The following is a 166357-nucleotide window of genomic DNA, read 5'->3' as shown; positions in this document are numbered from 1 at the left end:
GCCTCAAAGTATCCGATGAGGACCTCGCCACACTTGTCATTGAGCGCGACGACTTTCATGGCGAATGGAACTATCGGTTAAAGCCTCGGGACGTAGTCTCTTGACTTGCAATTGTTCAACTTATTTTTGCTTAACTCCTATATGGCAATTGCGAAAAGGGAATCGCAATTCAACCCGGACGCGGCCAACAAGGGCAGTAGCGCCTCCGGCATTGCGCAAATGGTCGACGATACGGCCAAGGATCATGGACTGAATGATACCAATCGCTTTGATGCACGTTCCAGCATCCGAGCCGGATTGGCGTACTTTCTCAAGTTGCAGAAGGCGACGGTCGTTGATTATGGAAAGGCCAGCGATATCTATGAGCCGCTGCTCTATTACCGCTACCATTATGGCGAATTTTCGACCGCGACGCGGCACTTGCGCGATATCGGCAAAGGCAAGAAGCAGGAATACTTCGTCAAGAAAGAGATCGACGAGCTGCAGCGGAATCCGCGCTATGCCGATTCCAGGACTGTCGTCGACGAAGCCGAGCGCATCGAAAAGATTCTCGACGCTGCGCACGGGCTGGTCATTAAGCTGGCCGATGTTCTTGCAAAGCCCATGGCCGGCAGGAAGGTCATCGTAGTCGAAAAAGTGCGCAAGGCGCCGCCTGCGGTGCCAGCCCCAGCCGCTCCCGCACCAGCCCCGGTAGTGCGCGTCCCAACGCCGCCTGCCGCGCCTACGGCTGCCCCAGCCGCGCCAGTAACAGCCGGCCCTGTTCAAGCCAAATCAGCGCCAGCAGCGCCGCCCCCTGCAGCACCGGCGGACCAAGTGCCGCCGTCCAGCACCTCGACCAAGTCGCCAGCACCACCGGCGCCAGAAGCCGTGCCGGCAGCCACCCCTGCGGTCGACGCGCAGCCATCTGTGGCACACGAGGATTCAGATGAGCACCAATGGGAAGTGCGCGCCTATGAAGTGACCACCGATGCGGCTGGCGAGCTACCGGAAATCGTTTCCGAATCCCAGCAGCAGTTGGTGATTCTCATCCCTCGCATCGATTATGAAGCCTATAACGAAGCTGTCGCCAAGAACCTCATTACCGAACACGGTAATGAGCATGACCTGGAGCATCACACGCCAGACGACGGCGGCGCGCCCGCCATTGCCGTCCCAAATGCTCCAGCCGTGCCGGCGCCGTCTGCCGAGGTCAAGCCGCCTGTAGAGGCCAAGCCGCCATCTGCGCCAGCTCCAGCCGTGCCCAAGCCGGCTCCTGCCACTCCCAAACCTGCCCCAGTAACGCCGCCCGCCGTTCCTGTCGCAAGGCCAGCGCCGCTTCCTGTACCTCAACCCAAGCCAATTACGTTCGGCGAAGTCGTCACTGCCGTGAAGAAAATGGGATGGAAGGATGTGTACAGCACCTCGTTCTCGTACATAAAGAGTTTCCGTACGCGACCTAAACTACCAGATGCGCCGCTGACCAATCCGGCCAACACAGTCACCTCGCCAGCGCGTGTTCAGGTAATCACCGGCAGTTTGCCAAACAGGGAAATCAAGGTGCCGAAAGTCGAGGCAAAGGTGACCACGGCGCCCCAAACTGCTGTCAAGCCTGTCGCGGTAACCGGAGAAGCGGGCTGGATGCCTTTCGCCCTCAAGGAGCAGAGCAAGGGCACCGTGACGGAGAAAAAGGCGAATCAGGAAGACGACGTCGCTTGGCGTCATGCCCAGAAAGAACGGGACAGCGCCGAGTCCGCTGCCAAAAAAGCGCGCTCAGATCTGCGCGGCGAAAAGCGCAAGAAAGTGCCGGTGGAGAGCAGAGTCCAGGAACTGAATGCAGAGATCGCAAAACAAGACGCTGCCGCCGCCGCCGCAGATAAGACCATGTTGCAAATTGAATCAACATACAACAATCAGGATATCCTGAAGTATTTGCAGAGTACGGGGCTCGGAAGGACGTTGTCACGTAATGATTCCACAGCTTGGTGTGCGTCGTTTACCAATTGGTGTCTCGAACAGGCAGGCTACCGCGGCACCGACGACGCACGCGCAGCGTCGTATATTAACTGGGGCCAGAAACTTGACGAACCGCGCTACGGCGCCATTACCGTCGTCACGCGCAACTTCGGGGAATATCACGTCGGCTTTTTTATCGGAATTGTCGAAAAGGACGTCAAGATTGGCGAGGAAGATATCGAGGTGACGGGGAAGGATGGCAAGGTGAGGAAGAAAAAGGTCGCCAAGATGAAAAAGGCGAAGTACGTCAAGCTTTTGAGCGGCAACTATTCACAGACGGTGATTGACGCGGCAGGCTGGGCTGTAGATGCAGCAGATAACCCGAGATTGCACTTGGTCTCTTACCGTTGGCCTACTAGCAAGGAAAAGCAATGATAAAACGAATGTTAGCATGTGTACTCTTGATACAGACGGCGCCGGTGATGGGCGCGTGCGTCGTACCGACCGAAGTCCAGCTGCATGAAGTGTGGAACGCATTCAGGGCGGATGCCAAGCAGGGCGTGCCGGCTAAGATGGAGCACTATTTTCAGTTTCCACTCATGTTTATTCCACCGTTTGAATATCAAAAGCCCCCGATGGTTTCGCGCACCACTTTCCGAAAGAACTATGCTGAAATTTTCTTCAAAAGCACGCATGGGGAAGATCTCGATATCCATCGAAGGCTGCTAAAAACCACAGGAAATGAGGTCAGCTCGGCCATTCACTTCGAGACAAAAGCCTGCCGCCTCAAGGTAGCCGTCGAGCTTTCTGATTACAGGTTCGATTTTCATCAGCAGCGCGGCTGGATCATCACTGCGGTCCGCTATGCCGACGATTACTATGTTATGAAATCGTTCAAATCCGATCGATGAAACAAGCCGCTCCCGACCGGGGCTCATTTAACGATCACGACACCAAATGATCATTTTCTGATGAATCCATTAAACCAGATCGCCGCCTTCGGCCCGTTCGGCACAGGCCTGAGCCAGCACGCGCGTCTTATCACCATCGCCAGCGCGCAAGACAGTTCCCTGCCCGAATCCCTGATGGCCGAAAAATTCACTGGCCGCGAAGCGGTCAACGAACTGTTTTCCTTCGATGTCGACGCGCTCAGTGTCTCGACCGACCTGGAACTTGCCCAGTTCATCGGCGAAGAACTGACGATCACCTTACTGCAGCCTGATTCGACCCGGCGTGTCTGGCATGGCATCTGCACGGACGCTGCCTGGCTCGGCGCCGATGGGGGCGTGGCGCGTTACCGGCTGCATTTGGAACCGGCCATGGCCTTGCTGCGCCTTCGACGCGACAGCTACATTTTTCAGGACAAAGACGTGCGCGAGATCGTGAGCGAGCTGCTGGCAGATTATCCCGCGATCCGCTACGTCTTCGACGTGTCCCAAACCTTGCTGCCACGCGCCATTTGCACGCAATACCGGGAAAGCGATTTCGACTTCTTCGAACGTATACTCGCCTCCGAAGGCCTGAATTGGCGCTTCGAACACGACCAGGGCAACGACACGAGCGCCAGTGCGCAGGCGCGGCACCAACTGGTGATCTTCGACAGTCAGGCTAAAGCGCCAGCGACGCCCGGCGGAAGCGATCTGCGCTTCCACGGCGTGCGCGCCACCGACAGCGACGACGCGATCGATGCCTTCCGCGCCCGTCGCCAGGTGCAGCCCAACGCGGTCAGTATCAGCAGCTGGGAACCCGCACGCCTTGTCGCCCCGGCGGCCGAACGGCACTCTTCGCTGCAACACGGCGAGCTGCCTTCGATGCCTGTCTACGATGGCAGCGGCGAGCGGATCGCCAGCGCCAGCGGGATGCCGGACGCGCACTGCCTGCGCATGCTGCAGGCACTTGAACTGGACAACAAGGTCTTTGAAGGCGAGGGCGCGGTGCGGCGCCTGGCCGCCGGCCACGCCTTTCACCTGACCCAGCACGAGCGCTATGGCGCAGGCGCCAATGCCTTCACCGTACTGTGGGTCGAACACGAAGCGCGCAACAATTACCAGCCGGGTATCGCGGTAGCGGCCCATGCCGGCGTGGAAGCGGGTACCTATCGTAACCGCTTCGGCTGTGTGCGCGCGCCGGTGGCGATCGTGCCGCGCATGACGGCGGCCCCCCATGCCTGCACGGCGCTTGGTCCGCAGACTGCCATTGTGGTGGGGCTCGACCAAGCCATATCGACGACTACCCGCGACTATTACGTGAAAATCCAGTTTGCCTGGCAGCGCGGAAATGCGCCGAACAGCGGCGGCATGGCCCACAACGTCGACCCCGCGGGTAATGCCCCGGGCAACCAGGCCTCCGGCACCTGGGTGCGCGTGGCCGAAGCACTCGCCGGGCCCAATTGGGGTACGCAATTCACGCCGCGCATCGGCGCCGAAGTGCTGGTCGACTTCCTTGAAGGCGACATGGATCGCCCGGTGGTGGTGGCGCAACTGTACACCGGCGCCGATCTCCCGCCCTTCTCGGCCGGCGTAGACGCCGGCGTCAACCACGCCGGCGTGTTGTCCGGTATTCACAGCCACAATATCGATGGCGAAGGTTTTGGCCAATGGCAACTGGACGACAGCCCCGCGCAGGTGCGCACCCGTCTGTCGAGCAGCAGTGCCGCAAGCGAGCTCAATCTGGGCTACCTGATCGCGCAACTGTCCCAAAGCGCCCATCGCGGCCGCTACCGCGGGACCGGCTTCGAGCTGCGCACCGATGCCTGGGCCGTGGTGCGCGGCGCCGATGGGGTCCTGCTGTCGACCCATGCCCGAAACAGCCAGGGCAGCGGTATTGCGGGAACCCAACTGGATACGGCCGAATCGCTCGGTATGCTTAAGCATGCCCGCGAAACCAGTGCGACGTTAACCACCACGGCCGCCAAGCAGAATGCACTGACCAGCAAGGGTGCTGCCGAGGCGCAAAGCGATTTTATCGCGCAGATTGACCCGCACGCCGAAGGGAAGTTCGGTGCGACCGTGAACGGACAGCAGGCTTTCAAGGCCAGGAGCGGGGACCGGACGCTCGCCAGCGAGCAGCCGGTGGAACGCTTCGGCAAGCCGCTCGTGCTGATGGAAGCGGCGGCCAGTATCAACTGGGCGACGCCGGCATCGACGCTGCTCTATGCCGGCAAGCACCTGCACTGGACCACGCAGGGCGATCTGCACATGAGTGCGGGCGACACCGTGTCGTCTGTAGTCGGCAAGGTTGCGACTCTGTTTACGTATGCAGGCGGGATTCAGGCCTACGCCGCCAATGGTCCCGTGTCTCTGGAATCCCACACCGACCAGCTTGAGATTCTTGCCGACAAGTCGGTGAAGGTCGTTTCGGTCGAGGGCAGCATCGAGATCAATGCCCTGAACAAAATCGTGCTGCAGGCAGGCCGCACGTCGATCGTCCTCGAGGGTGGCGATATTACCTTCCTGTGCCCTGGAGTATTTTCAGTCAAGGGCAGCCTGGAGCCGTTCGGCCCGAGCGGGGGCGGGGTGGCGTCGCTAAGGCCATTGCCCGATTCGCTGATTCCAGATAGTGCCCTGCCGGGTTGATATGACGCTCATACAGAGCAGATGAGAGGGGGGTGGCGTGCTGCCGTGCTCATCCTCCGATCCCATGCCGTTGCGTGCATGTCAAAACTAGCAGCCTATGAGGAGAAGGACGCTCAGAGCAGCTCTTGACATTTTTCCGGCGTGATCAGCAAAGCACCTGTTCACGCGCACAGCGCCCGGTTGCGCCCCTCGGTCTTGGCGCGGTACATGGCGCGGTCGGCATGTTCGACCAGTTGCTCCGGCGCGCCGTTCTCGTCCGGCATCAGCGACACCACCCCGATACTGATCGTCACTACCCCGTAAGGCGACTTGGCGTGCGGCAGCGCCAGCTGTTCCAGCGCCAGGCACAGCGCGCAGGCCAGTTCGTGCGCTTCGGCCACGCTGGTGGCCGGCGCCAGCAGCGCGAATTCCTCGCCGCCGTAGCGCGCCACCAGGTCGGACGGACGGCGCGCGTGCGCCGCGATCACGCCGGCCACCGCGCGCAGGCACTGGTCGCCGGCCTGGTGCCCGTAATGGTCGTTGTAGCTCTTGAAATGGTCGACGTCGAGCATCGCCAGCGCCACCGGATAGCCGTTGCGCGCGCCGCGCCGCCATTCGGCGTCGAGCGCGTGGTCGAAGCCGCGCCGGTTATTGATGCCGGTCAGGCCGTCCGTGGAGGACAGCGCCGCCAGCTTGGCGTTGCTCGCTTCCAGCTCGGCGGTGCGCTCGGCCACCATGTGCTGCAACTGCTTCTGGCGCCGGGTCAGGTCGCGCACCCGCGCGCGGTACGCCGCGCTCAACAGTCCCAGCGCCAGCAGCGCGAGGATGGTGCGGAACCACCAGGTTTTCCACCACGGCGGCAGGATCGTCACCGTCATGCTGGCCGCGTTTTCGCTGCGCACGCCCTGGTGGTTGGCGGCGCGCACCGAAAACGTGTAGCTGCCCGGATCGAGGTTGGTGTAGGTGGCGCTGCGGTGCGCGGCGTCGGTCTGTACCCAGGCGCGGTCGAAACCGTCGAGCCGGTATTCGTAGGTGTTGCGCATCGGATCGGTGAAGTGCAGGGCCGCGAATTCGATCGAAAACACCGAGCCGTCGCCAGCCAGGGTCAGGTTGCTTGGCGCCGTCACCGGGCCGTCGAGTTTCAGGCCCGGCACCGCGCGCCCGTCACGCAGCGAGCGGTTGAACACGCTGATGTCGGTGATCGCCACCTGCGGCGGCGAGGACACGCTGCGCACCGCTTGCGGACTGACCCCGGTGATGGCCTTGACCCCGCCGAAATACAGGCGCCCGTCCGGCGCGGCGTGCGCGGCGCCCGAGGAAAATCCTTCCGACAAGCCATCGGCGGCGGAGAAACGCGCCACCTTGCCGCTGTCCGGGTCGAGCCGCAGCAAGCCGTTCGCGCTGCTCAGCCACAACTGGCCGGCGCGGTCGCTGCGCATCGCCAGGATCTTCAGCGGCCCCACGCTGTCGGGCCCGTCGTAACGGCGGAAGCTGATCGCCCCGGCCGCGTCCGTCATGACCTGGTTCACGCCGCGCGCGGTGCCGGCCCACAGCCGTCCCTGCGGGTCCTGGTACAGCGAGACCACGTTGTTGTCCGACAGCGAGCGCGCATCGCCGGCGCGCTGGCGCAGGTGGCGGAAGCGGCCGCTGGCCTGGTCCAGCACGTCGAGCCCGCCGCCGCCCCATTCCGAGCCCATCCACACGCGCCCGAGCCGGTCTTCGACGATGCTGGTGGTGCCGCTGACGCTGCGGCTGTCCGCGCGCGCCGGGTCGGACGGGTAGGGCGTGCTCTGGCCGCTGGCCGGGTCGTAGCGCAGCACGTGCAAACCGGTGCCGATCCACAGCGCGCCGCCGGCGGCCGGGGCGATGGTGTTGATGAAGTCGCTGCCGACCGAGCCGAAACTGACCACCCGCAGCGGCGCGTCGAGCGCGTCGAGGCGGTTCAGGCCGGCCGAGGTGCCGATCCACAAGGGGCCGTCCGGCTGCTGGTACAGGCTGTAGACGATATTGCTGCTCAGGGCGGGTCCGGGCGCGCCCGCCGCCGTGCCCGGAGCGGCCCTGGCGTCGGCGCGGTAGCTGCGCAGCACGGCGCCGCTGGCGCTGTCGAACAGCGACAGGCCGGCGTTATTGGCCAGCCACAAGCGCCCGTCGGGCGCGCCTTCCATGGCGCGCATGGCATTGTTGGGACGCAGGTTGTTGGCCTCGACGTCGAAGGGGATGAAGCGCTGGAAGCCTTCGCTGTTCAGGTTGACGAGGCTGATGCCGTCGGTGATCGAGCCGATCCACAGCATGCCGCTGCGGTCGTGCATGACGGCGCGGATATCGTCCGACGGCAGGCTGTAGCTATCGTTGGCGCGATGCACGTAATGCACGGCCGGGGCGCCGGGTGCTTCCTGCCGCTGCGGCTGTTTGTCCCAGCGCAGCAGGCCGGCGCCGAGCGTGCCGGCCCAGACGGTGTCGTTGCGGTCGCCGTACAAGGTGTTGATGCGGGTCGCCGGCGAGTCCACCTGGCGCCGCGTGTTCCACGGCTGGCCGGCGCGCCAGCTCACCACCCCGGTCTCGGTGCCGATCCAGAGCGTCTGGTCGGGCGCGAAGTGCAGGGCGCGCACGATGTTGAGCTTGGGATCGGGCGCCTCCGGCCGGTCGACCCGGAAGTGCGTGAACGCGCGCGCGCCGGGCGCCAGGTAATCGAGCCCGCCCGGCCAGGTGGCGGCCCACAGGCCGCCGCCGGCGTCCAGGGCGATGGCGTTCAGGTCGTTCGAGGCGAGGCTGCCGGGGCGCGCCGCGTCGTGCAGGTGCAGGGTGAAGCGGGCGCTGGCCGGATCGAAATGTTGCAAGCCGCCCCAGGTGGCCAGCCACATGCCGCCCTTGCCGTCGCCGATGATCTTCTTGACGATGCGCTGCGAGGCCGGGCCGGGCGGCGGCACGAAGCGGGTGAAATTGTTGGTCTCGGGATTGAAGCGCGCCAGCCCGTTCTGGGTGGCCACCCAGATCGCCCCGGCCGCGTCTTCATACAGGTCGGAGACGCGGTCGTGCGGCAGCTTGCCGGCGCTGTTGGCGTTGCTCGCGTACTTGACCGCGTGGTAGCCGTTGTAGCGGTACAGCCCGCCGCTGTGGGTGCCGATCCACACGAAACCCTGGCGGTCCTGCAGCAGCGCCAGGATCGACAGCTCGCTCGAATCGAACGAGGGCAGGCGCTTGAAGCGCAGCGCCGAGGTGGGGGCGCTGCCGGCCTGGGCGGCGCCGGGCAGGGTGGCGAGCGACATGAGGCACAGGAGGGCGCACAGCAGCAGGCGCGGCAGGGCGAAGGGGTGACGCGCGAAGGCGGTAAATACGCTGAGCATGGCAAATAGGTGTCTACAATACCGGCCACCCCGGGAATGCCGGGGAACCCGGGCAGTGTAAACCAAGTTGGCTGTGCGGCAATACCTCTTTCAAGATGTATTATCGATGTACAGTTGCCGGGATTTAGGGTATCGTTTACGGCACTATTATTGCATCTACGTCCGTACGCCCGGTTCTGCCGACGCTGTCGTGGCACTATTCGAGCTGGCCATCGGTCTTGCCACTGGCAGCCTGCCAGACTTGGGATCGTCGGCTGCAAAAATATCTGGACGGGCCATATCTCAGCGCTTTCTCGGCCAATAGCTTGCTATTGGCACTGCGAAATCGTCGAAATATGGCCTCGCCCAGCTATTTTTTCGCTTCGACTCCCCAAGCCTGACAGGCTGCCGGCCGGCTCGTCCCCGTCCATCCTGGAAGTTCCCCGCGTCGGCCTGTCCGGGCGTAGAGCAGATTGAACTTACGCCCGGAAAACTTATGTCTGAAACACCGATTACCATCGAAGCCGACAGTGCACCCACCGTCAAGTTCGCCGATTTCGGCCTTGCGCCGGAGATCCTGCGCGCACTGACGGACCAGGGCTACATCCATCCGACGCCGATCCAGGCCGCGGCCATTCCGATCGTGCTGCAGGGACGCGATGTCATGGGCGCGGCCCAGACCGGCACCGGCAAGACCGCCGGCTTTTCCCTGCCGATCATCCAGCTGCTGCTGGCGCACGCCAGCCCGAGCATGTCGCCGGCGCGCCATCCGGTGCGCGCGCTGGTGCTGACCCCGACGCGCGAGCTGGCCGTGCAGGTGGCCGAGAACGTCAAGGCCTACGCCCAGCACACCCCGCTGCGCTCGACCGTGGTGTTCGGCGGCATGGACATGAAGGGCCAGACCATCATCCTCAAGGGCGGCGTGGAAATCGTGATCGCCACCCCGGGCCGTCTGCTCGACCATATCGAACAGAAGAACGTCAGCCTGGGCCAGGTCCAGATGCTGGTCATGGATGAAGCCGACCGCATGCTCGACATGGGCTTCTTGCCGGACTTGCAGCGCATCATCAACCTGCTGCCGAAGAAGCGCCAGAACCTGATGTTCTCGGCCACCTTCTCGCCGGAGATCAAGAAGCTGGCCAACAGTTTCCTGACCGACCCGGTGACCATCGAAGTGGCGCGCAGCAACGCCACCGCCGAGAAGGTCACCCAGATCGTCTACAAGGTGGCCGACGAAGCCAAGCGCGACGTGGTCGAATTCCTGATCCGCGGGCGCGACCTCAAGCAGGTGCTGGTGTTCTCGAACACCAAGATCGGCGCCTCGCGCCTGTCGCGCCACCTGGAGCAGGGCGGCATCAAGGCCACCGCGATCCACGGCGACAAGACCCAGCAGGAACGCATGGCCGCGCTCGACGCCTTCAAAAAGGGCGAGATCGACGTGCTGGTCGCAACCGACGTGGCCGCGCGCGGGCTCGATATTTCCGACCTGCCGTGCGTGATCAACTTCGACCTGCCGTACAACGCCGAAGATTATGTACACCGGATCGGCCGCACCGGCCGCGCCGGCGCCTCGGGCGACGCCTTGTCGGTGTTTTCGGACAAGGACGAGCGCTTGCTGGTCGATATCGAAAAACTGATCAAGCAAACCATCACGCGCGGCGAACTGCCCGGCTTCGTGCCGGCGAGCACGGCCGGCGCGGGACGCCTGGAGTCGTCCGCCGAACGCCGTCCGCGCCGCGATGACAGCGCCGGCGCCGGTGCGCCCCGTTCGTCGAGCCGTCCGCCCGAGCGCGAACGCGGCGGCGAGCGCAGCTTCAGCGCCGAGCGCAGTTCCAGCACCGAGCGCAGTTCGACCAGCGGCGCGCCGGGCCGCTCCGGTCCGTATCCGCGCCGCGAAAAAGTCGATCCCTGGTTCCTGACCCCGTACGAACCGGCCAGGAAGAGCACGCCGGCCGTGGCCGACCAGGTCAGCGCCAGCACCAAGCCCAAGCAGAAAATCGCCGTGCTGCTCGGCGGCTCTCCCAAGCAGTAAGAGCCCGGGCCGAGGCGGCCGCGCCGGCATGGCGCGCCCCGGCCTGGCCCCTCAAAGTGTTGCCTGGATGTATAATTTGCCCAAATGTAATGCCGCCCTGCGTGTGGTCCCTGCCCACGCGCTGCGGCGTTTCTCTTTTTTATCACTGTATAACGATGAACAAACTAATTAATCAAAGCATCGCCATCCTCGTGCCTTGTTATAACGAGGAACTGACGGTTGCCGCGATTGTTCGCGACTTCAATGCCTGCCTGCCGCAGGCGGTGGTGTATGTGTTCGACAACAATTCGAAGGACGCCACGGTGCGCCTGGCGCGCGAAGCCGGCGCCGTGGTGCGCAATGTGCCCCTGCAAGGCAAGGGCAACGTGATCCGGCGCATGTTCGCCGATGTCGACGCCGACATTTACATCATGGTCGACGGCGACAATACCTACGACGCCAGCGTGGCGCCCAAGCTGGCCGAAAAGCTGGTCGACGAAGGCCTCGACATGGTGGTCGGCACGCGCGTGTCGACCGAGCAGGAAGCCTACCGCTTCGGCCACCGCTTCGGCAACCGTCTGCTGACCGGTTCGGTCGCGGCGGTGTTCGGCGATACCTTCACCGACATGCTGTCGGGCTACCGCGTGTTTTCGCGGCGCTACGCCAAGTCCTTCGCGGCGCACTCGGCCGGCTTCGAAACCGAAACCGAGCTGACCGTCCACGCGCTCGAACTGCGCATGCCGGTGGCCGAGGTCGAAACCATCTACCGCTCGCGTCCCGAAGGCTCGGTGAGCAAGCTCAACACGTACCGCGATGGCGTGCGCATCCTGTGGACCATCATCAAGCTGTTCAAGACCGAAAAGCCGCTGGCCTTTTTCTCGCTGGCGTTTTTCGCCTTCATGCTGGCGGCGGTCGGTTTTGCCGTCCCGCTGTTGCAAACCTACCTGGCGACCGGCCTGGTGCCGCGCCTGCCGACCGCGATCCTGTCGGTCGCGCTGAGCCTGTTCGGCGTGATCTCGCTCAATTGCGGCCTGATCCTCGACACCGTGACCAAGGGCCGCATCGAACAGAAGCGCTTCGCCTACCTGGCCATCTCGGCGCCGCGTGTCAAACATGTCTGAGCGGGGCGCCCGTGACGGCGCCGTCGCCACCGCCGCCGCGCCCCGGGCATGAAGCTCGGGGTCCAGCTGCTGCGCTTCGGCGTGGCCGGCGTGGCGGGCTTGCTGGTCGACCTGGCCGTGCTGGCGCTGGCGCGCGGCGCCGGCCTCGATCCGTATGCGGGGCGCGCGCTCTCCTTCCTGTGCGCCGTGTTCGCCACCTGGCAGATCAACCGCCGCTACACCTTCCATCCGGCCGGCATTTCGCTGTGGACTGAATGGTGGCGTTACCTGCTGGCCATGAGCGGCGGCGGGCTGGTCAATTTTGCCACCTACAGCGCCATCGTCTGGTGTTTTCCCACCTTGCCGTACAACCCCTACTGGGGCGTGTGCGCCGGTTCGCTGGCCGGCATGACGGTCAATTTCATTGGCGCGCGCTGCTTTGTTTTTCAACGTAAATCGTAATTACTTATCGCAGGAATCGCATGAATGTCGTGACTCGGGCAATTTCGCGTGTGGACGCCGGCGTGCTGCGCCTGTGGGATGGGCTCGACCGTGTCAAGCTGCTGCGCCTGTCCATGTGGCTGGTCCCGCTGCTGGCCGGCCTGGTGTCGGTGCTGCTGGGGCAGGACGCCAACTGGGACTTGCGTAACTATCACTGGTACAACCCGTACGCCTTCCTGAACGACAAGATCGGTTTCGACCTCAATCCGGGCCAGTTCCAGAGCTATTTCAATCCCACCATCGACCTGCTGTATTACGGCCTGGCCTCGCATTTTCCGACCCGCGTGACCGGCTTTGTGATGGGCTTTTTGCACGGACTCAATTTCGTGCTGCTGATCGTGATCGTGCGCCAGGTCCTGGTGGCCGGCGAGCCGGCCGCCTTCGCCACCGCGCGCTACCGCCTGCCGCTGCTGCTGGGGGTGGCCGGCTGCATGGGCTTTTCTTTCCTGACCCAGCTCGGCAACACCATGGGCGACAACCTCACCTCGCTCACCGTGCTGGGCGCCATCGCGCTGTTGCTGCGCCAGTGGCCGCAATTGCTGGCCGGCGGCGCGCGCGCGGCGCTGATCGCCGCCCTCGCCGGCCTGATCATCGGCGCTGGCACCGGGCTCAAGCTGACCAATGCGAATTATGCGCTGGCCCTGTGCCTGGCGCTGCTGACCCTGCGCGTCTCCCTGTGGCGGCGCTTTAGCACCGCCTTTGTGTTCGGCCTGGGCACCCTGGCCGGCATCGGCGCCACCGCCGGTCACTGGTACTGGCTGATGTGGAAGCAGTTCGGCAATCCCCTGTTCCCCCAATTTAACAATATCTTCAAGGCGCCGCTGGCTTCGCCGATCGCCGTGGCCGACATGGGCTGGGTGCCCAAGAGCGCGCTCGAAGCGCTGCTGTGGCCCTTCATCTTCACCTTCAATTCGAAGCGCGTGATCGAGCTGCCGATGACCCAGATCATCTGGCCGCTGGTCTATATCGCCTTCCTCGCGCTGATCGCGCAGCACCTGCGCCGCCTGTGGCTGGCCGCGCCCGGGCCGGCTGCGAGCATCGTCGCGCACGGCGAGGCCCCCGGCGCGCGCCTGCTGCTGGTGTTTTTCGCGCTCTCCTACCTGATCTGGCTCAAGCTGTTCGGCATTTACCGCTACATGGTGCCGCTCGAACTGCTCGCGCCGCTGGTGCTGTGGCTGTTGCTGCACCGCGTGTGTAGCTTGCCGGTGGCGCGCGCGATCGGTGCCTGGTGCATCGTGCTCTCGGCCATTGCCGGCCTGCCGCGCGTGGACTGGGGCCATCACTACAATGGCGAGAAAAGTTTCACGGTGCAAGTGCCGGCGTTTGCCGAGCCGGAGCAGAGCATGGTGTTTACCGTCCATGGCGACCCGCCGATGTCGTGGCTGGTGCCGAATTTTCCGAACCGCCTGGCGTTCGCCGCGCTCGGTTCGGGCTTTCCCGAGTCGCCCGCCTTCGCCGAGCGCGTCGCCCGGATGGTGGCCGCGCGCCGCGGTCCCTTGTTCGTGATGCTCAGCGCCGGCGGCTTGCCGCTGGGGCCGCGCAGCGGCGCCGCCGCGCCCGACGCCGACACCGAACAGCGCCAGCGCCGCCTGTACGACGCCGGCCACAAGGTCCTGCAGCGCTACCGGCTCACCTTCAACGAAGCGAGCTGCGTCGTGTACGACGCCCGTTTCGGCGGCGGCGCCAGCGATGCGTATCAACTGTGCCAAGTAGGACATCTGCCATGAGCGCCATTTCCCGCCGCCCGGGCCGGCATGCGGCCAAGATCGTGATCGTGTTGCTGCTGGCGCTGCCGGCGCTGCTGTCGCTCGAGCGCGCCCTGAACAAGCCGGCCGACCCCAACCTGAGCCAACTGCCGCCCAAGCCGCGCACCCTGGCCGACTGGACCGCCGCGCCGCCCAAGCTGACCGCCTGGGTCGACGATCATTTCGGCGGACGCAAGTTGTTCATCCGCCTCGGCACCTTCGTGCGCTTTCACCTGTTCGATGAATTTCCGACGATCCAGATGGCGGCCGGTCAGCACGGGCGCTACTTTCTGGCCGCGCACGGCACCAATGTGGCCCGATACCAGGCCATCACCACGGTGTGCGGCAAGGGCGTGGCCAACGCCACCACCATTCCTTACCTGAACAAACTGTTCGGCGCCTTCCATGCGGCCGGGCTGCAGCCCAAGCTGCTGGTGGTGCCGTCGGCCCCGGCCGTGTATCCGGAAGACGTGCCGGCGGCGCTGGTGGCCGAGTGTTCCAGCGAGTCCACCGCGGTGAGCACCGTGCTGGCCGCGCCGGAACTGGCGCGCGAGGCCTCGGTCAATATGTTTTATCCGCTCAAGGAAATGCGCGAGATCAAGAAAAGCGCGACCCTGTTCCCCAACACCTGGTTTCACTGGACCGGCGCCGGCCTGGACCAGGTGGCGCGCCTGAGCCTGACCCATTTCTGGCAGCGCCCGCTCGACCAGGGGCCGCCGCTGCGCACCCGCGCCAGCGTGGCGCAGTCGGACGTGTCGCACCTGTTCGAGGGCATCACCCTGAAAAGCGAGATTGTCGAGCCCGACATGGACGCCTCCGGCATCAAGGCTTGCTTCGGGCTCGATTGCTTTCCCGAAGTGGCGGCCGCGCGCATCCTGCAAGACGTCAGCCGCTTCGACAATCCCCAGGCGCCGGCGCGCCGCCTCTTGATCATTTCCGACTCCTTCGGCGTGAAGATCGCGCCCTGGTATGCGCGCTACTACCGCCAGGTCGAGCACATGGCCACCAACCGGGTCGACCAGCTCTCGCCGCAACAAATTGCCGAATTGAAAGCCTTCCTCTACCGCGATCGGGCCCAGACCGACATCCTGATCCTGTACCACGACGGCGGCGCCATGTACGACACCTTGCGCCTGGGGACCGACAGCATGCTGCCGGCGGCACTGCCGAAGCAGGCCTGACATCAAGCTTGCCGGCGCGTGATTCTTGTGATTACTATTTGGCAACTTTTGATTTTTTACAACAAGGCGATGCTATAATCGCGCGCTTATCCGGCGCCGCCATCGCCGCCGTTTTTATCTGACGAGACATCTCATGGTTTTCAGTTCGGCCGTCTTCCTGTTCTATTTCTTCCCCTGCTTCCTGCTGCTGTATTACGTTTTGCCGTGGAAAAATGCCGTCCTGCTGATCGGCAGCCTGGTGTTCTACGCCTGGGGCGAGCCGCGCTTCGTGCCGCTGCTGATGCTCTCGGCCTTCCTCAACTACAGCTTCGGCTACCTGATCGCGCGCGCCGGCGGCCAGCGCAAGGTCTTGCTGGGCCTGGGGATCGGGCTGAACCTGGCGATGCTGGGCTATTACAAATACCTGGGCTTTTTCGCCGGCATCCTGAACGCCGTCGGCCTGCGCGAAGGCGCGTTGCCGGCCATCGTGCTGCCGCTGGGGATATCGTTTTTCGTGTTCCAGGGCATTTCCTACCTGATCGACGTGTACCGCCGCGACATTAGCGCGCAAAGCAGCTTCCTGCGCTTTGCCATGTACAAGGCCATGTTCCCGCAACTGATCGCCGGCCCGATCGTGCGCTACCGCCAGATCGCCGGCGAAGTCGACCAGCGTTCGCTCACGAACGAACGGATCTGGATGGGATTTCGCCTGTTCGTGCTGGGCATGGCGCAAAAAGTGCTGATCGCCAATTACGTCGCCTTGCCGGCCGACCGCATCTTCGCCGTCGACCCGTCCAGGCTCGACGCGCCCGGCGCCTGGGTCGGCATCGCCTGCTACACGATCCAGATCCTGTTCGACTTCGCCGGTTACTCGAACATGGCGATCGGCATCGGCCACATGCTCGGCTTTAGCTATCCACCCAACTTCAACCGCCCGTATGCGGCCACCTCGATCACCGATTTCTGGCGCCGCTGGCACATCAGCCTGTCGAGCTGGTTCCGCGATTACCTGTACATTCCGCTGGGCGGCAACCGCGCTTCGCCAGTGCGCACTTACTTCAACCTGGCGCTGGTGTTCTTCCTGTGCGGCCTGTGGCACGGTGCGGCCTGGACCTTTGTCATCTGGGGCCTGTGGCACGGCGCCCTGCTGGTGCTCGAACGCCTGGGCGGCGCGGCCCTGCTGGCGCGCCTGCCCGGTGTGGTGGGACAAGCCTGGACCATGCTGTGCGTGATGGTCGGCTGGGTGTTCTTCCGCGCCGACAACGTGCCGTACGCGCTCAAGTACCTCGGCAGCATGTCCGGCGCCTACGATGGCGTGGCCGCGCTGCACCCGTGGCAGCACGACCTCACCCGCACCGCGGCGTGCGCGCTGGCGATCGGCATCGTGCTCGCTTGCTGGCGCCTGCGGCCGAAGGCGGGCGAAAAGGATGAAGCGAAGGCGGTGCCGGCCATCGTGGCGCCGCGCAGCGGCGTGCTGGTCAACGGCATCAGCGTGCTGGCCACCACCGCGCTGGCGCTGCTGTGCATCGCCAGCCTGGCGGCGGGCACCTACAATCCCTTCATCTATTTCAGGTTCTGACATGCGGCCGACCGTGTTTGCGCGCATCGGCCGGCACAGCGCCAAGGCCATCATCATTGGCTTGCTGGCGGTGCCGGCCTGCCTGTCGCTGCAGGCCCTGAGCCTGCCGGACGACCCCAACCTGGCGCCGCTGCCGCCGCGTCCGCACAGCTTCGGGGAACTGGTGGAACTGCCGCCCAAGGTGACGGCGTGGGTGAGCGATCACTTCGGTTTTCGCGCCAACTTCATCATGGCCGACAACATCGTGCGCTTCAAGCTGTTTCACGAGTTTCCCACGGTGCAGGTGGCGTACGGCCAGCACGGGCGCTATTTCATGGCGGCGCACGCCAAGAACGCCGGTCCCTACCAGGCCATGACGGCGGTGTGCGGCAAGGGCAAGGCCACCGACGCCACCATTCCCTACCTGAACAAGCTGTTTAGCACCTTCCACGCGGCCGGACTGGACCCCAAACTGCTGGTGGTGGCCTCGTCCCCGGCAGTGTATCCGCAGGATGTGCCGCGCAGCCTGGTGGCCGAATGCAGCAGCAGCGACACGGCGGCCGCGCGGGTGCTGGCCGCGCCCGAGCTGCTGCCCGAAGCACGCCGCTCGATCTTGTATCCGCTCAAGGAAATGCGCGAGATCGCCAAGAATGCGACCCTGTTTCCCAAGACCTGGTTCCACTGGGCCGGCGATGGCCTGGACCAGGTCGCGCGCCTGTCCCTGACCGCGTTCTGGCAGACCCCGCTGGACCAGCCGCCGCTCAAGGTGTACAAGCACATCGGCGACTCGGACCTCGGGCACATGATCATCGGCATCAAGCTCACGAGCGAACTGATCGAGCCGAACTTTGAAGCTTCCGGCATCAAGGCCTGTTTCGGCCCGGACTGCTATCCCGAGATCGAGGGCGTCGGCCGCGTGCTGGGCGACATCAGCCGCTTCCACAACCCGAACGCGCCCAAGCGCCGCCTGTTGATCCTGTCGGATTCGTTCGGGCAGAAGGCTTCGCAGTGGTACGCCCGCTATTATGGCGAGGTCGAGCATTTTTGCACCAGCCATACCGCCAAGCTGACGCCGCAACAGGTCGAAGCGATGAAGGCGTATATCTACCGCAACCGGGCCGACACCGACATCCTGCTCCTGTATCACGACGGTGGCGCCATGTATGACGTACTGCGCCTCGGGACCGAGCCGATCCTGCCGGGCGCGCCGGCGCCCAAGGCCTGACCCCCGGTCCGCCCGGGTCAATTTTTAGCACCACCCCGCCGCCGCGGTTTTCTTCTGACGAGACACCCATGGTTTTCAGTTCAGCCGTTTTCCTGTTCTACTTCTTCCCCTGCTTCCTGCTGCTGTATTACCTGCTGCCGTGGAAAAACGCCGTCCTGCTGATCGGCAGCCTGGTGTTTTACGCCTGGGGCGAGCCGCGCTTCGTGCCGCTGCTGATGCTGTCGGCCTTCCTCAACTACAGCTTCGGCTGGCTGATCGCGCGCGCCGGCGGCCAGCGCAAGGCCTTGCTGGGCCTGGGGATCGGGCTGAACCTGGCGATGCTGGGCTATTACAAATACCTGGGCTTTTTCGCCGGCATCCTGAACGCCATCGGCCTGCGCGAAGGCGCGTTGCCGGCCATCGTGCTGCCGCTGGGGATTTCGTTTTTCGTGTTCCAGGGCATTTCCTACCTGATCGACGTGTACCGCCGCGACATCGCCGCGCAAAGCAGCTTCCTGCGCTTCGCCATGTACAAGGCCATGTTCCCGCAACTGATCGCCGGCCCGATCGTGCGCTACCGCCAGATCGCCCACGAAGTCGACCAGCGCAGCATCAGCAACGCGCGCCTGTGGATGGGGTTTCGCCTGTTCGTGCTGGGCCTGGCGCAAAAGGTGCTGATCGCCAATTCCGTGGGACAGGCCGCCGACCACGTCTTCGCCATCGATCCCGCCCAGCTCGACGCGCCGGCGGCCTGGATCGGCATCGCCTGCTATGCAATCCAGATCCTGTTCGACTTTGCCGGTTACTCCAGCATGGCGATCGGGATCGGCCACATGCTCGGCTTTAGCTATCCGCCCAACTTCAAGCGCCCGTACTCGGCCACCTCGATCACCGATTTCTGGCGCCGCTGGCACATCAGCCTGTCGAGCTGGTTCCGCGATTACCTGTACATTCCGCTGGGTGGCAACCGCGCTTCGCCCTTGCGCACCTACTTCAACCTGGCGCTGGTGTTCTTCCTGTGCGGCCTGTGGCATGGCGCGGCCTGGACCTTCGTGATCTGGGGCCTGTGGCACGGCGCCCTGCTGGTATTGGAGCGCCTGGGCGGCGCGGCCCTGCTGGCGCGCCTGCCCGCCATCGTCGGCCAGGCCTGGACCCTGCTGTGCGTGATGATCGGCTGGGTGTTTTTCCGCGCCAACGATGTGCCGCATGCGCTCAATTACCTGGGCAGCATGTTCGGCGCCCATGTCGAGCAGGTCCATGCGCATTCGTGGCGCATGGATGTCGGCACCAGCGCGCTGCTGGCGCTGGTGGTGGGCACCTTGCTGGCCTGCTGGCGCTGGCGCGCTGCGCAGCCGGCGTCGCCCGGGGCGGCGAGCGCGGCCCCGGGCGCGCGCCTGCCGGCCGTGCTGGTGCATGGCGGCCATGCGCTGCTGACCGCGGCGCTGGCGCTGCTGTGCATCGCCAGCCTGGCGGCCGGCACCTACAATCCCTTCATCTATTTCAGGTTCTGACATGCGCAACCCTGTTCTCGCAATGCTTGGCCGAAATGCCGGCAAGTTCGCCGTGGTGGCCCTGCTGTCGGTCCCGGCCGTGATGTCGGTCTACACCGCGCGCACCAGGCCGCCCGACCCCAACCTGGCGCAGCTGCCGGCGCGCCCCGCGACCACTGCCCAATTGCTGGAAGCGCCGCCCAAGCTCGACGCCTGGATCAACGACCATTTCGGTTACCGGGTCGAGCTGCTCAAGTTGAACAACCGCATGCGCTTCAAGCTGTTCCGCGAATTTCCGACGGTGCAGATGGCGGCCGGGCGCCACGGGCGCTACTTCCTGGCGGCCCACGGCACCAACATGCCGCCGTTCCAGGCGGTGATGGCGGCCTGCGGCGGCACGCCCGCGCGCGCCTCGACCATCCCGCACCTGAACCGCATGTTCAGCGCCTTCCACCAGGCCGGCCTGGCGCCCAAGCTGATGGTGGTGCCCTCGGCGCCGGTGGTGTATCCGGAAGACGTGCCGCGCTTCCTGGAGCGCGCCTGCGCCAGCCCCGACACGGCGACCGCCGGCGTGCTGGCCTCGCCGCAACTGGAGCAGCCGGCCAGGGAGAACATGTATTATCCGGTGCGCGAAATGCGCGAGATCAAGAAGAGCGCGCTGCTGTTCCCGAAAACCTGGTTCCACTGGACCGGCGACGGCCTGGACCAGGTGGCGCGCGCCAGCCTGACCCATTTCTGGCAGCGTCCGCTCGACCAGGCGCCGGTCCTGGCGACCAAAAAATACATGCATCACTCGGACGTGTCGCACCTGTTCGATGGCGTACTGCTGGAAAGCGAGATCATCGAACCCGACCTGGAAGCGTCGCAGGTCAAGGGTTGCTGGGGCGGCGATTGCTATCCCGAAATCGCGGAGGTGGCGGGAAAGTTGCGCGACATCAGCCGCTTCAGCAATCCCAGGGCGCCGGCGCGGCGCCTGCTGATCATCTCGGACTCGTTCGGCTCGAAGGTGTCGGCCTGGTATGCGCGCTATTACGGCACGGTGGAGCAGTTCGCCACCAATAACGCCGACCAGCTCACGCCCGAACAGATCCTGACCTTCACGAACTATCTGTACCGCGACCCCGGCAATACCGACATCCTGATCCTGTACCACGACGCCGGCGCCATGTTCGACGTGCTGCGCTTTGGCACCGAGCGGCTGTTGCCGGCGCCCAAGGCTTAGTGTTTGTCCGCTAGCTTGCTTGGCTTGCTGCTTGATCCGGTCAGCGCAATGCGTTGTTTGTTCTATCCCTTGTCGCCCGCGCTCCACAGCAGATCGCCGCCGCGCCCGTCGAGCACCGCCAGCAGCTGGCCGGCATTGTCGCGCCAGGTGATCCACGGCATGCCGGCCGAATCGGGCTCGGTGCCGGCGCTGCGCTGGGCCAGCCAGGCGCGCAGCGCCTGCGCCAGCTCGGTCCCGTGCATGCCGCTGAAGTAAGCCGCGTGCGTGCCGGCCACCTCGCGAAACACCGGCAGGTCGCGCGCCAGCAGCGGCAAGCCGTAACGCGCCGCTTCGATCAGCGGCAGGCCGAAGCCTTCCCCTTCGCTCGGCACCAGCAGGCAGGAACTGGACTGGTACAGCGCCTGCAACTGGGCGTCGCCGATCCCTTGCAGCCATTCCAGGCGCTTGCCCAGTTCCGCGTGGCCGCGCAGGCGTTCGACGATGCGCGGAATGGTGCGCCGCGCCGCTTGCGGCAGCGGGGTCCAGCCTTCCGCGCCGACGATCACCAGGCGCGCGTCGATCCCTTCGCGCCACAGCACCTCGAAGGCGTCGAGCGCCTGCAGGTGGCCCTTGCGCGGCTCGATCGTGCCGACCATCAGGAACGTGGCCGGGCCGTCGCGGCGCGCGCTGGCGGGGGCGGCGGGCGCCACCTGCGCGCCGATATCGGCCCCGTGGTGCAGCACCGCCAGCTTGAGCGGGCCGCGCAGCTCCAGGGGCGCGCTCACCTGCGCCAGCCAGTCCTGCAGTTCGCTCCTGACCGCGCCTGAAATGCACAGCAGGCGGTCGGCGTTGGCCGCCACGCACGCCAGCCAGGCGCCATGGCTGGCGTGCGCGCCCTCCGGGAAGAATTCGGGACGCAGCACCGGCAGCAGGTCGTGGATCAAGAAGGTGACGTCGACCCCGCGCGCGCGCCAGGCCGCGAACAGGCCTTCGCGCGCCGCCGCCAGCACCGCGTCGGGCGCATAGTCGGCGCAGTAAAAACGGTCGCCCGCGTTCACTTCCACCGCTTCATCGGACGGCAGCGGCGAATCGATGCCGTACAGGCCGCGCGCATACTCGCGCGCATAGCGGTATTCGGTGCGGCCATTGTGCTCGGCCAGGTAGACCGGTTCGATGCGCAGGCCCGGTTCGAGGCGCGCCAGCAGTTCGGTCAACTGCATGCGCACCACCCGTTCGATGCCGGTGTTGAGGCCGTGGCGCGCGGTCGAGGTGACGTCGACCAGCAACTGGCGCGGCGCCAGCGCCTCGGGCGCGGCGGCGATGCATTGGGCGCTCATGCGCACCAGCGCGTCGTCATTGTGCAGCGCCGGCTGGGCCGCCAGCGCGCCCATCAGGGCCGCGCGCGAGCCAGGCGCGCCGGCATAGGCTTCTTCGATGGCCTGCGCGTACAGGGCGGCGCAATGGGCCGGGCTATGCACCGTGTGCAGCAGCGCGCGCGCGCGTTCGCCCAGCGCGGCGCGGCGCGCCGGGTCGGCATGCAAGCCTTCCAGCGCAGCGCGCAACTGGTCCTGGGTGAACAGGTCGGGCAGGCCCCACACCGTGTCGGGCGGCAGTTCGGCCATCGAGCCGTTGGCGTTGACGATGGTCGGCAAACCGTAATTGAGGCAGTCGAGCACCGCGGCCGAGGTTTCGCCGCGCGACAGGCAGCGCAGCTGCACGCCGACATCGGCCGCTTGCAGGTACTGCTGGTAGACCGCTTCGTCGGTCCATCCGGCCACGCGCATGCGCTTGCCGCCGGCCGACAAGGTGGCGGCCACGCGCTTGCCATAGTCGCCGCCGTCGTTGGCGCCGACCAGCACCAGTTCGCAGCGCGGGTCGCGCTGCAGCGCGGAATCGATCCAGGCGTCCAGCAATTCCTGGGTATGCTTGGTGTTGGCGACAAAGCCGAAACTGCACACCAAAAACACCTCGTCGCCGATGCCGAGCGCGCGCCGGGCGCTGGCCTTGTCGCCCGGCGCGGGCAGGGCGCGCGGCAGCGGCACCACGCTCCAGTCGCCCGCCGCCAGCGGTCCGTACCAGTGGCGCGCCAGGCTGCGCGCGTGTTCGGAATGGACCACCACGCGGCGCGCCTGCTGCAGCACGGTCAGGTTGCACGGATACAGGCTGCGCGTTTCCAGCGCGCGTTCGACCTTCAGGCCGGCCAGCAGCGCGGCCATGCCGTGCGAGTGGAACAGGGCGTCGGTCCAGGCGTTGGGAATGCCGCCGGCCAGCTGCTCGTAGGCCAGCACACTGCTGATGAAGAAGTCGTGCAGCACCACCACGCCCGGATGGCGCGCCAGCATGCCGAACATGTGGCTGTGGAAGGGGCTGTTGCCGAACTGGTAGACGATGCGTTCGAACTGGCCGGCGTTCTGCTCGAACCAGGCCAGGTCGCGCCGGGGCAGGTCGGCCAGGGCCGGCGGCAGCGCGACTTTATCCTGATGCACGATCAGGTCGATCTCGTAGTGTTCCAGCATGGCTGGCAGCACTTGCGCGGCGTAGTCGGCGATGCCGGTGCGCTCGGGCGGCAGCGGCGACACGAAGGCCAGGCGCGGGCGCCGTGCCGATGCACTGGCGGATACTTCCGGCTGCGCCGCGCCAAAGCGCCGCTCGATCGCGCGCAGGGCCTTGCGCGCGCTCTCGTCCCACGAAAAGCGCTTGGCCTGGGCGCGCCCGTGCGCGCGCAGGCGTTCGCGCATGGCCGGGTCTTGCAGCACCTGGCCGATTTTTTCGGCGATCGATTGCGGGCGGTCGGCGTCGAACAGCGCTTCCTCGCAGCCCACCACTTCGGGAATGCTGGTGTTGTTGGCGCCGATGACGATCGCGCCGCAGGCCATCGCTTCGAGCGCCGGCAGGCCGAAGCCTTCGTGGCGCGACGGGAAGATGAACAGGTCGGTGATCTGGTACAGGGCAATCAGGTCGGCGTCGCTGACGTAGCCGGTCAGGATCAGGTGATCCTTTTCCATGCCGCGCTTGGCCGCGTGGGCCAGCAGGTCGGCGCGGTCGCGCTCACCGAGTTTGCTGGCGATGAGCAGCTGGTGGCTGTCGCGCAGGGCCGGCGGCAGCAGGCAGTAGGCAGTGATCAGGCCATCGATATTCTTGCGCGCGTCAAAGCCGCCCGGCGCGTACATCAGTAAACCGCGCTTGATGCCGAAGCGTGCGCGCAACTCGGCCACCTGCTTGGGCGTTTGCGCGGCGTCGGCGCAGAAGGTGTCGTCCACGGCGGTGGAGATGGCGTGTACCGACTCGGGCGCGAGCGCCAGCGCGTCGATCGCTTCCTGGCGCGAGTAGTCGGAAATGGCCAGCAGCAGGCCGGCGCTGCGCAGCGAGGCGATCTTGCGCTCGTAGTAGGCGCGCTGGATGGCGCTGCCGAGGTACGCCTCGGGATTCAAGAACGGAATCAGGTCGTACAGCACCACCGCCGTGCGTTCGGCGCCGGTGAAGGCGCCGACCGACACCACGGCGTCGTCGACGAAGCCTTCGAACAAACTGGTGACCAGCACCGCGTCCGGGCGCAACTGGGCGATGTAGTGCTCGCGCGTCAGTTCGGCGGCGCGCGCGCGGCCGCTGTTGCCCGCATCGATTTCGGCCACCGGGCCGGCGATGTCGAACACGCGGATCCGTTCGGGCGGCACCAGGCCGGCGAAGCTGCGCCGCAGGTCGATGATCGAGGCGCCCAGGGCGCCGTTGAGTACCAGCCAGATCTCGTGTTCGCCGGCGTTGCGCGCCACGCCCAGCGCCAGGGCCAGCGAATAGCGGCCGATGCCGCGAAAACGGCTTTCCGACTGGGCGCCCTGGAGGTCGATCACAATGCGCATCAGTTCTTCCTTGAGTCGATAGCTTGTTTGAGTTCTTGGTAGATGCGCTGCGCGCGCGGCGTCAGGTCCAGCACGCTGGTGCTGGGCGGGAACGGCGCCGGGGGCGGCGGCGGCGGGTTGTTGCCGCGCCTGAGCACCCCGTACAGGCGCGCGTGCAGGCCGGGGAAGCGGCGCAGCACGGCCAGTGCGGTGCGCTTGGCGCGCGGACGGCGCAGCAGGGCGCGCATCAGCGCCAGCAGCGGCGGCGTGACGCGGCGCTTGATGCCGGGCCCGATGCGGCCCTCGCGCACGGCGTTGCGCAGGCGGCGCGCGTAGCCGGTGACGATCCGCAGCGGCGCGGTGACGCGCCACGAGGTGCTGTCTTGCAGTTCCTCGACGCGGCGCTGGTGCTGCGCGGCGCGCTCTTCGGCCGCGCCGACGCGCTGGGCCAGCGCATCGAATTTTTCCTGGACCGCCGCCTGGGTTTGCTCGGCCAGCTGCGCGTGCTCCAGCAACCGGGCTTGCAGCTGCGGCACGCTGTGCAGCGTGGGCGCGGCCTCGTCGTGGCGGCGGCGGTTGTCTTCGACGCCGTCGGCGATGCGCGCCAGGCCCTTGTGCAGGATGTCGAGCGCTTCGATGTCGGCCTGCTCGCGCCGCCCGACCCGGTCGCCCAGGCTGCCGAGCGCCTGGTGCAGTTCGGCGCGGCGCACGCTGTCCTGGTGTTCGAAGCGCAGCGCCAGGTCGGCCAGGGAAATACCGTAACTGGCCGCGAACGGCGCGGCGAAGGGCGCCAGCATGTCGTCCGGCGCATTGCTCTGGCCGACCACCGCGTAATCGGGGCTGACCCCGTCGAGTACATCGATCAGGCCGATCGGATTACCCTCGTGCAGCTGCGCCGCTTCCTGCAGGCGCAGCACCTTCTGGCGTGCAAAGCCGGCAAAGCCCACCACGAACTCGAGCAGGGGCGGCGGAATCGGACGCAGGTGCGAGGGGTCCATGTAGAAGCTGGACGCGCCCACCACCAGGTTTTCGGGATTCGGCGTTTCCATCACCAACAGGCCGCCCGGCAGCAGCACCCGGCGCGCTTCGCGGATCAGGTCCTGTACCATCCCGAACGGGATGTGCTCGACCAGGTGGAAGGCCGAGACCAGGGCCACGCTGGCGCCAGGCGTGGCGCGCAGCGCGGACAGGGCGTCGGTCAGTTCGACGTGCAGGCCGCGTTCGCGGCAGGCCGCCAGCATGCCGTCGTCCAGGTCCACGCCGAACGGCTTGAAGCCTTGCTCGCCCAGCAGTTCGAGCCATTCGCCGCGTCCGCAACCGAGATCGAGCACCGTGGCGCCCGGGTACAGCGCCGCCAGCGGGGCATAAAATGGTGCATATGCCGTCAGGCGCGAGGTGATCAGTTCGCGCGAACCGCGGTAGCGGTCTTCGAATGCGCGGTAAAAATTGTCGCTCATCGCAGGATCTCCACGCGCGGCTCGAGCCAGTTGGTGCCGACAAAGTATGTGCGGTTCATGTTCATGACGATGAACAGGAAGGCCAGGTCGCGCCATTCGTAGTTGCCGCCCAAATGGGTTTCGTCGCTGGTCAGGGCGGTGGTGAGCGAATAACTGCCTTCGCCCAGGTTGAACGGGAAGGCAAAACGGAAGGTAATCTCTTCGCCGGCGGCCACGTCGTGCAGGACCATGTCCATGTGGTGGGTATTCGTGCCGTACATCTGCTGGCCGAGGCGGTCCTTGATCATGTAGCCGAGCACCAGGCGCGCGACCGGCCGATGCACTTTGACCTCGATGCTCAGGGTCACGGCGGCGCCGACGTTGACCGTCTCGAGCGCGCGCCCGGCCTCGTCTTCCAGGGTGATGCGGGTCACGCTCGCTTCGCCGGTGCCGGAGCTGGTCTGGGTGCGGCCGGCCTCGGTGACGACCTGCTCGACCCCGGCGCCGTCGCGCGCGGCGATCAGGGCATTGTAGTAGTCCATCACCTGTTCCGGGCTGCCCTGGGACGCCAGGCGGCCGCCGTCGAGCAGCAGGGCGCGTTCGCAGATCGACTGGATCGCGGCGCGGTCGTGGCTGACGATGAGCAAGGTGGTGCCGAGCTTCTGGAACTGGCGGATGCGCTCGAAACTCTTGTGCTGGAACCAGGCGTCGCCGACCGACAGCGCTTCGTCCACGATCAGCACGTCGGGCCGCTTGACGGTGGCCACGCTGAAGGCCAGGCGCATCTGCATGCCCGAGGAATACACGCGCACCGGCTGGTCGATGTATTCGCCGATGTCGGCAAACGCTTCGATCTCGGGCATCAGGGCGCTGATTTCATCGACCGTCAGGCCGATCAGCTGGCCGGCCATGAAACAGTTCTGGCGTCCGCTGAAATCGGGATGGAAACCCATGCCCAGTTCGAGCAGGGCCGCCACCCGGCCGGTGATCTGGACGCTGCCGGTGGTCGGGGTGGTGGTGCCGGTGATCAGTTTGAGCAAGGTGCTCTTGCCGGCCCCGTTGATGCCGATGATGCCGACCGCTTCGCCCGGCGCGAGCTGGAAGCTGACATCCTGGATCACCCATTTGAGGCGGTGGCGCTGGCCGAGGAAGGGCAAGACCCATTCCACCAGCCGGCCCCAGCGGTTACCGTATTGTTTGTAGGCCTTGCCCAGTTGATTGACGCGTATGGTACCCATCAGAGTTCATCCACCATTTCGCCGGAGCGCTTGCGGAACAGTAAAAGACCCATCAGGCAGCACAGCACGGTGAGCACCAGGATCGGCAGCATGCTGGCCCAGTCCGGCGCGCGGCCATGCACCAGGATGGTCTGGTAGGCGCCGATCACGGCGGCCATGGGATTGAACACGAGCAGTTCGCGAATGGCTTTTGGGAGCGCCGTGACCGGGTACACGATGGGGGTGAACCAGAACCAGAATTGCAGCAGGATGCCGAAGAACTGGCCGACGTCGCGGAAAAACACATTCAACACGCCGAGCACCATGCCCAGGCCGATCGAAAACAGGATCTGCAGCGCCAGCACCGGGAACAGCAGCAGGTAGACCGCGCCGGGAAAGGTGCCGGACCAGACCAGGAAGGCGGTAAACAGGCCGAAGATGATGGCGAAGTTGACGCAGGCGTTGAGCACCACGATGATCGGCAGGCATATGCGCGGAAACTGCAGCTTCTTGATCAGGTTGGCGTTTTCGATGAACACCGTCTGCGCGCGCGTGGTGATTTCGGCGAACAGGCCCCAGGTCAGCGCCCCGGCGCACAGGTAGATGCTGTAGGCGAAGGTCGAATTGACGCCCTGCAGGCGGCTGCCCATGACTTCGGAAAAGATCACGGTGTAGACGGTGATCATGGCCAGCGGATTGAGGATGGTCCAGAGCGCGCCGAACAGGGAATTGCGGTACTTGGACTGGAATTCGCGCTTGACGCTGCCGAGCACGAAGCCGCGGTAGCGCCAGACGCCGCGGAACATCGACAGCGAGATCATGCGCGCGGGGCGCGGCGCGCGTGCAATCTGGTGGGAAGCGCAGGCGCACAGGCGGCGAACGGCAAGGTCATGGTGTGGGTCGTTTTGTTTAGCATATGGGAAATAACAGGTCGCGCCGCCGCCAGCCGGCAGGCCGGCGCCGCAACCGGTCGCGCCGCTCCGCGCCTGGTCTTGCCGGGGCTGCGGGGCGGAAGATTATAGCATGCGGCTTTTCGGCCACAACGGCGTAAAAGGCGCTGCGCGGGACGGCATGGCGCCGTCGCCGCGCCGGGGCCGGACGCATTGCGCGCCAGCCCTCCCGCCTGTTTCCGACAGTCTGCTACACGATAAAGTCCCACTGCAGCGGCGCCACCATATTGGCCGCGATTTCCGGCGAATGCAGGAATTCGTCGGCCACATGCTCCAGGCTTACCCCTTGCTCCATGGCCGCGCGCCAGAACGCGAGCCCGGCCGCATCGCTCTGGCGGCCGAAGATGTTCTGGTAGAGCAGCTCGAGGTCATGCCCGATGAAGCCGGTGAAGGGCGCCTTGTTGAGCAACTGCGCCTCGGGCGAACTGATGATCTCGAGCGCAATGTGGCCCAGGCTTACGCCGCTCTTCTCGGCCTGGGCCCAGAACTCGAAACCCTGGTAGTCGGCCTGGCGTCCCAGCACGTTTTTGTACAGCCCCGCCAGTGCGCTCTGTTCGGCGCGGTGTTCGAGCGCGATGGTGGTGTCGGCAAACACCAGGCTTTCCAGGTTGATCGCCAGGGCCGTGTGTTGCGGCTGGTCCTTGGGCGTGATGGCCACGTACGATTCGTGGCGCGCGATGGTGTAGTCGGCACTGTTGCCGATGAAAAACCCGATGTCCGCATCGAGTCCGCCATGCAGGATGGTGGGCAAGGGCGTGGCCGCCGGCTCGGCCGCCGCCGCCCGGGTGGCGCTGCCCGCCGCCCAGTTCAGGCGCAGGCTGTCGCTGCCGCCGCCGGAAAACACGTAGGCGGTATCGGCCGAGGTGCTAAATGTCTGGCTGGCGGCGTCGCCGGTCAGGATCTGGCCCTCGGTATTGCCGCTGACATTGGCGGCACCGACGATGGCGGCGAAGTTGACCGCGTTCAAGACGATCTGGCTGCCGGCCGCCAGCTTGGTGGCGTCCACTACCAGCGCCGTCGCCTGGGTCGCGCTGCTGGTGCCGGTCAGGGTCAGGGCGCCACTCGCGCTGTTGGCCCCGCCGACCGCGACGATGGTCTCGACCAGCAAGGGCAGGCTGGCGCCCAGCTTGCTCAGGAAGACCACGCCGTTGCCGGTCAGGTGAGACTGGTCGGCGGCCGGATGGCCCGGCGTGGACGCCAGGATGGCCTGGATCAGGTGCTCGGTCGAATTGCCGGCAGCCTGGCTCGGGCCGCCGCTGGCAGTCAGGCCGACGCCCGGTGCCAGCTGGGCCAGCAGCAGGTTGCCGCCGCTGCTGGTGGCCAGCGCGATGTCGGCCGTGCTGGCGCCGCCATTCGATTCGGCGCGCTCGCTCGTGATCACGGGAATGACGGTCTGGGTACCGCTGGCGCCTCCCGGCAGGGTCACTGCAACGGTCGAGACCGGCACGCCGTCGACCGTCGCCACTACCGGGACCGGGACCGGCGTCGGTGTGGGTGTGGGTGTGGGCGGCACTGGAATGTCGGGCGGCGGCGGCAGCGGCGCCGCCTCGATCAGCAGGCCCAGGACGGCACTGGCCGGCGACAGGTTGCCTGCGGCATCGCTCTGTTTCAAGGTGAGCGCATGGTAGCCGGGCGAGAGCGGCAGGGTGGTCATGCTCCACTGGCCGCCGCCATCGGCAAGTGCGGTTCCCAGCACCGTCACGCCATCGCCGTCGTACAAGGTCACGCTGGCGTTCGGCGCGGCGCTGCCAGTCAGTACTGGCGTGCCGACGTAGGTGATCTGGTCGCCGGCGACCCCGCTGTCGCTGCCGGGCGTCAGCACTGGCGCGGCCGGCGCAGCCGGCGCTTGGGTGTCGATCATCAAGCTCAGCGCGGCGCTGGCATTCGATATATTGCCGGCCGCATCGGTCTGTTTGGCGGTGAGCGTATGGCTGCCTTCGCCCAGCAGGCTGGTGACGATGCTCCAGACCCCATTCGCATTGGCAATGGCGGTGCCGAGCACGGTGCTGCCGTCGGTGTCGAACAGTTGCACGCTTGCAAATGCTTCCGCGCTGCCGCTGACTGTCGGGGTGGCGAAGCGGGTCAGGTTGTCGCCCACGGCGCCGCTGTCGCTGGGCACTGCCAGCAGCGGCGCACCCGGCGCGGCGGCGCCGCTGTCGATCACGAGCGCCAGCGTGCCGCTGGCGCTCGACACGTTGCCGGCCAGATCGGTTTGCCTGGCGCTCACCGTGTGCGGGCCGGCGGCCAGCGTGCTGCTGGTGATGCTCCAGTCGCCCTTGCCGTCGGCCACGGTGGTGCCGATCAGGGTGATGCCGTCGCTGTCGTACAGCCTGACCGCAGCGCCCGGTTCGGCCTTGCCCTCGAATACGGGGGTGGCGTTGCTGGTGATGGCGTCGGTGTCCGAGATCCCGGTGTCGGTGGCGCTGGTCATGGCCGGGACCGTGGGCGCCAGCGCGGTATGGTCGAGCACATACGTTTCGCCGCCGTTGTAGCCACCGCCGATGGGCACATTGCCGGCATTCTGGATGCCGGTGCCGCTGGCATTGAGGACGAGGCGCACGCTGCCATCGCCGCCGAGGCCGTCCACCGTCACGGTGTAGCTGGCGCCGCTGCCGGTGACCGAGGCGATGCCCGCCGCAGCCGTGCCGTTGGTGACCACGGTGAAGTCGCTGGCGTCGACCCCGGTCACGCTCTGGCTGAAGGTGACTGCGTAGCTGAGCGAGGTGGTGGCCGCCGGTACCTCGACGGCGGCACCGCCGGCGCGCACGATGGAAGTGACGCTGGGGGTATTCGTGACGTTGATGGTGAAGATCTGGAAGGCGTCGTTGCCGGCGGCATCGGTCGCCTTCAGGTAAATGTGATACGCGCCCATGGGCAGGTTCTGGCTCGCCACCAGGCCCGTCCCGGAAATGCTGAACTTGCCGTTGTCGGCGTCGATGGTGCCGTTGCCGACCGCAAAGCCGTACTGTACGCTGGTGATGTCGGTGGACGACAGCGTGGCCACCGTGCTGCCGTTGGTGGCGGCGCTGGCGTCGACCGAGGTGGTGCTCAGCGCCATGCCGACCGGACCGATGGTATCGAGGAGGTAGGCGAAGCCGCTGGAAGCCGGCGAAACGTTGCCGGCGACGTCGGTCTGTTTGGCGGTAAGCGTGTGCGATCCGGTCAGCAGGTTGCTGCTGGTGATGCTCCAGGCGCCGGCGCCGTTGGCTGTGGTCGTGCCCAGCACGGTGCTGCCGTCGCTGTCGTACAGGCGCACGCTGGCGTTGGCCTCGGCCGTGCCGGTGATGACCGGGGTGCCGGCATTGGTGATGCCGTCGCCCAGGGTGCCGCTGTCGCTGCCGGCCTGCAGCGCCAGTTGCGCCGGTGCATTGACGCTGCTGTCGATGGTCAGGGTCAGGCCGGCGCTCAGCGCCGAGGTCTGGCTGGCGCCGTTGGTCTGGGTCACTTTCAGGGTGTGGCTGCCGTCGCCCAGCAGGCTGCTGGTGAGGCTCCAGTCGCCGCTGCCGTCGGCCGTCGTGGTGGCCAGCAGGGTGGTGCCGTCGGTGTCGTACAGCTTGACCGTGGCGTTGGCCAGGGCGGTGCCGTTCAGGGTGGGGGTGCCGATATTGGTGATGCTGTCGCCCAAGGTGCCACTGTCGCTGCCACTGTCCAAGGTCGGCAAGGGCGGCGCGGCCGGACCGGGACGTCCGCCGACGACGGTGGTGCTGCTGTAGAAGGTGGCGCTGTCGGTGCCGTCCAGGCCTTGCACGGCGCTGACGTCGTTGTTGGCGCTCGGGTCTTCATAGGAAAAAGCGATGACGTCGCCGGCGGTCAATGCACTGGCGCTGAAGCTGATGTTGACGGTCTTGCTCAGGCTGTCGACCGTGAGCGCCAACAGCGTGACGCCGGTCCCGTTGATATCGACACTGAAGGCATTGAGCGGTGGCGGATGGGCGGCGTCGAGGGCGATATCGAAATACAGGGTAAAGAAATTTTCGCTGATATACCCTGTTGCGCTGGAATAGGCTGGTTGAGGCATGGAACGGTCTCCTTGCTTGTGAGTAAGGCCGGCCCGCGTATCTGCATCCTTCTCTGGCGGGTATCAGATGGAACTGATCTTACACCCGACAAATTCGTTGTTTCGTCGCACAATTGAACCTTTTGCACGGACGATGCATTCTCACCACAGCGGCAAGCGCCTTGCCGGCGCGGCGCGTCAGAACTGGAAATAGATAAAGGGGTTAAAACCGCCTTCGACCACCGCCAGGCACGACAGCACGTACAGCACGCAGGCGCAGGCGCCCGTCACGAGCGGCTGGCGCAGGCTGCGGCGGCGCAGGCGGTGGAACGGTTGGTCGCCGAGCAGGCAGATCGCGCCGGCCAGCGCCAGCAGGAACATCACCTTGGGGTCGGCCAGCACCCGGTTGGCGTCCTGCCACAGTGGCACGGCCGGATCGAGCCCGCTCATGGCGCCGAGCAGCTTGCCGGCCTGCCCCAGGTCGACCGCCCGGAACGGCACCCACAGCAAGGTGGCCAGCACGAACACCGGCAGGCTGCCCAGGCGCCAGCGCGCCGCATTGAGCACGCCCGCGCGTTCCAGTGCCAGCAGGGCGCCGTGCCCCAGGCCCCAGATCAGGAAGGTGTAGGCGGCGCCATGCCACAGCGCGCACAGGCCGAACACGATGAAGCTGTTGCGGTAGGTCGCCAGCTTGCCGCGCCGGTTGCCGCCCAGCGCAATGTAGACATAGTCGCGGAAAAAGCGCGACAAGCTCATGTGCCAGCGTTGCCAGAATTCGGTGATGCTGGCCGCAGCGTACGGGCGGTTGAAGTTGCGCGGAAAGCGGAAACCCATCATGCGCGCCATGCCGATCGCCATGTCGGTGTAGCCGGAAAAATCGAAATAGATCTGGAACGAGTAGCACAGCGCGCCGAGCCAGGCGGCGTAGGTGCTCATCGCCACGGTGGGGCCATGCACCACGTCCACCACCGCGCCGAGCGGATCGGCGATCAGCATTTTCTTGGACAGGCCGATGCAAAAGATCACCATGCCCCAGAACACGTCGCTGCCGACCAGGCGCCGGTACTTGAGGTTGAGCTGCTCACGCACCTCGGCGTAGCGCACCACCGGGCCGGCGATCAGGTGGGGGAACAAAAAGATGTAGATGGCGAACTTCTGGATGCTGGTTTCGGCCTCGATGCGGCGCGCATGCACGTCCAGCAGGTAAGAGAGGAAATGGAACACGTAAAAGGAGATACCGAGCGGCAGGATGATCTTCCAGGTGGCCGCTGTGGCGAACGGCGCGGCGCCGGAGAGGTCGTGCAGCACCTGGGCCAGGAACAGCAGGTATTTGAAGAAGATCAAGGGCGCCAGGTTCATCACGATGCCGGCCCCGAGCGCCAGTGTGGCGGCGCGCTCCGATGCCGCGCGGCGCAGGTGTCCGATCAGCTGGCCCAGCACGAAGTTCAGCAGCAGCAGCAGCAGCGCCACCACGGTCAGCGCGCCCGCGCCCAGGATGTAAAAGGCGAAGCTGGCCAGCAAGATGTAACTGTTGCGCGCAGCCCTGGGCAAGACGAAGTACAAGGCGAAAAACAGCGGGAAGAACAGGAACAGGAAACCGGGAGAAGAAAAAACCATGGGTGATCCGTGGGCGCGGGCCTGTGGCCCGCGCGGCAAAAGAGTTATCGGTCAGCGCCTTTGTGCGCCGAAGGGAAGGGCCTGTCGTGGTGTCAGCGTTTGACGGTGAACGCCGCCCAGCGGTCGGCCTGGATGTCGAGCACCTGGACGATCAGGTATGTGCAGCGCCCCGCGATCAGCGGCGCGACCTCTTTGAGCTCATGGGCACGGCTGATCTTGGTGAATTTCTGGAAATGCTCGATCAGGCCGGCGCCCAGCATGCCGTCGCTGAAACTGTTGCCGTACATGCAGGTCGGCGGCAGCAGGTCGGCCCGCTCCACGCTGGCGGTATCGAATTCCAGGCCGGTGGCGGCGGGATCGAACTGGCGCCGCTGGTGCAGCGCCGGCCAGGTGGTCTTCAGTTGCGGCTCGAGCACGTCCTTGTGCATGTTCAGGCGTCCGGCAAAGCGCATTTCGACGCCGACGAAGGGCTTGGTTTCCAGTTCGAGCCGGTGGCGCCAGCGCACGGGCGAGCCTTCCAGTTCGGCGATCACGCGCACCGCGTCGGCCGCCGTGCTCATGGCCATCGGTTCGGACCAGTGAAAATCCTGCTTGAAAAACGGCGCGAACTTGTCCTCGTTGGCGCGCATCAAGCCGACGACATCGACAAAATGCACTTCGGGCGTGCTTTTCAGGCGCTGGTAAAAGCGCATGAAATGCGAGTCGTCGGGCACGCGCGGGGCGAAGAAGGGCAAGCGCTCGCGCGTGAAATACTGTTTCTGGACCGGCGTCATCAGGACCATGGTGACGCCCACCGCGCGCAGGTGCGCCGCCAGGCCCAGCACGCCTTCGTGGGCGGCGTCCTGTGCGGCCTGGGTGCCGAGGATTTTCTCGGTCAGCGGCAATTCGACCTCGGCGATGCTGCGGCCGTACAGTTCACCGTTTTTGCCGTAATACACGCGGCGCGAGGTACGGAACAGGCGGTAGTCGATTTCGTTCTTGACGCGGATCATCAGGCTGCGCAAGCCGAGTTGATCGGCGAAGGCTTTTTCAAAGCGCGCGTAATTCTTGTCGGTATCGAAGGGCCCGCCTTCCCAGGTGGCCGGGTAGGGCGCCAGTGGACGCAATTCTTCCACCGGAGGAATTTTGGCGCTGTGCCAGCCTGCCAGTTTCGGCAGGGCCGGCACCAGGCTGACGGTAAAGATCAGGGCCACCAGCAGCAGGCGCAGCAGATGGCGCGCGCCCCGGCTGCGCCGGCGCCATGCCGGCAATCGGGCGCGCCCCGGCGACACGCGCGCAGGCTGGACGGCGGGGGAAGAAGAGTCGTTCATGGCACTGCGGTTCCTTGCGGGTTGGTCGGGCAGGGGGATGGCTCGGCTGCCGTGGTACACGCGCCCCGGTGGACCCGCATCGATGGCGCTGGCCTGCCGTCGCGCTGCCGCTTGCGCCTGATGTACCGGATAAAACGATACGCAGTATACAATATTTCAGTTCGCGGTAGCCAGTCAACGCTGGCGCCGCCGCCGCCGCCGCGAGCGCGCCAGGCCTTGGTGCGCCTCAGTTCTGCGCCAGCTTGTGCAGCTCGGCCGGGTTGAGGATGATCAGGCGGTGCGTGCCCTTTTCGACGATGCCTTGCTGCACCAGTGCGAGCAGGGTGCGGGTCACCGTTTCGCGGCTGGTGTTGATCATGTTGGCGATATCCTGGTGGGTCGGCAGGTTTTCCACCACTTCCACGTCGCCTTCCTTCTTTTCCTTCATCAGTTCGAGGAAGGTGTAGATGCGCTTGGCGGTGTTGTGGATGCTCAGCAGCGCGCGAAATTGCGAGTCGCGCTGCACTTTTTCGGCCAGGAAGCGCAGCATGTGCTTGGCCACCGACGGCGAATGGGAAAACAGATGCAGGGCGGTGAGGCGCGGCAGCAGCGCCACCATCACCGGACTCAGGGCCACCACCGAGGCCGAGCGGGTCGAGCCGTTGATGACGGCGATTTCGCCGAAGAAGTCGCCCGGCGCGAGCATGCGCAGGCCGATCGCGCGCCCGTCTTCGGTCACGTCGATCACTTGCAGCTGGCCCGACAGCAAGAACAGCAGGCTGTCGCCGCTGGCCCCTTTTTGCAGCACCACGTCGCGCTTGGCGTAGGTGCGGATGCGCAGGTCGGTCATGACCTGGCGCATTTCATCCTCGCTCAGCTGGGCCAGCAAGGGAATCTTGCGCAGGTGGATCTGGACGCTGACCTTGTTTTGCGAATCCTTGGGCACCGGCATCACCGAGGCATCCTCGGGGCCCAGCGGGACCCCGTTCTTGGTCGCGGTAACGATGAAATTATCTGTACTCATGCACTGTTTCCGTCATAAATAGGCATGCGCGAGCGGCGCGCACAGCGCCACCGTGGCGATGCCGGCGGCATTGGCCGCCATGTCGCGCCAGCAAAACTTTCTTCCGGGCACTAAATTTTGCAGGATTTCGATGAGAAGGGCGGCGCCCAGCAAGCCCAGCAGGCAGAGTTGCAGGAACCAGCCGCCCGGAACCATGCGTGCCAGCAACAGGGCGAGCAGGCCGAACGCCAGGAAATGCATGAGCTTATCGTTCGGCAATGGCGGCAGCCATGCGTTCGGTACCAGGCAGCCCGCCACGATGCCGGCCGTGGCCAGTAAAAACACAATCAATTCCCAAGTCATCTTATCCACATCAACAGTCGTTCCGCCGGCGCCGGCATGTCCCGTACCAGCGCCAGCAAACGTGCTGGAGCGGTATCTTACCAGTTGTCGGTGCGCCAGCTGAACTGGAACCAACGGCTGTCGTACTGGAACAGGGGAATGTTCTCGCGATTGAAGGTGCGCCGCACTTCCAGCTGCACGGCGCTGTGGGTGCCGACCGGGAACAGCAGGCTGGCGCGCAGCTGGGTGGTGTCCTGATGGCGCTTGATTTCGATGAAATCCTTCGAATAGATGCGCTCGCCCCGCCACGACTGGCGCGACAGGCCCAGTTCGCCGATGGCTTTCTCGCCCATCAGCGCGACCAGGTTGGCACCGCCATACCAGCCGCCGCGCTCGCCGCCGGGACGCGCCTGCTTGCCGCGGTCGGCCAGCAGGCCGCTTGAGAGCACCACGGTCGATTGCTTGCCGCGCAGCGCCAGGCTGGTGCCCAGGTCGAGCGTGCGCGCATCGTAATAGCGCCGGGTCGGATAGATGGCGCTGCTGTAGCCGGCGCTGAGCGACCAGCCGAGCGACTCGCCCAGGTCGACCGGCGGCACGGCGCGCAGCAGCACCTGGGCCTGGCGCTGATACAGTTCCTCGCCCAGCCGCACCAGGCCGTAGGCGGCGGTGGCGCGCCCGGTCCAGCCGGCGCCGCTCCACGGGCTCTCCAGCCCCAGCAGGACGGAATCGGTGTCCTGGCTTTTCACCTGGTTGTAGCGCAAGGCGCGCAGCTGGGCGATCAAGAGCATGCCGCGGCTGCCGAGCGGCTGGTTGAAGTCGCCCGAGAGCAGCTTGAAATGATCGGCGCGCGGCAGCGAGTCGGGGCCGAGATCGTAGGTTTTCAGATTGCCCGCGCCGCCGATCTGCACCACGCTGCTGCTCGAGCCCTGGTTGACGTTGGTGTCGTAGCCGGCACCGAGCTTGAACGACATCGAGCGCGGATGGGCGCGCTGGCCCTTGCAGCCCGAGGTGCGGTAGTGCGCGATCAGTTCCAGGATCGCATCCGACGGATGGAAACGCTGCACGATCTGCCCGAACAGGCGCTCGGCCTCGGCCTTGTTGCCCAGTTCGCAATGGCTGATGGCCAGGTCGAGCCAGGCCCCGGCGTGCAGGGCGTTCTTTTCCAGCAGGCGGCCAAGCTTGGTGGTCGCTTCGTCGGGCCGCCCTTCGGACAGCGAACGCAGCGCTTCCAGGTAGAGTTTTTCTTCCTGGGCCGCCTGCTCGTCGCTGAGCGCGGCCGGGGCCCCGGCCGTCGCCGTGTCGGGCGCCGCCGCCGTGTCGGGCGCATCGCCCTGCTGGGCGCGCGCCGGGGCCAGTGCGCCGAGCGCCAGCAACAGCGCCAGGGTCGGGCGCCTCATGCCGGCACCTCCAGCGTAAACAGTTCGATCGGATGCTCCTTGCCGCGCAGCGCATGCCGGCCCAGGCTGAGGAAGCGGTGGCGCGTGGCGTAGCCGACCGTGCCCTGGCCGATGATCACATCGTGCGGGAAGTCGCGCGCCGCCTGTTCCAGGCGCGAGGCGGTGTTGACGCTGTCGCCGACCGCCGTATAAATGCTGCGGAAAGAGGTGCCGTAGTCGCCCACCATGGCCAGGCCGCTTTCGATGCCGATGCGCACGCGCAGCGGCTGGCCGCCGGCGCGCACCCGGCGCGCGCTCAGGATGGCGACCTCGCGCAGGATGCGCGCGGCCGCGTCCAGCGCCAGGTCGGCGTGCTGCTCGTTCGGAATCGGCGCGCCCCAGAAGGCGACCAGGCCGTCGCCCGTGTATTTGTCGAGCGTACCCTTGTTTTCCAGCACCGGCCGGGTCAGGCAATCGAGAAAATCGGTGGTCAGCCTGGCCGCTTCTTCCACCGGCAGCGCCTCGACCTGGGTAGTGTAGCCTTGCATGTCGGCAATCAGGGTGGTCACTTGCAGCTGGCGCGGGGCGAGCGGGTCTTTCAGGCCGCTGCGCAGCAATTCATCGACCACTTCCCCGGCCACGTAGCGGCGCATGGTGTCGAGCAGGCGGCGCGAGCCGGACTGGGCCAGTTGCCAGTGGAAGGGCACGCCCACCGCCAGCAAGAACCCGATCGACAGCAGCGGGCCGCTCACCGAAAAATCGGGATCGTGGGCCGACAGGCCGTAGGCCAGCATGAGCCAGGTCAGCGAGGCTGCCGCCAGCATCAGCACATTGACGGCGGCCGACAGGCGCGCGAAAGTGTAGCCGGCCAGCACCGCGACGACGCTGGCGAACAGCAGCGCCATCAGGCGTGCGGGCCAGGGCGCCGGGGCCAGGCCGGCCTGCCGGTCGAGCAGGGTGGTGAGCATCGAGGCGTGTACCAGCAAGCCGGGGCTGGAACGCCCGAGCGGGGTGGCGACGCGGTCGCCGATGCTCAGGGACGACGAGCCGATCAGCACCAGGCGCCCGGCCACCATCGCCGGGTCGAGCCGGCCGTCGAGGATCTCGCCGGCCTTGGCCACGGTGTAGGCGTCGAGCGAGCGGCTGAACGGCACGCGCTGGTAGCCGTCGCGCTGGTCCGGCGCCGGCGCCGCGGCGGGCGCGGCGCAGCAGTCGAGCAGCGCGCGCGAGAGGGTCGGGAAGCGGCGCTGCTCGAACCAGGTATACATGGGGACGCGGCGCAGCACGCCGTCGGAATCGGGGCGCACCCCGATATTGCCCACATGCGGCGCCTGCGCCAGCCCGGCATGGTTGGCGATGAAGCCGTAGGCCGGCACGGCCGCGCCCGCCGTAGCCGACGGCGCGCCGCCGGCGGGGCGGCCGAAGCGCAGCGCTTGCGGGCGCTGTTCGTAGTCGAACAGCTGGGCCAGCACCAGCGGGCCTTGCCCGGCCAGCACGGCCAGGCGCATGTCGCCGGCCGGGTCGCCCGGCTCGCCTTGCAAAATGTCGAGCGCGACCGCGCGCGCGCCGTCGCCGATCAGGGTTTCCACCAGCTCGGCAAGGCGCTCGCGCGACCATGGCCAGGGATGCGTGGCCAGGCTGGTCTCGTCGATATCGACCACCAGGATGCGCGACTCGGGCGTATCGACCGCCTGCGCCACCACGAAACGGTCGCGCAGCCATTCGTCGGCGGCGTCGAGCCCCGAGGCCCCGCGCGGCAGTTGCGCCCAGGCAGCGAGCATCAGCGCCGCCAACGGAATCGACAGGTGCAGCAGGGGAGGAGGAGAGAAGGAGCGCAAGTGGACCAATGAGTATGGCGCGCCGACCGACGGAAATGTTGCTTCCGACGCAGGTGCGCGACCTGGAAAATGACGCAAGTATAGCGCCAGAGCGACCGTAATGCTACCAAAGCAAGATTTTTTGCAACATTTCTCTCAACGCAATGTTGCGTACGTACGGGTGTGGAGCTTCATCATAGGCGGGAAAGGGCGCAAGAGATGTTGCTGAACCGTCCCAGATTTGTATCATTGTGCAATAATGTGACGAGCAACACATTTTGAAGGGTTTTGCGGGCGCATAATCCGGCATCAGGGAGAATTTATGTTTAATCAATCCATTGCCACATTCCGCTATCTGCCCCTCGCGCTGGCGCTGTCGTTCGCCGCCGCCGGGCAGGCTGGCGCCGCCGAGGCGGGGCGCATCGTGTTCGTCACCGGCGAGGTGCAGGTCGCCAGCAAGGCGGCCGTGCTCGATTCGGCGGTCCAGGAGGGCGACGAGCTCAGTACCGGCGCCCAGGGTTACGTGTATATGAAGACCGTTGATGGCGGTTTCCTGATTTTGCGTCCGAACAGCCGTGCCCGCATCATCGCCTACAAGATCGACGCCGGCAATCCGGCCAATACCCGGGTCAAGCTCGAGCTGCTCAGCGGCGTGGCGCGCAGCATTTCGGGCCAGGGCGTCAAGTTGTCGCGCCAGAACTACCGCTTCAATACGCCGGTGGCGGCCATTGGCGTGCGCGGCACCGACTTCATCGTCTCGACCGACCAGTTGACCACGCGCGTCGCCGTCGTTTCCGGCGGCGTGGTGGTCTCCGGCTTTGCCGGCGCTTGCGGGCCGGAAGGCGGCGGGCCGTGCGAAGGGCGCAGCAGCCGCGAACTGTTCGCCGGCCAGCCGGGCATGTTGTTGCAGGTCGAAAAGGGCCAACTGGTACCGAAATTGCTGAACAATCCGGGCAACAGCCCGGACCAGGCCGTGCCGCCGCGCAGCGACGAGCCGAGCGGACGCGTCGCCGGACCCACCACGACGGTGCCGGCCTTGCCCGGCACGACGGTCAACCTGGACGCCAAAAAAGACGCCATCAACCAGATCAGCAAGCCGCCGCTGGTCCCTGTGCTGCCGCCGGTGCCGCCGGTGGTCTTGGTGCCAGTGCCAGTGCCGGTGCCGGAAGTGCCGAAAGGCCCGGAAGTGCTGTGGGGGCGCTGGGAACGCATCGCCGGAACGGTGTCGGACCCGGAGGTGGTCGCCAAATTGAAGAACCCGGCCTATGACGACGGCTACTTCGTCGGCTCGTATGCGATCAAGCGCCGGCTGGACGCCAAAATGGTCCTGCCGTCCGAAGGGCAGGCCTCGTTCGCGCTGGCCGAAGGCACGGCCAGCCTGACGCGCAAGGGCGGCGACGCCCAGGCCGCCGCCATCAAGGAAGGCAGCCTGAACGTCAATTTCGGCGCCCAGAGTTTCGAGACCAAGATGCTGGTGCGCAGCCATGAAGGCGAATTGCTGGTGCGCGCCGTCGGTCAGGTGTGGTCCAACGGCACTTTAGCCCACGGCCCGGACTCCAACACCGCCCTGAGGGGCTACCTGACCGGCGGCGACAAGGTCAATGGCGCGGAATTCATTTTCAAGAGCATTAATGGCGAAATCTGGAATGCGCAGGGCTGGACCGCGCAGGGCTATGCGCGCTGGACCCGTTAATGCCGTCGTAAGGCCATTGCGCTGGCGCGCATGCAATCGGCGCCGGTAGCGGGGCGATAATCTGTGAAAAACGGCTGCCGGCATGGCGGCCGTTTTCTTTTCGGTGCGCGCGGCGCGCCCCGTGCATATATAGACATATATATGTTGCATGGCGCCGCGCCGGCCCCGGATGAGGGGCAGGCGCGCTTTTCGATAAAACCGGATGCCGGCGGACATAATCGGGCCGCGCATATTGCCCCGATTCCTCATTCAAGCGGCAGGAGCCAATCTGGAGGAATATTGCCCGATTCGGGGGCGGGTGCTCAAGAAACAGGCAGGAACATGTTCAGTATCAAAACAAATTCATCAAATAGTCGGAAAAAAAGCGGAATAAACCGCGATTTGTGACGGTGATCACAACCCGCGCCCCACGATGTGGCAATATACTCCCTGTTCTGCAAAAAAGGGCTCAGGCGAGGGTTTTCTAACCCTGCCAGGCCGCAGAAATTTGGTTATATCTAAGTTCAACTAAAGGATCAATCATGGCCGTAGCAACCGAGTACACAAAAGTAGCACAAGAACTTTACCTCTCCTATTTTGGCCGTCCAGCTGATTCGACCGGTCTGAAAAGCATGACCGAAGCCCTGGCCGCTGCTAAAGCTCCTACGGACACGGCTGGCCTGGCTGTTGCTTACAACACCAACCCAGCTGTGAAACAGCTGATGGACAACTTCGGCAACAGCGCCGAGTCCGCAGCTCTGTACCCAGGCTCGACCGGCGACTTCCTGAAAGGTGTCTACCTGAACCTGTTCGGTCGCGCTCCTGATGCAGAAGGCCAAGCCTACTGGACCAAGCAGATCGACACCGGCGTCGTCAGCAAAGGCGCAGCTGCTTACAACATCCTGACCGGCGCTATCGACGCTAAAGGTGCTGACGCACTGACCGTGGCCAAGAAAGTTGTTATCGCAAGCGCCTTCACCGCCGCTATCGACACCGCAGCTGAAGTCAAAGGCTACGACGGCAACTTCGCCGCTGCCGAAGCACGCAAGCTGCTGGCTAACGTTAACGCCAACACCGACGCAACCGTCTACCAGGCAACCGTGAACTCGGTACTGGCAAGCCTGGCTCTGGGCTCGACCCCAGGCACCACCCAGCGCCTGACCGAACAGCGTGATACCCTGATCGGCACCGATGCCAACGACATCTTCCAGGGCACCATCTTCGACAACCAGAACACCCTGCAAGGCGGCGATCGCATCGAAGCTGGCGGCGGCAACGACACCCTGCGCGCTGACGTGGGCAAGTCGCAGCTGTTCGCTTTCCGTGCAGAAACCACCGGCGTTGAAAACGTTGTTATCAGCGCCCAGACCATCGGCCCTGATGCAACCGACAACAACACCGTTCGCACCGTTGAAGTCCAGATCGACGCAGAGCGCATGGAAGGCGTTACCCGTTTCGAAGACAGCAACAGCCGCGCTGATCTGGTCATCGAAGATATCCGTATCCTCGACTCGCAGATCACCAAAGACATCACCATCGCCATGGTGCAAACCGATGCCGGTAACGTCGACTTCGGCGTCCTGTTCGACCAGCACTCCCTGCGCGCAGCGCCGGTAGCAGCGTCGGGCGCCACCCTGCGCCTGCAACTGATGGATACCCGCGCTAGCGATCAAGGCCTGGCCAAGCTGCTGGACAATCCGTACAACGGCTTCATCTTCAGCTTCAACGGCAAGGCAATCAAAGTCGCTTCGCAAGCAATCGACCAGGCGCAGACCTACCCTGAACTGGTTACCGCACTGCAAGCAGCAATCAAGCTGACCCCAGGCATCGAAAACTTCACGGTCAAGCTCGGCGATGCATTCATTGTTGCCGATACCAAAACCGGCCGTGCACAAACCGGTAACGAAATCGTTATCACCAACCCAGGCGCAGGCACCATCACCCTGCCAAAAGGTTCGGGCTGGGTTGCAGAAGCTGCAGTTCCACCTGATTCGGGTCTGCACACCGCGATTCTGCAAGGCAACCCAACTTCCGTCGTTTCGAAAATCACCAGCACCGTCATCCTGGACGACGTGGGCCGTGGTTCGAACGGTGGCGACCTGGTCATCGGCGGCCTGTCGATCGGCGACACCTCGACCTCGAAAGGCGTTGAGCGTTTCGAAATCACCGTTGAGCGCACCAGCCGCCTGCAAACCATCAACTCGACCGACAACTTCCTGCAAGAAGTTATCCTGGTTAACGGCGCCACCAAAGGCGACCTGTACGTCAATGGCAATGCCAACCTGAAAGCAGTCGCTACCGCTGGTACCGCTCCTAACGGCGGCCAGGTCACCATGCCAGGCCTCGGCGTGGACACCCCACTGCCAGGTACCGACACCGCCAACGGTGGCAAGCAGCACGGCGACATGTATGGCTTCCACGACGTTCGTCTGATCGACGCATCGACCCTGGTCGGTAACCTGGCCCTGACCGCTGTCATCACCGACCGCTCGGTTGCCAAGTACATCAACAAGATCGATACCCAATCGAACTCGGCAGCTGACAACGTTGCTTTCTCGTACACCGGCGGCCTGAACAACGACACCATCGTCGTTGACCTCGACGCAGGCGTTGCAGGCAGCCGTAGCCAGATCATCAGCGGTCTGGAAGACTTCACGTTCAACCTGAACGGCAACTCGGGTAATGACGCGCTGACCCTGCGCATCGTTCCTGCTGTTGCTGGTGGCGGTACCTTCTGGAACAGCAACCAGGATCTGAACAACAACATCGTCATCAGCGGCGGCGACGGCAACGACACCATCCGCAAACTGGGCGATGGCGACACCCGCATCGACGGCGGCGCTGGCGATGACACCATCTACAGCGAAAACACCGGCGCGACCAACCTGTACACCAGCGCTTACGGCACCCCGTTCGTTCCTGGTACCCCTGCTCTTCCTGGTCCTCCTGCGGTTCCTGCGGTTCCTGGCACTGGTGCAGTCGCTGCCCCGACCACCGCGGTGTGGGCGTTCAACACGACCGACCAAGTTACCGTGGCTCCTGCTGACCGTTTCGTAGGCAACATGCGTTCGGACTTCAACGACAGCTACTTCCTGTACAACACGACCGTCAACGTCACGTACAAAGGTATCACCAGCTCGCTGATGATCTCCGATGGTTCGTACAAAACGACCGATCTGCAGATCAACCAGGCTATCAAGAAAATCATCACCGACAGCCCGGTGCTGAGCAAGCTGCTGCTCGCGACGGACTCCCCATCGGGCGCCCTGACCGTTACCGCACTGACCGACGGCCTGCACGTTGTTGGTGACCTGACCGTTGGTCTGGTTGCTCCAACCAGCGCGCTGAACGCCCTGTCGATCAGCGACCTGGCCGCTGCTGCTGCCGCTTACGGCATCACCAGCCCAGCAGCTGACGGCAGCAGTGTTTACACCGCAATGGTCAATGCACTGGCCACCTACGGCACCAATGGTGACTACGCTTCGAACTTTGCCACCGCTTACACCGACGCTGGCCTGTTCACCCTGGGTCAACTGACCGGCGCTGAAAGCGTTGCAATCAGCGACAACATCATCACCCCAGGTTCGGGCAATGACGTTATCGCTCTGGGCAACCACGAAGCTCTGAACGCTGGCGCTCAGATCCTGGCTCCTACCGTTGCTGACTACGCTATTTCGGATAACGAAACCGTTGTCTACACTGCTGGTTTCGGCAACGACACGATCGTCAACTTCGACGTCATCGGCGCAGGTATCGATCACCTGGACTTCACCGCTATCGGTGGTAATGTCCTGACCGGCGCCCTGACGACCAACAAGTCGATCACGATCGGCACGCCAACGCTCGCTAGCGCTGCACTGGCTACGACCGCAATCGCTGCCCTGTACACCGCTGACAACGCTGCTGCACAGACCCACGTGTACGTTGCTGTTGATGCGACCACCCACGTTGGTACCGTGTACTCGATCGTTGACGCGATCGGTGCTGCAAACGCAGCCGTTACTCTGGAAGGCACGATCGATCTGGCCTCGACCGGTGGTGCAGTTGGTTCGACCGTATTGACTGGCGCAAACAACTGGGCCGGTCTGACCCAGTCGAATTTCGTCAACTCGTCGGTTGCTAACTATTACCTGTTCGAAGGCGCTTCGGGCTTCATCGCTCCAGTCGTGACCACGCCAACGACCAGCGTCGCTGTTGCCCTGAACAACACCGTTCCTGGCTACAACGCTGGTAACAACACCAATGTGACGTTCACCGCCGCTAACCAGAACTTCTCGTCGATCGTCAGCAACTTCGCTGCTGGCGACAAGCTGGTGTTTGCTCCAGGTTCGGTCGTGACCGTGATCGACACCGTCGTTGGCGACAACACCGTGGTTGTGCAAGGCGTGCTGGGTGGTCTGACCTCCAGCGTGACCGTGCAGACCCAGGCGCCAGCAGTGATGCCTGCCGCCGTCAACACCGTTGCCCTGTTCAACGCGTTCTTCGGTGCTGGTTCGCTGGTTACCAACACGACGACGCCTGTCGCAGTTAGCGCCGGAAACACGAACTTCGATGCAGCTACGCTGAACTATGAGTTCAACATCGCTACCGGTACCTACACCGCTAACGTGTCGAACCTGGCAGCTAACGACGTCCTGAACTTCGTCACCGGCAGCGTTGTTACCACCAACAACGCAGTTGTTGGCGATAACATCATCGATATCGTCGCGGTCAACGGCGCAACCACCACCACCATCCACCTGGTTGGCGCTGGTGTTGACGGTGCCCTGGCGGCTGGCAACGGCGGTACTGTTGCTGCATTCAACGGCCTGAACCTCGGCCAGATCGTCATCGCTGCTTAATTGTAGTTATACGTAGCAAAGAACCGCAGGCTTCGGCCTGTGGTTCGATGCAAGCGAAAGGCCAGGCTTCACCGCCTGGCCTTTTTTTATCGACCCGCCGTTCGTGCCGGGTTTGACTGCGGCATTCATGCTGCGTTCAGTTAATCTTCTCTGGTGTAAAAACCTCCTTTATGCTAACCTTTCGAACTTGTGATCCACATCACATTTCCCAGCGGATTTTTTGACATCCTGACGCCCTTGCCGATGTGCCGCCGTTGACGCGGCTGGCGTGACGCTCACCAGGATCGGGAAGTTGCCGCCGTCCGCGCTGTCCCCCTCGTGAATTACTAATGAATTGTGTTGGTCTCTAATGAAAAAACTTCTCGACAAGCAGAACGAAATTGGGCAGGCACTGCTCGCGTTCAAGGGCACCTTCTATACCATCGGCGTGTTCAGCGCGATCACCAATTTGCTGATGCTGGTGCCGTCCCTGTACATGCTGCAGGTGTATGACCGCGTGCTGGCCAGCCAGAACGAAATCACCCTGCTGATGCTGACCTTGCTCATGCTGGGCGCCTATGTGCTCATGAGCGCCCTGGAATTCATGCGCAGCATGATCCTGGTGCGGGTCGGCGCGCGCTTCGACATGAAGATGAACAAACGCGTGTACACCGCCGCGTTCGAGCGCAACCTGAAAAAGGCCGGCGGCAATGCCGGCCAGGCCTTGAGCGACCTGACCAACATCCGCCAGTTTCTTACCGGCAGTGCGCTGTTTGCCTTCTTCGACGCGCCCTGGTTTCCGCTGTACCTGATCGTGATTTTCTTCTTCCAGCCCCTGCTGGGCTGGTTCGCCCTGGGCGGCACCGCGATCCTGGTGGTCCTGGCGGTCGTCAACGAGCGCGTCTCGCACAAGCCGCTGGCTGAAGCGAGCACCATGTCCATCGTGGCCGGCAACCTGGCCACCAACAACCTGCGCAACGCCGAAGTCATCGAAGCGATGGGCATGCTGCCCCAGTTGCAGGCGCGCTGGTACAAAGTCCACAGCAAATTCCTGCAGTTGCAGGCTGAAGCCAGTGAAAAAGCCGGCACCGTCGGCGCCATCACGAAGTTCGTGCAAACCTCGCTGCAATCGCTCATTCTCGGCTTTGGCGCCTTGCTGGTCATCGAAGGCAAGCTGACGCCGGGCATGATGATCGCCGCCTCGATCCTGGTGGGCCGCGCCATGGCGCCGGTGCAGCAAGTGATCGCCGTATGGAAATCGGTGGCCGGTGTGCGCAGTTCTTACGAGCGCCTGACCGCCTTGCTGGAAGAAAATGAAGAGCGCAAGGAAGGCATGCCCCTGCCGCCGCCGGTCGGCAACCTGTTGATCGACAACATCACCGCCGGTCCTCCGGGCGCGACCCACCCTGTGCTCAAAGGCGTCAGTTTCGCCATCGCTCCGGGCGACGTGCTCGGCGTGGTCGGCCCCAGCGGTTCGGGCAAGTCGACCCTGGCGCGCCTGATGGTCGGCGTGTGGCCGGCCCTGATCGGCAAGGTGCGCCTCGATGGCGCCGATATCTACCACTGGAACAAAGACCAGCTCGGCCCTCACCTCGGCTATCTGCCGCAGGATATTGAACTGTTTGGCGGCACGGTCAGCGAAAACATCGCCCGTTTCGGCGAGATCGATCCCGAGCAGGTGGTGCTGGCCGCCAAGCGCACCGGCGTGCATGACATGATCCTGAAAATGCCGAACGGTTACGATACCGTCCTCGGCGACGGCGGCGCCGGCCTGTCCGGCGGCCAGAAGCAGCGCCTGGGCCTGGCCCGCGCCCTGTATGGCGACCCGGCCCTGCTGGTGCTCGACGAACCGAACTCGAACCTGGATGACCAGGGCGAACACGCCCTGATGCAGGCGGTCCAGGACATGCGTCAGCGCGGCAAGACCATTGTGCTCATTACCCACCGTCCGGCCGCGATCAATGTCTCGACCAAGCTGCTGGTGTTGCGTGACGGCGCGGTGCAGATGTTCGGCCCGACCGCCCAGGTATTGCAGGCGATTCAGGAAGCGAACCAGAAAATGCTGGAAGCGCAGCAACAGCAGCAGCGCCAGCAGCAAGCGGGCCAGCCGGGTCAGCCACCGGGCCAGCCGGGCCAGCCGGGCCAGGCCCAGCCTGCCCAGGCAAGCGCGCCAGTAACAACGGAAAAGGAATAAGAACATGAGCAACATTCAAACCAGAAATGTCACCGACGTCGTTGTCCGCGACGTCGAGCCCGAGGTCGCCAGCGTCGACTCGAAAAAATACTCGCGCATGGGCTGGATCATCGTGCTGGTCGGCGTGCTCGGCTTCATTCTGTGGGCCTCGTTCGCCCCGCTCGACCGCGGCGTGCCGATGTCGGGCACCGTGGCCACCGAAACGAGCCGCAAGACCGTCCAGCATTTGACCGGCGGCATTGTGGAAGACATCCTGGTCAAGGATGGCGACGTGGTCAAGGCTGGCCAGGTGCTGGTGCGCATCAATCCGACCGTGGCCCGTTCCGCGATCGAAATGACGCGCACCCAGTATTTCAGCGCGCTGGCGGCGGAAGCGCGCCTGCAAGCCGAGCGCGGCGGCAAGAGCCAGCCAAGCTTCCCCAAGGAACTGCTCGATAACAAGGACGACCCGCGCGCCAAGGAATCGATGGAAGCCCAGACCCAGCTGATGGCCTCGCGCCAGACCAGCCTGAAGAACGAACTGGCCGCGCTGGAAGAAAACGCCGCCGGCCTGAAGGCGCAGACCAAGGGCTTGCAGGAATCGATGGCCTCGAAAAAGAGCCAGGGCGTGATCATCAAGGAGCAGCTCGAGGGCATGCGCGAACTGGCCAAGGATGGCTACATTCCGCGCTCGCGCCTGCTGGAAATGGAACGCACCTTCATGGCGGTGCAAGGCACCATTTCCGAAGATATCGGCAATATCAGCCGCGCCCAGAACCAGTTGATGGAACTGAGCCTGCGCCGCATCGTGCGCACCCAGGAATACCAGAAGGAAGTCGGCACCCAGCTCGCTGACGTGCAAAAGGAAACCAGCGCCCTGGCCAGCCGTATGCTGGCCCAGGATTTCGACCTGGCCAACGCCGAAGTCAAGGCGCCGGTCAATGGCGTGGTGGTCGGCTTGCAGATCTTTACCAAGGGCGGCGTGATCGGCCCCGGCGCGCGCATGATGGATATCGTGCCGACCTCGGATGCGATGGTGGTCGAAGGCCAATTGCCGGTCAACCTGATCGACAAGGTGCAGGTCGGCTTGCCGGTCGAATTCATTTTCTCGGCCTTCAATACCAACAAGACGCCGCACATTCCCGGCATCGTGACCCAGGTCTCGGCCGATCGTACCGTCGACGAGCGTACCGGCATGCCATACTATAAGATCAAAGCCCGCGTGACACCGGAAGGCGCCAAGCTGATCGCTTCGCACAAACTCGATATCCAGTCCGGCATGCCGGCCGAATTGTTCGTCAAGACCGGTGAGCGCACCATGATGAATTACCTGTTCAAGCCGGTCTTCGACCGCGCCAAGACATCCCTGTCGGAGGATTAAGATGACGTTTGGACTGACCATGTTTCGCATCACCGCCCAGGGCCGCATGAAGGCCGCCGCCGCCGCTGCACTCTTGCTGGCCAGCGCCGGCGCGTCGGCCATCAATCTGCAGCAGGCTTACGAGCAGGCGCTGCAGAACGACCCGACCTACCGTTCGGCGTTCTATGAGAACCAGAGCGGCAAGGAAAACGCGATCCTTGGCCGGGTCGGCCTGCTGCCGAACGTGCAGGCCAACTACAATGCGAGCAAGAACCGCGCCGATATCGAAACCGCGCTTTCGCTGACGCATCCTCAATACATCAGCCGGGTGTCCACCATCCAGCTGCGCCAGACCCTGTTCAACGTGGACGCCTACGCGCGCTACAAGCAGGGCAAGGCCCAGGCCCTGCTGAGCGACCAGGTGTTCAGCCTGCGCGGCCAGGAAGTGCTGATCCGCGTCATCAGCGCCTATTTCGACGCCCTGTTCGCGGACGAACAAGTGGCGCTCAACACCGCCCAGCGCGACGCATACGCCGAGCAAAGCACGGTCAACGAGCGCTTGCTCAAGCATGGCGAAGGCACCCGCACCGACGTGCTCGAAGTGCAGGCGCGCCTGGAACTGTCGGAAGCGAACCTGATCGAAGCGAAGGATAACCAGGCGACCTCGCGCAACACCCTGGCCGGCCTGATCGGCGGCGAACCCGGCACCCTGGTCGGCCTGAACGACAACTTCCGCGCGCTGCCGCTGGCGCCGAACAATGTGCAGGAGTGGAAGAGCCTGGCGCTCAAGGAAAATCCCGAGCTCCAGGCCCAGACCACCGCGCTCGAAGTGGCCAGGCAGGAAATCCTGAAAGCCCGCGCCGGCCATGCACCGCGCCTGGACTTTGTGGCCAGCTACAGCAAGAACGCGTCGGAGACGATCAATACCTTCAATCAGGATTCGACCGTGCGCGCGATCGGCATCCAGCTCAACGTGCCGCTGTACTCGGGCGGCTCGGTCAACGCCACCTCGCGCCAGGCCGTGGCCGGGCTGGAACGCGCGCGCGCCGACCTGCAAGGCAAGACCGACAAGACCTTGATCGAAGTGAGCAAGCAGTTTTCGGCGGTCCAGAGCAGCATTGCCAAGATCAACGCCCTGAACCGCGCGGTGGAATCGAGCAAGCTGCTGATCAAGGCGACCGAACAGAGCATCAAGGGCGGCGTGCGCATCAACCTGGACTTGCTCAATGCCCAGCAACAGCTGTTTACGGCCAAGCGCGACCTTGCGCAAGCGCGATATAACTATATGATGGCGTCGCTGCGCTTGCGCGCGGCCGCCGGAACCCTGGACGCGAGCGACGTGAGCCGCACCGCATCCTACTTCCGCTGATCAACCCCCAGCCGGCGGCCACGTGGCGCCGGCCATTTTTATCATAAGAGGAAACATGAGCACCAACGAACTTGAAATTACCACCGGCGGCCTGAGCTACAAAGTGTCGGACCTGTCCCCGGAAGCGCAACAGCAAGTGACCAACCTGCGTTACGTCGAGTCGGAAATCGCCCGCCTGAACGCCCAGCTGGCCGTGTATGAAACCGCGCGCGGCACCTACAAGACCGTGTTGAAAGACCTGCTGCCAAAAACAGCGCAATAAGACCCACCGGACCCTCCGCTGCGCCGTCCTGGCGCTGCGGGCGGGTTGCTGCGATTCCTCCGGTGCATACAATGATGTAGAATGCGCAACGTTATTTGCGTAGTCACATCAATCGCCGGGCGATCCGGCATGCATGCCTAAAGGAACCGCTGTGAAACTCATCCCTACCATTCTTTGCGGCGGTGCCGGCTCGCGCCTGTGGCCCGTTTCCCGCGAACTTCACCCGAAACCCTTCATCCGCCTGGCCGATGGCCAAAGCCTGCTGCAAAAAGCCTGGCTGCGCGGCGCCGCCCTGCCCGAGGTGGCGCAAGTGCTGACCGTGACCAACCGCGAACTGTTCTTCAAGACCGAAGACGATTACCGCGCCGTCGCCAAAGGCCACCAGGCGTTGTCGAACAGCTACATCCTGGAACCGTTCGGCCGCAACACCGCGCCCGCGATCGCCGCCGCCGCCCTGCACGTGGCCGCCACGCACGGTCCGGACGCCGTGCTGCTGGTGCTGGCCGCCGACCATTTGATTGCCGACCAGGCCGCTTTTGGCGCCGCCGTGGCCCAGGCCATTCCGCTGGCCCGGTCCGGCCGCCTGGTGACCTTCGGCATCGAACCGCATGCGCCCGAGACCGGCTTCGGCTACATCGAGGCGGACGGCAACACGGTGCTGCGCTTCGTCGAAAAGCCGAGCCTGGAAAAAGCCCGCGAGTATCTGGCCAGCGGACGCTACCTGTGGAATTCGGGCATGTTCTGCTTTACCGCCGGCAGCATGATCGCCGAGATGGAATTGCACTGCCCGCAGATCCTGGCCGCCACGCGCGCCTGCCTGGCCGAGTCGCGCAGCGCGGCCGGCAAGAATTTTACCCAGTGCGAACTGGACGCGGCCGCTTTCGAGCAAGTTGCCGACGACTCGATCGATTACGCGGTGATGGAAAAATCGGCCAAGGTGTCGGTGGTGCCGTGCAATATCGGCTGGAGCGACATTGGTTCCTGGAACGCGCTGGGCGAATTGATCGCGCCGGACGCCGACGGCAACCGCATCGATGGCGACGTGCGCCTGCACGATGTGAGCGATTGCTTCATCCAGAGCAATGAGCGCCTGGTGGGCGCGGTTGGCGTCAGTAACCTGATCATCGTCGACACGCCGGACGCCTTGCTGGTGGCCGACCGCAGCCGGGTGCAGGACGTCAAGCATTTGTACGTGAGCCTCAAATCCGAAGGGCACGACGTACACAAGCTGCACCGCACCGTACACCGTCCGTGGGGCACGTATACGGTGCTGGAAGACAGCACCCGCTTCAAGATCAAGCGCATCGAAGTCAAGCCGGGCGCCAGCCTGAGCCTGCAGATGCACCATCACCGCAGCGAGCACTGGATCGTGGTCAGCGGCATGGCCAAGGTGGTCAACGGGGATCGCGAATTGTTCGTCTCGACCAATGAGTCGACCTATATTCCGGCCGGCCACAAGCACCGCCTGGAAAACCCGGGCGTGCTCGACCTGGTGATGATTGAAGTGCAGAGCGGCGATTACCTGGGCGAGGACGATATCGTGCGCTTCCAGGACAACTACGGGCGCGTTTGATAGATTCGCTGGCGCTGTTCCGGCCACAAAGCTAAAAACCGTCATTCCCGCCTTCGCGGGAATGACGGTTTTGAGGTTAACGCTGTCGCATAATGCGATAGCTTGGCGTCATTTCCCCCAAGGGGTAGGTGAGAAAGCCCCCCCGTTGTTATGCCAACGCTGCCTTATCCCGCTCCGGATGACACTGCGGGCACGACTTCTCATACACATACAGCGGCGACAGCCTGGCACCCGCGCCGGTGGCACGACCGTTTCATTGATTTCATCAGCGTGACAAGATGTGGCTGGAGAGGGATTTGATATTCGTAATGGCATTTTTCGGAAAAATTGAATCGCCGTGATTCCGTAGGATAAAATAAACTGCCATTTAGGCAACATCGCTTCTTCACGTCGAGATATCCCGCAACGGACCTTCGCGCAATCTGAGAGGCAGTCGGACAAGTCTGTTTATATATGTTGGAAACACTGGTAACGCCGGGCGAGCAGCCACGGTCCCACAACGAACGAACAGGAAACCATGCAACCCCATTCCGACGACGTCACCTTCGATTTTCTCCCGCAGTTTGTAGACCAGAAGGGGCCAGAAAGCCGGACACGATGTTTTCTGCCGCAGCGGCCTCAGGAATTTACGTCCCGTGGAAGAACACAGTGCCCATGGCTTTGTAGTCTTGCAAGTGGAAGGGCGATGCGCGAATTTTCTCAGGAGATTTGAGCATGCCTCAAGCTGCACGACTGGGCGATTTGATTGGCCATACGCCCCCTGGCGACGGCCCCAAAGGTGGCGGCGGCGGAGATCAGACTGGCAAGATTATCGGCCCTTGTTCCGGCAACGTGTTCACCAATGGCATCAAAGCGGCCCGAGCGCACGTCGACAAGACGGTGTGCTCAAAACATGACCAGGCGCCGCCGCCGATTGCGACCGGCAGTGCCACGGTGTTTATCAATAGTTTACCCGCAGCCAGGGTGGGCGACAAAACTGTCTGCAGTGCCTTCATGGGTAGATAGCGGCCAGGAATAGCCGTTCAACACGCTTTTGAGCATCGCCCGCAGCGACCGATGCAGGCCTCAGAGGTTGAGAGTTTTTCGGGCGTGCCCGAGCAGCGCGCCAGAGAGTGGCCGAGCTAGGCGCAAAGCACAGCCATAGCTCGGGCTATGGCGAGCATTTGCAACGACGAGCGGGCGCTTTCTGGCGTGATGAGCGGGCATGATCGAAAGACTCTCAGCCTCTCAGGCATCAACGGCCCGTTTCGCGGTATTGGCTAAATACCTGACCCATGAAATCGACGACTGCCCTGACCCGCGCGCTGGTGCGCAAACCGCCGTGCATCGATAGCCAGATATCCTGGTCCAGCTCGGGAATATGCGCAATTGCGGCCACCAGATCGTGCTGGTCATTGGCGAGAAAGGTGGCAAGCACGCCCAAGCCCGCGCCATGGGCCACGCCATCGAGAATGCCCAGTCCGTAACTGCATCGCATCCAGGGCACCGGACCGCCGGGCAGTGCGCGCAGCCAGCGGCCCGACTGGAACTCCGCGCGCGGCTCATCGAAACCGACGAACGGCATGCTTGCCCATTGCTGGTTCGCAAAGGCAGCCGCATGGCGCGTGGCAACATCGCGGCTGCAATACAGCCCGAACGACAAGGTGCCGATATGGCGGGTGACGAGGTCGAGCTGCTCGGGCCGATAAGGGCGAATCGCAATATCGGCTTCGCGCCGCGCCAGGCTGTAGGGCCGGTGGGAGGTGACGATTTCCACTTCGACGTTGGGATAGGCCTCATGAAATGGCGCGAACCGGGTCGTCAAGAAATACGATAGCCACTCGTCGGTATTGATCCGTACCACGCCGGAAGCGGCATGGGCGTTCTGGCGATCGCGCGTGCGCTCGACTTCCAGTGCGATCTCGCCCATTTGGTCGGCTAAAGCGACAACATCGGCGCCAAAGGCGGTTGGAATGCAACCGCCCTGGAAACGCTCGACGAGTTTCTGCCCGACCGCTTCTTCCAGGGCGTCAAGCCGGCGCGATAGCGTAGCCGGGCTGAGCCCGGCTTTCCGGGCGGCTCCCCGCAAGGTGCCTTCCTGTGCGATCAACGACAACAAACGCAGGTCATCCCAGTTCAGGTGTTTCATATTTGGAGCATGATGGCGCGATTTTACCTCTATGTGACCATTTATCGAGTATGCGATCATGCTGCCGAAACGTCAACCGGGTAGCCGGACGATGTCCGTAACGACAAACAAAGGATTTACATGCGCACATTCCGCGATCGCGTCAGGCACGCGCTTCTCTTCGAGGGCGTGGCCCTGGCCATCTTCATTCCCGGATCGGCACTCGTCTTCGACCAGCCGATCGAGCACATGGGCGTGATCGGCATTGCGTCGGCGACCATCGCCACGCTCTGGAATTTCGTCTTCAACATGGGATTCGACCGCGCCATGCTGCGCCTGCGCGGCAGCGTGCATAAAACGATGGCCATCCGGATCGCACACACCTTCCTGTTCGAGGCGGGACTGGTGATCATGCTGATCCCGATGATCGCCTGGTACCTGGGAATTGGCCTGTGGGCAGCGTTCTTGATGGATCTGGCGATCGTGACCTTCTACCTGGTCTACGGATTCCTGTTCAACATCGCCTACGACCGCCTGTTTCCCATCAATGCCGTGGCGGTGCCGTGCGCAGCTTGAGGGCCGCAAAACAGATGAGCGAGCAGGCAAGCGAAAGGAAGGCCTGATGCATTTTAGCGGCCCTCCCAGCGGCTCGTCGCTGGGTCATAGGTAACTCTGCCGTTTCGCCGCAATGCTTGCAACCGCTCATTCAACGTCATGTCGGCGCTCTCACCTGGCGATACCCCGGCCCGACGTCGATCGAGGCGCAGCGCTTCGTCACGGACAGCAACTACTGCCAATATTTCACCCAGATACAATGGGCGTTTCCCGAGCGCTTCAAGAATCAACGTGTCGATCGTTGAAAAGTCGGTCTTCAACTAACTTCCGACTATCAAAGAAAACTCTGTCTGGCTTTTTGGATCCAGCCCCTCGAAAAAATGTTCGTCGGCGTCGGCGAAGAATTCGCAGGACAGATTATTGAGTTTAAACAGAAAAATCCCCATCATGAGCTTTTGTCCAGACTCGCCGATAACGAGCTCCAGCAAATCGTCATCGTCTTTCCACCTTGCTTCGTAAGTGACAGTAATCGGTGTCGGAAAAATTTCACGCTCTGGCTGCCATCCGTTATTTCCGGGCGATATATGCTCGTTGTGTTCGGTAACCGCAGTGACGAAATGTTCGTATTGGTCAAACTTCCGCTGGCCCAGGGACCAATAAACATCGTTCATTAACATGTGGAGCCTTCTATCATTTCGAATGACGGCTTGTGGCCGATCTCTGCCGATTGTACTCGATGGAAAAGTTGGGTAGGCCACGTCGGCAGCGCCCGATCCGAAGCCCGCATCCGGCCTGGATTGGTTCTGACGATAGGTCCACATATCAAGGACCTGATCACAGGCGGCAAGGATGCCTGGATTGAAGCTCCCGCGTTGCCGGTTGCTGAAGGGATTAAACATGGCTGGAGCCTGACAGCTAACGACTTCTTCTGCCCGTTTGAAGACATTGGGACAGGCCCAAGAGCCAAGCCAACGATCTCATCAGGCGCGCCCGGCTCCGATCCTCTTCCAGTACAACAATGTGCCCGTCAGGCCACCGTGCGGTTTGAGCGCGAAATCGGGAATTTCTCCCGTCAGCGTAAAACCATGTTTCTCGTAGAGCCCGGCCGCGCCGCCCTCGCTGGCGGTATCGAGCACCAGCAGGGTCTTGCCGCGCTCCACGGCGGCGGCTTCGGCAGCACGTAGCAGGGCTGCCGCGATGCCGCGTCCACGGCAACGCGGCACAGTCATCATCTTGGCGATTTCCGCGCGGTGCGGCTGGTTGGGCGGGCAGTCGAGCAGCAGACTCACCGTCGCCACCAGTTGATCATCGTCGAAAGCGCCGAACACGATGCGCTGGCCATCCGCAGCCGCTAGCAGCGCGCGCTCCCAGAAGGAGCGCGCTTCCCGGGCGGCCAGCGGATGCATGAAGCCGACCGAGCCGCCGTGCGCGACAACCTCTGACAGCAATGCGGCCAGGTTCCCGATCAGCGCCGGAGTGGCGGCCAGCGGACGAATCTGTAGGATTTTCATGCGCTCAACTCCTTGAAAGTACAACGACGTAACGGCAGGTGTTTGCCCCATCGTTGGCGATTGTCACCTCGGACGGTGGCCCGAAGCCGAGGCAGTCGCCGCTTTCCAGCAGGTGCTGCTCGCCGCCTTCAAGTACGCTCAACGGCCCCGCCTGGACCCAGATCGCCTGGCGGATGTGCGCGTACGACGAGGCCGGCAGCACGACGCGCTGGCCGGGTGGCATGTCAACTTGCACGATTTCGACTGGATGGTCGGGACGCGCGAAGACCTGCCTGCGCAAGTAGCCGCTGGCCGGGTCGCGCCAGACGGCCTGCTGCGCCGCGCGCACTACGCGGCTGGCGTCGTCATGGCCTTCGGCGCGCAGCAACAGGCCGGCCAGGGACAGGTCGAAGGCGCCGGCCTGCCGCACCAGAATAACGGCCGTGGGGCTGGTTTCCGCGCGCTCGATCTTACTGATGGTGGCCTTTGCCACGCCGGACTTGCTTGCCAGATCGGCCAGCTACCAGCAGCGCGCATCGCGTTCGAGGCGAACCCTGCGGGCTAGTGCCGCACTCACATCGTCCATTAAAGTATTCGTTCGTCCACTAGTTAACGTTATGGGAGAGGGGGCCTGGACGCCTTGGTTTTACACCGCCGCCTGATCCCGCTCCGGATGGCACTGCGGACACGATTTTTCGTACACGTACAGCGGTGAGAGCTGGTCGCGCGGCGTCACCACCGCGCGGCAGGCGAAGCACTGCACCGTCGTCACCGTCGCCTCTAACTGCGGATTGAGCGCGGTGCGGTAGTCGAACACGAAGCAGTCGCCCTTGTAATGGGCGCCGCCGACTTCCTCGAAATACTTCAAGATCCCGCCGTCGAGCTGGTACACGCTCTCGTAGCCGATATTTTTCATGTGGATCGCCGCCTTTTCGCAGCGGATGCCGCCGGTGCAAAACGTCACCACGGTCTTGCCTTGCAATTGCTCGCGGTGCTGCGCCACCACCTCGGGAAACTCGCTGAACTTGTCGATCCGGTAGTCCAGGGTGTTTTCAAACGTGCCCACATCGACCTCGAAGGCATTGCGCGTTTCCATCATCACCACCTCGCGGCCTTCATCGTCGACGCCGTTGTCGAGCCAGCGCTTGAGCGTGCTCGCCTCGACCGCCGGCGCGCGCCCCTTTTCGGGCTGGATCAGCGGCATGCGCATGGTGATGATTTCTTTCTTGATCTTCACCAGCATGCGCTTGTGCGACTGCTCTTCCGAATAGCTTTCCTTGACCTCGATATCGGCAAAGCGCGCATCGGCGCGGACCCACGCCAGGTACTCGTCGATGTGCGAGCGCGGGCCGGACAGGAACATATTGATTCCCTCCGGCGTCAACAGAATCGTGCCCTTGAGCGCCAGGCGCTTGCAGATATCCTGGTACAGGGGACGCATTTCCTCAATGTTGTCGAAAGTGACAAACTTGTAGGCGGCGATATTGACGTGAGCGGCAGCTGCGGCGATGGCGGCATGCGCTTCAGCTTGTAAAGCAGTATTAGCTTGCATGGGAGCGAAGGATCGGTGGACGATCGGAAAACGGGGAAGCCGATATTATAGAACAATGTCCACGTTGGCATCAGGGGTATGTGGCGGCGCCACGCGCTTTTCTCGCGCAAGCCGCCAGCGCGGTAAAATAGCACTCTTTGTACAGCAGGCGAAACACACATGAGTACCGATGTCATCGAAGCCGGGAGCGCCACGCTCGCCGCGCCAGCCAAGCCGGCCGCACCGGCCTTCGTCCACCTGCGTGTACATTCCGAGTATTCGATCGTCGATGGCCTGGTGCGCATCGACGACATCGTCGCCGCCGCCGCCAAGGACAAGCAGCCGGCCTTGGCCATGACCGACCTGGCCAACCTGTTCGGCATGGTCAAGTTCTACAAATCGGCGCGCGGCAAGGGCATCAAGCCGGTCATCGGCGTGGACGCCTGGATTAGCAACGACGACAACCGCGACAAGCCATCGCGCCTGCTGCTGCTGGCCAAGAACCGCATGGGCTACCTGCAGCTGTGCGAACTGCTCTCCAAAGCCTGGCTGAGCAACCAGCACAAGGGCCGCGCCGAAATCCGCCCCGAGTGGCTCGAGGCGCTGGCCGCCAGCGCTTCGACCCTGTCGCCCGGCGAGAGCCAGGCCAATGGCCTGATCGTGCTCTCGGGCGCGCACTTCGGCGACGTCGGCACCGCCATCGAAAACGGCAACCTGGCCCTGGCCGAACGCTGCGCCCAGCGCTGGGCGGCGGTCTTTCCCGGCCACTTCTACATCGAAGTGCAGCGCGCCGGCCAGCCCAACCAGGAAGCCCAGGTGCGCCACGCGGTCGCGCTGGCCGCCAAACTGGGCCTGCCGGTGGTCGCCACCCACCCGATCCAGTTCCTCTCGCCCGAAGAATTCATCGCCCACGAAGCGCGCACCTGCATCGCCGAAGGCGAAATGCTGGCCAACGCCAAACGGGTCAAGCGCTTCAACGAAGAGATGCGCTTCAAGTCGCAGGCCGAGATGGCCGAGCTGTTCGCCGACATGCCGGCGGCCCTGGCCAACTCGGTCGAAATCGCCAAGCGCTGCAACGTCGTGCTCACCCTCGGCAAGCCGCAACTGCCGAACTTCCCCACGCCGCCCGGCATGACGATCGACCAGTTCCTGGTCTCCGAATCGCAGGCCGGCCTGGAACAGCGCCTGCTTCACCTGTACCCGGACCCGGTCAAGCGCGAAGCGGCGCGCCCGCGCTACGAAGCGCGCCTCAAGTTCGAGACCGATACGATCTGTAACATGAAGTTCCCCGGCTACTTCCTGATCGTGGCCGAGTTCATCAAGTGGGCCAAGGAAAACGGCGTGCCGGTCGGCCCGGGCCGCGGTTCGGGCGCCGGTTCGCTGGTGGCGTATTCGCTGCTCATCACCGATCTCGATCCCTTGCAGTACAACCTGCTGTTCGAACGCTTCTTGAATCCCGAACGCGTCTCGATGCCCGACTTCGACATCGACTTTTGCCAGGAAGGGCGCGACAAGGTCATCCAGCACGTCAAGGACTTGTACGGCAAGGAGGCGGTCTCGCAGATCGCCACCTTCGGTACCATGGCGGCCAAGGGCGCGATCCGCGACGTCGGCCGCGTGCTCGATTTCGGCTACAACTTCTGCGACGGCATCTCCAAGCTGATTCCCTTCAAGCCGGGCAAGCCGGTGACGATCGCCGACGCCATCGAAGAAGAACCGATGCTCAAGGAGCGCCTCGAGAACGAGGACGAGGTCAAGCAGTTGCTGGCGCTGGCGCAGCAGGTCGAAGGCATCGCCCGTAACATCGGCATGCACGCAGGCGGCGTGCTGATCGCCCCCGGCAAGCTCACCGACTTCTGCCCGCTGTACACCCAGGGCGGCGACTCCGGCGTGGTCTCGCAGTACGACAAGGACGACGTGGAGGCCGTGGGCCTGGTCAAGTTCGACTTTTTGGGCCTGACCACGCTCACCATTCTCGACCGCGCGGTACGCTACATCAAGCAGCTCGACCCGGCCAACGCCGACTTCGCGCTCGAAAAGCTGCCGCTCAACGACAAGGCGTCCTACGAGCTGCTGACCAAGGCCAAGACGGTTGCGGTATTCCAGCTCGAGTCGCGCGGCATGCAGGGCATGCTGAAAGACGCGCGTCCCGACCGCTTCGAGGACATCATCGCGCTCGTCGCGCTGTATCGTCCCGGCCCGATGGACCTGATTCCCGACTTCTGCAAGCGCAAGCACGGCGAGCGTTTCGACTATCCCGACCCGCGCACCGAATCCATTTTGTCCGAAACCTACGGCATCATGGTGTATCAGGAGCAGGTCATGCAGATGGCGCAGATCGTCGGCGGCTACTCGCTCGGCGGCGCCGACATGCTGCGCCGCGCGATGGGCAAAAAGAAGGCCGAAGAGATGGCCGAGCACCGCGAGATCTTCCGCGCCGGTGCCGCCAAGGATGGCCTGACGGCCGAAAAGGCCGACGAGATTTTCGACTTGATGGAAAAGTTCGCCGGCTACGGCTTTAACAAGTCGCACGCCGCCGCCTACGCGCTGCTGTCGTACCACACGGCCTACCTGAAGGCGCACCACACGGCCGCCTTCATGGCCGCCAACCTGTCGCTGGCGATGGACGACACCGACAAGATCAAGATCCTGGTCGAGGACTCGCTGGACGTGTGCGGCCTCACGCTGCTGCCGCCCGATATCAACCATTCCGACTACCGCTTCATGCCGGAAGGTCCGCCACCGTCCGTCACCGGCAAGCGCGTCACCAACATCCGTTACGGGCTGGGCGCGGTCAAGGGCTCGGGCCAGTCGGCGATCGAGGCGATCATCGCCGCGCGCACGGCCGGCGGGCCGTTCACCGACCTGTTCGATTTCTGCAAGCGGGTCGACCGCAAGCAGATCAACCGCCGCACCATCGAATCCCTGATCCGCAGCGGCGCGTTCGACTGCTTCAAGGTCGACCGCGCGATCTTGCTGGCCTCGGTGCCGTTCGCGGTCGAAGTGGCCGACCAGGCCTCGGCCTCGGTCAACCAGGTCAGCCTGTTCGGCGGCGACGACAGCGACCTGGTGGCCCCGCCGGAGTACGTCAAGGCGACCCCGTGGACCGACCGCCAGAAGCTGTCCGAAGAAAAGATCGCGCTCGGCTTTTACCTGTCGGGGCACATGTTCGATTCGTTTGCGACCGAGGCGCGGCGCTTTGCGCGCACCAAGCTGACCGACCTGGAACCGTCGCGCGAGCCGCGCATGATGTGCGGCGTGATCACCGGCGTGCGCACCCAGATGACCCAGCGCGGCAAGATCCTGATCGTCTCGCTCGACGACAAGAGCGGCACGGTGGAAGTGACGGTGTACAGCGAAGTGGTCGAGTCGAACAAGAACATCTTCAAGGAAGACGAGTTTTTGGCGGTGGTGGGCAAGGTGTCGGAAGACCGCTTCAACGGCGGCTTGCGCATCACGGCCGAGAAGGTGTTCGACCTGACCTCGGCGCGCGTGCATTACGGGCGCCAGCTCGGCTTGTACCTGCCGGGCAAGGTGGCTTCGTCGAAGATCGCCGAAGTGCTGCAACCGTACCGCGCCATGACTGGCTTGCCGGTCGCGATGCGGGTCAAGCCGCAGGGCGTCGATTGCACCTTGCAGTTCGGGGACGACTGGCGGGTGGCGCCGTCGGACGCATTGACACTGGCGCTGGAACAGGTGCTGGGGGCACGCGAGGTCGCGGTGGAGTATTAAGCGGCCGGGCGGCGCTCAAAAAACGGCCGCCGCCTTTTGATTCCTGCGAAAGCGCCGCCATACCTTGATCTTGCGGCTCGCCGTCTGCCTGACCCGGAACACGAAACTCCCCGCCAGCGCGCGTTCCACCTGGCGGATCATGCGCACATCGTGCTCGCGGTCCACCGATACCGTCTGCGCCGCGCGCACCGCCGCCAGCATGCTGGCGCAGTCGCCGAACAGGCTCTCCATGAACACCGCTTTGATGGCGGCGCGCACGCGCCGCCCGCTTGCGCGCGGCAATTCGTACGAGTCCTTGACCACGCCGATAAAAAAATACCCGGCCGCGATATCGAAGTGGGTCTTCACCGATGCATCAACCCCACGCCGCTCCAGATGCTCGCGCGCGACCAGCAGCGCCCCCGCCAGGTCCAGGCACCACTTCTCGGAAATGAGCTTGGTGATGCTGGCCGGGTGCTGGCGGTAGTCGATGATCGGATGCGGCAGGTACAGCAGACTGGCGCACTGGCTCAATAGCCGGGGCAGTGTGGACACGTCCTCGAATACGCGCCCGGGCGGGAACACGGGCGCTTCCAGCTGCTCATACACGGCGCGCTTGAAGACTTTGGCCCACACATACATCTGGCGGTCGGCAAAAAACGTATTGAGGATGGTGGCCTGGTCGCGCAGCAGCGCATGCGGATAGCGCAGGCCGACCCGGTGCGATTTGTCTTCCTGATCCGGCAGCCACACGCGGAAGTCGCAGGCGATGACGTCCGGATGGTGCGCGTCGATGGCCTGCTCGAGCGCCGCCAGCGAGCCGGCCAGCAGGCGGTCGTCGCTGTCGACGAACACGATGTACTCGCCGCGGGCAGCGGCCAGGCCCTGGTTGCGCGCCACCGCGATACCCTGGTTGTCCTGCGCCAGCACCGTGTATGCCACCTGCGGGCATGCCTCGAGCAGGGTGCGCACGCGCGCCAGGGTGGCGTCGCGCGAGCCGTCGTCGATGACGATCAGCTCATGGCGCGGCCCCATCTGGTCGAGCACCGATGCCAGGCACGCCACGATGTAGTTCTGCACATTCCAGGCGGGGACGATGATGCTCAATAGCGGCAGCGGCGCTGCGGCGTGCATGCTCATGGACGCAGTCAGCGCGCCAGCCCGACCGGCGCGCGAATGATCTTGTCGACCTGGCTCTGGTACACCAGCTTGTCGTGATGGGCCGCCTGGTCGCGATTGCGCTCCTTGTGCCACAGGTGGAACACCTCGGTGGCGAAGGCGCCGTCCTTGCGCCGCACGCCGGCGTTAAACAGGCGCACCACGAAATCGGCATCTTCATGACCCCAGCCGGAGAACGATTCGTCGAAACCGTTCACACGCTCGATGTCGCTGCGCCAGGCGCTCATGTTGCAGGACTTGATGCGGCGCATGGTAAAGCCGCGCCGCACCCGCCCCACGTCGGGCAGGCGGATTGCCAGCTGCAGGATCTTCTGGATATTCCCGGCGCGCCAGGCGCGCCACCACACGTCCAGGCCCGCCTCGTGCAAGTCGCGCTGTTCGGCCAGGGTGGCGCGGGTAAATTCGGGACACAGCAGCACGCGGCTGCCGGTGATCATGCAGCCCGCCTGCGCCAGGCGCCGGTGGCTGGCCACGAAATCCTTGCGCGGCACGCAGTCGCCGTCGAGGAAAATCACGTAATCGCCGCGCGCTGCCAGCACGCCCTGGTTGCGCGCGCGCGCCACGCGGAAACCGTCGTCGGGCTGCCACACATACACCAGGCGGCGCTGCGTACTCGCCGCGATGCGTTCGACGCAGTGGCGGGTCGCCTCGGTCGACCCATCGTCGGTGACGATGATCTCGAAATCCTCGTCATCCTGCGCCAGGCAGGCGCGCAGAACCGCGTCCAGGGCATCGGGCCGGTTGTAGGTGGTGACGATCAGAGAAATGGTGTGCGGACGTGACAAGATGGACTCCCGGTGAAACGACATTCACTGCCAGCGGCAGCGCCCAACGCGTACATACCTATTATACGTCCCCGCCGCGCAAGGTCCAGCGCTTACGGCATCAAAGCGGGACATCCACGCGCGCCATGTCACGCCAGTCCGCGCAGTGCGCGCACGGTGTGCCCGGCGGCGCGCTGGCGCACCAGCGCGCGGTTGCTCGAGGCTTCGTCGCGCGCGTTTTCGCGGTGCCACAAATGAAACACTTCGGTGGCAAACGCGCCATCCTTGCGGGCCACGCCGGCGTTAAACAGGCGCACCACGAAGTCGGCGTCCTCGTGCCCCCAGCCCTCGAAGCTTTGGTCGAAGCCGTTGACGGTGTCGATGTCGCTGCGCCAGGCCGCCATGTTGCAGCCCTTGATGCGGCGCCAGCTGAAGCGCTTTTGCACCCGCCCCAGGTCGGGCAGCTTGAACAGCAATTGCAGCACCTTGTTGAGGTGCCCGCGCGCGCGCAGGGCCAGCTTTTCGCCGACAGCGAGCGTGTGCAGGTCGCGCTTGTCAGCCAGCACGCGCTGCGTGAAGGCGTCGTCGAGCAGGATGCGGCTGCCGGTGACCATGCAGCCCGGCTGCGCCAGTGCGCGATGGCGCGCCACGAAATCGCGTTGCGGGATGCAGTCGCCGTCGAGCAGCACGATGTACTCGCCGCGCGAGGCCAGGATGCCCTGGTTGCGCGCCATCGCCAGCCGGAAGCCCTGGTCCGGCTGCCACACATGGCGCAGCGGCACCGTCGCCCGCGTTTGCAGGCGCGCGACACAGGCGCGGGTCGGCTCGCCCGAACCGTCGTCGGCGATGATGATTTCGAACTGCCTGTCGCTCTGCGCAAAGCAGGCGTCGACCACGGCTTCGAGCGCGTCGGGCCGGTTGTAGGTGGCGACGATGATGGAAATGAGGACGTCGGCGCGCATCTAGCTACCCTGCGAGGTGAACTTGCCCGGCGCCGTCTGCTGGCGTGCGCTCACATACAGGGAGCCGGCCAGCAGCAGGAACCAGTAGGCTTCCGTCACATCCCACAGCAGGCTGTTGAACGAGGAGCTGACCACATAGATCACCCACAGCAGCACCAGCGCATCGGCATGGAAGGAGCGCGTGCGCAGGGCCGGGCGCAGCAGGCTGCCCAGCATGGCGAAATACAGCAGCAGGCCGGGCACGCCAAGCTGCGCGGCGATCAGCAGGAATTCGCTGTGCGGCTGGTGGCGCGTATGTCCGAGTTTGTCCTCGGGCCAGTCGCGCAGCGCGGTCGGCGCATACACCTCGGCGAACGAGCCGGTCCCGAGGCCAGCGAGCGGGTGGGCGGCGATGATGCTGGAGCCGACCCGCAGATAACTCATGCGCAGGCCGTTGGGCGAGCGTTTCTGGTCGGTGCGCACCTCGGTGATCAGGTCATCGGTGCGCAGCTTGAAGTTGTTCGAGCTGGCGTAAAAACCCACGAACAGCAGCACGATGGCCGCCATGCCGCAGCTGGTGCGCAGCAGCGTAAAGCGCACCCGCAGCAGGAACAGCACCACCATGCCCGCGAACAGGGCGACGTAGCCGGTGCGGCCCTGGTTGAGGAAAATGATCGGGAAGCTGAACAGGATCCCGGCCGCCACGCACGCCACGCGCGCGCGCGCGCCCTGGACGTAGGTGGCGCCGAGCAGGCAGGTGACGGTGGCAAAACTGAGCAGGATGCCGATCGTGATGTGATTCTTGAACGAAAACGAATCCTTGGCGTCGCCGATGCGCCACCAGCCTTGTGGGGAGGCCGGCATCAGGTCGTGCCAGACCAGGTAGTTCGAGGTGGCCAGCACCGCCGCGCCGCCGAAAAACGCCGCCAGCGCGCGCGCCGGCATGGTGCGGTCGCGCATACTGGTGGCTACGGCAATCGGCAGCACCAGCAGGCGCGAATATTTTTTCAGGGCCGAGGCAATGTCCGCGTGCGGACCGATCGACCAGCTTGCGCCCAGCGCCAGCAGCGCCAGCAAACCGATCGCCAGCAGCGCCGGCGGGGTGCGTAGCGCAGCGCGCAGCGGGGCGCTGGTGGCCAGGGCAGCGACAAAACAGAGCAGGCAAAAACCGGCGAAGACATTCGTCAGCCAGGTGGAAAAGGGTACGCAGAACAGCGCCAGCAAGAGCAGGGTCTGGACCGCGCGCTCGAGCCGTGTAATCGGAAAACCGGGAGAATCTTGCATTTTGGCAATAGCCTTCTTAAGCGATCTGGGTCGTGCATGCCGCGCTGGCAGCGTGGCGACAGCGGGCGCCGGCCTTCGCGCCAGCGGCCCCCGTAAAATTCGTTCGCCATTTTACAGTACGCCCCGCAGGTGGCACGGCGCCGCCTGGCGCGCGCATGGGGAAGCGCCGCCGCGGCCCGATTTGGGACCGGCGAATGTTAGTTGTGGCCGCACCCGGACCGCGTGTGCGAGAATGTCGAGCCTCTGGTACAGGCCGCGTCTTTACAGGCGCGCCATGCCGCAACCGGACCAGGTTCGAAGGGTCTACTGGAATGGGCGCTAGCCTGAACGCGAAAGAAAACGATGGAAAATAGTGTCATAGTCCGGCGCCTGCTGGCTATCGTCAAACCGTACCGTGCGCGCGCGCTGATGTCGCTGCTGGCCATGGCCGGCACCGCCGTCACCGAGCCGGCGCTCGGCTACGCGCTGCAACTGCTGATCGACAAAGGCTTCGGTCCGCACCGGGTCGAATTTTCCCTGTGGCTGGTGCCGCTGGTGCTGCTGTCGATCTTCATCGGGCGCGGCATCTTCACCTTCTCCACCGCCTACCTGAACAACTGGGTGATCAGCCGCGTGCTCAACGACCTGCGGCGCATGGTGTTCGACCGCTTGCTGCGCCTGCCGGTGGCGCGCTTTCACGAAGAATCGACCGGCAAGATCATCAACGTCGTCATCGGCGACGTGCGCCAGGTGGTCGACATGATCAACTCCGTATTCGTAGCCTACGTGCGCGATTCGCTCGTCATCGCCGGCCTGCTGCTGATGCTGATGTGGACCAACTGGAAGCTGACCCTGATCGCGCTGGTGGTCATGCCGGTCACCGCCGCCATCGTGCGCACCACCGCCAAGCGCATGCGCCGCCTGAGCCGCGACAACCAGCGCGTGACCGCCGAAATGACCCAGGTGGTCGAAGAAGCGGCGCGCGGGCACCAGGTGATCCGCGTGTTCGCCGGCGAGCGTTACGAGCGCGAACGGTTCGAACAGCGCAGCGGCGCGCTGCTCGGCTTCTCGCAGCGCATCACGGTCGCCAGCGCCGCCACCGTGCCGGTCACCCAGAGCGCCACCGCGCTGGCGGTGTCGGTGGTGATCGTCATCGCCATGAGCTCCGGGATGACCCAGGGCGAATTCATCAGCTTCATCACCATGATGCTGATGCTGCTCGCGCCCCTCAAGTCGCTGGTGGGCGTGAACGGTCCGCTGCAGCGCGGCATGGCCGCCGCCGAAACCGTGTTCGCCATGATCGACACGCCGCTCGAAGCCGATCCCGGCAAGGTCGTCCTGGAGCGCGCGCGCGGTCATCTGCAGTTCCAGAACGTCCAGTTCCGCTACAGCGAGAACAACCCGCTGGCGCTCAACGATGTCACGCTCGACGTGCTGCCGGGGCAGACCGTGGCGCTGGTGGGCATGTCGGGCGGCGGCAAGTCGACCTTCGTGAACCTGGTGACGCGCTTTTACTCGCCTGAGAAAGGGCGCATCCTGCTCGACGGCGTGGCATATGAAGACATCACCCTGCCAAGCCTGCGCGCGCAGCTGGCCATGGTCAGCCAGAACGTGGTGCTGTTCGACGACACCCTGGGCGCCAACATCGCCTACGGCGCCGAACGGGTCGACCCGGCGCGCCTGGCCGCAGCCATCAAGGCGGCCCACCTGGACGATGTGGTGGCGGCCCTGCCGGAAGGCGTCAATACGCCGATCGGCGAAAACGGCATGCGCCTGTCGGGCGGCCAGCGCCAGCGCGTGGCGATCGCGCGCGCCATCTACAAGGACGCGCCGATCCTGATCCTGGACGAAGCCACCTCCGCCCTCGACAACGAATCCGAGCGCGCGGTGCAGGGCGCGCTCGACACCCTGATGGCCGGGCGCACCACGCTCGTCATCGCGCACCGCCTCTCGACCATCGAACGGGCCGACCGCATTGTGGTGCTCGACCAGGGGCGGATCGTGGAAGCGGGCCGCCATGACGAACTGCTGGCGCACGACGGCATGTACGCCAACCTGTACCGCCTGCAGTTCGCCAACAAGTCGGAAAACAAGGCCGAAGCATGAGCGAGGCACGCACCCTGGTCATCTCGCCGAACTGGATCGGCGACGCCGTCATGGCCCAGCCGCTGCTGCAACTGTTAAAGCGGCAGCATCCGGGGCGTCCGATCGACGTGCTGGCGCCGCCCTCGGTGGCGCCGGCGTGGCGCGCCATGATCGAGGTCGACAGCGTGCTCGAAACCCCGTTCCGCCACGGCGCGCTGCAACTGCGCGAGCGCTGGCGCTACGCCAAGGTGCTGCGCGCGCGCGGCTACGTCGACGCCTACGTGCTGCCCAACACGATCAAGTACGCCCTCATCCCCTGGCTGGCGGGCATCGCGCGCCGGGTCGGCTACAAGGGCGAGATGCGCTACGGCCTGCTCAACGTGGTCCATCACGACGACCGCCCGAAGCGCGCAATGGTGCCGTTCTACGCCGCCTTGGCCGCTGCGCCCGATGAGGCCTCGTACAGTGTACTGCGCGCCGCCGTGCCGCGCCCGGGCATGTGGGTCGATCCGCAGCAGATTGCCCTGGTGCGTGCGCGCCACGGCATGGGTGGGGCGGGGCGGCTGGTGGTGTTTGCGCCGGGCGCCGAATTCGGCGCCGCCAAGCGCTGGCCGGCGCGCCACTTCGCCGCGCTGGCGCAATCGGTGCGCGCACAGGACCCGTCGGCGCACATCGCCTTGCTCGGCTCGCCCAAGGACCGTGAAGCCTGCGCCGAGATCACGGCCCTCACCGGCACCGACGGCATCCACAACGTGGCCGGCGCCACCTCGCTCAGCGAAGCGATCGCGCTGATTGCCGGCGCGGCCGCGGTGGTGGCCAACGATTCCGGCCTGCTGCACATTGCCTCGGCGCTGAACCGGCCGGTGATTGCCCTGTACGGACCGACCGACCCCGACCACGCCCCCCCGTTTTCCGACGTCGCCCGTTCGATCTCGCTGCGGCTGGCCTGTTCGCCGTGCCGCCAGCGCGAATGCCCGCTGGGTCACCACGACTGCATGGAAAAGCTCGAGCCAGGCATGGTCTGGCACGAGCTACGCCAGATGTAAGCCCACCCCACCCCCGGTGTCAGGTCTGACATTCGGACACGAGCTCGACTTTAGATGCTGTCACCCCCGGTGTCTGACACCGGGTTTGATCAATGCCTGGCACCAAGTTTGACCATTTAAGGTCGAGGCCGTGTCCGAATGTCAGACCTGACACCGCAGTGGGAGGTGAAATGTGATGCTGGCAAGGGTATGATGTGAAGTCGTCATCGTCAGCCAGCGTGGCTGCTTTCAGGATCTTCCATGAACCATCCCGTCATTCCGATCGTGCCCCAGGCCAGCAGCCGCCAGCGCAAGCGCGAGGCGCCCAAGGGCCGGCGCGTCGATCCGCACGCCTTGCTGGAAGTGCAGGCCTTGCTCGGCGCGCAATCGCGCCAGCGCGACCTGCTCATCGAGCACTTGCACACAATCCAGGATGCCTTCGGCTGCCTGTCGCACGCGCACCTGGCGGCGCTGGCGCAGGAAATGAAGCTGGCCCAGGCCGAAGTCTATGAAGTGGCCACCTTCTACCACCATTTCGACGTCGTGCGCGAGGGCGGGAGCGCGCCCCCGGCCTTGACGGTGCGCGTCTGCAACGGCCTCTCGTGCGAGATGGCCGGCGCGCGCGACCTGCTCGAGCGCCTGCCCGCCATCGTCGGCGCTGGCGTGCGCGTGCTCGCCGCGCCCTGCATCGGCCGCTGCGAGCAGGCGCCGGCGGCGGTGGTCGGCCAGCACCCGCTCGCCCACGCCAGCTGCGACTCGGTGGCCGCCGCAGTGAGCCACGGCCACACTACCCATGAACCGAGCGGCTACATCGATTACGACAGCTACCGCAGCGCCGGCGGTTACGTCCTGGCGCGTGCCTGCCACGACGGCCAGCGCGATGCCGACACGCTGATCGCCACCATGGAGGAGTCGAGCCTGCGCGGCCTCGGCGGCGCCGGTTTTCCGACCGGGCGCAAATGGCGCATCGTGCGCGGCGAGCCGGGACCGCGCCTGATGGCGATCAATATCGACGAGGGCGAGCCGGGCACCTTCAAGGACCGCTATTACCTCGAACGCGACCCGCACCGTTTCCTCGAAGGCGCGCTGGTGGCGGCCTGGGTGGCTGGCGTCGACACCATCTATATCTACCTGCGCGACGAATACCACGGCTGCCGCGCGATGCTCGCGACCGAACTGGCGCGCCTGCGCGCCGACCCGCCGTTCACCCCCATGCCCGAGTTCATCCTGCGCCGTGGCGCCGGCGCCTACATCTGCGGCGAAGAATCGGCGATGATCGAATCGATCGAGGGCAAACGCGGCATGCCGCGCCTGCGCCCTCCGTACGTGGCCCAGGTCGGCCTGTTTGGCTTGCCAACCCTGCAGCACAACTTCGAAACCCTGCACTGGGTGCGCGCCATCATGGAGCACGGCGCCGCCTGGTACAGCGCCCAGGGCCGCCACGGGCGCAAGGGCTTGCGCTCGTTTTCGGTCTCGGGCCGGGTGCGCGAACCGGGTGTCAAGCTGGCGCCGGCCGGCATCACCGTGCAGGAGCTGATCGACGAATACTGCGGCGGCATGGCGCCCGGCCACCAGTTCTACGGCTACCTGCCGGGCGGCGCCTCGGGCGGCATCCTGCCGGCCGCGCTGGGCGCGATCCCGCTCGACTTCGACACCTTGCAGCCGTACGGCTGCTTCATCGGCTCGGCCGCCGTGGTGGTGCTGTCGGACCAGGATTCGGCGGTGGCCGCCGCGCGCAACACGATGCGCTTCTTCAAGGACGAATCGTGCGGCCAGTGTACGCCGTGCCGGGTCGGCACCGCCAAGGCGCTGGCGCTGATCGGGCAAGCGCAATGGGACACGCCGCTCCTGGCCGAGCTGTCGCAGGTGATGCGCGACGCTTCCATCTGCGGCCTCGGCCAGGCCGCGCCCAATCCGGTCGATTGCGTCGTCAAGTACTTTTCTCATGAACTGGTGCAGCCATGAATGCGATCGGCAGGAACAAGCAAGCGGCCTTGCGGGGCGCGCCCGTGGAGTTCGAAATCAACGGCCGGCGGGTAGCCGCCTTTGCCCATGAAACCCTGATCGAGGTGGCCGCGCGCGAAGGCATCGAGATTGCGCGCCTGTGCTATAAACCGGGCATGGACACGGCCGGCAACTGCCGCGCATGCATGGTGGAGATCGACGGCGAGCGCGTGCTGGCGCCGTCCTGCTGCCGCCATCCGGCCGCCGGCATGAAGGTCACAACCAACAGCGCGCGCGCCGTGGCCGCGCAAAAAATGGTGCTCGAACTGCTGCAGTCGGATATGCCCGAACGCGCTTACACGCGCCACAACGAAGTCGATTTCTGGGCGCGCAAGCTGGCCCTTGGCCAGCCGCGCTTCGCCGCGCGCAGCCAGCCGGCGCGCGACGCTTCCCACGCGGCCATTACCGTCAATCTCGACGCCTGCATCGCCTGCACGCGTTGCGTGCGCGCCTGCCGCGACGAGCAGGTCAACGACGTGATCGGCCTGGCCTGGCGCGGCGAGCACGCAAAAATCGTGTTCGACATGGACGATGCGATGGGCGACTCCACCTGCGTCGGCTGCGGCGAATGCGTGCAGGCTTGCCCGACCGGCGCCTTGAGCCCTGCGCGCGACGCCGCCCTGGCGGTGCCGGACAAGCAGGTCGAGTCGGTCTGCCCGTACTGCGGCGTGGGCTGCCAGCTGACTTACAACATCAAGGACAACAAGATCCTGTTCGTCGAGGGACGCGACGGCCCGGCCAACCGCGAACGCCTGTGCGTCAAGGGCCGCTACGGCTTCGATTACGCGCACCATCCGCAGCGCCTGACGGTGCCGCTGATCCGCCGTCTCGACGCGCCCAAGAGCGGCGAATTTTCCATGGACCCGGCGCGCGTGCTCGACGTGTTCCGCGAAGCGAGCTGGGACGAGGCGCTCGACGCCGCCGGCGGCGCGCTGGCGCGCATCCGCGATACGCACGGCAAGCGCGCGCTGGCCGGCTTCGGCTCGGCCAAGGGCAGCAACGAAGAAGCCTACCTGTTCCAGAAGCTGGTGCGCACCGGCTTTGGCAGCAACAACGTCGATCACTGCACGCGCCTGTGCCACGCCTCGTCGGTCGCGGCGCTGCTGGAAGGAATCGGCTCGGGCGCGGTATCGAACCCGGTGATGGACGTGACCCTGGCCGAGGTGGTGATCGTCATCGGCGCCAACCCGACCGTGAACCATCCGGTGGCGGCCACCTGGATCAAGAACGCGATCAGGAACGGCACCAAGCTGGTGGTGTGCGACCCGCGCCGCTCGGACCTGGCGCGCAGCGCGCACCGCTACCTGCAGTTCAAGCCCGATACCGACGTGGCCCTGCTCAACGCGATGATGCATGTGATCGTGGCCGAAGGCCTGGTCGACCAGGACTTCATCGCCAGCCGCACCATCGGCTACGCCGAACTGGAACAGAATGTGGCCGGCTACAGCCCGGAACTGATGGCGCCCATCTGCGGCGTCGACGCCGACACCATCGGCTACGTGGCGCGCCTGTACGCCACCTCGAAAGCGTCGATGATCCTGTGGGGCATGGGCATTTCGCAGCACATCCACGGCACCGACAACGCGCGCTGCCTGATCGCGCTGGCCCTGATGACCGGCCAGATCGGGCGCCCCGGCACCGGCCTGCATCCGCTGCGCGGCCAGAACAACGTGCAGGGCGCGTCCGACGCGGGCCTGATCCCGATGATGTTCCCCGATTACCAGCGCGTGGACAATCCGCAAGCGCTGGCCAAATTCGAGCAGGCCTGGGGCATGCCGCTCGACTCCACACCCGGCCTGACGGTGGTCGAAATCATGCACGCCATTCCGCGTGGCGAGATCCGCGGCATGTACATCATGGGCGAAAACCCGGCCATGTCCGACCCCGATGCCAACCACGCGCGCGCCTCGCTCGCCGCGCTCGAGCACCTGGTGGTGCAGGATATTTTCCTGACCGAGACCGCGTACCTGGCCGACGTGATTTTGCCGGCCAGCGCGTTTCCCGAAAAGACGGGCAGCTTCACCAATACCGACCGCCTGGTGCAGATCGGGCGCCAGGCGATCGACCCGCCCGGCCAGGCCAGGCAAGATCTGTGGATTATCGGGCAGATGGCGCAGCGCCTGGGCCTGGACTGGCAATACGGGCACGTCTCGGAAGTGTTCGACGAGATGCGCCGCATCATGCCGAGCATCGGCGGGATCACCTGGGACAGGCTGGAACGCGAGCACGCCGTCACTTACCCATGCACGAAGGAGGGCGATCCGGGCCAGCCGGTGGTCTTTAGCGGGCAGTTTCCGCGCGAATCCGGGCGCGCGCGTTTTGTACCGGCCGATATCATCCCGGCCGACGAGCGCCCCGATGACGCGTATCCGATGGTGCTCATTACCGGACGCCAGCTCGAACACTGGCACACCGGCAGCATGACGCGCCGCACGGCGGTGCTGGACGCGATCGAACCCGATCCGGTGGCGCTGGTCCATCCGCTCGACCTGGCGGCGCTGGGCGGCAAACCGGGCGACGTGGTGACGATCGCTTCGCGCCGCGGCCAGGTGGTTCTTTACGCGCGCGCCGACGACAGTTCGCCGCGCGGCGCGATCTTCGTGCCTTTCTGTTACTACGAAGCGGCCATCAACCGCCTCACCAACGCCGCGCTCGACCCGTTCGGCAAGATCCCCGAGTTCAAATACTGCGCCATCCGGGTGACCTTGGGCGGGGTGGTCGAGCCGCAGGGCAGCTTCGGCGGCGGCCAGCTGCTCGCCGGGATGCCCGCAGCATGACCTTGCCGCGCCTGAGCGACGCCCGCGCACCGCTCACCCACGAAGTGGACGTGCTCGATGAACGGGGACGCCGCTCGACCATCGCCATTCCGGCCGAGCGGGCGCTGACAGTGTACGTGGACAAGCGCGAGCTGGTGACCTTGATGACCTTGGGCAGCGCCCCGGAAGCGCTCACCTTGGGCTATCTGCGCAACCAGCGCCTGGTGCAAGCGGTGGCCGACATCGTCTCGGTGCAGGTCGACTGGTCGGTCGATGCGGTGGCCGTGCTCACCCGTTCCGGCATCGCCGACGTCGAGGCGCGCACCGCCAAAAAGGTGGTCACCACCGGCTGCGGCCAGGGTTCGGTGTTCGGTGGCCTGATGGACGACATCGACCGGATCGTGCTGCCGCCGCATGCGCGCCTGGCGCAATCGACCGTGTACCGCATCGTCGACACCATCCGCACGCAGCAATCGATCTACAAGCAGGCCGGCTCGGTGCATGGCTGCGCGCTGTTCTCGAACGCGGGCGAGCTGCTGTATTTTGTGGAAGACGTGGGCCGCCACAACGCGGTCGACGCCATCGCCGGGCGCATGTGGCTCGACGGCGTGGCCGGGGGCGACAAGGTGTTCTACACGACCGGCCGCCTGACGTCCGAGATGGTGATCAAGGGCGCGCAGATGGGCATCCCGTTCCTGCTGTCGCGCTCCGGCACCACCCAGATGGGCCATATGGTGGCCGGAAAGATCGGCATGGCGCTGCTGGCGCGCTGCAGCGGCAAGCACTTTTTGCTGCTGACCGGCCATGAGCGCCTGGACTTCGAGCCGCCCGCGTCCTGATGTCGCTGCTTGACGCCACGCACGCCGCGTTTGCACTGCTGCTGTCGGGCGACGCCGCGCTGTGGGGCATCGTGTGGGTCTCGCTCAAGACCAGCGTGCTTGGGCTGCTGCTGGCAAGCGCGCCGGCGGTGCTGCTCGGGTATGCGATCGCCAGCTACCGCTTTCCCGCGCGCCGCGTCGCGATCTGGCTGGTGCAGGCCAGCCTGTCGCTGCCGACGGTGCTCATTGGCCTGCTGCTGTACCTGCTGCTGTCGCGCCACGGCCCCTGGGGTTCGCTGCACTGGCTGTTTTCGCAGCCGGGCGTCGTGCTCGGGCAGTGCATCATCGCCACCCCGGTGCTGGTCGCCTTCACCCTGGCGGCGGTGCAGGCGCTCGATGCGCGCTACGCCGAAACGGCGATCGCCCTGGGCGCGTCGCGCTGGCGCACCATGTGTACGGTGCTGCGCGAAGCGCGTTTCGGCGTCATGGCGGCGCTGATCAGCGGCTTCGGGCGGGTGTTGTCGGAAGTGGGCTGCGCGCTCATGGTTGGCGGCAATATCGCCGGCGAGACGCGCACCATCACCACCGCCATCGCGCTCGAAACGAGCAAGGGCGAGTTCGCGCAGGGCATCGCGCTCGGCATCGTGCTGGTGGCGCTGGCGCTGCTCATGAACGGCGCGCTGATGCTGCTGCAGGGCGACACGCGCGCCGCCGGAGCACGCCAATGAGCTTGCTGCGCATCGACAGGCTGCGCAAGGCGCACGGCGCGCGCGTGCTGTTCGACCTGGACGCCTTTGCGCTCGACGCGGGCCGCGCTTACGTGCTTACCGGGATCAACGGCGCCGGCAAGAGTACCTTGCTGCGCGTGCTGGCCGGGCTGGAGCCGGGCGAGGCGTCCGGCCTGACCTGGCAGGGGCGGGCGGCGGCATTGTCGCCGTATCCGCCGGCGTTGCGCGCGGCGATCGTGTACGTGCATCAGCATCCGGTGATGTTGTCGAGCAGCGTGGCGGCCAACATCGGCTACGGGCTGCGCGCGCGCGGCGTGCCGCGGGCGCAGGTGGCGCAGGCGGTGGCGCAGGCCATGGCATGGGCCGGCGTCGCACACCTGCGGGACAGCGATCCGGCCCGCCTGTCGGGCGGCGAGGTGCAGCGCGTGGCGCTGGCGCGCGCGTCGGTGCTGCGGCCTTCCCTGCTGCTGCTCGACGAACCGACCGCCAACCTCGATGGCGCCGCGCGCGAACAGGTGATATCGCTCATTGCCGCCCTGACGGCCGGCGGCGGCGCGGTGCTCACGGCGTGCCACGACCGTGACCTGATCGGCATGCCCGGCGTGCAACGGCTTAAACTACGTGATGGAAAGCTCGAATACAAATGACCTGGAAAACCGCATTCGCCCTCTGCTTGGGCATCGCCTGGCCGCTCGCTTCGGCGGGCGAGCAGGTGCTGCGCCTGTCCACCACCACCAGCACCGACAATTCCGGCCTGCTGGCCTGGCTGCTGCCGGTGTTCGAGGCAAAGACGGGCACAAAAGTGCAGGTCATTGCCGTCGGCAGCGGCAAGGCGCTGGAACTGGCGAAAAATGGCGATGTCGATGTCACCCTGGTGCATGCGCGCGCCGCCGAAGACACCTTCGTGGCCGAGGGTCATGGCATCAAGCGGCGCGACGTGATGTACAACGACTTTGTGCTGGTCTGCCCGCCGTCCGACAAGGCCGACATCAAAGGCGGCTCGGATATCGTCGCCGCCCTGCGCCGGCTGGCGTCGAGCGAGGTGCGCTTCGTTTCGCGGGGCGACAATTCCGGCACCGACCAGATGGAAAAGAGCTACTGGAAAGCGGCCGGCGTACGCCCGCCGCCGCCGCGTTACCTGTCGGCCGGGCAGGGCATGGCGCAAGTGCTGGGCATGGCGGCCGAGCTGCAAGCCTGCACCCTGACCGACCGCGCCACCTACGCCACCTTCAAGGACAAGGCCGCGCTGGCGATCCTGGTGCAGGGCGACCCGAGGATGTTCAATCCGTACGGGATCATCGCGGTCAATCCGGCGCGCCATCCGGGCATCAACGAGCGCGCGGCGCATCAGTTGATCGACTGGATCACCTCCGGCGAAGGGCAGGCCCGGATCGCCGCCTTCCGCCCGAACGGGCAGCAACTGTTTTTTCCGTCGGCCCTGCCGGCACGATGATGCAAGGCGAGCCTTCAAGCGGCGGCGTCCCCGAACCCGGTTCGCCGGCCTGCGTGCGCACGCGATAAGGCCTATCATATCGTCCTGACGCGCCCCTGCGCGGCAAGGAGAAAGACCACGTGAGAGTTCTGATATTTGGCGCCACCGGCATGGTCGGGCAGGGCGTGCTGCGCGAATGCCTGCAGGCGGCCGATGTGGAGCAGGTCGTCGCGATCGGCCGCACCCCGACCGGGCAGCGCCACCCCAAGCTGCGCGACGTGGTGCATGCCGACCTGTTCAATTACGCCACCGTGTCCGCGCAGCTCGACGATATCGATGCCTGCTTCTTTTGCGTGGGCGTGACGTCGTCGCGCATGAGCGAGGCCGACTACACGCGCCTGACCTGCGACCTGACCCTGGCGGCGGCCAATGCGCTGGTCGCGACAAATCCGCGCATGGTGTTCGTGTATGTGTCCGGCGCCGGCGCCGACAGCAGCGAAACGAGCGCCACCATGTGGGAGCGCGTGCGCGGCAAGACCGAAAACGCGCTGCTGGCGCTGCCGTTTCGCGGCGTGTACATTTTCAGGCCGGGGATGATCGAGCCGCTCGACGGCATCCAGTCCAAGACCCCCGCCTACCGCATTTTCTATGCGCTGATGAAGCCCGTGCTGCCGCTGCTGCGCGCCGCCATGCCCAGGCACGTGCTGACCACGCGCCAGATGGGACAGGCCATGCTGGCCGTGGTGCGCAGCGGCGCGCGCAAGCGCGTGCTGGGCAGCGCCGACATCGGCCCGCTCGGCCGCAACGCCACGCCGCCGTAGGCGCCGATGGGGCGGCGCTACCACCACAGTGTGTATGTCATCGAGCTGTCGAAGGACGTGCTGTACGAGCCGCGTTTCAGGAAGTCCAATCCGGATTATGTGAGCGGCAAACCGTGCGTGTACGTGGGCATGACGGGCTTGAGCGTCGACCTGCGCTTCGACAAGCACAAGGCGGGCATCCAGGCCAACAAGTTCGTGCGCCAGTACGGGCTGCGCCTGCTGCCGGAACTGTACGCGGTCTACAACCCGATGCCTTATGCGGGCGCGGCCGACATGGAAGTCGAACTGGGCATCGGCTTGCGCGAGGCCGGCTACGGCGTGTGGCAGGCTTGAGCTTATCCGGCAATCATGCACGAAAAACCGGCATGCATGGTCTTCCCGACGGTGGACAGGTGTTGCCACGCGGCGGCGCGGGCTTTGCGGCGCGATGTCACCCGGCTGATAAAATAGCAAGCTCTGGTCAATTGAGAATCAACATGGAAAAAATCATCCCCCACTTCGGCGCCATCAATCTGGCATTGCCTGAGGAATACAACGAAGCCACATATCTGGTCGATGGACGGGAAATCGACCTGTCACTCGCTTTCTTCAATGCATTTCCCGGAGAGGATGGCTTTACCGAGTTTTCCGCGGTCAAGGACCTCGATCCGGCCGTGCTCGACCGTGTTAGCGGCTTCATGGAGCAGCTCGACAGCAAGATCGCGCGTGCGCATGCCGCCTGCGTGGCCGACTTCCACGCCGGGGGCGTGGTCAGGGACACCTATATCGATCATCACCTGGAAGAGTTCTCGCCCGAGCAACTGGCCACGCTGATCGAGGGCACCGACCCCGCGCTGCCGGTCGAGGAGCGCATGCTGGCGACCCTGCACCTGAGCCATGTGGGCCTGCATCCGATGCCGGACGAGTCGGATGCCTCGTTTGCGATGTTCGATTTTACCTTTGGCGAAGACCTGACCAACTACGTAGTCGCGGTCAAGTTTGCCGAAGACGGCGCCATCCAGGGCGTCGACGTCGAAAGCTGACACGGCCTGCGCGCCATGCCGCGCATCAGCGTGTGCGGCGGCGCCAGCGCGCCACGCCCAGGCCGGCGGCGCCGATCGCCATCAGCGCCAGCGAGAACGGCTCCGGCACCGCATTGAGGGCCTTGATCGCGAAGCGGGTCTGGTCGGTCCAGAGCAGGCCGCGGCTATCGACGTGGTTGCCGCTGCGGTAGTTGTAGACGTATTCTTCGCCGGTGATGGTCGAGCTGGTGATCTGGTAGGCGATATCCGATTGCGCCCAGGTGCTGGAAAACTTCAGCGGCCCGCCGACGCGGTAGCCGAAGCGCTCGATGCTGCATTTCCAGAAGTACTGGTCGCCGACGCCGCAACCGATGTAATCGTTCGAACCATTGTGTTTGAACGAAAGCAGTTCTTCCTTGGCAAACAAGCCGTCGCCGTTCAGGTCATCGGCGATAAAACTGCCTGCGATCAAAGCCGCCGGATCGAACTGGTTGCTCACCTTGTCGTAAAACCCCGTGTAGCTGAAGTGGAATTCGATGGGGCCGGCTTGGGCTGCTGCGGCGCAACTGGCAAGCGTCGCCGCGCTGATCAATCTGAAGAACATGGTTACCTCCGCTGAGGATGGAACAAATGCACGGGGCAGACAGCGCACCCGGCCTGCCACGTGAAGGCCACGTGTCAGCGGATCGTATCAGGCGAACTCGTGCGCTCAGTAGCATATGCGCAACACATAAGATGGACGGCGGACGTTTCTTGCCCTGATAGACCCAAAAACGGGGCTCAGAATGTTAAAAATTGAGATTTGAATAAGTCAACATTTTAACGTTGGTAATTTTGCTATAATTGTAAAAGGCAATTTCGCCTTGCACATATAGAGATCATTATGGCAATTGACGTATACCTCCAAATCGAAGGCGTAAAAGGCGAGTCCGCCGATTCTACCCACAAGGACTGGATCGAGTGTGAATCGGTGGCTTGGGCTATTTCGCAGCCACGTTCGGCCACTTCCTCGACCGCTGGTGGTCACACCGCCGAGCGCGCTGAACTCTCCGAGATCAGCTTTGTCAAAATCGCCGACCTGGCTTCGCCAGTGCTGGCGCAACACTGCGCTTCGGGTAAAACCCTGGCCAAAGCGAAGTTCGAATTCTTCCGTGCCGATGGCACCGGCGAGCGCGTGAAATACTACGAGATCGAACTGGACAACGTACTGGTCGGGCACATCGCTCCGAGCGTCGGCGCCGGCAGCATCATGGCTGAAAGCGTTGCACTGAAATTCTCGAAAGTGAAGTGGAAATACACGCAACAAAAAATCGGTGGCGGCACTGGCGGCAATACGTCCGGTGGTTGGGACGCGGCGCTCAACAAGGTTGTATAAACGCACGGCGGCCGCTGGCCGCCGTTTGCCGCAGCATGCGCACATGCTGCTCATGGCGCAAGCAAAAACGCTTGAGGGGGAGTCATTCTCCTCAAGCGTTTTTTACGTAAAGGCGTCTGCTGCGGCTTTTTTCAGGTCGGTACACAGTCCCTTCAAGTCCGCCGGACAGGATGAGCTTGCCAGCACCTGGATCTTGTCGGTGCCGCTGGTGCCTTCGTGGCCGGGAACAAAGAAGCCGATGATCCCATATTTGCCAAGCGAGCCATTGGGATCGGCAGGATGGGGGAAGGGCTTGGCCTTGTCCTGGATGGTATAGCTGCGGTCGGGAATATGGGTCAATGTGGCGGTACGATGCACCTTATTATATGCCAGCCAGGATCCGCCAAGATGCTTGTCGTTATCGTAGAGCTGAATGGTGAGTTGCACCATTCAATACCAAAGTGGACATGCCCGGCTTTCATGAATGTTATTGAAATTGCAAGTTTAACAGGGTGGCATAGGACCGCTGAAGCAGTGCTCGACATTCCCTGGATTTCCTCTTTTTGCCTGCTGCGCGTCACGCCTCGCGGGCCGCCCGATGCGCTATCCAGGCGGTCAGGGATTCCCATGTGCCGCATTTAGCAATTATTCCAATAGCAAGAAATAATTCAAGCGTTGGTGCTTTTGTTATAATAGTGAAGGCACTTTCGCCTTGCACAGATAGAGATCATTATGGCAATTGACGTATACCTCCAAATCGAAGGCGTAAAAGGCGAGTCCGCCGATTCCACCCACAAGGACTGGATCGAGTGTGAATCGGTGGCTTGGGCTATTTCGCAGCCACGTTCGGCCACTTCCTCGACCGCCGGTGGTCACACCGCCGAGCGCGCTGAGTTGTCGGAAATCAGCCTTGTCAAAATCGCCGACCTGGCTTCGCCAGTGCTGGCGCAACACTGCGCTTCGGGTAAAACCCTGGCCAAAGCGAAGTTCGAATTCTTTCGTGCCGATGGCACGGGCGAGCGCGTGAAATACTACGAGATCGAACTGGACAACGTCCTGATCGGGCACATCGCTCCGAGCGTCGGCGCCGGCAGCATCATGACTGAAAGCGTTGCACTGAAATTCTCGAAAGTGAAGTGGAAGTACGTCCAGCAAAAAATCGGTGGCGGCGCTGGCGGCAATACGTCCGGCGGTTGGGATGCGGCGCTTAACAAGGTGGTTTAATCAAACGGCGGCCGCTGGCCGCCGTTTGATGCGCCAGGAGCACACGCTGCCCGTGGCGCAAACAAAAACGCTTGAGGGAGAGTCATCTTCGTCAAGCGTTTTTTTATCGGAGCCCTTTGGTGGCCGCGCGTTTCAAATCGGCGCACAGCTTTTGCAACCCAGGCTGGCACGACGACGTCGCCAGCACCTGGATTTTTTCCAGGTCGCTGCCATCCAACGTTGTATTCAAATGCCACATCACAAACGATTTCAGTGCCCGATCCTTTTTGATCAAGTTCGCCAGCGTAGGCAGTGTGTCCCAATTGTCCACCAATCTGCGCGCCACAGCTTCTGAGATTCCTTCCGCAATGCTGCCTTCGTCGCAGTGACCAAATTGCTTGCGCGCCTGTTCGATCTTTTCCCAGCTATCAAGATAATCGACCATCGTTTCCGCAGCGTCGGCCTGCGCCGTGGTACATTTTTTCGCATGTGCGGCCGGGCTCAGGAAAGCGCACAACATGAGTGCGGCGCCAATTTTCAAGGAGGCTTTATGCATGAGCAGTCCTGTTGCGGCGTGGTGCGCGGTGTGTATGCGTGCCACAGTTGTGTTCCACGCGAACCGCAGTCAGTGGAGAGTTGCGCATATGCTCCACGATGACCGCCATTGCTTCGTCTGTGGTGCAAATGCATCCCTTGGTCCAATGTTTCTGGCCTGGATTGGTTCGATAATGACGCCGGCCGGAATGCACACCGATCCCTTGGTGGCCTGGCACGAAGAAGCGGACGATCCCATGCAAGCCATACATTCCGTTCGCATCCCGGACGTGGTGCTTGGGTGAGGTCCTGTCTTGCATCATATAGCTGTGGTTGGGAATATGGGTCAATGTGGCGCGACTGTCCACGTTGTTGTATGCCTCCCAAGAGCCGATCAGCGTTGTATCGTTATCGTAAAGATGAATCAGGTGGGTGGCGCCATTAAATGCCAAAGCAGGCATGTTTTACTCTCATCATTGTTGATGTAATTGCAATATCAGCAGCATAGCATAAAATCATTGAAACAAACTTCACATCCCGGCATTGCCGGCCGGCGGGAGCGCGCGTGAGGACCGGTTCAGCGAGGCCAAGGCTGCAAGAGCGCTTTCATACGCTTGATTTAACAATTATTTTTATGGTAAGACATAATTTCAACGTTGCTGTTTTTGTTATAATAGTGAAAGGCAATTCCGCCCTGACCTAGGAAACTACTATGGCAATTGACGTATACCTCCAAATCGACGGCATCAAAGGCGAGTCGGCCGATTCGGGCCACAAGGATTGGATCGAGTGCGAATCCGTCGCTTGGGCTGTCTCGCAGCCACGTTCGGCAACCTCCTCGACCGCTGGTGGTCACACCGCCGAGCGCGCAGAACTGTCGGAAATCAGCTTTGTCAAGATCGCCGACCTGTCCTCGCCAGTGCTCGCGCAACACTGCGCTTCGGGTAAAACCCTGCCTAAAGCGAAGCTCGAATTCTGGCGCGCAGACGGCGCCGGCGAACGTATCAAATACTACGAAATCGAACTGGACAACGTTCTGATCGGCCACGTGGCGCCGAGCGTCAGCGCCGGCAGCGTCATGACCGAAAGCGTCGCCTTGAAATTCTCGAAGGTGAAGTGGAAGTACGTCCAGCAAAAAATTGGCGGTGGCGCCGGCGGCAATACGGCTGGTGGTTGGGACGCGGCGCTCAACAAGGTTGTCTAAGAGGGCGGCGGCCTAGTCGCTGCCGTTCGCCGCACCGGGGCAGATGCTGCCCCACGGTGCACAGCAAAAACGCTTGCGCGAGAGTCATTCTCGGCAAGCGTTTTTTTATCTGAGGGCCTCTGCGGCCGCTGTATGCAGGTCGGCGCACAGGCGCTTCAATTCCGGGCGACATGACGAGCTTGCCAAGGCCTGAAGTTTTTCCATGTCCTCGCCATTGAGCGTGGTATTCAGATGGCGTATCACAAACGGTTTCAGTGCGCGATCCTGCCCCATCAGTTTCGCCGCAGTGGGCAGCGTGTCCCAATGGTCCACCAACACACGTGCGACCGCTTCCGACATGCCTTCGGCAATGCTGCCATCGTCGCAGTGACCGAATCGCTTGCGCGCCTGAGCAATTTTTTCCCAGTTATCGAGGTGATCGACCAGATCTTCGGCGGCGTTGGCCTGGCTGATGGTGCATTTTTTTGCGTGTACTGCCGGGCTCGCAGAAAGGCATAACAGCAGGGCGGCGACGACGATGCGCGTCTGCTTGGACAGGGCGCTGCCCGTTGCTGAAGCGCTTGCTACTGGATTGAACATGATGTACCTGTCGTTAGTGTGGTCCGATAGTGTCGAAGGGAGTGCATTTGCCGGCGCTATTTGAATGCGTCGGCCGCCGTTCTTTTCAGGTCCGCGCACAGCTTTTTCAAGCCGGCCGGACACGATGACGTTGCCTGTTCCTGAATTCTGTTCACCTCTCTGTCATTGAGCGTGCCATCCACATGCCCCAGCACGAAAGGCTTGAGGGCGCGATCGCGCTCGATCAGTTTTGCCAGTTCGGGCAGTGCGTCCCAACGGTCCGCCAACTGCAATGCGATCGCTTCCGACAGGAGTTCGGCAGGACCGCCATCGTCGCAGTGACCGTATTGTTTGCGTAACTGGTCGACCTTTTCCCAGCTGTCGAGGTGATCGACCATGGCTTCGAAGGCGTCCGCCTGCTTTTCGGTGCATTTTTTCGCATGGGCGGCCGGAATCAGGCAAGCGCACAGCAGTACCGTGGCCGCCATGCCCAGCGCACGCCGGTGCGTGAAGGACGCCGTCAATGTACGCATTGGCGAATCGTTGTTTATCAGGATAGTCATCGTTTTACCGGCTATCATTATGGTTATTGCAATTTTTAGCATAGCATGCGCCTGCCCGATGCTCCAAGCGGCGGCCCGCTATCGGCGCTTGCCGCCAGCCGCGCGCAACCGGGCAGCGGCATGTGTGGCAATCGGCCCGCGCATATTTAACAGTTAATCATCAGGTTACCAAATAATTCAACATTAATTATCTTGCTATAATAAAGGCGGCGATTTCGCCTTTTTTCCGGGAGCTCTTATGGCTATTGACGTTTACCTCCAAATCGACGGCATCAAAGGCGAGTCCGCCGATTCCACGCACAAGGATTGGATCGAGTGCGAATCTGTCGCGTGGGCTGTTTCGCAGCCACGTTCGGCGACTTCCTCGACCGCCGGCGGCCACACCGCCGAGCGCGCCGAATTGTCGGAAATTAGCTTTGTCAAAATCGCCGACCTGGCCTCGCCCCTGCTCGCGCAAAACTGCGCTTCGGGCAAGACGCTGCCAAAAGCGAAGTTTGAATTCTGGCGTGCCGATGGCGCCGGCGAACGGATCAAGTATTACGAGATCGAGCTGGAAAACGTGCTGGTCGGGCACGTGGCGCCGAGCGTCGGCGCCGGCAGCATCATGACCGAAAGCGTGGCACTGAAATTCTCGAAGGTGAAGTGGAAGTACGTCCAGCAAAAAATCGGCGGTGGCGCCGGCGGCAATACGTCCGGCGGCTGGGACGCGGCAGCCAATAAAGTGGTCTGACGCAGGGGCGGCCGCTGGCCGCCCTTTTTTAGATATCGACGCAGGTCAGCGCTCGCGCTGCATGACGATCATTTCCATGTACAACTGCGCCCGCCAAAATGAAAAATCTCCTGATCTTGCTGGCGCTTGCCGCCGGCGTGCCGGCGCAGGCTGGCGCCGGCGATAAAGAGCCCTGGGCAGCCCCGTACAAGCCGCTCAAGGGGGCGTACCTGATTTATGGCGGATCGCTGGGCGAGCAGCAGGCGCCGACCCGCACGGACCGTAAAGTCGCGATCAGCATCGAAGGCACCGCCGCAAAAGAGTTGTTCGATGCGATGCAGCCCGATGAAAAGCGCACATGTACCGATGCCGCAGGGTACCGCGAGCGGCGCAAGGGCAAGGTGTCCTGCACATACGAGCCGGACAGTGGCTACAACTGCTATTTCGGTTTCGATCTGCGCACCGGTAAAAGCATCGGCGGTTCAATCTGCTAGCATGATCCGCCCGCGCGGCTACATCAGAATGACGTCATACTGTTCCTGGTGATACGCGGTCTCGACCTGCAGCGAAATCTGCTTGCCGATAAAATCCCCCAGCATCGCCAGGTGCTGCGATTCCTCTTCCAGGAACAGGTCCACCACTTCCTGCGAGGCCAGGATGCGGAACTCGCGCGGATTGAACTGCTTCGCTTCGCGCATCAACTCGCGCAGGATCTCGTAGCAGATCGTGCGGCTGGTTTTTACCTGGCCCTTGCCGGCGCAGGCCGGGCAGGGCTCGCACAGGATGTGCGCGAGCGATTCGCGCGTGCGCTTGCGCGTCATTTCCACCAGTCCCAGCGCCGAAAAATTCGACACCGACACCTTGGTGCGGTCGCGCGACAAGGTCTTTTTCAACTCCTGCAGCACCGCGTGCCGGTGCTCGTTGTTGTCCATGTCGATGAAGTCGAGGATGATGATCCCGCCCAGGTTACGCAGCCGCAGCTGGCGCGCGATCGCATGCGCCGCTTCCAGGTTGGTCTTGAAAATGGTATCGGCAAAATTGCGCCCGCCCACAAAGCCGCCGGTGTTCACATCGATGGTCGTCATGGCCTCGGTCTGGTCGACGATCAGGTAGCCGCCCGACTTGAGGTCCACGCGCCGTCCCAGCGCGCGCAGGATCTCTTCTTCCACGCCGTACAGGTCGAACAGCGGGCGCTCGCCCGTGTAGTGCTGCAGGCGCGTGAGCACCGTCGGCGTGTAGGCCTTGGCAAATTCGACCAGCATGGCGTGGTTCTCGCGCGAGTCGACCTGGATGCTGGCCGTTTCGTCATGCACGAAGTCGCGCAGCACGCGCTGGGCCAGGCTCAGGTCCTGGTACAGCAGGCTGGTGGCGGGGCGCGTTTTGGCGCCGTGCAGGATCGCGCTCCAGGTCTTGCGCAGGTAGTCCACATCGGCCGCCAGGTCGCTGTCGGACGCTTCCTCGGCCATGGTGCGCACGATGTAGCCGCCTTTTTCCTCGGCCGGCAGCAGGCTGTGAAGGCGCGTGCGCAGCAGTTCGCGCTCGGACTCCTTTTCGATCTTTTGCGAGATGCCGATATGGCTGTCCTGCGGCAGGTATACCAGCATGCGCCCGGCGATCGAAATCTGGGTCGACAGGCGCGCGCCCTTGGTGCCGATCGGGTCCTTGATCACCTGCACCGTCAGCACCTGGCCGTCGAACAGGATCTTCTCGATCGGGGTCGGCGCCACGCTCGGGCCTTCATGGGTGCGCGCTTCCCAGATGTCGGCCACGTGCAAAAAGGCCGCGCGTTCGAGGCCGATGTCGATAAAGGCCGACTGCATCCCCGGCAGCACGCGCACCACCTTGCCCGAGTAGACGTTGCCGGCCAGCCCGCGCGTGAGGGTGCGCTCGATGTGCAGTTCCTGCACGGCGCCTTGCAGGATCAGCGCCACGCGCGTCTCCTGCGGAGTGATGTTGATCAGGATGTCTTCGTTCATGGTTCAGGGCCGCCGTGCAGATGATAGTTGTAGGGACGAGGCCGACGGGAGCCGATGGCGCGCGCACAAGGGCGCATCAGGCCAGCGGAATGCCCGCTTCGCGCAGCAGCTGCGCGGTTTCGAACAGCGGCAGTCCGACGATGCCCGAATGGCTGCCTTCGATATGTTCGACGAACAGCGCGGCCAGGCCTTGCAGGCCGTAGCCGCCGGCCTTGTCGTACGGTTCGGGAGTGGAGCAGTACGCCTTGATCGAGGCCGCCGACAGCTTTGCGAAGCGCACCTGCGACACTTGCGTGAGCTGGCGCTTCATGTCGGTGTGGTGGACCGCGATGGCGGTCAGCACCTGGTGCGTGCGGCCCGACAGGCGTTCGAGCATTTCCATTGCCTCGTTGGGCGAGCCGGGTTTGCCGAGGATGGCGCCGTCGATGGTGACGGTGGTGTCGGCCGCCAGCACCGGACGCAGGGTCAGGCGGCGGTTCTGCACCATGTTCCAGCCGAAGGCCGCTTTTTCGTTGGCCACGCGCGCCACGTAGTCGATGGCCGCTTCGCCCGGGTGTACCACTTCCGTCACGTCCGGGCCGCGCGGCGTATCGTTGCGCAAGGTGAGCAGCTCGAATTCCACGCCGATCTGGCGCAGCAATTCGCGCCGGCGCGGGCTTTTCGAGGCAAGGTAGATTTTTCTGTCGATCGGTTTCATCGGATTCCGCATTCCCTTTTGTCAGACGCGATGATAAGGGTGATTCTGCGTGATCGACCACGCCCTATACAACTGCTCGGCAAGCATAACACGCACGATGCCGTGCGGGAGCGTCATGCTGGAAATACGGATCAGCCCCTCGGCGCGCGCCTTGAGTTCGGGATCGAGGCCGTCGGCCCCGCCGATCAGGAAGACGGTGTCGCGCCCGTCCTGCTGCCACTGCATCAGCTGTTGGGACAGGCCCACGCTGGTCAGGTCCTTGCCGCGTTCATCCAACGCGATGATGCGTGCGTTCTTGGGCAGGACCGCTTCGATGCGCTCGCGTTCGAGCGCCATGGCGGTGGCCGCCGTCTTGCTGCCGGAACGTTCGACCGGCTTGATTTCCTTGAGCACGATGCGCAATTCAGGCGGCATGCGCTTCGTGTACTCGGAAAAGCCGGTCTCGATCCAGGCGGGCATTTTGTGGCCGACCGCAGCGATCATGAGCTGCATCGATGCTTACTCTGCGTCTTTTTTGGCGACGCGCTTGATGACTTTCTTGACCGGCACGGCGTCGGCAGGGGCTTTCGGGGCCTTGACGGCGGCGGCGCGTTTCGGCGGCAGTGCCTTGAGGGCCTTGACGGCGGCTTCTTCGGTCTTGGTCGCGGCGACCTTGACCACTTTGCCGACGGCTTTCGACGCGGCTTTTTTGGCTGGCGCTTTTTTGGCGGCGGCTGTGGTCTTGGCGGCGGCGGCTTTTTTGGCGGCTGGTTTGCGTTCGTTGACCGGCTTGACTTCAGGCGCTTCCTGGGTCGAGGCCAGGTGCTTCGACTTCGGCTTGACTTCGGCCGCTTCGGCCGCTTCCACGGTGCCCTTGCGCTTGGCCGCGCCGAGCTTGACCGGCTTGTCGCCCCAGATTTCTTCGAGACGGTAGTACTGGCGGATCGCCGGCTGCATGATGTGGACGATCATGTCGCCCAGATCGACCAGGACCCATTCGCCGGTGTCTTCGCCTTCGATGCCGATCACGTCGCCGCCGGCTGCCTTGACCTTGTCGCGCACGGAGGCGGCCAGCGCCTTGGTCTGACGGTTGGAGGTGCCGGAAACGACGGCGATGCGGTCAAAGAGGCTGGTCAGGTGAACGGTATCGAACACGGTAATGTCCTGGCCCTTCACGTCTTCGAGGGCGTCGACGACGAGGGTCTGCAGTTTTTTAATATCCATTAGATTTCGTATAAATTATGTTGTTGAATATAGTCTAGCACTACCGGGGAGATAAGCGAGTTTGCCTTCTCGCCCCGTTGTAATGCCGCACGAATCTGGGTGGCGGAGATGTCCACATCCAGCGTCTCGGCCAGGTAAGCCCTGCCGGACGGGGTGTTACGCAATTGCGCCAGGCTGCCCCGGCGCATGGTGAGTTCTTCGGCGACGGCCGCCGGCAATGCCGCATCGGCCATCGAAAATCCAGGGCGCGCAGCCACGCCGATATGGGCCAGTTCGAACAGCTGCCGCCATGCGCGCCAGCTGTCGAGTTGCTGCAACTGGTCGGACCCCATCAGGAATACGATCGATGCGTGCGGCCCGAGTTCGGCGCGTACGCTGCGCAAGGTGTCGATGGTGTAGGTCGGCGTGCCGCGTTCGATTTCCTGCAGGTCCAGCGTGACAGCATGCGGCGCGCCGGCGAAGGCCAGGCGCAGCATGGCGATGCGGTCGGCGTCGCGCGCCTGCAAGCCGCTTTTTTGCCACGGACTGCCGGCCGGCAGGATGCGCAACTGGTCCGGTTCGAGCAGGGTGGCAAACAAGGTGGCCAGCGCCACATGACCGTTATGGACCGGGTCGAAACTGCCTCCCAGCAGTGCGACGCAGAAGGTCACGTAAGAAGCCAGTCGCGATGGACCAGGAAGTCGCTGTACAGCGTCGCTTCGGCGCTGCCGGCTTCCGGATGCCAGTCGTAGCGCCACTTGACGATCGGCGGCATCGACATCAGGATCGCTTCGGTGCGTCCGCCCGACTGCAGGCCGAACAGGGTGCCGCGGTCCCACACCAGGTTAAATTCGACATAGCGCCCGCGCCGGTAGGCCTGGAAGTCGCGTTCGCGCTCGCCGTACGGCGTGTCCTTGCGGGCCATCAGGATCGGCAGGTAGGCCTTGACGAAGGAGTCGCCCACGCTTTGCGTCATCGCGTACGAGAGCTCGAACCCGGCTTCGTTGAAGTCGTCGAAGAAAATCCCGCCCACGCCGCGCGGCTCCTTGCGGTGTTTCAGGTAAAAGTAATCGTCGCACCAGTGCTTGAAGCGCGCGTGCAGGGTACTGCCGAAGGGCGCCAGGGCGTCGTGGCAGGTCTGGTGGAAGTGGCGCGTATCGCCTTCGTCGCCGTAGTAGGGCGTCAGGTCCATGCCGCCGCCGAACCACCATACCGGTTCTTCCCCCGGCGCGGTGGCGGTGAAGAAGCGCACGTTCATGTGAACCGTCGGCGCGTACGGATTGCGCGGGTGGACTACCAGCGACACGCCCATCGCTTCCCAGGCGCGGCCGGCCAGTTCGGGACGCGACGCCGCGGCCGAAGGCGGCAGGTTGGCGCCCATCACGTGCGAAAAATTGACGCCGCCGCGCTCCAGGACATTGCCTTCCTCGATCAGGCGCGAGATGCCGCCGCCGCCCTCTGGACGCTGCCATTCTTCGCGCAGGAAGGGCTTGCCGTCGGCTTCTTCGAGCGATTGCACGATGCGCGCTTGCAGGTCGAGTAGCCAGGCCTTGACGGCCGCAGGGGAGGGGGATGACATCGGGGAGCGGGATCGGGGAATAAAAATTGAGGACGAATTGTACACCGTGCCGGTGTTTTATGATATAGCCACCGCCACGTCGTTCCCGCGCAGGCGGGAATCCAAGTTCGCGCCGAAGCTACCGGCCAAGCGAGTAACTTGGGTTCCCGCCTTCGCGGGAACGACGAGCTAGCGCGGGGACGACGGCGTCAACGCGGTGCGAACTGCGTCGATATTAACAATAGCTTAGTGCTTCAACCCCCGCCACCCGATATCGCGGCGGAACTGCGCGCCGTTGAAATGGATCTTGTCGACCGTTTCGTAAGCCTGCTTCTGCGCCATCTTGACGCTGTCGCCCAAGCCCACCACGCACAGCACGCGGCCACCGTTGGTCACCAGCTTGCCGTCAAGCTGCCGGGTCCCCGCATGAAAGGTCACGCATTCCGGCGTCTCGGCGGGAATGCCGTCGATCACATCGCCCTTGCGCGGGTCGTCCGGATAGCCGGCAGCGGCCAGCACCACGCCCACCGCCGTGCGGCGGTCCCATTCCAGTTCGACCGTGTCGAGCGTGCCACCCACCGCATGCTCCATCACCGTCACCAGGTCGCTCTTGAGGCGCGCCATGATCGGCTGCGTCTCCGGGTCGCCCATGCGGCAGTTAAATTCCAGCGTCTTCGGATTGCCTTTGTCGTCGATCATCAGGCCCGCGTACAAAAAGCCGGTGAACGCAATGCCGTCCTTGGCCATGCCGTTGATGGTCGGGTTGATAATCTCGCGCATCACGCGCGCGTGCATGGCCGGCGTGACGATCGGCGCCGGCGAATACGCGCCCATGCCGCCCGTGTTCGGGCCTTCGTCGGCGTCTTTCAAGCGCTTGTGATCCTGGCTGGTCGCCAGCGGCAAAATGTTTTTGCCGTCGCACATGACGATGAAGCTCGCTTCCTCGCCCGCCAAAAACTCTTCGATCACGATGCGCGCGCCGGCGTCGCCGAAGCGGTTATCAGCGAGCATATGGTCGACCGCCTGGTGCGCTTCTTCGAGCGTCATGGCGACGACCACGCCTTTGCCGGCAGCCAGGCCGTCGGCCTTGATGACGATCGGCGCGCCGTTGGCGTCGATGTAGGCGTGCGCCTCTCCCACATCCGAAAACGTCTGGTAGGTCGCCGTCGGAATGCCGTGACGCTGCATGAACGCCTTGGCGAAGTCCTTCGAGCTTTCGAGCTGCGCCGCTTCTTTGGTGGGGCCGAAAATCTTCAGGCCGCGACCGCGGAACAGGTTGACGATGCCGGCCGCCAGCGGCGTCTCGGGACCGACCACGGTCAGGGCGATACCTTCGCGCTGGACGAATTCGGCCAGTTGCTCCGGGTCCGACAGGTCGACGTTGACGAGGCGGATGTCGCGCGCCGTACCGCCATTGCCGGGGGCGACGTAGACCATCTGGATACGTTCGGATTGGGCCAGTTTCCAGGCCAGTGCATGTTCACGGCCGCCAGAGCCGACTACCAGGATTTTCATAGGAGCTTAATCTTCGATCAGGACGTTGGTATAGACTTCCTGCACATCGTCGAGGTTCTCGAGCGCGTCGAGAATTTTTTGCATCTTGATGCCGTCTTCGCCGCCGATCACGGTTTCGGTGGACGGCTTCATGATGATCTCGGCCACTTCGGCCTTGAAGCCGGCAGCTTCCAATGCTTCTTTCACGGCCGCGAAAGCGAACGGATCGCACAGTACTTCGAAGCCGCCTTCTTCGTCGGCCACCACGTCGTCGGCGCCGGCCTCCAGGGCCGCTTCCATCAACTTGTCTTCATCCACGCCGGGCGCGAACAGGAACTGGCCGCAGTGCTTGAACATGAACGCGACCGAGCCTTCGGCGCCCATGTTGCCGCCGTGTTTGTTGAAGGCGTGCCGCACTTCGGCCACCGTGCGTACGCGGTTGTCGGTCATGCAGTCGACGATGATGGCCGCGCCGCCGATGCCGTAGCCTTCGTAGCGCACCTCTTCGTAGTTCACGCCTTCGAGTCCGCCCGAGCCGCGCAAGATGGCGCGCGTGACGTTCTCTTTCGGCATATTGGCGTCAGCCGCCTTGTCCACCGCCAGGCGCAGGCGCGGGTTGGTGGCGATGTCGGGGCCGCCCATGCGCGCGCCGACGGTGATTTCCTTGATCAATCGGGTCCAGATCTTGCCGCGCTTGGCGTCGGTGGCGGCCTTCTTGTGCTTGATATTGGCCCATTTGCTGTGTCCAGCCATGTCGAAATTTCCTTAGACGGTATGCATCGATGGCCGACATTTTACCATAGCGGCCTTGTCAAAATCCGCCGGCCTCCAGCCAGTTTGCGCGTTTCGTTCTACAATCGCTGCATGAACAAAAGCGCAACGGCCACCGCCGCCCACCCGACCCCGCGCCCGGCCCTGATGGCCGGCCTGACGCTGGCCATCGCGGGCGCGGTGCTGTTTTCGACCAAGGCGGTGCTGGCCAAGCTGATGTACCGCTACCATGTCGACGCCGTCACCGTGCTCGCGTTCCGCATGCTGTTCTCGCTGCCGGTGTTCGCCGCCGTCGCCATCTGGAAGATGCGCAGCGAAGCGCCGCTGCCGGTGGCCGACCGCTGGCGCCTGGTGTTGCTGGGCGTGGTTGGCTACTACCTCTCCAGTTTTCTCGACTTCCTCGGCCTGCAATTCATCTCGGTCGGGCTGGAACGCCTGATCCTGTTCCTCACGCCGACGTTTGTCCTGCTCATTACCTCGGTGTTCCTCAAGCGCCACATCAGCCGCATCGAGTGGCTGGCGCTGCTCGTGTCTTACTGCGGCATCGTGCTGGTGTTCGTGCATGACCTGCGGGGCGGCGCCGGCAGCACAAGCATCGGCGCGCTGCTGGTACTCGGTTCGGCGCTGTCGTATGCGCTCTACCTGTTGATGTCGGGCGAGATGGTGCGCCGCATCGGCTCCCTGCGCCTGGTGGCGTATGCGATGTGCGTCTCGAGCGCGGTGTGCATCGGCCAGTTCTTCGTGCTGCGGCCCGCCTCGATGCTGGTGCAGCCGGCGGCGGTGTACTGGTACTCGCTGGCCAACGGGATTTTTTGCACCGTGCTGCCGGTCTTCATGACCATGATCGCGGTGCAGCGCATCGGCGCCTCCACCGCTTCGCAGGCCGGCATGATCGGCCCCGTCTCGACCCTGTTCCTCGGCGCGCTGGTTTTGAAAGAGCCGATCACCGCCGTGCAACTGGGCGGCACCGCGATGGTACTGGCGGGGATTTATATGCTGTCGAAGAAAAAATAGCAGTCATTCACCATCAACCCGATCCATGAAAGCGACCGAATGAACCAACCGACCATGCCCCGCATCGCCCTGATCGCGCACGACAAGAAGAAGGACGACATGATCGTGCTCGCCGGCGAATACGTCGATTTCCTGCGCGGCTGCCAGCTGATGGCGACCGGCACCACCGGCGCGCGCCTGATCATGGAACTGGGGCTGGCGGTGGAACGCAAGGAGTCCGGCCCGTTCGGCGGCGACCTGCAGATCGGCGCGGCCCTGGTCGAAGGCCAGGTCGACGCGGTGGTGTTCCTGCGCGACCCGATGACGCCGCAGCCGCACGAACCGGACATCAATGCGCTGGTGCGCGCCTGCGACGTCCACAACGTCGCTTGCGCCACCAATCTGTCGAGCGCCCATGTGCTGCTGTCGCACCTCAGGCTGGCGGCCGCGCAAACCATCCCGGAACCAGAAACAGACAGGAGTCCAGCATGATCGCAAAAGCAATCCGCATGAACCGCACCGGCGGTCCCGAAGTCATGGAATACGTCGACGTGGAGGTGGGCGAGCCCGGAGCGGGCGAAGCGCGCGTGCGCCACGCCGCCTGCGGCATCAATTTTATCGACGTGTACTTTCGCACCGGCTTGTATCCGCAGCCGCTGCCGGCGGACCTGGGCATGGAAGGCGCGGGCGTGGTCGAGGCGATCGGAGAAGGCGTGACCGAGGTGGCCGTGGGCGACCGCGTGGCCTACGCCGGCCGTCCGAACGGGGCTTACTGCGAGGTGCGCAACATGCCGTCCGCGCTGCTGCTGCGCCTGCCCGAGGCGATCTCGTTCGAGACCGGCGCCGCCATGATGCTGCAGGGGCTGACCGTGCAGTACCTGTTCCGCCGCACCGTGCCGCTCAAGCGCGGCGACACCATTTTGTTCCACGCGGCCGCCGGCGGCGTGGGCCTGATCGCCTCGCAGTGGGCGCGCGCGCTCGGCGTACACATGATCGGCACCGTCGGTTCCGACGAAAAAGCCGCGCTGGCCAAGGCCGCCGGCTGCAGCCATGTCATCAACTACAACACCGAAGATTTTGTCGCGCGCGTGATGGACATCACCAACGGCGAAAAAGTCTCGGTGGTGTACGACTCGATCGGCAAGGATACCTTCACCAAGTCGCTCGACTGCCTGCGCCCGCTGGGGATGATGGTCAGCTTCGGCAGCGCCTCCGGCCCGGTGCCCGATTTTTCGCTGGCCGAACTGTCCTCGCGCGGCTCGCTGTTCATCACCCGTCCGACCCTGTTCAGCTACGCCGCCAGGCGCGCCGACCTCGAAGCGATGGCCGCCGACCTGTTCGCGGTGGTCGCCAGCGGCGAGGTGAAGATCGATATCAACCAGACCTACAAGCTGGCCGACGCCGCGCAGGCGCATATCGACCTTGAAGCGCGCAAGACGACCGGCTCGTCGATCCTGGTGCCATGAGCGCGCCGGACGGCAAGCCTGACGACGGCTCGCCCAAGTTCGGGCGCCTGTTGATCGCTCTGGTGCTGGCGGTGCTGCTGATCGTCGGCATCACCTTCGGCTCGGAGGCCTGGCTCGGCCATCCATGAAAAACGCGCTCCACGGAGCGCGTTGTTTGTGATGCCGGCCAATCAGCCTTCGCGTTTCAGCTCGACCCGCCGCGCCACCCCGCTCACGCCCGGGAATTCGGCAAAGGCGCTGTGCACCAGGGCCGGCATCAGCGCCGGGGTGGACATGTCGCGGCTCATGTTATGCACGGTGACGTCGAACAGGCGCTTGCCGTCGGGGATGGACTTGATCCCGACCTGCAGTTCGCGCCGGTACTGGTGATCGATGCGTTCGCGGTACATCGGCGCGCCGGTCCAGAACGGATCGTAGAAGGGGCTGTGCCAGCCGCCCCAGTAGCGCCGCGCGCCCCAGTGGCGGCCGCGATAGCCGTAGCCGCCGAAGGCGAAGCGCGGGCTGGCGTAAAAGAAGGGATCGACCACTTCGACGATGCGCACCGGGATATCGGTGGTGGTGAAACGCATCGAGATTTTCAGGGTCGGCTTGCCGCTTTCGCCGGCGTCGCGGAAACCCAGGCGCGTCAGCTCGCCGCGCACCAGGTTCTGGTAGCTGCGCAGTTCAAGCGTATCGTCCTGCACCGGCGGCGCTTCGAACACATAGGTCTTGTCCTGCAGCTCGGCCGGCCACTGGTGGAAAGTGGTCACATCGCTGCGGATGGTGCTCGCGCAGCCTCCCAGTAACAGCGTCAGCGCCGCACCGGCGGCCATCAATAATCGTTTCATCGCATTACTCCCATGACGCTACTCCCATCACTCAAAACGGATTTCACCGAAGCTAACTTTATGGCTCACAGTCTATTTTCGCAGAATTTTTACAAGTTGTTACCCCCGTGTACACTGCGATACAGACATGCCGAGGCAATGAGGCGCGGCGCAAGCTTGTGGTATTGGTAAAATAGGCTCCCGACTCACCGTCCCTTCCGAGATCCCATGCGCACAGACACTCCGCAAACCATCTATCGCAAAGAGTACACCCCGCCCGGCTTTATGGTGGAAACGGTCGAACTTGGCTTTGATCTCGACCCGCAGCGCACCATCGTCGCCAGCCGCCTGACCATGACGCGCAATCCGGAGAGCAAGGTACGCGAGATTGAGTTGCACGGAGAAAATATCATCTTGGTCGCGCTGCGCATGAACGGCAAGACCCTGTCCAAGCGCGATTACCGCCTCGACGACAAGATGCTGGTCATCCCCAACGCGCCCGACGCGGTGACCCTGGAAATCGAAACCCTGACGACACCGGTCAAGAATACAACCTTGAACGGGTTGTACGTATCGAACGGCAACTTTTTTACCCAATGCGAGGCGGAAGGTTTCCGCAACATCACGTATTTCCCCGACCGTCCCGACGTGATGGCGACATACACGGTGATGTTGCGCGCCGATAAGGCCACCTATCCGGTGCTGCTGTCTAACGGCAACCTGATCGAAGAGGGCGAACTTGGCGATGGGCGCCACTTTGCCAAATGGGAAGACCCGTTCAAGAAGCCATCGTACCTGTTCGCGCTGGTGGCGGCGCGCCTGGTGTGCCAGGAAGAAACGTTTAAACTGGCCGATGGCCGCTCGGCGCTGTTGCAGGTGTGGGTTGAAGATGGCAATCTCGACAAGACCGATTACGCCATGCAGTCGCTCAAGAACTCGATCCGCTGGGATGAAGAGCGTTTCGGGCTCGAACTCGACCTGGACCGTTTCATGATCGTCGCCGTGGGCGACTTCAACATGGGCGCGATGGAAAACAAGGGCCTGAACATCTTCAACACCAAGTTCGTGCTGGCCAACCCGCGCGTGGCGACCGATATCGACTACGCCGGTATCGAAGCGGTGGTCGGGCACGAGTATTTCCACAACTGGACCGGCAACCGCATTACGTGCCGCGACTGGTTCCAGCTGTCGCTGAAAGAAGGGCTGACGGTGTTCCGCGACCAGGAATTCTCGGCCGACATGATCGGCACCGAGAGCGGGCGCGCGGTGACCCGCATCGACCAGGTGCGCACGCTGCGCCAGGCCCAGTTCCCGGAAGACGCGGGGCCGATGGCGCATCCGGTGCGGCCCGATTCTTTTGTGGAGATCAATAACTTCTACACCGTCACCGTCTACGAAAAAGGCGCCGAAGTGGTGCGCATGTACCAGACCCTGCTCGGGCGCGAACGCTTCCGCAAGGGCATGGACCTGTATTTCGAACGGCATGACGGCCAGGCCGTGACCTGCGACGACTTCCGCGCCGCCATGGCCGATGCCGGAGAACGCGACCTGTCGCAGTTCGAGCGCTGGTACAGCCAGGCCGGCACGCCGGTGGTGCGCGCCGAAGGACGCTACGACGGCGACGCTCACACCTACGAGCTGACCCTGACCCAGCGCTGCCCGGCCACGCCCGGCCAGGAGCACAAGCTGCCGTTTCATGTTCCGGTGGCGGTGGGCCTGCTCGGCGCCGACGGGCGCGACCTGCACCTGAACGTCGATGGACTCGATGCCGTCACCGCGGTGCTGGAACTGACCGATGCATCGCGCACCTTCCGCTTTACCGGTGTGAAGGAAGCGCCGACGCCATCGATCCTGCGCGATTTTTCGGCGCCCGTGGTGCTGGAATACGATTACACCGATACCGAGCTGCTGCACCTGTTCAGCCATGACAGCGACCCGGTCAACCGCTGGGAAGCGGGCCAGCGCCTGGCCATGGCGCGCCTGCTCAAGCTCACCAGCGCCGTGGCCGCGGGCGACACGCTTGAACTGGACACCACCTTCATCGAAGCGCTGCGCAAGATCCTGGCCGACGAATCGCTCGATGCCGCCTTCCGCGAGCAGGCCTTGCTGCTGCCGTCCGAGAGCATGATCGCCGACCAGATGGAGGTGGTCAATCCGCAGGCCATCCACCAGGCGCGCCAGTTCGTGCGGCGCAGCGTCGGCGAGGCGCTGCGCGTCGAGCTGCGCGCACAGTACGACGCCAACCAGACCCCGGGCGCGTACAGTCCCGATGCCTTGTCGGCGGGGCGACGCGGCCTGAAGAACCTGGCCCTGGCCTACCTGGCGTCGACCTCCAGCGAAGAGGGTATCGCGCTGGCCCAGGCGCAGTTCGACAACGCCGGCAACATGACCGACCGGGTGGCCGCGCTGGCGGCCCTGATCCATGCCGGCGCTGGCTCGGCGCAGGCGGCGCTGCAAGCGTTCTACGCCGATTTTGACAACGAGGCGCTGGTGATCGACAAGTGGTTCGCGATGCAGGCCTCGGCCCCGGCCACCGACGTGGCGGCGGTGCGCGGGCTGATGCGCCATGCGGCTTTCAACATCCAGAATCCGAACCGCGCGCGCAGCCTGGTATTTACTTTCTGCGTCGGCAATCCGGCGCAGTTCCACGCGCCGGACGGCAGCGGCTACGCCTTCTGGTCCGAGCAGGTGATCGCGCTCGACGCCCTGAACCCGCAAGTGGCCAGCCGCCTGGCGCGCTCGATGGACCGCTGGCGCAGGTATGCGCCGGCCCTGCAGGCGCAGATGAAGAAGGCCTTGCAGAAGGTCGCCGGCGTGAAAAAATTATCCAGCGACGTGCGCGAAGTGGTGAGCAAGGCGCTCGCCAACTAATCGCCGCGGCGACCAAAGCATATTCAACACATCAAAGGGAAGTGAATGAAACGCGTCAGTCTCACGCAACACCTGGTCGAAGAACAACGGCTGCATAACTCCATCCCGGCCGAACTGCGCCTGCTGATCGAAGTGGTCGCGCGCGCCTGCAAGACCATCAGCCATTCGGTCGGCAAGGGAGCGCTCGGTGATATCCTCGGCAGCGCCGACACCGAGAACATCCAGGGCGAAGTGCAGAAAAAGCTGGACGTGATCTCGAACGAGATCCTGCTCGAGGCGAACGAATGGGGCGGCCACCTGGCGGCAATGGCGTCGGAAGAGATGGAATCGATCCATCCGATCCCGAACCGTTATCCGATGGGCGAATACATGCTCTTGTTCGACCCGCTCGACGGCTCGTCCAACATCGACGTCAACGTCTCGATCGGCACCATCTTCTCGGTGCTCAAGGCGCCCGAAGGCATGGGCACGCCGACCGAAGCGGACTTCATGCAGGCCGGTAGCATGCAGGTCGCCGCCGGTTACGCCGTGTACGGCCCGCAGACCATGCTGGTGCTCACCACCGGCAATGGCGTACACTGCTTCACCCTGGACCGCGAAATGGGTTCCTGGGTGCTGACCCAGCGCCACATGATGATTCCCGAAGCGACCAAGGAATTCGCGATCAACATGTCGAACCAGCGCCACTGGCACGCGCCGGTGCAGCGCTATGTCGACGAGCTGCTGGCCGGATCGACCGGCGTTCGTGGCAAGGATTTCAATATGCGCTGGATCGCTTCGATGGTGGCCGACGTGCATCGCATCCTCAACCGCGGCGGCATCTTCATGTATCCGGCCGATACGCGCGACACCTCGATGCCGGGCAAGCTGCGCCTGATGTACGAAGCCAATCCGATGGCGATGATCGTCGAGCAGGCCGGCGGCGCCGCGACCGACGGACGCACCCGCATCCTCGATATCGCGCCGCACAAGCTGCACCAGCGGGTGCCGGTGTTCCTCGGTTCGAAGAGTGAAGTTGAGCGCGTGAGCAGCTATCACGCCGAGTAAAACTGGTTTTTTTGACAAAAACCGAAAGAACGCGCATTCGGACTAGCAATTTTGCCGGGTTCTTTGCTAGAATACGCGTCTTCGCCGATTTAGCTCAGTTGGTAGAGCAGTTCATTCGTAATGAAAAGGTCGCCAGTTCGATTCCGGCAATCGGCACCAGGTATATGTATCAAGTAAAAACCCGCACGCCTCACGGCGTAGCGGGTTTTTTCTTGCCGGTGGCGGCTGATTGGGGCGGGTGCCGGCGCTCATGGGGCGCTCAGCGCAGCGTCGATGGCGCCAGGGACGGGAGGTGCAACAGCGTTTTCCCGCTCTGCGCGCCGCTGGTGTATTTTCCTGCTTCGACGCTGCTGATCATGCCGGACAGGAGCGTCGCGTTAAAGGCAGCGACCCCGAACACCGTTGCCTGGGCTGCCGTGATGGCGGTAATGATGACCGTTTTCTTGAGGTCTTGCCGGCCTTGATTTCAAGGTAGTGGCAATCCATATTGTCAAAGCGCTCATCGAGGCGCTTTTCGAATTCCGCGCGCCGCTCCGCACCCATGCGCACAAACTCGACGTGCCGTTCCTCTGCACACCTTGGCGCTCGACTTCTCTTTGTTCCCGCCCTGCCGACTGGCGACGGTGCTCGGCCCACAACTGCGCCTCGACGCGTTGACGTTCCATCCGCTGCTCGATCCCGGCTTGACGCCATTGCGCTTGTGTTTGCCGCCATTCGGCATCGGCTTTCTTGTATTGCGCTTCCAGCCGTTCGCGTTCTTTTCTGATTTCCTCTCCTTGTTCTACTTCCTGGCTATTCGCCCGACTGATTTTTATGACGAGTAGTCCGACTGATAATTTGAGGTGTGACGACGGCCGGCAGGCGCGTCAACATGCCCGCACATGGCGGGCGCGGTGAAGTAGGTGAGCAGTCAAATCCACCCTTGGCGGCCCGCAGGCGTCCTCAGACGCGATTCATCAAGGTGCGCGCTTCCTGCCGGATCACGCGTCCGACGATGATGCATTCGCCGCCGCGGCAGGCGCGCCGGTGGTAGGCCGGGTCCGGATTCATGGAAGACAGATACCATTCGCGGCCCTCGCGCACCAGTTGCTTGACCACGGCCTCGCCATCGAAATTGACCGCGTACAACTCGTTGTTGATCGGTTTGGTGTCGGCAATATTGATGACGACCACATCGCCTTCGATCATCAACGGCCACATGCTGTCGCCCTTGACGCTGATGGCCAGCAGGCATTGCGGCACCAGGTCGTTTTTCTCGATGAAGCGACGCGGCAGATTGATGGTGGTGTCGGTTTGATCCTCCTGCGACGCCTCGAAGCCCATGACGCCGGCGCGCAAGGTCAGGCTGACCTTCTTGATGGGGATGGTCTCGTCCTGGTCGGCATCGATCGTGATGCGCCTGCCGACCAGGCGGAAATCGTTCTCGCGCGACTGCGCCAAGGCCATCGCATCCTTGGCTGCGGCGTAATCGTCCGCATGCGAGGCCAGCGCGGCGCTGAAGGCGGAGATCGGCACGCCCAGCAGTTTCGAAAACTTGATGGCGACATCGATATTCAAGGGGATTTTGCCGTTGAGATATTGGTTCAAGGCGCTTTGGCCGAACGCCATCTGGTTGGCGGCGGCTTCCTGGGACGCAGGCAGCCCTTGGCTGCGGCGCGCGTGTTGCCACTCAATGAAGAGTTGCTTGAGCTGCGCTGCTTCCGCGAGCTCGTGTGGGTTTAGGGGGAGGGCTGGCATACATCGAACAATATAAGGAAAACTAATAAAAAGCAATCAGTCTGACTGTTGACAAACGTGATTAGTAGGACTAATATACTGCTTATGAACACAGCGATACCTGTCCGGTTTTTGCCCGGCTTTACCAGCGCCTTGTTGCGCCAGGAGGTCATGGTCTCCAGCCGCGCGCGCGGCCGGTGCCAGCCGCCTGATGCGGTCGTCCGGCCCAGCCTGCGTACTACGCCGGTGGCAGGCACGATCAGTCGAGGCGATCGATGTGCGTCACCGGTGCCCGCGCACCGTGCTGCGCGCCGGGCCTGACCCGGCAGTTCGACCAGTTTGACCCCAAGTCCGGCGTCATTGCAGTTGCAATGGCGGCCGCCCCGCCACGCCCGCGCCAGCGGCAGGCATGCCACCAAGGAGAACAGATGACCGTCCAACCAGAACTCAATCACGAAGCGCGCCAGTTGCTCGCCGTCGCATGCGCCTGGCGAGAGAGCCGCAACGCCGCCGTCGCCGCCGGTGGCGTGATCGGGGAATTAACCGCGCTGCGCCATCGCCTCGACGGCGATGCCCTGGCCCAAGCCATCGACACTTACTGGAGGGCAGCATGAGACGTTATCTGGTTGATCAACTGCGTTGCAACATCCTGGCCGCGCTCGCGCACGGTCCCACGCAAGTCGCCCCGCTGGCCCAACGCCTGGGCGCCGATGCCGAAAAGGTGCGCCAGCAATGCCTGGAGCTGTTCCGCGAAGGCGCGATCGGGCGCGATCCGCGCACGCGGCGCGCGCACATGGTGTACCGGGCCGCCGGCCTGCCCGATCCCACCGAACCCGATCCGCACCCGATCCAGCGCGTCCTGGCGTCAGAATGGAAGGGCCATCCCTACCGCGATCCGCTGGTTGCCGCGCTGTTCGGCCCGACGGGGAGGGCGCATGGGGCCGGTTTTGGCTTGTCGCATCATGGCGGCCATCGGGCCGACTGCTAAACATACAGGCCAGAATTTGGCGAACATGGCCGGATGCGATTGCCGCGCACCCTCCGCGAACGCAGTGCGAGCCCTGCGAGCGGAGGGCAAGGCCGCAGCGCGCCGGCCGTGGAACGCAAAAATGCCCCTTATTCATGGGCGTGTATGTAGAGCCTGCCTCGGCAGGCCGGCATCGCAGCCGGCCTGCCCGGCAATGCCATTGATCGGGCTCATTCACCTGTCCATCCTGCGCCGGCATCGCCCGCGTCAATATTGCATTGTTGAGGGCGCGCAAAGCGCCCGCACCCCCCCATTCCCACCCTCCGGCATAACAATGCCTCCTGGCATGCATGGCAATTCTGTTAGTCACCGCACAGTGAGCAAACGGCAATCGTTATATTTTTTGTATTCGGCACCAACAACAGGTGTCACCACCGCGCTGGTAACAAACTTTTAGAGGAATGGATCATGGACAATCAAAAATCGAACGGCGGCAACGCAAGCAATCTGGGTAACGAAGGTTCGGGCAGCAGCATGGGCAAGGATCTTGGCGCCGGCCGCAGCGAGAATAACAAGCCCAACGACAACAACAAGGGCAGCGATCTGAGCAAAAGCGCGACCGACCTGCACAACACCATCGACAAGGCCGCCGACGCCGCCCAGCCGATCGTCGATCGCATGGCTTCCAGCGCCCACGCCGGTGTCGACAAAGTCAGTGGCGCCCTGAGCGGCGTGACTGGTCGCGTCGATGAAAAAACCCGCCAGCTGACCGATGCCTACAAGAACTTCGCAGAAACCGGGCGCGACTATGTCCGCACCAGCCCGGCGACCTCGATCCTGGTAGCGCTGGGCGTCGGTTACACGCTGTCAAAACTGCTGGGCCGTCGTAACTGACCTGCGCTGTCATGCGCTGGCAGGGTCCCGGGCGGTTTGCGCCGTCCGGGCACGCTCCGTACGTCCCCACACCCTCGTTTTGATCGTTTCGCTACCTTGCCCTGGCAGGTGGTGTCGCATTCCCGCGCCGGTCTCTCGTCCCACACATTTTAGTTGAGGTATTCAATGGTCACACGTAAGAAAACGGGCTCCTCGGAAGATGGCGCCGGCTCCATTCTGAGCACCGTCTCCGGACCCTCCAACGCGCAGCCGCCCACCAGCCTGGGCAGCAGCGATCCGATCGCCGAACAGTTGCTGGCCAAGACCGTCGCCGGCCAGCAGCTGGCGGCAGCGATGCCGTTCAATCCGAACAAGCCGGCCGAGTACGGCGACGCTGCGCGCACGCCGCCGCCTGGCGCCACGGCCGAGCCATCGACCCCGCTTGCCACCGGCAGCACCGCGACCGAAACCATCGCCTCCGCCAAGCTCGGCAGCGGTGTGCCGCCAGCGGGCGTGAATCCGGCCGTCGGGCCGCTCGACCGCGTGCGCGTCGACAGCGGCGGACAAGTCCTCACTACCAACCAGGGCGTACCGATTGCCGATAACCAGCATTCGCTCAAGATCGGCCTGCGTGGCCCGACCGCGCTGGAAGACTTTATCCTGCGTGAGAAAATCACCCATTTCGACCATGAGCGCATCCCCGAGCGCGTGGTACATGCCCGTGGCTCGGCTGCGCACGGCTATTTCGAGAGCTACCAGGACCTGAGCGCGGTAACGCGCGCCTCGCTGTTTGCCCAGCCCGGCAAGCGCACTCCCGTGTTCACCAGGTTTTCGACCGTCGCCGGCGAAAGAGGTTCCTCCGACACCGTGCGCGATGTGCGCGGTTTCGCCGTCAAGTTCTATACGGACGAAGGCAACTGGGATCTGGTCGGCAACAACATGCCTGTCTTCTTTATCCAGGACGCCATGAAGTTCCCCGACCTGGTGCATTCGGTTAAGCCCGAGCCGCACCATGCGATGCCGCAAGCATCGAGCGCCCACGATACCTTCTGGGACTTTGTCTCCCTGATGCCGGAATCGACCCACATGCTGCTGTGGCAAATGTCGGACCGCGCCATTCCGCGCAGCTACCGCACCATGCAGGGTTTCGGCGTACACACCTTCCGCCTGGTCAATGCGGCCGGCGCGTCGGTGTTCTGCAAATTCCACTGGACCCCGCTGCAGGGCACGCACTCGCTGGTGTGGGACGAGGCCGCCAAGCTGGTCGGCGCCGATCCCGACTATCATCGGCGCGACCTGTGGGAAGCTATCGACAGCGGCAATTTTCCCGAGTGGGAGCTGGCGCTGCAGATCTTCACCGAAGAGCAAGCCGAATCGTTCGCCTTCGACGTGCTCGACCCGACCAAGCTCGTGCCCGAAGAATTGGTGCCACTCACGCCAGTGGGCAAGATGGTGCTCAACCGTAATCCGGACAACTTCTTCGCCGAAACGGAACAGGTGGCCTTCTGTACCGCCCACATCGTTCCCGGCATCGATTTCAGTAACGATCCGCTGCTGCAAGGCCGTATCCATTCCTACCTCGATACCCAGATCAGCCGCCTCGGTGGTGCCAATTTCCACGAAATCCCGGTCAACGCGCCGCTCGCGCCGGTACACAATAACCAGCGCGACGGCATGCACCGCCAGGCGATCCACCGTGGCCGCGTCAATTACGAGCCGAACTCGCTGGCCGGCGGTTGCCCCTTCCAGGCAGGTATGAAAACCGGCTTCACCAGCTTTCCGCAGACCATTTCGGAAGACAAGGTACGCGGCAATCCGGAGCTGTTCGCCGACCACTATTCGCAGGCGCGCCTGTTCTTTAACAGCCAGAGCCCGGTCGAACAGGCCCACATTGCCGCCGCCTTCCGCTTCGAGCTGACGCGCGTGCAGACCCCGGCCGTGCGCGAGCGCGTGCTGGCCACCCTGGCCAATGTGAATCCGGTCCTGGCCGGTTCCGTTGCCGGCGGCCTGGGCATGGAAGTGCCGCCACCGCTGCCGCTGGCAACCGACCGTCCGATGCATGAGTACGAACCGTCGCCGGCCCTGTCCTTGCTCAGCCGTCCGGGCGAAACCGGGATCCGCACGCGCAAGGTCGCGCTGCTGGTGGCCAACGGCGTCGACGGCGCCATGGTGCGCGCCATCTACAGCTCGCTGCTGGAAGATGGCGCCGTGCCGCGCGTGGTGGCCAGCCAGCTGGGCAAGGTCAAGACCAGCGACGGCGCCTCGCTGGACGTGGAAATCACGCTCGAAGCCGGTCCCTCGGTGCTGTACGACGCGGTGGTCGTGCCCGATGGCGATGCGGTCGCCATTCTCAGCCGCGACGCCCATGCGCTCGACTTCGTGCGTGAGCAGTATCGTCATTGCAAGCCGATCCTGGTGGTCGGGGCCGGGGCCGCGCTGCTGAAACACGCGGGCGTGCCGCCGGCCCTGCCGGACGGTTCGGCCGACCCGGCGCTGATCGGCACCGAAAGCGGGGCCCTGACCCCGGCCTTGACAGCGTTCAAGAAGGCGCTGGCCGGTCACCGTTCTTTCGCGCGCGAAACTGATCCACCGAGAGTGTAAGCACGGCGTGTATCGCACGGCGTGTATCGCACGGCGTGTAACGCACGGCGTGTAACGCACGGCGTGTAGCGCGGCGTGGAATGCACAAGCGAAAAAAAACGCCAGCGATGCTGGCGTTTTTTTTCGGCTGAAGAACGGCGTGCGGATCAGCAGCGAAAGGTGTCGTGCTCGCCCTTGCGGCGCCGCGACATGAAGCCGATCAAGCCCAGGCCGGCCAGCAGCATGGCATAGCTTTCCGGTTCCGGCACTGGTGTGGTCGGCACCTGGAAGGCGGTTTTGCCGAGGTCGCGTGCAAAAATCGTCAGGCTCGAGTAATCGGACAGCTTGCCGCCCGGGTTGAGCGCGTTCAGGGTCCAGCTGCCGCTGGTTTTGGAACCGGCGCCGAGGACTTCGTCATCGAACAACCAGGCCGAGCTGCCGCCGCCGGTGTGCATCGCAAACACCAGGTCGAGCTTGACGTTGTTTTTCAAGTCGTTGTTGGCCACAGTCCACGAACCATGGCGACCGTCGGTCTTGTCGAAGGTGAAGGTGAGGCTGGTGCCCAGTTTGCTGGTCGAGATGGCCACGCCGTTGTCGGCTTTGCTGCCGAAGGCGGCGATCGAGGTCCAGCCCTGCTTCGAGCCGTACAGCGCAAAGTCGCTGGCGAAACCGCTGCTGTTGCCGTTGCTGCCTTGCTGGGGATTGACGCTGCCGGCATAGTCGACCGCGTCGGCGCTCATGCCGTTGAGGCTGACATCGCTCTTGCTCGTCTTGCCGGCGCTGCCATTGGCGGCGTGCGCACCGGTGGCGAACACGATGGTCGTCAAGAGCGCCGCGCTGATGCTAATCGTTTTGGCAATGTTTTTCATGTCGTTTCCAATGTTTAAGGAAGTGATCGAGAAAGCATTGCGGGGTTTAGGCAGCGCTTGATGCAAATGCGGAAGTACAGGAAGTAATAGTACCCCATGTATTGATGAGATTCAATTGAGAAAATTATATATGTGCAATCTGAGTAGCCTATATGCAACTATTGCGCCTTAATACATTTCTCCTATGAAATATCATCAGGTCGGGAAAATCATTGGACCGGGCTCAACGGGGGGGGGGCTGCGCGCGCCGCAAGGGCTCAGTCGCGGCAGGTCATCCATGCCCCCGGGATGGCGTGCGTAACGTTGCTGCAATCCAACAAAAACGCCAGCACGAGGCTGGCGTTGATCGAGGTGCGCGAAGGCGCGCTGATCAGCTGAACAGCGGCTGTGCGACCTTGCGCCGGCGCGACATGAAGCCGACCAGGCCCAGGCCGGCGAGCAGCATGGCATAGGTTTCCGGTTCCGGCACCGGGGTGCTCGGTACCTCGAAGGCGGTCTTGCTGACGTCGCGCGCGAAAATGGTCAGGTTCTCGTAGCCGGCCTTGTTGCCGAACAGGGCCAGGCCGTTGAAGGTCCAGCTGCCGTTGCTGGTCGAGGCCGCGCCGATGGTTTCATTGTCGAACAAGAAGGCCGAGCTGCCCATGCCGCCGTACATGGCGAACACCAGGTCCAGCTTGACGTTGTTCTTCGCATCGTTGTTGGCGACGGTCCACGCGCCGTGGCGGCTGTCGGACTTGTCGAAGGTGAAGGTCAGGTTGGCGCCCAGCTTGCCGCTCGTGATGGCCACGCCATTGTCGGCGCTGCTGCCGAAGGCGGCGATCGAGGTCCAGCCCTGCTTCGAGCCGTACAGCGCGAAGTCGCTGGCAAAGCCGCCGCTGCCGCCCTTGGTGACGAAAAAGCCCTGGGGATTGACCAGCACAGCGTAGTCGACCGCGTCGGCGGCGGCGCCGTTGAGCGTGACGTCGCTTTTAGCGGTCGTGCCGTTCCAGGTCGCCTGCGCGCTCGAGGCGAACAGCAGGGAGGTGCACAGTGCCGCACCCACGGTAATGTTTTTAGCAATGTTTTTCATGTCGTTTCCGATGACGGGGAGGGAAGGAAGAAAGCATTGCGGGGATGAGGCAAGGCTTGCTGCAAAATGCAGGAACGGCGCACATCATAGCGCATTGATTGCTGTTTTTCAAGCAATAAAGTTATATTGATGCAATTTAGCTGATAAAAAACACAATGCCAATGTCGGCCCGTCCTTGCATGAAGAAAAACGCCAGCGCTAGGCTGGCGTCGCGATGATGGCCTTCCCGTCCTATGCCGGCAAGTCGGCCGCCGGCTTGCGGGCGGATGTACCCTTGTCCCGGCGCAGATACCGCACGCCGCGCTTGAGCAAGTGTTCCAGGTCATCGATGTAGGTGAACACGGCCGGCACCACCAGCAAACTGAGCAGGGTGGAAGTGATCAGGCCGCCGATCACGGCAATCGCCATCGGCGAACGGAAGCTCGGGTCGGCGCCCCAGCCCAGCGCCAGCGGCATCATGCCGGCGCCCATGGCGATGGTGGTCATGATGATCGGGCGGCTGCGCTTGTGGCAGGCGTCGACCAGCGCATCGAAGCGGCTCATGCCCGCCTGGCGCGCCAGGATCGCATAATCGACCAGCAGGATCGAGTTCTTGGTCACGATCCCCATCAGCATGATCAGGCCGATCATGGACGGCATCGAGAGCGCCTTCCCGGTCAGCAGCAGCGCCACGAAAGCGCCGCCGATCGACAGCGGCAGCGCCGCCAGGATGGTCACCGGCTGCATGAAGTCCTTGAACAGCAGCACCAGCACGCCGTAGATGCACAGCACCCCGATCAGCATCGCCACGCCGAAGCTGGCGAACAGCGCCTGCATCTCCTGGGCGTCGCCCAGTTCCGCGATCTTGACCGACGCCGGCAGGTTTTTCATCGAGGGCAGGGCGCGCGCTTCGTCATTGACCTCACCCAGCGAGCGGCCCGACAGCTCCACTTCGAGCGTCACATTGCGGCTGCGATTGAGGCGGTCGATCTGCGCCGGTCCGCTTTCCATCGTGATCGACGCCACGTTGTCGAGCATGACCGGGCCGTTCTTGCCCGGCACCGTCAGCCGTCCCAGCGCCGACAGGTCGGCCCGCACCGCGTCCGGCAGCTTGACCCGGATCGGCACCTGGCGCTCGCTCAGGTTCATCTTGGTCAGCGCCGTGTCGTAGTCGCCGGCGGTGGCCACGCGCACCGTCTCGCCGATGGACGCGGCGGTCACGCCCATGTCGGCCGCCCTGGCGAAGTCGGGGCGCACGATGATTTCCGGGCGCACCAGCGAGGCGCTCGAACTGACGTTGCCGATGCCCTTGAGCGTACGCAGTTCGCGTTCCACCGCCTGCGCCGCGCCGGTCAGCGCCAGCGGATCTTCGCTGCGCAGCACCAGCTGCATCTTGACGCCGGTATCGGCCGGGCCCACGTTGAACCTGGCGCCGGGAATCTGATCGAGCCTGGCGCGGATCTGGCGTTCCAGCTGGTCCATCGATTCCTTGCGGTCGTTGCGGTGCAGCGTGGTCAGGGTCAGCACCGCGCGCCGCGCTTCGGCCGAGGCGCCGGGCGCGAACGCGTCGCCGCTCGAGCCGCCGCCGATCGAACTGAAGACGCCCTTGATGCCCGCCACTTCCATCGCCGCCAGGCGCGCCCGCTCGGCCACCGCGCGCGTTTCGGCCAGGGTGGAGCCGGGCGGCAGTTCGACGTTGATCATGGTCTGGGCGCGGTCGGCCGCCGGCACGAAGCCGGTCGGCAGCAGCGGCACCAGCGCGATCGAACCAACAAAAAACAGGGCCGAGGCGATCCCGGTCACCAGGCGGTGCTTCAGGCACCATTTCATGGCCGCCATGTAGCGCTGCATGATCCAGCCGTCCTTTTCCTCCCCGTGCGGCAGGTCCTTGAGGATGTAGGCCGCCATCATCGGGGTAAGCAGGCGCGCCACCACCAGCGAGGCCAGGATCGCCAGCACCGCGGTCCAGCCGAACTGCTTGAAGAACAGGCCCGGCACGCCGCCCATGAAGGCGGTCGGCAGGAACACCGCCACCAGCGCGAAGGTGGTGGCGATGACCGCCATGCCGATTTCGTCGGCCGCTTCCATGGCCGCCTGCATCGGGGTCTTGCCCATGCGCAGATGGCGCGAAATGTTCTCGATCTCGACGATCGCATCGTCCACCAGCACCCCGACCACCAGCGCCAGCGACAGCAGGGTCACGGTGTTGAGCGTGTAGCCGAACAAATATTGGCCAAGGAAGGCGGGAATCACCGACAGCGGCAGCGCGGCGGCCGCCACCAGGGTGGCGCGCCAGTCGCGCAGGAACCACCACACCACCAGCACCGCCAGGATCGCGCCTTCGTACAGCAGTTCCATCGAGCCGTCGAAATTTTCTTCCACCGGCTGGGCGTTGTCGATTACTTCTTTCAATGCCACGTTGGCGTGTGCCGCCTGCAGTTCGGCCACGGCCGCGCGGGTGCCCTCGGCCACCTTGGTTTCGCTGGCGCCCTTGGTGCGGAAAATCTCGAAGCCGACCACGCGCTTGCCATCCTGCTCGGCCACCGCACGCGGCTCGGCCACCGTATCGCTCACGCTGGCGATCTGGTCGAGGCGCACGCGCCGTCCGTCCGGCAGGGGAATATCCATCGCCGCCAGCTGGTCCGCCGTCTGCACGGTGGCGATGGTGCGCACCGACTGCTCGGCGCCCGACACGTCACCGCGTCCGCCCGGCGCCTCGCGCTGCACGTTGCGCAACTGGCGCGACACGTCCACCGCCGCCACCTGCAGCGCCGCCATGCGGGCATCGTCGAGTTCCACGCGGATCTCGCGTGTGACGCCGCCCACGCGCTTGACCGAACCGACGCCCGGCACGTTCAAGAGGCGCTTGGCCACCGTGTTGTCGACGAACCAGCTCAGTTCCTGGTCGTCCAGCGGCACGCCGCCCTTGCCCGGCGCGGCGGCCGCGGTGTAGGTCAGGATCACGCGTCCGGCCGTGGATATCTTGGTCACGGTCGGATCGCGCATTTCGGCGGGCAGGTCGGCCTTGACCCGCGCCACCGCGTCGCGCACATCGTTCACGGCTTCCGAGATATTCTTCTCGAGGATAAATTCGACCGTGACCGTGGCCACGCCATCGAGCACCCGGGTGGAGATGTTCTTCACGCCTTGCAAGGTGGCGATCGAATCCTCGATCTTGCGCGCCACTTCCGTTTCCAGCTGCGCCGGCGCGGCGCCGTCGAGCGTGGCGGTGACGAGCACGATCGGCAGTTCGATGTCCGGAAAGTCCTGCACCGCGTTGGCCTTGTAGGCCAGCAGCCCGGCCAGGGTCAGCAACGCGAACAGCATGATCGCCGGGATCGGGTTCTTGATCGATAATGATGAAAAATTCATGGCGTTTCCTTATTTGGCGGCGCTTGCGGGCGCCTTCGCCGGCGCGGCCGCGGGCGCAGCGACATTGCGTACCAGGTCGCCCTCGTTCAAAAAGCCCGCGCCGCTGACCACGACCACCGAATCGGCGGTCAAGCCACGGGTCACCTCGATGCGCTCGCCCAGGCGCCGTCCGGCCTGCACCTTGAGCTGGCTGACGCGCCCGTCCTGGTTCAGGCGGAACACGTAGCTGAAGCCATCGCGCACCACCACCGACTGCTGCGGCACGGTCATGGCGTCCGAGGTGCCCAGTTCGAACTGGCCGCTGGCGAACATGCCGGCCTTGAAGGGCGCGTTGGCGCCTGCACTCTGCGGCAGGTCGACATACACCAGCGCGGAGCGGGTCTGCGGATCGATGGTCGGCGCGATCATGCGCACCTTGCCGGTCAGTTCACTGCCGTTGGCCGCCTTGATCACGGCGCTGGTGCCGGGCTTGATGCGCGCCAGTTCGGCCGCCGTGACTTCGGCGCGCCACTCGAGGCGCCCCTGGCGGATCATGCGGAACAGTTCCGTGCCCACGCCCACCACCGAACCGACGGTGGCGGTGCGCGCCGAAATCACGCCATCGTCGGGCGCCACCACCTGCGTGTATTTCAGGCGCAGCTGCTGCGACGACAGCGCCGCCTTGGCCGAGGCGATGCGCGCCCTGGCGGTCTGCTCGGCCGTCTTGTACTGGCTGATCTGCTGGGCCGACAGCGCGCCTGAATTTTCCAGGGTGCGGGCGCGCGCCGCGTTGGCCACCGCTTCGGCGGCATTCGCCTCGGCTTCCAGCAAACCGGCGCGCGCCTGCGCCACATCGGCGTTGACGCTGTCGGCCGAGAACACGGCCAGCACCTGGCCTTTTTTGACAAGGTCGCCGACGTTGACCTTCACGGCGGTCAGGCGCAGCCCGCCCGATTCGCTGCCGATCACCGCTTCCTGCCAGGCGGCCACGTTGCCGTTGGCGCCCAGCTTGATGGCCAGGCTGGCCGGCGACGGCCGGGTGGTGGTGACGGTGAGCGCGGGCTTGGGCGCGGCGTCTTTCTTGTCGTCGGCTGCCACCGAATCGGGCGAGACGGCCATCAGGCCGCCCGTGGCCAGCACCAGGGCGCCGATCACCAGCGCGGCGGCCGGTTTGAGCTTGAGGTTCTTCAGAGTGTAGTGTGTGGAGTTTGTCATGGTGTTCTATCCGTAGTCGTGTCGGGGCGGTCAGTTCGGGGTGGCGGTCCAGCCGCCGCCGGCGGCGCGGTACAAGGCCACCGACGCGGCGCTGCGCTCGCGCTGCAAGGTGACGACCGCATTTTCGGCGGCCAGCCGCGTGCGGCGCGCGTCTTCCAGTTCGAGCAGGCTGCCCAGTCCATTCTTGTAGCGGTCTTCGGCGGCGCGAAAGGCTGCGCGGTAGCCGTCCAGCGACACTTGCGCATCAACGCTGCGCTCGGCCGCGCTGTCCAGGTGTACCAGCGCCTGTTCGACCTCGCTCACGGCGCGGCGCGCGCTGGCGCGGTACGACACCACGGCCGCGTCGTAGCGCGCCCTGGCCGCGTCCACATTGGCGCTGCGCCGTCCGCCATCGAAGATCGGCAGGGTCAACGCCAGCGGGCCGATGCTCCAGGTGTCGAACTGGTTGTTCTCGCCGCCGCTGCGAAAATTCGCACGGCCGATGGAGCCTTGCAGCGACAGGCGCGGGTAGCGCTGCGCCTGCGCGCTGCCGACCTCGAAGCTGGCGGCGGCCACTTCACGTTCGGCGCTAAACACGTCGGGCCGCTGGGCCAGCACCTGGGCCGGCAAGGCCGCAATCGCAGGCGCCGGCGGCGCCACCGGCGTCGTGGCCAGCAGGCGCGCGCGCAGGTCCGGTTCGTCGATTGCCGTCAACGCCACCAAGGTCTTGATATCGATGTCGCACAAGGCGCGCTGCAAGGTGGCGCGGCTCTTGCCCTCGGCCGCGCTGGCGCGCGCCAGGGCCGCCGTGGCGGGGGCCTGGAAGCCGGCCTCGGCCGACAGGCCGGTCAGGCGCGCCGTGTCTTCGCGCGAGGCAGCGTCGAGACGCGCCACCGCCAGCAACTGCCCGCACGAGCGCAGGCTGTAATACTGGTTCGCCACTTCGGCCGCCACCGCCACGCGCGCATCGTGCCAGCTGGCGCGCGCGCCCGCCAGGCGTTCCTCGGTGGCGTTGTGGGTGGCGCGCAGGCCGCCGAACAGGTCGATCTCCCAGGCGCTTTGCAGGCCCCCGTGGCCGGTGGTGCCGCCGGGCTGGGCGCCTTGCTGGTTGACGCGGCTCGCACTCATGCTCGCGTCCAGCGTCGGCGCCAGCGCGGCGCCGGCGGCGACGCGCTCGGCGCGCGACTGTACGATGCGCGCGCGCGCCGTGGCCACGTTCGGGCTGGCCGTCTGCGCCGCCTCCACCAGTTGCGCCAGCAGCGGGTCGCCCTGCTCGCGCCACCACAGCGACAGGTCGCTCAGGCTGCCGTTGTGCGGCAAGGGCGCCTGCCATTGGGGCGGGATGGGCGCCTCGGTCTTGCCTGGCGGCGCCAGCGTACACCCTCCCAGCGCCAGCGGCAGCAGGGCCGCACTCAGTACATGGACGATCTTCATGCTTTCTTCTTTCGTGGCTTGGTAATAGGTTGTGCGGGTTGTGCGGCGCCGGCCTTGCGGCGCGCCAGTTCGGCGTTGACCATCGCTTCGCCGTAGTCGACCAGGCGCGCCATCCAGGCATCGATGGCGGCGTCGCTTTCGAGCAGGTGCGGGTTGATGCGGTCGATCACGTCGCGCGTGACCATCAGCTGCACCGCCAGGCCGACCACCGAGAAGCCCAGGCGCAGCAGGTCGTCGTCCGGCGTGGCCAGGCCCAGGTGACGGCCCAGCACCATCACCAGCGCCGCGTGGGCCGGCTTGATGCCGTTGTCGATTTCCTCGGCCCAGACGCCGGTCGGCTCGAGCATCTCGCGAAACCACAGCCGCATCGACAGGCGCGCCCTGTCGCCGCGTTTCAGGTCGGCCATCAGGATGCCGTAGAAGCCTTCGAGCGTCTCGCGCAGGGTGGCGTCGGAGGCGGTGAACGCCTCCAGGTTGGCCTCGCAGCCGGGCGAGGGTTCGGTGAAGGCGGCGCGGTACAGGCCGGCCTTGTCGCCGAAGTAGTAGCTGATCGACGCGATGTTGGTGCCGGCGGCCAGCGCGATCTCGCGGGTGGAGGTTTTGGCGAAACCCTGCTCGGCGAACAGGCGGGTCGCCGCCAGCAGCAGCCGCTCGCGCGACTGTGCGCCGTCCGAGCGCGTGCGGCGCGCATCGTCGGCCAGTAAAGTCGGTGTTTTTTCCATTCTGCGATTTAATCACGAAAATCAAACGATTGATATAACTAAAGCGTTCGTTTTAACTAAGCCGGAAAATCTTTACATTTGGCTTACATTGTGGCCCATCTTGTGTCCAAATGAACGGGAACTTTTTGCCGGTTCCGGCGCAATACCTGTAAGGCGGGGATGTTCCTTGCCACTTTTCGATCGGCTTGCCCATGAAACGCTATGTACTCGCCCTGTTCGCCGCCGCCGCGCTGGCCGGCGCGCGCGCCGCGCCGCTGCCGCCCGGCCAGGAAGCCGCCCATGTACTGAACCGTATCGCCTTCGGCCCCGCGCCGGGCGACCTGGAACGCGTGGGCCGCACTGGCGTGCGCGCCTATATCGACAGCCAGCTCGCGCCGGAATCGATCGCCTTGCCGGCCGCCCTGAGCGCGCGCCTGGCCGGCCTGGAAACGCCGAACCGCAGCGCCGGCAAGACCCTGGCCGAATTTGAAGAAGCGCGCCGCAACGCGCGCGACGAAACGCCGGCCGCCCAGGAGCTGCGCCGCGCGCGCGTGGCCCGCATCGCGCGCGAAACGGCCGAGGCGCGCCTGCTGCGCGCGCTCCAGAGCCCGCGCCAGCTCGAAGAAGTGATGGTCGACTTCTGGTTCAACCACTTCAACGTGGCCGCCTCCAAGGGCAATGTGCAGGCGCTGGTCGCCAGCTACGAGCGCGATGCGATCCGGCCCTACGTGTTCGGCTCTTTCCGCCAGCTGCTGGGCACCACCGCGAAGCACCCGGCCATGCTGTACTACCTCGACAACTACCTGTCCGCCGGCCCCGCGCCGGCCAAAGCCAAGGGCCGCGCGCGCGGCCTGAACGAAAACTACGCGCGCGAACTGATGGAACTGCACACGCTCGGCGTCGACGGCGGCTACAGCCAGCGCGACGTGACCGAACTGGCGCGCATGCTGACCGGCTGGACCTACGACCAGCGCGCCCTGATCGGCGAAGACCAGCTGTTCCGCTTCGATCCGAAGCGCCACGACCAGGGCGCCAAGACCTGGCTGGGACGCGCGGTGCCGGCCGCCGGCCAGCAGGAAGGCGAGATGGCGCTCGACGTGCTGGCCATGCATCCGGCCACGGCGCGCCACCTGAGCTACAAGCTGGCCCAGTATTTTGTGCGCGACGATCCGCCGGCGGCGCTGGTCGAGCGGCTGGCGAGAACCTGGCAAGCCAATGGCGGCGACATCCGCGGCGTGCTGCGGGTGCTGTTCGCCAGCGACGAATTCATGGCGCAGGACGCCATCGGCGCCAAGTTCAAGACCCCGTACCAGTATGTGGTGTCGGCGGCGCGCGCCAGCGCCACGCCGCCGGGCGACATCGGCCCGCTGCTCGGCGCCCTGAACCAGCTCGGCATGCCGCTGTACGGCTGCCAGACGCCGGATGGCTACAAGAATACCGAGGCGGCCTGGATGAATCCGCACGCGCTGACCCGGCGCATCGTGTTCGCGACGGCGCTCGGCGCGGGGCGGCTGGCGCTGGCCAAAGGCGCGCCCGTGGTGGCGCTGGCCGATGCCAGTTCGGTCACGCCGGCCCCGCTCGATCCGCTGCAGCTGGCGTCGACCCTGGGCGCGTCGGTGTCGCCGCGCACCCAGGAGCTGGTGGCGGCGTCGCCGGTCGCCCTGCGCGCGGCGATGCTGCTCGGCGGCCCCGATTTCATGCAGCGCTAACAGCGCAAACAGGAGAACCACATGCAACGCAGAGACTTTTTATCCTCGCTGGCGGCCGGCGCCAGCCTGCTGGTGCCGGTCGGGCGCAGCGCCTGGGCCGCCAGCGGGGGCAGCGACACCGGCGCCACCGGCGCCACGCGCCAGAAACTGATCGTCGTGATGCTGCGCGGCGCCGTCGATGGCCTGAACGTGGTCGCGCCCGTGGGCGACGCCAACTACCGGCGCCTGCGCCCGACCATCGGGCTGGAACTGCCGGGGCTTGACGGCGGCGCGCTCGACCTGGACGGCTACTTCGGCCTGCATCCGGCGCTGGCGCCCTTGATGCCGCTGTGGCGGCAAAAGCAGCTCGCGTTCGTGCATGCCAGCGGCTCGCCCGACGAGAGCCGTTCGCACTTCGACGCGCAGATCTATATGGAGACGGCCACGCCGGGCCGCAAAAGCACGCCGGATGGCTGGATGAACCGGCTGGTGACGGCGCTGCCGGGCGACTCCGCGGCCAGCCGCGCCATCAGTATCGGCCCGCTGATGCCACGCATCCTGAGCGGGCCGGCGGCGGCCATCAACCTGCCCAACGGCGCCGGGGCCACGCGCGCCGATGTACTCGACCGCCCGGCGGTGGGCGCCGCGTTCGACCAGTTGTATGCGTCGCACGCGCGCTTCGGGCGCGCCTACAGCGAGGGCAGGGTGGCGCACAAGGAGGTGATGCAGGCGGCGATGAGCCAGGAAATGCAGGCAGCCGACAACGGCGCGCCGCTGCCGAATGGTTTTCCGGACGATGCGGCGCGGCTGGCGGGCCTGATGCGCAGCGATGCGCGCATGCAGCTGGCGTTTATCGCGCTGGGCGGATGGGACACGCATGCCAACCAGGGCGCGGCGAGCGGACAACTGGCCAACCGGCTGGCGCCCGTGGGACTGGGACTGGCGACCCTGGCCCAGCGCCTCGGTCCCATGTTCGAGCATACGACCATCATCGTGATGTCGGAATTTGGCCGCACCGCGCGCCAGAACGGCAACGCCGGCACCGATCATGGTCATGGCAACGCCATGTGGCTGCTGGGCGGGCGCGTGGCCGGCGGCAAGGTGTATGGCGACTGGCAGGGCGTGGGCGACGACGCGCTCAACGAAGGACGCGACCTGCCGGTGAATACCGATTTTCGCTCGGTGCTGGCGCAGGTGGCCGAAAAACACCTGCGTTTGGCGGATGGGCAGCTGGCCAGCTTGTTTCCGGACATGCCACGCAAAGCACTCGGGTTTCAATTATTGCAAGTATAGGGTGAAATATTTGTATCTGTAGCGCAACACCGTAAAACTACCGTATTGCAGCGCACCATCAATGAGAATATAGTGGACTTGTCTCCTCCAGTTTTCTCAGAAGATTGGATTGCCGCCCGCACCGTCAAGGTCGCGGGCGTTTTTTTGTCACCTCATTCGAGGGGGCGACGGTCTTGAGCTCAATGCTGGAATTGTCGCTAGCGCGGCGTTCAGCGTTTTTCGCGCAAAGCGAGGATGAAGGTGCTGCCGCTGCCATAGGCGCTGGTGAAATACAGGCTCCCGCCGAGCAGATTGGCCAGGTTCTGGCACAGATAGAGCCCCAGTCCCGCCCCCTCGGCATGCCGGGTGGAGGTCGAATCGAGCTGCGAAAACGCCTGGAACAGCTTCGACTGGTCTTCCGGCTTGATGCCGGCCCCGCTGTCGGTCACGCTCAATTCGGTGAGCAACTGGCTGGCCTCGAGCCGCTGCGACAAGGCCACCCTCACCGATCCCTGGTCCGTAAACTTGATCGCGTTATTGACCAGATTGATCATAATCTGGGTCAGCGCGCGCCGGTCCGAATCGATCACGATCGCTTCAGGCGGCAGCTCCAGCGACAGCGACAAGCCCTTTTGCGCGGCCAGCGGGCGCAGGGTGTCGACCGTATGGTTGATCAGGTCCTGGCACTGCACGCGCTCGAGCGCCAGGGTCACCTTGCCGGCCTCGATCTTGGCCACATCCAGGATGTCGTTGATGAGCGATAGCAAATGGCGCGCGCTCGAACGGATGGTGTTGAGCTGCTTGTCCTGGTCCGGCGTGAGCGGGCCGGGCAGCTTCATCAGCAGCGCCCCGGTAAAGCCGATGATGGCGTTGAGCGGCGTGCGCAACTCGTGCGACATGTTGGCGATAAAGGCCGACTTCATGCGGCTCGCCTCGGCCAGTTCCAGGTTTTTGTGCGCGATTTCGCGGTTGATGGTTTCCAGTTCGGCCGCGTGGTGCGCCAGGCGCATATTGAGTTCGATCACCTGGCGCTCGCGCGCCTGCAATTCGCTGTTGACCTGCACCGCCTGTTCGTAGGTCGAAATGAGCAAGTCCAGGATCTGCTGGCGCCCGGCGTTGATGAAGTGCTTCTGGTTGCCGAGATAAAGCGCAATGCCCGCTTCCACCTCCACCGGGGGACCTTCGCGCAGGCGCAGGTTGAGCAGCATGTGGCTGATCCTGCCGAGCAGGTACTCCTCGGCGTACGGCTTGCGCACGAAATTATCGGCGCCGCACTCGATGCCGCGGATGATGTCTTTGGGGTCGTTCAGCGCCGTCACCAGAATGACCGGAATGTCGCGCAGGGCCGGGTCGGACTTGATCGTGCGGCAAAGTTCGTAGCCGTCCATCTCGGGCATGATGATGTCCGACAGGACCAGGTCGGGTTTTTGTTCGCGGATCAGGGCAAGGGCCAGCTGGCCGTTCAGCGCCACGCGCACCCGGTACGACTTGGACTGGATCAGCCGCCGCAGCCGCTCGGCCTGGGTCGGGCTGTCCTCGACGATCAGTATCTCGAATTCTTCTGGCTGGATTTGGTACGTCGAGTCCACGACATGGCTCCTTGCACGACGGCTGCGTTGCACACGACTATATCGGATTTGTCGCGCCACATGGTAAATTTACAGATACCATAATGTCACTGTTTTTTACTCCGTGTCGCCCTGGAAGGCTCCCGTGCGCCAGGTCAGCACCAGGGTATCGCGGTGGCCATTCTCGCCATCGGGCTGGATCGGGGTCGATTCGTGGATGACGGTGGCGTCGTCGAGCAGGATCAGGGTCCAGGGCTCGAGCATGGTGAAGCGTTTGCCGTCCGGGCCGGCGGCGTCGAAAATGCGCGTCTCGCCCCCCTTGACATGGCTGCGCCCGACCAGCAGCACGGCCACAAAATCGACGCCGTCGCGGTGCGCGCCTTCCGGCGTGGGACGGCCGATGCCTTCGAGCGTATCGATGCGGAACTGGTGCGCTTCCACGTACCAGGGCTGCGCCGCCCGCACGCGCGAACAGGCCTCGCCCAGGGCGCGCAGCAGCTTGCCCCATGCCGGCAGCGCCACCGTGCTTGGCTCGACCGGTTCGAACAGGCGGTGCATGCCGCCGTGCAGGGCGTTGTATTCGATCGGCTGCCAGTGCGCGCGGTGCGCGGTCTGGGTCAAGGTGGCGCCGTCCTGGATGAAGCAGGAGTGGCGCCGGCGCCGGTAATGGCCGCCGTCCTTGAGGTAGTTGTCGGGCGCGAGCTGGTCCCAGCTGGCGGCCAGCGTGTTGAGGTCAGCCAGGCTGCAGCCGGCCAGCGAAGCCACATCGGCGGGACGCAGCAGGGCGTAGCCGCTGGTGCGCAGCGCATCGGTGAGTTGGGCGATATCGTTAAAGGGCGGTGCGTGTGTTGTCATCCCGATAGCGTAGCATTTTTCGGCGCCGGCCGTCAGGAGTAGGCACTTACCATTTTTTCACAAGCGTCAGCCGCAGCGAGCGCGCTTCGATCGGGTGGAAGTGTACGTCCGCGCGCGCGGCGGGCTCGTTTGAAAGGCGCGATTCATAATAATAGGCGATCGCCGCATCGCGCCGGTTGCTCAGGTTGAAGCCTTCGATCTCCAGCAGCAGGCCCTTGGCCAAGCGGTAGCCGATACGCCCATTCATGGTGGTGCTGCCCGAAGCGCGCACGCTGTTGTCTTCGATGAGCGCACGCGCGCCCACGTAGCGCAGGCGCAGCGCGCCCGACCAGGGACCCTGGTCGACGGTCAGCGCGAACTGGCCCACGCCTTCGACCGCGCCGGCGATGCGGTCCGCGCCCGCAACCACGCCCGCACCGCGTGCGCGGGCCTTGGCGAAAGCCAGGTCCAGGTCGAGCGAGAGCCACTTGAACGGCTTGTAATAGTTCGACAGCTCGATCCCGGTGCGGCGGCTGGCGGGGCCGGCTTCGGTGTTGCCGGCGTCGCCCACGTAGACCAGTTCCGAGGCCATGTCGAGCCGGTACAGCGACAGCGCGCTTTGCAGCTTGGGCACAAGTTCGCTGCGCACCCCCACTTCCAGAGCGCGCGTGCGCGCCAGGCCGGGAGCCGGGGCGATACGCTCGACCGTGCCGCGCGCGTCGTTGCTGTGAAAGCCGTGGCCGGCGTTGATATACCACTCGGTCTGCGCCCACGGGCCGAAGATCAGGTTCAGCGAAGGACTGAGCTGATTGTCGCGCGCGCGCGCAGCGCCGCCGCTGCCGCTGTCGCGCACATCGAAGCGGTAGCTGTCGGCGCGCAGGCCGGCCCTGCTGCGCAGCTTGTCGCTCCAGCGCACCTGGTGTTCGGCGAACAGGCCAAGGCTCGATTCGACGACGTGGTCTTCGCGCGTGGTGGAGAGGCGTTCGCGCCGGCGCGTGTTGTACAAGCCGTTGAAGATATTGTCGTTCTGGAGTTGCAGGCCGACTGTCACGTCTGCATTGATGCCGGTGCCGTGCCCATGCCAGGTGTGGGTGGCGTCGACGCCGCTGGTGACGCGCCGGTCCGGCTGGCTGAACTGGTCGCCGTTGACCGGGTCGTTGAGAAAATAGCGGAAGTTGGAGTACAGGTCGAGCTGGTTGCGGATCACGTAGGCGTTGACCTTGGACGCCTGGTCCGCGCCGGTGCGGCGCCACACGCCGGACAGGCTGTAGCGGCGCGCCTGGCCGCCGTCGCTGTCGTCAATGGCGTCGAAGCGGCCGAGGGAACCGTCATCGACGGCGCGCTGGGGAATCTGGTCGGTCGCATTCCAGCTGGCGCGGTAGGCCATGGCGCTGAGCGTGAAACCGTTGTTGGCATAGCCCTGGCTGAACCGCAGCACGGCGTTGAGCTTGCGGTAGTCGTCGGGCCGGGTGAAGGGGCCATCGTTGTGCATCGCTTCGACCGCGTACAGCAGGTTGCCGCCGCCCGCCTCGGGCGAGGCGGCCAGCAGCGCGCGCGCAAAGCCGTTCTGGCCGATGCTGGCGCTGCTGGTCGTCTGCGCCAGCCGGTTGGCGTAGGTGACCGCCGCCGCGCCGGCCGAGGCAAAGTCGCCATCGCGCGCCGAGTACGGGCCTTTGCGGTAATCCATGCGCGCGGCCAGTTCGGGAATCAGGAAATTGAGGTCGGTCCAGCCTTGGCCATGCGCGTGGCTGCGCTGGTTGACCGGCATGTCGTCCACCGTGGTGCGCAGGTCGGTGCCGTGATCGAGGTTAAAGCCGCGCAGGAAAAACTGGTTGGCCTTGCCCTCGCCGCTGTGCTGGGTCACGATCAGGCCGGGGACCGCTTCGAGCAGTTCGCCGGGGCGGTACATGGTGCGCATGTCCAGCTGCTTTTGATTGATGCTGCCAGCATTGGCCGAATCGGCGATGCCGAGCTGGCTGGCGCGCGAGCCGTCGATCAGCACGCGCTGCAAAACCAGGTCGTCGGCGCGCGCGGCGGCATGACACAACAGGAAGGAAAGGGCGATCGGGGTAAGGCGCAAAGCGCTGTGCGTGATCACGGTAAGTCGAGTTCTTTCTTGTGGCGGTCGAAGGTGAGGGTGGCGATGGCGCCGGCACGGTTGATGTTGACGGTATTGACCTGGTCCGGCAAAAAGTCGGACAAGACCTCGTCGTGTGCGCGCACGGCGGCCGCCAGCGCGGTCTTTTCCACCTCCTGGTAGATCACCACGCTCTCGACGCTGGTGCTCACGCCGACCCAGCGCAAGGGCAGGCGCGCGCGGTCGGCGTCGAGCAGGTAGAACTGCTTGTCGATGTACTTGCGCAGCACCGCTTCGTCCTGCGGGTCGGACAAGTCGAACTGGCGCTGGTACAGGTTGGCCAGCAGCGCCTCGATATCGTGCGCCATGTAGGTATGCACGACTTCGATGCTGCCGGTGCTCCGGTTGAAAGAGATATCGGTGATCCCCGCGTGGAAGCGGTGCGCCCACGCGCCCGCGCAGGCGCACGCCAGCAACGCGCCGAGCACCAGGCGACGCTTCATTGCGCGGCCTTGCTGTCTTTCGACTTCAACGGTGTCTTGAAGTCCTTCATCAGGTCATCCTTGCTGCGGTCGGTCTTGAACAGCTCCAGGCGCGAAGGCGTGATTCTCCGCGGCCAGGCGTTGTTGGACACGTCCGTATCGGCCGTTTCCCAATACGGGTCCTGGGTCAGGCCGACCATCGGTTCATCGGTGACGATCAGCTTCGTGATCTTCTTCGACGAATAGCGCCACACTTCGGCCGGAATGCGCTCGATGGTTTTTTTGCCGGACTTGAGTTCAATTTCGAGCACCAGCGGCGTCACCAGCCCGCCGATGTTGGAAAAATCGACCAGGTACAGGTGCTTGCCCTTGGCCAGCAGCGCTTTTTCCCAGTCTTCCAGGCCTTCCACGGCTTCCTGGTAGGTGTTGCGGTCCTTGTTGGTGACGGTGAAATCGTCATGCTCGTTGTAGAAGTCCTTCAGTTCCGGATGCGCGTCGACGCGGCGCGCCGTGCCCTTGTCGCGCTGGCTCGTCAGCGACACCGGCTCGGCATCCTTGCGCGCCTTTTTCCAGGCTTTTTCGATCTCCGGGTTCTTGCTGCTCACGCCGTACTCGGTGATGCCGTCCACGCTGACGTCAACCGCATCGGTGGTGTAGAACCAGCCGCGCCAGAACCAGTCCAGGTCCGTGCCGGAAGCGTCTTCCATGGTGCGGAAAAAGTCGGCCGGCGTGGGGCGCTTGAACTTCCAGCGCTGCGCGTACTCGCGAAAGGCGAAGTCGAACAGCTCGCGTCCCAGCACCGTCTCGCGCAGCACGATCAGCGAGGTGGCCGGCTTGGCGTAGGCGTTGTTGCCGCGCTGGAGAACCGACTCCGAATTGGTCATCACCGGCACCTGGTTCTTGCTGCGCATGTAGTCGACGATGGCGCGCGGGTCGCCGCGCGTGTCGGGGAAGTCTTCTTCCCAGGCGCGCTCGGACAGGTACTCCAGGAAGCTGTTCAGGCCCTCGTCCATCCAGGTCCACTGGCGCTCGTCGGAATTGACGATCATCGGGAAATAATTGTGGCCCACTTCGTGGATGATCACGCCGATCAGGCCATACTTGGTACGGCGCGAGTAGCTCAATTCGCCGGTCTTCTTGTCCTTGGTCGGACGCGGGCCGTTAAACGAAATCATCGGGTATTCCATGCCGCCCACCGGGCCGTTGACCGAAATGGCGATCGGATACGGATAGTCGAAGGCGTACTTGTTGTACTGCTCGATGGTGTGGACGATGGCCTGGGTCGAATAGCGCTCCCACAGCGGGTTGCCTTCCTTCGGGTAGAAGGACATCGCCATCACGTCGGTGTCGCCCTTCTTGTAACCCTGCGCGTCCCAGATGAACTTGCGGCTGCTGGCAAAGGCGAAATCGCGCACGTTCTTCGCCTTGTAGTGCCAGGTCTTGCTGGCGCCGGCGCGCGATTTTTCGGCCGCTTCGGCCTCCTTCTGGGTGACGATCAACACCGGCTTGCCGCTGCTGCGGGCCTGTTGCAGGCGTTCGCGCTGGGTGGCCGTCAGCACCGCGCCCGGATTTTGCAGTTCGCCCGTGCTGGCCACGATATGGTCGGCCGGAACGGTCAGCTCGATATCGTAGTCGCCGAATTCCAGCGTGAATTCGCCGTCGCCCAGGTACTGCTTGTTCTGCCAGCCGGCGGCGTCGTAGTAGGCCGCCATGCGCGGGTACCACTGCGCGACTTCGAACAGGTCGTTCTTGTCTTCCTCGAATCTTTCGTAGCCCGAGCGCCGCCCCAGCACATTCATTTCGGGGATGTTGAAGTTCCACGCCATCTGGAACGAAAAGCGCGAACCGGGCTTCATCGGCTGCGGCAAGTCGATCCGCATCATGGTCTTGTTGATCGTGTACTTGAGCGGCTGGCCGCCGCCGTCGGTCAGCGCGGTGATATTGAAGCCGCCGTCGAACGTGCGGCTATCGACGATGAAGCGCATCGCCTCGAAGCGCATGCCGTCCGCCTCGGTCCCCTTGGCCCAGGCCTCGCGCGAAGGCACGGTGGCAATGGCGCGGTTGTCCGAATCGGCCCGGAACATGTTCTGGTCCAGCTGCACCCACAGGTACGACAGCGTATCGGGCGAGTTATTGTGATACGTGACAGTGCCGGCGCCGTCGATGCGGCGCCTGGCTTCATCGAGCGTGGCGCGCAGCTTGTAGTCGGCGCGCTGCTGCCAGTAGGCGTGGCCGGGCGCGCCGGACGCGGTGCGCGTGATGCCGGGCGTGGGCAGCAACTCGTCGAGCTGGCGGAATTTGTCGTCGAAGGCCTGCGCCGCGCTGGCGGCGGCGCAGGCCAGGCAGGCCGCCAGGGCCAGGGAAAGGTGTTTGATGATCATTAGGCAGTGGTGTGATGCAAAAAAAGCGGGCACGCCATCGTGCCCGCCCTGGCTACTTGGTTTTCAGCGGCGTGTTGAAGTCTTTCATCAAGTCGTCCTTGCTGCGGTCGGTCTTGAACAGCTCCAGGCGCGATGGCGTGATCTTGCGCGGCCAGGCATTGTTGCTGTTGTCGATATCGGCCGTTTCCCAGTACGGGTCCTGGGTCAGGCCGACCATCGGTTCGTCGGTCACGATCAGCTTCGTGATCTTCTTGGACGAGTAGCGCCACACTTCGGCCGGAATGCGCTCGATGGTCTTTTTGCCGGACTTGAGTTCGATTTCGAGCACCAGCGGCGTCACCAGCCCGCCCAGGTTCGAAAAATCGACCAGGTACAGGTGCTTGCCCTTGGCCAGCAGCGCCTTTTCCCAGTCTTCCAGGCCTTCCACGGCTTCCTGGTAGGTGTTGCGGTCCTTGTTGGTGACGGTGAAGTCGTCATGCTCGTTGTAGAAGTCCTTCAGCTCCGGATGCGCGTCGACGCGGCGCGGCGTACCCTTGTCGCGCTGGCTCGTCACCGATACCGGCTCGGCCTCCTTCTGCGACTTCTTCCAGGCTTTTTCGATCTCCGGGTTCTTGCTGCTCACGCCGTATTCGGTGATGCCGTCCACGCTGACGTCAACCGCGTCGGTGGTGTAGAACCAGCCGCGCCAGAACCAGTCGAGGTCCGTGCCGGAAGCGTCTTCCATGGTGCGGAAAAAGTCCGATGGCGTTGGCCGCTTGAACTTCCAGCGCTGCGCGTATTCGCGGAAAGCGAAGTCGAACAGCTCGCGTCCCAGCACCGTTTCGCGCAGCACGTTCAGCGCCGCCGCCGGCTTGGCGTAGGCGTTGTTCCCGAACTGCAGCAGCGACTCGGAATTGGTCATGATCGGCACCTGGTCGCGCGAACGCATGTAGTCGACGATGGTGCGCGCTTCGCCGCGCGACTGCGGATAATTTTCTTCCCACGCGTTCTGCGCCAGGCCCTGGACGAAGGTGTTCAGGCCCTCGTCCATCCAGGTCCACTGGCGCTCGTCGGAATTGACGATCATCGGGAAGTAGTTGTGCCCCACCTCGTGGATGATCACCCCGATCAGGCCATACTTGGTGCGCTTGGAGTAGGTCAGTTCACCGGTCTTCTTGTCCTTGGTGGGACGCGGGCCGTTAAACGAAATCATCGGGTATTCCATGCCGCCTATCGGGCCATTGACCGAGATCGCCGCCGGGTACGGGTAGTCCAGCGAATACTTGTTGTACTGTTCAATGGTGTGGACGATGGCCTGGGTCGAATACTTTTCCCACAGCGGATTGCCTTCCTTGGGATAGTACGACATGGCCATCGTGTCGGTGCCGCCCTTCTTGTAGCCCTGCGCGTCCCAGATGAACTTGCGGCTGCTGGCGAAGGCGAAATCGCGCACGTTTTTCGCCTTGTAGTGCCAGGTGCGGGTGCCGCTGGCGCGCGATTTTTCGGCCGCCTCGGCTTCCTGCTGGGTGACGATGATCACCGGTTTGCTGCTGGTGCGGGCTTTTTGCAGGCGTTCGCGCTGGGCCGCCGTCAACACCTCGCCCGGGTTTTGCAGCTCGCCCGTGCTGGCCACGATATGGTCGGCCGGGACGGTCAGCTGGACGTCGTAGTCGCCGAATTCGAGCGTAAATTCGCCGGCGCCGAGGAACTGCTTGTGCTGCCACCCATACACGTCGTAGTAAGCGGCCATGCGCGGGAACCAGTGCGCGATTTCGAACAGGTCGTTCTTGTCGTCGAATTTTTCGTAACCGGTGCGCCCGCCCTGCACCTTGGCGTCATTGATGTTGAAGCTGAAGTCGATGTTGAACGACAGGCGCGCGCCCGGCTTCATCGGCTGCGGCAGGTCGATCCGCATCATGGTCTTGTTGATGGTGTAGCGCAGCGGCTTGCCGTCCGCGCCCTTGACCGCGCCGATGGCAAAGCCGCCATCGAAGCCGGGGTTTTCCAGGATCGAGCGCATGCCCTCGAAGCGCATGCCGTCTTCGTCGCTGCGCGCCTTGGCCCAGGCCTCGCGCGAGGCCACCGTGGCCGACATGCGCGCATCCGAATCGGGTTTGAAGATGTTCTGGTCCAGCTGCACCCACAGGTAGGACAGGGTGTCCGGCGAATTGTTGTGGTAGGTGACCGTTTCGCTCGCGCTGATGCTGCGCTTGTTTTCATCGAGGCGCGCGCGGATCGTGTAATCGGCGCGCTGCTGCCAGTAGGCGTGACCGGGAGCGCCGGCCGCATTGCGGATCGTGTTCGGCGTCGGCAGCACTTCCTCGAGCTGGCGGAACTTGTCGTCGAACGGTTCGGCGGCCGGGGCGATGCCCGCCACGACGAACAACGCAGCTAAGACCGGCATACGGATCATGTTTTCCCTGACTTTTCTCGTGAAAAAGAGGAAGTATTCTAAACGTACCGATTAGTCAATTGTTTCAGGGAATTGTAAAAAAGCTGAAACATACATGCGGGCGCACGCTATGATTGCCGGGGCCGATTGTTGCGGCCATGGTTGCGGCGACAGGGGCGCGGGGAGGCGTGGCGGAATGGACATGAATTTCAAGGCAAGCATCCTGATCGTGGATGGTGTATCCGACAACCTTGTACAGATCGAAGGGCTGCTGCAGGAGCGTTACCACGTGCGCCTGGCGCGCAATGGCGAGGACGCGTTGCGCATTGCGCAGCAGGCGCCGCGGCCAGACCTGATCGTGCTCGGCGGCGCGCTGGCCGATGCCGACAGCCTGCGCGTGTTTCACGGCTTGAAGTGCCAGGTATTGAGCAGCGAGACGCCCGTGATCATGCTCATTGCCGAAGGTGACGCGCAGCTTGAAGAGCGCGCGTGGCGCGACGGCGTGGCCGACGTGGTGCGGCTGCCCTTGTTGCCGGCGGCGCTGCTGGCGCGCGTGGCCACCCAGCTCCACATGCGCGCGGCCGACGCCATGCTGCGCGACCAGCATCGCCATTTCGAGCACCTGGTAGCCGAGCGGATGCGCGACGCCGGCTTGATGCAGGACGCCACGGTGCTGGCGATGGCGGTGCTGGCCGAATCGCGCGACCCCGGCGTGGGCCAGCATCTGCTGCGCACGCAGCGCTTCGTAACGGCGCTGGCGCGCGAGCTGCGCTTTGTGGCGGCCTACACGGCCGAACTGACCAACGAGGCGATCGCGCTGCTGCACAAGGCGGCGCTGCTGCACGACATCGGCAAGGTGGGCGTGCCCGACGCGGTCCTGCTCAAGCCGGGCAAATTGAGCGACAGCGAATTCGAGCTGATGAAACTGCACACCGTGTACGGGCGTGACGCGATTGCCGGCGTCGAACGCACGCTTGGGGGCAGCAACGGCTTTTTGCGTTACGCGCGCGAGATCGCCTACTCGCACCACGAAAAGTGGGACGGCTCGGGCTATCCGCAAGGGCTGGCGGGGGAGGCGATTGCGCTGTCGGCGCGCTTGATGGCGGTGGCCGACGTCTACGACGCCTTGACCACGGCGCGCGCGTACCGGCCGGCGTTCACGCACGAAACGGCGGTCGAGCTGATCCGCCAGGGGCGCGGCGAACATTTCGATCCGGACGTGGTGGACGCGATGCTGGCGATCGAAGAACGCTTCAAAGCCATCGCCGCCGACTTCCCGCCACACCAACCGGGGTCAGAGCTTTAACTTGCAACTTTTTTGTTGCCGCACTGATACCGCACCGGGGTCTGACCTTAATGGCGTTAAGTTAAGCGGCTTTCTGGCCACAAACCTAAAAACCGTCTTTCCCGCGCAGGCGGGAATCCATAGCACCTTCGCTCATCATAGGTGCTATAGATTCCCGCCTGCGCGGGAAAGACGGAGCTTAAGTTAACGCCATTAGGCTCTGCCCCCGGTTAAGAAATGTTTCAAGTTAAAGCTCTGACCCCGGTTGCGGGACTAGCAGAAATCACGGCTGTTGGTATCGAGCCGGCCCATCAGGTGGCTCATGTCGACCAGCCGCTTGGCCACCAGGTGCCGCACTTCCCCTTCCCGCTGCCACACCCCGTACACCCCCAGCAAACTCGCCCCCAGCACTTCGCGCCGCTGTTGTTCCACCAAACTCGGCCAGACAATCACGTTCACATTGCCCGTCTCGTCTTCGATGGTGACGAACAGGACGCCCTTGGCTGTCGCCGGACGTTGCCGCACCGTGACGATGCCGCAGGCGCGCGCCAGTTGTCCCTGCTTGAACCCGTTCAGTTGCGACGCCGGTAAAAAACGCTGCGCGAGCAGGCGCGCGCGCAGCAGCGCCAGCGGGTGCCGTCCCAGGGTCAAGCCTTGCGCGCGGTAGTCGCCGACAATGTCTTCGCCTTCGCCCGGGGCCTCCAGCAGGGGCACCTCTTCCCGCGGCGTGGTGGGGCGCAGCAAGTCCTTGTCGGGCACCGCGCCCAGCGCTTGCCACAAGGCCTGGCGCCGGTTGCCGGACAAGCCGGCCAGCGCATTGGCGCCGGCCAGCACCTGCAAGTCATGCCGGTCCAGCGCGGCCCTGCGCGCGAGGTCGGCCACGCTCTCGAACGCCTTGACGGCGCGCGCTTCCTCGATCCGCGCCGCCGCCTCGGGCCGCATGCCGCGCTGCAGCGACAAGCCGAGCCGCACCGCGGGCTGGCTGCCCTCCCCCAGCTCCAGGCTGCAATCCCAGCCGCTGATAGCCACGTCCACCGCGCGCACCTCGATGCCGTGGCGGCGCGCGTCCTGCACCAGTTGCGAGGGGCTGTAGAAACCCATCGGCTGGCTGTTGAGCAAGGCGCACAAGAAGGCGGCCGGTTCGTGGCACTTGAGCCAGGAACTGGCGTAGGCGAGCAGCGCGAAACTGGCGGCGTGCGATTCGGGAAAACCGTATTCGCCGAAGCCCTTGATCTGCTTGAAGATCGATTCGGCAAAGTCGAGCGTGTAGCCGCGCTCCAGCATGCCGTTGACGATCTTGCCGTAGTATTTTTCCAGCCCGCCCTTGCGCTTCCAGGCGGCCATCGCGCGCCGCAGCTGGTCGGCCTCGCCCGCCGTAAAGCCGGCCGCGATCATGGCCACCTGCATCACCTGTTCCTGGAAGATCGGCACGCCCAGGGTGCGTTCCAGCGCCACCTTCAATTCTTCCTTGGGATAGTCGGGCTTTTCCAGCCCCTGGCGCCGGCGCAGGTAGGGATGGACCATGCCGCCCTGGATCGGCCCCGGCCGCACCACCGCCACTTCGATCACCAGATCGTAAAAGGTGCGCGGCAGCATGCGCGGGAGCATGCTCATCTGCGCGCGCGATTCGATCTGGAACACGCCCACCGTGTCGGCCGCGCAAATCATGTCGTAGGTCGCGCGGTCCTCGGCCGGAATGTCTTGCAGGGAAAACACCGTGCCGCGCAGCTCGCCCACCAGCTCGAGCGCGCGCCGCAGCGCCGTGAGCATGCCGAGCGCCAGTACATCGACTTTCAGCAAGCCCAGTTCTTCCAGGTCGTCCTTGTCCCACTGGATCACGCTGCGCTCCGCCATGCTGGCGTTTTCGATCGGCACCAGGCGCGAGAGCTTGCCGGCGGCGATGACAAAACCGCCCGGGTGCTGCGACAGGTGGCGCGGAAAACCAAGCAGGCGCTGGGCCAGGGTGGCCCATTGCTGGGCCAGCGGGGAATCCGGGTCGAGCCCGCATTCGGCCAGGCGCTTGACCAGGTCGTCCTTGCTGTCGAACCAATGGTGCGTCCTGGCGACTTTGTCGACGATGGCCAGGTCGACCCCGAGCGCCTTGCCGCTGTCGCGCAGGGCGCTCTTGGGACGGTAGCTGATCACCACGGCGGCCAGGGCGGCGCGCGCGCGCCCGTATTTGTTGTAGATGTACTGGATCACTTCTTCGCGCCGCTGGTGTTCGAAGTCGACGTCGATGTCGGGCGGCTCGTCGCGCTCCTTGGAAATGAAGCGCCCGAACAGCAGATTGCCGCGCGCGGGGTCGACTTCGGTAATCCCCAGGCAGTAGCAGACGGCCGAGTTGGCGGCCGAACCGCGTCCCTGGCACAAAATCCCGATCGAGCGCGCATGGCGCACGATGTCGTACACGGTCAAAAAATAGGGTTCGTAGCGCAGTTCGCCGATCAGCCCGAGCTCGGTTTCGAGCTGTTCCTGCACCTTGGCCGGTATGCCGAGCGGAAAGCGGTGGTGCGCGCCGATATAGGTTTCGGCGCGCAGGTAGCCCGCTGCCGTTTGGCCGGGCGGCACCAGTTCGTCCGGGTATTCGTAGCGCAGCTGGTCGAGCGAAAACGTACACAGGCGCGCGATGCGCAGCGTTTCGGCCAGCGCCTCGGGGCTGTACAGGTTGGCCAGGCGCAGGCGCGCGCGCAGGTGCTGTTCGGCGTTTTGCGCCAGTTCGTAACCGCACTCGGCCACGGGCGTGTTGAGGCGGATCGCGCACAGGGTGTCGTGCAGCGGCTTGCGCGAGCGCACGTGCATGCAGACGTGGCCCAGCGCCACCACGGCCAGGCCGTGCTGCCAGGCCACTTCGTCGACCGTGGCGCGGTGCGCTTCGTCAAACGCGCGGTGCAGCAGGTTCAGGCCCAGCCAGGCGCGGCCGGGAAAGGTGGCGCCGATCCAGGCGGCCTGGGTGTGCAGGCGGTCGAGGTCGGCCGCGTCATGGCCGGGATAGGCGGGCAGCAAAATCGCCAGGCAGTCGGGCATGCCGGCCAGGTGGGCGTAGGCGGCGGCGGGCGCGGCCAGGTCGGCCGGCGTGAGCAGGTAGGTCCCCTTGGCCGTGCGCGTGCGCGCCAGGGTGATCAGCTCGGCCAGGTTGCCATAGCCGTTGCGGTTCTGCGCCAGCAGGATCAGCGACAGGGCCGCGCCGCCATCGTCATGGCACAGGTGGAAATGGGCGCCGATGATCAGGGGCAGCGCCGCCTTCTTGGCTTCGGCATGGGCCCGCACCACTCCCGCCAAGGAACATTCGTCGGTAATGGCCAGCGCCGCGTACCCGAGCTGGACGGCGCGGGCCACCAGTTCTTCGGCGTGGGAAGCGCCATGCAGGAAGGAAAAGTTGGTCAAACAATACAACTCGGCGTAATCGGGGAGGCTGGGGACGGGCGCGGCGCTACTCATGGGAAAATATTACAATCAAATGTTTGAGAGAAAATACTGTATGAAAACACAGTATACCTTCGGGCATTTTCTTGCCAATTGGGAATAACTATGCCGGTGCATCGGCTGCGCCGTGTTGGTGCATGACCCGCGCACGGCCATCGGGCCGGGCCGGGCCGGGCCGCGCCGGGCCACCACCCGGGACCGCACCATCGCGGTGCGCACCAAGGTGTGGCGGCCTGGGTCGCGGGCGCTGCGGCGCCGGCCGGCGAAGCGGCAGCGGCCGCTCACGGCGATTGACAACGTTGTCATTGCGCCACACCGCGCTGGACGTGGGGCATGGAAATTGCATTAGAATCAATCTCCTTCCAATAAAAACCCCGGAGACCGTCGCGTGTTCACCACCACCCCTTTACGTAGGTCCGTCTTGCTCGCTTTGTACGGCAGTGCCGCTCTCGCCTTGGTCGCCCCCGCCAGCTTCGCCCAGTCGGGCCAGCAAGCCACCAAGGAAGAGGTCATCCCCAGCGTCAGCGTGGTTGGCTCACGCCGCGTCTCGGCCACTTCCGCCACCGATACGGCGGTCCCGGTCGACCTGATTCCCATGACCCGCCTGGCCGAGCAGGGCGGCCAGTTCGACCTGGCCCAGACCCTGACCTATATCTCGCCTTCGTTCAATTCCACACGCCAGAGCGGGGCCGACGGTGCCGACCTGGTCGACTCGGCCGCCCTGCGCGGCCTGGGCTCGGATCAAACCCTGGTGTTGATGAACGGCAAGCGCCGGCACAGCACCTCGCTGGTGAACATTTTCGGCGCGCGCAACCGCGGCAATACCGGCACCGACATGAATGCGATTCCGCTCTTGGCGGTGAAGAACATCCAGGTGCTGCGCGATGGCGCCGCCGCCCAGTACGGCTCGGATGCGATCGCCGGCGTCATCAATATCGAACTGAAAAAATCGCTCGGCTGCGAGAGCGTGCTCGGCGCGGGCCAGTATTCGGCCGGCGACGGCGAGAACTACCTGGCCTCGGCCTATTGCGGCGTGGCCGTGGCCGGCGGCGCGGTCGGCATCACCGCTGAATATCTGGACCGTGGCCGCTCGAACCGGGCCGACGCGGGCAGCCTGCGCACCATCGGCGACAGCAAGGTGCAAAACCAGACCTTGTACCTGAACGGCGAGATCCCGATGGTCGACGGCAAGCTGTATTTCACGGCCGGCACCCAGAAGCGCGATGCCTCCTCGGCCGCGTTCGGCCGCGGTCCGGACCAGATTCCGGTACGTAATGCGCAAGCCATGTATCCGAACGGGTTTGCGCCGTACATCAATGCCGACATCGACGACCATTACGGCACGGTCGGCTATCGCGCCAAGCTGGGCGAGTGGAATGCGGACTTTTCGCAGACCTACGGCTACAACAAGATGCTTTACAACATCAGCAATACGCTCAATGCCTCGATCGCCAACGCCGACCTGCTCAAGGGCGGCAAGGGTGTGTCGGCCTCGCAATTCGACGCCGGCGGTTTTGCCGCCATGCAGCTGACCACGAATGCGGACGCCAGCCGTTTCTTTCCGAACATCTTAAGCGGCCTGAACCTGGCCTTCGGCGCCGAGTTCCGCAAGGAAAACTACAAAATCTTCGCCGGCGAAGCGGGATCGTACAACGATGTCGATGGCCCCGGCTTCGGCGGCGACCCTGGCAGCCAGGGTTTCCCGGGCTTTCGCCCGGGCGACGCGACCGACAACAGCCGCCATAGCGTGGCGGCCTACATCGATGTCGAGACCGACGTCACCGAGCGCCTGAAAGTGCTGTCGGCCGTGCGTTACGAGAAGTTCAGCGACTTCGGCAACAGCGTGACCGGCAAGCTGGCCGCGGCCTACAAGATCAGCGATGCGATCCTGCTGCGCGGTTCGGCCAGCACGGGTTTCCGCGCGCCGTCGCTGCAGCAAGCGTTCTTTTCGTCGACGTTCACCGAGTTCGTCAACGGCAATCCGGTCGATTCGGTGTTCGCGCCGAACGGCGGCAATGTGGCCAATGCGATCGGCATTCCGAAGTTGAAGGAAGAAGAGTCGGTCAGCTTCACCCTGGGCGGCACCTGGACGCCGACCCCGACCACCTCGGTCACGGCCGACCTGTACCGCATCGCGATCGACGACCGCATCGTGTTTTCGGGCCGTTTCGACGCCAGCAACTACGCGCCCATCGTGCCGCTGCTGAGCACCCTGGGCGTGGGCGCGGCCCAGTTCTTCGTCAATTCGCTCGATACCAAGACGCAAGGCCTGGACCTGACGGTGTCGAACCGCAGCGAGGTCGCCGGCGGCAAGCTCAATACCTTCCTGGCCATGAACATCAGCAAGACCGAAGTGACCGGGGTGAATGCGCCGGCCGCGTTCAAGGGCTATGAAGACGTGCTGCTGTCCCAGCGCGAGCGCCTGTTCCTGGAACAGGGTGGACCGCGGCGCAAGGCGACTTTGGGCTTCGAATACGCGCTGGGCAAGATCGGCACCGACTTCAAGGTGATCCATTTCGGCAAGCAAACCCTGGGAACCTGGTCCGGCGCGCCCACCCCGAACCAGGTGTACAAGCCAAAAACCTCGGCCGACCTGAGTTTTACGTATAATTTCAGCGACAAGACCAAGCTGACCGTGGGCGGCGCGAATATTTTCAATGTCAAGCCGACCGAGCAGGATCCGGACCAGACCGACAACGGCTTCAAGTATGAGTCGGTGCAGTTCGGCATGAACGGCGCATCGTATTTCGCCCGCCTGTGGCATAAGTTTTAAGCGAAGCGGACGCCAGCTGGTAGGGGCAGGCCGGGTCGCGTAGACCTGGCCTGCCCTTTTGCATTATTGTGTCGGCTGGCCCGGTGACGGGCAGCCCTGTGACTGTTGAAAAAGGATGAAGAATGAAACCAATTTACGCGCTGACAATGGCCGCACTGCTGGCCGGCGCGCCGTTGACGCAGGCAGCGCCCGCCGCCGCACCCGCCGCTACGGTGGCCACGCCCGATGCCGCCCGGGTCCAGGCGGTGCAAGCCATGCTCGAAGCCATGCAGTCGGAAAAAATGATGCGCTCGGTGGCCGGTGCGAGCCGCTATGTCAATGAAGGACAGCGCGCCAGCGTGTTCGCCAAGCTCGACAAGGTGGCGCCGCAGGAAATTTACAAGCGCCTGGCGCTGCCGGTGGCGCGCGTGATCGGGGTCGAGGCGGCCAATGAGCTGAGCGCGTTTTATGCGTCCGATTATGGCAAGCGTTTGTTGCAGCAGACCTATAACAGCCGGGCCAGCATGTTCCCGCCGGAACCGCCGGTGCCGAACGCGGCTGAGAAGAAGATGCTCAAGAAGCCCGCCCTGGTGCAGGCGCGCAAGGAACTGGCGTCCGCCGATGCGACGATCCGGCATGAGGCGTTTGCGCTGTTGCAGGCGATTATCAAGAAGTAGGCTGGGGCGGCACCGCTTTACTCCGGCAATACCGGGGGCGGGCCCCCAACTTCACCAACTTCGGTAACACCGGGGTCAGACCCCCAACTGAAAAACCGGGGTCTGACCCCTATCGATTCGGGGTCTGCCCCCAAGCGGTCTAAGCGTCGGCTTTGCTTGTCGCAGGGAAGTCGATGCGCACGCTTAGACCACCCAGCTTGGCCGATTCGCCCAGGCTTAACTTGGCGCCGTGCCGCTCGGCGATCGCCTTGATGATCGCCAGCCCCAGCCCGCTGCCGCTGGCCTCGCTGCCGGCGATGCGGTAGAAACGGTTGAATACCCGCTCCCTTTCTTCCGCCGGTATGCCCGGCCCGCTATCCTCCACCACCAGCGCCGCGCCCTTGCCTTCCCCCGTCACGCTCAGGTCCACCGTGCCGCCGGCCGGGGTGTATTTCAAGGCGTTGTCGATCAGGTTGCGCAGCATGATCATCAGGGCGTCCGGCTGGCCCGTCACCTGCACCGGGTCGGCGCACGCAAGGCCCAGGTCGATGCCGCGCGCCTGCGCCGCGCCCGCCAGGTCGGCCAGCGCCCGCTTGGCCAGGTCGGCCAGCTCGACCGGCTGGGTTTTCACTCCGCCCGCCGCGCTCGCTTCCTGGCGCGCCAGCACCAGCAATTGCTCCACCAGCCTGGTGGCGCGCTCGATGCCGGCCGTCAGCCGTCCCACCGCCACCCCGCGCGCTTCCGGGCTGTCGGCCCGCTCCAGGCTCAGCACCTGCAGTTTCAGCGCTTGCAGCGGCGTGCGCAGTTCATGCGCGGCGTCGGCCACGAAATGCTGCTGGGCGTCGAAGGCGGTCTTCACCCTGCCGAACAAGAGATTCAATTCCTGCACCAGCGGTAATACTTCGTCAGGCAAGTCCGCTTCCGACACGGGCGAGAGGTCGTCGGCCTGGCGCGCCGCCACCTGGGTGCGCACGCGCGAGACCGGTTGCAGCGAGCCGCTCACGACCCACCACACGACCAGCATCAGGATCGGCATCATCACCGCAATCGGGCCGACCGTGCGCAAGGCCAGGTTGCCGGCCATATTGCGCCGCACCGCCATGTCCTGGGCGATCTGCAGGGTCTGGGTGCTGCTTTGCACCGAGAACACGCGGTAGGTGGTGTTGTTGGCCTTGATGTTGGAAAAGCCCAGCACCGCGTGCTGCGGCAGGGTGGTGCGCGAGACGGTGCGGAACACGCGCACCCCGTCCGGGGTCCAGACCTGCACCATCAATTCGTTGTTTTCAGCGTCCGCCTCCACGCTCGCGGCCGTGTCGGTGTTAGAGAGCGGCGCGCTGGAACGCAGCGACAGCGCCATTTGTTGCATGTGATAATCGAAAATCTGGTCGGCGTCGGACAGCGCCGTGCGATAGGCGATCGACGCTTGCGCCACGGCGGCGATACTGATGGCCGCGAGCAAAAACCACAACAGACGGCCGCGCAGCGAGTGCGCCAGGTTCATAGTTTGGGCACCATGTAGCCGACCCCGCGCACGTTCTGGATCAGATCGCTGCCGAGTTTCTTGCGCAAGCCGTGGATATACACTTCCACCGCATTGCTGCTCACTTCATCGCGCCAGCTGTAGAGCTTTTCTTCCAGCTGGGCGCGCGAGAGCACCACGCCGGGACGGGCGATCAAGGCTTCGAGCACGGCCCATTCGCGCGCCGACAGGGTGACCGGCACGCCGTCGACCTGCACTTCGCGGGTGGCCGGATTGATGCTGATGGCCTTGTATTCGAAGATCGGTTCGCCGCGCCCGGCGGCGCGCCGCAGCAAGGCGCGGATGCGCGCCAGCAGCTCGTCGAGGTCGTAGGGTTTGAGGACGTAATCGTCGGCCCCCGCGTCGAGCCCGGCGATGCGCTGCTCGACCGCGTCGCGCGCGGTCGCCACCAGCACCGGGGTGCGGTCCTTGCGCGTGCGCATGGCGCGCAGCACTTCCAGGCCATCCTTGCGCGGCAAGCCCAGGTCGAGCAAGACCAGGTCGTAGCTTTGCGACTGGCGCAGGGCCGTGTCGGCCATTTCGCCATCCTTGACCCAATCGACTGCGTAGTGCTCGGCCCTGAGCAGGTCGAGCACCACTTCGCCGATCATCGTATCGTCTTCCACCAGCAGCAAGCGCATCACATCCTACTTTCTCGTACCCTGCGGGCGGAAGGGCAGGATTACCCGATCCGCACCGGAATGAAGATTCTGTCATTACCGCGCTGAATCAGCAAGGCCACCGACTTGCTGGCCTTGCCCACCACATCGCGCACCTGCTCGACCGAATTGACAGGACGGCCATTGACGGACAGTAAAACGTCACCCGGCTGGACCCCGGCGGTGGACGCCGCCCCGGCCGCATCCTCGATCACCAGGCCCGCGCTAATGCCCGACTGGCGCTTCTCGTTGGGGGCGAGCGGACGCAGGGCCAGGCCCAGTTTCGCACTCTGGTCGGCGCCGGCGGCCGGCTCGCGCTCGTCCTGCGCCACCGTGTCGCTGGCGTTGGCCAGGCGCGCATCGATACGCACGATCTTGCCGTCGCGCCAGACGTCGAGACTGACCTTGTCGCCCGGCTGGGCCACGCTGAGCATGGCCGGCAAGTCGCCCGAGGCCACGATCGGCTGGCCGTTCAGCTTGCGGACGACATCGCCCGACTTGAGGCCCGCCTTGTCGGCCGCGCCGCCTTTTTCCACATTCGACACCAGCGCGCCCTCGGGCGAGTCGAGCTTGAAGGAATCGGCGAAGCCCTGGTTCACTTCCTGGATCGTCACGCCGAGCTTGGCATGCTGCACCTTGCCGGTGGTCACGATCTGGTCCTTGATGCGGTAAGCCACATCGATCGGGATGGCGAACGACAAGCCCATGTAGCCGCCGGTCTGGCTGTAGATCTGCGAATTGATGCCGATCACTTCGCCCTTGGTATTGAACAGCGGGCCGCCCGAGTTGCCGGGATTGACCGCCACATCGGTCTGGATGAACGGCACCTGGCTGTCGTCGGGCAGCGAGCGGCCCTTGGCGCTGACCACGCCAGCCGTGACCGTGCTTTCCAGTCCGAACGGCGAGCCGATCGCCAGCACCCATTCACCGACCTTGAGGTCGTTCGATTTGCCGATTGGCACCACCGGCAGGTTCTTGGCGTCAATCTTGAGCACCGCCACATCGGTCTTGGGGTCGGAGCCGAGGACCCTGGCGCGGAATTCGCGCCGGTCGTTGAGCTTGACCGTGACTTCCTTGGCGTCGCGCACCACGTGCGCGTTGGTCAGGATGACACCGTCCGGGCTGATAATGAACCCGGAACCGGCGCCAAAAACGGGCGTGTCGCGTTGTTGTCCACGGGGCATTTGCGGCCCCTGGAAGCGACGGAAAAATTCGAAAAACGGGTCGTCCTCGTCGAACTGCGGAGGCACGCCGCGGCCGCGCTGCTGGCCCATGGCCGTCTTGGTGCTGCCCATGACGCGGATATTGACGACGGCCGGGCCGTTGCGCGAGACGATCTGGGTGAAGTCGGGCAGCACCACGCCAGCGGCCAGCGGCGCGGGAGCGCCTGGATTGACGGGGGTGGCCGATGGCGCTGCCGATGGCGCGGCGGAGGGTGTCTGCGCGGCGAGCGCAACAGGAGCGGAGGCGACTGCGTTGTTATGGTTGACCGCGATCGCACCAACCGCTCCGCCAATGGCGCCCGCGGCGGCAAGGGCTAGCGTGAGACGCTTAGCGGTGATGACAGTGATGGCACCTTCGTTATGCATGGACGTACTCCTGGTTTGAAAGGATATGTTCGGTAATGAACGCTGGTTATTGTTTGCTGTGTTGCTGTGTTGCTGTGTTGCTGTGCTTCTTGTTTGCTGCTTGTTTGCTTCTTTGGTTTTGCGGCATCGTGGCCACTTGACGCCTGGCCGATGGTGGAATGATGCGGCATCAGACTTAGGGTTGTCTTAATGGCCTTGCCGGCGGTAACGACAAGCCGGCCAGCACGTGGAACGGGGCGCCCCTTGCTGCGGGCGCCCCGGTGTTTTAGCTCAGCTCGCTATCTCAGCTTGCTGCGGATCGCGTGCCGGCTGGTCCTGCTCAGGCAGCCTGGCGCTGCTCGAGCGCCTGCACGTTCTCGCCACCGTCGATGACGATGCGGCGCGGCTTGAGCGCCTCGGGCACTTCACGCACCAGTTCGATGGTCAGCATGCCGTTGTCGAACGAGGCCGTGGTGACCTTGACATGGTTCGCCAGCTGGAAGCGCTGCTCGAAATCACGTGCCGCAATGCCGCGGTGCAGGTAGGTGCGCTGGGTGTCCTCTTTCTGCTTGCGACCGCTGATGTGCAGGCTGTCGCGCTCGGTGATGATGTCCACTTCCGACCGGTCGAAGCCGGCCAGCGCCATCACGATGCGGTACTTGTCTTCGCTGACCAGTTCGATGTTGTACGGTGGATAGCTGGGCTGCGCTTCAGTGCGCTGCGATTCCAGCAGGTTGGCCAGGCGGTCGAAGCCGATAGCGGAACGATAGAGAGGAGCAAGGTCGAATGTACGCATGATAAGTATCCTTTTAGAAGTTAAGCGATAAGTTGACGGACCTCCGTGGAGCATCCGTTGAATCCAATCTAAAGGCGACACCAAGGGTTTTCAAGGCCTTGAAAAACACGATTTTTTGCCCAATGCACCAAAAAATATTTTGAAAAAAATTGGCTGGAGCAAAGACAATTCAGCGACAGCTCGGTGCCGTGAAGCGGCGCAGGCGCGGGCGGCTGGCGGGCGGCGCGCTCGATGCGGCTGCGCAAGGCCGACGCGCGCACCCAGCCTGCGTCACCCGGGCGTCGAATCACCCGGGGACCTCGAAAAACCTACTGCGCGGCGTCATTGTCGCCCGGCGATGCTCACCGTACATTCGTACGGCTGCGCTTCTCGGACGACACTGACGCCGCTCGCTACGGTTTTTCGAGGCCCCCACCCGTTCGCGCCACGCGTTGCGCCCCTCGCCCGCGATGCCGCATGCGCCGGAACGCGATTCCTTTCCTGGCAGACGCACCAGGCACCGGATCTGCAACGCTTTTCGGTAGAATCGTGTTCCCCTGCGAATACCCGCAGACATTGCTGATCTTTACCGTATTGACAATCCCATGCCCCTTCCGCTTCGCCGCCGCCCTCTTCCGTCCGCCTGCTCGTCCCTTTGCTCCCTGGCCCTGCTCGCCACGCTGGCCCTGCCCGCCCGCGCCGACGTGCCCGCGCCGCGCGACCTGCCCTACCCCGGCACCATCGTGCTCAAGGTCGACGCCACCAACGTGGGACAGCAGATTTTCCGCGTCCGCGCCACCATCCCGGCCGCGCCAGGCGCGCTGACCCTGCTCTATCCGCAGTGGGTGCCCGGCAACCACGGGCCCAGCGGACCGCTGAACCAGCTGGCCGGCCTGCGTCTGTCGGCCGGCGGCAAGGCGCTGGCGTGGACGCGCGATCCGGTCCACGTGCATGCCTTCCACCTCACCGTGCCCGAGGGCGCCACGGCAGTCGAGGCCGAATACCAGTTCCTCTCGCCAGTCGAGCCGGCCCAGGGCCGCATCACGATGACCAGCGAGATTGTCGGCGTGCAATGGCAAGCGATGACCCTGTATCCGGCCGGCTACTTCAGCCGCCGCATCCCGGTCCAGGCCTCGCTCACCCTGCCCGATGGCTGGCAGTACGGCACCGCGCTGGAAACGGCCGCGCGCCAGGGTAACGACATCCGCTTCAAGCCGCTCGACCTGGAAACGCTGATCGATTCGCCGGTGTTCGCGGGCCGCCACTTCCGCCGCATCGACCTCGATCCCGGCGCCAAGGTGCCGGTACACCTGAACATGGTGGCCGACAATCCAGAAAGCCTGGAAGCGAAGCCCGAACAGATCGCCCTGCACCGCGCGCTGGTGCAGCAGGCGGGCAAGCTGTTCGCCTCGCATCATTACAAGCATTACGATTTCCTGTTTTCGCTGTCGGACGACTTCGGCGGCATCGGGCGCGAACATCACCAGTCGAGCGAGAACGGCGTCAAGCCCGGTTACTTCACCGACTGGGCCAAGAGCGAACTCGGGCGCGACCTGCTGCCGCACGAATACACGCACTCGTGGAACGGCAAGTTCCGCCGCCCGGCCGACCAGGATGTGCCGAATTTCAACGTGCCGTTGCAGAACAGCCTGCTGTGGGTGTACGAAGGCCAGACCCAGTACTGGGGCAATGTGCTGGCGGCGCGCTCGGGCCTGGTGTCGGCCGGCGGCATCCGCGACGCCATCGCCGCCTACGCCGCGCGCTACGACCACGTACAGGGCCGCTCCTGGCGCGCCTTGCAGGACACAGTCAACGATCCGATCGTGCAGGCGCGCCGCGCGCTGGGCTGGAGCAACTGGCAGCGCAGCGAAGATTATTATGTCGAAGGCATGCTGATCTGGCTGGACGTCGATACCCGCATCCGCGAACTGTCCGGCGAGAAGCGTTCGCTCGATGATTTCGCGCGCACCTTTTATGGCGTCGACAATGGCGGCATCGGCCCGGCCTACTACCAGTTCGACGACGTGGTGCGCACCCTGGCATCGGTGCAGGCCTTCGACTGGGCGCCTTTCCTGCGCGCCAAGCTGGACGGCAATGCCCCCGGCGCACCGCTCGACGGCCTGGCGCGCGCCGGCTGGAAGCTGGTCTACACAGACACGCCGACCGAGGTGATCAAAGGCCAGGAAGAACGCAACAAGATGAGCGACTTCAGTTATTCGCTTGGTTTTTCCGTCAAGAACGATGGTGCGATCGAGGCGATCGAATGGGATGGCATTGGCTTTCGCGCCGGCTTGTCGGGCAACAGCAGCATCGTGGCCGTCAACAACCGCGCCTACAAGCCCGAGGTGCTCAAAGCAGCCGTGAAGGCGGCGCGCGACGGCAAAGCGCCGATCGAACTGCTGGTGCGCAAAGGCGGCAATTTCCGCACGGTGGCGCTCGATTACCATGGCGGCTTGCGCTATCCGCGCCTGGAACGCATTCCCGGCAGCAAGGACCGGCTCGACGCGATCCTGCAGCCGCGCCGCTGAGCAAGGCCCGTCGCCGGCGCCTGAAGTCAAGGCCTGAGGCCGGCGGCCGTGACGATCCGCGGCGGCGCACGACCGGTTCACGCCGATGGTGCTATGCTGCGTTTATGACTACCGATACCGACATCCAGCTGAGCGGCCCGTTCAAGGCCAGCGACAGCAGCAGCCGTTCCCACGACGTCAAGGCGATCCGCATTTTCGACGAGGGTTACGGGATTATTGACGTGTACGTGGACTTCGCCGCACCGATCGAGGGTGGGCTGTACAAGGACAAAGTCCTCGTCGGCAACATCATCGACCGCCTGCGCGCGCTGGGCTACGTAGGGCCGAATTTTTCGCACAGCGACCCTGGCCTGCAAGACCGCAAGCTGATCGTGCTCGAAGCGCCCGAGGAATTCAGCGCCTTCGCCAAGCTCAAGGGCTGGAAGAACCTGGCCGAAGAATTCGACGACGAATAAACCGATCCTTCCTTTCATGTAGCAATGTTTTACTGCCGCTTTTTAACAGCGGCAGCCTGCCTCCTCGTAGCGCCCTCTCGTACCGCCTCCTTGTACCGTCTCCTCTTACCGCCTCCTCTTACCGCCTCCTCTTACCGCCTCCTCTTACCGCCGCCTCAAGCGCTCACATAGCGCGCGCTCCACGCCGCAATCATGCCGGCCACCCACACCGCATCTTCCCTGCGCGTGAGCAAATGATCCGCATCATCGAGCGACACAAAACTCTTCGGATGCTTGGCCGCCTGGAAAATATGCAGCGCATTATCGATCCCCACGGTCCGGTCGTGCGGCGAATGCATGACCATCAAGGGGCGCTTGAGCGCGGCCGTGCTGACGTTCAGGTTCTGCTCGGCGGCATCGAGCAAAAACTGGCGCTTGATGGTGAACGGCCGCCCGGCCAGTTGCACCAGCGCCTCGCCCTCGGCTTCGATCACGCCGAGCTGCTCGCCGAACAAATTGTTGACATGCGATGGATCGCTCGGCGCACCCACGGTCACGAGCGCGCGCACCTCGTCAATGCCGGCGGCGGCGGCCAGCACGGCGGCCCCGCCCAGGCTGTGTCCGATCAGGATCTCGGGCGCCTTGAGCGAGGTGCGCATGAAGGCGGCGGCGGCCACCAGGTCCTGCACATTCGATGAAAAATTGGTGTTTGCAAAATCGCCTTCGCTCGCGCCCAGCCCCGTAAAATCGAAGCGCAGCACGGCGATGTCATGCTCGGTCAGGGCCTCGGCGATGCGGCTGGCGGCGAACACGTCTTTGCCACAGGTAAAACAATGGGCAAACAGCGCATACGCGCGCGCCGGCCCGTCGGGGGCATCGAGACGGGCCGCCAGCTTGTGCCCATCGGCGCCGGGAAACGCTTGTTTTTCGCTGTGCATCCCTGCTCCTTGTGAATAATGAATCAGAGCATCTTAACCCTGGATGGGCGCCGTTGCCGGGCGCCACTACCGGGCGCCGTTACCGGGCGCCGTTACCGGGAGCCGCTGCCGCTTCCCTAACCAAACAAGCCGTGCAAAAACCAGCGCGGCGCGCTATCGCCATCGGCCCCGGCGATGCGTTCGCGATAGACCCAGTAATGGGCATGGTCCTGCCCCTGGGCGATGAAGTAATCGCGCGTCTGCGACTGGCTCCACCAGCCGGCCTCGATCCGCTCGGGGGTGGACGCCATGCGCAGCGGCGAGCCGTAAAACGGCCGGTGATCGCGCATCAGCAGCGCCACCGGCTTGGCCAGCAGCCAGGCCGGGCGCGGCAAGCTGAGCACGTCCGGCGGCAACTGCATCTGCGCCTGCTGCGCCTTGCCGCGCGCCTGCTGCACCGGCACCCAGCGGTTGGCCAGCTCGGGCCGGTAATCGGCGCGCGGGGCCGCCTGCAGCACATTGTCGGGACCGAGGCGCGCCACCAGCAGTTCGAGCATGCGCCACTGGTCTTGCTCGTTGCCGCCGGGCTCGGGAAACAGCGACTCGCTCGGCATGGCCATGGCCTGCACCTCGGGCGCTTCGAGCACCAGGCCGATCACGTGCGCCTCCAGCGTCAGGCTGCCCAGGCGCTCGCGCAGCAGGCGCACCAGGTGCTCGTCGCGCCAGGTGGGCTCGGCCAGGATGATGTCGAGCACGGTGGGCGCGCGCGCCACCCGCCCGCGCTCGTGTTCGAGCAGCAGCACGATGCGCCCCACCGCCAGTTGGTGCGCGCACAGCCAGCCCGTCATTTGCAGCAGCAGGCTGTGGGCGCCGGCCAGCAGGGCATCGGCCTGTTCGACCCGGTCGAACAATTCCAGCCGGGCCTGGAACGTGGTGGGCGCGGCGATCCAGTCGAACAGCTCGGCCGTCATGCCGTAGGCCGCATCGAGCACGGCCAGCAAGGCGCCGCCGCAACGGCGCTGCAAGCCCGGACGCGGCAGCCGCCGCAGCTGGCCCAGCGACACGCAGCCAATGCCCTCTAACCAGGCGGCAAACGGACGCGCCGGCAGCGGCAAGGCGGCCGGCAGGCGGTCGAGGCGGCGCTTGAGCGACGCCATGCCGAGCGCGTGCCCGGCCCCGCTGCGCGCCAGCAGCCAGGCGCCGCGCGCGGTCGGCGCGCAGCTCAGCTGAACCACGAAGCCGAGCGCGCGCAGGCTGGCGCGAATGCGCCGGCACAATGCGCGCACCCCGCCGAACAGGCGCAGGCTGGCGCCCACGTCCATCAGCAAGGTCGCTTCTTCGGCCAGGGTGACCTGCGGCGTGTACTGCAGCAGCGCCATGGCCACCGCCTGCAGGGCGGCGGCCTCGCGCGCCGGCACGCGCTCGTGCAGGCGCGCGCCGGGCAGCAGCATCAGCACGCCGCCGCGGCGCATGCCCGCGCGCACCCCGCCCGCCAGCGCCAGCGCCGACGCGGCCAGCACGCGCTCGCTCTCGAGTACGACGCTGGCGGCCTCAGCCGACCAGTGCGGGCTGAACACGTCGAGCGCCAGGCGGGGCAAATAGAGGCCGATCCAGAGTCGCATGGCGTTGGAGTAAACAAGGAGTCAGGGGAAGAAACAGGGGCGCGTCGCGCTGCGGCCCCCGGCGTTTGACGAAACCGATGTCGAGCCCGCCGAGGGCCGGACGCAGGCTCAGGCGCAGCGGCGCGGGCGAGGCATCCTGGGCCGCCGCGAGCGGGCGCAGCAGGAAGAACAGGGCTTCGCCGCCTTGCGCCGCCAGATGCAGGCGGCGCAAGGACTCGGGCCGTGCATGGCTGGCCCAGAACAGCAGCGCGCCACAACTACCGCTGCGCAACACCTGTTCGGCCGCCCACAAGGCATCGGCATTGCGCGCGCTGCGCACCCAGATCAGCTGGGAGGGAGACAAGCCGAGCGCGGCCAGCGCCAGCGCCTGCGGTGGATGGGGCGGCTGCAGCAGCACGATGCGGCGTTCGGCCACCTTGGCCAGGGCCGGGCGCAACAGGCGCAATTCGCCGATGCCGCTTTGTTGCAGCAGCAACTCGACCAGGCAGCCGCTGGGCCAGCCGCCGCCGGGCAACTGGGGCGAGAGCGTGGGATGGCCGCTGTCGACACAGCGCGTACCGGCGTGGGCCAGTTGGGAAGCGCGCCACAAGGCGGGATGCAAAGTCTCGGGCGCGGCAAGAAGATTGGGGGAGTTCATGGTGGAATCAACAAAGTACTGTATGTTTATACAGTACTCGCTGACTGCCAATTTGGCAAGGCCTATCGTGCGCCACCTCTCCCCCTCACCCTATGGAAGACGGACATTCCGACGCAAAACTGCAGCAATTTCCTACAACCGGGGTCAGAGCTTTAATTAGAAATATTTCCAGTAACGCATCCCGGCGCGGCGCTTAACAGCGCTTTGCGCATCCGCCCGACAATCGAGCGCGGGCCGCTGACCACGATCGTGCCGCGATGCTGCGCAATCCTTAGCGCGCCCTCGTTCCAGCGCAACACGCGCGGCAGTTTTTGAAGATAAACAGCACTTGCGCCGCTGCGCCGCTCTTGCACATAACCCAGGCGTTCCAGCGTATCGAGCAGGCTCCGCATGCTTGCCGCGCCTGCGGGCGCCACGGAAAACTGCACCGGCAGGACCATGCAGACCGACCCCAGCGAGCCCAGCGCCGTGCCGCACAGAAGCGCCACCAGCGGCGGCGCTTCTTTCAGCCCGATCATGAGCGCGTGCATCGGCAAGGTGACCGCCAGCACCATGACCAACCATGATCCCAGTTGCGACCAGGATTGAAACAGCAGCAAATAGCGCCAGAAGGGACGTGGATAGGTGAGCGCTGAAATGGCTCCACGGGAAGGGGGAACGGTCATCGAGGTCACTCCTGGCGGATGAGGATGGGAAGGCGGCAGTGCCGATCCCGCCGATCCTGACGCAGCGCGCACGGTGACATATTGAAATCGATCAAAAATACTCTGAATCATGATTTCATCAATATCAATGGCGACAAGCGGTTCCGAGCGCAGCAAGGGATGTCACCCGTCGCCGGAAAAAAGCAATTGCCACGCAAGCCCATCATGCAAGGCGGCCCCCTGCCCGCCGCACACGAGCATCTTTTGTCCATCCGGCGAGACATCGATACGGTGGCTGACCCACGCAACCTCATCGGGAACGGGATGTTTCTCCAACAGGCGCGCGGCTACCATCGTATTGTTTTCAAGGGCGAGCATGCCGTCATCGTTGGCGCACCACAGCGTACTCTGGAACCATGCCGCATCGGCGAACGGAAGACTTTGATGGCGTCGCTCGACCAGTTCCCAAGTGGAATCGCGGCCTTTCCAGATCGACCCTCTGAGATCGGTGACATACACGTCGTCGTCGCCACAGGTGATGGTGCAGAGCTCAAGTCCGAGGGAAACGGCAACTTTCCCCACCGGGTCCCGTTGAGTGCCGGGCGTCGGTACGGCAATTGGCTTCGTTGTCGGGTTTGGAGTAGGATTCGTTATTTCCTACGGAATCGAATACGGGCTTGACTCGTACGTTGTCCGCAACACTGTAAAGGGTCGTTAGTACCAATGTTCTGCTACAGAGACTTAGTCGCCCAGATGCGAGATTTTTCGATTTTTACTGGCGCGACGAGTGCGTTGATCGCTGTCTGCATCAAGGCAGATATAGGCTTGTGGCTTTATGTCGCCTGCCTTTTGCTGCCTCTGCTAGGGGTTGGTGGAGGCGTCTATTATGGAAAACGTACGCAAGTTAGCCGTTCATTTTTTCTGTGGAGCCTGAGCATTTTGTCCTGTTCGACCGTGTTGGGTGCGTTTGTCGCATACAAAGCGCTTGCACGCATTGGTGTCATGATGTCGTTGGAGGTTACTCTTGTCACTTGGGGTGTAATCGCTGGCGGCTTCTATTGGCGGGTATTCCGTAACGGAGTAAATCGTCATCCTGCTGCTGTCAACATGAAGGTTGTGAATTCCGGCGCTGTGGGCGGTGCGTTTTTAGGAGGACTAGGTTTTCTGGTCCCGCCAGATGCTCTCATTCCTGGTGTGGCTTTCCTTGTTCAATTGGCGTTTGGCGCCATACTCGTCGGAGCGTTCATGTTCTTGTTGCGCGATTTCATGGATTTCCTGCAGAAGTCGCGAGTGCCTCCCCTTGGGTAGCACTGCCAAGTCCGTGCAGCAAACACCTACCCTCACTATCATCGTCACGCCGCAGGACTGACGGTGCATGAATCAGGCATCTAACCGCTCTTTCCCGCCAATGAACGCAGGAAAGAGTGGTTTATCGCAAAAAATGTTGCGTTAAGATCACGCGGCGCATGAACTTCCTTGCCATTCGCTCCATTGATGGGTGTCACCGTAGGGTTCATTGAAGCTGACTGGGAAATTGGCAACGGCGACGATTGGTTCGTTGAGTGCTATGTATCTGCTGAGGTTTTCGCAGAGATGGAGAACGCGGTAATGCCATACCGCCCCCGCGTCGCCGACGGCATACAAGTCATTGTCCGAAAACCCGCTCAGATCATTTAATCCACTATTGCCAATGGCTTCGGTGATGGCTTGTTGGTCTTCGCTTTTCAATTCAGCGGGAATGGGAATGCCGGTATGCTCTTTCCACGTTTGCCGAGGGAGGCGTTCAAAGATGCGCAGCGGGCTTCCGACCGCATAGAGTTTACCGTGAACCCACACCAGCTTACTGATTGCCGACCCCACTTTCCCGGCGGCGGCATAACCATAGCCACGGCCATCGAAGGCAATCCTATCTTCGAAATCCCGGTACGATGTCGGCTTGTACGCCCAGACATTGCGGGCAATGTCGACCACCACGAATTCCTCATGCGATGGCGCCCAGGCCGATGCCAGACTGGCGAAGGACAGGTCCTCGGTTTCAAGAACGAAAAAGCGCTCTTTCATCGGCGCTTCCATCCGCACGCTCACAAGGCGGGTTCGCCAGCCACCGTCGCGTTCATCTGACATTTCCACCAGCAACAGGCCAATACGTCCATCGGCAAAGCCAATGGTACAGTCGTACACCATAAAGCCTTTGCCAACGTCTTTCCAGCTTTTCTTATCGAACAACATGCAAGCTCCTGGGCGCATGAATGACTTGTGCGCATCATTGCCCAGAAAGAAGCCAGCGTCAACGCCGGTGTTTTCCGAAAAAATCGACCAGCATCTTGCTCGCGTCCGGCCCCGCCGCCGAGTTGAACGACAGGCGCGCGTCGCCCCCGCTCCAGGCATGTTGCAGCTGGGCGATCTGGGCCACCCGCAGGATCAGCTTGCGGCCCCGGTACACGTCATGCAGCTGGTAAGGCAAGCCACTGCGTCCCCCGGCCTTCTGCGCCACCCGCACCGGCGTGGCCGCAGGCAAGTCATTGACCAGCATCGCCTGGCGCCGCAAGTGCGCCTGGTTGACCGGACGCACCACGCGATCGTCCTCGCCCTGGATCAGGATCGTTGGCATCGACGGAAACCCCGGACGCCGTTCGAGCACCTCGGCAATCGCGCTGTCGACCCGCGCGCCGTTGCCATGTTGCATAACCCCAAGCGCCCCGACCGTGCTGTGCCCGGCTCCGTACAAGGGCCCCGAATGCAGGCCCAGCCCGGCGAACAGTTCAGGATGGTTAAGCGCCACGATGTTGGCCATGCCCGCCCCCGCCGACATACCGCAGATAAACACCCGCGAGCGGTCGAGGCGGTAGGCGGCCAGCACCTGGCTGACCATGCCGACAATCACCGGCACATCGCCGCCGCCCTGCTGGGTGGCGCGGTCGTACCATTTCCAGCAACGATGTGGATGGGCGCTCAGCGATTGCTGCGGATACAGCACGGCATAGCCAGCCTTCTGCGCCATCTGGTTCATGCGCGTACCCTGGGCGAACTGGGTGGCGCTTTGCTCGCAGCCGTGCAGCATGACGATCAGCGGCCAGCCTGAGGGCGGCGCCGCGCCATCGGGCAGATACAGCCAGTAACTCATCTGTCGCAACACCGGCCCGGCCTGGCCGGCGTAGCGCGCGGTGAGCCATTTGCCAGGCGCCGGCGCATCCTTGGCCAGGCTTGCCGGCGCGGCGCGCGCTGCCGGCTTGGGTGTGGGTGCGGAAGCGCTTCGGGGTTTCGGCGCCGGCTTGGGCGCGCCTGCGGACGCCGGTGTGGGCTTGGACTTGGCGCGCACCTTGGGCGCCGGCTTGGGCGGCGCAAACAAGGCCGTGAGCAGGCGCGCTGCCGAACGTTGCTGCTTTTTGCCCACGCGCATCAAGCTGCGCAGCAAGGGGGCGCTCGACTTTACCATCGCAAGCGCACCATCACGCGCCGTTGCAGGCGGGCCCCTAGGCACGCGCCGAACGAAGGCGTGGGAAGCGGCTGGCCGGATGGGCCGGCGGGGGTGCGGCGTGCGTTGAGATCCATGGCGAAAGTCTCCTTTCAGCCAGCATAGCGTGCGCGCGCGGCGCCGCTCCGTGCGTTGCGCCGCTTAGCCGGCCCGATGAACAAAAAAGCAACATCGCTGGGCCTGGCGCGCGCCGGCACCATTGAGCCATATCAAAGAACGGCTTGCGCGACAACCTAGTCTGTTTGCACAAGGTCCGCAATCGGCGCGGTCCGCACATCCAACAACCCCAGGAGAACGACATGAACTACTCGGAGCGCGACAAATACGGCATGTACAAAGGCAGCGCCGGCCCCGGCCCGGTCCTGATGGGTGCCGACACCCTGCTCGGCGACAACGTGGTCAATTCCCAGGAGGACGACCTGGGCGACATCAAGGAAATCATGCTCGACATGCGCAGCGGGCAAGTCGCCTACGCGGTGCTGGCCTTCGGCGGCATGCTGGGGCTGGGCGAAAAACTGTTCGCGGTGCCGTGGCAGGCACTGCACCTCGATACGGTCAACAAGCGCTTCGTGCTCGATGTGGAAAAAGAGCGTCTGAAAAACGCCCCCGGCTTCGACCCGGACGCCTGGCCGGACATGAGCGACCTCGGCTGGGCCAAGCAGGTGCATGGCTTCTACGGCACCGACGCCAGCGGCATGGGGGCAGGATCGCAATCGGGCATGGGTGGCGGCACTGCGCTGAGTTAAGCATCCGCCCAAAAACCAAACTCCGTCATTCCTGCCATTGGCAGAAATGACTTACCGCGCAGGCGGGAATGACGGAGTTTAAGTTAGCGGCATCAGCGCTGCATCGACTCCCACACCTTCTGCAAGCGCTTGGCCGAAACCGGCATTGGCGTGCGCAATTCCTGGGCATACAGCGACACGCGCAGTTCTTCGAGCATCCAGCGGAATTCCACCATCTTCGGATCGGTGTTCTTCCCCGCCAGGCGGTCGCGTGCGGCGCGCATGAAGTGGCTGGCGGACTGGGTCCACTCGGCCATCAACTTGGCGTCGCGCGCGGGATCGGCGCGCAGCTTCTCCAGCCGCACATTGATCGCCTTCAGGTAGCGCGGAAAATGCGCCAGCTGCGTGTAATCGTTGTCGATCAGGAAGCGCTTATGCACCAGCCCCTGCAACTGCGACTGCATGTCGGCCGCGGCCTGCGCCTGCACGCCCTGCAGCTTCTTGGGCAAGCCATGAAACTCGGTCAGCACTTGCGACACCAGCCGTGCAATCTCGTTCACCAGCAAGGTCAGGCGCGATTTACCTTCATCCTTGCGCTTGTTGAACGAGGCCGCGTCGGTCGGCAGCGGATCTTGCAGGCAGGCGATATCGATCGCCTTCTGGATGATCTGGTCGCGCAACTCTTCCTGCGAACCCATGGCCATGAACTGCATGCCCATCTGCTGCAATCCGGGAATATTCTTCTCGATGAACTTGATCTGCTCCTTGAACTGCAGCGCAAACAGGCGGCGCAGGCCCACGCGGTGGGTGGCCGTGGCCACGGTCGGGTCGTCGAACACTTCCAGGTCGCAGTGGGTCAGCTTGTCGACCAGGGCCGGAAAGCCGATCAGGGTCAGCTTGCCCTGCACGATCTCGAGCAGCTCCGGCAGTTCGCCGAAGGTCCACGAGGTCAAGCCCGTATGCTGGCTGACCTTGGGCGCGTTCGGCTGCGTGCCCGGGTCCGCGCTCTTCGATGACGCCGCCGATGATGCTGACGATGCCGAGCTCGTCGCCGTCGCCTGCACCTTGCCCGGCGCGGCCGGAATCGACACTTCCGCCAGCTTCTGGAAGCTCTGGCGCGCCTGCCCGCCGAATTCGGCCTGCAGGGTCGCCAGGTTGCGTCCCATGTCGAGCTGGCGTCCGTGCTCGTCGATCACCTTGAAGTTCATGAAGTGATGCGCCGGCAGGGTTTCGGGCTTGAAGTCGGTGCTCATCACCATCAGGCTCGTTTGCGAACGGATGTCGGCGATGATCGCGTCGATCAGGTCACCACGCCCGAACTTGCCCGCCTCATGCACGCGCTCGCAAAAGCGCGCCGCGAAATCGGGCAGCGGCACGCAATGGCGGCGCAACTTCTGCGGCAGCGATTTGAGAAGCAGATGCACTTTTTCCTTGAGCATGCCCGGCACCAGCCAGTCGGCCCGTTCGCGCGGCAACTGGTTGAGTGCGAACAGCGGCACCGCCAGGGTCACCCCATCGCGCAGGCTGCCCGGCTCGAAGTGGTAGGTCAGTTGCATCTCGATGCCGGTCACCGACATCGCCTTCGGGAACAACTCGGTGGTCACGCCGGCCGCTTCGTGCCGCATCAATTCGTCGCGGTTCAGGAACAGCAGTTTCGGTTCCTTGAAGGTGGCGTCCTTGTGCCACTTCTCGAAACCGGCGCCGTTGACCACGTCCGTCGGAATGAGCTTGTCGTAGAAGGCGGCGATCAGGTGGTCGTCCACCAGCACGTCGAGACGGCGCGACTTGTGCTCGAGGTTTTCGATCTCTTTCACCAGCTTGTGGTTATGCGCGAAGAACGGCGCGCGCGTGTCGTAGTCGCCCGCCACCAGCGCATCGCGAATGAAAATCTCGCGCGCCTCGGCCGGGTTGAACTGGCCGTAGTTGATGCGGCGCTGGCTGTAGATCACCAGCCCGTGCAAGGTCGCGCGTTCGGACGCGGTGACCTGCGCGGCGCGCTTTTCCCAGCGCGGCTCGCCCCAGGATTTTTTCAGCAGGTGGCTGCCCACCCGCTCGATCCACTCCGGCGCGATGTTGGCCACGCAGCGCGCGTACAGGCGCGTGGTCTCCACCAGTTCGGCCGCCATGATCCACTTGCCCGGTTTTTTGAGCAGCGAAGAACCCGGCCACACGTGATACTTGATGCCGCGCGCGCCCAGGTAGCCGGCGCCCGGTTCGTCCTCCGACTTGAAGCCGATGTTCCCCAACAGGCCAGTGAGCAGCGCCGTATGCAGGTTTTCGTAGGTGGCCGGCAGCTCGTTCATGCGCCAGCCCTGCTCCTTGACGATGGTGAGCAACTGCGAATGCACGTCGCGCCATTCGCGCAGGCGCACCTGCGACAGGAAATTGGTGCGGCAGGTTTCCATCAGCTGGCGGTTGGTTTTCTTGTGCTCGATGGCCGCCTCGAACCACGTCCAGATCTTGATATACGTGAGGAATTCGGACTTCTCGTCGGCGAACTTCTTGTGCGCCTCGTCGGCCGCCTGCTGGTGCTCCATCGGCCGGTCGCGCGGGTCCTGCACCGACAGCGCGGAAGCGATGATCAGCATCTCGGTCAGGCAGGCGTTTTCCAGCGCGGCCAGGATCATGCGCCCGACCCTCGGATCGAGCGGCAGCTTGGCCAGCTTGTGGCCCAACGGGGTCAGGTCGTTCGACTCGTCGACCGCGCCCACTTCCTGCAGCAGCTGGTAACCGTCGGCGATGGCGCGGCCCTGCGGCGGCTCGATGAACGGGAACGTCTCCACGTCGGTCAGGTGCAGGGACTTCATGCGCAGGATGACCGCCGCCAGCGACGAGCGCAGGATTTCCGGCTCGGTGAACTTGGGGCGCTGCAGGTAATCGTTTTCTTCGTACAGGCGAATGCAGACGCCGTCGGCCACGCGGCCGCAGCGGCCGGCGCGCTGGTTGGCGGCCGACTGCGCGATCGGCTCGACCTGCAACTGCTCGACCTTGTTGCGGAAGCTGTAACGCTTCACGCGCGCCAGGCCCGCGTCCACCACGTAGCGGATGCCCGGCACCGTCAGCGAGGTTTCGGCCACGTTGGTGGCCAACACGATGCGGCGCGCATTGGTGATCTTGAAGACCTTCTCCTGCTCTTCGACCGACAGGCGGGCGAACAGCGGCAGGATTTCGACATGCGGCGGATGGTGCTTGCGCAGGGCCTCGGCGCAATCGCGGATTTCGCGCTCGCCCGGCAGGAACACCAGCACGTCGCCCGAACCGAGGCGGCACAATTCGTCGACGCCGTCGACCACCGCGTCCATCAGGTCGCGCTTGTCGCGCGCGGCCTGCGCCTTGGGCATCGGCTTGCCCGCCGCGGGGGGCGGCGTGGCCGTCACCGGATCGCGGTCGACCGGGCGATAGCGCACCTCCACCTTGTACAGGCGGCCCGAGACCTCGATCACCGGCGCGAGCTTGTCGCCGTTGGCGAAGTGGCGCGCGAAGCGGTCGGCATCGATGGTGGCCGACGTGATGATCACTTTCAGGTCCGGACGGCGCGGCAGCAACTGCTTCAGGTAACCGAGCAGAAAATCGATGTTCAGGCTGCGCTCGTGCGCTTCATCGATGATGATGGTGTCGTAGTTTTTCAGCAGCGGGTCGGTCTGGGTTTCGGCCAGCAGGATCCCGTCCGTCATCAGCTTGACCGAGGCGCCCGGTTGCAGGGTGTCGGTAAAGCGCACCTTGAAGCCCACATGCACGCCCAGCGGCGTGCCCAGTTCCTGGGCGATGCGCTTGGCGGTGGACGAGGCGGCGATCCGGCGCGGCTGCGTGTGGCCGATCAGGCCTTTCTGGCCGCGTCCCAGCTCCAGGCAAATCTTGGGCAGCTGGGTGGTCTTGCCGGAGCCGGTTTCGCCGGAGACGATGATGACCTGGTTTTCCAGCAGCGCCTTGGCGATATCCTGACGCCGTCCGGACACCGGCAAATCTTCGGGAAAGGTAATCGGCGGCAGCGGCGTGCGGAATACTTCACGCGGCGCGCGTGCGGGACGGTCGCTGGCTGGCTGGCCTTCACGCGGGGGACGGTCGCCGGTCGCCTGCCCTTCACGTGGTGGACGCGGAGTACGTGCCGGACGCTCACCGGCTGGCTGGCCTTCGCGGGGCGGACGTGGCGTACGCGCCTGCCGCTCACCGGCTGGCTGCCCTTCACGCGGCGGACGTGGCGCTTGCGCCGGACGTTCCCCGGCCGCCGGCCCTTCACGCGGCGCCCGCTCACCGGCTGGCTGCCCTTCCCGTGGCGGACGTGGCGTACGCGCCGGGCGTTCACCGGCCGGCTGCCCTTCGCGCGGCGCGCGCTGGCCACCCGCCTGGGTTTCCCGTGGCGGGCGCGGCGTGCGCGGTTGGTCCGCACGCGCGGCGGATTGACCCGCCTCGCTGGCATTGCGGGGCGTGGCGACGGGTGGCGACGGCGGCGTGGAAGGCTTGTTACTCTGTTCTGACATTGTTTTTACATGAATTTAGCGCGCAAGTCGCGCAGCGAATTATAATGCGCCAAATGGAAACCCCTAACCAATTCGTCCAATGGCTGCGTTCAGTCGCGCCGTACATCCACGCGTTCCGTGGCAAGACCTTCGTGGTCGCCTTTCCGGGTGAACTCGTCACCGCCGGCGCGCTGCCGGTGCTGGCCCAGGACCTGTCGCTGCTGGTCGCCCTCGATATCCGGGTGGTGATCGTGCATGGCTCGCGTCCCCAGGTCGCCGAGCAGCTCGCGCTGAGGAACGTGGAAGGCCGCTTTCACAACGGCATCCGCATCACCGACACCGCCGCCCTCGAATGCGCCAAAGAAGCGGCCGGCGAACTGCGGCTCGATATCGAAGCCGCCTTCAGCCAGGGTTTGCCCAACACGCCGATGGCGCACGCCGCGATCCGCATCATCTCAGGTAACTTCGTCACCGCGCGCCCGCTTGGCGTGATCGACGGTGTCGACCTCGAACTGACCGGCATGCCGCGCAAGATCGCCGCCGAGACCATCCACGCCATCCTGGCCACCGACAGCCCGGTGCTGCTCTCGCCGCTGGGTTTTTCGCCGACCGGCGAAGCGTTCAACCTGACCATGGAAGACGTGGCCGTGTCAGCCGCGATCGCCCTGCACGCAGACAAACTGGTGTTCATCACCGAAACGCCGATGATGCTCGATGAAGGCGGCGCCGAAATCCGCGAACTGTCGTCGCACCAGGCCGAGGCCGTGCTGCAAGCGGGCTTTTTGCCGGCCGACGCCGCGTTCTACCTGCAGCACGCCATCAAGGCCTGCAACAGCGGCGTGCCGCGCGCCCACATCGTGCCGTTCGAGATGGACGGCTCGGCCCTGCTCGAACTGTTCACCCACGATGGCGTGGGCACCATGATCAGCCACGAGAACCTGGAAAGCCTGCGCCGCGCCACCATCGAAGACGTGGGCGGCATCATCAAGCTGATCGAGCCTCTGGAAGCGGACGGCACCCTGGTCAAGCGCGGCCGCGAACTGATCGAACGCGAGATCGACCAGTTCTCGGTCATCGAGCACGATGGCGTGATCTTCGGCTGCGCCGCCCTGTACCCGTTCCCGGAATCGAAAATGGGCGAAATGGCCTGCCTGACGGTCAACCCGGACGTGCAAGCCCAGGGCGACGGCGAGCGCATTCTCAAGCACGTGGAAAACCGCGCCCGCGCGGCCGGCCTGAAACAACTGTTCGTGCTCACCACGCGCACCTCGCACTGGTTCCAGAAGCGCGGCTTCAAGCCAGCCACGGTCGATGCGTTGCCCAAGGACCGCCAGCATATGTATAACTGGCAGCGCAAATCCCAAGTGCTGATTAAGTCTCTATAATCACGCCTTTACACATATCCGCTTGAGGAGTACACATGGCCCGCACCGTCCATTGCGTCAAATTGAACAAGGAAGCCGAAGGACTCGACTTTCCACCTTACCCGGGCGAGCTGGGCAAGAAAATCTGGGAAACGGTCTCGAAAGAAGCCTGGGCCGCCTGGCTCAAGCACCAGACCATGCTGGTCAATGAAAACCGCCTGAACCTGGCCGACCAGCGCGCGCGCAAATACCTGGCCACGCAGATGGAAAAACACTTCTTCGGCGACGGCGCCGACGCGGCGCAAGGCTACGTGCCACCGGCTGACTAAAGCCAAGGCCGGTGCCAGGTCTGACATTCGGACACGGGCTCATCCGCAAGGCGGATGAGCCCGTGTCCGAATGTCAGACCTGGCACCGGTGTTTTCGAATGTCAGACCTGGCACCGGTGTTTTACTTGACGCTTAAATCGCCCTGCACTGGCGCAATTCGCACTTGGCCTGGTAAATCGTGCGGTTATCGCACACCATGCGGTACACCTCGACCGGACCCGGCGGCGTCATCAAGCCGGCCCCAACGCCGCCCGTGCAACCTTGTTTCTTGGCCATATTTTCCACCGTCACCGACGAAATGCCCGGGCGGAACGCGACATGCGCGATCGGCTGGCCCTGGGCGTCGAGCGCCGGCGCTTGCACCGTGACCACTCTTACCGGCGCTTGCCGCACCGCGACATTTTTCTTCCCGACCGACGCACAGCCACCCAGCACCACCGCCACACACGTCACCGCCAAAAGCAATCGCTTCATGTTATCCCCGTCGTTGAACTTCTTTAAATGCATGTTTGATCGATGTCTTGTCGCATCGATGTCGTATACCGATTAAAACGTCAGCGTCTTCACGCCTTCGCTTGTTCCCAGCAGGCACACATCGGCCCCGCGCTGGGCAAACAGGCCGACGGCGATCACGCCGACGATCTGGTTGATTTCTTGCTCCAGCGCCAGCGGAGCGGTGATCGACAAGCCCGCCACGTCGATAATCTCGCCGCCGTTATCGGTGATGAACGCTTGCTCGCTGCCCGCCTTGAGGCGCAGGCGCGGCTGGCCGCCCAGGGCCGCCAGGCGCCGCATCACGGCCGCGCGCGCCATCGGCAGCACTTCGACCGGCAGCGCAAAGGCGCCCAGGGTCGGCACCAGCTTGGAGCCGTCGGCGATGCAGACGAACTGGCGCGAGACGGAGGCGACGATTTTCTCGCGCGTCAGGGCCGCCCCGCCGCCCTTGATCATGGCGCCGCTGGCGGTGATTTCGTCGGCGCCGTCGATGTAGACGGCAATCTCGCTCACGTCGTTCAGGTCGTACACGGCAATGCCGTGCCCGCGCAGGCGCGCTGCGGTCGCTTCGGACGAGGCCACGGTACCCTTGATGCGGTCCTTGATGGTGGCCAGCTCATCGATGAAGAAATTGGCGGTGGAGCCCGTGCCGACGCCGATGATGGCGCCGTCAACCACGTAGGCAATCGCGGCGCGCGCCACGGCTTGTTTCAATTCGTCTTGAGTCATGTCAAAAATTAGAGGAGAAAATGGAAGAATGCCCTTATTTTAACGGATCACACCCCGCCAATACACCTTTCCTGCCCCTTTTTGTTGCCATGTCGCATGAACGTCACCCCGTCGGTGGCACGGCTGCCCCGTTTTACCTATACAGCGTGGGAAACTATGCGAAAATGCCTCGATGCATAGATTCTCTGGGAAAGTGACATGAACGAAACGAAAACGGTCCTCGTCATCGATGACAGTCGGGTATCGCGGCTGATGGCCCGCCAATTCATCCTCAGCAAGCAGCCAGGCTGGCAGGTGGAAGAGGCCGGCACCGGCGAAGAAGGCATCGAGAAGGTCAAGACGCTCGCGCCCGTGCTGATCCTGATCGACGTCAACATGCCCGGCATGGGCGGCCTGGCCGCCGCCGAGCACCTGCGCGCGGCTTGCCCGGACGCCCATATTTCCCTGTGTACCGCCAATGTCCAGAACGCTACCCGCAACCGCGCCAACGAACTGGGCATCGGTTTCCTGGAAAAGCCCATCACCGAAGCGCGCATCCATGCCCTGATCGGCGCCCTGGAGTGAACATGTTCAATCTCAGCGAACTGCAGCACGATGCGCTGGTCGAAATCTTCAACATCGGCGTCGGCCACGCGGCCAAGTCGATGAGCGAGATCGTCAATGAAGAAGTGACGATGTCGGTGCCGTCGATCAGCTTCCTGAACCGTGCGGACGCCGCTGAGATGCTTGGTAACAAGGAAAGCGCCCGTGTCTGCGGCGTGAGCCAGCATTACGAAGGCGCGTTCAAGACCGAAGCGATCCTCATGTTCCCCGAAGACAAGAGCCTCGACATCGTGCGCCTGATGGTGGGCGAGTCGGTGCCGCTCAAGGAATTGACGGAGATGGAGCAGGAAGCGCTGAGCGAAATCGGCAATATCATCCTCAATTCCTGCGTCGGCACCCTGGCCAATATTTTCGCGCAGGAACTGAGCGGCTCCCTGCCCGAGTACCACGTCGGCACCAGCGAAGAGATCCTGAGCGCCACCGGCGGTCAGGGCGACACCGTGGTGCTGATGCTGCATATCGACTTCATCCTCGAAAAACACCAGATCCACGGCTATGTGGCCTTCATCCTCGACCTGACCGCGCTGCAAGACCTGCAAGACCAGGTCGACCTCTATCTTGCCAAGATCATGGGTCCGGCCTGACATGGCCCACGCCGCGGCACCCGGCCAGGGCATGCTCGAAAGCGTGCTCGGCGCGATCAATCTCGGTACCATCGTGCTCGACCACGCGCGCCGGGTAGTGGTGTGGAACCGCTGGATGAGCCAGTATTCCGACTTGCCGGCCGACAGCGTCGTGGGGCAGGATTTTTTCCTGCTGTTCCCCGAGCTCAACGGCAAGCGCATCGACAGCGCGGTGCGCCAGGCCTTGCGTGACAATTTTCCATCGGTATTGTCGCAGACCTTGCACAAGGCGCCATTCGGGCTGTACGTCAATGCCGCCGCGCGCGCCACGGGCGAGCGCATGCAGCAAGCGGTGGCCGTCACGCCGCTCGACGTGCCGGGGCTGGCGCGCCATTGCCTGATCCAGATTACCGATGTGAGCGTGGCGGTTCACCGCGAACGCTTGCTGCGCGACCAGGCGCTCGAGTTGCGCTCGCAAACCTTTTCGGATGGCTTGACCGGGATTGCCAACCGCCGCCATTTTGATGTGGCAATGGAAAAGGAAATGCGCCGCGCCAAGCGGTCGGGCACGCCGCTGTCCTTGTTGATGATCGATATCGATTCGTTCAAGCCATACAACGACCATTACGGCCACCAGCAGGGCGATGACACCTTGATCAAGGTGGCGCACGCGCTGGCGGCCATGCTGCAGCGCCCGGCGGACCTGATCGCGCGGTATGGCGGGGAAGAGTTTGCCGTGATCTTGCCCGAGATGACGCCCGAACACAGCCAGGTGCTGGCCGAGAAGATGCGTGAGCGCATTGCCGACTTGGGGATTCCGCATGTCAAGTCCGAGCTGACCGGGTATGTGACGGTCAGCATCGGCCTGGCCACGCACGCGCTGGAGCATCCGGGCGATATTGCCGTGCTGCTGGGGGAAGCGGACCGGGCGCTGTACATGGCCAAGGGGGCGGGACGCAACCGGGTGGTGCGCTTCAGTGCGGGGTAGGCCTTACGGCTCCGGCGAATGACTGCGCTTTAACACCCGCAACACAAAGGTCGACCTGCTGTGGCGCAAGCCCGGCAGTTTGTACAAGCTGCGCCGTAAAAACTCTTCATACCCCGCCGTCCCCGCCACCGCCACCTTGATCAGGTAATCGTACTCCCCGGTCAATAAATACGCTTCCAGCACCTCCGGCATATCGGCCAGCGCCTGCCCGAAGCGTTCGAAGGTAGCATCGTCATGCCGGTCCAGGGTCACCTCGATCATCACGGTATCGGGCACGCCCAGCGCCTGCTGGTTCAGCAGCACCGTATAGCCCTCGATCACCCCGGCCTCCTCCATCTGGCGCACCCGGTTCCAGCACGGCGAGGCCGACAGCCCGATGCGCTCGGCCAACTGGGTATTCGAGATGCGCCCGTCGCGGCGCAGCTCGCGCAAGATCTTGCGGTCAATCTCGTCAAGTTCGGCAGCATTCATGGCTTTTCACACCTCCAAGGAAGAATTTTCACAATACCACATCTTTGGCAGACGATTCTTCCGTCAACAGCAAAACCAGCGCCCACTTCGAAAGCCTATTCCGCCACCCCCGGGATATCCTTTCAGGCATGAACGATAGCCACCTGCCCCTCCACTTTTCCGTCCCCAAGGCCGCCACCCTGGACACCCTCGAAGCGGTGCTGGCCATCGCCCGTCGGGGCGGCCTGCACCTGGCCGCGCTTGAACTCGACAGCAGCGCCGCCGACGACGACGTCATCTTCCTCCAGCTGCGCGCCATCGACCCCGACCTGCTCGCACTGTTCATGACGCGCCTGCGCAACGTGATCGAGATTATCGATATTTTCCCCCTCCACGAAAGAGTTGCGCGTATGCATGTTGCTTAATTAGCATAAATGGCGGACACTACAACGTCGCGCAGCCGCGCCAGCCTTGTCCAAGCCCATGTCCCTATTCACCCGGAAACGCGTAGCCATCCTGATCGCCGTGATCGCTGCCGGCGCCGCCGGCGCCGCCTGGCTGCAATCGACAAAACCGCCCGTGATCCCGGAGTCGCGCTACCGCTCGGCGCTGGTCGACACCGGCACCATCACCCAGACCGTCACGGCCACCGGCACCATCAACCCGGTCGCGCTGATCAATGTCGGCTCGCAAGTGTCGGGCACCGTGGTCGAACTCAAGGCCGACTTCAACGACCATGTGAAAAAGGGCCAGGTGCTGTTGAAACTCGACCCGACCATCTTCAACGCCCAGATCCGCCAGGTCGAAGCGGGCCTGGCCTCGGCCGAAGCGTCGATGCGCCTGGCGCAAGCGAACTTCGAGCGCAACGAACGGCTGGTGGCGCAAAATTACGTGTCCAGCCTGACCCTGGACCAGGCGCGCCGCGAGCTCGACGTGGCCAAGGCCAATATCAAGCTGTCGCAGGCGCAACTGGCGCGCGCCCAGGCCGACCTCGACAACAGCGTGATCCGCGCCCCCATCGACGGCGTGGTCATCAAGCGCACCATCGACCTGGGCCAGACCGTGGCGGCCTCCTTCACCACGCCGAATTTGTTCCAGATCGCCAAGGACCTGACCAAGATGCAGATCGACACCAGCGTCTCGGAAGCCGACGTGGGCGCGCTGAAAGATGGCCAGCCGGCCCACTTCGTCGTCGACGCCTACCCCGACCGCGAATTCGCGGCCAGCATGCGCCAGTTCCGGCTGGCGGCGAACGTGGTGCAGAACGTGGTCACCTACAACGTCGTGCTCGACGTCGAAAACAAGGAAGAATTGCTCAAGCCGGGCATGACGGCCCAGGTGCGCCTGGTGGTCGGCAACCGTCCCAACGTGTTGCGCATTCCCACCGCCGCCCTGCGCTTTCGCCTCAGCGACGAGGAGCTGGAAAAGGAACAGAAAAAACAAAAGGCCAGCGGCAAGGCCCCGGCCGTGGTGCCGGCCCCAAGCGAGGAAGACGACATCGCCTTTCGCAGCAAGAGCGAAACGGCGCGCATCTTCAAGGTCTACAAGCTCGACGAGAAGAACGAGGCCAGGCCGGTCGACATCAAGATCGGCCTGTCCAACTTCCGCTACACCGAAGTGCTCTCGGGCGGCCTGAACAAGGGCGATAAGGTCATTACGCGCGCCAACGCCGGCCCCAAGAGCGACTTCTGATGCCGGCGCCAGGGACAGCGACACCGCTGATCGATATCCGCCAGGTCACGAAAAGCTATTTTTCGGGCAGCATGGAAACCCAGGTGCTGTTCGGCATCGACCTGTTGGTGCCGCGCGGCGACTTCCTGGCCGTAATGGGGCAATCCGGCTCGGGCAAGTCGACCCTGATGAATATTTTCGGCTGCCTGGACCAGGCCACCGGCGGTACCTACCTGCTCAACGGCATCGACACCCTCACCCTGTCGCGCGCCGAACTGGCGACCGTGCGCAACCGGACCATCGGCTTCGTGTTCCAGAGCTTTAACCTGATCAAGCGCATGAGCGTGGCCGAAAACGTCGCCTTGCCGCTGATCTACGCCGGGGTGTCGCGCACCAAAGCCCATGCCAAGGCGCTGGTCGAGCTGGAACGGGTGGGCCTGGCCGAGTACGCCAGACGCACGCCGAATCAATTGTCCGGCGGCCAGCAGCAACGGGTGGCGATCGCCCGCGCCCTGGTGGGCGACCCGCCGCTGATCCTGGCCGACGAGCCGACCGGCAACCTCGATACGCAGACCAGCGTCGAGATCATGCGTTCATTCCAGCAACTCAACAGCGAACGCGGCATCACGATCCTGCTGGTCACGCACGAGAGCGACATCGCCGCCTACAGCAAGCGCCTGATACGCCTGAAAGACGGGCGCGTGCTGTACGACGGCCCCGCCGCCGAGGGCTTGCGCGAACTGGCGTTGAGTCACGAGCAGCAGGCGCTGGCGCAGGGAGGCGGCGCATGAATTTCTTCCAGGTCGTGATCGAAGCGTTCCGCTCGATGAGCGCGAACCGCCTGCGCACCGCGCTGACCATGCTCGGCATCATCATCGGGATTACCTCGGTGGTGCTGCTGCTGGCCCTGGGCGACAGCATGCAGCGCTTCATCGGCAAGGAACTCGAAGCGCTGGGCACCAACATGCTGTTCATTTCGCCGGGCGGCAACCGCGCCGCCGCCCAGCGCATGCGCGCCGGCGCCGCGCCGGCCTTGACCCTGGCCGATGCGGCCGCCCTCAATTCCCTGTCCAGCCTGGCGGGCGCCGCACCGGCCTTGCAGGGCGGCTTCAAGCTGGCGGTCGGCAACGAAACCTCGTCGAGCAGCGTCAGCGGCGTAACGCCCGCGATGTTCAAGATCCGCAACTGGAAGATGGAGCTCGGCAGCGTGTTCAGCGACGCCGACGTGCGCGCCGCCTCGCGCAGCGTGATCATCGGACACAAGGTGGCCGACCAGTTCTTCTACAAGATGGACCCGCTGGGCAAATATATTCGCATCGAAAACGTCGCCTTCCAGGTCGTTGGCGTGCTGCACGGCGAAGGCAAGCAGATCGACGGGCCGGATTTGTCGGAACTGGTGCTGGTGCCGATCACCGCCGCGCGCGCCCACCTGATCCGCAACCCCTTCCCCGACAATGTGCATTACGTCGTGGCGCAGGGCAAGTCGGATGGCAATTTGCAGGATGCCATCGAAGACATCAACGAAACCTTGCGCGACCGCCATCACATCAAGTTCGACGAGCCGGACGACTTCCGCATCGACAACCTGGCCTCGTTTGCCGAGACCGCCGGCAAGATCAGCGCCGGCATTGCCGCCCTGCTCGGCCTGATCGGCGCGATCTCGCTGGTGGTGGGCGGGATCGGCATCATGAACATCATGCTGGTGTCGGTGACCGAGCGCACGCGCGAGATCGGCATCCGCATGGCCATCGGCGCCAAGCCGCGCGATGTGCTGCTGCAATTTCTGACCGAAGCCGTGGTGATTTGCCTCGCCGGCGGCGTGCTCGGCATTGCCATTGCCGTGGGCCTGGCGGCGGCGATCACGGCCACCGGCAAGTTCGATGTCGTCATCAGCCTGTCGGCGGTGATCGTGGCCTGCGGCTTTTCCAGCCTGGTGGGTGTGTTCTTTGGTTTTTACCCGGCGCGGCGCGCCTCGCGCCTGTTGCCGGTCGATTGTTTACGTTACGAATAGACTTTGATGACATTGCCATTACTGATAGCCATGCTGCTGGCCGCCGGCGCCGCTTGCGCCCAGGAAGCCGACGCGGCAAAGGAGGTCGGGACGGTGCAGGTCAACGCCCTGCGCGACCCGGATTTCAAGACGTACCGGGCGTTTGTTGCCGGGCTCGACGCGTTCGATGCGAAGCACACGTTGGCGCCGGCAGCGGCCATGCGCTTCCTGCTGCGCCCGAGCACGCCGAACGCCAGCATCGAGGGCGTGACCATCCGCATCGCTGGCAACGAGACCAATATGGCGGTGCCGCTGGCGGCCGATGGCACCTTTGCCATGCCGCGCAAGCAGGCGGCGCTGGACGAGGAAGCCGAAGTGCTCCTCAACCGCAAGAAAGGCAGCTTCCGCTGGCGCCCTTCGGTGCATACGCCCGAGGTGCCGGCCAACGCGCGCCGGCTGGGCGACCTGCGCCTCGAATGCGAGGTGCGCTGGGCGGTGGACCGCAAGGACATGGGGTTCGCCAAGCGCACCATCATCAGCGCCTTCGGCGGGCCGTGCCGGACGGCGCGCGTGCATGTCTTGCAACTGGCGCCGCGCGCGCTAGCCGGGTATCGCATGGTGGCGGGGGAACGCAGCGAAACCGCGCCGGCCGACGCGGTGAGGGAGGACCGGACCACGTATATCGTGCCGCTGCATGATGCGAGCTGGCCGGATGAGGCGCTGGTGGAGTTTGAGTTCAGCGGGCAGAAGTGATTTCTGGCGCGGATGGACGGGGCGCGGCGCGCTTTTCAATTGAGCACTGGTACCGCGTTCATTCCTCAAAATCGACATACGCATACTTGACGCCGTCGATAACGATCTCCTCGACTTCGCGTGGCGTGCCGCAAATGGTTAAGCTGAATTCAGCCAGTACCTTTTCGAACTCCGCTGTCAACAATCGCTCACGAACAGCATGTTTGAGAGGCAATTCCGAATAAGCAAGCGGTAGGCGAATGGTGCCAGCCAGCACCCTTTCACAGAGCGGAACGACCCATTTCCAAACATCGTTCTCATCCTTAGTCGGATCAATATTAAGTCGAATGTAGTTCAGTAGTGCCACGGTCTCGCGCCTTAAGCGCCGCTGGTCGACTTGAGCATATCGATAGAGCCTCTTGCAAAACTAGCGGAACGGATGAAAATTGCTTGGCAGCGCAAGCGAAAAGGTGGGAGTGGGCGCCCATTTCTGGCATGATTTAGTTCTAACGCTTAATCAAAACGCCCACACCATGAATGCTACCCGACCCGCCCTGATCATGCAACGCTGGAACGCAGTTCAATATGACGTGCTGCCGGAACTGCGCGCAGAAGTGGGCGTCTTGACGCCGAAACTTGAGCGCCTTATCTACGTTCTGGAGTGGGCGCGTATCGAGGAATTCGCTGACGATTCCTGGGACGGGATCGGCCGACCGCCGCATGTTCGGGCCTGGCTGGCGAATGCTTTTGTGGCGAAGGCGGTGCTGGGCATCACCACCACCGTCGGGCTGGTCGAGCGCCTGACCATGGACAAGACCTTGCGGCGCATTTGCGGATTTCCGCCGTTTGCAAAGCTGCCTTCGGAGGCGACGTTTT

Annotated in this window: 136 protein-coding genes and 1 tRNA gene; 70 read left to right on the top strand and 67 right to left on the bottom strand. The window is 64.3% G+C overall.

From position 1 onward, the window contains the following. Positions 1 to 111: 111 nt before the first annotated feature. Genes F1735_RS37335 through F1735_RS00670 form a run of 3 tightly spaced genes read left to right on the top strand, consistent with a single transcriptional unit; the run spans position 112 to position 5507 of the window. Complete coding sequence (locus tag F1735_RS37335) at positions 112 to 2367, top strand: TIGR02594 family protein (RefSeq protein ID WP_167235117.1); 2256 nt, start codon at positions 112 to 114, stop codon at positions 2365 to 2367. Beyond that, positions 2364 to 2843, top strand: coding sequence for a hypothetical protein (locus F1735_RS00675; RefSeq protein WP_167235116.1), 480 nt, complete (start codon positions 2364 to 2366; stop codon positions 2841 to 2843). Before F1735_RS37335 ends, F1735_RS00675 begins: the two co-directional genes overlap by 4 nt. Before the next feature lie 60 nt (positions 2844 to 2903). Then, complete coding sequence (locus F1735_RS00670) at positions 2904 to 5507, top strand: type VI secretion system Vgr family protein (protein ID WP_167235115.1); 2604 nt, start codon at positions 2904 to 2906, stop codon at positions 5505 to 5507. A 161-nt stretch (positions 5508 to 5668) separates the two neighbouring features. Here F1735_RS00670 and F1735_RS00665 read toward each other — a convergent pair whose 3' ends face one another. Then, the gene (locus F1735_RS00665; RefSeq protein ID WP_167235114.1) at positions 5669 to 8830 is read right to left on the bottom strand and encodes a ligand-binding sensor domain-containing diguanylate cyclase; all 3162 of its coding nucleotides are present in this window, start codon (positions 8828 to 8830) and stop codon (positions 5669 to 5671) included. 475 nt (positions 8831 to 9305) lie between these two features. On the opposite strand from F1735_RS00665, the gene F1735_RS00660 reads away from it, so the two are divergent. The 9 genes from F1735_RS00660 to F1735_RS00620 all read left to right on the top strand — a co-directional run bounded on the left by F1735_RS00660 (position 9306) and on the right by F1735_RS00620 (position 20800). Beyond that, positions 9306 to 10841 carry a DEAD/DEAH box helicase gene (locus F1735_RS00660; RefSeq protein ID WP_167235113.1) on the top strand — a complete coding sequence of 512 codons (1536 nt, stop codon included), beginning with the start codon at positions 9306 to 9308 and terminating at the stop codon, positions 10839 to 10841. A 155-nt stretch (positions 10842 to 10996) separates the two neighbouring features. Continuing rightward, positions 10997 to 11941 (top strand): glycosyltransferase family 2 protein, encoded by a 945-nt coding sequence (locus tag F1735_RS00655; RefSeq protein WP_167220707.1) that lies wholly within the window; start codon positions 10997 to 10999, stop codon positions 11939 to 11941. 48 nt (positions 11942 to 11989) lie between these two features. Then, complete coding sequence (locus tag F1735_RS00650; RefSeq protein WP_167235112.1) at positions 11990 to 12382, top strand: GtrA family protein; 393 nt, start codon at positions 11990 to 11992, stop codon at positions 12380 to 12382. 20 nt (positions 12383 to 12402) lie between these two features. Next, a complete protein-coding gene (locus tag F1735_RS00645) occupies positions 12403 to 14148 on the top strand; it encodes a hypothetical protein (RefSeq protein ID WP_167235111.1) in 1746 nt (581 codons plus the stop codon). Beyond that, complete coding sequence (locus F1735_RS00640) at positions 14145 to 15347, top strand: hypothetical protein (protein WP_167235110.1); 1203 nt, start codon at positions 14145 to 14147, stop codon at positions 15345 to 15347. Before F1735_RS00645 ends, F1735_RS00640 begins: the two co-directional genes overlap by 4 nt. A 133-nt stretch (positions 15348 to 15480) precedes the next feature. Continuing rightward, the gene (locus F1735_RS00635) at positions 15481 to 16905 is read left to right on the top strand and encodes an MBOAT family O-acyltransferase (protein ID WP_167235109.1); all 1425 of its coding nucleotides are present in this window, start codon (positions 15481 to 15483) and stop codon (positions 16903 to 16905) included. A 1-nt stretch (position 16906) separates the two neighbouring features. Then, the gene (locus F1735_RS00630) at positions 16907 to 18109 is read left to right on the top strand and encodes a hypothetical protein (protein ID WP_167235108.1); all 1203 of its coding nucleotides are present in this window, start codon (positions 16907 to 16909) and stop codon (positions 18107 to 18109) included. Between the two features lie 68 nt (positions 18110 to 18177). Beyond that, positions 18178 to 19599 carry an MBOAT family O-acyltransferase gene (locus F1735_RS00625; RefSeq protein ID WP_167235107.1) on the top strand — a complete coding sequence of 474 codons (1422 nt, stop codon included), beginning with the start codon at positions 18178 to 18180 and terminating at the stop codon, positions 19597 to 19599. 22 nt (positions 19600 to 19621) lie between these two features. After that, entirely contained in the window at positions 19622 to 20800 is a 1179-nt protein-coding gene (locus tag F1735_RS00620; RefSeq protein WP_167235106.1) for a hypothetical protein, read from the top strand. 62 nt (positions 20801 to 20862) lie between these two features. Here the strand turns inward: F1735_RS00620 and F1735_RS00615 are convergent, their stop codons facing one another. From F1735_RS00615 to F1735_RS00565, 11 genes are all read right to left on the bottom strand, one after another. Next, positions 20863 to 24636 (bottom strand): glycosyltransferase, encoded by a 3774-nt coding sequence (locus F1735_RS00615; RefSeq protein WP_167235105.1) that lies wholly within the window; start codon positions 24634 to 24636, stop codon positions 20863 to 20865. Beyond that, the gene (locus F1735_RS00610; RefSeq protein WP_167235104.1) at positions 24636 to 26072 is read right to left on the bottom strand and encodes a class I SAM-dependent methyltransferase; all 1437 of its coding nucleotides are present in this window, start codon (positions 26070 to 26072) and stop codon (positions 24636 to 24638) included. The genes F1735_RS00615 and F1735_RS00610 overlap by 1 nt, the downstream gene beginning before the upstream one ends. After that, complete coding sequence (locus F1735_RS00605) at positions 26069 to 27289, bottom strand: ABC transporter ATP-binding protein (protein WP_167235103.1); 1221 nt, start codon at positions 27287 to 27289, stop codon at positions 26069 to 26071. Before F1735_RS00605 ends, F1735_RS00610 begins: the two co-directional genes overlap by 4 nt. Next, the gene (locus tag F1735_RS00600; protein WP_308626267.1) at positions 27289 to 28089 is read right to left on the bottom strand and encodes an ABC transporter permease; all 801 of its coding nucleotides are present in this window, start codon (positions 28087 to 28089) and stop codon (positions 27289 to 27291) included. Before F1735_RS00600 ends, F1735_RS00605 begins: the two co-directional genes overlap by 1 nt. Positions 28090 to 28408: 319 nt before the next feature. Further along, on the bottom strand, positions 28409 to 32236 hold the full coding sequence (locus tag F1735_RS00595) for an Ig-like domain-containing protein (protein ID WP_167235102.1): 3828 nt from the start codon (positions 32234 to 32236) through the stop codon (positions 28409 to 28411). 177 nt (positions 32237 to 32413) lie between these two features. After that, positions 32414 to 33832 carry an MBOAT family O-acyltransferase gene (locus F1735_RS00590; RefSeq protein ID WP_167235101.1) on the bottom strand — a complete coding sequence of 473 codons (1419 nt, stop codon included), beginning with the start codon at positions 33830 to 33832 and terminating at the stop codon, positions 32414 to 32416. A 92-nt stretch (positions 33833 to 33924) separates the two neighbouring features. Continuing rightward, complete coding sequence (locus F1735_RS00585) at positions 33925 to 35142, bottom strand: alginate O-acetyltransferase AlgX-related protein (RefSeq protein ID WP_167235100.1); 1218 nt, start codon at positions 35140 to 35142, stop codon at positions 33925 to 33927. 226 nt (positions 35143 to 35368) lie between these two features. Continuing rightward, positions 35369 to 36145, bottom strand: a complete 777-nt coding sequence (locus F1735_RS00580) for a Crp/Fnr family transcriptional regulator (RefSeq protein WP_229505568.1) — start codon at positions 36143 to 36145, stop codon at positions 35369 to 35371. Between the two features lie 12 nt (positions 36146 to 36157). After that, positions 36158 to 36487: a VanZ family protein gene (locus F1735_RS00575; RefSeq protein WP_167235129.1), complete on the bottom strand. Its 330-nt coding sequence runs from the start codon at positions 36485 to 36487 to the stop codon at positions 36158 to 36160. 77 nt (positions 36488 to 36564) lie between these two features. Further along, positions 36565 to 37863, bottom strand: a complete 1299-nt coding sequence (locus F1735_RS00570; RefSeq protein WP_167235099.1) for a tetratricopeptide repeat protein — start codon at positions 37861 to 37863, stop codon at positions 36565 to 36567. Then, entirely contained in the window at positions 37860 to 39680 is a 1821-nt protein-coding gene (locus F1735_RS00565; RefSeq protein WP_229505567.1) for a CHASE2 domain-containing protein, read from the bottom strand. The genes F1735_RS00570 and F1735_RS00565 overlap by 4 nt, the downstream gene beginning before the upstream one ends. A gap of 301 nt (positions 39681 to 39981) precedes the next feature. Between F1735_RS00565 and F1735_RS00560 the strand changes: the two genes are divergently transcribed. The 8 genes from F1735_RS00560 (at position 39982) to F1735_RS00525 (ending at position 53893) form a co-directional block, all read left to right on the top strand. Beyond that, positions 39982 to 41352 (top strand): FecR family protein, encoded by a 1371-nt coding sequence (locus tag F1735_RS00560; RefSeq protein WP_167235098.1) that lies wholly within the window; start codon positions 39982 to 39984, stop codon positions 41350 to 41352. Positions 41353 to 41873: 521 nt separating this feature from the next. Beyond that, positions 41874 to 46172, top strand: a complete 4299-nt coding sequence (locus tag F1735_RS00555) for a DUF4214 domain-containing protein (protein ID WP_167235097.1) — start codon at positions 41874 to 41876, stop codon at positions 46170 to 46172. Between the two features lie 349 nt (positions 46173 to 46521). Then, positions 46522 to 48345 (top strand): type I secretion system permease/ATPase, encoded by a 1824-nt coding sequence (locus tag F1735_RS00550; RefSeq protein WP_167235096.1) that lies wholly within the window; start codon positions 46522 to 46524, stop codon positions 48343 to 48345. A gap of 4 nt (positions 48346 to 48349) precedes the next feature. Further along, positions 48350 to 49705 (top strand): HlyD family type I secretion periplasmic adaptor subunit, encoded by a 1356-nt coding sequence (locus F1735_RS00545; RefSeq protein ID WP_167235095.1) that lies wholly within the window; start codon positions 48350 to 48352, stop codon positions 49703 to 49705. A 1-nt stretch (position 49706) separates the two neighbouring features. Next, the gene (locus F1735_RS00540) at positions 49707 to 51053 is read left to right on the top strand and encodes a TolC family outer membrane protein (RefSeq protein WP_229505566.1); all 1347 of its coding nucleotides are present in this window, start codon (positions 49707 to 49709) and stop codon (positions 51051 to 51053) included. Positions 51054 to 51108: 55 nt separating this feature from the next. Continuing rightward, the gene (locus F1735_RS00535; RefSeq protein ID WP_167235094.1) at positions 51109 to 51315 is read left to right on the top strand and encodes a DUF6447 family protein; all 207 of its coding nucleotides are present in this window, start codon (positions 51109 to 51111) and stop codon (positions 51313 to 51315) included. A gap of 151 nt (positions 51316 to 51466) precedes the next feature. Next, the gene (locus F1735_RS00530) at positions 51467 to 52888 is read left to right on the top strand and encodes a mannose-1-phosphate guanylyltransferase/mannose-6-phosphate isomerase (protein WP_167235093.1); all 1422 of its coding nucleotides are present in this window, start codon (positions 51467 to 51469) and stop codon (positions 52886 to 52888) included. A 714-nt stretch (positions 52889 to 53602) separates the two neighbouring features. Continuing rightward, complete coding sequence (locus F1735_RS00525; protein WP_167235092.1) at positions 53603 to 53893, top strand: PAAR domain-containing protein; 291 nt, start codon at positions 53603 to 53605, stop codon at positions 53891 to 53893. 229 nt (positions 53894 to 54122) lie between these two features. Here the strand turns inward: F1735_RS00525 and F1735_RS00520 are convergent, their stop codons facing one another. Further along, the gene (locus F1735_RS00520; RefSeq protein ID WP_167235091.1) at positions 54123 to 55016 is read right to left on the bottom strand and encodes a LysR family transcriptional regulator; all 894 of its coding nucleotides are present in this window, start codon (positions 55014 to 55016) and stop codon (positions 54123 to 54125) included. Between the two features lie 120 nt (positions 55017 to 55136). Here F1735_RS00520 and F1735_RS00515 point away from each other — a divergent pair, with 120 nt between their 5' ends. After that, on the top strand, positions 55137 to 55571 hold the full coding sequence (locus tag F1735_RS00515) for a PACE efflux transporter (RefSeq protein WP_187364106.1): 435 nt from the start codon (positions 55137 to 55139) through the stop codon (positions 55569 to 55571). 53 nt (positions 55572 to 55624) lie between these two features. On the opposite strand, the gene F1735_RS00510 is transcribed toward F1735_RS00515, so the two are convergent. The 5 genes from F1735_RS00510 to F1735_RS00490 all read right to left on the bottom strand — a co-directional run bounded on the left by F1735_RS00510 (position 55625) and on the right by F1735_RS00490 (position 58592). After that, entirely contained in the window at positions 55625 to 55870 is a 246-nt protein-coding gene (locus tag F1735_RS00510; protein WP_167235090.1) for a hypothetical protein, read from the bottom strand. Further along, positions 55871 to 56449: a hypothetical protein gene (locus F1735_RS00505; protein WP_167235089.1), complete on the bottom strand. Its 579-nt coding sequence runs from the start codon at positions 56447 to 56449 to the stop codon at positions 55871 to 55873. Between the two features lie 81 nt (positions 56450 to 56530). Beyond that, a complete protein-coding gene (locus tag F1735_RS00500) occupies positions 56531 to 57061 on the bottom strand; it encodes a GNAT family N-acetyltransferase (RefSeq protein ID WP_167235088.1) in 531 nt (176 codons plus the stop codon). A 4-nt stretch (positions 57062 to 57065) separates the two neighbouring features. Continuing rightward, positions 57066 to 57551, bottom strand: coding sequence for a helix-turn-helix domain-containing protein (locus F1735_RS00495; protein ID WP_229505572.1), 486 nt, complete (start codon positions 57549 to 57551; stop codon positions 57066 to 57068). A 135-nt stretch (positions 57552 to 57686) separates the two neighbouring features. After that, on the bottom strand, positions 57687 to 58592 hold the full coding sequence (locus tag F1735_RS00490; protein WP_167235087.1) for a sulfurtransferase: 906 nt from the start codon (positions 58590 to 58592) through the stop codon (positions 57687 to 57689). Between the two features lie 159 nt (positions 58593 to 58751). Between F1735_RS00490 and dnaE the strand changes: the two genes are divergently transcribed. After that, the gene (gene dnaE / locus F1735_RS00485) at positions 58752 to 62303 is read left to right on the top strand and encodes a DNA polymerase III subunit alpha (RefSeq protein ID WP_167235086.1); all 3552 of its coding nucleotides are present in this window, start codon (positions 58752 to 58754) and stop codon (positions 62301 to 62303) included. A 15-nt stretch (positions 62304 to 62318) separates the two neighbouring features. On the opposite strand, the gene F1735_RS00480 is transcribed toward dnaE, so the two are convergent. The 4 genes from F1735_RS00480 to F1735_RS00465 all read right to left on the bottom strand — a co-directional run bounded on the left by F1735_RS00480 (position 62319) and on the right by F1735_RS00465 (position 66450). Beyond that, a complete protein-coding gene (locus F1735_RS00480) occupies positions 62319 to 63422 on the bottom strand; it encodes a glycosyltransferase family 2 protein (RefSeq protein ID WP_167235085.1) in 1104 nt (367 codons plus the stop codon). A gap of 8 nt (positions 63423 to 63430) precedes the next feature. Then, entirely contained in the window at positions 63431 to 64246 is an 816-nt protein-coding gene (locus F1735_RS00475; protein ID WP_229505565.1) for a glycosyltransferase family 2 protein, read from the bottom strand. Positions 64247 to 64374: 128 nt separating this feature from the next. Next, positions 64375 to 65187, bottom strand: a complete 813-nt coding sequence (locus tag F1735_RS00470) for a glycosyltransferase family 2 protein (RefSeq protein ID WP_167235083.1) — start codon at positions 65185 to 65187, stop codon at positions 64375 to 64377. After that, complete coding sequence (locus tag F1735_RS00465; protein WP_167235082.1) at positions 65188 to 66450, bottom strand: O-antigen ligase family protein; 1263 nt, start codon at positions 66448 to 66450, stop codon at positions 65188 to 65190. Positions 66451 to 66792: 342 nt separating this feature from the next. On the opposite strand from F1735_RS00465, the gene msbA reads away from it, so the two are divergent. The 11 genes from msbA (at position 66793) to F1735_RS00410 (ending at position 79120) form a co-directional block, all read left to right on the top strand. Next, positions 66793 to 68535: a lipid A export permease/ATP-binding protein MsbA gene (msbA, locus tag F1735_RS00460; protein ID WP_167235081.1), complete on the top strand. Its 1743-nt coding sequence runs from the start codon at positions 66793 to 66795 to the stop codon at positions 68533 to 68535. Continuing rightward, entirely contained in the window at positions 68532 to 69560 is a 1029-nt protein-coding gene (waaF, locus tag F1735_RS00455) for a lipopolysaccharide heptosyltransferase II (protein ID WP_167235080.1), read from the top strand. Before msbA ends, waaF begins: the two co-directional genes overlap by 4 nt. Before the next feature lie 240 nt (positions 69561 to 69800). Further along, a complete protein-coding gene (locus F1735_RS00450) occupies positions 69801 to 71504 on the top strand; it encodes an NADH-ubiquinone oxidoreductase-F iron-sulfur binding region domain-containing protein (protein ID WP_167235079.1) in 1704 nt (567 codons plus the stop codon). Continuing rightward, positions 71501 to 74320 carry a formate dehydrogenase subunit alpha gene (gene fdhF, locus F1735_RS00445; RefSeq protein ID WP_167235078.1) on the top strand — a complete coding sequence of 940 codons (2820 nt, stop codon included), beginning with the start codon at positions 71501 to 71503 and terminating at the stop codon, positions 74318 to 74320. The genes F1735_RS00450 and fdhF overlap by 4 nt, the downstream gene beginning before the upstream one ends. After that, entirely contained in the window at positions 74317 to 75138 is an 822-nt protein-coding gene (locus tag F1735_RS00440) for a formate dehydrogenase accessory sulfurtransferase FdhD (RefSeq protein ID WP_167235077.1), read from the top strand. Before fdhF ends, F1735_RS00440 begins: the two co-directional genes overlap by 4 nt. After that, positions 75138 to 75845, top strand: a complete 708-nt coding sequence (locus tag F1735_RS00435) for an ABC transporter permease (protein WP_167235076.1) — start codon at positions 75138 to 75140, stop codon at positions 75843 to 75845. The genes F1735_RS00440 and F1735_RS00435 overlap by 1 nt, the downstream gene beginning before the upstream one ends. Then, positions 75842 to 76492 carry an ABC transporter ATP-binding protein gene (locus F1735_RS00430; protein ID WP_167235075.1) on the top strand — a complete coding sequence of 217 codons (651 nt, stop codon included), beginning with the start codon at positions 75842 to 75844 and terminating at the stop codon, positions 76490 to 76492. Before F1735_RS00435 ends, F1735_RS00430 begins: the two co-directional genes overlap by 4 nt. Next, positions 76489 to 77298 (top strand): substrate-binding domain-containing protein, encoded by an 810-nt coding sequence (locus tag F1735_RS00425; RefSeq protein WP_167235074.1) that lies wholly within the window; start codon positions 76489 to 76491, stop codon positions 77296 to 77298. Before F1735_RS00430 ends, F1735_RS00425 begins: the two co-directional genes overlap by 4 nt. 119 nt (positions 77299 to 77417) lie before the next feature. After that, the gene (locus F1735_RS00420; protein ID WP_167235073.1) at positions 77418 to 78098 is read left to right on the top strand and encodes an NAD(P)H-binding protein; all 681 of its coding nucleotides are present in this window, start codon (positions 77418 to 77420) and stop codon (positions 78096 to 78098) included. A gap of 6 nt (positions 78099 to 78104) precedes the next feature. Beyond that, positions 78105 to 78431 carry a hypothetical protein gene (locus tag F1735_RS00415; protein ID WP_167235072.1) on the top strand — a complete coding sequence of 109 codons (327 nt, stop codon included), beginning with the start codon at positions 78105 to 78107 and terminating at the stop codon, positions 78429 to 78431. Between the two features lie 143 nt (positions 78432 to 78574). Then, a complete protein-coding gene (locus F1735_RS00410; RefSeq protein WP_167235071.1) occupies positions 78575 to 79120 on the top strand; it encodes a DUF2004 domain-containing protein in 546 nt (181 codons plus the stop codon). A gap of 25 nt (positions 79121 to 79145) precedes the next feature. Here F1735_RS00410 and F1735_RS00405 read toward each other — a convergent pair whose 3' ends face one another. Further along, positions 79146 to 79703, bottom strand: a complete 558-nt coding sequence (locus F1735_RS00405; RefSeq protein ID WP_167235070.1) for a PEP-CTERM sorting domain-containing protein — start codon at positions 79701 to 79703, stop codon at positions 79146 to 79148. A 279-nt stretch (positions 79704 to 79982) separates the two neighbouring features. On the opposite strand from F1735_RS00405, the gene F1735_RS00400 reads away from it, so the two are divergent. Further along, the gene (locus F1735_RS00400; RefSeq protein WP_167074267.1) at positions 79983 to 80474 is read left to right on the top strand and encodes an Hcp family type VI secretion system effector; all 492 of its coding nucleotides are present in this window, start codon (positions 79983 to 79985) and stop codon (positions 80472 to 80474) included. Between the two features lie 102 nt (positions 80475 to 80576). Here the strand turns inward: F1735_RS00400 and F1735_RS00395 are convergent, their stop codons facing one another. Beyond that, the gene (locus tag F1735_RS00395; RefSeq protein WP_167235069.1) at positions 80577 to 80903 is read right to left on the bottom strand and encodes a hypothetical protein; all 327 of its coding nucleotides are present in this window, start codon (positions 80901 to 80903) and stop codon (positions 80577 to 80579) included. Positions 80904 to 81185: 282 nt separating this feature from the next. On the opposite strand from F1735_RS00395, the gene F1735_RS00390 reads away from it, so the two are divergent. Beyond that, entirely contained in the window at positions 81186 to 81677 is a 492-nt protein-coding gene (locus F1735_RS00390) for an Hcp family type VI secretion system effector (RefSeq protein WP_167235068.1), read from the top strand. A gap of 103 nt (positions 81678 to 81780) precedes the next feature. Here the strand turns inward: F1735_RS00390 and F1735_RS00385 are convergent, their stop codons facing one another. Together F1735_RS00385 and F1735_RS00380 are read right to left on the bottom strand one after the other, a co-directional pair. Beyond that, the gene (locus F1735_RS00385; RefSeq protein WP_167235067.1) at positions 81781 to 82212 is read right to left on the bottom strand and encodes a hypothetical protein; all 432 of its coding nucleotides are present in this window, start codon (positions 82210 to 82212) and stop codon (positions 81781 to 81783) included. Further along, positions 82205 to 82651: a hypothetical protein gene (locus F1735_RS00380; protein ID WP_167235066.1), complete on the bottom strand. Its 447-nt coding sequence runs from the start codon at positions 82649 to 82651 to the stop codon at positions 82205 to 82207. Before F1735_RS00380 ends, F1735_RS00385 begins: the two co-directional genes overlap by 8 nt. 251 nt (positions 82652 to 82902) lie before the next feature. On the opposite strand from F1735_RS00380, the gene F1735_RS00375 reads away from it, so the two are divergent. After that, complete coding sequence (locus F1735_RS00375; protein WP_167235065.1) at positions 82903 to 83394, top strand: Hcp family type VI secretion system effector; 492 nt, start codon at positions 82903 to 82905, stop codon at positions 83392 to 83394. Between the two features lie 105 nt (positions 83395 to 83499). Here F1735_RS00375 and F1735_RS00370 read toward each other — a convergent pair whose 3' ends face one another. Continuing rightward, entirely contained in the window at positions 83500 to 83973 is a 474-nt protein-coding gene (locus F1735_RS00370; protein WP_167235064.1) for a hypothetical protein, read from the bottom strand. A gap of 56 nt (positions 83974 to 84029) precedes the next feature. Continuing rightward, entirely contained in the window at positions 84030 to 84557 is a 528-nt protein-coding gene (locus tag F1735_RS00365) for a hypothetical protein (RefSeq protein WP_167235063.1), read from the bottom strand. A gap of 196 nt (positions 84558 to 84753) precedes the next feature. On the opposite strand from F1735_RS00365, the gene F1735_RS00360 reads away from it, so the two are divergent. Both F1735_RS00360 and F1735_RS00355 read left to right on the top strand, forming a co-directional pair. Next, on the top strand, positions 84754 to 85245 hold the full coding sequence (locus tag F1735_RS00360; RefSeq protein ID WP_167220819.1) for an Hcp family type VI secretion system effector: 492 nt from the start codon (positions 84754 to 84756) through the stop codon (positions 85243 to 85245). Between the two features lie 98 nt (positions 85246 to 85343). Continuing rightward, complete coding sequence (locus F1735_RS00355; protein WP_167235062.1) at positions 85344 to 85718, top strand: hypothetical protein; 375 nt, start codon at positions 85344 to 85346, stop codon at positions 85716 to 85718. Between the two features lie 18 nt (positions 85719 to 85736). Here the strand turns inward: F1735_RS00355 and rng are convergent, their stop codons facing one another. The 8 genes from rng to F1735_RS00315 form a co-directional block, all read right to left on the bottom strand. Next, positions 85737 to 87200, bottom strand: coding sequence for a ribonuclease G (rng, locus tag F1735_RS00350; protein ID WP_167235061.1), 1464 nt, complete (start codon positions 87198 to 87200; stop codon positions 85737 to 85739). Positions 87201 to 87276: 76 nt separating this feature from the next. Beyond that, positions 87277 to 87897, bottom strand: a complete 621-nt coding sequence (locus F1735_RS00345; RefSeq protein WP_167235060.1) for a Maf family protein — start codon at positions 87895 to 87897, stop codon at positions 87277 to 87279. A gap of 21 nt (positions 87898 to 87918) precedes the next feature. Beyond that, entirely contained in the window at positions 87919 to 88389 is a 471-nt protein-coding gene (rlmH, locus tag F1735_RS00340; protein WP_166873557.1) for a 23S rRNA (pseudouridine(1915)-N(3))-methyltransferase RlmH, read from the bottom strand. A 6-nt stretch (positions 88390 to 88395) separates the two neighbouring features. Continuing rightward, positions 88396 to 89100 (bottom strand): ribosome silencing factor, encoded by a 705-nt coding sequence (gene rsfS, locus F1735_RS00335; RefSeq protein ID WP_167220823.1) that lies wholly within the window; start codon positions 89098 to 89100, stop codon positions 88396 to 88398. Continuing rightward, the gene (locus F1735_RS00330; RefSeq protein WP_167235059.1) at positions 89100 to 89750 is read right to left on the bottom strand and encodes a nicotinate-nucleotide adenylyltransferase; all 651 of its coding nucleotides are present in this window, start codon (positions 89748 to 89750) and stop codon (positions 89100 to 89102) included. The genes rsfS and F1735_RS00330 overlap by 1 nt, the downstream gene beginning before the upstream one ends. After that, positions 89747 to 90658: an oxygen-dependent coproporphyrinogen oxidase gene (gene hemF, locus F1735_RS00325; RefSeq protein ID WP_167235058.1), complete on the bottom strand. Its 912-nt coding sequence runs from the start codon at positions 90656 to 90658 to the stop codon at positions 89747 to 89749. Before hemF ends, F1735_RS00330 begins: the two co-directional genes overlap by 4 nt. A gap of 225 nt (positions 90659 to 90883) precedes the next feature. Then, positions 90884 to 92152, bottom strand: a complete 1269-nt coding sequence (purD, locus tag F1735_RS00320) for a phosphoribosylamine--glycine ligase (RefSeq protein WP_167235057.1) — start codon at positions 92150 to 92152, stop codon at positions 90884 to 90886. 6 nt (positions 92153 to 92158) lie between these two features. Next, positions 92159 to 92884 carry a YebC/PmpR family DNA-binding transcriptional regulator gene (locus tag F1735_RS00315; protein WP_166889885.1) on the bottom strand — a complete coding sequence of 242 codons (726 nt, stop codon included), beginning with the start codon at positions 92882 to 92884 and terminating at the stop codon, positions 92159 to 92161. Positions 92885 to 92995: 111 nt separating this feature from the next. On the opposite strand from F1735_RS00315, the gene F1735_RS00310 reads away from it, so the two are divergent. From F1735_RS00310 to F1735_RS37330, 4 genes are read left to right on the top strand one after another with little or no spacing between them, the layout of a single operon-like run. Then, positions 92996 to 93916, top strand: a complete 921-nt coding sequence (locus tag F1735_RS00310; protein ID WP_167235056.1) for a DMT family transporter — start codon at positions 92996 to 92998, stop codon at positions 93914 to 93916. A gap of 39 nt (positions 93917 to 93955) precedes the next feature. Next, positions 93956 to 94387 (top strand): methylglyoxal synthase, encoded by a 432-nt coding sequence (locus F1735_RS00305; RefSeq protein WP_167235055.1) that lies wholly within the window; start codon positions 93956 to 93958, stop codon positions 94385 to 94387. After that, the gene (locus F1735_RS00300; protein WP_373888444.1) at positions 94387 to 95361 is read left to right on the top strand and encodes a quinone oxidoreductase family protein; all 975 of its coding nucleotides are present in this window, start codon (positions 94387 to 94389) and stop codon (positions 95359 to 95361) included. Before F1735_RS00305 ends, F1735_RS00300 begins: the two co-directional genes overlap by 1 nt. Next, a complete protein-coding gene (locus F1735_RS37330) occupies positions 95358 to 95489 on the top strand; it encodes a hypothetical protein (protein WP_267875854.1) in 132 nt (43 codons plus the stop codon). Before F1735_RS00300 ends, F1735_RS37330 begins: the two co-directional genes overlap by 4 nt. A gap of 42 nt (positions 95490 to 95531) precedes the next feature. Here F1735_RS37330 and F1735_RS00295 read toward each other — a convergent pair whose 3' ends face one another. After that, complete coding sequence (locus tag F1735_RS00295) at positions 95532 to 96188, bottom strand: DUF4136 domain-containing protein (protein WP_167235054.1); 657 nt, start codon at positions 96186 to 96188, stop codon at positions 95532 to 95534. Positions 96189 to 96395: 207 nt separating this feature from the next. Here F1735_RS00295 and pepN point away from each other — a divergent pair, with 207 nt between their 5' ends. The 4 genes from pepN to F1735_RS00275 all read left to right on the top strand — a co-directional run bounded on the left by pepN (position 96396) and on the right by F1735_RS00275 (position 100909). After that, the gene (gene pepN, locus F1735_RS00290; RefSeq protein WP_167235053.1) at positions 96396 to 99038 is read left to right on the top strand and encodes an aminopeptidase N; all 2643 of its coding nucleotides are present in this window, start codon (positions 96396 to 96398) and stop codon (positions 99036 to 99038) included. Positions 99039 to 99083: 45 nt separating this feature from the next. After that, on the top strand, positions 99084 to 100085 hold the full coding sequence (locus F1735_RS00285) for a class 1 fructose-bisphosphatase (RefSeq protein ID WP_167235052.1): 1002 nt from the start codon (positions 99084 to 99086) through the stop codon (positions 100083 to 100085). An 83-nt stretch (positions 100086 to 100168) separates the two neighbouring features. After that, a tRNA-Thr gene (locus tag F1735_RS00280) sits at positions 100169 to 100244 on the top strand. Between the two features lie 419 nt (positions 100245 to 100663). Next, positions 100664 to 100909, top strand: coding sequence for a hypothetical protein (locus F1735_RS00275; RefSeq protein WP_167235051.1), 246 nt, complete (start codon positions 100664 to 100666; stop codon positions 100907 to 100909). Positions 100910 to 101027: 118 nt separating this feature from the next. On the opposite strand, the gene F1735_RS00270 is transcribed toward F1735_RS00275, so the two are convergent. Next, a complete protein-coding gene (locus tag F1735_RS00270) occupies positions 101028 to 101822 on the bottom strand; it encodes a LexA family transcriptional regulator (protein ID WP_267876635.1) in 795 nt (264 codons plus the stop codon). A 407-nt stretch (positions 101823 to 102229) separates the two neighbouring features. Between F1735_RS00270 and F1735_RS00265 the strand changes: the two genes are divergently transcribed. From F1735_RS00265 to F1735_RS00250, 4 genes are all read left to right on the top strand, one after another. Then, the gene (locus tag F1735_RS00265; protein ID WP_166889906.1) at positions 102230 to 102415 is read left to right on the top strand and encodes a hypothetical protein; all 186 of its coding nucleotides are present in this window, start codon (positions 102230 to 102232) and stop codon (positions 102413 to 102415) included. Then, positions 102412 to 102789, top strand: a complete 378-nt coding sequence (locus tag F1735_RS00260) for a hypothetical protein (RefSeq protein ID WP_166889909.1) — start codon at positions 102412 to 102414, stop codon at positions 102787 to 102789. The genes F1735_RS00265 and F1735_RS00260 overlap by 4 nt, the downstream gene beginning before the upstream one ends. 447 nt (positions 102790 to 103236) lie before the next feature. Then, positions 103237 to 103662: a DUF883 family protein gene (locus tag F1735_RS00255; protein WP_229505562.1), complete on the top strand. Its 426-nt coding sequence runs from the start codon at positions 103237 to 103239 to the stop codon at positions 103660 to 103662. A gap of 165 nt (positions 103663 to 103827) precedes the next feature. Next, positions 103828 to 106242 (top strand): catalase, encoded by a 2415-nt coding sequence (locus F1735_RS00250; protein ID WP_167235050.1) that lies wholly within the window; start codon positions 103828 to 103830, stop codon positions 106240 to 106242. A 146-nt stretch (positions 106243 to 106388) separates the two neighbouring features. Here the strand turns inward: F1735_RS00250 and F1735_RS36215 are convergent, their stop codons facing one another. The 6 genes from F1735_RS36215 to F1735_RS00220 all read right to left on the bottom strand — a co-directional run bounded on the left by F1735_RS36215 (position 106389) and on the right by F1735_RS00220 (position 114839). Next, positions 106389 to 107090 carry a PEP-CTERM sorting domain-containing protein gene (locus tag F1735_RS36215; protein WP_229505561.1) on the bottom strand — a complete coding sequence of 234 codons (702 nt, stop codon included), beginning with the start codon at positions 107088 to 107090 and terminating at the stop codon, positions 106389 to 106391. Between the two features lie 370 nt (positions 107091 to 107460). Further along, a complete protein-coding gene (locus tag F1735_RS36210) occupies positions 107461 to 108159 on the bottom strand; it encodes a PEP-CTERM sorting domain-containing protein (protein ID WP_229505560.1) in 699 nt (232 codons plus the stop codon). A 231-nt stretch (positions 108160 to 108390) separates the two neighbouring features. After that, the gene (locus F1735_RS00235) at positions 108391 to 111510 is read right to left on the bottom strand and encodes an efflux RND transporter permease subunit (RefSeq protein WP_167235049.1); all 3120 of its coding nucleotides are present in this window, start codon (positions 111508 to 111510) and stop codon (positions 108391 to 108393) included. Positions 111511 to 111519: 9 nt separating this feature from the next. Continuing rightward, positions 111520 to 112680, bottom strand: a complete 1161-nt coding sequence (locus F1735_RS00230) for an efflux RND transporter periplasmic adaptor subunit (protein ID WP_229505571.1) — start codon at positions 112678 to 112680, stop codon at positions 111520 to 111522. A 54-nt stretch (positions 112681 to 112734) separates the two neighbouring features. After that, positions 112735 to 114117, bottom strand: a complete 1383-nt coding sequence (locus F1735_RS00225) for an efflux transporter outer membrane subunit (protein ID WP_167235047.1) — start codon at positions 114115 to 114117, stop codon at positions 112735 to 112737. Next, positions 114114 to 114839 carry a CerR family C-terminal domain-containing protein gene (locus tag F1735_RS00220; protein WP_167235046.1) on the bottom strand — a complete coding sequence of 242 codons (726 nt, stop codon included), beginning with the start codon at positions 114837 to 114839 and terminating at the stop codon, positions 114114 to 114116. Before F1735_RS00220 ends, F1735_RS00225 begins: the two co-directional genes overlap by 4 nt. Positions 114840 to 115030: 191 nt before the next feature. Here F1735_RS00220 and F1735_RS00215 point away from each other — a divergent pair, with 191 nt between their 5' ends. Together F1735_RS00215 and F1735_RS00210 are read left to right on the top strand one after the other, a co-directional pair. Then, a complete protein-coding gene (locus F1735_RS00215) occupies positions 115031 to 116527 on the top strand; it encodes a DUF1800 domain-containing protein (RefSeq protein WP_167235045.1) in 1497 nt (498 codons plus the stop codon). Between the two features lie 21 nt (positions 116528 to 116548). Continuing rightward, positions 116549 to 117799, top strand: a complete 1251-nt coding sequence (locus F1735_RS00210) for a DUF1501 domain-containing protein (RefSeq protein WP_167235044.1) — start codon at positions 116549 to 116551, stop codon at positions 117797 to 117799. A 209-nt stretch (positions 117800 to 118008) separates the two neighbouring features. Here F1735_RS00210 and F1735_RS00205 read toward each other — a convergent pair whose 3' ends face one another. The 6 genes from F1735_RS00205 to F1735_RS00180 all read right to left on the bottom strand — a co-directional run bounded on the left by F1735_RS00205 (position 118009) and on the right by F1735_RS00180 (position 127503). After that, complete coding sequence (locus F1735_RS00205; protein WP_167235043.1) at positions 118009 to 119367, bottom strand: hybrid sensor histidine kinase/response regulator; 1359 nt, start codon at positions 119365 to 119367, stop codon at positions 118009 to 118011. A 96-nt stretch (positions 119368 to 119463) separates the two neighbouring features. Continuing rightward, positions 119464 to 120201: a 2OG-Fe dioxygenase family protein gene (locus tag F1735_RS00200; RefSeq protein WP_167235042.1), complete on the bottom strand. Its 738-nt coding sequence runs from the start codon at positions 120199 to 120201 to the stop codon at positions 119464 to 119466. Positions 120202 to 120247: 46 nt separating this feature from the next. Continuing rightward, positions 120248 to 122278: a TonB-dependent receptor gene (locus F1735_RS00195; RefSeq protein WP_373888442.1), complete on the bottom strand. Its 2031-nt coding sequence runs from the start codon at positions 122276 to 122278 to the stop codon at positions 120248 to 120250. Next, positions 122275 to 122760 carry a DUF6702 family protein gene (locus tag F1735_RS00190; RefSeq protein ID WP_167235041.1) on the bottom strand — a complete coding sequence of 162 codons (486 nt, stop codon included), beginning with the start codon at positions 122758 to 122760 and terminating at the stop codon, positions 122275 to 122277. The genes F1735_RS00195 and F1735_RS00190 overlap by 4 nt, the downstream gene beginning before the upstream one ends. Next, complete coding sequence (locus F1735_RS00185; protein ID WP_167235040.1) at positions 122757 to 125120, bottom strand: M1 family metallopeptidase; 2364 nt, start codon at positions 125118 to 125120, stop codon at positions 122757 to 122759. Before F1735_RS00185 ends, F1735_RS00190 begins: the two co-directional genes overlap by 4 nt. Before the next feature lie 52 nt (positions 125121 to 125172). Further along, positions 125173 to 127503 carry a M1 family metallopeptidase gene (locus F1735_RS00180; protein ID WP_167235039.1) on the bottom strand — a complete coding sequence of 777 codons (2331 nt, stop codon included), beginning with the start codon at positions 127501 to 127503 and terminating at the stop codon, positions 125173 to 125175. Positions 127504 to 127693: 190 nt separating this feature from the next. Here F1735_RS00180 and F1735_RS00175 point away from each other — a divergent pair, with 190 nt between their 5' ends. Continuing rightward, positions 127694 to 128797: an HD-GYP domain-containing protein gene (locus tag F1735_RS00175; RefSeq protein ID WP_167235038.1), complete on the top strand. Its 1104-nt coding sequence runs from the start codon at positions 127694 to 127696 to the stop codon at positions 128795 to 128797. Positions 128798 to 129049: 252 nt separating this feature from the next. On the opposite strand, the gene F1735_RS00170 is transcribed toward F1735_RS00175, so the two are convergent. Beyond that, the gene (locus F1735_RS00170) at positions 129050 to 132214 is read right to left on the bottom strand and encodes an error-prone DNA polymerase (RefSeq protein ID WP_167235037.1); all 3165 of its coding nucleotides are present in this window, start codon (positions 132212 to 132214) and stop codon (positions 129050 to 129052) included. A gap of 373 nt (positions 132215 to 132587) precedes the next feature. Between F1735_RS00170 and F1735_RS00165 the strand changes: the two genes are divergently transcribed. Together F1735_RS00165 and F1735_RS00160 are read left to right on the top strand one after the other, a co-directional pair. Continuing rightward, the gene (locus F1735_RS00165; RefSeq protein WP_167235036.1) at positions 132588 to 134972 is read left to right on the top strand and encodes a TonB-dependent receptor plug domain-containing protein; all 2385 of its coding nucleotides are present in this window, start codon (positions 132588 to 132590) and stop codon (positions 134970 to 134972) included. Positions 134973 to 135094: 122 nt separating this feature from the next. Next, positions 135095 to 135628: a hypothetical protein gene (locus F1735_RS00160; RefSeq protein WP_167235035.1), complete on the top strand. Its 534-nt coding sequence runs from the start codon at positions 135095 to 135097 to the stop codon at positions 135626 to 135628. Between the two features lie 139 nt (positions 135629 to 135767). On the opposite strand, the gene F1735_RS00155 is transcribed toward F1735_RS00160, so the two are convergent. From F1735_RS00155 to F1735_RS00140, 4 genes are all read right to left on the bottom strand, one after another. Then, complete coding sequence (locus F1735_RS00155) at positions 135768 to 137108, bottom strand: ATP-binding protein (protein WP_167235034.1); 1341 nt, start codon at positions 137106 to 137108, stop codon at positions 135768 to 135770. After that, positions 137105 to 137767: a response regulator gene (locus tag F1735_RS00150; RefSeq protein ID WP_167227912.1), complete on the bottom strand. Its 663-nt coding sequence runs from the start codon at positions 137765 to 137767 to the stop codon at positions 137105 to 137107. Before F1735_RS00150 ends, F1735_RS00155 begins: the two co-directional genes overlap by 4 nt. Before the next feature lie 41 nt (positions 137768 to 137808). Beyond that, positions 137809 to 139374: a DegQ family serine endoprotease gene (locus F1735_RS00145; protein ID WP_167235033.1), complete on the bottom strand. Its 1566-nt coding sequence runs from the start codon at positions 139372 to 139374 to the stop codon at positions 137809 to 137811. Positions 139375 to 139693: 319 nt separating this feature from the next. Then, positions 139694 to 140149, bottom strand: coding sequence for an Hsp20 family protein (locus tag F1735_RS00140; protein ID WP_167235032.1), 456 nt, complete (start codon positions 140147 to 140149; stop codon positions 139694 to 139696). A 584-nt stretch (positions 140150 to 140733) separates the two neighbouring features. On the opposite strand from F1735_RS00140, the gene F1735_RS00135 reads away from it, so the two are divergent. Then, a complete protein-coding gene (locus F1735_RS00135; RefSeq protein WP_167235031.1) occupies positions 140734 to 142656 on the top strand; it encodes a M61 family metallopeptidase in 1923 nt (640 codons plus the stop codon). Between the two features lie 104 nt (positions 142657 to 142760). Beyond that, the gene (locus tag F1735_RS00130) at positions 142761 to 143111 is read left to right on the top strand and encodes a hypothetical protein (protein WP_166882241.1); all 351 of its coding nucleotides are present in this window, start codon (positions 142761 to 142763) and stop codon (positions 143109 to 143111) included. A 155-nt stretch (positions 143112 to 143266) separates the two neighbouring features. On the opposite strand, the gene F1735_RS00125 is transcribed toward F1735_RS00130, so the two are convergent. The 5 genes from F1735_RS00125 to F1735_RS00105 all read right to left on the bottom strand — a co-directional run bounded on the left by F1735_RS00125 (position 143267) and on the right by F1735_RS00105 (position 147429). Then, positions 143267 to 144028 (bottom strand): alpha/beta hydrolase family protein, encoded by a 762-nt coding sequence (locus F1735_RS00125; RefSeq protein WP_167235030.1) that lies wholly within the window; start codon positions 144026 to 144028, stop codon positions 143267 to 143269. Between the two features lie 116 nt (positions 144029 to 144144). Then, complete coding sequence (locus tag F1735_RS00120) at positions 144145 to 145629, bottom strand: Y-family DNA polymerase (RefSeq protein WP_167235029.1); 1485 nt, start codon at positions 145627 to 145629, stop codon at positions 144145 to 144147. Continuing rightward, positions 145559 to 146266, bottom strand: a complete 708-nt coding sequence (gene imuA, locus F1735_RS00115) for a translesion DNA synthesis-associated protein ImuA (protein WP_167235028.1) — start codon at positions 146264 to 146266, stop codon at positions 145559 to 145561. The genes F1735_RS00120 and imuA overlap by 71 nt, the downstream gene beginning before the upstream one ends. Before the next feature lie 152 nt (positions 146267 to 146418). Beyond that, on the bottom strand, positions 146419 to 147087 hold the full coding sequence (locus F1735_RS00110) for a hypothetical protein (protein ID WP_167235027.1): 669 nt from the start codon (positions 147085 to 147087) through the stop codon (positions 146419 to 146421). A gap of 6 nt (positions 147088 to 147093) precedes the next feature. After that, a complete protein-coding gene (locus F1735_RS00105) occupies positions 147094 to 147429 on the bottom strand; it encodes a hypothetical protein (protein WP_167235026.1) in 336 nt (111 codons plus the stop codon). A gap of 234 nt (positions 147430 to 147663) precedes the next feature. On the opposite strand from F1735_RS00105, the gene F1735_RS00100 reads away from it, so the two are divergent. Further along, the gene (locus F1735_RS00100) at positions 147664 to 148218 is read left to right on the top strand and encodes a hypothetical protein (RefSeq protein ID WP_167235025.1); all 555 of its coding nucleotides are present in this window, start codon (positions 147664 to 147666) and stop codon (positions 148216 to 148218) included. Positions 148219 to 148365: 147 nt separating this feature from the next. Here F1735_RS00100 and F1735_RS00095 read toward each other — a convergent pair whose 3' ends face one another. After that, positions 148366 to 149139 carry a hypothetical protein gene (locus F1735_RS00095; protein WP_167235024.1) on the bottom strand — a complete coding sequence of 258 codons (774 nt, stop codon included), beginning with the start codon at positions 149137 to 149139 and terminating at the stop codon, positions 148366 to 148368. 58 nt (positions 149140 to 149197) lie between these two features. Then, positions 149198 to 150346: an extracellular catalytic domain type 1 short-chain-length polyhydroxyalkanoate depolymerase gene (locus F1735_RS00090; protein ID WP_167235023.1), complete on the bottom strand. Its 1149-nt coding sequence runs from the start codon at positions 150344 to 150346 to the stop codon at positions 149198 to 149200. A gap of 338 nt (positions 150347 to 150684) precedes the next feature. On the opposite strand from F1735_RS00090, the gene F1735_RS00085 reads away from it, so the two are divergent. Beyond that, the gene (locus F1735_RS00085) at positions 150685 to 151131 is read left to right on the top strand and encodes a PRC-barrel domain-containing protein (RefSeq protein WP_167235022.1); all 447 of its coding nucleotides are present in this window, start codon (positions 150685 to 150687) and stop codon (positions 151129 to 151131) included. Between the two features lie 92 nt (positions 151132 to 151223). On the opposite strand, the gene hrpA is transcribed toward F1735_RS00085, so the two are convergent. Beyond that, the gene (gene hrpA / locus F1735_RS00080; protein WP_167235021.1) at positions 151224 to 155588 is read right to left on the bottom strand and encodes an ATP-dependent RNA helicase HrpA; all 4365 of its coding nucleotides are present in this window, start codon (positions 155586 to 155588) and stop codon (positions 151224 to 151226) included. A gap of 53 nt (positions 155589 to 155641) precedes the next feature. On the opposite strand from hrpA, the gene argA reads away from it, so the two are divergent. Both argA and F1735_RS00070 read left to right on the top strand, forming a co-directional pair. Then, positions 155642 to 156952: an amino-acid N-acetyltransferase gene (gene argA / locus F1735_RS00075; protein ID WP_167076478.1), complete on the top strand. Its 1311-nt coding sequence runs from the start codon at positions 155642 to 155644 to the stop codon at positions 156950 to 156952. A 35-nt stretch (positions 156953 to 156987) separates the two neighbouring features. Next, on the top strand, positions 156988 to 157260 hold the full coding sequence (locus tag F1735_RS00070) for an oxidative damage protection protein (protein WP_126074017.1): 273 nt from the start codon (positions 156988 to 156990) through the stop codon (positions 157258 to 157260). Between the two features lie 132 nt (positions 157261 to 157392). On the opposite strand, the gene F1735_RS00065 is transcribed toward F1735_RS00070, so the two are convergent. Then, positions 157393 to 157734 carry a hypothetical protein gene (locus F1735_RS00065; RefSeq protein WP_167235020.1) on the bottom strand — a complete coding sequence of 114 codons (342 nt, stop codon included), beginning with the start codon at positions 157732 to 157734 and terminating at the stop codon, positions 157393 to 157395. A gap of 72 nt (positions 157735 to 157806) precedes the next feature. Further along, complete coding sequence (gene rpiA / locus F1735_RS00060; protein WP_167235019.1) at positions 157807 to 158484, bottom strand: ribose-5-phosphate isomerase RpiA; 678 nt, start codon at positions 158482 to 158484, stop codon at positions 157807 to 157809. Positions 158485 to 158682: 198 nt separating this feature from the next. On the opposite strand from rpiA, the gene F1735_RS00055 reads away from it, so the two are divergent. Genes F1735_RS00055 through F1735_RS00045 form a run of 3 tightly spaced genes read left to right on the top strand, consistent with a single transcriptional unit; the run spans position 158683 to position 160638 of the window. After that, the gene (locus tag F1735_RS00055) at positions 158683 to 159048 is read left to right on the top strand and encodes a response regulator (RefSeq protein WP_167235018.1); all 366 of its coding nucleotides are present in this window, start codon (positions 158683 to 158685) and stop codon (positions 159046 to 159048) included. Positions 159049 to 159050: 2 nt separating this feature from the next. Further along, positions 159051 to 159671 (top strand): chemotaxis protein CheC, encoded by a 621-nt coding sequence (locus tag F1735_RS00050; protein WP_167227838.1) that lies wholly within the window; start codon positions 159051 to 159053, stop codon positions 159669 to 159671. A 1-nt stretch (position 159672) separates the two neighbouring features. After that, the gene (locus F1735_RS00045; RefSeq protein WP_229505559.1) at positions 159673 to 160638 is read left to right on the top strand and encodes a sensor domain-containing diguanylate cyclase; all 966 of its coding nucleotides are present in this window, start codon (positions 159673 to 159675) and stop codon (positions 160636 to 160638) included. Between the two features lie 3 nt (positions 160639 to 160641). Here F1735_RS00045 and F1735_RS00040 read toward each other — a convergent pair whose 3' ends face one another. Then, on the bottom strand, positions 160642 to 161109 hold the full coding sequence (locus tag F1735_RS00040; RefSeq protein WP_167235017.1) for an Lrp/AsnC family transcriptional regulator: 468 nt from the start codon (positions 161107 to 161109) through the stop codon (positions 160642 to 160644). A 128-nt stretch (positions 161110 to 161237) separates the two neighbouring features. On the opposite strand from F1735_RS00040, the gene F1735_RS00035 reads away from it, so the two are divergent. From F1735_RS00035 to F1735_RS00015, 5 genes are read left to right on the top strand one after another with little or no spacing between them, the layout of a single operon-like run. Then, positions 161238 to 161513 carry a hypothetical protein gene (locus F1735_RS00035; RefSeq protein WP_167235016.1) on the top strand — a complete coding sequence of 92 codons (276 nt, stop codon included), beginning with the start codon at positions 161238 to 161240 and terminating at the stop codon, positions 161511 to 161513. Between the two features lie 58 nt (positions 161514 to 161571). Then, the gene (locus tag F1735_RS00030; protein ID WP_167235015.1) at positions 161572 to 162780 is read left to right on the top strand and encodes an efflux RND transporter periplasmic adaptor subunit; all 1209 of its coding nucleotides are present in this window, start codon (positions 161572 to 161574) and stop codon (positions 162778 to 162780) included. After that, on the top strand, positions 162780 to 163550 hold the full coding sequence (locus F1735_RS00025; protein WP_229505558.1) for an ABC transporter ATP-binding protein: 771 nt from the start codon (positions 162780 to 162782) through the stop codon (positions 163548 to 163550). The genes F1735_RS00030 and F1735_RS00025 overlap by 1 nt, the downstream gene beginning before the upstream one ends. Continuing rightward, positions 163547 to 164770: an ABC transporter permease gene (locus F1735_RS00020; protein WP_229505557.1), complete on the top strand. Its 1224-nt coding sequence runs from the start codon at positions 163547 to 163549 to the stop codon at positions 164768 to 164770. Before F1735_RS00025 ends, F1735_RS00020 begins: the two co-directional genes overlap by 4 nt. Before the next feature lie 6 nt (positions 164771 to 164776). Further along, positions 164777 to 165502 (top strand): hypothetical protein, encoded by a 726-nt coding sequence (locus tag F1735_RS00015; RefSeq protein WP_167235014.1) that lies wholly within the window; start codon positions 164777 to 164779, stop codon positions 165500 to 165502. Between the two features lie 58 nt (positions 165503 to 165560). Here F1735_RS00015 and F1735_RS00010 read toward each other — a convergent pair whose 3' ends face one another. Continuing rightward, positions 165561 to 165848 carry a hypothetical protein gene (locus F1735_RS00010; RefSeq protein ID WP_167235013.1) on the bottom strand — a complete coding sequence of 96 codons (288 nt, stop codon included), beginning with the start codon at positions 165846 to 165848 and terminating at the stop codon, positions 165561 to 165563. Positions 165849 to 166014: 166 nt separating this feature from the next. On the opposite strand from F1735_RS00010, the gene F1735_RS00005 reads away from it, so the two are divergent. Continuing rightward, a partial coding sequence (locus tag F1735_RS00005) for a transposase (protein ID WP_187364108.1) occupies positions 166015 to 166357 on the top strand: 343 nt, incomplete at its 3' end.

The organism is Massilia genomosp. 1 (assembly GCF_011682185.1).
Taxonomy (GTDB): domain Bacteria; phylum Pseudomonadota; class Gammaproteobacteria; order Burkholderiales; family Burkholderiaceae_D; genus Telluria_A; species Telluria_A rubra.
Note: the sequence above shows the minus strand (reverse complement) of the source record. Positions and strands in the feature narration are given on the sequence as shown.

What these genes read in the sequence shown, in the direction of transcription:
- F1735_RS00675 (WP_167235116.1), top strand. Translation starts at nt 2,364, where the DNA reads ATGATAAAACGAATGTTAGCATGTGTACTCTTGATACAGACGGCGCCG.
- F1735_RS00670 (WP_167235115.1), top strand. Translation starts at nt 2,904, where the DNA reads ATGAATCCATTAAACCAGATCGCCGCCTTCGGCCCGTTCGGCACAGGC.
- F1735_RS00665 (WP_167235114.1), bottom strand. Translation starts at nt 8,830, where the DNA reads ATGCTCAGCGTATTTACCGCCTTCGCGCGTCACCCCTTCGCCCTGCCG.
- F1735_RS00660 (WP_167235113.1), top strand. Translation starts at nt 9,306, where the DNA reads ATGTCTGAAACACCGATTACCATCGAAGCCGACAGTGCACCCACCGTC.
- F1735_RS00655 (WP_167220707.1), top strand. Translation starts at nt 10,997, where the DNA reads ATGAACAAACTAATTAATCAAAGCATCGCCATCCTCGTGCCTTGTTAT.
- F1735_RS00650 (WP_167235112.1), top strand. Translation starts at nt 11,990, where the DNA reads ATGAAGCTCGGGGTCCAGCTGCTGCGCTTCGGCGTGGCCGGCGTGGCG.
- F1735_RS00645 (WP_167235111.1), top strand. Translation starts at nt 12,403, where the DNA reads ATGAATGTCGTGACTCGGGCAATTTCGCGTGTGGACGCCGGCGTGCTG.
- F1735_RS00640 (WP_167235110.1), top strand. Translation starts at nt 14,145, where the DNA reads ATGAGCGCCATTTCCCGCCGCCCGGGCCGGCATGCGGCCAAGATCGTG.
- F1735_RS00635 (WP_167235109.1), top strand. Translation starts at nt 15,481, where the DNA reads ATGGTTTTCAGTTCGGCCGTCTTCCTGTTCTATTTCTTCCCCTGCTTC.
- F1735_RS00630 (WP_167235108.1), top strand. Translation starts at nt 16,907, where the DNA reads ATGCGGCCGACCGTGTTTGCGCGCATCGGCCGGCACAGCGCCAAGGCC.
- F1735_RS00625 (WP_167235107.1), top strand. Translation starts at nt 18,178, where the DNA reads ATGGTTTTCAGTTCAGCCGTTTTCCTGTTCTACTTCTTCCCCTGCTTC.
- F1735_RS00620 (WP_167235106.1), top strand. Translation starts at nt 19,622, where the DNA reads ATGCTTGGCCGAAATGCCGGCAAGTTCGCCGTGGTGGCCCTGCTGTCG.
- F1735_RS00615 (WP_167235105.1), bottom strand. Translation starts at nt 24,636, where the DNA reads ATGCGCATTGTGATCGACCTCCAGGGCGCCCAGTCGGAAAGCCGTTTT.
- F1735_RS00610 (WP_167235104.1), bottom strand. Translation starts at nt 26,072, where the DNA reads ATGAGCGACAATTTTTACCGCGCATTCGAAGACCGCTACCGCGGTTCG.
- F1735_RS00605 (WP_167235103.1), bottom strand. Translation starts at nt 27,289, where the DNA reads ATGGGTACCATACGCGTCAATCAACTGGGCAAGGCCTACAAACAATAC.
- F1735_RS00600 (WP_308626267.1), bottom strand. Translation starts at nt 28,089, where the DNA reads ATGATCTCGCTGTCGATGTTCCGCGGCGTCTGGCGCTACCGCGGCTTC.
- F1735_RS00595 (WP_167235102.1), bottom strand. Translation starts at nt 32,236, where the DNA reads ATGCCTCAACCAGCCTATTCCAGCGCAACAGGGTATATCAGCGAAAAT.
- F1735_RS00590 (WP_167235101.1), bottom strand. Translation starts at nt 33,832, where the DNA reads ATGGTTTTTTCTTCTCCCGGTTTCCTGTTCCTGTTCTTCCCGCTGTTT.
- F1735_RS00585 (WP_167235100.1), bottom strand. Translation starts at nt 35,142, where the DNA reads ATGAACGACTCTTCTTCCCCCGCCGTCCAGCCTGCGCGCGTGTCGCCG.
- F1735_RS00580 (WP_229505568.1), bottom strand. Translation starts at nt 36,145, where the DNA reads ATGAGTACAGATAATTTCATCGTTACCGCGACCAAGAACGGGGTCCCG.
- F1735_RS00575 (WP_167235129.1), bottom strand. Translation starts at nt 36,487, where the DNA reads ATGACTTGGGAATTGATTGTGTTTTTACTGGCCACGGCCGGCATCGTG.
- F1735_RS00570 (WP_167235099.1), bottom strand. Translation starts at nt 37,863, where the DNA reads ATGAGGCGCCCGACCCTGGCGCTGTTGCTGGCGCTCGGCGCACTGGCC.
- F1735_RS00560 (WP_167235098.1), top strand. Translation starts at nt 39,982, where the DNA reads ATGTTTAATCAATCCATTGCCACATTCCGCTATCTGCCCCTCGCGCTG.
- F1735_RS00555 (WP_167235097.1), top strand. Translation starts at nt 41,874, where the DNA reads ATGGCCGTAGCAACCGAGTACACAAAAGTAGCACAAGAACTTTACCTC.
- F1735_RS00550 (WP_167235096.1), top strand. Translation starts at nt 46,522, where the DNA reads ATGAAAAAACTTCTCGACAAGCAGAACGAAATTGGGCAGGCACTGCTC.
- F1735_RS00545 (WP_167235095.1), top strand. Translation starts at nt 48,350, where the DNA reads ATGAGCAACATTCAAACCAGAAATGTCACCGACGTCGTTGTCCGCGAC.
- F1735_RS00540 (WP_229505566.1), top strand. Translation starts at nt 49,707, where the DNA reads ATGACGTTTGGACTGACCATGTTTCGCATCACCGCCCAGGGCCGCATG.
- F1735_RS00535 (WP_167235094.1), top strand. Translation starts at nt 51,109, where the DNA reads ATGAGCACCAACGAACTTGAAATTACCACCGGCGGCCTGAGCTACAAA.
- F1735_RS00525 (WP_167235092.1), top strand. Translation starts at nt 53,603, where the DNA reads ATGCCTCAAGCTGCACGACTGGGCGATTTGATTGGCCATACGCCCCCT.
- F1735_RS00520 (WP_167235091.1), bottom strand. Translation starts at nt 55,016, where the DNA reads ATGAAACACCTGAACTGGGATGACCTGCGTTTGTTGTCGTTGATCGCA.
- F1735_RS00515 (WP_187364106.1), top strand. Translation starts at nt 55,137, where the DNA reads ATGCGCACATTCCGCGATCGCGTCAGGCACGCGCTTCTCTTCGAGGGC.
- F1735_RS00505 (WP_167235089.1), bottom strand. Translation starts at nt 56,449, where the DNA reads ATGTTTAATCCCTTCAGCAACCGGCAACGCGGGAGCTTCAATCCAGGC.
- F1735_RS00500 (WP_167235088.1), bottom strand. Translation starts at nt 57,061, where the DNA reads ATGAAAATCCTACAGATTCGTCCGCTGGCCGCCACTCCGGCGCTGATC.
- F1735_RS00490 (WP_167235087.1), bottom strand. Translation starts at nt 58,592, where the DNA reads ATGCAAGCTAATACTGCTTTACAAGCTGAAGCGCATGCCGCCATCGCC.
- dnaE (WP_167235086.1), top strand. Translation starts at nt 58,752, where the DNA reads ATGAGTACCGATGTCATCGAAGCCGGGAGCGCCACGCTCGCCGCGCCA.
- F1735_RS00480 (WP_167235085.1), bottom strand. Translation starts at nt 63,422, where the DNA reads ATGAGCATGCACGCCGCAGCGCCGCTGCCGCTATTGAGCATCATCGTC.
- F1735_RS00470 (WP_167235083.1), bottom strand. Translation starts at nt 65,187, where the DNA reads ATGCGCGCCGACGTCCTCATTTCCATCATCGTCGCCACCTACAACCGG.
- F1735_RS00465 (WP_167235082.1), bottom strand. Translation starts at nt 66,450, where the DNA reads ATGCAAGATTCTCCCGGTTTTCCGATTACACGGCTCGAGCGCGCGGTC.
- msbA (WP_167235081.1), top strand. Translation starts at nt 66,793, where the DNA reads ATGGAAAATAGTGTCATAGTCCGGCGCCTGCTGGCTATCGTCAAACCG.
- waaF (WP_167235080.1), top strand. Translation starts at nt 68,532, where the DNA reads ATGAGCGAGGCACGCACCCTGGTCATCTCGCCGAACTGGATCGGCGAC.
- F1735_RS00450 (WP_167235079.1), top strand. Translation starts at nt 69,801, where the DNA reads ATGAACCATCCCGTCATTCCGATCGTGCCCCAGGCCAGCAGCCGCCAG.
- fdhF (WP_167235078.1), top strand. Translation starts at nt 71,501, where the DNA reads ATGAATGCGATCGGCAGGAACAAGCAAGCGGCCTTGCGGGGCGCGCCC.
- F1735_RS00440 (WP_167235077.1), top strand. Translation starts at nt 74,317, where the DNA reads ATGACCTTGCCGCGCCTGAGCGACGCCCGCGCACCGCTCACCCACGAA.
- F1735_RS00435 (WP_167235076.1), top strand. Translation starts at nt 75,138, where the DNA reads ATGTCGCTGCTTGACGCCACGCACGCCGCGTTTGCACTGCTGCTGTCG.
- F1735_RS00430 (WP_167235075.1), top strand. Translation starts at nt 75,842, where the DNA reads ATGAGCTTGCTGCGCATCGACAGGCTGCGCAAGGCGCACGGCGCGCGC.
- F1735_RS00425 (WP_167235074.1), top strand. Translation starts at nt 76,489, where the DNA reads ATGACCTGGAAAACCGCATTCGCCCTCTGCTTGGGCATCGCCTGGCCG.
- F1735_RS00415 (WP_167235072.1), top strand. Translation starts at nt 78,105, where the DNA reads ATGGGGCGGCGCTACCACCACAGTGTGTATGTCATCGAGCTGTCGAAG.
- F1735_RS00410 (WP_167235071.1), top strand. Translation starts at nt 78,575, where the DNA reads ATGGAAAAAATCATCCCCCACTTCGGCGCCATCAATCTGGCATTGCCT.
- F1735_RS00405 (WP_167235070.1), bottom strand. Translation starts at nt 79,703, where the DNA reads ATGTTCTTCAGATTGATCAGCGCGGCGACGCTTGCCAGTTGCGCCGCA.
- F1735_RS00400 (WP_167074267.1), top strand. Translation starts at nt 79,983, where the DNA reads ATGGCAATTGACGTATACCTCCAAATCGAAGGCGTAAAAGGCGAGTCC.
- F1735_RS00395 (WP_167235069.1), bottom strand. Translation starts at nt 80,903, where the DNA reads ATGGTGCAACTCACCATTCAGCTCTACGATAACGACAAGCATCTTGGC.
- F1735_RS00390 (WP_167235068.1), top strand. Translation starts at nt 81,186, where the DNA reads ATGGCAATTGACGTATACCTCCAAATCGAAGGCGTAAAAGGCGAGTCC.
- F1735_RS00385 (WP_167235067.1), bottom strand. Translation starts at nt 82,212, where the DNA reads ATGCATAAAGCCTCCTTGAAAATTGGCGCCGCACTCATGTTGTGCGCT.
- F1735_RS00380 (WP_167235066.1), bottom strand. Translation starts at nt 82,651, where the DNA reads ATGCCTGCTTTGGCATTTAATGGCGCCACCCACCTGATTCATCTTTAC.
- F1735_RS00375 (WP_167235065.1), top strand. Translation starts at nt 82,903, where the DNA reads ATGGCAATTGACGTATACCTCCAAATCGACGGCATCAAAGGCGAGTCG.
- F1735_RS00370 (WP_167235064.1), bottom strand. Translation starts at nt 83,973, where the DNA reads ATGTTCAATCCAGTAGCAAGCGCTTCAGCAACGGGCAGCGCCCTGTCC.
- F1735_RS00365 (WP_167235063.1), bottom strand. Translation starts at nt 84,557, where the DNA reads ATGCTAAAAATTGCAATAACCATAATGATAGCCGGTAAAACGATGACT.
- F1735_RS00360 (WP_167220819.1), top strand. Translation starts at nt 84,754, where the DNA reads ATGGCTATTGACGTTTACCTCCAAATCGACGGCATCAAAGGCGAGTCC.
- F1735_RS00355 (WP_167235062.1), top strand. Translation starts at nt 85,344, where the DNA reads ATGAAAAATCTCCTGATCTTGCTGGCGCTTGCCGCCGGCGTGCCGGCG.
- rng (WP_167235061.1), bottom strand. Translation starts at nt 87,200, where the DNA reads ATGAACGAAGACATCCTGATCAACATCACTCCGCAGGAGACGCGCGTG.
- F1735_RS00345 (WP_167235060.1), bottom strand. Translation starts at nt 87,897, where the DNA reads ATGAAACCGATCGACAGAAAAATCTACCTTGCCTCGAAAAGCCCGCGC.
- rlmH (WP_166873557.1), bottom strand. Translation starts at nt 88,389, where the DNA reads ATGCAGCTCATGATCGCTGCGGTCGGCCACAAAATGCCCGCCTGGATC.
- rsfS (WP_167220823.1), bottom strand. Translation starts at nt 89,100, where the DNA reads ATGGATATTAAAAAACTGCAGACCCTCGTCGTCGACGCCCTCGAAGAC.
- hemF (WP_167235058.1), bottom strand. Translation starts at nt 90,658, where the DNA reads ATGTCATCCCCCTCCCCTGCGGCCGTCAAGGCCTGGCTACTCGACCTG.
- purD (WP_167235057.1), bottom strand. Translation starts at nt 92,152, where the DNA reads ATGAAAATCCTGGTAGTCGGCTCTGGCGGCCGTGAACATGCACTGGCC.
- F1735_RS00315 (WP_166889885.1), bottom strand. Translation starts at nt 92,884, where the DNA reads ATGGCTGGACACAGCAAATGGGCCAATATCAAGCACAAGAAGGCCGCC.
- F1735_RS00310 (WP_167235056.1), top strand. Translation starts at nt 92,996, where the DNA reads ATGAACAAAAGCGCAACGGCCACCGCCGCCCACCCGACCCCGCGCCCG.
- F1735_RS00305 (WP_167235055.1), top strand. Translation starts at nt 93,956, where the DNA reads ATGAACCAACCGACCATGCCCCGCATCGCCCTGATCGCGCACGACAAG.
- F1735_RS37330 (WP_267875854.1), top strand. Translation starts at nt 95,358, where the DNA reads ATGAGCGCGCCGGACGGCAAGCCTGACGACGGCTCGCCCAAGTTCGGG.
- F1735_RS00295 (WP_167235054.1), bottom strand. Translation starts at nt 96,188, where the DNA reads ATGAAACGATTATTGATGGCCGCCGGTGCGGCGCTGACGCTGTTACTG.
- pepN (WP_167235053.1), top strand. Translation starts at nt 96,396, where the DNA reads ATGCGCACAGACACTCCGCAAACCATCTATCGCAAAGAGTACACCCCG.
- F1735_RS00285 (WP_167235052.1), top strand. Translation starts at nt 99,084, where the DNA reads ATGAAACGCGTCAGTCTCACGCAACACCTGGTCGAAGAACAACGGCTG.
- F1735_RS00270 (WP_267876635.1), bottom strand. Translation starts at nt 101,822, where the DNA reads ATGCCAGCCCTCCCCCTAAACCCACACGAGCTCGCGGAAGCAGCGCAG.
- F1735_RS00265 (WP_166889906.1), top strand. Translation starts at nt 102,230, where the DNA reads ATGACCGTCCAACCAGAACTCAATCACGAAGCGCGCCAGTTGCTCGCC.
- F1735_RS00260 (WP_166889909.1), top strand. Translation starts at nt 102,412, where the DNA reads ATGAGACGTTATCTGGTTGATCAACTGCGTTGCAACATCCTGGCCGCG.
- F1735_RS00255 (WP_229505562.1), top strand. Translation starts at nt 103,237, where the DNA reads ATGGACAATCAAAAATCGAACGGCGGCAACGCAAGCAATCTGGGTAAC.
- F1735_RS00250 (WP_167235050.1), top strand. Translation starts at nt 103,828, where the DNA reads ATGGTCACACGTAAGAAAACGGGCTCCTCGGAAGATGGCGCCGGCTCC.
- F1735_RS36215 (WP_229505561.1), bottom strand. Translation starts at nt 107,090, where the DNA reads ATGAAAAACATTGCCAAAACGATTAGCATCAGCGCGGCGCTCTTGACG.
- F1735_RS36210 (WP_229505560.1), bottom strand. Translation starts at nt 108,159, where the DNA reads ATGAAAAACATTGCTAAAAACATTACCGTGGGTGCGGCACTGTGCACC.
- F1735_RS00235 (WP_167235049.1), bottom strand. Translation starts at nt 111,510, where the DNA reads ATGAATTTTTCATCATTATCGATCAAGAACCCGATCCCGGCGATCATG.
- F1735_RS00225 (WP_167235047.1), bottom strand. Translation starts at nt 114,117, where the DNA reads ATGAAGATCGTCCATGTACTGAGTGCGGCCCTGCTGCCGCTGGCGCTG.
- F1735_RS00220 (WP_167235046.1), bottom strand. Translation starts at nt 114,839, where the DNA reads ATGGAAAAAACACCGACTTTACTGGCCGACGATGCGCGCCGCACGCGC.
- F1735_RS00215 (WP_167235045.1), top strand. Translation starts at nt 115,031, where the DNA reads ATGAAACGCTATGTACTCGCCCTGTTCGCCGCCGCCGCGCTGGCCGGC.
- F1735_RS00210 (WP_167235044.1), top strand. Translation starts at nt 116,549, where the DNA reads ATGCAACGCAGAGACTTTTTATCCTCGCTGGCGGCCGGCGCCAGCCTG.
- F1735_RS00200 (WP_167235042.1), bottom strand. Translation starts at nt 120,201, where the DNA reads ATGACAACACACGCACCGCCCTTTAACGATATCGCCCAACTCACCGAT.
- F1735_RS00190 (WP_167235041.1), bottom strand. Translation starts at nt 122,760, where the DNA reads ATGAAGCGTCGCCTGGTGCTCGGCGCGTTGCTGGCGTGCGCCTGCGCG.
- F1735_RS00185 (WP_167235040.1), bottom strand. Translation starts at nt 125,120, where the DNA reads ATGATCATCAAACACCTTTCCCTGGCCCTGGCGGCCTGCCTGGCCTGC.
- F1735_RS00180 (WP_167235039.1), bottom strand. Translation starts at nt 127,503, where the DNA reads ATGCCGGTCTTAGCTGCGTTGTTCGTCGTGGCGGGCATCGCCCCGGCC.
- F1735_RS00175 (WP_167235038.1), top strand. Translation starts at nt 127,694, where the DNA reads ATGAATTTCAAGGCAAGCATCCTGATCGTGGATGGTGTATCCGACAAC.
- F1735_RS00170 (WP_167235037.1), bottom strand. Translation starts at nt 132,214, where the DNA reads ATGAGTAGCGCCGCGCCCGTCCCCAGCCTCCCCGATTACGCCGAGTTG.
- F1735_RS00160 (WP_167235035.1), top strand. Translation starts at nt 135,095, where the DNA reads ATGAAACCAATTTACGCGCTGACAATGGCCGCACTGCTGGCCGGCGCG.
- F1735_RS00155 (WP_167235034.1), bottom strand. Translation starts at nt 137,108, where the DNA reads ATGAACCTGGCGCACTCGCTGCGCGGCCGTCTGTTGTGGTTTTTGCTC.
- F1735_RS00150 (WP_167227912.1), bottom strand. Translation starts at nt 137,767, where the DNA reads ATGCGCTTGCTGCTGGTGGAAGACGATACGATGATCGGCGAAGTGGTG.
- F1735_RS00145 (WP_167235033.1), bottom strand. Translation starts at nt 139,374, where the DNA reads ATGCATAACGAAGGTGCCATCACTGTCATCACCGCTAAGCGTCTCACG.
- F1735_RS00140 (WP_167235032.1), bottom strand. Translation starts at nt 140,149, where the DNA reads ATGCGTACATTCGACCTTGCTCCTCTCTATCGTTCCGCTATCGGCTTC.
- F1735_RS00135 (WP_167235031.1), top strand. Translation starts at nt 140,734, where the DNA reads ATGCCCCTTCCGCTTCGCCGCCGCCCTCTTCCGTCCGCCTGCTCGTCC.
- F1735_RS00130 (WP_166882241.1), top strand. Translation starts at nt 142,761, where the DNA reads ATGACTACCGATACCGACATCCAGCTGAGCGGCCCGTTCAAGGCCAGC.
- F1735_RS00125 (WP_167235030.1), bottom strand. Translation starts at nt 144,028, where the DNA reads ATGCACAGCGAAAAACAAGCGTTTCCCGGCGCCGATGGGCACAAGCTG.
- F1735_RS00120 (WP_167235029.1), bottom strand. Translation starts at nt 145,629, where the DNA reads ATGCGACTCTGGATCGGCCTCTATTTGCCCCGCCTGGCGCTCGACGTG.
- imuA (WP_167235028.1), bottom strand. Translation starts at nt 146,266, where the DNA reads ATGAACTCCCCCAATCTTCTTGCCGCGCCCGAGACTTTGCATCCCGCC.
- F1735_RS00100 (WP_167235025.1), top strand. Translation starts at nt 147,664, where the DNA reads ATGCGAGATTTTTCGATTTTTACTGGCGCGACGAGTGCGTTGATCGCT.
- F1735_RS00095 (WP_167235024.1), bottom strand. Translation starts at nt 149,139, where the DNA reads ATGTTGTTCGATAAGAAAAGCTGGAAAGACGTTGGCAAAGGCTTTATG.
- F1735_RS00090 (WP_167235023.1), bottom strand. Translation starts at nt 150,346, where the DNA reads ATGGTAAAGTCGAGCGCCCCCTTGCTGCGCAGCTTGATGCGCGTGGGC.
- F1735_RS00085 (WP_167235022.1), top strand. Translation starts at nt 150,685, where the DNA reads ATGAACTACTCGGAGCGCGACAAATACGGCATGTACAAAGGCAGCGCC.
- hrpA (WP_167235021.1), bottom strand. Translation starts at nt 155,588, where the DNA reads ATGTCAGAACAGAGTAACAAGCCTTCCACGCCGCCGTCGCCACCCGTC.
- argA (WP_167076478.1), top strand. Translation starts at nt 155,642, where the DNA reads ATGGAAACCCCTAACCAATTCGTCCAATGGCTGCGTTCAGTCGCGCCG.
- F1735_RS00070 (WP_126074017.1), top strand. Translation starts at nt 156,988, where the DNA reads ATGGCCCGCACCGTCCATTGCGTCAAATTGAACAAGGAAGCCGAAGGA.
- F1735_RS00065 (WP_167235020.1), bottom strand. Translation starts at nt 157,734, where the DNA reads ATGAAGCGATTGCTTTTGGCGGTGACGTGTGTGGCGGTGGTGCTGGGT.
- rpiA (WP_167235019.1), bottom strand. Translation starts at nt 158,484, where the DNA reads ATGACTCAAGACGAATTGAAACAAGCCGTGGCGCGCGCCGCGATTGCC.
- F1735_RS00055 (WP_167235018.1), top strand. Translation starts at nt 158,683, where the DNA reads ATGAACGAAACGAAAACGGTCCTCGTCATCGATGACAGTCGGGTATCG.
- F1735_RS00050 (WP_167227838.1), top strand. Translation starts at nt 159,051, where the DNA reads ATGTTCAATCTCAGCGAACTGCAGCACGATGCGCTGGTCGAAATCTTC.
- F1735_RS00045 (WP_229505559.1), top strand. Translation starts at nt 159,673, where the DNA reads ATGGCCCACGCCGCGGCACCCGGCCAGGGCATGCTCGAAAGCGTGCTC.
- F1735_RS00040 (WP_167235017.1), bottom strand. Translation starts at nt 161,109, where the DNA reads ATGAATGCTGCCGAACTTGACGAGATTGACCGCAAGATCTTGCGCGAG.
- F1735_RS00035 (WP_167235016.1), top strand. Translation starts at nt 161,238, where the DNA reads ATGAACGATAGCCACCTGCCCCTCCACTTTTCCGTCCCCAAGGCCGCC.
- F1735_RS00030 (WP_167235015.1), top strand. Translation starts at nt 161,572, where the DNA reads ATGTCCCTATTCACCCGGAAACGCGTAGCCATCCTGATCGCCGTGATC.
- F1735_RS00025 (WP_229505558.1), top strand. Translation starts at nt 162,780, where the DNA reads ATGCCGGCGCCAGGGACAGCGACACCGCTGATCGATATCCGCCAGGTC.
- F1735_RS00020 (WP_229505557.1), top strand. Translation starts at nt 163,547, where the DNA reads ATGAATTTCTTCCAGGTCGTGATCGAAGCGTTCCGCTCGATGAGCGCG.
- F1735_RS00015 (WP_167235014.1), top strand. Translation starts at nt 164,777, where the DNA reads ATGACATTGCCATTACTGATAGCCATGCTGCTGGCCGCCGGCGCCGCT.